The following is a 224,462-nucleotide window of genomic DNA, read 5'->3' as shown; positions in this document are numbered from 1 at the left end:
GGCCCGCCGATCAGCTCCCCACACGGCAGTGGCCGCCCGTTCGCACGGGCGGCCACTGCTGTTGTCGCTGAGTTACTTGCGCTTGCGGATCTCCTCCGCGGCCTGCGGGACGATCTTGAACAGGTCGCCCACCACACCGAAGTCTGCCAGCTCGAAGATCGGTGCCTCGCCGTCCTTGTTGACAGCGACGATGGTCTTCGAGGTCTGCATGCCGGCCCGGTGCTGGATGGCGCCGGAGATGCCGAGGGCGATGTAGAGCTGCGGGGAGACCGTCTTGCCGGTCTGGCCCACCTGGAACTGGTGCGGGTAGAAGCCGGAGTCGACGGCCGCCCGGGACGCGCCGACCGCGCCACCGAGCAGGTCGGCAAGCTCCTCGACCAGCTTGAAGTTGTCGGCGTTGCCGACGCCCCGGCCGCCGGAGACGACCACGCCAGCCTCGGTCAGCTCGGGGCGGGAGCCCTTCTGCTCGGCGACCCGCTCGACGACGGTGGCCAGCTTGTCGGTGTCGGTGACCGACACGCTGAGCTGCTCGATCGCCGGAGTGGCCGCCGCCGGGGCGGGGGTGACCGAGTTGGGCCGGACGGTGACCAGCGGCAGGCCCTTGGTGACCTTGGACTTGACGATGGTGGAGCCGGCGAAGGCGATCTGCGTCGCGGTGCCGTCGGCGTCCAGGCCGACCACGTCGGTCAGGATGCCGTTGTCGAGCTTGACGGCGAGCCGGGCGGCGATCTCCTTGCCCTCCTGGGCGGAGGCCAGCAGAACGGCGGCCGGTTGCACCCGCTTGACCAGCTCGGCCAGCACCGTCGCCTTGGGGGCCACCAGGTAGCCGTCGATCTCGTCACCCTCGGCGGCGTAGATCTTCTCCGCGCCGTACTCGCCCAGCTTGCCGCTCAGCGCCTCGGCGGCGCCGGCGCCGCCGAGCACCACGGCGCTCGGGGTGCCCAGCTCACGCGCGAGGGTGAGCATTTCCAGGGTGACCTTCTTGACGCCGAATTCCTTGGTGGCTTCGACGACGACGAGAACCTCAGACATGTCAGAACCCCCCTCTCACACGAACTTCTCGGTGGCGAGGAACTCGACCAGCTTGACGCCGCCCTCGCCCTCATCAGTGATCTTCGCGCCGCCGGAGCGCGGGGGGCGCTTGCTGTGCTCGACGACGGCACTGGTGGCGCCGTCGAAGCCCACCTCGTCGGCGGCAACCCCGAGGTCGGCCAGCGAGAGCGTCTGCACCGGCTTCTTCTTGGCGGCCATGATGCCCTTGAAGGACGGGTAGCGCGGCTCGTTGATGGTGTCCCAGACGGAGACCACGGCCGGGGTGGAGGCGGTGACCACCTCGTAGCCCTCCTCGGTCTGCCGCTCGACGGTCAGCGTCGCGCCGTCGACGGTGAGCTTGCGGGCACCGGTGAGCGCCGCGACACCCAGCCGCTCGGCGATCATGTGCGGCATGACCTGGACCCGACCGTCGGTGGACTCGGCACCGCAGATGACCAGGTCGGCGCCGAGCTGACCGAGCGCGGCGGCGAGCACCTTCGAGGTGGCGACGGCGCACGAGCCGTGCAGGGCGTCGTCCAGCACGTGCACGGCCTTGTCCGGGCCCATGGAGAGCGCCTTGCGGATCGACTCGGTCGCCCGGTCCGGACCCATGGTCAGGATGGTGACCTCGCCGCCGTGCGCCTCCTTGATCTTCAGCGCCTCCTCGATGGCGTACTCGTCCATCTCGTTGATCACGTTGTTCGCCGAACCGCGGTCGACGGTGTTGTCGTCATTGCGCAGGTTGCGGTCCGCGCCCGAATCAGGCACCTGCTTGACGAGTACGACGATGTTCATCGCGCTTCGACGACCCTCCTGTGTGGTGTTGCGATTCGCTCGCCCGGTCTGGGGCGCAGCGTCGCGCGTCGGTCGACGCCAGGTCAACCGAGGGCGGCTGTGCAGTTGCCCACGGCGCAATGTTACCTGCCAGTAGGTTGCGTCCTCGCAGCACTCAGGGTGACACAGCTCACCGACCGGCCGGCGATCAGGCTGGCTCGGTCAACGCGGCCCGGATCTGGTCGATGGCCGCCGCCTCGGTAGGCGCCACCCCGTCATGCGCCCGGGCCACCCGGTCCGCCGCGGCCAACACCAGCGCCCGGTACGCGTCCACGTCCTGCGGTGACTTGTCGCGCAGAATCCGCACCGCCCGCCCCAGCGCCGGCAGCACCACCGACTCGATCTCCAGCTGCGAGTCCCGGGGAAGTCGCGGCAACGGGCCGCTGGTCAGCGCCTCCTTGACAGTCCCACTGGCGTCGGCCAGCGCGCCGGACGCGGCGATGCTCTCCCGGATCACCCCCACGACACCGGGATCGGCGTTGGAGACCAGGAAGACGGCGCCGAAGGCACCGGTCTTGAGGGTCAGCCGCTCCTCGTCCGTCAACCGCTGCTCCATGATCACGGAGTGTAGACGTACGGGGTGGTGGTGGTGACCGGGACGAGGCCGAGCCGCTGGAGGATCGGCCGGCTGTCCTCGGAACAGTCGACCTGCATGAGCGTCCGGCCCCGCTGCTCGGCGAGCCGCGCCCGGTAGTTGACCAGCGCCCGGTAGATGCCCTTGCGCCGCCACTGCGGCAGTGTCGAGCCACCCCACAGCGTGGCGAAACCGGTGTTCGTCGGGAACCGCACCCAACCGGCGCTCACCACCGTCTCGTCCGCCTCGGCCACCACCACGGTGATCGAGTTCGGGTCGGCGTCGATCTCCTTGGCCAGCCCCCACACCAGGTGTGAGCGGTCCGCCTGCCAGACCTCCTCCTCCATGGCGGCGATCCGCTCCAGGTCCTCCCGGTCGGTCACCTCACGCAGGCGTACCCCCTCGGGAACGACCGGAAGCGCGGCGGCCAGCGGCGCGACCGGACCGACCACGACGGTCTCCCGGTCCTCCGGCACGAAGCCGGCGGCGCGCAGGCGGTCGGGCAGGTCCGCCGGTTCGTCGTGTTCGTTGAGTTTCCACTCGACCGACTGGCCGCGCTCACGGAACAGCCGCACCTGCCGGGAGATCAGCTCGTCCAACGCGTCGCCGGTCAACCCGCCCAGGTCGCGGTAGGTGAGGAAGCCACCGGCGTCGAGCCCGATGATCCGGACCAACGGCCCGTCCCGCTCCACCGTCACCCCGGCCGGAACCGGGTCGGGGATCTCCGGGCGGAGCTGGTTGTCGTAGGCGTCGCGCAGGGTCTGTACGTCGAGATCAGTCACCGACCCAGGCTAAGCCGGTTGGGAAGCGGATATTCTCCCACTGTGTGGGAGGTGATCAGGCGCTGGTTCGACCCGGCCGAGCTGGGCTCGGTCGGCGAGACGCCCGACTACCGCTTCTCACTGGCCAACGAACGGACCTTCCTCGCCTGGCTGCGCACCGGGTTGGCGCTGGTCGGTGGCGGGTTGGCCGCCGCCCAGTTCCTGCCCACCCTGCCGATGAGCCACCTGCGCGAGGTGATCGCGGTGGCGTTGCTGCTGCTCGGCGCGGCGGTCGCGATCCGCGCGGTGGACCACTGGGCGCGTACCGAACGGGCCATCCGGCTCGGTGAGGAACTGCCAGCGTCCCGGTTCCCCGCCATCCTGGCCCTCGCCGTCGGCGGCGGCGCGTTACTGCTGGTGGTCGCCGTCCTGATGCGGGCGGTCGGCGGTCGGTGAGCACCGGACGCGACCCGGGGCTGCAACCGGAGCGGACCCGGCTGGCCTGGCGGCGGACCCTGCTCACTGTGACGGTGGTGACCGCGCTCGCCGTCCGGCTGGCGTCGACCGGCGACCCGACCGGCGCGGTGCTCGCTGGCGGGACCGTGCTGGTGTGGGGCGCCCTGCTGGTGCTCTGCTGGCGCCGCGGCACCGGCACCGGTCCGGCCCGCACCGGCGGCCGGACACTTCCCCTGGTCACGGCGGGTACAGTGGTGCTCGCGTTACTGGGAGTGCTGCTGGTGCTGCGCGGACTGTGGTGACGGGATCCGGTGAGCCATGATGGGTGCATGGCCCGGCTTGGCGTACTTCTCTTCCTGGTGCAGATCGTCCTCGCGGTCTGCGCGCTGATCAGCTGTCTCTCCGCCGAGGAGGGCCAGATCCGGGCCCTGCCCCGGATCGCGTGGGTGCTGATCATCTTGTTCTTCCCGCTGGTCGGCTCGATCGCCTGGTTCATCGTCGGCCGCACGCCCAGCCCCGGTGCCCGCGCGGGCTGGCCGGGCGGCACCGGCGGCGCCCAGCGGCAGCGCCCCCGGCCGGTGGCCCCCGACGACGACCCGGAGTTTCTGCGCTCCGTCGAGGAACGCGCCCAGCAGCAGGACCAGGAGCTCTTCCGCCGCTGGGAGGAAGACCTGCGGCGGCGCGAGGACGACCTGCGCCGCCGCGACGGTGATCCGCCGCGTGAGGGTGACCGACCGGAGGTGTGAACGCGCCGCCGCCGGCGCGCGAGCGACGGCGGCGGCGGGTCCGACTCAGGCCAGGTTCGACGACCGGGGGTACGCGTCGGTCGGGTCGGTGAGCACGTTCACCAGGTACGGCACTCCGGAGTCGAACGCGCGCTGGAGCGCCGGGCCCAGGTCGGCCGCCTTGGCGACCGTCTCCCCCGCTCCGCCGAGCGCGCTGACCACCGTGTCGTAGCGCAGCTCCGGCTGGAGGTCGGCGGCCACGTCGTAGCCGTACATGGCCCGCATCGGGTGCTTCTCCAGCCCCCAGATGCCGTTGTTGCCGACGACGATCACCACCGGCAGCTTCTGGCGGACCAACGACTCGACGTCCATCAGCGAGAAGCCGGCCGCGCCGTCGCCCATCAGCACGCAGATCTGCCGGTCCGGGTGACTGACCCGGGCCCCCATCGCGTAACCCATGCCGGTGCCCAGGCAGCCGTACGGGCCCGGGTCCAGCCAGGTGCCGGGCTGGGCCGGCTCCAGGTACCGGCCCGCGTACGACACGAAGTCGCCGCCGTCGCCGATGGTGATCGCGTCCGGGGCCAGCACCCGACGCAGCTCGCCGTAGATCCGGGCGGGGCGGATCGGGTCGGTCTCGGCGGCCATCTCGGCGGCGTCGCGGGCCTTCGCCGCGTCCTCGGCGACGCGCAGGTCAGCGATCCAGTCGGTGTGGTCGGCCCGGTCGCCGCTGTGGTCGGCCAGCGCGGAGAGGATCAGGCGCAGGTCGCCGGCGGGGGCAACGGCCGGCTGCACGTGCGTCGCCCGCTGGCTGGGGGCGTCGACGATGTGCACCACCTTGGCGTCACCGAAGTCACCGAAGCTGAGCCGGAAGTCCAGTGGAGTGCCCACCACCACGACCACGTCGGCGCCGGAGAGCGCGGCCCGGCGGGCCTTGGCGAAGGCGAGCGGGTGCTCGGGCGGCAGCGAACCGCGACCCATGCCGTTGGTGAACACCGGCACCTGCAACGCCTCGGCGGCCTCGCGCAGGGCGGCGACGGCGTCCCCCGCGTACACGTCGGAGCCGGCGATGATGACCGGCCGCTGCGCCCCGGCGATGAGCAGCGCGGCGCGGCCGACCTCCTCCGGGTCCGGCGCGATCGGGTCGACGCCCGTCACGCTGGGCAGTTCGACGTCGGCGACCGAGAAGACCGTCTCCAGCGGAAAGTCGAGGAAGGCCGGGCCGCGGTGCGGGGTGAGCGCGGCGTGCAGCGCCGCGCCCACCGCGCGCGGGATGTCGTCGGTGCTGAACACCGTCTCGGCGTGCTTGGTGACCGGCGCGACCAGCGGCAGGTGGTCCATCTCCTGGAGGCTGCCGGAGCCCCAGCGGAACGCGGGTGCCCGGCCGCCGAGCACCAGCACCGGTGAGGCGTTGAAGAAGGCGCTGGTCATGCCGGAGATGCCGTTGGTGACACCGGGCCCGGCGGTGAGCACGGCGAGACCGGGGCGGCGCTGGAGCTTGGCCACCGCCTCGGCGGCGAAGACCGCTGACTGCTCGTGCCGGACGTCGTAGATCGGGAAGTCGGTCTTGTACGCGGCGTCGTAGAGCGGGAAGACGTGCCCACCGGACAGCGTGAACATCTCCCGTACGCCGTGCGCGCGTAGTGCCGCGAGCGCCAACTCGCCGCCGTGACCCTCGATCCGCTCCGTCATTCGCCGCTCCCCTTCGTCCCTGGTGACCGAGGCCCCACGCTACTGGCCGGTAGGAGCAATGTGAACCGTTCTCGGCTAATCGTCAGCGGCCGGTGAAGTCCGGCTTGCGCTTCTCGACGAAGGCCGCCATGCCCTCCCGCCGGTCGTCGGTGGCGAACAGCGCCGCGAACAGCTGACTCTCCCAGGCCAGGCCCGAGTTCAGATCCATGTCCAGGCCGCCGTCGACAGCCAGCTTCGCGGCGCGCAGCGCCTGCACCGGCCCGGTCAGGTACGGGGTGATCAACGCGACGGCCGTGTCGTACACCTCGGCGGCCGGGACGACCCGGTCGGCCAGGCCGATCCGCAGTGCCTCCTGCGCGTCCACCATCCGCCCCGACATGATCAGGTCCTTGGCGCGGGCCGGGCCGACCAGGCGGGCCAGCCGCTGGGTGCCGCCCGCCCCCGGGATGATGCCCAGCTTGATCTCCGGCTGGCCGAGCTTGGCGTCCTCGGCGACGACCCGCCAGTCACAGGCCAACGCCAGCTCACAACCGCCACCGAGGGCGTACCCGGTGATCGCGGCGACCACCGGCTTGGGGATCCGGGCGATCGCGCCGAGGGCGCTGGACAGGTTCGCGGCCCGCTCGGCCATGTCCACGTAGGACATCTCGGCCATCTGCTTGATGTCCGCGCCGGCGGCGAAGACCTTCTCCCCGCCGTACACGATGACGGCGCGGACCTCGGGGTCGGCGGTGGCGGCCGTGGCGGCGGCGCGCAACTCCTCCTGCACCTGCGTGTTGAGCGCGTTCATCGGCGGCCGCTCCAGCCGGATCGTGCCGATGCCGTCAGTGGTCTCCAGCCGAACGAACTCGCCCACGCTGCCCTCACTTCCTCGTCGAAGTCGCGTGCCAACCTTACGACCCGGGTCGTTTGGGTAAGTAGTGTGGTGTCAGCCCCGTGGGCGGGAGTTCAACGATGGTCACGTACTACGACGACAGATCGGTGCAGGTCACCTCCACCGGCGTCCGCGTCGACGGTCGCAGTTACGCGCTGGCCGACATCACCATGATCTGGCATCGCCGTGGCACCCGATCCTGGCGCGTGCTGGTGGGGCGGGGTGCCATCGGCGCCGCGCTCGCCGGCCCACTGGTCGCGGCGGTGCTCGGCATCGGCGTGGCCGTCTGGTTGCACCGCTCACCCACAGTGACGATCGCGATCGTCGGCGCGTCGGTCCTGGTCGGGTTGGCGGTGGGGCCGGTCGCCGACTTCCTCTTCGAACACCTGGACCGCTCGTACGCCCGGGGCAGCCGGCAACTGGAGATCTGGGCCCGCTGGCGAGGTCAGCCGGTGCGGCTGCTGCGCACCGGTGACGCGCTGCGCTTCGGGCAGATCTACCGGGCGGTGCAGCGCGCGGTCGAGCACAGCCAACCCGCCCGCCCCGGCATCCGCCGCTAGGAGCGCCTGATCTCCGACAGTGCCTGATCGAGCGGGGTCCGCCTTCGACCGTCAGCGGGCGCATGGTCGATCCATCCCCGACCCGTCGTCAGCGCGGGAGAGGTGCCGCTGCGGGAGCCTTTGGAGTTGATGTCGCAAACGAATCAGGCGGGGGAGGCCGCTTCGACCGGGTTTTCGAGCGGCGGGACACCGCCCTGATGTCGTAGGCGATTCAGCTCCAAAGGACGACCGCACCACCCCGCGTTCCCGGCGCGCTCAGGATGGGACAGACGAGGCGAGGGTTGCCCGTCGGTGGTTAGGCTTAGTGATGACCCTCTATTACCGGGACGACGCGGTGCAGGTGACCTCCGAGTCGATCCGGGCCGGCGGTCACGTGATCGCCCTGTCCGACGTGACGTTCGTCTGGCACGCCCGGGGGCAGAAAACCCTGGCCGTACGCGGCCGGGTGCTGGGTCGCGGTGTCCTGGTCCTGCTGCTCTCGCTGCCGCCGCTGGTCGCCGTGGTCTGCGTGCTGTCACTGGCCTGGTCGGCACAGGACCGGGGCAACTGGCAGCTCGCGCTGATCATCCTCGCCGCCTGCGCGGTGGGGGCGCTGGCGTTGCTGCCGTTCCTGGAGATCCCGTTGGGCTGGCTGGACCGCTCCTACGAGCGCGGCAGCCACGTGCACGAGCTGTGGGTGCAGCACCACGGCCGGGAGGACCTGCTGGTGCGCACCCCGGACGCGCTACGGTTCGGGCAGATCTACCGGGCCGTGCAGCGTGCCGTCGAACAGCAGGGCGACCACTGACGACCACCCGCCGCCGACCAGGCTCGTCGGGCGGTTGTGGTGCGGCCGACGCACACTTGATCCCATGGCGATTCCCCTCCCCACCCCGTCCGCCGTGGTCGGCCTGACCCGCTCCGCTCTCGACCAGGCACTCGGCTCGGCCGCCTCGTTCGCCGCCGTGCCCACCCGCGCGTTCGCGGTGCTGGACGGGGTGGAAGCTCTGCTGGCCCGGATCAACGGCGTGGTCGACCGCATCGAGACGACCCTGGACCGGACCGACCAGGTGCTCACCGACGCCGAGGCGGCGGTCCGTGAGGTGGCCGTCATCAGCGCCGCCGCGACCACCGCCATCGACACCGCCACCACCGTGGCCACCGCCGCCGCCGACGTGGTCGCCGACGCCGACCGGGTCTCCCGGACCGCCGCCACCGTGATCGCCAAGGCAGACGGGGTGGCCGGCCGGGCCGCCGTCACCGTGGGCACCGCGGCGGAGGCCGCCGCCACGGCGGCCGAGCTGATGACGGCGTACGAGCCGGCGCTGCGCCGGGCCGCACCGATGACCGAGCGCTTCGTCGAGCAGCTCAGTCACGAGGAGATCACCGCGGCGATCCACCTGATCGACGAGCTGCCCAAGCTCAAGGAGCACCTGACGGCCGACATCCTGCCGATACTGGCCACCCTGGACCGGGTCGGGCCCGACCTGCACGACCTGCTCGACGTGACCCGCGACCTGAAGCTCGCCGTCGCCGGCATCCCCGGGCTGGGCATGCTGCGCCGACGCGGCGAGAAGCTCGCCGACGAGCCCGCCGGCTGAGCCCTCGACCGCCCGCGCCGGGGGTCAGCAGTCGCAGGTGATCGTCGCGGTGGGGGCGGTCAGGTCGTCGACCGGGCGCCGGGTCAGCCCGGTCTCCGTCACCACCGGCAGCCCCTCCCGCACCCAGTACTCGAACCCGCCGAGCATCTCCTTGACCGGGTAGCCGAGCACCGCGAACTCCAGCGCCGCCCGGGTCGCCCCGTTGCAGCCCGGACCCCAGCAGTAGGTGACCACCGCCGAGCCGGGCGGGATCAGCTCCGCCGCCCGGGCCGCGATCTCGGCGGTGGGCAGGTGCACCGCGCCCGGCAGGTGCCCCTGGGTCCAGGCGGCCGCGCCCCGGGAGTCGACCACCACCAGGGCAGGCGTACCCGCCGACAGGTCGGCGTGCACGTCGCTGACGTCGGTCTCGACGCTGAGTCGGGCGCGGAAGTGGGCGGTGGCGGTGGCCGGATCGGCCGGCGCAACGGCGAAGGTGAAGGTCATGCACCGATCCTCGCCAGTACGGGTGCCCGCGACGAGTGGCGCGGACGACGTCCTGCGCTAACATCCCGCCATGCCGATCCCGGCCACCACCACCGGCTCCCGCCCACTGCCGACTCCCCGACGCCCGGCAGCCGCGCACCGGGTCGCCGTGCTCGCGTACCCGGGGATGTCGGTGTTCGAGACCGGCATCGTCACCGAGGTGTTCGGGCTGGCCCGGCCCGAGTTCGACGTCGACTGGTACGACCTGGTGCTCTGCGCCGAGCAACCGGGACCGCTGCCGGTGGTCGGCGGCGCGAGCCTGCACACGCCGTACGGCCTGGCCGAGCTGGCGGCGGCCCGGACGGTGATCGTGCCCGGCGTGGCGGACGTGACCGCCGACCCCTCCCCCGAGCTGGTGACCGCGCTGCGTCAGGCCCACCGTCGTGGCGCCCGCATCATGTCGATCTGCTCCGGCGCGTTCGCGCTGGCGGGTGCCGGGCTGCTGGACGGCCGGCGGGTCACCACCCACTGGCGGTACGCGGAGCTGCTGGCGCGGCGTTACCCACGGGTCGAGGTGGACCCGGACGTGCTCTACCTCGACGACGGCGACCTGCTCACCAGTGCCGGCAGCGCGGCCGGGCTGGACCTGTGCCTGCACGTGATCCGGGGCGACCACGGTGCGGCGATCGCCAATGCGGTCGCCCGACGGCTGGTCATCCCGCCGCACCGCGACGGTGGGCAGGCCCAGTTCGTCGAGGCTCCGGTGCCCACCGACCCGGACGACGACCGGATCGCCGGCAGCATCGACTGGGCGCTGGCCCACCTCGGCGAACCACTGACCGTGGCCCAGCTCGCCGCGCAAGCGCACATGTCGTCCCGCACCTACCTGCGGCACTTCGCCCGAGCCACCGGGACCAGCCCGATCCGCTGGCTGATCGACCAGCGGATCCGCGCCAGCCTGGCAATGCTGGAGGAGACGGACCTCGCTGTCGAGCAGGTCGCCTGGGCGGTCGGCTTCGACACCCCGGTCACCTACCGCCACCACTTCGGTCGGTCCATGCTGACCTCACCGACGGCGTACCGTCGGGCCTTCCGCACCGGCGCTGGCCAGCGGGCCTGACGCGCCGACGCGGTCAGGCCGAGGCGGCGGGGCGGGCGACGCGGTCAGACCGACGCGTACAGCTCGTCGATCTCGGCACGTTGCGGTAGCGCCACCGACGCGCCGAGCTTGCGGACGCACGCGGCACCGGCCGCCGATGCCCAGCGCACCGCGTCGACCACGTCCCGCCCCTCGCCCCAGCCGACGGCCAGCGCGGCGGTGAACGCGTCACCGGCGGCGGTGGAGTCGACCACGTCCACCGGTACCGCCGGTACGTGCACCTCGGTGCCGTCCCGGTCGACGTACCAGGCGCCCGCATCGCCGAGAGTGAGCACGGCCCGAGGGGCCAGGTCGAGCAGCGCCCCGGGCTCCTCCCGGCCACGACCGGCGAGCGCCTGCGCCTCGCCCTCGTTGACGACCAGCAGGTCCACCGCGGCGAGCAGCTCGGGCGGGAGGTCCCGTGCGGGTGCGGCGTTCAGGATGACAGTGGTGCCGGCGTCGCGGGCGGCCACCGCGGCGGCGGTCACGGTCTGCACCGGGATCTCCAGTTGGGCGACGAGGACGTCCGCCGCGCGCACCGTGGTCAGCTCCTCCTCGGTGAGACCGAGCAGGGCGTCGTTGGCGCCCGGGGTGACCACGATGGCGTTCTCCCCCTGGGCGTTGACCATCACCAGCGCCACTCCGGAGGCGCCGTAGACCACGCGCAGCTGACTGGTGTCCACGCCGGCCGCGGTGATGCGGGCCTTGAGGGTGACGCCGAAGGCGTCCGAGCCGATCGCGCCGAGGAAGGCACAGGAGGCGCCGGCCCGGACCGCGGCCACCGCCTGGTTGGCACCCTTGCCGCCGGGCACCATCACGAAGTCGGTGCCGAGCATGGTCTCGCCCGGTCGCGGCAGCGCGGGTGCCATCGCGACCAGGTCCATGTTGGCGCTGCCCACCACGGCGACCCGGGTCTGCGGCACGATCGTCTCCGCCGGTCCGGCGCTCAGGCGGCGCGGGCCGTGAAGCGGTCGCCGGACCGCTCGACCACCAGCGGCAGCCCGAAGGTCTTGGACAGGTTGTCACCGGTCAGCGTGTCGGCGAGCAGGCCCTGGGCGACCACCCCACCCTCACGCAGCAGCAGCGCGTGGGTGAACCCGGGCGGGATCTCCTCGACATGGTGGGTGACCAGCACCATCGCCGGGGCGTCCGGGTCGTACGCCAGCTCGGCCAGCCGCGCGACCAGGTCTTCCCGACCGCCCAGGTCCAGCCCGGCGGCGGGCTCGTCGAGCAGCAGCAGCTCCGGGTCGGTCATCAGGGCCCGGGCGATCTGCACCCGCTTGCGCTCACCCTCGGAGAGGGTGCCGTAGCGGCGCTCGGCGAGGCCGCCGACGCCGAGTTGACTCAGCAGTGACCGCGCCCGCGCCTCGTCGCCGCGGTCGTAGTTCTCCCGCCAGCGGCCGACCACCGACCAGGCGGCGGTCACCACCACGTCGCTGACCCGCTCGTCGGCGGGCAGTCGCTCGGCGACCGCGGCGGTGGTGAGCCCGATCCGGGTACGCAGCTCGTTGACGTCGGTGCGGCCGATCCGCTCGCCGAGCACGTGCGCGACACCTGTGGTGGGGTGCAGCCGGCCGGCGGCGAGGTTGAGCAGTGTGGTCTTGCCCGCGCCGTTGGAGCCGAGCACCACCCACCGCTCGTCCAGTTCGACACGCCAGGTCAGGTCCTGCAGGAGGGCGGTGCCAGAGCGGCGTACGCCGACGCCGTCGAGGCTGACCACCAGATCCGGGTCCACGAGAGCGGCGGCAGGCGCGGCACCGGCAGCGCCGGGGATCAGGTCACCAGTCACCACACCATCCAACCACGCAGCGCCCAGGCGCCCCCCATGGGCGGCGCCTCGGCCATAGGGTGAGGCACCGTGTCGTTGATCACCAAGTCTGAAGGACGGCCCATGCCCCGTCGACGTACGGAGCCACGCGGATGAGCGCGGTCATCGAGATCGAGGGTCTGCGCAAGACCTTCCACAGCCTGCGCAACGGCCGACGGGTGGCGGTGGACGGCTTCGACCTGCTGGTGGAGGCGGGCCAGGTGCACGGGTTCCTGGGCCCCAACGGCTCGGGCAAGACCACCACCCTGCGCGCCCTGCTCGGGCTGGTACGCGCCGACAGCGGGCGGATGACCGTGTTGGGTGAACCGTCGCCGGAGCTGCTGCCCCGGGTGGCGGGCCAGGTCGGGGCCATCGTGGAGAGCCCGCAGTTCTTCGGCAACTTCACCGGTCACCGCACCCTGCGGCTGTTGGCCCGGGCCGGCGGGGTGCCGGTCTCGCGGGTGGACCAGGTGCTGGATCTGGTGGGTCTGCACGACCGGGGCGATGATCGGGTGAAGAGCTACTCGCTGGGCATGAAGCAGCGCCTGGCGGTGGCGTCCGCGCTGTTGAAGGACCCGCGGTTGCTCATCCTGGACGAGCCGGCGAACGGGCTGGACCCGGCGGGCATCCGGGAGATGCGGGACCTGATGCGATCGCTGGCGGCCAACGGTGTGACGGTGCTGGTGTCCAGTCACATCCTGGGCGAGATCCAGCTGATCTGCGACCACGTCACGATCATTTCGCGGGGACGTCGGGTGGCGGCCGGCCGGGTGGACGAGGTGCTGGCGGGTCACGACCGGCATGAGTTCCTGGTGCGGGTGGCCGAGCCGGAGCGGGCCGTCGAGCTGCTGCACGCGGCCGGCCTGACGGCGGTCGTCGACGGCGAGGCGCTGGTGGTGAGCGGGGTGGGTGACCCGACGGTGGTCAGTCGGGCGCTCGGCGAGCAGGGGCTGTGGGTGGGCGAGCTGACGCCGCTGCGGCCGGACCTGGAGAGCGTCTTCCTGGAGCTGACGGGCGCGTACGGGCCTTCGTCGGTGCCGCGGCAGGTCGACGACTCGTCGCCGCCGCGCGACGGCGCTGTTATCGATCTCGATCGGGGAGTGGACGCGTGAACCTGGTTCGTGCCGAGTTGGAGCGGCTGTCCGCGCGCCGCTTCGTGCAGCTCATGGTCGTCCTGTTGGTCTTCGCGTTCGCCGTCACGGCGGCGACCACGCTGGCTGGCTCGCACAAGCCGACCGCCAGTGAACTGAACTCGGCGCGGCAGCAGGCCGTCGACGCGCGTCGGAGCATGGAGACCACGCACCAGGAGTGCCTGGCCCGCCTGCAGGAAAGGTCGCCGACCGACACGAGCGAGTACTTCGCCGACTGCGCGGATCTCGACCCGGTCCGGCAGGAACGGCTGCCGATCGCCGCCGACTTCCTGCCGGGGGTGTTCAGCTTCGCCGAGCAGGCCGAGTCGCTGCTCTATTTCCTGATCGCGTTCCTGGTGCTGTTCGGCTTCCTGGTCGGCGCCTCCTACATCGGCGCGGATCTGAACTCGGGCGGCGTGGTGAATCTCCTGCTCTGGCGACCGCGCCGGTTGACGGTGCTCGCGGCCAAGTTGGGCACCCTGCTGGGTTCGGTGCTGGCCCTGTCCCTGTTGGCGTCGGTGGTCTACCTCGCCACCTTCTGGGTGATCGGGCAGAGCGCCGGGCTGCCGGGCCGGTTGGACGGTGACTTCTGGGGTTCGCTCGGCGCGGTGCACGGCCGGGGCATGGTGCTGGTGTTGCTGGCCTCCGCGCTCGGCTTCGCGATCGCCACGCTGGGTCGGCACACGTCGGCGGCGCTGGGGGCGGTGGCGGCGTACGCGGTGGTGTGGGAGTTGGGCGGCCGTCTGGTGCTGCAGATCATCGACGCCCGACGGCCGGACCGACTGATGCTCTCCAGCTACATCGGGGCGTGGCTCAGCGGCGAGTCACGGTTCTTCGACCCGCAGCTCTGTGCCGCCACCGCGGGCACCGGCTACTGCTCGGGCCTCTACACCCTGACCTGGGGCCCGGCGCTGCTGGTGCTGGTCGCGTTGACCGGCGGGCTGACCGTGCTGGCGTTCGCCGTGTTCCGTCGCCGCGACCTGATCTGACGCCGCGCCGGGCCGCCCGTCCCGCGATGGGCGGCCCGGCGCACCGGGACAGCCCGGTACGCGGCAAGGGCTTGCGACTCACCGAGGCGCGGTGAAATATTCCTTCACATGACCGCCGCAGCGCGCTCAGCCGACGGTGGAGCCGAACACCTCGTCGCGCACCGCGTCCAGGGCGGTGCGCAGCGCGCCGTGCAGGATCGGCTCCTCGGTCAGCCCGGTCGGCACCACCCGCGGCTGGACCAGGGTGATCGCGGCAACCTCCTGCTGCACCCGGTCGGCGAGGGCCGCCCCACCGGCCTGGCCCACCTCGCCGGCGAGCACGACGAGCGGTGGGTCCAGCACCACGCAGGTGCTGGCCACGCCGAGCGCGAGCCGGCGGGCCAGTTCGTCGAGCATCGGGCCGCCGTCGGCGCCGGCCGCGACGGCCGCGCGGACCGCCTCGGCGGCGTCGGCGTCCGGGTAGCCGTGCTCGGCGGCCACCGCGCGCACCGAGTCCGCGCCGACCAGCTGCTGGAAGGCCGGCTTGGCGCGCCGGGAGACATCGCGCGGGATGGGTGCGCCGGGCACCGGCAGGTAGCCGATCTCGCCGGCCGCACCGCTGCTGCCGTGGTGCAACCGCCCGCCCAGCATGATCGCCAGGCCGACGCCGGCACCCACCCAGACCAGCACGAAGTCCGCCAGCCCCTGGGCCGCGCCGGACTGCGCCTCGGCCACCGCGGCCAGGTTGACGTCGTTCTCGAAGACCACCGGCGTGTGCAGGTCGTCCCGCAGCGCGGCGAGCAGGCCGCTGTGCCAGCGGGGCAGGTTGAAGGCGAAGGTGATGTCGCCGGTGCCGGGGTCGACCAGGCCCGGCGTGCCGAGCACGATGCGTCGTACGCTGCTCAGCTGCGCCTGGGCGCTGCTCGCCGCCTGCACGACGGCGTTGTGCACCACGCCCACCGGGTCGTCGGTGTCCCGGGTCGACTGTTCCACCCGGCCGATGACGGCACCGGTGATGTCGGCGCACGCGGCCACCACCCGGTCCGGCCCGACGTCCACGCCAACCACGTGCGCGCTGCCCGGGCGGACGGCGTAGAGCTGGGCGTTCGGCCCGCGCCCGCCGGCCTGCTCGCCGACCCGCGCCACGAGGCCGCGCTCCTCCAGCCGCTCGACCAGTTGCGAGGCGGTGACCTTCGACAGCCCGGTCAGCTCGCCGAGTCGAGCCCGGGTCAGCGGGCCGCGCTCAAGGAGCAGCTCCAGTGCGGCACGGTCGTTGAGCGCCCGCAACAGGCGGGGGGTGCCGGGCAGCCGGGTCGCACTCATGACACGTCCTCTAGTTTTAGTAAACTTTGCTAACTGTAAACCAACCTGCGAACGGGTAGCCGTAGCGTAACGGCCACCCGGCGGTGGGACGCTCGGCCAAGTCGGTAGGGCCAGGACCACCACCGGTACGACGTTTCGTACCCGCGGGACACCGAAGGGGGAAGATCACGTGGGGTTGGATCCAGGACTGCGCCGGCTGGCGCTGGGCACGCTCCTCGCCGCGTACCCGGGACCGGTCCCGCCGGACTGGGCGGTCGACCTGCTGGCCGACGGCCTGGCCGGGCACACCCTGTTCGGCACCAACGTGCACGACCCCGCCCAGGTGGCGGCGAGCACCGCCGCGCTGCGCGCCGGTCGGCCGGACGCGCTGATCGCCATCGACGAGGAAGGCGGCGACGTGACCCGGCTGGCGCACGCCACCGGCAGCCCGTACCCCGGCAACGCCGCCCTCGGTGCGATCGGCGACGTGGCACTCACCCGGCGGATCTACCAGGCGATCGGCGCCGAACTGGCCGCGCTCGGCATCACCGTCAACCTCGCCCCCACAGTCGACGTCAACACCGCCGACGACAACCCGGTGATCGGCACCCGGTCCTTCGGCGCGGATCCGGTGCGGGTAGCCGCCCACTCGGCCGCCGCCGTGACCGGGTTGCAGGCCGCCGGCGTGGCCGCCTGCGCCAAACACTTCCCCGGGCACGGCGCCACCGTCAAGGACTCCCACCACGAGCTGCCCACCGTGGACGCCGCGCTGAGCCTGCTCCGCCAGCGGGACCTACCGCCGTTCGCGGCCGTCGTCGCCGCCGGCGCTCGCGCCGTGATGACCGCGCACATCCGGGTGCCGGCACTCACCGGCGCCGACCCGGCCACCTTCAGCCGCGCCGTCCTGGTCGACCTGCTGCGCACCGAGTACGGCTTCACCGGCACCGTCATCACCGACGCGCTGGAGATGAAGGGGGCCGCGGTGGCCGCCGGCGGCGTCGGGCCGGCCGCGGTCCGGGCCCTGAGCGCGGGCGCCGACCTGCTCTGCATCGGCGCGCGGGTCGACGCCGAGCTGGTCGAACGGGTGGCCGCCGAGATCGTCGACGCGCTCGCCGACGGCCGGCTCGCGATGGCCCGGGTCGAGGAGGCCGCCGGTCGCGCCGCCGATCTCGCCGCCTGGACCCGGGCCGCCAGCGGGTCGCCGGGCACCGAGGACGCCGACCTGGGGTACGCGGCGGCGCGCCGGGCGATCCGGGTGGACGGCCAGCTCACCGGCCTGGACCAGGCACTGGTGGTGCAACTGCACACCGAGTCGACGATCGCCGAGGGCCGGGTGCCGTGGGGCCTCGGTCCGCACCTGGACGGGGTGCCGGAAATCCGGGTGATCGCCACCGAAACCGACCCGGCCACGCTGCGCGGGTTGGCCGGCGACCGTCCCATCGTGCTGGTCGGGCGACACCTGCACCGGCTGCCCGGCGGCCCGGAGCTGATCGCCGACCTGGCCGCGCAGCACCCGGTGACAGTGGTGGAGATGGGCTGGCCGGCGCAGTGGCGGCCAGCGGGCGTCCGCGCCTTCGTCACCACCTACGGAGCGAGCCACGCCAACGGTCGCGCTGCCGCCGAGGCGCTCGGCCTGGCCGGCTGAGCCATCCGTTCCCCGATCGGTGCTCGACCTCATTCGCACGCTCCGTCACTGACCCGCCGACCCGCTCGATCGGGCGAAGAAGCAGGTCAAGTCCACTTCTCGACACTCCGAACCGACAGCTTCAACCTTGCCCCGAGCCTTCTCGATACGTAGCGTGATCGACACGTAGCGGCTCGCCCCCGGGCGAGGCCGTTACACCCGGAACCGGGGCCTGGGGGGAGGTTGCGGACCGTGGATCCGGCCCGGGATCCACGGTCCGTGCCCAATGCCGACTCAGCCACGGACCCATCCGCGCCGATCTTGCAGTTTCGGTCGTCGAGATGCGGGCCAATGCCCGCTATGTCGCAACAGAAAACGCAAGATCGCGGGCCGCTTGGGCTGGGGGGCGCGGGTCAGCGCGGATAGACCCCGTACGCGCGCCAGCCCCGGTCCGGGAACCCGGCCGCTTCGGCGACCCGGGCCGAGGCGTGATTGTCCCGCTCGTGCAGGTAGGTGGGCACCGCACCCTCGTCGAGCACCCGCCGTGCCGCCTGGGCCACCAGTCGACGGGCGAGGCCGCGCCCCTGGGCGGCCGGCACGGTGCCAACTGCCAACTCGTGCCCGTACGCGTCGTGTCGTTTGATCCCGGCACCGGCCAGGTAGGCGCCGTCCGGGGCACGGACCACGAGCACCGGCCGATCGAAGAGCCGCAGCCAGGGCGGCAGCCCGGCAGCTGTCGGCTCGGTCCACTCCCCCACATCGGGCAGCGGCGCGGGGGCCACGCTCCACCGGAAGGGGCCGTCGTGTACGCAGAACTCGGGCCGGCCGACGGCCTCCGGCAGCGCGGCGAGCAGGCGGTTCGGCGTACGGCGGGCCAGCGCGCGGATCGCCGCCACGCGGTCCGGCGCCACGGAGAGCACGGCGCTGCGCCCGGTGTCCACGGCGAGCGCGGGGCGCAGTCGGCCGTCCCAGGCCGGTTTGGCCCGCCGCTGCGAGGCGACCACGTGCAACCCCGGCCCGGCCGGCCACTGGCCGAGCCAGCTGGCCAGGTGCAGGTGAAGTCGCCGGTCGAGCATGCGCACCTCCCCGGTCACCCGACCCGTCGTGGATCACCGTACGCCCGGACGGCGGGGCCGGGCGCAGGATACGTCAGAGCCGAGTGGGCAAGGGGTACGGGAACCAGGAGCACAAATCGACCGTCATATGTATTTCCATACCTGGACACCTTTCTTTGGGACGGTGAACGCATGCCGATTCAGCCGAACGACCAGTACGAGCAGGACCCCGAGCGACTCTGGCGGGCGGCGGAGGCCGTCGGCGGCAATCCGCCCCAGCCGCGCTACCGGAACCCCCGGACGGTCGGCAGCGGCGACCTGTCGTGGGCCGGGCTGAACAAGCTGCCCGCCGGCAGCTCCAGTCGGCACCGCCTGAACACCCACTGACGCCGGCCGTCACGGCGACCGCCGGGAAGTACGGGGGGCGACACACCGGAGGAGGTCCAGCGGCGGCTTTCGCACACCTGTCGGGTAATTTCTTGTGGTCCCTCATCCCGGCCTACGACAGGAGAAGCTCCGCGCATGGGCAAGAAGACGATCCACGTCTCCGACTTCACCGGCACGGTTCTGCAGCAGGACGACGAGGTGGTCCGCGTCGTCGTGCTGGAGCACCCGGACCTGGTCGCCGGGCCCGTGCAGTTGGACGCCACCCCGGGCGAGGTGGAGAACATCGACGACGCCGCGCTGGACGTGGCGGTGGTCGAGATCCACGACCGGCACGGTGGCGGCGAGCCTCGCCGGGTGGTGCTGACGGCCAGCGAGTTCGACGCGATGGCCACCGACGTGCCGATGGCGCAGTTGCTGAAGACGGCCGAGCGGGTCCGCCCTCCCAAGGCCCGCAAGAGCGCCGAGAAGATCGACTACGGCACGCTGGAGCACGCCGGAAAGCCGCACCGGGGTCGGGTCACCGAGGAGGAGGCGCGGCTGGTGCGCGAGCAGCTCGACGAGGTCAACAAGCGCCTCGCCGACGCGGGCGTACGCCAGATCGACCCGACCGATCCGGAGCACGCCCTGCGGTACGGCTTCCCCGACGTCTCCTGACCGACCCGCGTCAGCGGGCCTTCCCGGCCCGCTGACCGATGGCGGCGTCGGGCTATCGGGCGTCGTCACCTGGTTCGGCGTCGTTGACCGCCCTGGTGGCGTTGACCGCCGCGGCGAGGGCGGCGACCAGGTCGGTCTCGACCGCTGCCTTCTCCAGGCCGAGGTCGGTGAGCACACCAGCGCCGTCCTCCTGTTCGAGCAGGGCGAGCAGGAGGTGCTCGGTGCCGATGTAGTTGTGCCCGAGACGCAGCGCCTCCCGGAAGGTCAGCTCCAACGCCTTCTTGCCGCGTGCGTCGTACGGGATGAGGTCCGGGACCTGCTCGGACCGCGGCGGGAGGACGGCTGCGACCGCCTCGCGCACCGCCTCGGGAGTGACCCCGCGACCGGCCATCACCCTGGCGGCCAGCGCGTCCGGCTCGGCGAGCAGGCCCAGCACCAGGTGCTCGGGGCCGATCTCGACGTTGCCGCTGGCGCGGGCCTCCTCCTGGGAGGCCATCACGACGTTGCGGGCGCGCGGGGTGAACCGGCCGAAGCCGGCGTTGGGGTCGAGCGCGGCCGCGTCGGTCGCCTTCGGCACGAAGCGCTTCTGGGCGGCCTGCTTGGTGACCCCCATGCTGCGGCCGATGTCGGTCCAGGAGGCGCCCGAGCGCCGGGCCTGGTCGACGAAGTGCCCGATCAGATGGTCGGCGACCTCACCGAGGTGGTCGGCGACGAGCACCGCGTCGGTGAGCTGGTCGAGCGCGTCGGTGTGCAGCTTCTTGATCGACTGAATGAGGTCGTCGAGCTTCAGCGCGTTACTCATCTCGCTGGGTTCCGTCATGCGTCAACTATAGGTTGACGACCCCCCTTCGTCAACGCTGGGTTGACGTTTCCGTCTCCGATCACGCACCCGTCCGGGCGTACTCCGGTAGGCGTCGGGCGACGGACGCCGGGGACGGCATGGCGGCGATCTCCTCGGCGACCGCGCGGGCCGCGTCGCGCTGCCCGACGGTGCCGTGCCGGGGCAGCAGCCGGTGGACCTGCTCGGCGACCGCAGCAGCGTCCACCTCCCCGGGGAGGAGCCGAAGACCCAGCCCGGCGGCGGCGAGCACCTCCGCGTTGGCGAACTGGTCCGCGCCCTGCGGCAACAACAACTGGGGTACGCCCGCCGCGAGCGCGCCGAGGGTGGTGCCACTGCCCCCGTGATGCACCACCACGTCGACCAGCGGCAGCAGCTCCGCCTGCGACACCCACCGGTGGACGCTGACCTGGTCGGGAATCTCGCCCAGCTGTTCCACCGGCACCCGGCCGGCCGCGACCACCACCTGCGCGTCCAGCGCCGCCAGACCGGCGATGGCGGTGCGCAGCAGCTCCGGCGTGCCGAACGCGGTACCGAGGGTCAGATAGATCAACGGGCGGGGGGTCCGACGGCTCACCCGCTCGGGCAGCGGAGCCGGCGTCGAGAAGGCGACCGGTCGCAGCTCGATCCGGCGTTCGGTGGCGAGGAAGTCCCTGTCCTGCAGCGACGGCGGCCAGATGTCCAGGTGCGGTCGACCGACGACCTCGGCGTTCCTGGTGGGCAGCTCCAGACCGATGCCCTCGGGAAACATCCGGCCGAACCCGTGCCACAGACCCGGGATGCCAGCCCGGTGGGCCGCCACCGCCGCTCCCGGCAACCCCCACTCGTGCACCACCAGGTCCGGCCGCAGGCGCGCCAACTCCGGTGCGAGGTCCTCGGCGTACACCTCGTAGAAGGCGTCGCCGGGGCGGAACGGCCGCAGGCCGTGCGCGGCCAGTGGCGCGTGCACCTCCGTACCGGCGGCGAAGTGGACCTCGTGCCCGGCGTCCCGGGCGGCGATCGCCAGCGGGATCAACGGATACGTGTGACCGACTGACGCAAGACTGGCGAACAGCACGCGCATGGCGTCGGACCCTACCCGCCACACCGGGGCCCCGTCGCCGGCCCATATACCGTGGGCTCCGGTCGAACGCGGTCACCGGCGGGAAGGGCGGGTCATGCGTCTGCACGTGGGGTGCGCGATGTGGAGTCACCGGTCGTGGCCGGGCCACCGGCTGCCGCCCACGGAGCGCCTGCGGCACTACGCCAGCTGGTGCGACGCGGTGGAGGGCAACACCACGTTCTACGCGACCCCGACCCGGGACACCGTCGCCTCGTGGGCCGCCCAGACGAGCTCCTGCTTCCGCTTCGTCCTGAAGCTCCCCAAGGTCATCACACACGAACGGCGGCTCACCGACGTCGGCGAACCGCTGCGCGCCTTCCTGGACGCGATCGAACCGCTCGGCCCGCGCGCCCACGCCCTCTGGATCCAGCTACCCGGCTCGTTCGCGCCCGGCGACGTCCCGACCCTGGGCCGTTTCCTGCAGCAGCTTCCGCAGTCCCACCGGTACGCGGTGGAGGTCCGCCATCCCGCGTTCTTCACCGACGCCCACCCGGCCCGACTGCTCGGGGCGACCCTCGCCGCCGCCAACGCCGAATGGATCCCCTTCGACACCACCGCCTTCTTCGCCAGCCCACCAACCAGCGACGCGGAACGGGACGCCTGGTCCAAGAAACCGCGCGTGCCGCTGCGATCGCTCGCGCTCACCGACCGGCCGATCGTGCGCTACCTCGGTCGCGACGACCCGACGCGCACCGTCGAGGGATGGCAGCGCTGGATCGACGTGACAGTCACCTGGCTGCACGAGGGGCGCTCCCCGACGGTGTTCATCCACACCCCGGACAACTCCGACGCACCGGCGCTCGCCCGCCGGTTCCACGACGAGGTACGGGCGCGCGTACCGGGACTCGCCGCGTTGCCCGAGCCGATCCCGGTCGAGCCGCTGACCCTGTTCTGACCGGGACCGCTCAGCCCTGCTGGTCGAGCAGTTCGTCGAGGTGGGTCGCCGTGCTGATCAGCGACAGATGGCTGAACGCCTGCGGGAAGTTGCCGATCTGCTCGCCGGTCGGCGCGATCTCCTCGGAGTAGAGGCCCAGCGGGTTGCTGTAGGTGAGCATCTTCTCGAACGTCAACCGGGCGTCGTCGACTCGGCCGGCCAGCGCGAGCGCCTGCACGTACCAGAAGGTGCACATGTTGAACGTGCCCTCGGTGCCGGCGAGACCGTCCGGCGACGCGCTCGGGTCGTAGCGGTAGACCAGGCTGTCGGAGACCAGGCCGGTGTCCATGGCGCGCAGCGTCGACTCCCACATCGGATCGGTGGGCGAGATGAAGTTCAGCCCCGGCATCGCCAGCAACGAGGCGTCCAGGATGTCCGAACCGTAGTGCTGCACGAACGCGCGCCGCCCACTGTGGAAACCACGGGTCATGACCTGCTCGTAGATGGCGTCACGCTCGGCGGACCAGCGGGCGATGTCGCCGGGGCGGCCCCGGCGTCGCGCGATGCGGATGGCCCGGTCCAGCGCGACCCAGGACAACACCCGGCCGTACGTGAAGTCCTGCCGACCGGACCGGGTCTCCCAGATGCCGTCCTCGGGTTGGTTCCAGTGCTCACAGAGCCAGTCCATCAACCCGGCCGTCTTGCGCCACCCGTCGTACGGCGCGATCAGGCCGTTGCGGTCGGCCAGCTCCAACGAGACGAGCGCCTCGCCGTAGATGTCGAGTTGGAGTTGGTCCGCCGCGCCGTTGCCGATCCGCACCGGCGCCGAGCCGCGGTATCCCTCCAGGTGGCCCAGCACCTCCTCGGGGAGGTCCGGTGAGCCGTCGATGCGGTACATGATCTGCAGGGGCATGGCGCCGTCGCGTGCCTCACGGATGCGCGCATTGAGCCAGAGCAGATACTTCTGGGCCTCGTCGGTGAAGCCCAGGCGCAGCAACGCGTGCACGGAGAAGGACGCGTCCCGGATCCAGGTGTAGCGGTAGTCCCAGTTCCGCTGCCCGCCGATCTGCTCGGGAAGCCCCGCGGTGGGCGCGGCGACCAGAGCACCGGTCGGCGCGTACGTCATCAGCTTGAGGGTCATCGCCGACCGCTCGACCACCTCCCGCCAGCGGCCCTTGTAGCGGGAACCGCCCACCCACCGTCGCCAGTGGTCACGGGTCTCGGCGAGCAGGTCGCACGCCTGCTCGGTGCTGAGCGCGCGGGGCGCGCGCGGGGCGCCGACCGTCTCCAGGGCAACCCCGCCGATGTCGCCCGCGTGCAGCGTGAACCGCGCGGACACGCCGTCGGCGTCGCGGTGGAAGTCCCCCACGTGGAACGCCCGCTCCACGTCCTTGAACGCGGCGAGGGTGAAGGTCAGCGTCGGGCTCCGGAAGAGGTCACCCTCGGGGTGCACCTCCAGCTCGAACGGGTCGCGCCCGTAGTTGAACCGTGGGCGGCACTGGACGCGGAACCGCATGGTCCCCCGCACCATCCGGACCAGCCGGATCAACCGGTGCTCATCGGTGGCCTGCGCTCCCGTCACGGGCATGAAGTCCAGCAGCTCACCGACACCGTCGGCGGTGTGGAAGCGGGTGATCAGGATTGGCGTGCCGGGCAGGTAGAGCTGTTTGCTCGTGTAGTCGACACCGTCGGGCGAGAGCTGGAAGTGGCCTCCGTTGCGGCGGTCCAGCAGCGCGCCGAAGACGCTCGGCGAGTCGAAGCGGGGCGCGCAGAACCAGTCGACAGTGCCGTCCGTGCTGATCAGTGCGGCGGTCTGCAGATCACCGATCAGACCGTGGTTCTCGACTGCCGGGTAGCTCTCCACGCTGTCCCCCGCCGCTCGTACGGGCAATGGCGGGGACTACCCGTGAGCTGACGAAAGATGCCGCCCGTCGGTGTCGGTTCCGGCCCGGGACGACGCGTACCGTCGACATCACCCCGTCCCGGCACCACCGCCATCGACGAGAGGACAACCCATGAGCCTGCGCGGATTTGCCACACTCAACATCTGGGCGGACGACGTGGCAGCGGCCACACGGTGGTACGCGGATCTCCTCGGCGTCGAGGCGTACTTCATGCGCCCGGGCCCCGACGGACGCCCGGCCTACACCGAGTTCCGCATCGGGGACTACCAGGCCGAGCTGGGCATCATCGACCGCAGGTTCGGGCCGGCCGGCGCGGCGAGCGGGCCCGGCGGCGTGGTGATGCACTGGCACGTCGACGACCTCGACGCGACCGTCGAGCGGCTGTTGGCGATGGGCGCCACCGAGTACCAACCGATCACCGCGCACGGGGACGGCGGGTTCATCACCGCGTCGGTGGTCGACCCGTTCGGCAACGTGCTGGGTGTCATGCAGAACCCGCACTACCTCGACGTCCTCGCCGCATTGAAGGCGGAATGACGGTTAGTGGGCGGGATTCGGGGTGTGCGGTAGTTTGCCCAGCTGACGCCAGTTCGTCTCGGCGACGTCGACGCCGTAGTGCTTGGCCGCGGCGAGGATGTTCTGGAAGGCCAGGTCGCGGTCGGCGTCGGTGACGCCCTGCACCTGGTCGAATCGGGCGATGGCGTTGCGGACGTGACCCGCGTCGGTCATCGGCTCCTTGCGTTTCCCGGGGAACGCGAAGACGCTCTCCGGCAGCTCGCGCTTGTCCTTGTCCGACAGGGTGCCGTGCTTCTCGTGGGGCTTCCAGGTTGATGTCATCGCCCAGCATTACCCGCACGCGGCCCGGTAGCACCTCCGGAGCCGGCATTATCCGGACGATCGCCACCGACAAGATCCATACCATGCCGGCACCACCGGGTGGAGCCGAAGCCCTTCACTGGCTGTCCTTTGTGGAGTGCGAGCATTGCCGGCATGGATATTTACGAGGATTCCCGTACGGTGTCCCGCTCCGACCTGGCCGCCTGGCTGCGCCAGCTGGCGAACCAGCTGGAGTCTGACGGGCGGCTCTTCTACGGCGCGGCCGGCGCGGTGACCGTCGCGGACGCGGTGCGCTGCGAGCTGGAGATCGAACGGGAGAGCGAGACGGAGGTGTCCGTCGAGATCGAGTTCTCCTGGACCGAACCGGCGCGCGTCACGGTGGCCGACGAGCAGGAGCCCGCCAAGGACGCCGAGGCCGCCGAGCCGGCCGAGACCACGCCGGAGCCCGCCAGCTAGCGACGTCGGCGGCGCCGAGCCGGGCGCCGGACCTGTGACAACTCGGGCTGTCACGAGCAGCCGGGGGCCAGGCCCGTGTCGGCCTGGCCCCCGGGGTCTGGTCGGTCAGCTACGCAGCGTCCACTGCTGGTTCGTGCCGCCGTTGCAGGACCAGAGGATGATCTTGGTGCCGTTGGCGGTGGCAGCGCCATTGGCGTCGAGGCAGAGCCCGGACTGGGCGTTCGTGATGGTGCCGTTGGCGTTGACGTTCCACTGCTGGTTCGCACCGCCGTGGCAGTCCCAGATGATGACCGCGGTGCCGTTGGCCGTGCCGGCCCCGGAGGCGTCCAGGCACTTGTTGCCGTACACGGTCAACTGCTTGCTGGCGGTCTGGGTCCACCGCTGGTTGCTGGCGGTGGAGCAGTCCCAGAGCTGGGTCTGGGTGCCGTTGGTGGTCGAGGAGTTGGGCACCTCGACACAGCGGCCGGACTGGCCACCCACGAGCTGCCCGTTGCCCGTACCGCTGCCACCGCCCTGCTGCTGCCGGACGATCGACGTCGACTCGGCCGACCGGTTGCCCTGGGCGTCGACGACGTAGAGCCGGTACTCGCCCTGGGTGCTCGGCACGGCGATGGACGTCGCGGTGCCGGACGCCCTGGTCATCGTCGCGCCGGCGGTGAAGGTGGTGGTGCCGTACGGAGCCAGCCAGACCGACTTGGCGGCGTCGCCGGTGCTGCGAATCGGGATCGACGCGGTGGCACTGGTGACGAAGGTGCTGGCCGGCAGCACGTAGTTCGGCGCGGAAAAATTGCTCGCCGGAATGATGTCCCGGTACGCGTCCTCCAGACCGGAATTCGCGGCGATTCCGTACGCCGTGGCCGGCCAGACATAATCCGAGGAGACGATGATGTCGCCGATCGTGCTGTTCGGCAGGTTCTTGTTCGAGACCTTGTTGATCGGCCCGTAGATCTGCGTGATGCTCAGGTCGTGCTTCCGCCCGAAGTCGTCTGAGTTGATCATCCAGGTGACGTTCTTGTCGATGCTCAGGACATTGTCCCGGAAGGTGATGAACGCCGATCCCTCATCCGGGTGCAGGCCGTACTTGTGGCCGGACGGAACACCCTGGAGGTAGTTGTTGGTGATGGTCGTTCCGGGCTGACTACCGAGCGTGTAAATGGGCGCTGTGTCGCTGAGTCGCTGCACCGTGTCGATGATGTGGTTGTAGCTGATGGTGTTGTTGCGCGCCGTCGTGGTCGGTCGGTTCGGCACGATCGAGCCCGACGATCCGTCGAAGTTCCACCAGCCCCAGCCGAGCGTGATGCCGGACCACGGGGCTTTCTCGATCCGGTTGCGCTGGATGGTGAGGGTGTCGGCGAAGTACGCCGAGATCGGGCTGTGCCCGTTGAACAGCACCGCGCTGTCGTACAGGTAGTTGTTCTTGATGTCGATGTTCTTCGGCAGCCCCTCGACCGACGCGGAGTACTTCTCCCGGTTGGTCGACGTGCCGTCTCCGATGTAGACGTGCTGGGGATGGCCGACATTGATGGCCGACCCGGCGATGTCGTTGGTGGCGTTCCCGATCAACTGAGTGCCCTGCACGTCGTTGACCATGCTGATCCCGTCGGCGCCGGTGTGCTCGATCCGGTTGCGTTGCAGCAGGAGGCCGTCGGCGTTCTGGATCTGGACGATGGCGGGGGTGACATCCACGTTGCGGTAGTAGTAGACGTGGAAGTTGCCCTTCGCGTACACCTGCGCTCCGAGGTTGCCCTGCTGCGCCTGCTTGAAGGACGATCCGGCGACGTTGAACAGATTCCAGTCCGAGTGCCGCACCGTCAGCCCGGAGAACGTGATGTTGCGGGCATGGCTGGTCGTCGAGGTGCCGGCGACGCGGAGCACCGTGGTGACGTTGTTCGGCGCGTAGACCGTCGCTGTCGACATGTTCTCGGCGCTGGTCTTGTAGTAGTAGACCGTCTTGGCGCCCTTGTCGAAGTAGAACTCGCCGGGCGCGTCCAGGAACTCGTACGCGTTCATGAGCTTGTGGGTGCCGCCGACCTGGGCGTTGCCGTTGAACGCGCCCTGGGCGATGGCCGCACCTGGTTGCTGGAAGAGGGCGACCCGGTTCGCGCCGTCGGTGGTCACCTGCCGGACGCCGACGATGGCCGTGGTCCAGGTCGTGCCCGTCTCGATCTCGATGTCGTCCTGGTTGCGCGCGATGGCGGGGAAGTCGTTCTGGTTGTACCTGGCGCCGTCGCACTGCGACCCCGACTCCCAGGCCCACGCGGCCTGGCCGGCCGTGATGTTGTACGTCCCGAAGCACCCGCCCGAGCTGACCGTCTTGGTCGCCATGACCGCGCGCTTGTCGTTGACGTAGAGCGCCCGCAGCTTGTTGGCGCGGTCGAGGGGGGCCTTCCAGATGTTGCCGCTGTGCTGGGTCCACCCGGTCACCTGGACGCCACCGTCAAGGATCGGCTTCTCGTTGGAGTAGGCCCCGTAGCTGACCCGGAATCCGTTGGTGCCGGAGTCGCTCGCCCCGAATTCGATCGTGCTGCTCACCGGATAGGTGCCGCCACGGAGATAGACGTTGATGTCGCCGGTCATGTTCGCGCTTATCGGGCGGACGACGTCCCGGGCCCGTTGAATCGTCTTGAACGGGGACTGCAACGTGCCTGGGTTGGCGTCGTTGCCGTCCGGGGCCACATAGTAGGTCGCCTGGACTGCGGCCGAGGCCGGCAGTTGGTGTGCCAGCACGGCCGGCAGTGTGGCGGCGACAAGCGCCGCCACCGCCAACAATGACGTTCGCGCGGTGGATATGGCTGACTTCACGTCTGTTCCTCTCACTGGTCGTCGACGTGTGGGTGCCCAATGCGGGTATCGAGCGACGAGTACGGAACAGGGACGCCACCAAGGCCGGCGGGGACTTTCGTCGCCCCGACCGCACTCTTTGTTAACCGCCCCGAAATTCTTAGTGGGAGCGTAGGTCACACATCTGACCAATGCAACCGTCAATTGGGGGGCGTCTATGCCTAAATGCACCCGGACCGGGCAGATCGGCCAGAGTGCTCGGGCACCCCCGGGTGCGTCGTCCGACGAATCAGCGCCGACGAGCTACCCCTCGCCGAATGTCGGTGCCACCAACTACGCCGACTCGGGACGCGGCCGCACGCGCGCGGCGCGCTGACCGGCCACGACCGTTCAGAGTGGTCCAGGCCCGCCGGCCAGGTGGCGCAGGTGGCACGACGCTCCTTTGGAGCTGAATCGTTTACGACATCACCGCCGCGCGATCACCCACGACGCCACCTCCGCACGATTACCCACGACGCCGCCTCCGCACGATCACCCACGACAGCTCGACAGGCAGCCTCGCCGTCTGGGCCGAGGACTGCCTCCGCGCGATCCCCCACGACACCGCCTCCGCGCGGTCCCCTCGCGCGGGTTTGGTCGCGACACCACCCCCACGGGTTCCCTCACCTGATTCGTTTGCGGCATCAGCTCCATAGGCACTGCGGTACCGCACCCCGCCCACACCGGCGGCCACGGAAGAGAGCCAACGGCCGCCGGCTGGGCCGGGCCGGGCCGGGCGACGATCAGCCCACTCCCCGGCCCGATCAATCGAGGCGGCCAAGTCAACCGGCCCGCTCCGACCCGCTGCCGGTTCCATTCACGCCCGTTGCACCGAGCCGGGTCGCCGGCACGGCTGCCGACAGCGCCAGGTTCGGCACAGGCGACCCGGTGAGGCAATTGCCGCCCACGGGTCCACCCACGATCCCGAAAAACTCCGAAAGTTTCGGCGACCCCGGAACCCGAGACGATGCCCCCACTCTGCCCACGTCAGCCGCACTGCACCCTAGCCAGGCGACCCAGCGCCCCGGTGGCCACACGAATCACGCATTGACTTACATGGATGTTCTGCTTACAGTCACCAACGAAATACCGAAAGTTTACCGAAAAGTAACCCGGAGGTCCGGCCGCCTTCCGCAGGTCGCCACGCAGCGATGGCGGGCGTCGGTCCGTTCCTGCGGCAGATCAGGAGGAACCCCAGCGATGTCGCAGCTCGTCCTGTTCGCGATCGACATCTGCGCGGTGGCGCTGCTCGTCTTCGGGCTCTACTTCCCGCGGCACCGTCGGCGCGACCTGGTCGTCGCCTACCTGGGCGTCAACGTCGGCGTCCTCGCGGTGGCGAGCGCACTGAGCGCCAGCGACGTCGGTGCCGGGCTCGGGCTGGGGCTGGCGCTGTTCGGGGTGCTCTCCATCATTCGACTTCGTTCGACGGAACTCGACCAGCACGAGGTCGCGTACTACTTCTCCGCTCTCGCACTGGGCATTCTCGGCGCGCTCAGCACCACCTCGGTCTGGCTCAGCGGAGGTCTGATGGCCCTCATCGTCGCGGTCATGTTCGTCGGGGACCACCGGCGGCTGCTCCGGCACTACCGGCACCAGATCATGGTGCTCGACTCCGCCGTCACCGATCACGTCGCTCTCGTCGCCCAGCTGGAGCAGCTGCTCAATGCCCGGGTGCACAATGCCATCGTCCAGCGACTCGACCTGGTCAACGAGACCACAGTGGTGGACGTCCGATACTCGGTCGCCCGGCGCAGCCCGGCGGCCGGCACCAGCAAGCGGGTCCGGGTCGGAGCGCTCCAATGACCACACCACCGCTGGCGAGGTTGGCGCCGGTCACACTCGCCGAGGTGATCGACCGAGCGGCGCTGCAGTGCAGGGTGGACCGCAAGTACGTGATCACCGTGGACGAGCTGCCGCACCTGCTGGACCACCTCACCCCGTACGCCCGGGTGTTGGACATCGAGGGTGAGCGCACCTTCCGCTACGAGTCGGTGTACTTCGACACTCCCTGTCTGGCCAGCTACCACTGCGCCGCGTACCGACGGCGCAGGCGCTTCAAGGTACGGACCCGGACCTACCTCGACTCGGCTCAGTGCTGGCTGGAGGTGAAGATCAGCGGAGCGCGCGGACGGGTCACCAAGCACCGACTGCCGTATCACGCCGAGGACCGCAGCACCGTCCGGTCCGGTCGCGGGTTCGTGAACGACGTCCTCGATCAGGAGGCGATCCTGACCGACCTCGCGGCCCGTCTCTTCGATCCGGTGCTGGTCACCACCTACCGTCGCGCCACCCTGCTGCTGCCGGCCACCGCGAGCCGGGTCACCATCGACACCGGGCTCACCTGGCAGGACGGCGACCGCGCGCTCCGGCTGCCCGGCATCGCTGTGGTCGAGACCAAGACCAGCTCGGCCCCGTCGCTTGTCGACCGGGCGCTGTGGCAGCGCGGGACCAGACCGGTCCGGATCTCGAAGTACGCCACCGGTCTCGCGGCCCTCCGCCTGGACCTCCCAGACGTGCCCTGGCGACGGACGCTACGCCGCCACTTCCGCGCCGTCCCGTCCTCGGCGCTGCCCGAGTTGACCGTTCCCCACCGATCAGAACAGGAGGCATCGTGCGCATGACCACCCGCAACACCGGTCTTCCGGTGGCGGCCTTTCGGGCCGCCGGGATCGCCGCCGCCACCGTGTTCGTCGCAGGCCTCCTCGTGGTGTCGTCGCCACAGGCCGGCGCCGAATCCGTCCCCGCCGCCCAGCCCGTCTCCGAGCTCCTCGCCGGCGCCCAGACCGCCGATGCGGCGGCGGCAGACGACCTGACCGGCGACATCACCTTCTCGGTGCCCAGCGGCACCTTCCAGGGGGAGGTGGCGGTGACGCTGGGCAGCACGATCAGCGGTGCCCAGATCCGCTACACCACCAACGGTCAGCCACCCACCGCCCAGTCGGCGCTCTATTCGGGCTCGGCGCTGCGCTTCACCCGCACCACCCAACTGCGGGCACAGGCGTTCGTCGGCCAGGCGCCAACGGGTGCGCCCGGCACCGCCATGTACGCCGCGCAGAACGTCACCACCGCCCACGACCTGCCGGTGGTCCTTATCGACTCGTACGGTGCGGGCCGGCCGGACCGTGAGTACTTCGACTCCACCACCATGATCTTCGAACCGACGGGCGGCGGCACCACGTCGCTGGCTGCCGCCCCGACGCTCAGCACCAGAGCTGGCTTCCGACTGCGCGGCAACTCATCGGCGACGTTCGAGAAGACGCCGTTCCGCGTCGAGTTCTGGGACAACGAGGACGACGACGCCGACCACCCGGTGCTGGGCATGCCCGCCGACTCCGACTGGGTGTTGCGCGGCCCGTTCCCCGACAAGGCGTTGATCCGCGAGGCTCTCGTCTACGACCTCGGACGCGAGATGGGGTTGCCGGCGCCGCGCTACAGGTTCGTCGAGTTCTATCTCAACACCGACGCCGGGCCGGTGGGTGCCAGCGACTACCTGGGCGTCTACATGTTCATGGAGACGATCAAGAACTCCAAGGACCGGCTCGACCTCAAGCAGTTGGACTCCGACGACATCACCCTGCCGAAGATCCAGGGCGGGTACATCTGGAAGTTCGAGTGGATGGCCGCCGAAGAGCCGACGTTGCCGTGCACCGGGCCGGCCGCCACCTGCTGGAACTACCTCGAGGTGGCCGACCCGTCGCCGCTGCAACCGCAGCAACGGGACTGGCTGCGCGGTCACATCCAGGAGTTCCACGACGTGCTGCACTCGTCGAACTTCGCCGACCCGACCACCGGTTACCGCAGGTACATCGACGTCGACTCGTTCATCGACCTCATGATCGTCAACGAGTTGAGCCGGGAGATGGACGCGTACGTCCGCAGCTCGCACTTCTACAAGGACCGGGACAGCAAGATCTTCGCCGGGCCGCTGTGGGACTTCGACCTCAGCTTCGGCGTCGGCGGCTTCTTCGCCAACGACCAGGTGTCGGGCTGGCAGCACCAGCAGACCCGGCAGCCGTCGGCCAACGACTGGTTCGCCCAGTTGCTACGCGACCCCGCGTTCGTCAACCAGGCCCGATCGCGTTGGCAGACGCTGCGACAGGGCTTGCTCTCCGACGCCGCGCTCCAGACCCGGATAGACGCTCTCGCGGCCCCGCTGACCAACGCGGCCCAGCGCAACTTCCAACGCTGGCCCAACCTGACGTCACCGACTGTCAGCTTCTTCCGCACACCGACCTCGCCCACCTGGCAGGGGCAGGTCCAGGTCATGCGGGACTGGATGCTGCGACGGGCCGCCTGGCTGGATTCCACCGCCGGCTGGGGTGGGTCGGTCCCCACGCCGCCGCCGACCACGCCACCCCCCACCACGCCACCACCCACCACCCCACCGCCGGCGGCTGGCTGCACCGCTGCGTACGCGGTGACCAGCCAGTGGACCGGCGGCTTCCAGGGCGAGGTACGGGTCACCGCAGGCGCCTCGGCGATCAGCAACTGGACCGTGACGTGGACCTTCGCCAGCGGTCAGAGCATCACCCAGGCCTGGAACGCGACAGTCACGAGCCAGGGCTCCGCGGTCACCGCCCGCAACGTCGCCTACAACGGCGCCCTCGGCGCTGGCGCGAGCACCACCTTCGGGTTCCTCGGATCGTCCACCGGCACACCCGGCACACCGACGCTGACCTGCACGGCGAGCTGACCGACCACCCGTTCGGGGCCGGGCCGACGATCGACCCGGCCCCGAAAGCCGGTCAGCTGATGGAGAAGTCCGCCAGCCGCAGCGGGGAGTCGAACACCAGGTACACGTCGCGGGTGCCGACGGCACGGGCCAACTCGGTGCTGGTGCTGACGTACCGGTAGTCGTCGCCGGTGCTGGGCACGGTGGCCGTGCCGAGTAGCCGGCCGGTGGGCGACCCCAACCGGATCTGGATGGTGCCGGCACCCGCACCGGCCTTGGCGACCTTCGCGCTGAAGGTCTGCGCGCCGGCCCGTAACGCGGAACCGTCGAAGGAGATCCACTGACCGGCCCCGGTGGCACCGACCGCCGTACCGCTGGGTTTCGTCTCGTCGACCAGCCGGACCCCCGCGTACCGGTCGAAGTTCTCCGCCCTGGTGGGCCGGGACAGGTCCCGCGCCGGAATGGTCTCACCGCGGACCCGGACCGCGGCGCGGGCCCGGATGTCCTCGGCGGACGCTCCGACCATCAGGTCGTGCACTGACGACTCGACCACCCACCGGCTGCGGGTGACGTCCCAGTGCGCCAGGTCCGTGGCGGGCAGGCGCAGGGTCACCGTACGGGTCTGCCCGGGCGCGAGCCTCACCTGCTCGAACGCCTTGAGCTGACGGATCGGGGTGATGTCCCGCGAGGTGCGCTGGTGGGTGTAGAGCTGAACCACCTCGGTCCCGGCCCGGCTGCCGACGTTCGTCACGTCGACGCTGGCCGTGATGGTCCCGTCGGCAGCCACCGACTGGGCGCCGGCACGTAGCTGGCCGTACCGGAACCTGGTGTACGACAGCCCGTGGCCGAACGGGTAGAGCGGCTTCGCGGTGCTGTACAGGTAGGTCTGCCGGGACGAGATGATGTCGTACTCCAGCAGGTCCGGCGGCAGTTGCGAGTCCGAGCGGTACCAGGTCTGGGTGAGCCGGCCGGACGGGTTGCGGTCGCCGAACAGGACGTCGGCGACGGCGTGACCGGTCTCCGCGCCCGCGTGGGTGGTCCAGACGATGGCCGGTACGTGCTCCTGCTCCCACCGGATGGTGACCGGGTAGCTGGTCTGGAGCACCAGCACGGTCCGCGGGTTCGCCCTGACCACGGCCTTGACCAGCGCCTCCTGGCCGGCGCTCAGCGCCGTGGAGGTCCGGTCGTGCGCCTCCCGCCCGTTGATGAACGGGTTGCTGCCGACCACCAGCACAGCGGTGTCGGCCGCCTTGGCCGCCGCCACCGCCCGGTGGATCCCACTGCTGATCAGCTCGCGACTGAAGTGGGTAGCGGCGGCCGGGGTCGATGCGCCGAGCTTGAGGGCGCCGTCGTCGCCGATCGTCACGTACGTGTCGGCGCCGAACCAGCTCTCCTTGGTCTCGTAGCCGACGTAGCGCAGCACCACCGTTCCGTCTGGCTGCGGCTCCAGCTTGAACTGCTGCTGGACGTACCAACCGTTCGGCTGCTCGTCGCGGGTGACGAACGGCCCCCAGTTGTAACCGAGGTAGCGGCCGTTGGCGGCGTTGCGCAGCGTCACCACGTCCTGCCCCCAGTCGACCACGTCGAACTGGGCGACGAGCGCCGGGGTCGCGCCGGTCCCGAGAACCGGGTTGGCGTCGGTGGTGCCGGTGGCCGAGACGTACTTGCCGGTCCGCACATCCTTCAGGGCGATCCGGTCCGCGCCGTCGAGCCCGCTCACACTGGCCGAGCCGCCCAACCGTTCGCGGATGCCGTCCAGCGCCGTCACCTGGTACGGCAGGTCGCCGCCGTACCAGTCGGAGTAGAGGGTGTCGCCCAGCGGGCCGAGCACCGCCACCTTGCGGGTCCGGGCCGGGTCCAGCGGTAGTGCCTGCCGCTCGTTCTTCAGCAGCACCATCGCCTCGCCGGCGGCCTGCCGGGCCAGTCGCTGGTGGTGGGGGCTGTTGATGACATCCGCTGTGATGCCGCCGTACCGGCCGCCGCCCGGGTCGAACTCACCCAGTCGGAACCGGATGGTCAGGATGTCCCGGATCCGGGCGTCGATGTCCGCCTCGGTGAGCAGGCCGGCGGCGAGGGCCTGCTTGATCGCGGTGACTGTCGGCTGGGCGTTGGTGTCGTCGGTGATGAAGCTGCTGAGCCCGGCCTTGATGATCGCCGCGTTCGCCTCGGCCTGGGTGCTGTAGTACTTCTGCGAGTTCACCAGGTTGTTCGGCGCCCAGGCGTCCGTGACGTTCATCAGGGTCTGGTCGGTCCAGCCGCGGACCACGGTGTCCAGGTCCGGATCGACTGTCGCGGGACGTCCGTTGACCAGGTTGTAGGCGGCCATCATCCCGGTCGCCGCGTCGGCGGCGATGGCTGGTTTGAAGGCGGCGCGGTCGTACTCGTTGAGCACCCGAGGTGGCACGTTCGAGGAGGTCACGTCCCGCCGGACCTCGTTGTTGTAGGCCAGGTAGTGCTTGAGGGTCGGTGCGCTCTTCAGGTGGTTCGGGTCACCGCCGGTCATTCCCAAGCCATACGCGGTGGAGATCGCGCCGGTGAGCAGCGGGTCCTCGGAGTAGCCCTCCTCGTTGCGGCCCCAGCGGGGGTCGCGCAGCAGGTTGACCACCGGCGCCCAGAGGTTGAGCCCCCAGACCCGGGGGTTCTGCGCGTGGTAACCGCGCGCCTCGTCGCCGACGGCCGACCCGACCTGCCGGATCAGGTCGGTGTTCCAGGTGCTCGCCATGCCCACCGGTTGGGGGAAGGCGGTGCCGCGAGCCTTGACCACCGCGCCGCCATTGTCGATGTCGGTCGACCAGGCCACCCCGTGCAGCGCCTCGGTGCCGGTCTTGAACAGGCCGATGCCCAGCCGGGGAACGGCCGGCTGGTACTGGTGCAACCAGGAGATCTTCTCGTCCTGGGTGAGACGGCCGAGCAGGTCGTCGACCCGGGCGCTCACGGGCAGATCGGGATCTCGGAACGGGTAGGTGGGCTCGGCGAGCGCGGTGCCGGGAACGGCCGGTAGGGCTAGCAGGGCAAGCGCGAGCGCGGTGATTCCGCGCCGAAGGCGCCAGTTCCGCATGCGGTTCTCCTCATGTCGTACGACAGACGCCCATGCGGGCGCCGAGGCCGTGTGACCTGGCTCGACACCCGGCTGACGGGCCTGAACGACGAATCGTCGAAGCGCTTCGACGACCCGGCCGCGTCACGACGGCCATGATTGTGGTGATCCGCGCAACTATAGATGTGCGCCTATCAATGGGCAACCGTGCCCGGCACCGTAACCTCGTCGAGGTCGCCCCCAAGATCGGGTGACGATGCCATAGCGGCACAGGCGGACGGACCCACTCCTAGGAGCATCGATGAATCATGCTTCACCCCATGGGTACGAAGCTTGCGGGTGAAACAGCCAGCGCAGTGAGGCGGGCGTTCGCCACCTGGGCGATCCGGCACGCTGCAATGTGACGGCTGCCGGACGGTCCTGCGATCAGCTCGCTGGCCGCAGCGACTCGAACCGTACGCCGGTGGCCTGTTCGGACAGTTCCCACAGTCGGCGGCCGTGCTCCGGGTCGGTCACCGTGGCGGAGAGTTTCCCGGGTGCGGGGTGGCCGCGCAGCTCGGCGGGGCCGCCGGGTGCGACGAGCTGTCCCGGCTGCGCCGCGGGGTCGGTGGCGGCGAACAGCTGCGGCCAGACGCCACTGTCGACCGGCTGGGCGAGGAGCGGGTTGCCGATCCGGCCCAGCAGCAGCCGCCAGATCGGCGTGCTGCCGCCGCTCTGCAGGTTCGTCGCGGTGTAGCCGGGGTGGGCGAGGAAGCTGCGCAGTGGGCTGGCCGCGGCGCTGAGCCGCCGGTGCAGTTCGTAGCCGAAGATGGCGTTGGCCAGCTTGGACGTGTTGTAGAAGCCCATCGGGGAGTAGCCCCGCTCGCCGGTCGGGTCGGCGAACCGCACCTTCGCCTGCCGATGGTTGACCGAGGTGACGGTGACCACCCGCGGGTCCCGACCGGCCAGCAGGAGGTCGAGCAGCAGACCGGTGAGGGCGAAGTGCCCGAGGTGGTTGGTGGCGAACTGCATTTCATGCCCCTGCGGGCTGAGAGTGCGCGGCAGTGCCATCACCCCGGCGTTGTTGATCAGCACGTCCACTCGGCGATGGTCGGCGTGCATCCCGTCGGCGAACATGCGCACCGAGTCGAGGTCGGCGAGGTCGATCCGCCGGACTTCCAGGTCGACGGCGGGCTGGGCCGCGGCGATGTCGGCCGCCACCTGGTGACCCTTCGCCTGGTCGCGGACGGCCATGACGACGGCTGCGCCACGGCTGGCGAGCGCCCGGGTGGTGGCCAGGCCGAGGCCCGCCGTGGCACCGGTGACGACGAAGGTGCGACCGCTCAGGTCGGGGATCTGTTCGGTGGACCAGCCATTGACAGTCATGCGACCCACTGTGCAACCGGTGACACTGAGTGTCAAGACATACGTCTGGTGTCAACGTTGGCAGGAGGTAGCACCCTATGGCGTAGCATCGGCGAATGAGATCCCGCGCGGACAGCAGCCTGGCCGAACGCAAACGCCAGCTCGTTGCCGACGAACTGCGCGACGCCGCCCTGATGTTGCTCGCCACCAAGGGCTTCGACGTGGTGACCGTCGACGACATCGTGGCGGCGGCCGGCATGTCGAGGCGTACCTTCTTCCGCTACTTCGCGTCCAAGGAGGACGTTGTCGTCCGGTTCCTGGCCGACATGAGCGTGGACGTCATCACCGAACTCGCCGCCCGGCCACCCGCCGAAGCACCGTCGGTCGCGCTGCGCCACGCCCTCTGGGTGCCGCTGGCCGCGTGCAACGACCACCCGGAACACTCCGAGCGGGCCCGCGTCGTCGTCCGCCTCATCCTGGACACCCCGGCCCTGCACGCCCGCTGGCTGGAGAGCCAGATCCAGTGGCGTGCCGAGCTGGCCACCGAACTGGCCAGTCGGTGCGGCCTCGACCCGCACACCGACCCCTACCCACGGATGGCGGCCGGGATGGCCCTGCTGGCCCTCGACACGGTGCTCCAGCAGTGGCAGCCGGGTGACGACGAGCAGCGCCTGACCGAGCTGACCGACCGGGCGTTCGCCGTGGTGTCTCCGGCCCTCGACGCGCCGACCACGCCACCCGACGCCGGCTGAGCGGCGCCCCCGAGCGAATCAGCGCGGTTTCAGCACCCTTTCAGGCCGCTCAATACGTTCGCGGCATGACACCCAAACGTTGCCCGCGCGCCCGGCGCGGGACCGCCGTGCTGGCGATGATCGCGGTCACCGCGGCGAGCGCGCTCTTCGGCGAACCCGCGTCGGCCGATCACGTCCCCATCCCGCAGACCGCCCTCACCGATCGGGCCTTCGGCCAGGTCGCCGAGACCCACCTCCAGGGTGCCGATCGGATCACGGCGGCAGTGCTGTCGGCCGAATTCGTCCAGTGGCACCGGCTGCACCCGACCGCCACCGCCGAACAGGCACAGACCCAGCTCACCACCCGCAGGCAGCTGCTCGACGACTCGCTGACCGCGTTCGACCTGCTCCTGCCCGAGCAGGACCTGCTGCTCAAGTCCGTCGACATCCTGCTCGGTGCGCCCGGCGGCGACACCCGGACCTCACCGGAGATCACCGGCCTGATCGGGGCCGTCATCGGGAAGACGGTCGAGGCGTGGGACACCCGTGAGGAACTCGCATCCGGCGCGCTGCGGACCGCCCAGTGGCTGCGCGGCCGTGACGACGCTCTCGCCACGGTCTGGTCCGCGATCCGGCAGGCGGCGGCAGCCAGCGCACCTGTCGCCACCGCCTGGAACGCCGTCCTGGGCGAACCGTTCGGGGTCGACATCACCAGCGGATACCAGGAACTCAGCCAGGACCCCGGGCTGTCCCACGTGGACCTCGCCGCGATCCTGGCGTTGCAGGGCGATCCTGCGGCGTTCGTCGCGGCGGCCAAGCAGCAGTTGGCCGCCCTGCACGCGCAGCTGCTCGGCCTCAGCCTGGAGATCCGTCTCGAAATCGGCGAGAACAACCAGAAGTGTCCGCCCGAAGGGCCGCCCAGCGCCGCGTGCACCGCGGCGGCGAAGAAGGCTGCCGAGGACCGGGACAAGGACCGGCAGCAGACGATCTCCGACATCAAGGCCGGGGTGGGCATGGTCTCCACCCTCATCGGGTTCGCCGACCCCGACGCCGGCAAGAAGTCCAAGGTGATCGGCGAGGCGGTGCTCACCACGATCAGCGCGATCTCCAAGTACGCGGCGGCGATCACCGGCCGCGGCCTGGCGGGATCGATCTTCAGCACCGCGACGCTGGCGATGACCGGCAACATCTTCGGTGCGGTGATGTCGGTCGTCGGGCTCTTCGGCAGCAGCGCCCCGTCGCTTGACTCGCAGATCCTCGCCCAGGTCAAAGCGTTGCGCGACGAGGTGCGGGCCCTCGGCGACGAGATGCGGGCCAGCTTCGCGCGGGTCGAGGCCCAGATCAACACGGTGTACGCGAACATGATGGCCCAGTTCGACAAGCTGAACGCGGCGATCGCCGGCAACACCGCGCAGATCACCCTCGTCCAGCAGCAGGTCGCCCAGCTCGGCCTGCGCCTGGAGGACATCGCCGCCACCGTCCTGGCCGCGATCGGCGACGCCACCCTGCACGACGCCCGCGCCGACATCAACAAGTACCTCGGCTACCGGGAGAACTTCGGCCAACCCATCCCGACGTACAACGAGTTCGTCGGCCCAGAGAACGAATTCCACCTGACCGCGACGCAGCTGGCCAGCGGCGCCGCCTTCGTGGTGCCCGCCACCGACGCCGACAACCCGGCGATCGACCCGACCACCGTGCTGAACAGCTTCGGCGAGGCCCGGTCGATCAACTACCTGGCCCGGGTCGCCAGCGGGCGGGACCCGTCGATGGTCGAACCGTCCACACCGGTCGGCAACCCGACCGTGTGGAACCTCGGCGCGCAGGCGTACGCCATGTTGATGCTGCAGAACCCGACGTACGCCGCCCAGGTCAGCACCGGACGCGCGGCGCAGATCGAGGCGGAGGGCACCCGCATCGCCGACCTCGCGGCCAGCTTCGGTCGGCCGGCCAACGGCAACGCCAACAGCCTGATCACCGGGTTGGTCGACGAGTACGTCGGCGCCACCAACGAGCTGTCGACAGCGCTCGCCGCTCTCCGGACCAACGAGGTCCAGGCCCGCTACGAGCCGGACGCCAACGGCGTACAGGTGAGGACCCTCAAGAACTACGACCTGTTCTGGGACACCGACAAGCCGCTCGCCCCTGCCCCGGCCAAGGCCGACGAGGCGACGGTGCCCTCGTGTGGCGGCAGCAGGCAGATCGACCGACCCGGTAACGTCCGCTACGACCTGATGTCGAACGTGGTGCGGGCACTCCAGTACGCGTACACGCCACGCCTCGACGAGCCGCCGGCCGGGGTGCGGGAGTTGCCCGAGGTCGGCCACTGCTACACGCCGAGCTGGGTCTACACGCGGACGACGGGCTACGGCACCGGAGTGATCCGCCACTACGGCAAGCTGCGGTTGCAGATCCACAGCCGGTTCCGACTGAACTCCAACGCGGCCTGGCAGAACTCCCGGACCGCCGACTACACCTGGCCGGACGAGCAGGTCTACCAGGTCGACTGCGAGCTGTTCAACTGCGACAGCGAGACCACGCCCGACCAGGCCCTGACCCAGAAGTGGCCAACCGGCCGGTACGCCTTCGCGAGCGCCGCGACGGCCATCAACAACACGGCGCTGGACACCACGCTGACACCGACCCTGCGCGGTTTCCTCCAGGCCCGGCAGAAGCTGATGTACGACCGGGTCCGGGACCAGAGCACGCAGGTCAGCGGGTCGATCCCCACCGCCCTGAAAAAGGTGAACACCGCCGCGCGGCTGCTGCAGGCGTACACCAGGTTGGGTCTGCCCAACGCCCTCGACTCCGACGACGTGTTGTCGGCGAACCTGTTCGGGCAGTACCAGCTTCCGGTGAACATGCCGACGGACGCCAAGATCGGCAATGCCTATGCCAGGGCGAGCGGGAACTACACCCTCTGCGGGCCCACGCCGTGCCCGCTCGACCTCAGCCGTCCGCTGCGCGACCAGGTCAGCCTCAAGGTGCCCTGCGAGCCCGCTGTCGACTCGTCCAACCTGCCCGGTGACCCCCTCGGCGACTGTCTGATCACCAGCGCGCGGTCCCGCGCCAACGCGCTGATGCAGCGGTACGAGGTCTGGGCGGACCAGATGACCGCCGGGCTGCACCACGAGCGGGTGCCGTGGCTGAACGACACCCTCGTGGGCCTGCGCATCACCACGCGGCTGTCCCACGCCAGCTGACCCACCGTTGCCGGCGCCTCCGGGCGCCGGCAACGTGTCACACCACCCAAGGCGTGAACCCAGCGCCCAACCGTCTGAGCGCCCTCGAACCGGCGGCGATCGACGAAACAAGGCCTAGCGTCGTTGACATGACCACTGATCCCCAGACGTGGGTGCCCGAGTCGTGCACCTTGCCGAGCGCCCAACAGCCACTGCGGCTGGCCGAATTCGACGACCTGTTCGCCACCGCTCTGCTCCAGCAGGAACGGCTGTCCCCCACCGCACTGCGGTGGCGTCTCGACCCGGCCGCCGAGGCGACCACCCGGGACCTGACCGCCCGGGAAAGCTCCTGCTGCTCGTTCTTCTCGTTCACCATCGCCGCCGACGCCGGCGCGCTACGCCTCGACGTGCAGGTGCCGGCCGCGCACGTCGACGTCCTCGACGCGCTCGCGCTGCGCGCCGCCGCCCGGATGACGGCGTGAGCGCATCGCCCAGCAGCCAGGTCGCCACCGCAGCCGGGGAGCACCTTGGCCGATCCGCCGCGGGCGGCTCGGCGGGAGCGACTGCCGACGCCCGACCAGCCCACCGGCATGATCGTGGACCGCGCCACCTCGGTACGGTCCACCGATGACCGTCGTCCGCTCGATCCTGCTGTTCACCGTCGCCGCCCTGTTCGAGATCGGCGGGGCGTGGCTGATCTGGCAGGGCTGGCGCGAACACCGCGGCCTGTGGTGGATCGCCGCCGGGGTCATCGCCCTCGGCGCGTACGGATTCGTCGCCACCTTCCAACCCGACCCCAACTTCGGGCGCATCCTCGCCGCCTACGGCGGCGTGTTCGTCGCCGGATCCCTCGCCTGGGGCGTCATCGTCGACAGGTTCCGGCCCGACCGGTGGGACGTCATCGGCGCAGGCATCTGCCTCGTCGGCGTCGCCTTGATCATGTACGCGCCGCGTTCGGCAGGCGGCTCCTGATCGCCCAAAGGCGGGCTGATCGAGCGCAAGTTCACAGTCATGGAGAGCCGGCTCGTGCGTGCGCGGTAGAACGAGACCGCTGTCTTGCTGTGCGATCGACTCGGCACAAGCCTGCGCGACCGCGCCGCTCAGGCTGGGGATACTCCGGTCAGACAGGTAGCGGTAGATGCAGCCGAGGTTGCAGATGCGGTCGGCTGCACGACCAGGGTGTGGAAGCTGCCGACGATCGCCGGATGGCCGATGAAGTTGATGAGGGCAATGCCGTTCACGAGGAGGCCTCTTCGATGCTGACGGCCGTGGTGGTGTTGACGCGGTAGGCGTGGGTGCGGCGAGCGGGCCAGCCGAGGAACCGGTCGAAGATGTCGGCGGCGCTTCCCGTGACGCTCGGGCTGAGCCGGTGCAGGTCGTCGATCGCGTCGTGCAGGCAGCCGGCCAGGTAGAGGAACAGATTCATCGGCTCTTCCCGGTACTCCGCGAGGAGCGCGAGCTTCGCCGCACCGCAGGGCCACGGCTGCCCGCACCGGCGGCACAGCCACAGCGGGCGCATCGGCAGATGTTCCACCTCGGCTGGCGCGAGCCGGTTCGCCGCGAGACGGCGCTGCTGCCCGGTCATCGGCGACCGCCCTCGCGGGCCTGCTGCTCGAACAACCGACGCCACACGAAGGTGAGCAGCGGCGGATCAGCGGGCCACCCCCGCCCCTGTGAGGACGTCCACCTGGGCTCGGTGCGTCGGGACTGACCGGCCATCGCGTTGCGCGAGACGTACACCGTCATGCCGCCACCCCCGCCAGGAACGATGAGCGGCGGGCTCGCCGGGGGAATGGCGAGCCCGCCGCCGCATCACGGCGGCTGGGAGCAGGCCGCCGATCACCCACCCACGCAGCCCTCATGGCGGTACGCAGGCGGGGAGAACACCGAGACAGTTCGCTCCCGGACGGACCGAGCCAGCGGCCCAAGCCGTGGTGTGCTGCGCCGCCCATCGATCCCTCCATCTGCAGCTCCCTGTCAGCCATCCCGACACCGGCATCGACACACGCCGGTGATCCGAGGTGAACTGAACGTAGGGGCGGCCCGTGTGGAGGACCGGGAAAATCCGTACCGGGTCCGGCGGCCTTCAGCGGGCAGGGTGATGGTGTGCGAGGGATGACGGAAGACATGACCATCGGCCAGCGCGTCGCCTTTTACCGGCGTCGACGAGGGCTCTCCCAGGAGGTGCTGGCCGGTCTGGTCGGCAAGACCCAGGAATGGTTACGCAAGGTCGAGACGAACCGGGCAGACCTCGACCGGCTATCGGTCATACGCGCGATCGCCAAAGCCCTCGACGTGTCCCTCGGCGACCTGATCGGCGCACCGAGCCTGTTCGAGTGGTCGGACGACTCAGGACGCGAGACCATCCCGGCCTTGCGGGCCGCGCTCCACGACTATCGGCACCTCGCGCCGACGCTGGCCAGCACGGGGGACGTCGAAGCTCCCGCACTGCGCGAGATCGAGGACGACGTCGCCGAGATCTGGACCGCCTACCAGCACTCCCGGTACGGCACCCTCGCCCGCCGGCTGCCCTACCTCATCCACGACTGCCTCACCGCCACCGAGGTGTACGACGGAGACAACGGCCAGCGAGCGCACGCGATGACCGCCTACGCCCACCAGCTCGCCGCGTTGTTCCTCACCAAGCTCGGCGAAGGTGACCTCGCGTGGACCGCAGCCAGCCGAGGGCTGGCCGCCGCCAACGCCAGCCACGACCACGTCGTCATCGGCTCACTCAGCCGCTCTGCTGCGCACTCCCTGGCCTCCATCGGTGAATACGCCCAAGCCCGCCGCCTCGCCGCCACCGCAGCGCAGTTTCTGGAACCACGGCTCGCCAAGGCGACTCCGCAGTTGTTGTCGGTCTACGGCAGCCTGCATCTCGTCTGCGCGCTGGCCGCCGCTCGAGACGACGACCGAGCATCCGCCGACACCCACATCGCCGAGGCCGATGCCGCCGCACAGCGGCTCGGTGCCGATGGCAACCACGTGTGGACCGCGTTCGGGCCGACCAACGTGACGATCCACAAGACGACCGTGGCCATGGAACTCGGCGACGTGCAGCGCGCCATCGCCATCGGCGCCCCACTCGACACCAGCACCGTGCCCGTCGAGCGACAGGTTCGCCACGCCATCGAAACCGCCCGAGCCTTTGCCCGATGGAACCGCATCGACGACGCGCTCGCCGCGCTCCTGAACGCAGAGGTCATCGGTGCTGACCAGGTGCGCTACCACCAGCTCTCCCGCGACCTCGTCCGGGACATCCTCACCCGCCCTCGGCCGCCCCGACTGGCCGTCGAACTCAGCGACCGGATGGGCGTCCGGTCAGGAGAGCCGCGCTGGTAGCTGGGCTCATATCAGCCGGCTCGTGTAGCCGGCCGCCACCAGGCGTTCGAACGCCGTCCGCACCTCGTCCGGCATCTCCTGCGGGATCGCGAACCCGCGCTCGGCGTACACCTCGATCCGCTGCGTGTCGCCCACCAGCATGTCCACCACGCGCCGCGGGTCACCGATGCTGATTACATAGTCGTCCAGTTCGAGCGGGTTCGACGCGCACACCACATCAACCTCCGGCCACATCAACCTGCAGGTGGCGTAGGCCCGACGCTGCTGGTAGGGCCGCGACATGATCAGCACCGACCTCACCGGGATCCGGTGTTCGGTCAGGATCTGACGCGAGTACTCCAGGTTCTGGGCGGTGTTCGTCGCACGCGGCTCCACGAGAATCGCTTCCACGGGAACGCCCCGCTCGACGGCGTACTCGCGGTAGTGCACCGCCTCACCGCTCGGGAACCGCTCGACGGTCGTCGGAGCGTTCGCGCCGGTGAACACGATCCTGGGGAACAGCCCCTCGTGAAACAAGCGCGTCGCGATGACGGCCACACCGAGGTCATGACTGCCCAACCCGATTCCCACGTCGCACGGGCGCAACTCGTGGCGCATGTCGTGGTAGCTCCACAGCGTCTCCACGTCTGCCCGGATCGTGTCAGGGATCGCCCTGGCACGTGCCGCTGCGTGCTGGTTCATCAGTACCTACCATTCCCTCGTGTCGCCAGCGTAGGGGCAGCGGGGTAGCACGACCCCGCCGACTCCGGCACCAGGCCGCTGAACTCGTTCGGCCAGTGGCGAAACAACAACTGTCGCCGGGTCCTGGCGACAGCACGGCCGCTCCCGTTGGTGCCTCAGAGTTGGTGCAGGATCACCGGGTCCTTGATCTTTTTGTCGGCCGCCAACAGCAACGCCTTGCTGATGATTTCGCCGAGCCGGCTGTCGCCCTCGAAGGGCAGGAACATCTCCGGCTCCTTCGCCTTCGCCGAGGCAGGAACGATGCACAGGTATCTGTCGTCCGGGGCGATCAGGATGTTGCCCGAGCCGCAGTGGATGCGGTATGTGTGCAGGTCACCGCGCACTTCGAGGAACCGGTCGGTGACCGTGCACCGGTCGGCGATCGCCAGCCGGGGAATCAGCCCGGCCAGTACCTCCCGGCGGGTCTGGGCGGTCGGGGTGAGGTCGCCGAAACTGCTCTGCGACCAGTAGTCGCGGTACCGGCCCTGGGGGCCACCGTCGTACCAGTTCGGGTCGTTGCCCACGCCGGCCGCGGCCACGAACAGGTCGACGTCGCGCATCACCTCGCTCAGCACGACCGCCGGAATCTCCTCCAGCGGCACCGGCGTGCGCTCACCCCGGCCGAACCACAGCTGGTCGGTTCCCATCGTGTCGAACACCGCGTCGTCGGCACGATCCTCGATGCCCGCGATGTTCAGCTGGGCCCGCAGACCCCAGTCGGGTAGGGCCAACCAGGGCAGGTCGTAGCTGGCGCCGTCGTTGCGGTGCTGGACGTACGACCAGCCGCGCCGGGACAGCAGCGCGTTGAGACGGTGCTGGCGCACGATGTGCGCGGCGAACCGGTTGGAGTACGTGCCGGTGGCGCGCTCCGCGTCGGTGAGCAGGTACTGCTCACGGTGCGCCTGCTTGAACGGCTGGGTGATCGTGTGCCGGCCCAGGAAGTCCCGCCAAGCCTGGACCGCGGCGGGGTCGTCGACCGGGTGCCACAGCCGTACCGTGGCGTCGCTGGCGGGCTCGACAACCCTGTCGTCCACGCTCCGCAGGGCGTCGCCGCCCCAGCAGCAGGCCACGCCGTCGACGGTCCAGATGAGACGCCGGGCCAGGGTCCGGGCCAGTGGGTGGTCCAGGAAACGCTCCCGCCACTGCTCGACGGTCCACGCCCGGTCCCGCCGCAGCAGCCCCTCCAGGCGGTCGCGGGTGGCGATCAGCGTCGCCGCGACGTCCGTGACGGTCGCCTTCAGCTCCTTCAGCTCGTCGCCGTGCTCCTTACGCACCTGCACGGGTGGGGCCTTGACCACCTTGCCGTCCGCGTTGCGCCACACCAGGACGGCGTCGATGCCGCGCACCTCCAGCTCGTACGAGCAGTCACCCAGTTTGTCCGCGAGGGGAAGGCCGAAACCGGGCAGGCCCATCTCCTCGACGTCCTCGCGGCTGACGCCGAGCGCCTCTGCCTGCTGGGTCAGCCCTTTCTCCACGATGCGCAGGGTGCTCTTGTAGGTCAGCCGCGACGCGAGCCGGGCCAGTTGCGCGAGGGCGGCGGGATGATCGGAGTCGATGAGCGCCGCGACCGCGACGTTCGCCAGTTTCGGGCTGGCCGGGCCGTGGCCCGGAATCTTGCGGGCTGCGCGTTCCGCGATCTGGCCGAGGCTGCGCAGGGTCTCCTCCGACGACGGCAGCATCGTCCGCAGCCAGACCAGGCCCCACAGCAGCCCGACGTTGTAGCGGTCGATCATCCGGGGCGGGACGTCCGCGAGGTGGCCGGGACAACACTTGGTCATGCGCAGCGGCAAGGTACGCGCCTGCCCCACGAGCGGGAGCCAATCGTCGAGCCGGGCGGTGAACTCGTCGCCGCCCACCGCGTCGAGCAGCGACCGAGCCTGCTTGCGCCAGCCCGCCGACGGCTTCGCCCTGTCCGCCTCGACCGAACAGTGGGCCAGCAGCGCCTGCCACGCGGCCCGGCGGTCCTCCGGCATCGACTCGACGTCCGCGATCGCGCGGTCGGCCCACTGTTCGCCGACATTGGGGATCGGCCACACCCGGTCAGCCTCGTCGCTCATGTCGCGCAGCGAACGCTCGACCCGGGTCCGGCGCCAGGTCGCCAGGGCCGCCGGGTTCACCCGCCCGGCCGACGCCTCCGCCTGGATGGACTCCCAGGTGAACTGCTTGAGCTGCGTGCTCCAGTAACCGAAGCCCAACCATGCCTGACCGCCCAGCCGGTCGAGCCAGACGGCGCCGTCGAGCCCGCCGCCGGAGCGCACGGCACTGATCAGCGTGCCCCGCCCGTCGCTGTCCTCCCCCGGTACGGTCAAGGCGTCGAACACCGTCTGCCGGACCGGCGCCGGTTGTGCGGCCAGCAGTTGCGCCGCCCGGGCCCACACCTCGCGACGGGCGCGGTCCCACGGGGTCTCGGTCTGGTACGCCAGCATCGGCAGGGTTTCGACCACTGTCATCGCCGCGGCGCGACGGCGATCATGGTCCGCGTCGTGGCCGCCCAGGTCCGCCACCGCGGCGGCAAGCAGTTCACCCTGCCGGATTGCCTCCGGCAGCAGCTCGACCTGCGGCGCAGCGAGCTGGTAGGGCCCGTGCGGATCGGTGAGCGCGGCGAGCAGCGCGGGCAGCGTGCCGGCCGACACCCAGCCGAGCACCGTGGTCATCCGGCTGACGAAATCCCGCCGTCCATGCTCGTTGAGGGTGTTGTCGCTCCGCTCACACCATCCCCTGACGGTGTCGACAACGTCACGCAGTGCCAACTCCGCGTCGTGCGTGTCCATCAGCCACCCACCAGCGGGACGAGCTTGAGGAAGGTGATCCGCGACCCCGCGTGCAGGCGGACCTTCTCGTCCAGGGCTGTCACCTGCCGGTCGTCGACAAGCACGACGAACCCGTTGCGACGGAACGCGTCGAGTGCCACCTGCGTCCGCGCCTCCGCGTCGACGTCAGCACCGGACTCGGCGACCTCCAGGAATGTCCGCCGCCGGATCAACTCGTCGAGGCGTAGCGACTCCTCGAAGACCTCCACGCTCCACTCGGGTCCGCTCGGGGCTCCGGTCACTTCATCGGCGATCGTGATCATCGGCATGGCGGAGAAGGTAACGCAGCCGTCCGACACGGCGTCCGGCGAAGGTGGGGTGGAGCAGGGCGGGGCAGCCACGCACGGGAGGGGCCCCGCCCGGTCGACCAGGAAGTTCGGCTGATCAAGCGGGTAGGCTCGTCACCGCTGCGTGCTGCGCTGACCGCCCGGCACCCCGAACAATCTCGCTCGCGCCGCTCCAGGGGGACGTCACCACGTGAGCACCCACTCGATGTTGCTGTTCGTGCTCGCCGCCGTCGCGGTGATCGTCGCCGTGCGGTGGGTGGCGGCCCGCACCGGACTGCCGGCGGCGGCGCTGCTGCCGCTCATCGGCATCGCGTACGCGTTGCTCCCGGGCCCCAACGTCGGGCTGGATCCTGACCTCGTGCTCATGGTCGTGCTGCCGCCGCTGCTCTACAGCGCCGCACTGGACTCCTCGCTGCTGGACATCCGCCGCAACCTGCGCATCGTGGTCAGCCTGTCCGTGCTGCTGGTGCTTCTCACCGGCGTTCTCGTCGGCATCGGTTTCCATCTGTTCGTCGCCGGCGCGACACTTGCCGCCGGAATCGCGGTCGGCGCCGCCGTCGCGCCACCCGACCCGGTGGCCGCGCTCGCGGTGGGCCGCCGGGTCAACCTGCCACCGAAGATGGTCACGATCATCCAGGGTGAGGGGCTCCTGAACGACGCCACCGCCCTGACGATGCTCAGCGTCGCGGTGGCCGCCGCGGTGGGCGGCGAATTCTCGTTCCCGGCCGCCGTCGGCCAGTTCGTGCTGGCGGCGGTCGGCGGGGTGGCGGTGGGGGCGGCCATCGCCTGGCTGGTACGTCTGGCCCGACCGCTCACCACCGATCCGTTGCTGTCGAACGCCATCTCGCTCGCGACACCGTTCGTGGCCTACCTGGTGGGTGAGGAGCTGCGCGTCTCCGGTGTGCTCGCCGTGGTGATCGCCGGGCTGATCGTCGGCCACCAGACGCCCCAGCTCGGCTCCGGCGCCGCCCGGTTGCAGACGAGCGCCGTGTGGCGGCTTGTCGACTTCCTCCTTGAGGGCTTCGTCTTCCTGCTGATCGGCCAGCAGCTCCCCGAGGTCGTCAAGGGCCTGCGCCAGTACGAGACGTCCACCATCGTCATCGCCGTGGCGGTGTCGGTCGGCGTGGTGCTGCTGCTACGCCCCGCCTGGCTGGTGCTGACGCAGTCCCTCCCCCGGTCGCTGCACAGCCGGTTGGGCGGCGTATCCGAGCAGGACGACCCGGACGAGCCCGGTAGTGCCCGGCAGGTCGCCCGCGCCGACCGCAACGCGGAACGACTGTCCCTGCGCGAGGTGACGGCGCTGAGCTGGTCGGGCACCCGTGGGGTGATCAGCCTGGCCGCGATCTTCACCCTGCCGTTGACCACCAACAGCGGGGTGCCGTTCCCCGACCGGGACCTGCTCCTGTTCTGCACCTTCGTGGTCGTCCTCGTGACGCTCGTCGGGCAGGGCCTGACGTTCGCGCCGCTCGTGCGGAGGCTGGGCCTGCGCGCCAACGAGACCGACCAGGCCCGGGTACGCAACGAGGCCCGCTCGGCGGCGGTCGAGGCCGCCCTGGCCCGCCTGGACGAGGTCGCCGCCGCCGAGCCGGACAGCGCGATGGCCGTCAACACCACCCGTACCCAGTTGCTGGCCCGACTGGCGCGCTACCGCGGGCGACTTGACCTGCTCGAACAGAGCGGGTCGTCGGAGCTACCGACCTCACCGCAGTACGAGACGGCGCTCCAGGTCCGCCGGACGGCCATCGACGCCCAGCGGGAGGAACTCGTGCGCTGGCGCGACAGCGGTCGGCTGCCCGACGAGGAACTGCGCGTCCTGGAACGGGAACTCGATCACGAGGAGTTGCTGCTGCCCAGGCGGACGTCCATCTGACCGGCCGACAGTGCGATCATTCGTGCTGGCCCCGGTCTATCGCCTGCCGCACCAGTGCCGCGCCCTTCTCCGGGTCCAGGCCGCTGGCGATGAGCAGGTCATGGGCGATGGTCCGGAACTCGCCCACGGCGATCATCCCGGAGTAGCCCAGACGGTGACGGTGCAGGCGGGTGGGGTCGCGGACGGACCCGCCCTGTGCCCGTCCGATTAGTTCGACAGCCTCCAGGATCCGCTCGCGCGGCTCCCGTGGCTCCTCCCGCGCGACGATCGCCGCGCGCAGGTCCAGCGCGCCGTCGGCCAGCAGGTCGATGGCGTCCGGGACCTCCTCCGGCAGCGGCTCGTGGTCCTTGAGTGCCGTCGTGAGCTGCCTCGCCAGAGATCGGCAACTGTGCACGCTGCGTTCCAGATGTCGGATCGACTCCGCGTGGAGGGCGAACGAGTCGCGTTCATGCCAGCGCAGCGGCGCGAGTCGTACCACCTCCTGGGCGGCTTGCAGCCCGTCCCGTAACGCGATGACCTGCGGGCCGATGTTCCGCAGCTCGCGCAGGCCCTGCTCGGCCTGTCCGAGATCCCGCAGGCGCAGCGCCGCCGCCAGGTGGTGCATGGCGGCCACCGCGGGACCGACCACGGGCTCGGCCAGTCGGTGCAGTGTCCGCCGCGGATGGATGGGTACCAGCAGCAGACTGACCGCCAACCCGATCAGCCCTCCGACCGCGGCGTCCACGAACCGGGGAATGGACAGGTCACGGACCGGTGGTTCGAGGGTGGCGATGAGCACGGCCGTACCGCCGGCCTGGGTGAGCAGCGAACCACCGCCCTTGAGCAGGATGGCCACGATGATCGCCAGCAGGACCACCCCACCGGTCTGCCACGGGCCGATGCCGAAGAGCGGCATGAGCAGGTCACCCACGGCGAGCCCGAGCACCACCCCGACCAGCAGTTCGATGGTGCGCCGCAGTAGGGAGCCCATCGCGGCGGCCGTGATGCCGACCGCCGCGGTGGGCGCGAAGACCGGGGACGGATTGCCGAGGAACTGGTACACGACGAACCAGGCGAGCCCCGCCGCGATGGCGGCCTGCACGGCGAGCAGACCGTAGAGCCGGAACCGCCAGGAACGTACGCGCCACGCCTCCCGCGCCCGCTCCCGCAGGCTGCCGAACATCCGGTCGACGCGAGAACGCCCGTGTGGTGCCGAATCCAGGTCGGCGGCCGAATCCTCGCTCGCGGGCATGCGCGCCGCTTACCCACCAAATGAGGACCTATCCGCGCTGCCGACGCCCGCGCGGGCCCTGCTGACCGTTGCCCCGCCGGTGCGGGTGACATCGACCGGCGGGGCAACGATCACGGTACGCGGACTACCTCTTGGCGATCTTGATCGTCGCCGTCCGGTAGTTGTTGCGCCTGTCGTTCTTCGTCGGGTCGTAGTTCTTCTCGATGTTGCCGGCGCTGTCCACCGAGAACCAGCGGAACGTCGTCGTCTCGGTCACGTGGAACACCTGCCCCGGCTCCCGGAACTCGGTGGCCGCGTAGCGGGGCGACTGGAGCGTGGGCCGGCTGCCGTCGGTCGTGTAGTAGATGGTGGCCGGCTCGCTCGTCTCGAAGCGTACGTCCACCGGCCCGCGGTACGTCCCGGCGCCGGGAACGAGCTGCGATGTCGGGTTCTTCCTGTCCCGTCCCCAGTCCGCCGCGACCCGGAACATCTCCATGATCCCGTTGGCGTACTCCATCGTCTCGGCGTGGCCGCTGACCAGCTCGGGGTTGCCCGCCCACTCCGGCTGGAACGAACCGCCCTGCCAGTCACCGGTGGCCGGGTTGTAGACGGACCCGCCGACCTCCCAGCCGAAGGCGTAGATCCCGTAGGTGTAGTACAGGTCCTCGCGCACGTTGCCGGCGGAGGAGTAGAGGACGTCGGACGAGCCACCGACGTTCTCCGGCGTGACGACGGTCTCCCGGTGCGCCTTGACCTGCGACAGGATCCGGGCCGCCGACTGCCAGTAGAACGCCTCGTCACCCAGCGGCGGGCGCGGCGTGGTGATCCGCCCGTCAGCGATGTACGCGCCGGGCTGCCAGAACAGCTGGCCGCCGTTGGAGTGCACCGACATCATGAACTTGATGTTCTTGTACTTCTCGACGAGCCAGATGATGTTCTTCGACTCGGGCTCGGACAGCTCCTCCGGGCCCTGGTAGGTGCCGCTGACGCAGTTGGTCGACCCGCCCGCGTACCCGTCGTGACCCGACCCGACCCGGTAGTTGCGGTTCAGGTCGACGCCCCAGGAGTTCCGCTGCCCAGGATCGGCTGTCGCGTCCGGGCAGTGGTTCGTCATGTTCTTCCGCTGCGAGGCGAAGTTGTAGAAGCTGTAGTTCGCCCCGTCGGGGTTGTTGGAGAGGATGAAGAAGACGTCGGTGTTGTCGACGATCTCCTTCGTCTCCCGGTCGGACCGGTAGTTGTGCACCAGACGCTCGGCCGACTCCAGGCTGGTCGTCGCCGGCACCCACTCGCGGGCGTGGTCCTGCGCCTGGATCAGGACGCCGGGCTTCCTGCCGTCACGGTGCTTGCCGATCCGCAGGACGGGAATCGTGACCGGGCCCCGGGGCACCTCACCCTCGGGCGCGCCGACGCGCTTCTGGTCGAGGAAGTCGGTCAACGCGACCGGGCCGGCCGTCGGCGCGACGACGCCGGTGCCCGTGTTGGTGCGGTACGGGTGCGCCCGGTCGATGAGGCCCGCAGAGCGGGTCCGCAGCGCGTCCGCCACCTGGGTGGCAGTGCTCGCCGGAGCGCCGGAGGCGTCGGTGGCGAGCAGCACGCGGACCGCCGTGCCGGTGACCTCAACGGCGAGCGGCAGGTCCGCCTCCGGCCGGTCCACGAACTCGACGGTGACGTCGTTGCCGCCCTCGTGGCCCCAGGCCGCCGAGCTGACCACGACCGCTGACTGCCCCGTACCGCCGATCGTGGCCTGCGCCTTGCGCTGGTAGCCGTTGGTCTGGTTCGGAAGGTAGACGATCTCGGCGATGTCCGGGTACTGGCGGGCGATCTCCTTCGCGCGGCTGTAGAGCTGCTGCGGGTGCTTGTACCCGTCCACGAAGTCCGACTTGTAGGACGGGTCCGCCGTCAGTGGCGGCGGGGCGTCCTCCAACCAGTCGGACACCTTGCCGGTGGTGACGCCCCCGGTCGAGCTCGTGACCCGGATCTGGGTCGGCCGCGCGTCGAGCTTGAACAGGTTCCGGTGGAACATGTACTGCCCGGAGTCCACGAAGCGGCTCATCGTCCGGGCGAAGCCGAACGAGGTGCCCCGGCCCGAGTCGTTCTCCAGCTGCATCTCGACCACCGGGTCCGCCTGCTGTCCCTCGGTGGTGCGCGCCTCGACGTACAGGAAGCCCTGGCCCTTGGTGGTGAACCAGTCGGCGCGGGCGATCCGCACCGTCGCGTCGTGGCTCGCCGGCTGCGCCGTGCGGGCGGCAGCGTTGCCCTGGATGCCGCCGTCGGCCTCGTCACTCCAGACGAAGCCCGCGTCGTCGGCGAGGACCTCGACGCCCATCGTCGTCAGTTCGGTGATCTGCTCGGCGGTGACCACCGCCTCGCCCTCGATGCCGGTCGGCACCCGCTTGAGACCGTGTTCGAGGTCGAAGCCGGCGGCGACGACCTTGTCCAGCATGTCGGCGCCGGCCAGCCTGACGTGTACGCGGCGGACCTGGTCCCGGCTCTCCAGCTGGGATGGTGCGGAGCCGGCCGTGGCGGCCGACTGCGCGGGATCCGCGCCCGCCGGCCCGGTCGACACGAGGACGCCCGCCAACAGTGCGGGCAGCGCCACGAACGCGATGCGCCGTTGTCTGCGTCGCATTGTCCCCTCCTTCTCCTTGCGACAGGTGGATGATGTGCTCGCGACCATCCACAAAGGAGGGATGGTTGACGCTCGCGCACCCTGGGTCGGGGCACGGTGAGGGTTGGCGTAGCGAGGAGGTCCGGGAGGCCGTGCGCGAGTTGGCTGAGCGTATGCGGATCTTCGACGGCATCGGCTCGGATCAACGTAATTTGAGCATTACTTGAGGCACCGCACGACGCCGCAGCGCGCCCGGGGTGACGGGCTGTCGCGCGCCCTCGCCGACTCCCGTCGACCGGCCGTGGTTGATCCGGCACCGGCGGGGTAGCTGAACAGCATGCGACTTCCCACCCTGGTCAAGACCGCGGCGGCGGTCACCGTCACGGCCGCCGCCGGTACGGCGGTGAACGACACCTCCAACGGCTGGTACCGGCGGCTGCGCAAGCCGAGCTGGCAGCCACCGCCCGTGGCGTTTCCGCTGGTCTGGACGCCGCTGTACGCGCTGATCGCGGTGGCGGGCGCCCGTGCCCTGGACCGCACCAGCGGAGCCGAGCGCGCCGCGTTCACCCGCGCCTACGCTCTCAACCTGGCGCTCAACTTCGGGTGGAGCGCGTTGTTCTTCAAGGCCCGCAGGCCCACCGTCGCGCTGGCCGAGATCGCCGCGCTCAACGCCTCCAACGTCGCGCTCATCCGCCGCGCCGCGCACGCCGACGCCGCCGCGGGTGCCGCACTGGCCCCGTACGTCGCGTGGACCCTCTTCGCCACCGTGCTCAACGGCGCGATCGTCCGTCTCAACAGCGACAGGTGACAGCTCAGTTTGTGTGACCTGGGCGGGTGTCAACCCATCTCCACGGTGTACGAGAATGTCCCGTGAAGGCGAGGTTGTGAGCGTGACCTATCACGCGTACCCGAACAGGACCGACCTGTCGGCGGTAGTGGACGCGGCCCGCCGCGGCGACCACGCCGCGATGGATGAGCTGGTCTCGCACTACCTACCCCTGGTGTACAACATCGTGGGCCGGGCGATGAGCCGTTCCGCGGACGTCGACGACGTGGTCCAGAACACGATGCTGAGTGTCGTACGCGGGCTGGCGGGCGTACGCGATCCGCGGCTGTTCCGGTCCTGGCTGGTGGCCGTCACCATGAACGAGGTACGGGCGCACAAGCAGTACCGGCACACCACACCCACGGCGCCGGAGGACATCGACAACCTGGTCGTCCCGGGCTCCGACTTCGAGGACCTGACACTGACCCGGCTCCGCCTGTCCGATGAGCGCCGGGAGGTCGTGCTGGCCACACGGTGGCTGGATGACGACCACCGCCATTTGCTGTCCCTCTGGTGGCTGGTCGAGGCCGGTCACCTCTCCCGCGCCGACCTGGTCGACGCCCTGCGCCTCGACGCGCATCTCGTGACCGTCCGGGTGGGCCGGATGAAGGCGCAGCTGGACACCGCGCGGCTCGTCGTACGGGCCCTCACCGCCCGGCCCGGCTGCGCCGGCCTCATCGACACGGCCGCCGACTGGGACGGCCAGCCGGCTCCGGTGTGGCGCAAGCGGCTGGCACGGCACATCCGCGACTGCACGTACTGCCCGAACACCACCTCCGATCTGGTTCCCGCCGAGCGGCTGCTCGCCGGCCTCGCGCTCACGCCGGTCCCGGCCCGCCTCGCGTCGGACGTCTCCCACCAGGCCCAGCTCGTCGCCACCTCGCAGGGCGCCGCCTCGACAGGCGCGTACGCGAAGGCCGGACTGGTGCCCAAGGCCCGCCTCACGGCACTGTCGCTGCCCAAGACCCTGGTCGGCGCCGTCGCGGCCGTCGCCATGGTCGGAGGAGGCGGGCTCATCATCACCACCTACGCCGACCGGCCGACGAAGCAGCCGGCGAGCGTCACAGCCGCCGAACCCTCGGCGCAGGTCACCGACCCCGCCCCCGAGCCGACCGAACCCGCTGTCGAGTCGCCCTCCCCCACGGCGCCCGAACCCTCCCCGAGCGCCGCACGCCCGAGCCCCACCCCCAGCAGGTCGGCGACGCCGACGCGAACCCCGTCACCGACGCCGAACAGGCCGGCCAAGAAGTCGGCCGCCGCTCTGCCGGCCGGCGTGTCCGCCGCCGAACAACGCCTGCTGGTGCTGCTCAACGAACGACGCCGCGCGCTCGGGCTGACCGAGGTCAAGATGCGCACCAACGAGCAGAACCTCGCGGAGGACTGCGTGAAGCAGAACCTGGACGCGGGCACCTTCGAGCACTGCGGGCACGAGGTCCTGTTCGCGTCCTCGGGCAACTCCCCGCCCGAGCAGATCATCGAGGCGTGGTTCAACAGTCCCGGCCACAAGACGGCACTGACCTACGCCAGCTCCCGCTTCGCCGGCCCCGCCATCGTCTACAACGGCTCCCGCCAGATCGCCGCCATCAACATCGACTACTGAGGCTCTCCGGCCCGGCGACTGTCGTCGCCGGGCCGGCCCGCCTACGCTCCACCCCCGACAGGTGGCATCGGCCGCACGGACGCCTCGGCGGCCAGCCGCGCCGCCAACCGTTCATCGAGGTACGCGGCCACCCGCGCATCTTCGGCCGGGGCCAGCGTCGTCCGGCACAGGTACCGCGGCTGCTGGTCCGCGCAGTCCAGGCGGTACGCCTCCCGCATCCGAACGGCGTGCCTGATCGCCGTCCACGGCAACCGCAACGCCGCATGAGCGGTGTGCCACTCGATGGCGTCCGCGGTGAACACGTACCGCACCGGCGCGCTCAACTCAGCGTGACGTCGCAGGTACGCCGAGCCGTTGATCAGCCCCGCGATGCACCAGACCGCCCCGAACGGGACGCCGAACAGCCCGGCTAGGAGCCACCCGCCGTCGGCAGTGAACGTACCGAGGCTCGTGATCGACAACAGCAGACCCGAGATGACGAACAACCAGCTCATCCGCCGCAGATCCCGTCGCAGCAACCGCGTGAACCGCACGTCGGGAGTGACGAGCAGGTCGAACCCGCCCTGGAAGCCTCCCTGGTTGAGCCTCACGTCGCTCACGCTTACCCCTCACCGTCGTCGATGCCAGCCGCGAAGAACCTAGACCCTGCCGGCGCGTTGCCGCAGCTGTGGCCGGGAATGAGGGTGACAGGCCGAGCATGGCTGCGGTGAGATGGGACCGTCACCGTACGCGACGGGTCATGGCGCGATGGAGCAGCCTCGATCCGACAAGCGGCGGGGAAAGGACAGCTGTGCAACTGGTCGCGGGCGAACCGATGGAGTACCTGGGCGGTGACACGGTCGTCGAGGTGGACCACCCGGCAGTGCGGGCGTTAGCTGGTGAACTCCGCGCCGCGCACCCGGACGACGTCGACTTCACGCGGGCCGCCTTCGCATGGGTTCGTGACCGGATCCGGCACTCCGTGGACGCCCAGGATCCGCGGATCACCGTCACCGCCGGCGAGGTGCTCAGCGCCGGCGTCGGCCTCTGCTATGCCAAGTCGCACCTGCTGGTGGCCGTGGCCCGGGCCGCCGGCGTCCCGGCCGGGTTGTGCTATCAACAGCTGACCGACGGGGGAAAGCCCTTCCTGCACGGCCTCGTTGCCGTACACCTTGCGGGCCGCTGGCACCGCCAGGACCCGCGTGGCAACCGCACCGGCATCGACGCCCAGTTCCGGCTCGGGCGTGAGCAACTGGCCTACCCGATCACCGACGGCTCGACCGGCCTCGATCTTCCTGAAGTGCACGTGCGGCCCTCGCCCAATGTGATCGCAGCCCTGCGCGGTGCTCGAGACGCTCTTGAACTGTGCCGCACCGGGTTGCCCGCTACGCCCTGATCCGGGACAGCGGATGCCGGGCACCCGCCGAGCCGCCATCCGCCGCGGCCGTACACGAAAAAGGCCCTGACCCGGTGTGAACCACCAGGTCAGGGCCTATCTCGTTGGTGCGCCGCCAGGGACTCGAACCCCGAACCCGCGGATTAAGAGTCCGCTGCTCTGCCAGTTGAGCTAGCGGCGCTCGATCGGCAACGGGACGAGACGCTAGCACGCCAGGGTGCCGCTGGGAAAAACAGGGACACCCCCGCCGCGGTGTCCGCGCGGGCTACCCGGTCAGGACCGCCGGGATCGGTGGCGAGAATCCGGCGGACCATGGCATTTTCGCCTCTCGTCCCCGACTGCGAGCTTTCCTAGGCTCCCTCTCGACAGGCTTCAACTGGAACGGAAACGGGGCGGACGTGCTTCGCTATGTCATGCCGGTGGTGATCGGGCTGGTCTACGTCGGGCTCAACTCCCTCGTCCCGGAGCCGCATCGGCGACGCCTGAACGCGCTCGTCGTCACCGGCGCCGGGGCCGCCTACATCAGCGGTGGCGGATTCGGGCTGTGGGAGTTGCTCTTCTGCGCGCTGCTGCTGGTGGTGGGCTACGCCGGGCTCACCTCGTACACCTTCATCGGCGTCGGGTGGCTCCTGCACACGGTCTGGGACGTGCTGCACCATCGGCGCGGCGCGCCGATCATCCCGTCACTGCATGACTCGTCCTTCGGCTGCGCGCTCTGCGATCCGGTCATCGCGCTCTGGTGCTTCGCCGGCGGTCTGTCGGTCAGAGACCTGTACGACCGGGTCACGCGACGGGCGACCGATGCGCGGCCGTCGGTGACCGCACAGTCCTGACTGGGTGAATTCCGCTATGCACACAGTGGCCGTGCTCGCCCTCGACAGCGTCGTCCCGTTCGATCTGGCCACCCCGATGGAGGTCTTCCAGCGCACCCGCCTGCCGGACGGCCGGGCCGGCTACCGCGTCCTCGTCTGCGCCGCCACACCGACGGTCACCGCTGGGGCGTTCAGCATGGCGGTGCCGTGGGGCCTGGACGTGCTCGTCGACGCCGACACCGTCGTCGTGCCGGGTGTGTCCGACCCCGCCGCCGCGACGCCCGCCACGGTCCTCGACTCGCTGCGCGCCGCCGCCGCGAACGGTGCCCGGATCGCCTCGATCTGCGGTGGCGCGTTCACCCTCGCCGCCACCGGCCTGCTCGACGGGCAGCGCGCGACCACGCACTGGCTCGCCACCGACCGGCTCGCCGCCGAACATCCGCGGATCCAGGTCGACCCCAACGTGCTCTACGTGGACAACGGCCAGTTCCTGACCTCCGCAGGCGCCGCCGCCGGGCTCGACCTGTGCCTGCACCTGGTCCGCCGCGACCACGGCGGCGCTGTCGCGGCCGCCACGGCGAGGTTGTCCGTCATGCCGCTGGAACGCGCGGGCGGGCAGGCGCAGTTCATCACGCACGAACCGCCCGCCGCCGCCGGGGCGACACTGGAGCCGCTGCTGACCTGGATGCGCGACAACGCCCGGCGCGAGCTGACCCTCGCCGACATCGCCCGCCACGCCGGCTTGAGCACCCGGACGCTGAACCGGCACTTCCGCGACCAGACCGGCACCAGCCCGCTGCGGTGGCTGCACCGGGTCCGCGTTCACCAGGCGCAGCATCTCCTGGAAACCACCGTCCATCCCGTCGACCGGGTGGCGACGCAGGTGGGTTTCGGCTCCACCACCGCCTTCCGGGACTGCTTCAAGCGGATCACCGGCACCAGCCCGCAGGCGTATCGGCGGAGCTTCCGGTGACCGCAACGCCCGGGCACCCGATGGGCAGGGATGACGCAGCCGCTGTGCAGCAGCCGGCCCGACGCCGAGCAGCGTCGGGCCAGCGCGAGAGCCCGCGAACCGTCACCAGGGCACCACACCTGCGTCCTCGAAGAATCCGCCGGTGGGGCCTCCGTCGGGCAGTGTGGCCAGGCGGATGGCGGTCGCCGCGCCCTCCTGGGGAGTACGCACGCCACGGAAGCCGTTGAGGTCGGTGGCGACGTAGCCCGGGCAGGCGCAGTTGATGAGGATGTTCGTGTCCGCCAGTTCCCGGACGTACTGAAGGGTCACCGCGTTCAGGAACGACTTCGAGGGCGCGTAGGCGACAGCGACCGGGCCTGTGGAGGTCTCACCACCGGGACCTGACTGTCGGGCCAGAGAACCGACGCTGCTGGACATGTTCACGATGCGCGGCGAGGCCGACCGGCCGAGTAACGGCAGCATGGCGTTCGTCACCCGGATGACGCCGATGACGTTGGTCTCCACCACCGTGCGGATGACGGCCGGATCGACGCTGCTCGGCTGCTGCGGCCCGCCGCCGGTGATTCCGGCGTTGTTGACCAGGGCATCGAGGCGTCCGGCGCGTTCGGCGATCAGGTCGGCTGCGGCGGCGACACTGCGGTCGTCGGTGACATCCAACGGGACACCGAAGGCGTCGACGCCGGCGTCCCGCAGCCGCGCCACCGCCGCGTCCCGCCGGGTCTGCTCACGCGCCCCGACACCCACGCTCCAGCCCAGCGCACCGAGGCCTGCCGCGATCTCGTACCCGATGCCCTTGTTAGCCCCGGTGACCAGGGCGATCTTCTTGTCACTCATGTCTTCGACTCTGAATCGCGGCTGGCGAACCGTCCAAGACCACCTGAGTCACGGGCGATACCCTCACGGTATCGCCGCGCCTACGTACCCCCCGGCTAGGCTCTACGGGTGGAAACACGAGAGCTGCGGTACTTCGTCGCCGTGGCCGAGGAGTTGCATTTCGGCCGAGCAGCGCAACGCCTGGGCATAGCCCAGCCTCCATTGTCGCGGGCGATCAGTCAGCTCGAACGTCGTCTGGGTGCCACCTTGTTGAGGCGTGACAGCCGGTCGGTGACCCTGACCGAAGCCGGTGCGGTCCTGCTGCACGAAGGACGAGCAGCGCTGGACGCTGTGGAAGCTGCCGAACATCGCACCCGCCGCGCAGCTCTCGCCGTCACCGGTCACCCTGGCGTCGTCCTGGCGACCAAGGCTGGAGCGTCCAGTGAGTTGCTCGCGAAGCTACTGAACGCCTACGCCACCGAACCTGGATCGGTCGACGTCGACGTGATGCTGTGTGGCCCCGGCGAACAGGAACGACTGTTGCGGACCGGCCGTGCCGATGTCGCGATCCTTCACCACCCGTTCGACGACCTGAGCGGGTTCGACACCGAGGAACTGTTCACCGAGGGCCAGGTCGCCATCCTCCCGGCCGGCCACCCCCTCACCACTCGCGGGAGTTTGCAGCTGAGCGAGGTGACCAAGCTGCCCGACCTGCCTCTACCGCGCTGGCCCGGGGATGATGGCACCTATCCCGACGGCCCGGGTCCTGAGGCACGGAGCCACTCACAACTTTTGCAGCTCACCTCCCTTGGCCGGACCTTGCTGGTCGTGCCTGACTCCGCCCGATCCCAGCTGAACGACGATGTCGTCGCAGTGCCGATCGTGGACGCGCCGGACGTCACCACGGTCATCGCCTGGCCCCCGCACAGCCGTTCCCGAGCCGTCGCTGATCTTGTACGAGCCGCACTCCGCCTCTAGCGGCTGACATCGCCTCGTCGCACCGATGTACGCGAAAAGGCCCTGACCGGCAGAGATCTGCCAGGTCAGGGCCTTGCTCGTTGGTGCGCCGCCAGGGACTCGAACCCCGAACCCGCGGATTAAGAGTCCGCTGCTCTGCCAGTTGAGCTAGCGGCGCTCGATCGGCAACGGAGAGAAGATTAGCACCCGGTCGAGCCGGGCTCCAATCCGGTTACCCGGCTCCCCCCTTCGGTCGAGCTTACCGGGCATATGGCCACAAAAGCCCCCGCGCACAAAAGTCCGGGGCGTGGGTGGCGGCGCTGATACGGCACGATGTCCGCCAGGTACGCGAGAACAGAGGTGGGGATGGCACGGTTCACGCGAGCCGGGGCGGTGGTGGGCGCCCTGGCCCTGGCGGCGTCGCTGGCACTGGCCGGGTGCGGCGGCGACGAGAAGAAGCCGGAATTCGTTGGCGGGGCGTCCTCGGACGCGAGTGCCGCCCCTGGTTCAGCCGCGCCGTCGGCACCGAGCGCACCGAGCGGCCCGCCGCTCACCCTGAGCCCGGCCGACGGCACGAAGAACCGGCCGGTGAGCACGGAGATCAGCGCGAAGCTCCCGGGTGGCGGGAAGGTGTCCGCGGTGACCCTGACGGCGGACGGTGGTGGCTCGGTCGAGGGCAAGCTGCGTACCGATGGTTCGTCCTGGGTGCCGTCCGCGCCGTTGAAGTGGGGCACCCGCTACACGGCCACGGTGACGGCGAGCGCGTCGGACGGCACGAGCAGCCAGGGCACCAGCAGCTTCACCACGATGGCCAAGCCGAAGTCGACGATCGGTTCGGGCCTGTACCTCTTCGACGACAAGAGCTACGGGGTGGCCATGCCCGTGGTCACCGAGTTCCACCCGGGCATCCCGAAGAAGGACCGCGCGGCGGTGCAGAAGCGGATGTTCGTCAAGACCGACCCGCCGCAGCCGGGTGCCTGGCACTGGGTCAGCAACGGCACGCAGGCCTACTACCGGGCCCCCGAGTACTGGAAGCCCGGCACCACCATCACCGTGCGGATCGCCCTGGCCGGCATGCCGCTGAGCAACGGCCGGTACGGCGACATCGACCGCAAGGCCACCGCCAAGATCGGCCGGTCGTTCGAGATGAAGGTCGACAACGCCAACAAGAAGATGACGGTGTACGAGAACGGCGCGCCGGTGCGCACCATCCCGGTGAGCCTGGGCAAGAAGAGCACGCCGTCGTCGAGCGGCACGATGGTGGTGATGGAGAAGAAGGAAGCCACAGTCTTCGACACCCGGGACGACCCGGACCCCGCCAACCGTTACGTGACCGACATTCAGTTCGCCCAGCGGCTCACCTGGGGTGGCGAGTACATCCACGCCGCGCCCTGGTCGGAGCACGTGCAGGGGCGGCGGAACGTCTCGCACGGCTGCGTGAACGTGTCGATGGCGAACGCCCGGTGGTTGTTCGACAAGACCCGGATCGGTGATCCGATCACGATCAAGGGGACCGAGCGCAGGATCGCCGCCGGCAACGGTTGGACGGCGTGGAGCCTGAGCTGGTCGGAGTTCGTCAAGGGCAGCGCGTTGCCGGTGCCCAGTGGTGGAGCCGGTCCGGCGATCTGAGGCGTCGGCTCGTTACGCCGGCTCCGTCGTTGGCGGGGCCGGCGTACCCTTGCACTCCCGCCGCGCGAGGGCTGCACGGCGACCCCGCGATCCCCGCACGGAGACGAGCCAGGCTCACGAAACGCCGAATAGTAGCAGAATTCGGACACTATTGATGGCGTGTTTCGGTTCACCCTCGGCAACCGGGGCCGGCTCTGGCGCGTCAGTAGGAGACGATGGGGCAGCGACCACGACTGTGAGGGAAACCATGCGAGCTAGCCAGGACCAGCTGATCAGGCCCGGTGGGCGACGCCGCGTGTTCGCGGCGGGGCTTCTCGCCGTGGCGCTGGCCTTCACCTCCGCCTGCACCGACGGCGACGGCGGCAAGCCGTCCTCGTGGCACGGCGGCGGCGAGAACCCGGCACCGAAGGCCGCGGCGACGATCAGTGAGCCGGCGGCCGACGCCAAGGACGTGCCGGCGTCCACCGGCATCACCTTCACCACCAAGGACGCCGTGGAGACCGCTGTCGAGCTGAAGGACTCCGCCGGCAAGACGGTCGAGGGCAGCCTCGCCAAGGACGGTACGTCGTGGTTGCCGGCCGGCGCGCTGGCGTACGGCACGAGCTACACGGCGACAGTGACCGCCACCGGCGACGACGGGCGTCCGGCCACCGCCACCAGCACCTTCACCACCATGGCCAAGCCCGGCAACCAGGTTCGGGTGAGCAGCTTCCTCGGTGACAACCAGGTGGTCGGGGTGGGCATGCCGCTGATCGTGAAGTTCAGCCGGAACATCCCGGAGGACTACCGCGACGACGTGCAGCGCCGGATGACAGTCACCTCGACCCCGGCGCAGGAGGGGATCTGGCACTGGGTCAGCCCCACCGAGATCCGGTACCGGCCGAAGGAGTTCTGGAAGCCCAACAGCACTGTCTCCTACCGGGTGCAGGCGGGTGGCCTGCCGATGGGTGCGGGTTGGTACGGCCGCGCCGACCTCTCGGTGGACGTCAAGATCGGCGCGGCGGTGGTCATGACGGTCGACAACAAGACCAAGCGGATGACGGTGACCCGCAACGGCTCGGTGATCAAGACCATCCCGGTCAGCCTGGGCAAGAAGAGCACCCCGTCGTCCAGCGGCACCATGGTCGTGATCGAGAAGCTGCGCAAGACGGTCTTCGACACGTTCGAGGAGCTGGGCCCGGAGGACGGCTACCGCACCAAGATTGACTTCGCGCAGCGCCTCACCTGGGGCGGCGAGTTCATCCACGCGGCACCCTGGTCCGAGGGGCAGCAGGGCAGCGTGAACGTGTCACACGGCTGCGTGAACGTGTCGATGGCCAACGGCGACTGGCTCTTCAAGAACACCCAGATCGGCGACCCGATCACCGTCAAGGGCACCGAGCGCAAGCTACAGAACGGCAACGGCTGGACCGACTGGAACATGAGCTGGGACGAGTACGTCAAGGGCAGTGCCATTCCGTACGAGCCCCCGGCCGACCCGGACACCACCACCCCGAGCCCGGACGCGACGAGCACCCCGTCCGCCACGCCGACCGCCTGAGCCACCCGAGCAAAAGCCCCCTCTGCGGAGGGGGCTTTCTCGTGGCTGCCCCTGGCTGACCCCCAAAACGACTCAGGCCCCCTCCGAAGAGGGGGCCTGAGCGGTGAAAGCAGTGGGGTGACTGATGGGAATTGAACCCACGACAACCGGGACCACAACCCGGTGCTCTGCCAACTGAGCTACAGCCACCATGCCGCCGTCGCCCGGTCGATCGCTCCGGGCGGGGTGCGGACCAATAATAGCCACACCACAGCCAGGCACGTCCAGCGGGTTGCCGGTCGGCGCCGCCGGGGTCAGAGTTCGGCGGCGATGGCCTTGGCGGTCTCGACATCCGGGCCGGGCAACGGGACGAAGACGGTGCGCCGGTAGTACTCCAACTCCCGGATGCTCTCCCGGATGTCGGCCAGCGCCCGGTGCGCGAGACCCTTCTGCGGCTGGCCGAAGTACACCCGGGGGTACCAGCGACGGCAGAGTTCCTTGATCGACGACACGTCGATCATCCGGTAGTGCAGGTGCGCGTCGAGGCGGGGCATGTCCCGGGCGATGAAGCCCCGGTCGGTGGCGATCGAGTTGCCACACAGCGGGGCGGTACGCGGGTCCTTCACGAAGCCGCGGACGTACTCCAGGACCAGGTCCTCGGCTTCGGCGAGAGTGACCGCCGAGCGGCGGACCTCTTCGGTGAGGCCGGACTTGGCGTGCATCGTCTGCACGATCTCCGGCATCCCCTCCAGCGCCGCTTCGTCGGCGTGGATCACCACGTCGACACCGTCACCCAGCACGTTGAGGTCGGGATCGGTGACCAGTGCCGCAACCTCGATCAGTTTGTCCCTGCCGAGGTCCAACCCGGTCATCTCACAGTCGATCCAGACGAGGAGATCAGCCACCGGGACAGCCTACGCGCAGCCCACGCCCTGTGGCTGCGCGCTCTCGGCGGACCGGACCGCTAGGGTTTCGGGGTGCCAGCAGAACCCGTCGCACCGCCCGCCGTCACCGAAGACGATCCCGGCGGTCGTACGGTCCGTCGCCTGGTCGCCGTGGTGGCGCTCAGCGCCGTGCTGCCAGCGCTCTACCTGCCCGGCCTCGTGCACGACTTCTTCGATCTCAAGATCTACATGTCCGCGATGGACTGGTGGCGGGTCGGCCACCCGCTCTACGACTACGTGCAACCCGACCGGGTGCAGGGCGAGCTGTACTTCACCTACCCGCCCTTCAGTGCGCTGCTGCTGTGGCCGTTCGGTCTGCTGCGGCTCGGCGCGACCGTGGCGATCTTCACGGCGTTGACAGTGTTGGCAGTGGTGCTGACCACCCGGTGGCTGGTGATGCCGGTGATCGACCGACACGGCCTGCCCCGAACGTTCACAGTGGTCACCGCCGTCCTGCTGGTGCTGGCGGTGGAGGGCATCCGGGAGACGATCACCTTCGGCCAGATCAACATGTTGCTGGTCGTGTTGATCCTGGCCGATCTGCTGTTCGCGGTACCGCGGGCGCGACGCTGGGCCGGGGTGGGCGTGGGGCTGGCGACGGCGCTCAAGATCTTCCCCGGCATCTTCATCGTGTACCTGCTGGTCACCCGCCGGTGGCGGGCCGCCGCGGTGGCGAGCGCGACCGCGGCGGCGGCGACACTGCTGGCGGCGGCGATCGCCCCGCGCGACTCGTGGCGGTTCTGGACCCACGAGCTGTGGGCCACCGAGCGGGTGGGGCGCACCGACATCGTCGGCAACCAGTCGCTGTTCGGCCTGCTCAGCCGGTTCACCGCCCCGGAGAAGCCGGACCGGCTGCTCTGGCTGCTGCTGGTCGCCGTGGTCGCCGGCTACGGGCTGTGGCGGGCCGCCCGGGCGGCCCGGGCCGGTGACCCGTTGACCGGCCTGACGTTGACCGGGTTGGTCGGCTCCCTGGCGAGCCCGATCACCTGGACCCACCACATCTACTGGTTCGTGCCGGCGGTGGTGCTGCTCGCCGACGCGGCGTTGAGCGCCAACCGCCCCGACGAGGCACGCCGACGTCGGTGGCTGGCCGCCCTCGCGGTGGGCATCACCGCCCTGACCATCTACGGGGTGGTGACGTTCCAGGCCTGGGGTGTGGCGCCGGTCCGCACCCGTGACCCGTTGGACTTCCTCCTGCAGAACACGTACGTGCTGCTCAGTCTGCTGCTGCTGGTCGCGCTGCCGGTGCGGTCGAGGCTGCGTGCGGAAAATCGCACCAATTGGACAGACCTCCCGAGTAGCCATGATCGGCGCTAACCTGTCCTCATCTACCTCAAGCGTCGCTCGGGTAGCACCGATCCCCCGGTGAGAGTGGCCCTCCGCGTCGGCAGCGCGAAGGGCCACTCGCCGTTCCACCCGCCGCCAGCGGCCGGCCGCCACCAGGCACGGCAACAACCGGACCGTCAGCCGGCCGGATCGCCATCGGGCCGACCGTCAGCCGGTGGGGCCACCACCGGTCGGGCCGTGGGCTCCTCCGCGTCGGCCGGCGGCCAGGCGAGGCTCAGCGTCACCTCCGGCGGACGGGGCAGCCGTACCGGCTCGTCAAGGTCGGCGAGGGTGGCCGGGCGGGCACCGATCGCCGACCGGGACCGCTCCGCCGCCCCGGCACCGACCGGGGTGAGCTGACGTACCGCCAACGGCTCGGTCGGCTCCGGCTTCCGGGGGCCCAGGCCACTGAGCGACGTGACCCCGAGGCGGCCGGCGAGCACCGGCACCTGGTCCGGCTCGACCACGAAGATCACCTCGCGCGGGCGCAGCGGTCGCAGCAGGATCAGCACCGCGCCCACCACCAGCAGCACGCCGACCGCCAGCAGACCCCAGGCGGCCGGACCGGTCCACCCGACCTGCAACTCCGCGCGCAGGTCCAGGGCCAGGTCGGCACCGCCGTCGGGGCGCATCACCACCAGGCTCATGGGCTCGTCGGCGAGGTCGTCCGCGCTCCACTCCAGCGAGCCGATTCCCTCGCGTACCCAGAAGGGCCGACCCAGCGGCGTGACCAGGCCGTCGGCCGTCGCGGCGCCCGGCGGGTCGGCGCGCGGGGTGTCGAGGGCCGGTCCGGCCGGGTCGAGCCGGACCGGCAGCGGCCCCCGGGCCAGCGCCACCCGACGGACCGTGGCGTGCGGCACCGCCGCCAGCCAGCCACGCACCTCGGCGGTGGGCGCCAGCCCGACGAACGCCGGCCCGCCAGTGGTGCGGGCGTCCAGGTGCAGCCGGGCCTGCGCGGTACGCGCGAAGGGCGCCTCCTGTCGCAGCAGCCGGTCGAGGTCGGTGACCACCACCGCGCGACCGGGCGTGCGGACCGTTTCGAAGCGGGCGGTGAAGACCCCGCCGGGGTCGGCGTGTCGGGTCACCAGCCACAGCCCGCCACCGGCGAACAGCGCCGGAATTCCCACAACCAACAGCAGCATCCCGGCGATCGCCCGCACGAACCGCATCCGCACCGTCCCCCTCCGTAGCCAAATACCCGGCCGACCTTACCGACGCAACCCGCCTGATCAGGGGATATCCACGGCACGGCCGACTCCGACTGCGGAAAGCACGCTGGCCCGCCGGAATATCCGGCGGGCCAGCGGGTCAGACCGGGGTCAGGCCTTGGCGACCGGCTCCCGGCGGGTCCGCGTGAACGCCAGCCCACCCAGCACCAGGCCGGCGAGACCGGCGACGAGACCGGCCACACCGAGGCCGACAGCGAGCCCGTTGCCGTCGTCGTCGTCATCATCGTCGGGCGATGCGACGGCGGCGCTCGGCGAGGCCGAACCCGCCGGCGCGGCCGCGGCGGCCAGGGTGAGCACCGGCGCCGGGTGCTCCGGCTCCTCGGCACCCGCCGCCACCGGTTCGTCGATCCAACGCGAGATGTTGCCGTCCGAGTAGGTCTGCAGGGTCTTGAAGATCATCGAGTCGACCTGCGGCAGCGGCCCCAGCGAGACCGGGAACTCCTGGAACTGCCCCGGCTTCACCCCCGCGTCACCGGAAGCCGTCCAGGTGATCTTGGAGACCGCCTCGGTGAGCTGACTGCCGTGCACCTCGATCGGCGGGTCCACCTTGCGCTTCTCCGTGGTGACCGTCCAGCCGGGCACCGGCATCGTCGACACCGAACCGACCGGGGCGTTCTCCGGCAACACGACCTCCAGCTTGGTGGTCGACGCGGTGTCGCTCTCGTTCGGCACCCGGAACGCCACCCGGGCGTAGCCGCCCTGGGTCGCCTCCTTCGGGTTCACCGTGACGTGCGCGGACGCCGGCCCGGCGAAGCCGAGCACAGCGGTGGCGGCGGCGGTGAACGCCAGGGCGGCAGCGGCGGTTGCGGTGCGCCGGAATCGGGTCATGGGTTTCGCGAACCTCTCTAACGGATGGGCACGGTGGCGGTCACCGTGGCCTGGTCGATGTCGGTCGTTCGGGCGGTGATCTTCAGTTGCCACTCGCCGGAGGTCGGCAGGCTGATGTCGCCGTAGGCGTGACTGTCCGTCAACCGCAGCAACGGCACCTCGATCGGCTCGATCCCGGCCGAGGGCAGCGCGACTGTCGCCTTCCACTCCGCGACCAGCAACGGCTGGTTGTTCTTGTCGTACGCGTACAGGTGCACCGAGTTGTTGCCCCGCTGGGCCGGGCTCACCTCGACCTCCACTGCCAACAACGGGTTGTCCAGCCTGGTGCTGAAGAAGCCGGACTCGGACCCGGCCGACGGGCCGGCCACGGCGGTGCGGGCGGGCGTGGTCTGCACGAGCGTGGCGGACACCGCCAGCACCACCACGGTGACTGCCAGCTCCACCAGGACCGCTCGGCGCACCGGCGCCGGGCGTTGCGCCGCGACCCGGCTGCGCACCAGGTGCCGGGAGTACGCGGCCACGGCGATGACAATCGCGAACAGCCCGATCTTGGCGAGCAGCAGACGCCCGTACGTGGTGTCGATCAGCGCCCGCGGGGTGGCCACCTCGATCAGCGCCTGGACGGTGCCGGCGAGCAACAGCGCCGAGACGGCGAGCGCCGCCCAGCGCGACCAGATCGGCAGGATCGCGCCCAGCTCCCGTTCGTCGGCCTGGCGCAGCAGGAAGACGGCGAGCATGAGCAGACCGCCCAGCCAGACCGCCATGCTGCCCAGGTGGACCGCGTCGACCACCACCGACACCGCCGGCGCCGGGGAGGCCGCCGGATGCCCGGCCAGCGGCCAGGTCAGCAGGGCGGCACCGCCGAGCACGGCCAGGATGATCGCGTCCGCCCGACCGGCGGGCCGGGCCAGCAGCGGGCGGAGCAGGAAGATCGACGCCGCCAGCAGGCCGAGCCGGACCAGGTGGGCGGCGCCGAAGGCGCTGCCGAAGACACTGCCGAACCCCTCACCGGTGACGTCGAAGAGACCACCGCCGGCGGTGTAGGGCACCTGCAACCACAGGTCGGCGAGGGTGGCGAAGGCCACCAGACCGAGGCCGGTCCAGGCCAGCCGGGTCGGCCCCCGCCGGGAGAGCCGGCGCGGCCAGAGCGCGGCGAGCACCAACGCCGGCCCGACCAGCAGCACCAGACCCGCGTAGCCGAGGAAGCGGGCCACCTTCACCGCCGTCCCCACCACCGGGTTGGCGCGGCTGTCCGTGCCGGAGTCGACGGGCGGGGTCGAGGCGGCGCCGACCGAGTAGGTGAACGCCCCGGAGACCGGGTGACTGTCGGCGGAGATCACCCGGAAGCTGACCAGGTAGGTGCCGCGCGCGCCGCCCGGGTCCACCGGGATGGTCACCACGCCGCCGCTGAACGACGGTTCGCCCCGGTCGGCCCGGGACCCGTCCGGCGCGATGACCCGGATCTTGCCGGGCACCTTGCGGACCGACTCACTGAACGTGAGGACCACCTCGGACGGCCCGCTCGGCACGACGGATGAGGCAGCCGGACTGCTGCTCTGCAGCACCGCGTGGGCGCTGGCGGAGGTGGCTGGCGCGATCAACAAGGCGACGACGGTGACCAGGAGGCCGGCGGCGGCGGCCAGTCGGGCGGCCCAGCGGCGGGGGGCGACAGTCATGCCGGCCATGGTCGCCGATCGGTGTCCCGTTCGGCGACCCGAGGGGGGTGGCCGCGTCGGAGATCGCACGTCATGAACGGGTAGTCGGCCCGGGTCGGGGAAAAGTTCCCGACGTGGCGCAGACCATCCAAGGGCCGAACGACCCTGACGCGCCGCCGGGTGCCGCGTAACCTGGTGTGTCGTGATCCCTGTCCCGCGTGACTCCGGTGCCGCCGGTCCGGCGGAGCCGGTCGACGACGTCGCCCGGGACCCGGCAACCGGGTGGGCGTTGACCGCCCGCGACGGTGACCCCACCGCCCAGGCGGCGTTCGTCCGGCTGACCCAGGCCGACGTCTGGCGGTTCACCGCCGCCCTGGTCGACCCGGACAGCGCCGACGACCTGACCCAGGAGACCTACCTGCGGGCGTTTCGGGCGCTGCCCGCGTTCGAGGGTCGCTCCAGCGCCCGCACCTGGCTGCTCGGCATCGCCCGGCGGGCCTGCGCCGACCACCTACGCACGGTCATCCGGCGTCGGCGGCTCGACGAGCGACTGACGGCGAACGCGTACACCGACCGACCGCACCCGGACCCGGCCGGCCAGCTCGGCGCCGCCGACCTGGTCCGCCGCCTCGGCCCCGAGCGGCGCTCCGCGTTCGTGCTCACCCAACTGCTCGGCCTGTCGTACGCCGAGGCCGCCGCCGTCGAAGGGGTGCCGGTGGGCACCATCCGCTCCCGGGTCGCCCGGGCCCGCGACGACCTGGTCGAGGCGGTCGGCGACGCCCTGACCGGCTGACAGTGGAACTTCCGGCGCGGACGGGACGACAAATGAGCGTGACACCTTCCACCCGGGGCGGCCGGTGGCCAGTGGTCCGCCCCTGGCTCGGCATCGCCGCCCGACTCGGCCTCGCCGCCGTCTGGTTGGTCGCCGGCGCGTCGAAGGTCAGCGATCTCGCCGCCTCCGGACGGGCGGTCAACGCCTACCAGGTGCTGCCGTACGACGTGGCGACAGTGATCGGCGCGGCCCTGCCCTTCGTCGAGCTGGCACTGGGCGTGCTGCTGCTGCTCGGTCTGGCCACCCGGCTCGTCGCCGGGGTCTCCGCCGCACTGCTGGTGGTCTTCATCGCGGGGATCGCCTCGGCCTGGTCGCGAGGGCTGGCCATCGACTGCGGCTGCTTCGGCAGCGGCGGGCAGCTGGCGGCCGGGCAGGCACCCAGTTACCTCCCGGAGATCCTCCGGGACCTGGGATTCTTGGTTCTAGCCGGATTTCTGCTGATCTGGCCGCGTACGCCGGTATCGGTGGACGGGTGGTTGTCCGGCGAACCCGTTGTGGAGGACGAGGATGAGTAGTCGAAAGGGGCAGCGGGACGCCGCCCGGGTGGTCCGCGAGCAACTGGCCCGCGAACGGCGTCGCCGCCGCACGATCTGGGTCTCCGCCGCCGCGGTCGTCGTCCTGGTCATCGCCGGCGTCGTCGGCTGGGCCGTCTGGTCCAACCAGCGCTCCGACGACTTCACCACCCCGCCCGGCGCCAACAGCGCCGGCACGGGCATCGTCACCGGCAACGGCCCGGTCACCGTCGACGTCTACGAGGACTTTCTCTGCCCGGCCTGCAAGCAGTTCGAGCAGACCAGCGGGTCGACGCTCGAACAACTGGTGGCCGAGAACAAGGCAACTGTCGTCTACCACCCGGTCGCGTACCTCAACCGCTTCTCCACCACCGAGTACTCCACCCGCTCCTCGGCCGCCTCCGGCTGCGCCGCGGCCGGCGGCAAGTACCACGAGTACGCCAAGGCGCTCTTCGCCCAACAGCCACCCGAGGGCAGCGCCGGGCTCACCGACGACCAGCTGATCGACATCGGCACCAGCGTGGGCCTCGACCGGGGCTCCTTCGGCACCTGCGTGAAGGACCAGACGTACCGGACGTGGACCGAACACGTCACCGACGACGCCAGCCGGAACAACGTCACCGGCACGCCGACCGTCAGGGTCAACGGTCAAGCCGTCGAGAACCCCACCCCGGACGCGCTCACCGCAGCCGTGGCGGCGGCTGGCAAGTGATCCGTACCCTGCTGGGCCGCGCCGGCCTGGTCGCGGCCGCGGCCGGCCTCGCGACAGTGATCAGCGCGGCGCCCGCCGCCGCGCACGGCGCGGACGCCCCGGACGGCACCGACTACCGCACCCGGACCACCGGCGTCGCACCGGCGCGGCCAGGACTTGAGGTACGCGTCATCGAGGCGGGTGCCCGACTGGAGCTGACCAACCACACCGGCCGCACCATCGAGGTCATCGGCTACTCCGGCGAGCCGTACCTACGCGTCGGCCCGGACGGGGTCTTCGAGAACAGCCGCTCCCCCGCCACGTACCTCAACAGCACCATCACCGGGGAGACCGCGCTCCCGGCCGAGGCCGACCCGGCCGCCGCACCGGTCTGGCGGCGGATCGCCGACGGCACCACGGCACGATGGCACGACCAGCGCGCGCTGTGGCAGGAGTCCGCTCCACCTGCCGCCGTCCGCGCCGCACCGGAGCGCGAACACCGGGTCCGGAACTGGAGCATCCCGCTGCGCGACGGCACCGACCCGGTGGCGATCGGCGGCACGCTGGACTGGGTGCCGCCACCGGACGCGTACACCTGGTGGGCGGTGACCATCGTGGGGCTGCTCGCGGTGGGCGCGCTCGGCCTGCTCCCCGCCGCCGGCCCGGCCGGCGCCCGCGCGCTGTCCGCGCTGGGCGTGCTGCTGATGGTCGGCGGCGCGCTGGCCGTCGGCTACCCGGTGGGACGCGAGTTGGACGCCGGCGCCCAGGGCGTCGGTGGCGTGCTGGTCGGGCTGCTGTCCGGGCAGATCTGGTCCCTGCTCACCGGCCTCGGCGCGATAGCCGCCGGCTGGTACGCGCTACGCCGCCGCCCGGCCGCCGACTTCGTGGTCGCGCTCGCCGGGGCCTGCCTGGCGCTCTTCGCCGGAGCGGCGAACGCCGCCGTGTTCGCCCGCGCCATCGCCCCGGTGCCCTGGCCGCCGACGACCGCCCGCGTGCTGGTGGCGCTCTTCCTGATCACCGGCGCCGGCGCGACAGCCGCCGGCATCCTGCGCCTGCACGCCGCCTCCCGCAGCACTGCGGCCGCACCACGGGTCGAGCCCGCCGAGAGTGGGTCTACGGCTGCGGGGTGAACCCGTAGGGCAGTTCCAGGCGGTGCCGTGCCAGCAGGGTGGGGTCGTTGAGCAGGGTGTTGGTGGGGGCGTCGGCGACGATCCGGCCGCCGTCCAGGATCACCGAACGCTCACACAGCTCCGCCGCGTACGGCAGGTCGTGCGTGACCATCAGCAGGGTCACCGGCAGACCGCGCAGGATCTCGGCCAGCTCACGACGGGCCGCCGGGTCCAGGTTCGACGACGGCTCGTCGAGCACCAGGATCTCCGGGTGCATGGCGAGCACCGTGGCCACCGCCACCCGGCGGCGCTGCCCGAACGACAGGTGCTGCGGGGCCCGGTCCCGGTGCTCACCCATCCCCACCGCGGCGAGCGCCTCGTCCACCCGGGCGGCCAACTCGGCCCCCCGCAGACCCAGGTTCGCCGGCCCGAACGCCACGTCCTCCGCCACCGTGGGCAGGAACAACTGGTCGTCCGGGTCCTGGAAGACGATGCCCACCCGGCGACGCACCTCGGCCAGGGTGGCCCGGTCCGGTGTGACAGTCAGCCCGCCGACGCTCACGCTCCCCTCGGTCGGGCTGAGGATGCCGTTGAGGTGCAGCACCAGCGTGGTCTTGCCGGCGCCGTTGGGCCCGAGCAGCGCCACCCGGTCGCCGCGCGGCACGACCAGGTCAACCCCCTGCAGGGCGACGTGCCCGTCCGGGTACGCGTAGCGAACACCCCGAACGTCGAGCGAGACAGCGGTCTGCACGACACCGATCATGACAGGACGACGGCGGTGGCGGCGATGGAGGCCGCCACCACCGGCACGGTAGCCGCGACCAGCCACTGACCGGCGCTCGCCGCACCCTCGCCCTGCCACACGGCCGGCATCCGCCCGGTGTAACCCCGGGACAGCATCGCCAGATAGACCCGCTCGCCGCGCTCGAAGGCGCGCAGGAACAACGCCCCGATCCCGGCGGCGAAGCCACGCAACTGCCACAGGAAGCGCGGGTCGTCGCCCCGGGAGATCCGGGCCACCCGCATCCGCCGGGCCTCGCCCACCAGCACGTCCAGGTAGCGCAGCATGAACGTGGCGATCTGGGTGAGCACCTGCGGGCAGTGCAGCCGGTCCAGCCCCACGATCAGATCCCGGGTGGTGGTGGTCGCGGCGAGCAGCAGCGAGGCGAGCACCCCCAGGGTGCCCTTGGCCAGAATGTTCCACGCGCCGTGCAGCCCGTCCTCGGACAGCCGCAGACCCAGCACCTCGATCCGGTCGCCGCTGCCGAGGAACGGCAGGGCGACGGCGAACAGCACGAACGGCAGCTCGATCAACGCTCGGCTGAGCAACCACCGTGGCCCCACCCGGGCCAGCGCCGCCACCACGGCCACCAGCACCGCGTACGCGCCGAAGGCCCAGAACGCCTCGCGCGGGGTGGCCACCACGGCGATGGTGAAGACCACCATCGCCACGATCTTGACCTCGGGCGGGAGCCGGTGCACCGGCGAGTCCGACTCGCGGTACAGCACGTGCCCGTGACCGGCACCCATCCGCGTACCCCTGCTCAGCTGGCCGTGCCGGCGCGCGACGCTGTCGCATCACCGTCGGTGGGCGTGGGCACCGCCGCGTCACCGTCGGTGGGCGTGGGCGTCGGCGCGTCACCGTCGGTCGGCGGGGTGCCCCGCCGGCGGAGCAGCCAGAACCCGCCGGCGCCGATCGCGAAGGTCACCAGCACACCGAGCACCCCGGACAGGCCGGTGGAGACGAAACTGTTCTGCACACCGCGGACGGCGTAGTCGGCGAGCGGGCTGTCGGCCAACTCGTGGTCGCGGGCCTGCTGCGCCGGGCAGCTCCCGCCGACGATGTTGTCGTCGGCGTCGACGGTGCAGCCCTTGAGCAGTGACGAGTCCAACCCGTCCGGATGCGACGAGGCGTAGTTGCTGACCACACCAGCGAGCAGCAGGGCGACCAGCAGGCTGCCGGCCAGGAAGGCCCAGGAGCGGTTCTTCATCGGACACCTCCGGCGACCGGGACGACGGGGACGGCGGGCGTACGCAGGGAACGCAGCGCGTACACCAGGTCGGGGCGCACCTTCGCGACGGTGAGCACGGTGGTCGCCGTGATCAGGCCCTCGCCGATGCCGATGAGCAGGTGGACGCCGGCCATGGTGCCGGCCAGCCCGGCCAGGTTGCCGCCCAGGTCGGTGGTGCCGCCGAGCCAGTACTGCAGGACGAAGCCCTGCGAGGCGACGACCACGCTGAGCATCGCGGCGACGAACGCGGTCACGGCCAGGCCGGCCCGCGTGCGGGGCAGCACCCGCAACAGCAGCGCGATCAGCGCGTACGCAGCGGCAGTGCCGAGCAACGCCATGTTCGTGATGTTGAGGCCGAGCATCGCCACGCCGCCGTCGCCGAAGATCAGCGCCTGCACGACGAGCACCACTGCCACACAGAGCGCGCCGACCCACGGGCCGACCAGCATGGCGGCGAGCGCGCCACCGAGCAGGTGCCCGCTGACACCGGCCGTGAAGATCGGGAAGTTGAGCATCTGGACGGCGAAGATGAACGCCGCCACCAGGCCGGCCATCGGGGCCAGTCGGTCGTCCAGGTCCCGTCGGCCACGCAGAACGCAGACGGTCAGCGCGGCCAGAGCGAGCGCAGCGAAGACCGCTGCCACGGGACCGTCGATGATCCCGTTCGAGATGTGCATCGCCAGTGTCTCCACGCGACCTCCCACGCCTGAGCGGACCCGACCGGGCCGGCATGGGTCAGCCTATTTCCCAAGCCTCGTTGTTGCCAGACTCTGGCAACAAGGCATGGGCTTGATCACCTTTCCAGGTCAGGCTTTCCCGACCGCCTGCTGCTGGTCGCCGGCGCGGCACCCCCCGGCACGGCGGTAGGGTCGGGGCCATGACCGCGCCCGACCGCCTCTCCCCCGGTGACCCCGCCCCCGAGTTCACCCTCGGCACCGACACCGGCGACCAGCTCTCCCTCAGCGACCTGCGAGGCCGCAAGGTCGTCCTGTACGCCTACCCGGCCGCGATGACCCCCGGCTGCACCAAGCAGGCCTGCGACTTCCGCGACTCGCTCGCCTCGCTCCAGGCCGCCGGCTACGAGGTCATCGGCATCTCCCCAGACAAGCCGGAGAAGCTGGCGAAGTTCCGCGAGCGCGACGCGATCACCTTCCCGCTGGTGTCGGACCCGGACAAGGCAGTCCTGATCGCCTACGGCGCGTACGGCGAGAAGCAGCTGTACGGCAAGACCGTCACCGGCGTGATCCGCTCGACCTTCGTGATCGACGCCGACGGCAAGATCGAACGCGCGCTCTACAACGTCAAGGCCACCGGGCACGTCGCCAAACTCCGCCGCGACCTCGGCCTGGACTGACCTGTCGTACCGGTTCGCTACGGTCCGTCAGTGGTTCGATACAAGTACACGCCCGAAGCGCTCGCCGCCGCTGCCGCCGCCGCCCGCAACATCACCGAGGTGATGCGGCTGCTCGGCGTACGCGTCAGCGGCGGCTCGCACGCGCACATCAGCCGGCAGCTCAAGCGGTTCGGCATCGACACGTCACACTTCACCGGTCAGGCACACAATCGAGGCGTGCGGTGGCGACGGGTGTCCCCGACGGAACTGCTGGTGGTGCTGCCGCCCGACTCTCGGCGAATCCCGGGAGTCCGCCTCAAACGCGCCCTGGCAACAATCGGCCTACCCGAGACCTGCGAGGTGTGTGGCACGGGGTCAACGTGGCAAGGCGCCAAACTGACGCTGCACGTCGACCACATCAATGGCGATTTTCTCGACAACCGACCACGCAACCTCCGTCTGCTCTGCCCTAATTGCCACAGCCAGACCTCCACCTACGCAGGTCAGCGACGGCCTGCGGTCGTTGCGCCCGAGGTGGTCTACGATCCTGATGCGGTTACTCCCACCGGCTTCCCACTGGGCAGGCGACTGCCGCGCCGGATGGAGTGGCCGTGGACGCTGGTGGAGTTCAGCTTCAAGGGGCCGTAGCCCAACGGCAGGAGGCATGCGGTTTAGGTCCGCACCAGTGCGGGTTCGAATCCCGTCGGCCCCACATCGCCATTGAATGACGACGGATCCTGGCTCGGTCAGAGCCAGGACTGTTGTTGGGCGCGTCACTGTCGTGGGTCGCGGGCCTGGTCGTCGGGTCAGGATGGCGGGCGTGAGTCTGCGCTTCGTCCTCGACCCCGATCTGACCCCGCAGCTGCGAGCCGAGATCGTCGACCTCTGGGTGGACGTCAGCAACGCTGGCGGCGCCGTCGGTTTCGTGCCACCGGTCAGCACCACCGACGTGCACGTCATCGCCGAGCCGACCTTCGCGGGCATCACCGACGGGCCGGACCGGCTGCTGGTCGGCTACGCCGGTGACCGGCTGGCGGCGATGCTGATCTTCGGTGACAACCGGTTCGCGCTCAAGACGCACTGGTGTGTGGTGAAGCGGGTGATGGTCCACCCGGACACCCAGGGCGCCGGCTACGGCGCGGCGCTCATGACGGAGGCGGCCCGGTTGGGCAGGGCGTTCGGCCACGAGGCGCTGCACGTCACGGTGCGCGACGGGCTGGGGTTGGACAGGTTCTACGCCGGCCTCGGGTATCGGGAGATCGGCCGTCTGCCGGGCGCGTTGCGGGTGGCCCCCGATGACGACCGGGACGAGATCCTGATGTGGCTCGATCTGGCTGTGGCCGACTGAGTGGTCAGCCGGCGCACCGACGGGCGTTCGCCTGGGCCGAACTGGTGGTCGACGTGGCGGTGGCCGGCGCGCTCGCCTTCGCGACCTCGACCGGGCGACGGGTCGGCGTCGGCGTGGCGGCGGGTCGGTTGCTCGGCGGTCGGGTCGACGCGGCGGGACGCCGGGTGGCCGCCGCCGCGCCGCCGGGTGCGTACATCCGGACCGTGCTGTTCTGCACCTGGCCCGGGGCCATCCGGATGCCGCCGACGGTGACCCGGTTGCCGTACACGTCGCTGACCCGGAGGGTGAACGGACCCGGCCCGACGCCGGAGGCGATCAACCAGTAGTTGTAGTCCTGCCGTGCGGCCGGCTGCCAGGGGTCGCTGTCTCTCTGCCGGACCTCGACGGACCGCAGCGGGTTGCCGTGGTTGCCGACCCGGACGGCGAACCACCACTGCGACGCGCCCTCCTTGATCCGGAAGGTGAGTGGTCCGGGCAGCGGGGGGTTGACGACCGCGCGGTAGGTGACCGGAACGACGCCCTGGACCGGGTCGGCGATCCGGGCGAACGCCTCACGGGACAGGTCGAGGTGGCCGGGCTGGCACTCCGGGCACTGGTCCATGATGAGCACCCGGACGGTGCCCTTCGGGCCGATGACGTCGAGGAATCCGCCGCAGGCGGCACCGGCGGAGTATTCCGTCGGCCCGAGCGCGACGTAGAGCCGATTGGCCGGGGCGGATGGGTTCGAGCAGTTGCCGCCGGCTCCCTTGGAGTCGTAGAAGGTCGCCTTTCCGGTGTGCGTGGCGTTGCCGGTGGGCGGCGCGGCGGCGAGCGTCCGGCCGGCGGCGCAGGCCGGGGTGGATCCGGAGCGTAGGGCGAGGGTGAGCCCGAGCGTCGCCGCGAGGACGGTGACGCCGGTGGCGACCAGCCAGGGCTTCGCGCCGGACGACGGTGCCGGCCGGTCCGTTGGGGGATGGTCCAGGTCGATGGTGATGTCGACAACGCTTCCGTCCGGCACGACGGCGATGCTGCCGGATTCTGGCGGGTGCCGACAAGCGGGCTAAGCCAAAGCTAAGACAGCATCGACGGACGGTGATGAGGGGGTGCGGATTGCCGGTTGCTGGCGGGGTCAGGGCTCGACGACGATCGGGGCGCCCACGGCCAGGGGTCCACTGTCGATCGGCACCAGGTTCAGTCCGAAGAGGAGTTTCTGCTTGACGTTGCGGTGCCGCCCGAGGGTGCGCAGCGGCTCCTTCGTGCGTACCCCGGTCTCCTGATCGGTGGTGGTCACCACGCAGCGGTCGCACGGCCCGGCGGCGCGGAACAGCCGGTCGCCGATGCGCAGTGGCCGACCGACCCAGTCGTCCTCGGCCCAGGCCGGCGCGCCGCTGACCACCAGGTTGGGTCGGAACCGGGTCATCGGCACCGGTTCCTCCCCCGCCTCGGCGAGCCAGTCGTTGAGGCCGTCGAGGGAGGCGGCGTTCGCCAGCAGCACCGGGTAGGCGTCGGCGAAACTGACCTGGTCACCGGTGTCGTGTTCGCGGGACCCGGCGGCCAGGTGGCGGGTCGGCTGGGCCAGCCAGACCAACCGGACGGGTCGGCCGAGCAGGGCGGTGAGCCAGTCGTCGGCGTTCTGGCCGGCCGGCAGCGCGGGCACCGGGAAGGCGCGGCTGCGGAAGGTGCGCACCGGTACCGGTTCACCGCCTGCGGGCTCGGGCACGTCGAGGTCGGGCTGCCCGTCGGCGCGTAGCGACAGACCTCCGGGGCGCACCGAGGCGCGCAGGCCCACGAGCCGGGTGGTGTCCCGCTGGGTGACGCCGACGCCGTCGGCGTCCACGACCATCCAGCGCCGGTCGCCGGCCAGCCCCCACCGGTGCACGAACGCACCGTCGTGGTCGAGCCGGTGACAACCCTTGATCGGGTACGTGTGAATGGAGGTCAGCCGCACCCGGCTACCATGCCACGCCGATCCCGTCGCCCGGGTACCAGTGGTTGACCGGGCTCTCCCGGTACGCGAGGAACCGGCGGCCGGTGCGTTCGGCGTGCTCTGCGAGCACGTTGGTGCTGGTGACGTTGTCGGTGAGCAGGATCGCGCCGGGGGCGAGCGTGGGCTCCACGGCGTCGAACTCACGCTTCTCGTGGGCACGGCTGTGGTCGCTGTCGTGCAGGAACAGGTCCACCGGGCGGTCCAGCGCGCCGATCGAGGCGACCGAGTCGCCGATCACCAGGTCGACGACCTCGGACCAGGGCGCGACCCGGGCGAGGTAGCCGGCCTCCGGGTTGATGTCCAGGGAGGTGACCCGCCCGGGGTGCCCCTCCTGCGCGTTGCGCAACAGGGCGGACGCCAGGACGCAGGTGCCCAACCCCTTGTCGACGCCGGTCTCCACGACGTGTGCGGGGTGGGTGGCCCGGACGATCGCGTACCAGCCGACGCGTCGGGCGTAGCGGACCTTCCGGTCGGCGAGGCCACGGCGGGCTGCGGTGGCGGTGGCCTGCTCGATGTGGTGGCGCAGCGCGTCGTCGGACTCGATCTCGGCGACGTAGCCGCGGACCTGCTGCACGGGGATGTCGCAGACGACGCTGACGAACCAGGTCAGGTGGTGGCGGCTCAGCTTGGTCAGCTCGTAGGTGTAGTTGTGATGCTCACGGGAGGTGACCAGCCACCGGGCCGAGGCGCGCAGCACCTTGGCGTCGTGGCGGGCGACCCGGGCGAACCGCTTGGGGAAGGCGGCGACGGGTGCGAGCGGGGTACGGGCGATGGCTCGGCGGAGCTTCGTTGCGTCCACCGAAGGTTCATACCACTTCCCCGGGAGCGTCGGCAGAGGGAAACGGCGGATGGTGCGCCGCCCGATTTGGGACTTACGTCGCACGATGGTGTCCGGACGAGGGTACGCGCTGAGAAACCACGTTCAGTAGCATCGCGCCCATGCCACGTCGTGAACATACAGCGGAGCACTGGACGGAACCGAGTTACGGCGCCGCCGGCGGGCCTCAACCGACCGAGGACATTCCGCCGGCCGCCGCACCGCCGCGCCGCCGCCGCTGGCGCCGGATCGCCCTGTTCAGCCTGCTGATCCTGCTGGTGCTGGGGGGCAGCGGCATGGTGGCCGGCGGTCTCTACCTGCGGTCGGTCGAGTCGGGTATCGAGCGGGTCGACGCCTTCGACGGCGTGCCCGAGGAGTCGCGCCCCCAAGCGGCCGTCGACGGCGCGATGAACATCATGATTCTGGGCAGCGACTCCCGCGACCCGGAGAAGACGAGCGGCTCGCGTACCGACACGATCATCCTGGCCCACCTGCCGAAGGACCGGAAGAGCGCCCAGCTGATCTCGATTCCCCGCGACACCTGGGTTTCGGTGCCGAAGTCGGCGGACGGCAACAACGGTGGCCGGGACGCCAAGGTGAACGCCGCGTACGCCTGGGGTGGGGTGCCCCTCATGGTGCAGACGGTGGAGAAGTTCACCGGGGTCCGGGTGGACCACGTGACGCTGATCGACTTCGCTGGTTTCAAGGAGATCATCGACGCGCTGGGCGGCGTGGACATCGACTCGGAGAAGAGCTTCACCTCGATCCACGAGCCGTTCCGCACCTTCAAGAAGGGTGTGCAGCGGATGGACGGCGAGGCGGCTCTGGACTACTCCCGCCAGCGCAAGCAGTTCGCCGACGGTGACTTCGCCCGGATCCGCCACCAGCAGCAGGTGATCCGCGCCATCATCGACAAGGCCTCCTCCGGCGGCATCCTCACCAACCCCGGCAAGTTGAACAGCTTCCTCAAGGCGACTTCGAACTCCGTCTCGGTGGACAAGGAACTGTCGCTGTTCGACATGGCGACGCAGATGCGTGGCGTTCGCGGCGGGAACATGACCTTCGTGACCAGCCCCACCAAGGGCACCGGCCGGATCGGCTCGGAGAGCGTGGTGTTGGCCGACAACGCCCGAGCCAAGACGTTCTACGACGCGGTCCGCCGGGACTCGGTCGGCGAGATCGTCAGCCTCGGCAAGAAGTAACACCTGGAGCCGGCGCGGGAACCGCCGGCAGTCGAGACACCAGACGGGCGGCGGCCTCACGGCCGCCGCCCGTCGCTGTCGGTGGTTCTTCCGGGAAACCCCGGTGATCGGGGTCGGTCAGTACGCTCCGCGCCGGGCCAGCACCACGCTGGCCGTCTTCCAGAGGATGGCGAGGTCGTACACCAGCGACCAGTTGTCCACGTAGTGCAGGTCCAGTCGGACCGCGTCGTCCCAGGTGAGGTCGGAGCGGCCGGAGATCTGCCAGAGGCCGGTGATGCCGGGCCGCACCAGCAGCCGCCGGCGGACGTCACCGCGGTAGTCGTCGTCCTCGGTGGGCAGTGGACGTGGCCCGACCAGCGACATCTGCCCGCGCAGCACGTTGATCAGCTGGGGCAGTTCGTCCAGGGAGAGCGCCCGCAGGTGCCGGCCGATCGGGGTGACCCGGGGGTCGTCCTTCATCTTGAAGAGCAGGCCGTCGCTCTCGTTGCGATCCTTCAAGGTCGCCAGCCGCTGCTCGGCGTCGGTGTACATGGTCCGGAACTTCCACACCTTGAAGGCGCGTCCCTCGTGGCCGATGCGGGTCTGCCGGAACATCACCGGCCCGGGATCGTTGATCTTGATGGCCAGCGCGATGGCGAACAGCACCGGGCTCAGCAGCACCAGCCCGACCAGCGCGGTCACCCGGTCCAGCACGCTCTTGGCCAACAGCGAGAGACCGGAGATGGTCGGCTCGTCCACATTGAGCAGGGGAAGGCCCTCGATGGGCCGGACGTGGATGCGGGGACCGGTGACGTCGGTGACCTGGGGGACCACCACCAGGTTCAGGCCGGTGCCCTCCAACTGCCAGGCGAGCTTGCGAAGCTCGTACGACTCCAGGCTGGCGGGCCCGCAGACCGCGATGGTGTCCGCGCCGAGTTGTTGGACCAGCGGCACCAGGTCCCAGCCCACGTACACCGGCACCGGGGCGTTCACCCGCTCGCCCGGACGGGGATGGTGGGGCAGGTGGATGGCGATCGGGTGCAACCCGGCCCCGTAGTTGCGGGTCACCACCTCGTGCAGCGCGAGCGCGTCGACGAGGCGGCCCACCAGCAGCACCTTCTGCGACGCCCGCCCGGTACGCCGGATCCGCCGAAGCACCACCCGGGCGGCGAACCGAACGACGAGCGTGTAGAGCAGCAGGCAGACGATGATGGCAGCGACAGTGGCCCGGGACAGGTCCTTCTTGAAGCCGAGCGCCAGGAACGAGACAGCGGCGGCCATCGCGAGGCTGGCCCGGGCGACCCGCTTGAGTTCTTCGGTGCCCAGCCCGAGCGCCCGCTGGTCATACGCCCCGGACGCGACGAGCAAAATCAGCCAGCCCACCGGAACGCCGACGAAGGCCGCGAGGCTGAAGGAGCTGACGTTCCCGAGTACCCGCTGGTCCCAGAAACCGGCGTCGGCGTCGGCCAGCAGGGTGACGACCGTCCGGCTGGCGGCCAGGGCCGCGAGGACGTCGAGCAGGACCAGCCAGGCCACGTAGCGGCGACGCCAGTTGGCCCGAGGCGCGACCGGACGGGCGAACACCGACCGGGCCATGCCGTTGGACGGAGGCGTGATCACACCCAGGTCGGGGTCGAAGCTCGGTCTTTGCTGCGACGAGACAGCCGTGAGGAATTGCGTGTGTGCGGACACGACCTTCCTTTCCCATGTCGCCCCCGTCGGGAGATCGCGACGTGCACCCTATGCGTCCATGCCACGTCGTGCCTAGTGGCGGTTCGGGTCCTTCCTCAGCCGGATCAGTTCGGTGGTCGCGACTTCCGGGCACTCAACTCCTGGGCGAGCGCACCGTGCGCCGGCTTCGGCGCGAACTCCTCGTCGAAGACGCAGGCGGCGCCGTACCCGGGATAGTGCGAACCGATCCAGCTGCTGACGTCCGTGAAGCCCCACAACGTCACCGATTCGCAGGTGGCGACGGCGAGACAGGCCTTGAGCATGTGTTGGTAGAGCAGCGCCTGGTCCAGCAGTTTCTGGGTGGTGACCGGCAACGGAATCCGTACGTCCAGTTCGGTGATGGCCACCGAGACGCCCAACGCGGCGAAGCGGCGCAGGTTTCCCGTCGCGTCCTTCGGCGGCGCCCCCAACCGGATGTGGCTCTGGAAGCCGACCCCGTGCACCGGCGCGCCACCCGCGCGCAGCTCCTTGACCAGCCGCAGCAGGCCGTCGGCCTTCCGGGTGCGACCCTCGGTGCCGTAGTCGTTGATGAACAGTCGGGCGTCCGGGTCCGCCTCGTGGGCCCAGCGGAACGCGTCGGCGATGTAGCGGGGGCCCAGCTTGCGCAGCCACAACGAGTCTCGTAACGACCCGTCCTCGGCGAGCACCTCGTTGACCACGTCCCAGGCCCAGATCTTGCCCCGGTAGCGGCTGACGACTGTGGTGATGTGCTGCTTGAGCACGGCGCGCAGCTGCTCGGGCGACCAGCTCTCGGTCACCCACACCGGAGTGTTGCTGTGCCAGAGCAGGGTGTGACCGTAGACGGCCTGCCCGTTGGCCTTGGCGAAGTCGACAAACTGGTCACTGGCCGACCAGTCGTACACGCCGCGCTTCGGTTCCAGGATCGTCCACTTCATCGCGTTTTCGGACGTGACGGCGTTGAACTGACTCGACAGCGTCGCGCGGTACCGCGGGTCCGAAGCCAACATCTGCCCGCTGACGGCGGTTCCGATCCTGACGTTCGGCGGCATCAGGTCCCGCAGCGCCGGAGGACCCGGGGTTGCCGACGGCTGTGCGGTGGGGGCGGCGACCGACTCGACCGGGCCCACCCCGCGGTCCCAGCCAAAGTATGCTGCGCAGGCGACGAGGACCAGCACCACCACCGACAGCACCACCACACGAGCCCGGGGCAGCCGTGACATCGTGCGGTCGACCGATGTCGGCACCCGCGATGGCGACACCGGCCAGCCGTCGTCCGTTCGGACAACGGTGCCCGTCGCGGCACCGGCGCGGACCTCTTCGGTCATTAGCATCCCCAGACAGAAGTTGCGACGCAGCATGACGAGGCCCAACTGATGCGCCTGATCGATCCTACGACCCTCGACCATAAGGGTCCGCCCGCCTGTCGGCTGACCTCCTCGGCGCCGACGTTGCCGTGCAGGCCGACCGCAGCCAGCGTTCATCCCCGGTCGCGCCGCGACCCATAGAGACATCGGCGGTCTGACAGTGCAGCACGGTCATCCCATCAACGGCAGCGGCGCACGCCTGCGGGATCCGGGGGTCCCACCGCTCGGCGGCGCACCCGGTGACGCCGCCGCGCGCGGAGTCGCCGCGGTGCCCCCACCGAAGCCTCCGGTTCGTGGTGGTTCCACCATCGTGCGCAGCGGCGCGCTCTCGATGCTCGCCCTGGTGGCGGTGGGCGCGACCCGTCTGGTGCACGGCTCACTCACCAGTCACGCCACGGACCGCGCCACCTACGGGTTGGTCGGCATCATGCTGGCCGCGAGCATGGTGGCCAGCCTGCTGCTGCCCGGCGGCGTCTCCAGCGGCCTGTCCAAGTTCGTCGCCTTTCATCGTGGCGCCGGCGACCTGCCCGGGGCCTGGGCCGTACACCGGTTCCTCTCCCGGCTCGGCCTGACGGCCTGCCTGGTGCTCGGCGCCGCGACGGCGCTGGTGGTGCAAGGGATCTACCACCTCGGCGTGGTGGACACCCTGACGCTCGCGGTGTTGACAGCCACCTACTCGCTCTACACCGTGGACAAGGCGGCCATGTACGGCCACGGCCTCGTCCCCCAGTACGCCCGCATCGAACTGGCCACGTCCGCGCTGGCGGTGGTCACCACCGTCGTGGTGATCGCCACCGGTGAGACCGCCTACCTCCTGCCGCTCTGCCTCGGTTACGGCGTCTTCGTCGCACTGTGCCGGCACCAGCTGCGCGCGCACCGTCGGCGGGAGGGGGTGCCGGCCGGTGGCCGGTTCGATCGACGCGAGGTCGTCACGTTCGCCGTCCTGGGCAGCATCGGCACGCTGGCCAGCGCCGGTTTCCTCCAGACGACCCAGCTTCTCGGCGGTCACTTCGCGGACCCGTCCGAGGTGGCCTACCTGGTCGCGGCCGTCGCCCTGATCGCACCGCTGTGGTTCCTGCCCCGGGCGCTCGCGTTGGCGCTCTTCCCGGCCATGGCCGGGGCTCAGGGCGCCGGGGACACCACAGCGGTACGCCGACAGGTGGACGCGTCCACGCGTGCCCTGGCGGTGACGATGGCCCCGGTCTTCGTGGTGGGCCTGCTCGCCGCGCCCCTCGTGCTGGGCCTCTTCGGCGGCCAGGAGTACGCCGCCGGCGCCACCGTGCTGCGCGTCATGCTGTGCGCCGCCTTCCTCGGCATCCTTCAGGTGCCGTCGGTGAACGCGTTGGCCAGCGGCCCGCTGACCCAGGCCCGGGTGCCGGTGATCTCCGCCGTGGTGGGCTGCCTGATCGGGTTGGCCGTGGTGGTGGGCGCGGCCAGGTCGATGGGTGCCACCGGGGTCGGCATCGGCTACCTGGTGGGCACCGCCGTCACCGCGACCATTCCGGTCGTCGCGGTCTGGTGGCTGCACCGGCTCGCCTGGACGATGACCCTGGTCCGGAGCATCGCCCTGGTCGTGGTCGCCGCGCTGGTGACCCGCCTGGACGTCATGCAGACCTGGTCGTGGACCGCCGCCGGCGTGACCCTCGCCGGGTTCGTCGTGGCCGGGCTCGTGCTCAGTGGTGACATTCGCCGGCTGCTCGTCCTCGCCCGCAGCCACCGCCGCGGTTCCGCGTCCACCCCGGTCACCACTGCCGTCTGAGACCCGACAGAGCGTCTGAAGAAAGAGAACAGCGTGAACGAGACGTCCGAGCAGTTGTCCCCACCCCTCGCCCAGCAGCGCACCCTGCGGATCCTGGCGGTCACGAACCTGTGGCCGGAGCAGGGCAGTTACCGGGGCATTTTCGTGCAGCGACAGGTGTCCGCGCTGCGCGCGCTGGGCCACCACGTCGATGTCGAGGTGGTCGCCCAGTCCCGCGGCAAACTGGACTACTTCACCGCCGCCAGCCGGATCCGTCGTCGGGCCCGGTCCGGCGCTTACGACATCGTCCACGTGCACTACGGGATGACGGCACCGGCGGCGCGGCTCGCCGGTCACCCGGCCCGCGTGCTGTCGCTCTACGGCAGTGACGTCAACGCACCCCGCCAACGTTTCATGACGAAGCTGGGCTGGGGTGGCACCCGGGCCCGGATCTACGTGTCCCGCCGGCTGGCCGAGACGGCCGGTGACGCCGCCGGCCACGTGGTGGCCAACGGGGTCGATTTCCAGCTGTTCCAGCCCGGTGACCGGTTCGCCGCCCGGCAGGCACTCGGCATCGCCCCCGACGCGCGGGTGGTGCTCTTCGGCGCCGACCCCGGCCGGGCGGTGAAGGGTTACGACGTCTTTCGTGACGCGCTGGCCGAGCTGCGGCGCCAGGACCCCTCGGTGCAGGAGCTGATCCTGTCCGCGCCGGGTCAGCCCGAGGCCGACCTGGTCCGCAAGTACGACGCGGCCGACGTCATGCTGTTCACGTCACGGCCGGGCAGTGAGGGCTCCCCCACGGTGGTCAAGGAAGCCACGGCGATGGGCCTGCCGGTCGTCACCGTCGATGTCGGAGACGTCGGGGAGGTGCTGGCCGACGTACGACCGGGAGCGGTCGTGCCGTTCCCGGCCGGTCCGTTGACCGGGGCGGCCCGCGACCACCTGGTGTCGGAGCTGGCCAACCGGGTCCGCGAGGTGCTGCACCACGGCGTACGGGCAAACGGGCGCGAGCGAAGCAGCTGGCTGGACGAGCGCCTGGTGGCGCAGCGGATCGCCGAGATCTACCGGTCGGTGCTCGGGTCGTGAGCACCACGCTCGTGACCGGGTCGCACGGTTGGGTCGGCACCCACCTGCGTCGCCTGGTCGCCGCCAACGGTGAGCGGGTGGTCGGGCTGGGTCGCCGGCCCCGGCAGCCTGGTCCAGGCGAGACCTACCACCAGCTGGACCTGCACGATCCGGCGGCGGTCCGCGCCCGGCTCCAGGCGGTACGCCCCGACGTCGTCTTCCACCTGGCCGCGACCCTCCCCCAGCGGGGGGCCAGCGGGGCGGACGTGGTGGCCGATGCCGTCAACACCACCTACAACCTGTGCCAGGAGCTGCGCCGGGTCGACACCCGGTCGGGCCGGCCGGCGCGTCTCGTCCTGGCGGGATCCTCCGCCCAGTACGGCGCGGTGCCGCCGGAACTGAACCCGATCACCGAGCAGACGTTGCCCCGACCGGTGGGCGCCTACGGTCATGCCAAGGCGGCCGCGGAGTCGCTGGCCCTCGCGCTCGGCGCCGACGGGCGGATCGCGGTGGTGGCCGCCCGTCCCTTCAACCATGTCGGCCCGGGCGAGGACGGTGCCACGGTGGCCGGCTCGCTGGCCCGACGGGTGGCTGACGTGGTGGCCGGGCGCGCCGACCGGGTCCAGGTCGCCGACCTCGACGCGGTGCGCGACTTCACCGACGTCAGAGATGTCGCGCGGGCGTACGTCGAGCTGGCGGAGCTGGGCAGGGCCGGTGAAATCTACAATGTCTGCTCGGGTTCCGGGGTGACCGTCCGGCGGGTCCTGGAGATCCTGCTGGACCTGGCCGGGCTGGACTGGTCCGTCGTTGACGTGGTCGCCGGGCACAGCGACCTTCGCTGTCAGGTCGGTTCGGCGGCCAAACTCGCCGCCGAGACACCCTGGAAGGCTGAGACGCCGTTGCGGGATAGCCTACGTGGCCTGCTGACGGAGTTGGCAACGCCGGCCGGAGCCGGCCAATGAATGACAAGGAGAGGCACGGGATGACGGCGTTATCAACCGATGGGGCTTGGGCGGGGCGCCGAGTTCTGGTCACCGGTGCCGGCGGGTTCATCGGCTCCCACCTGACCGAGCGACTGGTCAGGGCCGGGGCGGAGGTACGCGCCATGGTCCGGTACACCGGTCGGTCCGACCTCGGCATGCTCGCCGACGTCGACCCGGAGGTCCGCCGGTCGGTGGAGGTGGTGCACTCCGACATCACCGATCCCTTCGCGGTCCGCCGTGCCATCGCCGATTGCGACACGGTCTTCCACCTGGCCGCGCTGATCGCGATCCCGTACAGCTACGTGGCCCCGGCGTCCTACGTGGCGACGAACGTGACCGGCACGCTGAACGTGCTGGAGGCGGCGCGTGATCTCGGGGTGCGCCGGTTGGTTCACACGTCCACGTCCGAGACGTACGGGACGGCCCGTTACACGCCGATCGACGAGGACCACCCGATTCAGCCCCAGTCGCCCTACTCGGCCTCGAAGATCGGCGCCGACGCGATGGCCGAGTCGTTCTACCGGTCGTTCGATCTGCCGGTGGCCGTGATCCGGCCGTTCAACACCTACGGTCCCCGGCAGAGCGCACGCGCGGTGATCCCCACCGTCGCCGCCCAGGTGGTGGCGGGGCGGGAGAAGATCGCCCTCGGCGACCTGCGGCCGGTGCGCGATCTGACGTACGTCACCGACACGGCGGCCGGGTTCATGGCCGTGGCGGCTGCCGACCAGTGCGTCGGGCAGGTCACCAACATCGGCAACGGCCGGGGCATCACGATCGGTGACCTCGCGCGCCTCATCGCGGAGGTGGCGGGGCGACCGGACATCGACATCGTCGAGGACAGCCAGCGGCTGCGGCCCCCGCAGAGCGAGGTGTTCGAACTGATCGCCGGCACCGAGCGGGCGCGGGAACGCTGTGGCTGGGAGCCCACGGTGTCGCTGCGTCAGGGCCTCACCGAGGTCGTCGACTACGTGCGGGCGAATCTGGGCCGGTTCGATGTGGACCGGTACGTGGTATGAGGGCGATCATTCTCGCTGGTGGGCGCGGCACCCGGCTGCGTCCCTTCACCACCAGCTTCCCGAAGCCGCTGATGCCGGTCGGTGACATCCCGATCCTGGAGATCCTGCTCCGCCAGCTCAAGGCACACGGCGTCACCGACGTGACACTGTTGACCGGTCACCTGGCGTACCTGCTGGAGGGGTACTTCGAGGATGGCCGCAAGCTGGGCCTGCACATCGACTACGTCCGCGAGGAGCAGCCCCTGGGTACGGCGGGGCCGTTGCGCCAACTGGCGGGCACCCTGGACGACGACTTCTTCGTGATGAACGGCGACCTGCTCACCGACCTGGACTTCACGGCCCTGATGGCGCATCACCGGGGCAGCGGAGCCCCGGTGACGATCAGCGTGTACACCCGGTCGGAGAAGATCGAGCTGGGCATCCTCAAGATTGACGAGTCCGGTGACGTGGTCGGCTACGACGAGAAGCCGACGCTGAACCTCGACGTCTCGATGGGCGCCTACGCCATGTCACCCAAGGCGCTCGAGAAGATTCCGGCCGGCGCGTACGACATGCCGCAACTCATCCTCGACCAGCTGAGCACCAACGGGCGGGTCTCCAGTTGGCGGCACCGCGGCTTCTGGCTGGACATTGGGCGGGTGGACGACTACAGCCTGGCCAACAAGATGTTCGCGGAGAACCCGACCGGGTTCCTGCCGCCCGACTAACGCCACCACGACGATTCGGCCCGGCCGCCCCCGAGGGGTGGCCGGGCCGAGTCGTTTGGTTCAGCGACCGAGCGCGGAAACCAACCACTTGCCGATCTCGCTGCTGGCGCGCACCGCCTTGATGACCAGCGCCAGGCCCGGCACCCGTGGGCGGGTGTACCGGCTGATCAGCTGGAACCAGACGCTGAGCCCGGCGATCCGGCGGCGGCTGATGCTGCCCTCGTGCCGGTGGAACCGGACGACCGGATGGTCGAGGTGCGCCGGGTGGACGCCGCTGGCGAGCGCCCGCAGGACCAGCTCGACGTCGACCTTGATCGGTAGTTTCTCGTCGTAGCCGCCGAGGCGGACCAGCAGCTCGCGCTCGATGGACATGCCGGAGTGCTTGAACGGCAGCCGCGGACGGGTCAGGACCGACCAGAGCATGCGGCGTGCCGTCGGGTAGGACGGGAGGCTGATCGACCGAGCGGAGTTGCCCACCAGCTCTTCGTAGTCGGTGTAGATCCAGACGGCCCCGGTCCGGGTCAGGAACTCCTGGATGCGGGCCAGCCCGTCCTCAGTGAACTCGTCGTCGGAGTCGAGGACGGTGACGTAACGGCCACGAGCGACGCGCAGGGCCGTGTTACGGGCTGCGCTGATGCCCGACGGCTTCTGACGCACGAGTCGAATGCGCTGATCGGCCAGGAGATCGGCGGCGGCCAGGCATTCCTGGGCCGGCACGGTGGAGCCGTCGTCGACCACGACGATCTCGAAGTCATCGAAGGTGCCGCTGAGCACGCTGCGGATGGACGTCACGAGCAGTTCGGGACGGTCCCGTACCGCGATGCAGACCGAGATCGCCGGAGTTACCCGGCGCACCGGCTCGGTGAGCCCGACCGTCGGCGCGTCGACGGAGGGACGGACCGGCCCGGTGAGCCCGACCGTCGGCGCGTCGACGTGACGGCCGGGGGCGCCCGGCAGTGGCTGGAGTGCGCGAGGATCCCGGTCGGTCAACTGAGCGGCGCGCACCGCGAAAGGGCCCTCGCTCACCGCGAGCGTCGACCGCCGCTCGGGGCGAGGCTCGCGTCGACCGGTGCCCGGCCAACGGACGAGCCATCGGCTCTACTTGTATCGCCCATGCCCACAACCCCCGTGATGGTCACTGCTGGTCGTCCCTTGGCGACGCTCCGGTAGGACCGTCACGCCGAAGGATGCCCGATCTGAACGCCGCGCGCGGCAGATGGATTCTAGCGACGCACTCATGATCGCACCACTACTGAATGTGGACGAGTAGTGACACAAACGCGTGTCGCGCTACCTCAGCGGAACCCCGCCGGGGGTCGCACCCGACGCGCCTGCGCCAGGATCTCGTCGGTGGCGAGGATGCGGGTGTCGTCCTCCCGGGCACCGGCGGGGCCCGTGGTATCGGCGGGCCCGCCGTCCTTCTGATCGATGGGGGCGGAGCGCCGTGCGGCCCACCAGGCCAGACCGACGACCGTCCAGAGAAGGGGCGGGAGCAGGGGATCCTCCATCGACGGCGAGAGGAAGCCAACGATGCAGGCGAATATGAGTGCGGCGATTCCCCACAGCACGTTGGGTGCCGGCCGGTGGCCCGTACGACGCAGTTGACGGGTCCGGGCCAGCAGTGGTTTGGCAATCATGAAGAGCCACACCAGGTACGCGCCGAACCCCAGAACGCCGACCTCCATGATCAGGTGCAGCCAGAAGGAGTCCACCTGAACCGCCTGGAAGCCGTAGCGGTTGAAGCCACCCGGGCCGAATTTCGGGTTCTTGTGCCAGTTCGGATTGTCCTTCTCGGCGACCACACCGCCGAACTGGCCGATACCGAAGCCGAGAAGGGGTTGACGCGGCAGGATTTTCCCTGCCTGCTGGAGGTAGAGCACCCGGATCTCGCGGACCGGCGCGGGCGAGTGGGTGGGCTGCGGCGTGGCCGCGCCCGGCGATCCGCCCGGACCGCCGGATCCGCTGGTCCCGGGCGACGTCGACGGCTTCGCCGAGGTCTTGGGGCCACCTGACGCGGTCGAGCCGCCGTCCGGCCGGGGGGTGGCCGTCGGGGAGGGCTTGGCCGTGGCCGCCGCCGGCGGAGCTGGCGGGGACGACTCGCTGCCCGCCGGGTGATTGAAGCTCGTGAACGCGTTGCCGATGCGGCGTTCCCATTCGGCCCGGTTGTCGGGCCGGGCGGCGATCTGGGCGACGGTGCAGAGGACCACCAGCAGGCAGACGGCGAGGATGCGTCGCGTGTTCGTGCGGGCCACCACCGCGATCACCACAGCGCCGATCAGGACGCCCAGCAGCGTTTCCCTGGACTGTGTCGCGGACATGGCGACGGTGGCGACGACGGCCACCGCCCACCAGCGCCGTCGGACGTCGGTGGCGGTCGCCAGCCAGGCGACGAAACCGAGCAGGGTCAGCCCCAGGACGTGGCCGAGGTGGTTCGGGTGGGACAGCAGCCCCTGCGCGCGGCTCTGCTCCGACCAGGTCAGGTCCACCCAGCCGAGTACGCGGTAGGCCGGCTCACCCACGACCATCTGGACGAGGGCGAGCAGAACGTTGACGCTCACCACCACGGCCACCACGATGAGCAGGCGACGGATCATCATCGAGTTCAGGTCGGCCGCGCGCAGCGCGTAGAAGACGATGACGCCACGGAAGTAGACGAACAGCGCCTCGCCCATCAGGGACATCGAGGAGTCGTTCACCAGACCGGCGAGCACCATCACCAGTCCCAGCACCACCAGGGCGAGGTCGGCGCCGGTAAGGAACCGGTGCCACAGCCGATCGACGGCGACCTTGACCACCGTCAGCCCGGCGAGCCCCAGGTAGAGGACGGTCTTCAGCTGCTTGGGCCACTGGGCCGAGCCGTCGAGGTTGGCGCGCGGATCCACGCTCGTCGGCCCGCTCAGCACCTGGGCCCAGGTTTCGAGCAGCACATGCACCAGCAGCGCGCCGACGACCACCACGATCGCGGTGGAGAGCAGCCCCGAGATGGGCCGGGCGGGCCGATCCGTCGGCGGGGCCATGCTCTGGATGGAACCGTTCATCACACGTCCCTACGGCGTCGGACCAGCATCACCACGAGCACGATGAGACCGACGAAGATCGCGCCGCCGGCACCGGCGAGCAACGCCATCAGCCAGACCGACTGGTCGCTCGGCTCGGACTCGTTCTGCTGCCGTTCCACGGCATTCTGCCGGTACGCCTTCGCCAGCAGGTTGCCGGGGGATGCCTGCGCGACCGCGTCGAACTGGGTGATCGCCGCCGAGTGCTGACCAGCGAAGTAGGCGTCCAGGGCCTTGCGATACAGCTTGTCGGAGTCACCGAGCTTGTTGGCGGTTCCGGCCTCGCCGATCAGCGCGTTCAGGCTCGACGACGGGACAATCACCCGATTTGCCCTGTCGGGGCGAGCCTGATCCTGGTCGATCATCCCCGCCACCCGGCCGCTCGCGTCCAGGGCGATACCGCCGTGGGACGTGGTTCCGAGATCCTGGTTGATGCGGGAGATCGACGCCGACCCCCGCCGCCCGGTGCCGGTGATACCGACGAGCTTCGACTTTGGGCCGTAGGTTGCGGTGCGGAAGTCGTCATCGGTGGTGGCGAAGCCGACAATCAGCAGGGAACTTCCGTCGGTGAGGGTCGCCGAGGGGTTGAGCTCCGCCACCGGCAGGCTCCCCCGGCCCAGCTTGATGAGCGCGATGTTGCCGGTGTCGGGAGGCAGCGCCCGGACGACCTGCGCCGGGATCGCCGGCTCCGTGGTGAGGTTGCCCTTGGCGGTGTTGAGCTGGCCGTGGATCTCGGTACCGGGCTCGGTGCCCGGATCGATGCCGGTGAACTTCGTCTTGCCCATGTTGGTCCGGATGTACTCCTGGACCTGCGCGGGGACCAGTGTCTGCTCGCGCACGAGCATCCGGGCCACCGTGTCGAGCGCGATCTGCCGGGCGGTTTCCTGGGTGGGCTTGACGCACGCGCTACTGGTGAGGGCGTGCCCGTCCGGGGTGACCACGAAGGCACTGCACCTGCGGGTGAAGGTGATGGGCGTGGCCCGTATCGGCGCGTTGGTGCTGGCGTCGCGGACGTAGCCGGTGAAGACCGTTTCGACGAAGACGAGCGCGGGCGCGGCAACCGCCAACGCGCGCTCCTCGGGGCTGTACGGGGCGGCCTGCGCCCATGGCTTCAGTGGCGGGTCGACGGCGGCGGCAGTGGGGAACGCGGTGGCGCCAACTGTCGGCGGGATGTCGGGGTCGGTCGGCTCGTCGGGGGCGAGCGCCCAGACCGCCGCACCGCTGCCCACCGCCACCGCCAGCGCGAGCGCGGCCACCTTGACCCAGAGGCCGGTGCGCCGCTTCGGTGGGGCCGACGGCTGGATCCGTCGCACCGGCGCGGCGAACGGATCGTGCGGTGGCGGGGCGTCCACCGGTCCGACGGCGGGCGGCTGCGGCTCGTCGGTGGCGGGCTGCGTGGGCGCGGGGTTGGGGTTGGGCGCCACCGGCGGGCCGGCGTGCAGCGCCCAGGGCGCCGGCGGAGGGCCCGAGGTCAGCTGCGGCACACCCGACACCTGTTGCGGGACGCCGGACACCTGCTGCGGGACGCCGGACACCTGCTGCGGGATCCCGGAAACCTGCTGCGGCACACCAGACACCTGCTGAGGGATGCCCGACACCTGCTGCGGCACGCCGGAAACCTGCTGCGGGATGCCGGAGACCGGGGCGGCGGGAACGCCCTCGGTGGGCACCGGCTGGTAGTCCTGGCCGAGCGCCCGGAACAGTCGCTCCGCGCCCGGGCCTGCCTCCGCGGGGTACGCCACCCACGGCTCGGCCGCGGAGAAGTCGGCGTAGGCGAAGGTCTGACCGCCGGGCGCCTGCGCCAACCCGTTGGCGGTGCCGACGAAGGCCTCCCGCCAGCCCGGCGCGTCCGCGACGGCCGCGTTCAGCACGGCAATCGTCACCAACCGGCCCTGCCCGTCGATGGCTGCCCATGCCTTACCGGCCGGGCAGGTGCCCAGCATGTGGGTGAACCTGTACGGACCAACCGGTTGCATGCGCACTCCTCTGCTCAACCGCCGTGCGGATACTACAGAGAGCGCGCTCGTCCGCCGCCCTGGTGGTCGTCGGCCCGACAGCCGGTTTGACGGGGCCCGCGAGGCGCACTTTCCCAGCCCGTCAAGGGGTTCCCCGGCCAGCCGGCAAGCGACGTGTGACGCCTGTTGCTTATTGAAAGTTTTCATGCATAGAGTCACCGTGTGAATGAAGGAGCTGTCGGGGCACCGGCCGAGCAGGTGCTCGACCTGCTCCAGGGGGTGCGGCTCACCCCCACCCAGCGCCGGATCGCGCACTGTCTGGTGCAGCACGCGCCCACCGTGGCCTACCTGTCCGCCGCCGAGGTGGCCGAGTTGGCCGGCGTCAGTCAGCCGTCGGTCACCCGGTTCGCCGTCGCGCTCGGCCACGACGGCTACCCGGCGCTGCGCCGCCGGCTGCGCGACCTCACCACCACCGCACCGGGCGGGTCGGCGGACGCCGGCAACGAGCTCCAGCAGGCGGTCCGCGCCGAGATGGACAACCTGGACCGACTGGCCGGTCAGCTCGCCGACCGGGACCGGATCGCCGAAACCGGGCGGTTGCTCGCCGCGAGTCGTCCGCTGCCGGTGCTCGGCCTGCGCGCCGCCGCACCGCTGGCCGCGTACTTCGCCTACTTCGCGGCCAAGGTGCACCCGGACGTGCGCGTCCTCGACGACGGGGGAAGCCTGCTCACCGACCGCCTGGAGCAGGCCGCCGAGGCCGGGGCGAGCGCCGTGCTCGCCTTCGTGCTGCCCCGCTACCCCCGGGAAACCCTGGACGCGTTGCGCGACGCCCGCGACGCCGGGTTGACAGTGGTGGCGATCACCGACTCACCGGTCAGCCCGGCCACCGAGCACGCCGACGTGGTGCTCGCCGCCGCGGTGGGCGCGCAGCTCGTCTTCGACCTGCACACCGCCCCGATGACCCTGGCCATGGTGCTGCTGCAGGCGATCTGCGATGCCGCGCCGGCCGACACCCAGCGCCGACTGGAGGCGTTCGAAGCCTCGGCGGCCCGCCGACAGTTGTTCCTCGGTTGACCGGAGGAGACCAGAGATGACCCAGCCCATTCGTGCCGCACGAGGCAGCCAGCTCACCACCCGCGGGTGGCAGCAGGAGGCCGCCCTGCGGATGTTGATGAACAACCTCGACCCCGAGGTGGCCGAGCGCCCCGACGACCTGGTGGTCTACGGCGGCACCGGCAAGGCGGCACGCGACTGGCCGTCGTACCACGCGTTGGTCCGCACCCTGACCGACCTGCGCGAGGACGAGACGATGCTGGTGCAGTCGGGCCGCCCGGTCGGGGTCATGCGCACCCACGAGTGGGCGCCCCGGGTGCTGCTGGCCAACTCGAACCTGGTCGGCGACTGGGCGACCTGGCCGGAGTTCCGCCGCCTCGAACAGCTCGGCCTGACCATGTACGGGCAGATGACTGCCGGTTCGTGGATCTACATCGGCACCCAGGGCATCCTTCAGGGCACCTACGAGACGTTCGCGGCGGTGGCCGCCAAGCGGTTCGCGGGCACTCTCGCCGGCACGCTGACGTTGACCGCCGGTTGCGGCGGAATGGGCGGCGCGCAGCCACTCGCGGTCACCATGAACGGCGGCGTCTGCCTGATCGTGGACGTGGACCGCACCCGGCTCGACCGCCGCGTGCACGACCGTTACCTGGACGAGGTGGCCGACTCGCTCGACGACGCGGTGCGGCGGGTGCTCGCCGCGAAGCGGGACCGGCGCGCGCTCTCCGTCGGTGTGGTCGGCAACGCGGCGGTGGTCTTCCCCGAACTCCTGGTGCGGGGCGTGGAGATCGACATCGTGACCGACCAGACCAGCGCGCACGACCCGCTGTCGTACCTGCCGGTGGGGGTGGAGCTGGCCGACGCCCGGGAGTACGCGGCGGCCAAGCCGGCCGAGTTCACCGAGCGGGCCCGGGCGTCGATGGCCCGGCACGTGGCGGCGATGGTCGGTTTCCTCGACGCCGGCGCCGAGGTGTTCGACTACGGCAACTCGATCCGGGGCGAGGCGCAACTCGCCGGCTATCAGCGCGCCTTCGACTTCCCGGGTTTCGTGCCCGCGTACATCCGGCCGTTGTTCTGTGAGGGTAGGGGTCCCTTCCGGTGGGCGGCGCTCTCCGGCGACCCGGCCGACATCGCGGCCACCGACCGGGCCGTCCTCGACCTGTTCCCGGAGAACGAGTCGCTGGCCCGCTGGATCAGGCTGGCCGGTGAGCGGGTCGCCTTCCAGGGCCTGCCGGCCCGGATCTGCTGGCTGGGCCAGGGCGAACGGGACCTGGCGGGCGTGCGGTTCAACGACATGGTCGCCTCCGGCGAACTCTCCGCCCCGGTGGTGATCGGCCGGGACCACCTGGACACCGGCAGCGTCGCCAGCCCCTACCGGGAGACCGAGGGGATGGCCGACGGTTCCGACGCCATCGCCGACTGGCCGCTGCTCAACGCCCTGGTCAACACGGCCAGTGGCGCGTCCTGGGTGTCCATTCACCACGGCGGTGGGGTGGGCATCGGCCGGTCCATCCACGCCGGGCAGGTGTGCGTGGCGGACGGCACCGCCCTGGCCGGTCAGAAGATCGAGCGGGTGCTCACCAACGACCCGGCGATGGGTGTCATCCGGCACGTTGACGCCGGCTACGAGAGCGCCCGCGAGGTCGCCGACCGCACCGGCGTCCGGGTGCCGATGACCGAGGGCGGACCGGCGTGAGCGACGACCTTTCGGCCCGGTTCCGGGCGCTGTGGGACGAGATCGCGCCGGTCGGGCGGGACGCCGACAGCGGCGGCTACCTGCGGTACGCGTTGACCGAGCCGGAGCGGGAGCTGCGCGCCTGGTTCCGCGCGCAGGCCGAGCGTCGTGCCATGCCGGTCAGCGAGGACGGCAACGGCAACCTCTTCGCCCACTGGGGTGACCCGGAGGCGTCGGACGCGGTGCTCACCGGCAGCCACTTCGACTCGGTGCCGCACGGCGGGGCGTACGACGGGCCGCTCGGCATCGTCAGCGCGTTCCTCGCCGTGGACGAGTTGCGCGCCGCCGGCGTCACCCCCGCCCGGCCGCTGGTGCTGGGTGCCTTTGTCGAGGAGGAGGGGGCGCGCTTCGGCGTACCGTGTCTGGGGTCGCGGCTGCTCACCGGCGCGCTGTCGGCCGAGCGCGCGGCCGGCCTGCGCGACGCGGCCGGGGTGAGCTTCGCCGAGGCGCTCGGCGACCGGCCGGCGGGCGCCCGGCCGGAGCTGCTGGGCCGGTTCGGCGCCTTCGTGGAGTTGCACGTCGAGCAGGGCCGCGCGTTGGTCGACACGGACGCGCCGGTCGCGGTGGCCAGCGCGATCTGGCCGCACGGCAGGTGGCGCTTCGACGTCGTCGGCGAGGGCAACCACGCGGGTACCACCCGGATGGCCGACCGGCGCGACCCGATGCTGACCTACGCGTTCACGGTGCTGGCCGCCAACAAGGAGGCCCGGCTGCGCGGCGCGCACGCCACGGTGGGCCGGGTCGCCGTCGAACCCAACGCCACCAACGCGATCCCGTCGAAGGTGACCGGCTGGTTGGACGCCCGGGCCGCCGACCCGCAGACGCTGACCGGGCTGATCGACGCGGTGCGCGGCAAGCTCGCCGAGCGGGCCCGCCGCGACGGTACGGAGGTGACCGTCACCGAGGAGTCGGCCACTCCACTGGTCGCCTTCGACGGTGGGCTGGCCAAGCGGCTGGCCACGCTGCTCGACGCTCCGGTGCTGCCCACCGGGGCGGGGCACGACGCCGGGGTGCTCGCCGGGCACCTGCCCACCGCGATGCTCTTCGTGCGCAACCCGACCGGGATTTCGCACTCCCCCGCCGAGGCCGCGACGGACGATGACTGTGCGGCCGGGGTACGGGCGCTGGCCCGGGTGCTGGAGGAGCTGACATGCGCGTGAACGAGCTGGCGAGTTGGTCGCCGGGGGCCTCGGATCTCCGGCGAGCGCGGGTGCGTGGTCTGCGGCGCGGCGCTGGTCGGCACCTCTTGCCGTCGTGCTTTGGAGCTGATGTCGCAAACGAATCAGCCCTCGCGCCCCACACGCTGACACCACCCGAACCGTCGACAGCGCCCCGGCCGCGGATGTCACCCGAGCCGTCGACATCATCCCGGCCGCTGATGTCGCAGACGATTCAGCTCCAAAGGGAGCGAGGAGCATGACCACCGCCCGCTGGCTCGCCCAGTACGCCTGGCTGCCCGAGCACGCCGAACCCACACCCGACGTGCTCATCGAGGTCGAAGCCGGCCGGATCGCGGCGGTGACGCCACTGACCCCCAGCAGCAGGCCACCGGCCGGGGTCGAGGTGTACCCCGACGCGGTACCGCTGCCCGGCCTGACAGTGCCCGGTCTCGCCAACGCGCACTCGCACGCCTTCCACCGGGCGCTGCGTGGGCGCACCCACGGCGGCCGGGGTGACTTCTGGACCTGGCGGGACCAGATGTACGCCATCGCGGACCGGCTGGATCCGGACACCTACCTCGCCCTGGCCCGCGCTGTCTACGCGGAGATGGCGCTCGCCGGGGTCACCTGTGTGGGCGAGTTCCACTACCTGCACCACCGGCCCGGCGGCGGCGCGTACGACGACCCGAACGAGATGGGCGCGGCGCTGGTCGAGGCCGCCGCGCACGCCGGGATCCGGCTCACCCTGCTGGACACCGCCTACCTCACCTCCACGGTGGACGGCCAGGCGCTGGCCGGGCCGCAGCGCCGCTTCGGCGACGGGGACGCGGCCCGCTGGGCACAACGGGCCGCGGCGTTCCAGCCGACCGACCCGCACGTCCGGGTCGGCGCGGCTGTGCACTCGGTGCGGGCGGTCCCGGCCGACCAGCTCCGCACTGTCGCCGAGTGGGCCGGGGAGCGGCAGGCACCGCTGCACGTGCACCTCTCCGAGCAGCCGGCCGAGAACGACGAGTGCCGGGCGGTGCACGGGCGCTCGCCGACCGCGCTGCTCGCCGAGCACGGCGTGCTCGGGCCGAACACCACAGCCGTCCACGCCACCCACCCGACCAGCGCGGACCTCGCCCTGCTCGCCGACAGCCGGACCGGCGTGTGCCTCTGCCCGACCACCGAGCGGGATCTCGCCGACGGGATCGGCCCGGCCCGGCTGATGGCCGAGGCGGGCATCCGGCTCAGCCTGGGCAGCGACAGTCACGCGGTGATCGACCTGTTCGAGGAGGCCCGGGCGGTGGAGCTGGACGAGCGGCTGCGTACCCGCCGGCGCGGCCACTTCGCACCGCTCGACCTGCTGACGGCGGCCACCGCCGCCGGGCACACCGCGCTGGGCTGGGCCGACGCCGGGAGGATCGCCGTGGGTGCCCGCGCCGACCTGGTGACGGTACGCCTGGACAGCGCCCGCACCGCCGGGGTGCCGCCGGTGGGCGTGTTCTTCGCGGCCGGTGCGGCGGACGTCGAGCAGGTCATGGTGGACGGCCGGGTGGTGGTGGCCGAGGGCCGGCACCTGAGCGTCGACGTGCCGGCCGAGCTGGCGGCGGCAATCGAGGCGGTGAACCCCACATGAGCAGCCTGCTGGTCGACAACATCGGGGAGCTGGTCACCAACGGTGCCGGCGAGGGCCCGCTCGGCATCCGCCGCGACGCCGCCGTGCTGGTCGAGGAGGGCCGGGTGGCCTGGGTCGGGCCGTCCGCGTACGCGCCGGCCGCCGACCATCACATCGACGCCGGCGGGGCCGCCGTGCTGCCCGGCTTCGTGGACAGCCACGCCCACCTGGTCTTCGCCGGGGACCGGGCCGCCGAGTTCGCCGCCCGGATGGCCGGTCAGCCCTACACCGGCGGCGGCATTCGGACCACTGTCGGCGCGACCCGGGCCGCGACCGACGAGGAACTGCGGGCCACCGTGCGCCGGCTGCGCGGGGAGGCGCTGCGCCAGGGCACCACGACCATGGAGATCAAGAGTGGGTACGGCCTGACCGTCGCCGACGAGGCCCGCTCGCTGCGGATCGCCGCCGAGACCAGCACCGAGACCACCTTCCTGGGCGCGCACGTCGTGCCCGCCGAGTACGCCGACCGCCCCGACGACTACGTCGGACTGGTCTGCGGGCCGATGCTGGCCGCCGCCGCTCCGTACGCGAAGTGGATCGACGTTTTCTGCGAGCGGGGCGCCTTCGACGTGGACCATGCCCGCGCCATCCTGGCCTGCGGTCAGGCCGCCGGGCTGGGCGTACGGCTGCACGCCAACCAGCTCGGCCCCGGCCCCGGCGTTCAGCTCGGGGTGGAGCTGGACGCGGCGAGCGTCGACCACTGCACCCACCTCAGCGACGCCGACGTGGCCGCGTTGGCCGACACCGCCCACAGCGACGGGTCGGGCACCCGCACAGTGGCGACACTGCTGCCCGGCGCGGAGTTCTCCACCCGCTCGCCGTACCCGGACGCGCGCCGGCTGCTCGACGCCGGTGTCACAGTGGCGCTGGCGACGGACTGCAACCCCGGCTCGTCGTACACCTCGTCGATGCCGTTCTGCGTGGCCCTCGCGGTCCGCGAGATGCGGATGACCCCGGCGGAGGCGGTCTGGGCCGCCACCGCCGGTGGCGCGCGGGCGCTGCGCCGCGACGACATCGGTGTCCTCACCCCCGGCGCGCGGGCCGACCTCGTCGTCCTCGACGCGCCGTCACACCTGCACCTGGCCTACCGGCCCGGTGTCCCCCTGATCCGCCAGGTAATACGCAACGGAGTTCCGCAATGACGAACGTGACCATCCAGCCCACCGGGATCACCGCCGACGACGTTCTCGCGGTGGCCCGCGGCACCGCCACGGTCGTCCTCGCCCCCGCCACCATCGAGGCGATGGCGACCAGCCGGGCCATCGTGGACGGCATCGAGTCCTCGGGTCGCCCCGTCTACGGGGTCTCGACCGGGTTCGGGGCGTTGGCCAACACCTTCATCGCCCCGGAGCGACGGGCCGAGCTGCAACACGCGCTGATCCGCTCGCACGCCGCCGGGGTGGGCGCTCCGATGCCGCGCGAGGTGGTCCGGGCCATGATGCTGCTACGGGTCCGGTCGCTCGCCCTGGGCCGCTCCGGGGTCCGGCCGCTGGTCGCCGAGGCCCTGGTCGACCTGCTCAACCACGACATCACCCCGTGGGTGCCGGAGCACGGCTCGCTGGGCGCCTCCGGCGACCTGGCGCCGCTGGCGCACTGCGCGCTGGTGCTGCTCGGCGAGGGCTGGGTCCTCAGCCCGGCCGGTGAGCGGCAGGACGCGGCCGACGCGTTGACCGCCGCCGGGCTCAAGCCGATCGAGCTGGCCGCCAAGGAGGGGCTGGCGCTGATCAACGGCACCGACGGCATGCTCGGCATGCTGTTGCTGGCCATCCACGACGCGGCGCACCTGTTCGCCATGGCCGATGTGACGGCCGCGCTGGCCATCGAGGCGATGCTCGGCTCGGAGCGACCGTTCCTGCCCGAGCTGCACGCGATCCGGCCCCACCCCGGTCAGGCGGCGTCGGCGGCGAACATCCACCGGCTGTTGCAGAACTCCCGGGTGATGGACTCACACCGCGACGACCTGGCGCACGCCGTGCAGGACGCGTACTCGATGCGGTGCGCGCCGCAGGTGGCCGGCGCGGCCCGCGACACCCTGGACTTCGTCCGCACCGTCGCCGCCCGGGAGCTGGTGTCCGTTGTGGACAACCCGGTGGTGCTGCCGGACGGCCGGGTCGAGTCGACCGGGAACTTCCACGGCGCGCCGCTCGGCTTCGCCGCGGACTTCCTCGCCATCGCCGCCGCCGAGGTGGGCGCGATCGCCGAACGGCGGGTGGACCGGCTGCTCGACGTCACCCGCTCCCGGGAGCTGCCGGCGTTCCTCTCCCCCGACGCCGGGGTCAACTCCGGGCTGATGATCGCCCAGTACACGGCGGCCGGGATCGTCGCCGAGAACCGTCGGCTCGCCGCCCCCGCCTCGGTGGACTCGCTGCCCACCAGCGGAATGCAGGAGGACCACGTCTCGATGGGCTGGGCCGCAGCCAAGAAGCTGCGTACCGTGCTGGACAACCTGACCAGCCTGCTCGCCGTGGAGCTGCTGGCCGGCGTACGCGGCCTTCAACTGCGGGCCCCGCTGCAGCCGTCACCGGCCGGTAAGGCCGCCGTGGAGGCGCTCACCGACGTGATCGGCGAGCCCGGGCCCGACGTGTTCCTCGCTCCCCTGGTGGAGACGGCCCGTGCGGTGGTGAGCGGTCCGAACCTGCGAGCCGCCATCGAATCGGAAATCGGCACGCTCAGCTGACGCGGAAAAGACGCGCCCACCGTCCGGAAGGTTGAGCCGTTCAGGTGGATTTCGCTGGTCCAGGCCCTTGCTAGGCTTCCCGCCCGGCGGGGGTATCCGGAGTCTCCCGCCCGACGGGGGCGTCCGGAACGGGTTCCGAAGGTGAGCAGGCGTGAACGACGTCACTGAAGAGTTGCATCTCGGCGATCGCTATTCCGGAATACCAGCACAGAGGTCTGCGGCGGCGGCAACACCAGCCGCTGGTGGTGATGGTGATGGCACCGCGTCGCCGGTGGCCACCGACACCGGCACCGGCATTGGCCAGCAGTGGTGGCAGCGGCCCGCGGCGGTACCGCTGGCCGCCGGCGCGCTGACCCTCGTCGTGGTGCTGATCGCCGCGGGACGCCGCCAGCTGTGGCGAGACGAGTTCGCGACACTCGACGCCGCCCGAATGGGGCTCCGAGAGCTGTATGCGTTGGTGCAGCAGAAGGATCTGGTGCTCCTTCCGTACTACCTCGGAATGCATTTCTGGGTGCGGCTCTTCGGCGACAGCGAGGTGGCGCTCCGCCTTCCCTCGATGATCGCCGTGGCGATCGCGGCCGCCCTGACGGCCCTGCAGGGCCGAATGTTGTACGGCCCACGGGTGGGTCTGCTGGCTGGCGTGCTGTTCGGGCTCCTACCGGTCGTGACCCGGTACGGGCAGGAGGCGCGGCCCTACGGTCTGGTCATCGCCGCGGTGGCGGCGGCCGGCCTGTTCGCGGTGATGGCGACGCAGCGGCACTCCCGCGTGGCCTGGATCTGTTACGCCCTCATGCTCGTCCTGGTCGGCTGGCTGCACCTGATCGCCCTGGTGGTGCTGCCCGCACATGGCCTGCTCGTCCTGCTGGAGGCCCGCCGACGGCAGAGTTGGCAGCCGGTCACCTGGTGGATGGGTGCGACAGCGGCCGCTGTCGCAGTCCTGTCACCGCTGGTGTGGCTGGCCAAGGCACAGAGCGGTCAGATCGCGTGGATCCAACCCGTTTCGGTGGGCGACCTCAGCGAGTGGATGCTGGAGTTGCCCGGCGCGATCGGGGTCGGCGGGGTGCTGTTGGGCCTCGGCATCCTCGGCTGTGTCGGCGGTGGACCCCGCGTCGGCTACCTCGCCGCCTGGGCCCTCGGTCCGTTGATTCTGCTGTGGGCGCTGACTCCCGTCATGCTGCTCTTCACCGAGCGCTACGTGCTGTTCGTGCTGCCCGCGTGGTGCCTGTTGGCGGCCGCCGGGGTGCAGGTCGCCGCCCAGCGGTTGAGTACGTTCACCGTGGCGGTCCCGGTGCTGGTGCTCCTCGTGGGTCTCAGCAGCCACGTCGCGCTCAGGGCTCCGGTCACCGAGTTCGAACCCGACCTGCGGGGCGCCGCGGCGGTGATCGACCAGCAGCGACGTACGGGTGACCTGGTGGCGTACACCGGCCCGTTCCCGTGGTGGGCGAACGCTGGCATCAAGTACTACCTGCAGGAGAAGCCGCTCCCCGAGGTGTTCCAAGCGACCGAGGGGCAGGCGACGCCGAACTACCGGGCGTGGTGCGGCGGGCCGGCCAAGTGCCTGGACACCAGGGCCCGGATCTGGCTGATCAACACGAAACCGTCCACCACCAAGCTGACCTCGTTCGCGGGGATGAATCCCGAGGTGGAGAAGGCGCTGCGGGCCCGGTTCGTGGTGACCCAGGTGGACCGCTTCACCGACGTGAGCGTCTCACTGCTCACCCCCCGGCCCAAGAAGGGGTGACTGACGGGCCGTTACGGTCGTCCGTCAGTCACCTTCGCCAGCCAGCCCACTCGGGGCTCAGCTGGAACGGGCCGGGTGTTCAGGCGGGCGGCAGCACCTTGGCGACCAGCTTGGCCAGCTCACGCAACGCCTTGCCCCGGTGGCTGATGGCGTCCTTCTCCGCCGGGGTCAGCTCGGCGTTGGTCCGGTCCTGCCCGTCGCCCAGGAAGATCGGGTCGTAGCCGAAGCCGCCGTCACCGCGCGGTGCGCGCAGCACCCGCCCAGGCTGCCGGCCGTCGACGAGGTGCTCCTTGCCGCCGGGCAGCACCAACGCCACGGTGCAGACGAACGAGGCGGCCCGCTGCTCGTCGGGCACGTCGGCGATCTGATCCAGCACCAGCTGAAGGTTGGCCCGGTCGTCGCCGTGCTTGCCGGACCAGCGGGCGCTGAACACGCCCGGCATCCCGTTGAGCGCGTCGACGGCGAGCCCGGAGTCGTCGGCGATGGTCGGCAACCCGCTCTGCCGGCACCCCTCCCGCGCCTTGATCAGCGCGTTCTCGCCGAAGGTCAGGCCGGTCTCCGGCAGTTCGGCGTACTGCTCGACGTCGTCCAGCCCGAGCAGGGCGATCCGGTGCGCGCCGAGCGCACCGTCCAGGATCCGCTGCAGCTCGACGAGCTTCTTGCGGTTACGCGTGGCGAGCAGGACCTTGTTCATGCTGAATCACCTTTGTTCGCGACTGCGGGGCTCGCAAGCTCACTCCTCGCGCTCACGGGGAGGTAAGTGCCTTTCGCTGGGCTTCGGCCAACTCGGCGCACCCGGCGACGGCCAGGTCGAGCAGGGCGTCGAGCTGGTCGCGGGCGAACACGCCCGCCTCGCCGGTGCCCTGCACCTCGACGAAGTCGCCCGCGCCGGTGCACACCACGTTCATGTCCACCTCGGCGGCGACGTCCTCCTCGTAGCAGAGGTCGAGCCGGGCCTCCCCCGCGATGATGCCCACGCTGACCGCGGCCACCGACCGGTGCATCACCTTCTCCGGCTTGCCGGCCAACGCCTTGCGGGCGGCAAGCCAGCCCACCGCGTCGTGCAACGCGACGTACGCGCCGGTGATCGCGGCGGTGCGGGTGCCACCGTCGGCCTGGAGCACGTCGCAGTCGAGCACGATCGAGTTCTCGCCGAGCGCCTTGAGGTCGATGCTGGCCCGCAGGCTACGGCCGATCAGCCGGGAGATCTCGTGGGTGCGGCCACCGACCCGGCCCTTGACGCTCTCCCGATCGGAGCGGGTGTTGGTGGCCCGGGGAAGCATCGCGTACTCGGCGGTCACCCAGCCGAGCCCGGAGCCCTTGCGCCAGCGGGGCACGCCCTCGGTGACGCTCGCCGTGCAGAGCACCCGGGTGCCACCGAACTCGACGAGCACCGAGCCCTCCGGGTGGGTGCTCCAGCCACGGGTCACTGTCACCGGTCGGAGTTGAGAGGGCCCTCGCCCGTCAGGTCGCGCCATGCCTGCACCTTATGCGGTGCGGTGATCCGCCGCGCTCGGGGTGCCCCGGCGAACGTCGGCGCCGTGCACACCGAGGAACCCGTCGACAGCGGCCGGCCAGCCGAACTCCTCGGCTCGCGCCTGGGGCGGCCCGGCACCGTGAGACGGACCTGCCGGGTCAGACGTCGTAGCTGGCGCCGGGCCGGACCACCTCGAGTGGCCCGGTGTACGCGGAGGCGGCCGACTCCAGGGTGTGCGCCTCGCTGCCCCAGGCGGGCACCAGGTGGGTCAGCAGCAGCCGGCCCACAGCGGCCTTGGTGGCCGCCTCACCGGCCTCCCGACCGGTGAGGTGCAGATCCGGTGGATTATCCATCCCGTCGAGGTAACTGGCCTCGCAGAGGAAGACGTCGGCGTTCTGCGCCAGCCGCAGCAGCGCCTCGCACGGCGCGGTGTCCGACGAGTAGCACAGCGACCGGCCGTCGTGCTCCAGCCGCACGCCGTACGTCTCGACGGGGTGGTTGACCCGGTCGACGGTGACGGCGAACGGGCCGATCGGGAAGGTGCCCGGCTGAAGCGCGTAGAACTGGTACACGTCCTCCACCGAACCGTCGTCGCCGTACGCGGCGCTGAGCCGGTCCGGGGCGCCGGCGGGCGCGTACACCGGCAGGGCCGGGTAGGGGCCGTCCGGGGCGTAGCGGCGCACCACCACGTAGAGCACGGCGTCGAACATGTGGTCGCAGTGCAGGTGGGTCAGCAGGATCGCATCCGGGGCGTGCAGCCCCGCGTACCGCTGGAGACTGGACAGCGACCCCGACCCGAAGTCGACCAGGAGCCGGAAGCCGTCAGCCTCGACCAGATAGGCCGAGCAGGGCGACTCGGGGCCAGGAAAACTGCCGGCGCTCCCCAGGACAGTCAGTCGCATCGAGTGGTCTCGCTGTCACTATCAGTAGCACCCGTGCCGGCGACAGTCCCGGGCATGATCTCTACCGACGCGTACGCCACGCTGCGCAGCCTACGCTGACACGCCCGGCAGCAAGAATCATCCAACGGAAGTTGTCACGAACGTGACACCCGCTCGCGGTACGCCGGGCAGCCAACGGGCCGTCGACGGATGTCGACGGCCCGTAGTCGGCAGACCAGATCGGTCAGGCCCAGAGCTGCCCCTCCAGGGCGTCCTCGGCATCGGCGAGCGTGCCGCCGTACGCGCCGGTGGACAGGTACTTCCACCCGCCGTCGCAGACCACGAAGGCCACATCGGCCCGCCGGCCGTCGCGAACCGCCTCGTGCGCCACCGCCAGCGCGGCGTGCAGGATGGCACCGGTGGAGAACCCGGCGAAGATGCCCTCCACCTCCACCAGCTGACGGGTGCGCAGCACCGCGTCCCGGGTGCCGACCGAGAAACGCCGGGAGAGCACCGAGGCGTCGTAGAGCTCCGGCACGTAACCCTCGTCGATGTTGCGCAGGCCGTAGACCAACTCGCCATAGCGCGGCTCGGCGGCCACCACCTGGATGCCCTCGACCTTCTCGCGCAGGTAACGCCCGGTGCCCATCAGGGTGCCGGTGGTGCCCAGCCCGGCCACGAAGTGCGTGATGCTGGGCAGGTCGTGCAGCAACTCCGGCCCGGTCGTCTCGTAGTGCGCCCGCGCGTTCGCCTCGTTGCCGTACTGGTAGAGCATCACCCAGTCCGGGTGCTCGGCGGCGATCTGCTTGGCGGTGGCGACCGCCTGGTTGGAACCGCCCGCCGCAGGCGAGAAGATGATCTCGGCCCCGTACATCCGGAGCAGTTGAACCCGCTCGGTGGAGACGTTCTCCGGCATCACGCAGACCAGCCGGTAGCCGCGCAACTTGGCCACCATCGCCAACGAGATGCCGGTGTTGCCACTCGTCGGTTCGAGGATGGTGTCACCGGCGCGGAGCCGGCCAGCCTCCTCCGCCGCCCGGACCATGAACAGCGCCGCGCGGTCCTTGATGCTGCCGGTGGGGTTGCGGTCCTCCAACTTGGCCCAGAGCCGCACCGGAGGAGCACCGTCGGGCACCGTCGGGGAGAGCCGGGGCAGGCCGACGAGCGGCGTGCCCCCGCAGGCGTCGAGCAGGCTGTCGTACCGCGCCATGGCGGCCGACCTCAGCGAGCCGCGACGGCGTCGCCGGCCACCACGGCCGCCGCGCTGTGCGAACTGATCGCCGCTGCCGCGGCGCTGTGCGAACTGATCGCCGCTGCCGCGGCGCTGTGCGAACTGATCGCCGCTGCCGCGGCGAAGCCGAACGCGCCGCCGGCCACGGCCGGCAGGATGGTGACGCTGTCGCCGTCGGAGAGCTTCGCGTCCAGCGCGCCGAGGAAACGGACGTCCTCGTCGTTGACGTAGACGTTGACGAAACGGTGCAGCGAGCCCGCGTCGGTGATCAGCCGGCCGCGCAGACCGCCGTGCCGGGAATCCAGGTCGCTGAGCAGGTCGGCGAGCGTGTCGCCGGTGCCCTCGACGACCTTGGCGCCGCCGGTGTAGCTGCGCAGGATGGTGGGGATGCGAACTTCGATAGCCATGATGTCGAACTCCTCGATCGGGTGTGCCTACGGTGACGGGACGAGACGGTTGCGGCGCTGACGGGTCAGCGGCCGGAACACTCGTAATCGACCGTCGCCGGGCTCTGCCCGAACATGTAGGACTGCACGGCGTGCGGGTCGACGCCGGCCTCCACGACACGGACCGGCTCCTCGGTGACCACACCGTCGACGATCCGGAACGACCGGATCTCCTCCGAGTCGGGCTCACGGGTCGAGACGAGCAGGTAGTGCGCCCCCGGCTCACCCGCGAAGGTGACATCCGTCCGCGACGGGTACGCCTCGGTGGCGGTGTGCGAGTGGTAGATGACGACGGGCTCCTCGTCCCGGTCGTCCATCTCCCGCCACACGCGCAGGTGCTCCATCGAGTCGAACTCGTAGAAGGTCATCGAGCGGGCGGCATTGTCCATCGGGATGTGCCGGGTCGGGGTGTCGCTGCCGACGGGACCGGCGACCACGCCGCACGCCTCGTCGGGGTGGTCCCGCCGCGCGTGGGCGACGATCGCGTCGATGATCGACCGGTCGATGCTCAGCACGTGCACCAGCCTAACGCCTGTCGAGCACAGGCCGAAGTGGTGCCGGTCACGCCTAGTCGATCAAGGCGTTGAGCAGCGACTCCTGCAGATATCCGAGATACGCGTAGACCGAAAGCTGGAACACCCTGCTGGAACCCGGGTCCTCAGCGACCGCGTCGTCCAACTCCTCGCCCAGATCCGTGCCGTCCTTGATCTCCAGGCGGACGCCCATCGCGAGCCGGGCGTCGTTCAGTGCCCGCAACCACGCCTCGGCGGCCTCGGCGTCCAGCCGCACCTCGCCACCGGCGTCGTCCGGCAACGCGGCCAGGATCGCCCCCGCCTGATCGATCTTCGCGGTCTTCAGGTCGCCCTCGGTGTAGCGGCGGAACTCGGCGGTGCCCGCAGCGTCCTGCGGGTAGACCGCCGGGAAGAGCCGACCGACGACCGGGTCGGTGTGGTCGAAGCCGTCGGTGAGCAGACCCACCACCTCGGAGGCGACCTTCCGCAGCACCCGCACCTCGTCGACGGCGAAGACGGCCACGTAGTGACCGGCCTGGCGACGGAACATGCTCATGATCTGTCCACCGTCGCCCAGAGCCCGTACGCGTGCAGCTGCGACGCGTCGTGCTCCATCCGCTCACGGGCGCCGGTGGAGACCACGGCACGCCCCTTGTGGTGCACGTCCAGCATCAGCTGTTCGGCCCTCTCCCGGCTGTAGCCGAAAAGCTTCTGGAAAACCCAGGTCACGTACGTCATCAGGTTGACCGGGTCGTCCCACACGATCGTCACCCACTGCCGGTCGGACGCCGGCACCTCGTCAGTGTCCGGCGTCTCGACCGGTACAACCTGCGGAGCCGCCATGCCCCCCATCGTGCCACCGGTTTCCCGGAACCGAGGAACCGGAACGCCGGCCCGGCGCGGATCACCCACTCCGGGCACTCCCGACCCGCTCTGGACGCCACCGAGCGCTGGGTCGGGCCCGGACCCGGGCCAACCGTCAGGCGCGCCGTCAGGCGAGCAGGATGCCGTGATCAACTGCATCGGAGAGCACCACGCCCAGCGAGAGGCGGATCACCTCGAACCGTCGGGAGATCTCCCTGGACAACCCCAACTCGACCTCGCGCACCGCCCGCTGGGACCAGACCCGCGCCGCGCTGTGGTTGTCGTTGCCGGGGGTACGCCACTGCTGCCAGCACCCGCCGGAGAGCGCCACCGCCACCGGTGGGAGCACCTCGTCACGGGACGCCACCGGATAGCTGGCGGCGGCGTCGATCGCCTCCGGGCCGGTCAACTCGGCCACCCCGGCCGTACTGGTGATCAACAGCACCTTGTCCAACTCCTGGCCGGGCCGGTGATCGGCCAGGCCGTACTGCACAGCGGCGTTGATCCGACGTCGCACGCCTTCGCTCGGCGGCGCGCCGAGCACCCGGGACGCGACGTCGGTCACGATGCCGCGCACCGCCTGATCGCACTGCGCGGTGGCCAACAGCGACAACGCCGCCATCTCCCGGTCGAGCAGATCCGGCAGGCCGGCACAGCCGACTCCGAACACGATCTCCTGAACGGCCCGCAGGTGGATGTTCGCCAACTCCAGGGCGAGGTGCTGGCGGATGCGCTGAGCACACGAGCGGGCGTGCCGGTCCAGCCGTTCGGACCAGTCACCCGGATCGGCGGCCACGGCGACGCGACCCTGCTGGCCCGGCACCACCGGTGGGTCGACGCTGGCCCGCTGCAAACCCTCACGCGACGCCCAACCCACCAGCGCCCGCCGCAGGTCGGCGGCGGAGGCGGCGTCGTCGACCGGGAACCACCGCGCGCCGGCCAACGCCGGCACCGCGGCCAGCAGCGCGGCCCGATGCGCCTCCACCGTCACCGCTACCGCGTCCACCTCGGTCTGCGCACCCCCGACCGGCGGGACGGACGCCCCCGCGCCCTCCGTAGTCGCCGTGCCGTCGGCCAACTGAGCCCAACCCGCCGCGCCGGGAGTGACCGCGAAGACGACCTCCACCGAGGTCGAGGCGACGTCGGCGAGCAGGTTCAACTCGGCGGCGGTGAAAGCCTGGTCGGCGGCGATCACGAAGAGCAGCGCCCCGGCCCGGCCCGCCGCTTCGAGCAGCACCTGGGTGCCGGCCACGCCGAGGGTGGCGGTGTCCGGAACGTCGATCAGGACGAAGTGCCGCAGCAGTGGCTCGGGCACCGTCAGCTCGACCCGCCGGGGCGGACGAGCCAACGCCGGACCGGCGGCGTCCCGGTCCGCGCCGTACGAGTGCGGCTGGCGGTAACCGGGCACGTACGCCGCCCGGGTGGGCACCTGGGCGTTGCGCACCACCAACCAGCTGCCGGCGGGCACGGTGAGCATGACCGGGTCGAGCCCGAGCAGTGTGGCGAGCACGGCACGCCGCTCGGCACCGGCCGGGCCGACGGCGACCACACCGAGCGGCTCGTCCGGGGCGGGGCCCGCCACGCCGATCCGGGTGGGGAGCGGGCCGCAGGTGGGTAGGTCGGTTGGGCCGGTCATGTCGTCCGACGAGTCGACCGAGGGGAGAGGGCCCTGCTTCATCAGGTGCCTCCCGTTGCAGGTGGTCGGAGGTCCGGTCGCGAAATTTCCGGTACGTCAACCCCGGATGTCGGAAGACTACGGGCGGGCCGACGACCGGGCGGAACACCCCGAATACTCACCGGTAATTGTGCGCTTACTCAACTTCGCACCGTGACGGTGCGGGCGCGGACGGATTCCGATCGATATGCTGCGCGGATGAGTCGATGGGAGTTCGTCGGCCGCACGGATGAGCTCAACCGCCTGCTGGAGGCGGTGACCGGTGAGGCCGGCCGAGGGCTCTTCTTCAGCGGCAGCGCTGGCATCGGCAAGAGCCGGTTGCTGCGCGAGGGCGTGGGTGCCCTGCCCACCGACCGGTTCGCGATCTGGTCCATCGCCGCGAGCGCCACCACCGCGGCGCTGCCGTTCGGCGGCCTGGTCCAGGTCCTCCCCGCCGAGCAACCCCAGGGCCTCTCGCCCGCCGGCGTCCTGCGCTGGGCCCTCAACGTGCTGCAACAGCAGGCGGCCGGCCGACGGATCGTGCTCGCCATCGACGACGCCCACCTGCTCGATCCGCCCTCGGCCGCACTGGTGCACCTGGTCGCCCGCGCCGAGAACGCCACAGTGGTCGGCACCCTGCGCGACGGCGAGCAGATCCCGCTGCCGATCCGCGCGCTCTGGACCGACGACCTGGTCGAGCACGTGGAGCTGACCCCGATGCCGCAGGCGGAGACCGCTGGCCTGCTGGCGGCGATCCTGGGCGGCCCGGTCGACCCCGGCTCCGCCGACCGGCTCGGCCGACTGTCGTCCGGCAACCCGCTGCTGCTGCGCGAGCTGGTGCACGCCGCCAACGGCAGCGCGGAGCTGAAGCAGACGTACGGGATCTGGAAGTGGACCGGGCGGTTGGAGCTGGCGCCCAACCTGACCGACCTCATCGACACCCGGGTCGGGAAGCTCACCGACGGCGTCCGCGCGGTGGTCGAGCTTGTCGCGTTCGGCGAACCACTCGGCCTGCAACTGCTCAGGCAGGCCGCCGATCAGAAGGACGTGGAGACCGCCGAGGAGCGCGGGCTGATCACCGTGGACCAGCACGACCGGCGCACCAACGTCCGGCTGGCCCACCCGCTCTACGGCGAGGTGATGCGCCGGCGCTGTCCGGTCAGCCGCACCCGCCGGCTTCAGGCGCACCTCGCCGAGCTGATCGAGCAGGTCGGCAAGCGCCGCCGCGACGACCTGCTGCGGGTGGCCGTCTGGCGACTCGACTCGGGCACCGCACAGGACCCGGCCCTGCTGCTGGAGGCCGCCGTACAGGCGTTCACCCGCTACGACGTACCGCTGGCGACCCGCCTGGCGCGGGCCGCGCTGAACGCCGACGGCGGCTCCGACGCGGCGGAGCTGCTGGCCACCATCCTGATGTTCGCCGACCGGCCCGGCGAGGCGATCGACGTCCTCGACGCGGTGCCCCCGGAGCCGGGCGACGAGCGACGACTCTGCCGCTGGCTGACAGTGCGGGGCATGGTCAGCTACTGGGGATTGAGCCAGGAGTCCACGGTGGAGGAGATCGCCGGCCGGGTCGAGCAGCTCAGCGACTCCGCCGACCGGGCCCGGGTGCACGCCTTCGAAGCGATCATGCGCCTGCACCGGCTGGACACCGCCGCCGCGGTGCGGCTCAGCCAACGTGTCCTGGACCGGCCGGCGGCCGGCGTCGCCGCCCGCGAGCTGGCCCGCTCCACGATCGCGTACGTCCAGGCCGCGCAGGGCGAGCTGACCCGCAGCGGTACGGCGATCGCCCAGGTGCACTCGGCTGCGGCCAACTGGCGCACCGACATGCCGTACCTCCAACTGGCCCTGGAGTTGGCCCGCGGCACCCGGCTCATGCTCACCGGCGACCTGGCCGGAATCGACGCGATCGTCGCCGACGAGTTCGCCGACCTCGCCGGGGAGGGTGACTTCCGCCTCGGCACCGGCTACCTGGCCATCCTGCAGGCGTACGCGTTCCGGCTGCGCGGGCAGAGCGGCGCCGCCATGCGGACCTCCCTGAGTGCCTGTGCGGTGCTGGCCACGAGTCGGGTCTACGCGGGTCTGGCCCAGGCCGAACGCGCCCAGTCGGCGGCGCTGCGCGGTGACGCCGTGCAGGCGGCCGCGGCGATGGCCGAGGCCGACCGCACCCACGCGCCGGGGATGGCGGTGCTCTACCCGTGGCTGGAGCAGGCCCGGGGCGCGTCGCTGGCCGCTGGTGGCGACCTGCCGGGCGCGGTCAAGCACCTCGGCGACCTGGTGGATCGGCTGCGCTCGGACGGCTTCGCCGGGCACGAGGTGCACGTCCTGCACGACCTGGTTCGACTGGACCAGGCGGGCATGGCGGTCGGGCCCACCTGTTCCGACGGCGGTCGGCGCACCGTCGCGCAGCGCCTCGCCGAGCTCTCCGAGCGGGTCGACGGGGTGTTGCCGCCGCTGTTGGCCCGGCACGCCCGCGCCGCGGTGACCGACTCCCCCGCTGATCTGCTGGCGGTCGCGGACGACTACGCCGCACTGGAGTTGACCGTGTACGCGGCCGAGGCCACCTCCCAGGCCGTTCAGCGGCTGCGCCAACGGCACTCGGCGGCGGCCAACGACGCCCGGGAGCGTCTCGCCGGGTTGCTCGGGCGCTGCGACGCGATCCGGACGCCGGCGCTCCAGGCCGGCGCGCCGGTGCTCACCGAGCGGGAGTGGCAGGTGGCTCGCCTCGCCGCGCACGGCGCGGCCAGCCGGGCCATCGCCGAACGGCTCTACCTGTCGGCGCGCACTGTGGAGAACCACCTCCAGCGGATCTACGCCAAGCTCGGCGTGACCAGCCGGGCCGAGCTGTGGGCGGCGTTACGTTCGATCCCGGGCCACGACGGCGGCGACGCGAGCTGAACCTTAGGCTGGGGCGGTGAGCATCCACCGCCCCGCGCTGCTGACCGACCACTACGAGCTGACGATGGTCAGCGCGGCCCTGAAGGACGGCACCGCCGACCGCCGGTGCGTCTTCGAGGTGTTCAGCCGCCGGTTGCCCAGTGGCCGCCGGTACGGCGTGGTCGCCGGGACGGCCCGACTGATCGAGCTGATCCGCGACTTCCGGTTCGATCCCAGCGAGGTGGAGTTCCTGCTGCGGACCGGGGTGGTCGACGAGATGGCGGCGGCCTGGCTCACCGACTACCGCTTCACCGGGGACGTCGACGGCTACGCCGAGGGCGAGCTGTTCTTCCCCGGCTCACCGATCCTCACCGTCTCCGGCGGTTTCGCCGAATGTGTGGTGCTGGAGACGCTGGTGCTGTCCGTGCTCAACCACGACAGCGCGGTGGCGGCTGCGGCGGCGCGGATGGTGACCGCGGCGCGCGGCCGGGCGCTCATCGAGATGGGGTCGCGGCGGGCGCACGAGGAGGCGGCGGTGGCCGCGGCGCGGGCCGCGTACCTGGCCGGTTTCCGGTTCACGTCCAACCTCGCCGCCGGTGCGCTCTACGGTATTCCGACGGCGGGCACGGCAGCGCACGCCTTCACCCTGCTGCACGACGACGAGCGGGCGGCGTTCGCCTCGCAGGTCGCCACGCTGGGCAAGGACACCACGCTGCTGGTCGACACGTACGACATCAGTCAGGGCATCCGCAACGCGATAGCGGTGGCCGGGCCGGAGCTGCGGGCGGTACGCATCGACTCCGGCGACCTCGCGGTGATCGCTCAGCAGTCCCGGGAGCTGCTCGACTCGTTGGGCGCCACCGAAACCAAGATCATCGTTTCGGGTGACCTGGACGAGTACGCGATCGCCGCGCTGGCCGCCGAGCCGGTCGACATGTACGGCGCCGGCACGGCCGTGGTCACCGGTTCCGGGGCACCGACCGCCGGGTTGGTGTACAAGCTGGTCGAGGTCGAGGGACGGCCGGTGGTGAAGCGCTCCGAGCACAAGGCGACGATCGGAGGGCGGAAGGTCGCGGTCCGCCGGCACAAGCCGACCGGCACCGCCACCGAGGAGATCATCGTCCCGCAGGGCGTTCCGGACCGGCAGCCCAACGACCGCCTGCTCCAGCAGTCGTTCGTGGTCGCCGGGGAGCCGGTGCCGCTGCCGACGCTCGACGAGTCGCGGGAGCACCTGCGGGAGTGCCTGATCTCCATCCCGTGGGAGGGGCTGAAGCTCTCGGCCGGCGACCCGGCCGTGCCGGTCACCGTCGTACCCGCTGGTTGAGCCTTCCGCCGATCCGATCTCGAAGGGGAACCCCTGATGGCCAACGCGCTGATCATCGTGGACGTGCAGAACGACTTCTGCGAGGGCGGCTCGCTGGCCGTCGCCGGTGGGGCCGGGGTGGCCGCCGGGATCTCCCGGCTCCTCGCCGCCGAGCCGGACCGGTGGACGCACGTGGTCGCCACCAAGGATTACCACGTCGACCCGGGCGCCCACTTCGGCGATCCGCCGGACTTCGTGGAGTCCTGGCCCCGGCACTGCGTGGTCGGCACCAGCGGTTCGGAGTTCCACAGCGAACTGGACACCGCCCGGATCGAGGCGATCTTCCACAAGGGCGAGCACGCGGCGGCGTACTCCGGTTTCGAGGGGCATGCCGACGACGGCGAGTGCCTGGCCGACTGGCTGCGCCGGCACGGCGTGGACCGGGTCGACCTGGTCGGCATCGCCACGGACCACTGCGTGCGGGCGACCGCGCTGGACGCCGCCCGGGAGGGTTTCGCCACCACCGTGCTGCTCGAGTTGACCGCCGCCGTCGCCCCGGCGACCACCGACGTGGCCCTGCGCGCGATGGAGGGCGCCGGGGTGATCATGCACGGGCAGCCTGTGATCAGGGCCGCATGAGCCGCTAATTCGTTGGCCAAGGGGCCGCCGCCGGTTGAGGATGTCGCCGGAGGTACGGACCCACGTGAACATGAAGCCTTACCGGCGGGCACTCGCCCTGCCCGGCCTGCGATCGCTGCTGGTGGTCGCCGTCCTCGCCCGCATCCCGCTCACCGCGACCGGGGTGACGCTGACCTTCCACGTGGTGTTCGACCTTGACCGCGGTTACGGGGCGGCCGGCCTGGTCGGCGCGGCGGTCACCGTCGGCGCGGCGATCGGCGGGCCGATTCTCGGTCGGCTGGTGGACCAGCGGGGTCTCCGCCCGGTCCTGGTGCTCACCGGCATCGCGGAGGCGATCTTCTGGTCCACCGCGCCCACACTGCCGTACCCAGTGCTCCTGCCCGCCGCGTTCGTGGCCGGCTCGCTGGCCCTGCCGATCTTCTCGGTGGTCCGTCAGTCGATCGCCGCGCTGGTCCCGGAGGACCAGCGCCGCCCGGCGTACGCGTTGGACTCGATGTCGGTGGAGCTGTCGTTCATGATCGGCCCGGCGTTGGCCGTCGCGCTGGTCACCGCGATCTCCGCGCAGACCACCATGTACCTGGTCGGCGGCGGCATCGTGGCCGCCGGCATCGCCCTGTGGCTGGTCAACCCGCCGATCCGCGAAGCCACCACCGGGGAGCCCAGCGGACCGGCCCAGCGGGTGCCTCGCCGGCAGTGGCTGACGCCACGGCTGCTCGCCGTACTGGCCCTCAGCACCGCTGCGACACTGGTGCTCGGCGGCACCGACGTGGCGGTGGTCGCGGTCCTCCGGGCCAGCGGTGAGGTCGGTTGGACTGGCGCGGTGCTGGCCATCTGGGCGGTCGCCTCGCTGGCCGGCGGGTTCGCCTACGGGGCCGTGCACCGATCGTTCTCCCCACTGGCGTTGACCGCCGCACTCGCCCTGTGCACCATCCCGGTCGGGCTGGGCGGCGCGCACTGGTGGCTGCTGTGCCTGGCGCTGATCCCGGCCGGTGCGCTCTGCGCGCCGACCATCGCGGCCAGCTCGGACGCGGTCAGCCGCCTGGTCCCGGCCCAGGTACGCGGTGAGGCGATGGGACTGCACGGCTCGGCGGTCACCGTGGGCATCGCGATCGGTGCGCCGCTCGCCGGAGCGGTGATCGACGCCAGCTCGCCGGCCTGGGGTTTCGTGGTCACCGGGGCACTCGGCGCGCTGGTCACGGTGGTGGTACTCCCGATCGAGCTGCGCCGCCGTCGCGCCGCCGCGACCACCCCACCGCCCGTCGAGGCGGACCTCACCCCCGCCGCCCGCTAACGGTCTGACCCAGGCCGGGCCGGGCCGGGCCGGGCTGGGCTGGACTGAGGCAGCTCCGCCGGCAGGCGAGCCGGAACGGGTCGGGGCAGCCGTGCGCCGACCTAATTGGGTGAGTGTGCCGCCCGGCAGTTTCCGGCCGGCGCGCTGTCTGGGGCAGCAAGATACCGGGGTGACTGCGGATCGAGGTGGCCACCGGGCCACCGGACCACCGGACCACCGGGCCACCGGACCACCGGGCCACCGGGCCACCGGGCCACCGGGCCACCGGGCCACCGGGCCACCGGGCCACCGGGCCACCGGGCCACCGGGCCACCGGGCCACCGGGCCACCGGGCCACCGGGCCACATACCTGCTGGTGAGCGTGATGTCTGTGAGTCATCACGATGACTCACAGACATCACGCTCACCAGGGACATGGCCTGCCCCGAAGCCAGGCGGCGCCGGCCAGGCCGCGCCGACGCCGGGTTAGGCCGAGCCGAGCCGAGCCGAGCCAAGCTGCGCCGACGCCGGGTCAGGCCGCGCCGACGCCGCGCCAGGCCAGGCCGGGCCGGGCCGGACTGAGCCGACACCGAGCCCAGGCCCTGCAGACGCTACGGAAGGCAGCCGCCGGTAAGCGGCGTGGAGCGGCTGGAACGAGGCGAGACGCGAGAGTGACAGCGGCTGGACATGGCGACGGGCGCCGCTCCCGGTGTCCCGGAGGCGGCGCCCGTCGTACTGCTTCGGTTGAGCGTCAGTGCCGATCGATGTCGCTGGCGGTGTCCTCGCGGTAGCTCGCGCCACCGTCGGACTCGCTGGTGAGCGGCTTGGCGCCACCCTCCGGCGGGCCGGCCACGCTCTGGCCGGCGGCCAGCTCGGGGAACTTCGCGTCGAACGCCGGCCGCTCGGAGCGGATGCGCGGCATGCGGTCGAAGTTGCGCAGCGGCGGCGGGCTGCTGGTCGCCCACTCCAGCGAGTTGCCGTGACCCCAGGGGTCGTTCACCTCGACCACCGGGCCGGTCTTGTACGACTTCCAGCAGTTGTAGATGAACGGCAGCGTGGAGATACCGGTGATGAACGCGCCGATCGTGGAGATCATGTTCAGCGTGGTGAAGCCGTCGCTGGGCAGGTAGTCGGCGTAGCGGCGGGGCATGCCCTCGTTGCCGAGCCAGTGCTGCACCAGGAACGTGGTGTGGAACCCGATCATGGTGAGCCAGAAGTGCACCTTGCCCAGGCGCTCGTCGAGCATCCGGCCGAACATCTTCGGGAACCAGAAGTAGATGCCGGCGAAGACGGCGAACACGATGGTGCCGAAGAGCACGTAGTGGAAGTGCGCCACCACGAAGTACGAGTCCGACACGTGGAAGTCGATCGGCGGGCTGGCCAGCAGCACACCGGTGAGACCACCGAAGAGGAACGTGACAAGGAAGCCGACCGCCCAGAGCATGGGCGTCTCGAAGCTGATCTGGCCCCGCCACATGGTGCCGATCCAGTTGAAGAACTTCATACCGGTCGGCACGGCGATCAGGTAGCTCAGGAAGCTGAAGAACGGCAGCAGCACCTGGCCGGTGGCGAACATGTGGTGCGCCCAGACGCTCATGGAGAGCGCGGCGATCGCGACGGTCGCGGCGACCAGACCCTTGTAGCCGAAGATCGGCTTGCGGGAGAAGACCGGGATGACCTCGCTGATGATGCCGAAGAACGGCAGCGCCACGATGTAGACCTCGGGGTGCCCGAAGAACCAGAACAGGTGCTGCCAGAGCATTGGCCCACCGGTTGCGGGGTCGTACACGTGCGCGCCGAGGATGCGGTCCGCGGCGAGCGCGAAGAGCGCGGCGGCCAGCAGCGGGAAGACCAGGATCACCAGAAGGCTGGTGACCAGGATGTTCCACGTGAAGATCGGCATCCGGAACATGGTCATGCCGGGCGCGCGCAGGGTCAGCACCGTGGTGATCATGTTCACGGCGCCGAGGATGGTGCCCAGACCGGAGATGGCCAGACCCATGATCCACATGTTGGCGCCGACGCCGGGCGAGTGCTCGACGCTGCTCAGCGGCGCGTACGCGAACCAACCGAAGTCGGCGGCGCCACCCGGGGTGATGAACCCGGCCGTCGCCATCGTCCCGCCGAACAGGTACAGCCAGTAGGCGAAGCTGTTCAGCCGGGGGAAGGAGACGTCGGGCGCGCCGATCTGGATCGGCACGATGTAGTTGGCGAAGGCGAACACGATCGGCGTCGCGAAGAACAGCAACATGATCGTGCCGTGCATGGTGAAGAGCTGGTTGTACTGCTCGGGCGACAGGAACTGCAGCCCTGGCCGGGCCAGCTCAGCCCGCATGATCAGCGCCATCAGGCCGCCGATCATGAAGAACACGAACGCGGTGACCATGTACATGATCCCGATTTGCTTCGCGTCCGTGGTTCGCAGCAGCCGCGCGATGGCCGACCCCTTGACCGGCTCCCGGACCGGCCAGGGCCGGGTCACGACCGGCTTGGGTGCGACGGTGGTCACGAGTGGCCTCCGGTTCTCGGTTGTCCCGCTCGGCACACGCTGGTTATCGGCGGGCCGTCATCCGCAAGGAGGATAGTCCCCGGCAGGTCGCAGCGCCGCGTGGGGTGGCGTGACACGATCTACAACGGGCCTACAGCGGGCCGAGCAGGAGCCGGTAGTGCTCCCCGAAGATCCGGTCGCCGCGTCCGCGCAGCAGCGGGTCGCGCAGCGCCGGCGGCACGTCCCTGGTCCGGTTGCGGTCCCGGGTCCGGTCGGCCACCCATCGGGTACGCGGGCGGCGACGGCTCTCGTACGCCACCAGCGCCGCCTCCACGCTGTTGGCGGCGCGCAGCGACTCGGCCAGCACCACGGCGTCCTCCAACGCCATGGCCGCGCCCTGCGACAGCGTCGGGGCGGTGGCGTGCGCCGCGTCGCCGACCAGCAGCACGCGCCCCCGGTGCCAACGGCCCAGCTCCACCTCGTCGGTGATCCCGACGTGCACCTCGTCGAGCGCCGCCAGCACCTCGGGCACCGGGCCGCGGTAGTCGGCGAAGAGGTCCCGCAGCCGCGCGAGGGGGTCGGCGGGTTCCTCGGTGCCGGCCTCGTCGGCGTAGAGGTGCAGTCGCCCGGCGCCGATCGGCACCATCAGGAACCCGGAGCGCTGGCCGAGCAGTGCGGTCCACTCGGTGACCGGTGGGCCGTCGCGCAGGACGGCCCGGTAGACCACCTGCCCGACCGGGCGCGGCGGCCCACCGAGGGCGGCCAGCGCGCGGACCGAGGACCGTGGCCCATCGGCGCCGATGACCAGGTCGTACTCGGTGGTGGTGCCGTCGGTGAAGGTGACGCCGACGGCACCGGGGAGCAGGTCCAGGGTGCGGACCTCGGCGCCGTGCCGGACCGCGCCGCCGGCACCGCTGAGCAGCACCCGGTGCAGGTCGGCGCGGGGTAGTGCCCGGCACTCGCCGACGCCGGCCCAGAGGGCGTCGAGGTCGACCTCGCAGAGTTGCGCGCCCGCGGCGTCGAAGAACCGCTGCCGGTGGATCACCTGCCCGACCGGCCGGACCGGGTCGTGCAGGTCGAGCCGGTGCAGTGCGCGGGCGGCGTTGCCGGGCAGGTAGAGACCGGTCTCGGTGGACTCCCCCGGTGGCAGCTTGTCGGTGACGTCGGGCCGGAAGCCCGCCAGGCGCAGCGCCCGGGCTACGGACAGGCCGGCGATGCCCGCGCCGACGACGAGGATGCGCAGGGGGGAGCCACCCATGGTGGTGTACGCCTCCGGAGGGGGAGCGGCACGCGTTGGAGGCAACACGCTACTCGGAGCGATCGGCGCACACCAGGCCCAATCGGCCCGCACCCCGCCGCTCGTCGGCGACCCGTGCCGTTTGGCCGGCCGGCCGTCGCCGGCCGTAAGGCGGGGATGGCAATCCTCACAATTTGCCAGTTCAACCCCGACGGTTGCGCGTCAGTTTCAGACATGTAAATGTGTCGTTGAGCGTGGGAGCGCTCCCGCACTGCCCCACCACATCCGGCGCCCGGCACGCGCCGAGTCAAGGAGCGTCATGAAACGTCAACTTCGGGCCCTGGCCGTCGCCGGGTTGCTGGTCGCCAGTTCCCTGGTGGCCGTGACCTTCGGCGGCACCGCCTCCGCCGACACCCTGATCTGCGAACAGTACGGCTCGACCACCATCCAGGGCCGCTACGTCGTGCAGAACAACCGCTGGGGCACCACCGCCCAGCAGTGCATCAACGTCACCAGCAGCGGCTTCGAGATCACCACCCTGAACGGCAGCAGCCCCACCAACGGCGCGCCCACCGCGTACCCCTCGGTGTTCTTCGGTTGCCACTACACCAACTGCTCCCCCGGCACGAACCTGCCGATCCAGGTGAGCCAGATCAGCAGCGCCACCAGCAGCATCTCCTACCGCTACGTCAGCGGCGCCACCTACAACGCGTCGTACGACATCTGGCTGGACCCGTCGCCCAAGCGGGACGGGGTGAACCAGATGGAGATCATGATCTGGCTCAACCGGCAGGGCCCGATCCAGCCCATCGGCTCGGTGGTCGGCACGACGAACCTGGCCGGCCGCACCTGGGAGGTCTGGCGGGGCAGCAACGGCTCCAACAACGTCATCTCGTACGTCGCGCAGTCGGCGATCTCCAGCCTGAACTTCAGCGTGCTGGACTTCATCAACGACACCCGCAACCGGGGCGCGATCACCAACTCCTGGTATCTGACCAGCATCCAGGCCGGCTTCGAGCCGTGGCAGGGCGGCGTCGGCCTGGCCGTGACGTCGTTCTCGGCCAACGTCAACGGCGGCGGCAACCCCACCAACCCGCCGCCGACCACGCCGCCGCCGGGCGGTGGCGCGAGCTGCGCGGTGAAGTACACGGCGAACTCGTGGAACAACGGCTTCACCGCCGACGTGCAGATCACCAACACCGGGTCCAGCGCGATCAACGGCTGGACGATGAACTACAACCTGCCCAGCGGGCAGACCGTCACCAACGCCTGGAACGCCACGGTGAGTCAGAGCGGGTCCGCGGTGACCGCCCGGAACGTGAGCCACAACGGGTCCATCGCACCCGGGGGCACTGCCAGCTTCGGCTACCAAGGGACGGTGAACGGGTCGTACTCGTCGCCGAGCAGCTTCTCGCTCAACGGGGCAACCTGCTCCCGCAACTGACCTGACGGCTGGGGGCGTGACCGTCCGTCGCGCCCCCACCGCAAACGGAAGCGGGCCACCGGGAGGAGTCAGGGCGTGCGCGGAGCCGCGCACGCCCTGATCCGTCCCCCCAGACGACGATTCAGAATGAACCAAAGAACCGGTCCCACCAGTCAGGTTCCCCGGAACCGTGGAAGCGCAGGTGGGCAACTCCGTCATAGCGGTTCATCAAGAGTTCTTCCGGAATCACCAGGTGTCCCGAGCCGACGAGAGCCTGCTTGACCTCTTCGAGGTCGCTGGCGTCCAGTGCGCCTTCGGCGCATGCCTCGTCGGTGCTCAGAAAGGCACCGGGGTTGTCGGCGGCGACCATGGCCAACGGCTTGAACTTGCTCACCAGGACGACGATCCGCGTTCCGCTGACCGTAGATTCCCCCGGCACTTCGATCCGCGCGTACTGTGCGGAGTCTTGAATGTCTCGCTCGATCTCGCAACTCGTCGAGAAGCGAGACCCGATATCTGCGGCGAGGATGCCGCACGAGGCCGCAAGCTCCGTTCTGCTGTAGCCAGCGGGAAACTCCAGCCATTCGGGATCATCGAGGCGACGTAACACCGCCATCAGGTTCGCATCTCGCTCCATGACTCTCCTGCTCAGCTCCCACCCTGCGGAGATCCACTCGGCTTCCGTGAAGTCGGGGCATCCTCGCACGTGGGATGCCCCGACTTCCTGAAAGGCGAGCGGATCAAGACCGGGCCGGGCCGCGTCAAGCCCGGGCGGGGCCGCGTCGGAGGTCAGACCCGGGTGAGGCGTACCGCGTCGGCGATGACCAGGCCGCTGGAGCTGCTCCACCGGCTCACACCGACCCGGTTGGCGTCGCCCGCCGGCAGGGCGAACGTGCCGAGGGCGCGCCACTGCCCGCCGGTGGCCCGTTGGTCGACCCGGACGGTCTGGTTGCCGCTGCTGGTGGCGACGATGTACGGGGCGGCGCTGTTGTAGCCCGAGTTCGCCGGCCACCAGGCCTCGACCCGGTAGTTGCCGGCGGCCGGGACGTTGAACCGGTACCAGGCGACATCGCTGGCGGCGACCGGTTCGGCGTAGCGGTAGTCGGCCCCGTAGCGCTGACTGGAGTACGACGACACGCCCCAGTTGGCGCTGGCGGTGAACCGACCGCTGGTGGTGTTGTCCACGGTTGCGGACCAGGTCGTGCCGCCGCCGGCCATCTTCGCCGCCACGTCGGCGCGCATGACGTTCAGGTCGATGAAGGACGGGTCGATCTTGCCGGTGGTGCTGGTTTCCCGGTGGCCCCGGGCGTAGCTGCTGTCCCGGCCGAGGCGGGTGAGCACGGCGGCGGTGGCGGCGACCGACGCGTTGTACTGCGCGGCCGTCATCTCCTGGTTGACGCCGTTGTAGTCGATCTCCCACCCGATCATCAGGGTGTTGCCGTCCCCGGACGGGATCGGTCCACTGCCGCCGCTGACCCCGGCGTGGTTGCAGCGGCCGGCGGAGATGACGTGGAAGACGCCGTTGTAGTCGACGAGCGCCTGGCACAGCGGCCCCGGCAGGTCGGAGCGGCCGTTGATGCAGATGCCGAGGGCCGGGTGCGGGTTGCTGGCGCTCGAGGTCGAGGCGGTGTGGTGCCAGAGCACTCCGATCGGGTCGAAGGAGCCGGGGCGCATCCGGTTGAGCCAGTCGCCCTCGACGACGACCTGGACCCCGGCGGCCCGCAGCACGTCCACCAGCCAGGGGATCGTCGCCATCAGGCGTCCGCGAGCAGGTCGGCGAGGCACTCGGCCTTCGGCGCGGCGCTGGCCGGGGCGGGTCGGGCGACGACGGTCAGCGCGGCGACCAGCAGGGCGGGGATGCCCAGCACCCCACGGCGGCGCAGACGGACGGATGGTGATCGGGTCATGGCGATCCTCCAGCGACGGCGGGCACGAACGGATCGACGAACGTGATGACGGGCACGCTATACCGTCACGTACGTCGATGTCGATACCCTTCATCAGCGGGTCACCCGCTGAAGGAATCCGCCGATCAGCCCTCGCCGAGCGCGTCGATGTCGCGCATCTCCTCCGCCGTCAGCGAGAAGTGGAAGACGTCGAAGTTGGCGGTGATCCGCTCCGGGGTCACCGACTTCGGAATCGCCACGATCTCGTGGTCGATGTGCCAGCGCAGCACCACCTGCGCGGGCGAGACGCCGTGCGCGGCGGCGATCCTGACCAGCACCGGGTCACTGAGGTCACTGGTCTTGAACGGGCTGTACCCCTCCAGCACCACACCCCGGTCCCGGTGCTCGGCGTGCCGCTGCCGGTCGTACAGCGCGGGGCTCCACTCGATCTGGTTGACCGCCGGGTTCTCCTCGGTGGACTGGATCAGCTCGTCGATCTGAGCGGTGCTGTAGTTGCTGACGCCGATGGCCCGGGTGAGATTCTCGTCCCGGGCGGCGATCAGCTCCCGCCAGAGCGGGATGCTGTCGGCCGGCGACCTCGGCGGCCAGTGGATCAGCCAGAGGTCCAGGTGGTCGACGCCGAGCGCCTCCAGGCTGGCCTCCAGCGTCTGCCGCTCCCGGCCCACCTGGTTGGGCGGCAGCTTGGTGGTGATGAAGACGTCCTCCCGGCGCAGCCCGCTCTCGCGCACCGCACGGCCGACCTCCCGCTCGTTGCCGTACACGGTGGCGGTGTCGAGGTGCCGGTAGCCGGTGTCGAGCGCCGCCAGCACGGCGTCGTACCCGGCCTGGCCGGTGGCCTGCCAGGTGCCGAAGCCGAGCAGGGGCATCCGCACGTCACCGGGGAGCAGGGCGGTGGGCTGGTCGGTGAGGTCCATGAGGTCCGTTCTACCCCGCCGCGCCCCCGACCGCCGAGTGAACCGGACACTGGGGCGTCCAGCGCACCGGTCGGTTTTGCCGGAGAATGCGGGTGTGACCGACCGGCTGCGGGAGTACCGGCGACGGCGGGACGCGGCCCGCACACCCGAGCCGGTGCCGCAGGGCCCGCCGTCGGCCGGCCCCGACGCCGCCCGCTTCGTCATCCAGCAGCACCACGCCCGCAGCCTGCACTGGGACCTGCGCCTGGAGCACGACGGGGTGCTCGCGTCCTGGGCGGTGCCACGCGGGCTGCCACGCGATCCGGGTCGCAACCACCTCGCCGTGCACACCGAGGATCACCCGATGGAGTACCTCGACTTCGCCGGCGAGATCCCCGCCGGTGAGTACGGCGGGGGCCGGATGCTGATCCACGACCGGGGCACCTACCACTGCGAGAAGTGGCGCGACGACGAGGTGATCGTGACCCTCGCCGGTGACCGGACCGCCGGGCGCTACGTGCTGTTCGCCACCGGCGGGCGGGACTGGATGGTCCGCCGCACCGACCCCGCGCCACCCGGCTGGACAACGATGCCGGATCTGGTCCGGCCGATGCACGCCACGCCCGCCGCCGGGCTCCCCCGCGACAGCGCCGCCTGGGGGTACGAGCTGCGCTGGGACGGCGTCCGGGCGATGGCGTACGTCTCCGGCGGCCGGCTGCGGCTGCTCTCCGAGACCGACGAGGACATCACCGGCGGATATCAGTGGCTGCGCGCGATGGCCGAGGCGCTCGCCCCCACCGAGGCGGTGCTCGACGGTGTGCTGGTGCGCATCGACGGTGCCGGCCGGGTGCGTCCGGTGCGTCCGAGCACCGGCAGCCGGGTCCCCGCCGACGCCCAGTACCTGATCGTCGACCTGCTCTGGCTGGAGGGCGTGAGCAGCGTCGACGTGCCGTACGCGCAACGCCGGGAGCTGCTCGATGGGCTGGCCTTGGCCGGTGCGCACTGGCAGACTCCGCCGTGGTTCCCGGGCGCGGGCGACGAGGCCCTGCGTGCCGGGCAGGAACAGGGCCTGCCGGGCGTGGTCGCCAAACGGCTGGACTCGGTCTACGAGCCGGGGCGGCGCAGCCGACGCTGGCTGGGCATCGACGCGGTCTGACGCGAGGAGCGACGTGTACCTGACCCACCTGGACTGCCCGCGGTGCGGCAAGGAGCACGCCGCCGACCGGTTACAGAACCTCTGCGACTGCGGGTCGCCGCTGCTCGCCCGCTACGACCTGCCAGCCGTGGCGAAGGCGGTCACCCCGGAACGCTTTCCGCTGCGCCCGGCCGATCTGTGGCGCTACCGGGAGCTGCTGCCGGTAGCCGATCCCCGGCACGTCACCACGCTGGGCGAGGGTTGGACGCCACTGCTGCGCACTCCGGCGTACGGCACCGAGATCGGCATCGCGGACCTGATGGTCAAGGACGAGGGGCTGATCCCGACCGGCTCGTTCAAGGCCCGGGGTGCCGCGGTCGGCGTGAGCCGGGCCCGTGAGCTGGGCGTCGAGCGGGTCGCGATGCCCACCAACGGCAACGCCGGGTCGGCCTGGGCCACCTACGCCGCGCGGGCCGGGATGGGCGCGACGATCGTCATGCCGTTGAGCGCGCCGAGTATCTGCCGGCGCGAGTGCGTCGCCGCCGGGGCCGACCTGCGCCTGATCGACGGGCTGATCGGCGACGCCGGCCGGCGGGTGGCCGAGCTGATCGCGGAGTCGAACGGGGCGATCTTCGACGCCGGCACGCTGCGCGAGCCCTACCGGCTGGAGGGCAAGAAGACGATGGGGTACGAGATCGTCGAGCAGCTCGGCTGGCAGGTGCCGGACGTGATCATCTACCCGACGGGCGGCGGTGTCGGCCTGATCGGCATCCACAAGGCGCTGCACGAGCTGCGCGAGCTGGGCTGGGTCGGTGACAAGCTGCCCCGGCTGGTGGCCGTGCAGTCCACCGGCTGCGCGCCGATCGTGCGGGCGTTCGCCGCCGGCGAGAATCGGGCGCAGCCGTGGGCGGACGCGCACACCGTGGCGTTCGGCATCACGGTGCCGGCCCCGCTGGGCGACGAGCTGATCCTGGCGGCGCTGCGGGAGTCGTCCGGCACGGCCGTCGCCGTCGACGACGCGGACATCCTGGCCGACCTGCGGGAGTTCGCCGGTCGGGAGGGGCTGCTGCTCTGCCCCGAGGGTGCGGCCTGCCTGACGGCGGCGCGGCAGCTGCGCGCCGGCGGGTGGATCCGGGCCGGCGAACGGGTGGTGGTGCTCAACACCGGCGCCGGGCTGAAGTATCCGGACACTGTCGACGTGTCCGGCGTACCCGTGCTGGCGTGAGAGCCGGCACCCCGCGGACCGCGGGGTGCCGACGCACGGTGCCTACTGGTAGGTGATGTCCGATGGTGAGTAGAGGCAGTTGACGCCGTCGGCGCCCTCGCCGATCTCGGTCGGCTCGCTGCCCTTCGGCACGCCCTTGTACTTCACGCAGATCGAGGTCTCCCGGTCCGGGTCGCCGACGATGGTGATCCGGGTGAACCGGGCGGTGTCGCCCCAGTTGGTGTTGATGCCGGCGATCGCGTCGGTGTTCCGGACGATCACGTTGTCGATCACCACGTGCCGCTGGTACGACGTGGAGCAGTTGCCGCAGGCCCGGTAGAGCTTCCCGGCGTTCTCCACCCGGAAGTTCTTGATGTAGACGGTGCCCGACCCGTTGTGTTGGAAGACCTTGTCGCTGGCGGAGCGGGCGCCACCGCCGTCGACGGTGTACGTGGTGCCGCCGCGGAAGGTCGCCGCGTCCTCGCCGACGTCCTCCCACCAGACGTTGATCAGGGTGCAGTTGCCCTCGCAGTGCACACCGTCACCGGCCGGCGCGCCGATGATCACGTTGCGCAGGGTGGCCCCGGCGGCCAACTCGAACATCGGGTCCTGGCTCTCGCTCTGCCCGCCGTCACCGATGCCGTAGTAACGCTTGAGCCCGCCGTCGAAGGTGCCGGACACCGGGATGGTCGCGTCCACCTTCTGGCTGGCGGTGGGCGTCGGCCAGCCGGCCGGCGGCGGGGTGGTGGTGGGTGGCGGAGTGGTCGGCGGCGGGGTGGTGGTCGGCGGTGGCGTGGTCGGGGTGCCGCCGCCGGACGAGTCGACCAGCACGTCGTCGAAGCCACCGCTGGCGTACGCGGTGACCAGGCCGATCCGGCCCGCGCCGACCAGGCTGTTGCTGCCGGAGGCGATCTGGGTGCCGTTGACGAACCCGCGGATGGTGCTGCCGCTGGTCTCGATGCGCAGGGTGTACCAGGTGCCGGTGCCGACGCCGAGCGAGGCGGAGCCGATCGCCGTGACGGAGCTGCCGTTGACCGCCTGGAGTTCGGCGCGGCCGGAGCCGAGCAGGGCCAGCCGGTACATCTTGGTGCTGCTGGAGGAGCGGGCGGCGAGCCCGACCAGGGCGCTGGACGAGCCGAAGCTCGCCGGCCTGACCCGGGCCTGCACGGAGTAGTTGGTCCAGCTGGTCTGGCCGGCGAACTGGCGCGCCAGCTCACTGCCGGCGTTGGACTGGTTGAGCACCCCCGAGCCGTCCACCGCCCAGGTGCCACCGGACTTGGACCAGCCGGAGGTGTCGCCGTCGGTGAAGTCGTCGCTGAGGATGGTGGCCGCGAAGGCCGAGGTCATGCCGGCGGCGAGGGCCGCCACGGTCACCCCGGCACCCACCGCCAGCAGTAGTGGTCGGCGGCCGGAGAGTCGTCTTTGCTGCACAGGTGTCCTCCTTGACGCATGTGGTGGTGATCCCTGTGCCCGTCGGGCCTGAGACGCGTCGGCGCGGCGTGCGGCACTGAACGGGATCGGTGTGGCCCCGTCGGACGCCCGGATCCGAAGCGGGGTGAAGCGGGATCAAAGCCGTGGGAAAGGGCTTTCCCGCATCTTCGAGGCTAGGACTGTCCAACCATCAGCGTCAATGCCTGGCGCTTGCAGGTCTGTTGCAGGATTCGACGGATCAGTAGCTCTCCGGCTCGGTGATCCGCCAGGCCGCGTTGATCAGCCCGATGTGCGAGAGCGCCTGCGGCATGTTGCCCAGCTGCATCCCGGTGGCCAGGTCGATCTGCTCGCTGAACAGCCCCACGTCGTTGGCGTACCCGACGACCCGCTCGAAGAGCGCCTCGGCCCGCTGCTGCTCGCCCGTCATCACCAGGCACTCCACCAGCCAGAACGAACACAGCAGGAAGCCGGCCGGGTCGGCCGTCCAGCGTCGCAGCAGACCGGCCTCGGTGCCCAGCTCGCGCTCGACCATCGCGATCGTCGAGCGCATCCGTGGGTCGGTGGCCGGCAGGAAGTGCGTGACCGGCAGGGCGAGCACCGAGGCGTCCAACTCCGCCGACCCGAACGCGCCGGTGAACGCCCCGATCCGTTCGTTCCACCCCTCGCGCAGCACGGTCTCGCGGATCTCGTCACGCACGTTGGCCCAGCGACGGGGGTCGGCCTGATCACCGAGCCGGTCGGCGAGCCCCACCGCCCGGTCCATGGTCAGCCAGCAGGACACCTTGGACGAGAGGTAGTGGCGCTCGTCGTCGCGGGTCTCCCAGATGCCCCGGTCCGGCAGGTGCCACGTCGCTGCCACCTGCTCGGTCAACCCGAGCACCATCTCCCGCAACTCGACCTCGAAGTTCGCACCGAGGTAGTCGCGCAGCCGCCACACCGCCGATATCACCTCGCCCGGCACGTCGAGCTGACGCTGCCGCCAGGCGTCGTTGCCGATCCGCACCGGCCGGCTGTCCCGGTAGCCGCGCAGGTGGTCGCAGTGGTGCTCGGAAAGGTCGCGCTCGCCCTCCAGCCCGAAGAGCACCGGCACGGGTTCGTCGCCGAACCGGCCGATCGAGCGGGTCGCCCAGGCGAACAGCCGGGACGTCTCCTCGGGGCAGGCCGCCACCCAGAGCGCCCGCATCGTCAACGAGAAGTCCCGCAGCCACGAGTAGCGGTAGTCGTAGTTCCGGTCGCCACCGATCTGCTCCGGCAGCGAGGAGGTCAGCGCGGCGGCGACCGCGCCGCTGCGGGCGTACGTGAGGCCGGTCAGCACCGTCGCGCTGTGTTTGACGAGTTCGGGGTAGCGGCCGGAGTACCCGTGCGTCTCCCGGAACGCCTGCCACGCCTGCGTCGTCTCCGCGAGGGCGGCCAGCGGGTCCAGTCGGGCCGGCGGATCGCCGTACGCCTCACCGAACGCGAGGTCCATCCCGATCACCTGACCGGCGGAGACCTCGAACTCGTGGGTCACCCGGTCGGTGCCCGCCCGCAGGTGCAGACCCCCGGCGCGCAACACCAGCACCACCGGGCCGGCCCCGGCCAGCACCCCGCCGTCCGGCTGGTCGTGCAGGTATGGCGTGAGCAGGCCGTACTCCGGGCGGGGTGCGAAGTCGAGCCCCATCCGCACCCGCCCGGACAGCCCCTTGACGACCCGGATCAGCACGGCCGGGGAGTTCTTGCCCAACTCGTGGGCGCGGGCGCCCACCTCGGCGGCGAGGGCGTCGACGACCGCCACGCTGCCGTGCGGCGTGTGATGCACAGTCCGCAGCACCAGCGAGTCCGGCAGGTACGCGCGCTCCACCCGGTGGCCCGGACCGCCGACGCCTACCGGCGCCAGCCGGAAATGGCCGGCACCCGGGTCGAGCAGCCGCGCGAACACGGCCGACCCGTCGAACCGGTGCGGGCACCACCAGTCGATCGAGCCGTCCTTGCCGACCAGGGCACCCGAACGGGAGTCCGAGAGGAACCCGTAGTCGGAGATCGCCGGCTGCTGCTCCACCCGCCGGGGGTACCCGCATCAGGCCGGATCAGACCGGGCGCCTCACTCGGTGGGCGGCTCGTCCTCCCCCGCCGCCTCGGCCGCGTCGGCCTCCTCCTTGGTCTTGTGCACCGCCTGGTCGGCGTGCTCCGGCGGCCCGTAGACCGTGTACAGCACCAGCGGGTTGGGGCCGGTGTTGACGAAGTTGTGCTTGGTGCCCGCCGGAACCACGACCAGGTCGCCCGCGGCGACCTTCCGCTTCGCGCCGGCGACCCGGGCCTCGCCGACGCCGCTGACGAAGGTCAGGATCTGGTCGATGCCCTCGTGCACCTCCTCGCCGATCTCCCCATCCGGCGGAATGGTCATGATGACCAGCTGGGTGTGCTCACCGGTCCACAGCACCCGCCGGAAATCCGGGCTCTTCTCGGCGACAGTCGCGATAGTGAAATGCTCCATGCCCACGCTCATACCCCGTCCGGCGGCGCGCCACGCCGGGAGTCGCAGATGGTGGAATTCCCCACGGTCAGAGGGTTTGGATGCGCGCGGACCGGGGATCGACAGCGCGGACCGGCACGAAGCGCCGGTCGAGCCAGGTCCCCGCCGGCGTACCGCCGAACGGCTGCGGTGGTGGGAGACGGCCAGAGCGCGGCGACGTTCCGACCACGGTCGAGCGGCGCCGTGCGCTCTTTCGAGCCACCGTGCGCTCAACCGACTCAGCGATGGAGCCAGGTGAGCAGCTGGGGCGGGGCCAGCGCGGCGACCCGTTGCTGATAGCGGGATCGCGCGGGCTCGTCCAGCAGGTCGCGTCCCTGACCGGAGCCTCCTCGGCGAAAGAACGCCAGGCGGTCGCGCAGCACGCCGAGGGTGTCCGGTGCCAGCTGGTCGGCGCGCTCGCGCATGCGGCCGAAGGTGGCCGCCTCGATGAGCGCGGGCCAGCGCGCGTCGGGGACCGTGATGCCCCACCGGTCAGCGAGCCGGCGCATCTCACCGCCCAGATCGGCCAGCAGGTCGTCGTAGTGCACCAATTCGATGTTCGGCTCGTGCCGGCGGGCCCACGCGTCAGTCAGGTGCATCAGCACCCCGGGGAGCGAATCCAGCTCGGAGTGGGGGTCCACCTCCCGGTCGACCCAGCTCGTCAACCACTCCCGCACCGGGGGCCGCTCACCCGGCGGCCCGGCCGGCGCGGGTCGGCCGGTCAGCTCGGCCAGCCGCGCCCGGTCCAGGTTGGCGGCCTGGTGATAGAGGGAGACCGCCATGTCCAGTGGGTGTCGGGCCACCACCACGTAGTGCACCCGCGGGTCGAGCGGCACCCCGTCCAGCGGGGTGTGCGTCTTGATGAACCGCCGGTGCTGCTGGGCGGCCAGCCGGTCGTACACCGTGGCTCGCGGCTCGCCCAACCAGTCCAGCCACGGCGACAACTCGGGCAGCGGCGCCGGCAGGTCCGGGGTGCCCAGCACCAGGAGCGCACAGATCATCTGCATCCAGGTGGTGCCGCTCTTGGACCGGGTGCTGATCACGATGTCGCCGTCGCGGAACGGGAAACCGGTCCACCGCGCGCTGTCCTCGTCGTCGGATCGGTACCGGTGAATTGGCGTGAGCACCGGTGGATGGTAGTCGTCGAACCGACAGTCGAGCAGCCGAATTCCGACTTACACCCCTGTGAGACATGCGCATGCCTGGCTAGATTGAAGTATGGTGCCCGCCCACGGGGGCCGGGCGGCGGCAACGCTCTACCGCCCCATCCTCGCCAACCGACGAGGCGAGCTTGAGGCCCTGAGCCACCTCGATCCCGCGTACGCCGAGCTGGTCGCCCCGGTCCTGGAGATCGGCACGATCGACAGGTCCACCATGGACACCGTTCGCCGGCTGCCGTCCGGGCTGCTGCCCGCCGTCGACGTCAGCGCGCTGCCCGACATCCCCGAGGCGGAGCTGACCCGCTGGGGCGTACCGATGGTGCCGGTCATCGGGCTCTCCGAGAGCGACCACCGGCTGGTCGCGCACGGCGCGGCGGCACGGGCGTACGGCCGCCGGGCGCTCATCCGGCTGCGGGCCGGCCAGGACCGGGCCGGGCCGGACGCGAGCACCACCGCTGTGGAACGGATCTGGCGGTTCACCGACCTCGCCCCGGAGGAGTGCGACCTGCTGGTGGACGCGGGGGACGTGTGCTGCCCGGCGGACGTGCGGGCCGCCGAGCCCCGGATACGCCGCCTGCTGGACTGGGCGCGCCGACACGCCTGGCGGTCGGTGACGGTGGCGGCGGGCGGCATGCCGCCGACGCTGTCCGGCCTGCCCACCGACGAACCGGTCCAGTTGGACCGTTGGGACTGGCAGCTGTGGCGACGGCTGGCCGACGCCGGGGTCGACTACGGCGACTACGGCGTCCACCCGGCGGTGCCGGGCACCGGTGATCCCGGCGACCGGTTGCCGACGGTGCGGTACACCGACGACGGCAGTTGGTGGATCTACCGCTGGGCGCGACGCGGCGGCCGGGGCGACGACCGGTTCGCCGACCTGTGTCGCACGCTGGTGTCGGCGCCACACTGGCCGACCACCGGGGCGGCCTTCTCGTGGGGTGACCATGAGCTGTTGCGCCGGGCCCGCAGGGGTGCCGGCGCCGGCTCGACCGCCAACTGGGCGGCGTGGAGCACCTCGCACCACCTGGCCCACGTGCTGAACACGCTGTTGCACCCGGCCGGCGACGGTGCGCCGAGGTGGCACCCCGGGCAGGGTCCACCGCAGCGGGGGCGCCCGTTGCGGTGAGCTTCTGGTGCTACTGCTTCTCGGTGAAGCCGAACTGGATGACGCCCTCGTCGTCGACGGTCGCGTCCACCGACGCGTCACCGAGCAGCTCGGCGGCGTCCTCGTCCAGGAAGATCCGGGCGCCCTGGTTGTCGACCACCCGATCGCCCTGCACCGGCTCGGGCACCAGCTCGACGGTGAGCGAGCCGGCCTCGGTGTCGGCGGCGATTCGCACCCCACCGTCCTGGGCGACGTCCTGCTGATTGGCGAGGTCACGAATGACGAGCACGGCGTTATCGGTCATGGTGAGCATGAGTGGAACTCCTCGTGGATTCTCGGCTCGCTGTCGAATACGGCACGGACCGGACAGTCGGGCCCGCCTACGAGCACGCGTGGGAGGCGACAGAGGGGCGAACGGTCATCGCCGTCGCATCGGATCGGGGCAGCTGACGGCCCCGTCACTTCCACCGTGCCCGCTGGCGGACCATCCGTCAAATAGAGCCGGATCAGTGGAGAGCGGCGGCCGGGGCCAGCCAGGCGCGAATCTCGTTGACCGCCGCGCGGCCGGCCCGGTTGGCCCCGATCGTGCTGGCCGAGGGGCCGTACCCGACCAGGTGAACCCGCGGGTCGGCGACCACCCGGGTGCCGTCCATCGTGATACCGCCGCCCGGCGCGCGCAGGCCCAGCGGGGCGAGATGGTCGATGGCCGCCCGGAAGCCGGTGCACCAGAGGATGACGTCCGCCGACACGTTCCGCCCATCCGCCCAGGCCACCCCGTCGGGTGTGATCCGGTCGAACACGGGTAGCCGGTCGAGGACGCCGCGCTCGCGCAGCCGGCGCACCTCGGGGGTGACCGGCAGCCCGGTCACGCCCACCACGCTTCCCGGTGGTCGGCCGGCCCGGACCGCCTCGTCCACCCGGGCCACCGCGGCACGACCCAGTTCCGGGCCGAACTCCTCGTCGTTGAACGACGGCGGCCGGCGGGTCACCCAGGTGGTGGCCGCCGCGACGGTGGAGACCTCACCGAGCAGTTGCACGGCCGAGGTGCCGCCGCCGACGACCACCACGCGAAGGCCGGTGAACTCGGCCGGCCCCCGATAGTCGGCGGTGTGCAGCTGCCGTCCCCGAAACGTCGACCGGCCCGGGTAGTGCGGCCAGAACGGCCGCGTCCAGGTGCCGGTGGCGTTGATCAGGGCTCGGGCGGTCCAGGTGCCCCGGTCGGTGTGCACGTCCAGTCGTCCGTCGGGGCGGGAGCGCACCGCCCGGACCCGTACCGGCCGCCGCACCGGCAGGTCGAAGGTCCTCTCGTACGCGGCGAAGTAGGCGCTGACCTGCTCGGCGGCCGGGCGGTGCGGATCGGCGGGTGGGAGCGGCAGGCCGGGCAGGTCGTGGAAGCCGTGCACCCTGTCGAAGACCAGCGTCGGCCAGCGGTGCTGCCACGCGCCGCCGGGCCCGTTGTCGGCGTCGAGGATGACGAAGCCACTGCCGGGGGCGAAACCGGTGCGGTGCAGGTGGTAGCCGGCGCTCAGACCGGCCTGGCCGGCGCCGATCACCACGACGTCCGCGGAGAGGGTGTCCACACGGGGTACAACAGCCCGGTTGTCGGGACTGTGCCCGCCGTCGGTCGTCGCGCCGGTCACAGCCGGCCATTCCGGCGTCGACCACCCGACCGGCACTTACGCTGAGCGAATGAGCGACTTCCGTCGGTACGCGGCCGAACTCCTCGGCACCCTGCTGCTGGTGTTCTTCGGCGTGGGCAGCGCGGTCGCCGCCCGGGTCCAGGGCGGCGTGGTGGTGGTGGCGCTGGCCTTCGGGTTCGTGATGGTGGCCCTGGTCTACACGATCGGCCCACTCTCCGGCAGCCACGTCAACCCGGCGGTGACGCTCGGTGTGCTGCTCTCCGGAAAGATCTCGGTGCTCGGGGCGGTGGCGTACTGGATCGCGCAGTTCGTCGGCGCGACCATCGCGGCCTTCGTGTTGTGGGCGCTCACCCGATGGGGTGACGTCGCGGACCAGACCGGGGCCCTGGGCGCGAACGGCTACGGCGCGCACATCAACCGGGGCGGCGCTGCCGTGCTGGAGGTCGTACTGACCTTCCTCTTCGTGCTGGTGGTGCTGGTGGTGACGAGTCGGAGCGAGAATCCGGGCACCGCCGGACTGGCCATCGGGCTGGCGCTGGCCGCCACCCAACTGGTGGGCGTGACGCTCACCGGTGCGGCCGTCAACCCGGCCCGCGCGTTCGGCCCGGCGGTCTTCGAGGGCGGCGTGGCGCTGCGGCAGCTCTGGGTGTTCATCGTCTTCCCGCTGCTCGGCGGGGCGCTCGCGGCGCTGGTCGCACCACTGCTGATGGGGGCGCAGCGGCACTACTGGGGTGGTCACGAGAAATCGGTCGGCGAGCCGAAATAGGCAGTAACGGCAATATCTTTCGCCCGGGGACCTTTTCCGGCGAATATCTCCGTGGCAGCATCAGCACATGTATCGTCGTCACTTTCCCCGGGCCCTCGCGCTGCTGGCGCTGGTCGCCACCGCGGCCACCGCCGCCGCGCCCGGCGCCACAGCCGAGTCGCCCACCCCCGCGACGACCCAGCTGCGCGCCACCATCGACACGATCCTCGCCGACAGCCGGCTGAGCGGCGCGCAGGCCTCGGTGGTCGTGGTCGACACCAGCACGGGGCAGACGCTCTACGACCGCAACGGCGACCGCCGGCTGATTCCGGCGTCCAACACCAAGCTGCTGACCTCGACCGCGGCCCTTGAGCTGCTCGGCCCCGGCCACCGCTTCACCACCGACGTCCGCGCCAGCGGCAAGCGTCGCGCGGGCCTGCTCTCCGGCAACCTCTACCTGCACGGCGGAGGCGACCCGACAATGCTCGCCGCCGACTACGACGCGCTCGCCGCGCAGGTCGCCGCCGACGGCGTACGGGTGGTCACCGGCAACCTGGTCGCCGACGACACCCGCTACGACAGCACCCGGCTCGGCCCCGACTGGACCTGGGACGACGAGCCCTACTACTACGCCGCCCCGGTCTCCGCGCTGACCGTCGCCCCGGACACCGACTACGACGCGGGCACGGTGATCGTGCACGCCGCGCCGGCCGACCGGGCCGGCGCCCCGCCGGTGGTGACCACCACCCCCGCCACCGGTTACGTCCGGGTCGACAACCGCGCCGAGACGGTCAGCAGCGGCGAGACCTCCATCTCGATCGAGCGCGAACACGGTGGCAACACCGTCGTGGTGACCGGTCAGATCGCCCTCGGCGACGAGCCGGCCAGCGACTGGGTCACCGTCTGGGAACCCACCGGCTACGCGGCCGACGTGTTTCGGACGGCGCTGCACCGACACGGCGTCCGGGTGCTCGGCCGGACCGTGCTCGGCCAGCCCACCCCGGAGACGGCCGACCCGGTGGCGCGACACGACTCGATGAGCCTGGGCGAGCTGATGACACCGTTCCTCAAGCTCTCCAACAACGGGCACGCCGAGGTGTTGACCAAGGAGATCGGTCGGGTGCTCTCCGGCTCGGGAACGTGGACGGCCGGCCTCACCGCGATCAGCGAGTACGTCGCCGACACCGGGATGGACACCGGGAAGCTGCGCCAGCGGGACGGCTCGGGGTTGTCCCGGCGCAACCTCGTCCCGGCGACGGAGTTCGTCGACCTGCTCAGCGCCGTCCGCGCCGAACCGTGGTTCGCCACCTGGTACGCGGCGCTGCCGATCGCCGGCCAGCCCGAGCGGTTCGTCGGCGGCACCCTGCGCAGCCGGATGGCCGGCACCCCGGCCGCGGGCAACGTGCACGCCAAGACCGGCAGCCTGACCGGTGTCTCCGGTCTCTCCGGGTACGTCACCAGCGCCGACGGTCGGCTGCTGGCGTTCTCCATCCTGCTGAACAACTACCTGACGGCGTCGGTGAAGTCGCTGGAGGACCAGATCGCCGTAACGCTGGCCGGCTTCCGCGAGGGACAGACGTCGACGGCCCGGGTGGCAGCGCCGGCGGTGCCGGAGACGCCGCGCACCCCGGAGGGCGTCGAGTGCGCCTGGGTGAAACCGATCACCTGCTGAGCGACGGCCGGGAGGCGCGTCCGCGCCTCCCGGCCCGGCGAGCGCTCAGGCCGGACGGTCCGGTGGGGGGACCACCGCCGTCGGGTCGCCCCGCTCGATGAGCGCGGCGATCTCAGCGGCCCGCAGCCCGCGCAGTGCCAGCACCCGGGTGCCCCAGCGGTGCAGGCGGCACGGGTGTGGGCTGGCATCGTTGCGGCAGACCACACCCCCGGACCACCGCCGGGGGGCGTGCACCACCACCGCCCGCACGGCGAACTGGGTGTCCTCGCCCGTCACGTACGGCGGCAGGGGAATGTCGCGAAGAACCTCCCCGGACGCTTCACCGGTGCCGGACGAAGCGGCACGACGGACGCGGTGGGCGGTGCTGCTGCTCATTTCCGCTGCCTCCACACTGGATGGTCGGATGGGGACAGCAGAAAGTTACGTCGCATTCGACGCTCCGCGACGGACAAACTGTCCCGCCGCCGCCCGCGCGGCGATGGATCGGTCAGTCAGCGCACCGCCACGGCCTGGAGGCCGACGTTTCCGCAGTGCTGCGTGAAGACCTTCTCGACGGTCCACTTCAGCAACAGTCGAGCACCCTTCGGCAGGGTGAAGCGGATGGTGAACTGGGCGCTCTGACTGGTGTAGGGATCTTCCAGCCGCGCAGTGCTGGCGGGCCCGCCGGTGGACAGCCGCGCTTCCAGCCGCCCGCGTGCCATCCAGATGCCGCCGTACAGCTGGACCGTGCGCGGCCCGCCGCTGCCCGCGACGGCGAGACTGAAGCCGTTGCCGGCACCGCAGGTGTAGACACCGTTGGAGGTGCCGTTCGTCGAGCGGTTCGGTGTGCCGTCGGACCAGCGCACGTACTCCTGGTTGCCGTCCCAGCCGACCCGCCTGCCGGCGCCTCCCCCGTCGATGATCTCGCCGGAGCCGGAGCGCTTGCGGATCGTCGACCTGCCGCCGTCCTCCCCCCAGTGCACCCAGTCCCGGGTGCCCACGGCGGTGAGGTCGACGGCGGCGGGCATCTCCTCCCGGCTCACCGACAGCGCCGGCGCACCGGGCTTGGCCGGTGGTGGCGGCGGGGCGGGCGGGCTGGTCGACGGTGTCGGGTCCGGCGAGGGCGGGCGCTGGCGCGGGCGCAGACCGGGGGTGGCCGGCCCCGCCTCACCGGTGCGCCCGTCGGCGGCCGGGAGAACTGGGGAACGGCCGGTCCCGGCGGACCCGCCGCCCAGACCCACCTGGTCGTCCGGCTCGGGCCCGGACCAGAAGCTGAGGTACGAGATCAACAGCACCAGGCCGACGAGTACGGCGGCTCCCTGAACCACAAAGCGCCGCCGCTGCCGGGCGCGGCGCAGCACGCTGCGGGTGAATCCGGCGGTCGTGGCACGCGGACGGTGCCTCGGCGGCGCGTCGCCAGCCCTCGAACCAGCCCGCGTGCGGTCTTCGTCCGCCACCGACCCCTCCAACTCCACCGCCCGGCCGTCCTGGACCGCAGCGGACCACACCGTCCACTGTGGGCCGATTCACGTTTACACGGGCGTGGACGACACGCTAGATCCGGACTGCCGGACGTGTCCAGCCCACAACGGGACGCTGTCGGACAACCTGGCCCGCCCGGACTGGCACTTCGGCAGCCCACGACCGCCTTACGCGTCAGCCGATCCGGAAACCGAGCAGCTGCGCGATGGTCACGGCCTGCTCGACGTCGATGATGGCACCGGCCCGTTCGACGACCGTCGGGTCGAGCGCGGTGAGATCGCTGCCCCGCAGGTCGGCGCCGCCGAGCCGGACATTGGTCAGCTGGGCGCCGGAAAGATCGACGCCAGTGACGGAGGCACCGGTCAGATTGGCCCTGGTGAGGTCCACCTCGCGCATGCGCACCCCGGTCAGCCGAACGCCGCGCAGGTCGGCGCCCGGCAGCGCGGCGAAGGACCAGTCACCGCCGTCCACCGTCAACGGACGCAGATCACATTCGCTGAAGGTGCTGCCGACCAGCTTGCAGCCGGTGAACTCGGCCTCGAAGAAGTTGCACCGCCGAAAGACGCACCGGGTGAACGCGGAGTCGACATGCCGGGAGGAGTTGAACGCCACGTTGCCGAACGTGCACCCGGTGAAGACGGCGCCTCTGCTCACCGCCTCGGTCAGGTCCACCCCGAAGAACTCGCAACCCACGAAGTGCCGGTCGGTCAGCTCCTCGCCGTACCAGTCGTCGTTGCGGAAGGTCACGTCCTCGGTCAACTCCGGCATCCGGCCAGGCTAGTGGGCACCGCCGACGGCCGACGGACGGCGGGCCGGTGCCGGCCCCCTTCCGACGCCGGTGTACCGGCGAGTAGGTTCGGCGGCGTGAGTGTGGCTCGGAGCATGGACCCGGATCAGATCGGTTTCGACAGGGCGCGGCTGGCGCGGATCGACGAGCACTTCGGCAGGTACGTCGACGACGGCCGGCTGTCCGGCTGGCAGGTGGTGGTCACCCGCCGCGGCGAGGTGGCGCACTCCTCGACGTACGGGCTGCGCGACCGGGAGTCGGGCGCGCCGGTCGAGGCCGACACCCTGTGGCGGATCTACTCGATGACCAAGCCGGTCACCTCGGTCGCGGCGATGATGCTGTGGGAGGAGGGCCGGTTCGAGCTGACCGACGAGATCAGCCGCTGGCTGCCCGAGTTCGCCGACCTGCGCGTCTACTCCAAGGGGTCGACGCTCAAGCCGTACACCGTGCCGGCGGTCGAGCCGATCCGGGTCTGGCACCTGCTCACCCACACGGCCGGCCTGACGTACGGCTTCCTGCAGACCTCGGTGGTCGACGGGCTCTACCGGGCCGCCGGCTACGACCTGTACCCGCCGGCGGACGTGGACCTGGCCACCGCCAGCGCGACCTTCGGCGAGCTGCCGCTGCTGTTCCAGCCCGGCACGGCGTGGGGCTACTCCGTCGCCACCGACGTGCTCGGCCGACTCGTCGAGGTGATCTCCGGGCAGAGCCTCGACGCGTTCTTCGCGGACCGGATCTTCAACCCGCTGGGCATGACCGACACCCGCTGGTGGGTGGAAGGCGACGAGGCCGAGCGGCTGGCCGCGCTCTACGTACCGGATCCGCGCAGCGGCCGGGCCGTCCGCTACGACAGCCTCGGGTCGCTGGCGTTCCGCAAGCCGGCGTTGCTCTCCGGCGGCGGTGGTCTGATCTCCAGCGCGGCCGACTACCACCGCTTCACCTCGCTGCTGCTGCGCGGCGGGGAGCTGGACGGCGTCCGGCTGCTCGGACCGCGCACGGTGCGGCTCATGACCCGCAACCACCTGCCCGGCGGTCAGGACCTGGGCATCCTGTCCACCGGCGGCTTCGCCGAGACCACCCTGGACGGGATCGGGTTCGGCCTCGGCTTCGCGGTGGTCGACGACCCGATCCCCAGCCGGTTGCCGAGCAGCGTCGGCGAGTACTACTGGGGCGGAGTGGCCAGCACCGCGTTCTGGGTCGACCCGGCGGAGGAGATCACTGCCCTGCTGTTCACCCAGCTGATGCCGTCGAGCACCTACCCGTTGCGCTCCCAGCTGCGCCAGCTCGTCTACGCCGCCCTGGTCGACTGACGGTTCGCCGTTCCACCGACGCCGAGTCGGCCCACTGCCTAACCTGAGCCGGTGAGCACCATCGTCGTGTTTGGCGCGGGCGGCACCGCCGGTTCGCGGGTCGTCGCCGAGGCGGCCGACCGGGGGCATCGGGTGATCGCCGCCGTCCGCCGCCCGGAGGCCACCTCGTACCTGCCGGCCGGGGTGCGGACGGTCACCGGCGACGCGACCAGCCAGCGGAGTGTGCGGGAGCTGGCCCCGGACGCCGACGCGCTGGTCGTGGCGATCGGCGGCGGCGAACGCGAGCTGTGGCGCGACGCGGCGGAGAACCTGGTGACCGCACTGCGCGGGATGGCGGCCGCACCGCGGATCATCCACTTGGGCGGCGGGTCCACCCTGCTCACCCCGGGCGGCACCCGCATCCTCGACGAGCCGGACTTCCCGGCCGAGTACCGGGACGCGGCGCTGGGCCAGGCGGAGGCGCTGGACTACTACCGCACCGCCGCCGACGGGGTGACCTGGACGTACGTCTCGCCGCCCCCGCTGGAGTTCCACCCCGGCGCCCGCACCGGGCACTACCGCACCGGCACCGACCAGCCGGTCACCGACAGGCAGGGCCGTTCGGTGCTCACCTACGAGGACCTGGCGGTGGCGATCGTCGACGAGATCGAACAGCCACGACACCGGAACGCCCGCTTCACCGTCGCGTACTGACCGGGGTGCCGTCCGGCGGTGCTCAGTCGGCGAGGCGGGCCGGGAAGCCACCGGTGGCGATCGGACCCCAGGCGTCGATGGTGACCCGGATCAGCGACTTGCCCTGGCGCACCATCGCCGCCCGGTAGTCGTCCCAGTCCGGGTGCTCGCCGGAGATGCTGCGGAAGTACTCGACCAGCGGCTCCAGCGCCTCGGGCAGGTCCAGCACCTCGGCGGTGCCGTCGATCTGCACCCACGGGCCGTTCCAGTCGTCGCTGAGCACGCAGGCCGAGACCCGGGGGTCGCGGCGGATGTTGGTCACCTTGGCCCGCTCGGGGTAGGTGGACACGACCAGCCGCCCCTGCCCGTCGACCCCGGCGGAGACCGGGGAGGACTGCGGGCGCCCGTCGGCCCGGGTGGTCATCAGCAGGACGTGGTGCCGCGGCCGGAGGAAGTCGAGCAGGCCGTCCCGGTCGACCCGGGTGTTCGTTGCGATGCTGCGTGCCATTACCCGTTCCTACCAGGGGGCGGGCGCGGCGACGGCGGCGGGTCAGCGGGGTCGGGCCGGGGAGCGGTGGACCGCCTGGGTGGGCACCCGGGGACGACCGGACGGACGCCAGGCCCGACCGTTGGCGTAGATCACCCGGAAACCGAGGTACGACGCGAGCGGCGCCCAGTGGGCGGAGCCCATCCGCAGCTCGGCGGCATTGTGGCGCTGGCCGTTGGCGAGCACGTCGAGCAGAACCGTTTCGAAGGCCGCCGATTCGACCCAGTCGACTTCCCGGGTGAAACCGCAGATCAGAGCGGCTCCGGTGACCTCCAGGAACTCGCGCAGGACCGCGTCCGAGGCGCGCAGCACCGAGCAGCTGCCGAAATAGAGTCGCCGGCCCTCGGCGCGGCCGGCCATCAGCTCGGCCACCTCGTTCAACTCGACCGACTGCCAGTCGGTGAGGCAGAGCCGGCTCGGCTCGCCGTGCATGGCGAAGAAGCCGACCCGGTGGTCGGCGTACTGCTTGAGCAGCCAGCGGTCCAGGAAGTAGAACAGCTCGTCGCGGGTGGCCGCGTCCTTGTGGATGAAGCGGATCTTGCCCAGCCGCTCCAGCAGCTCCAGCGTGGGCAGCACCGAGCCCCGCTCGTTGAGGTCCCGGTGCCACTGGCCCTCGACACAGAAGACGCCACCGCGTGCCACGCGCACCTCCGCCAGTCCGCCGCCCGGGCTGACGTTACCGGCCGCCGCCACCCTGGGAACATCACCCTCGGTGTGGCGGAACGCGACGTTCGGTGTGCTTGGCCACTGAAATGCCGATCGGCAGGAAATGGCTGTTTCGCAAATCAGCCGAATTCCCAGGCAATACCCAGGGACAGCGGATTGTGAGCACGATTCTCGTTAATCGCCGCCAACGGCACGGATCAGTGCCAGGGTGGAAATCACGGGACTTCTCGGTCGATGTCCTGGAGCCACCCCATTCGCTCTCCTATCGGGAGGACTTCTGTGCGCGTAAACACCTTGAAGCGTGCCGCCGTCGCATTCGCCCTGGCACTGCCCGGGGCCGCAATCGCCACGGTGGTCGCCGCACCGGCGGCGCACGCGGACGGCTGTTACACCTGGAACCGCACCCTGACCCAGGGTCGTTCCGGCGACGACGTCCGGCAGTTGCAGATCCGGGTCGCCGGGTGGGCCGGCTACCGGGACATCGTGGAGAACGACGGCCGCTACGGGCCCAAGACCGCCGCCGCGGTCAAGCGGTTCCAGCAGGCGTACGGGCTGCGCGCCGACGGCATCGCCGGCCCGCAGACCTTCGCCAAGCTCTACCAACTCCAGGACAACGACTGCACGCCCGCGCACTTCAGCTACAGCGAGCTGGACAACGGGTGCGGCGGGAGCGGGTGGAGTGGCGGCCCACTGTCGGCGAGCCAGACCAAGCAGAACGCGCTGCGCACCATGTGGAAGCTGGAGGCGCTGCGCAAGGGCCTCGGTGACAAGCCGCTCTACGTGTCCAGCGGCTTCCGCAGTCGCGCCTGCAACAACCAGGTCGGTGGCGCGTCCGACAGTCAACACCTGTACGGCAACGCGGCCGACGTGACCTCGCGGACGTCCTCGCTGTGCCAGATCGCCCGCAACGCCCGCAACAACGGCTTCAGTGGGATCTACGGACCGGGCTACCCCGACCACGACGACCACGTGCACGTCGACTCGCGTCGGGAGAACAACAGCGACCGCAGCTCGAACACCACGAGCTGGTCCGCCCCGGACTGCGGGGTCGGTAACTGAGTCACCTCACCAGAGCGGCGTCGGCCCGACGCGGAGGGGGAATCTCCGCGTCGGCCCGACGTCGTGTCGCCCCGGGTCGGGGTGGGCGGAGGGGGTAGCGCGCTCAGCTCGCCCGGGGCCAGCGCGGCGCGGTGACGGGGGGAGTCACCGGCCGGCCAGCAGCGGTGGGCCGTACGCCCTGGGGGACGACCCGCGCGGCCTGCTGCCGCGAGGGCCCGGTCGCCGTGAACGGGAAGGGTACGTGCACAAACGGATTGCCGTGCCGGATCAACGCCTCGATCTGCCGCTCGTTGAGCCCGTGTGCCTCCAACACCCGCCGCCCCCAGCGATGCAGGCGGCACGGATAGGAGGCACCGTCGTTGCGGCACAGCGGCCCGGTCGGCCATTCCTCGGCGGTGTGCACGACCACCGCCCGGACCGCGAGCCGGACATCCTCGGGGGTCAACGGTGTCGGCATCGGCACCTCACCCAGCACCTGATCGATGGGATCCGTCGACTGCTCACCAACTCGCACGGCAGGCCTCCCGCAGTTCGGCAGCGGTACGGCGGACCCACCGCACCGACATCCTCGGTCAGGAGTACGGCGGGCACTGGCCGAAAGTTCAATTCCGGTACCCGGTAAGCAGATTCGCCCGAGGAACGGGCCGTCAGACCAGGCCGGCGTCGTGCACGAGCAGCGCCACCTGGACCCGGTTGTTCAGCTCCAGGCGGGTCAGCAGCCGGGAGACGTACGCCTTCACCGTCGCCACGCTCATGAACAACTCCCCCGCGATCTCCGCGTTGGTGTGACCCCGCCCCAGCGCTACCGCCACCTGCCGCTCCCGCTCGCTGAGCGCGTTGAGCAGCCGCAGCGCCCGTTCCCGGCGCGGGTCCGGGCCGACCGGGCCGGGAGCGGTGGCGGTCACGTGGGCGATCAACGTGCGGGTCACCGTCGGGGACAGGGTCGCCTCGCCCGCCGCGACCCGGCGTACGGCGTGCACGATCTCCGCCGGTGGGGTGTCCTTCAGCAGGAAACCGGCAGCCCCGGCGCGGAGCGCCCGCAGCACCTGCTCGTCGGCGTCGAAGGTGGTCAGCACCAGCACCTCCGGCGGGTGCGGCTGGGCACGCAGCGCCTCGGTGGCGGTCAGCCCGTCGACCCGGGGCATCCGGATGTCCATCAGCACCACGTCCGGGGTGTACGCGGCGACGGCCGCCGGGACCTCGCCACCGTCGGTCGCCTCGCCGACCACTGTCAGGTCCGGCAGGCCGCCGAGGATCATCGAGAGCCCGGCGCGGACCAGCGCGTCGTCGTCCACGATCAACACGCGCACCGGCGGCGCGGCCGCGCCGGCCGGCCCGCTCGCGTCCGGCGGTCCGGCTGCGCCGGCAGGGCTGGTCACGCCGACCACGGCAGCCAGGCGGCCAGCCGGAAGTCGCCGCTGTCGTCCCGCCCGTAGGCGAGCCTGCCACCGGCGAGGGTGACTCGTTCGCTGACGCCGACCAGGCCGGTGCCCGCGCCCGGCAGGGTGCCGCCCTCCGGTGTGCCGACCGGCCACCTGTTGCTGATCGCCACGCTCAGCCCGGTGCCCGGCCCGCCGGACACGTCCACGGTCACCACCGCTCCGGCCGCGTGCTTGCGAGCGTTGGTCAGCCCCTCCTGCACGATCCGGTACGCGGCCCGGCCCAGCGCCGCCGGCACCTCCCCCGGGCTTGCCACGCTGTCACTGACGTTGACCCGCACCCCGGCCGAGCGCGACTCGGCGATCAGCGCCGGCAGGTCGGCGAGGGTCGGCTGCGGCGGCTCCGGGGCGTCGCCGGCCCCGTCGTCCTCGGCGCGGAGCACCCCGATCACCTCCCGCAGGTCCTGCAGGGCGGCGTGCGCGCTGCCCCGGATCACCCCGGCGGCCCGGGCCACCTCGTCGGCCGGCGCGTCCGGGCGAAACTCCAGCGCGCCCGCGTGCAGGCTGAGCAGCGAGATCCGGTGCGCCAGCACGTCGTGCATCTCCCGGGCGATCCGGGTGCGTTCGAGGTGGCGGGCCTGGGTGACCCGCAGCTGCTGCTCGGCTTCGGCCCGTTCGGCCCGCTCCCGCAGCGACACGATCAACTGCCGTCGGGCCCGGACGAACATCCCCCAGGCGAGCACCGCAAAAGTGATCACCACACCCCACGACACGGTGGCCCAGTACGGCATGACCGGATCCGGCCGCGTCCAGCTGAAGACGAGGTTGGTGACGAGGCCGGCACCGGTGACCGCCACCGCGACGGCGGTCCGTCGGTGCACCACAACGGTGAAGTAGATGATCAGCAGCGGGATGGCGGCGGCCATCGAGAACAGGTTCAGCGGCAGTGTGGCAACCGCCAACCCGAGCGGCCACCGCCGCCGCACCCAGAGCAGCCCGCAGCAGACCAGCCCGATCAGCGCGTCCGCGCCGACCATCCAGTCGTACGGCAACGGAACCGCCGACTCCGGGCTGGGCGACAGCCCGTCCACCGTGGCGAACAGCACCCAGAGCAGGCCGAGCAGGAAGGCGAGGCTGTCCACGACCCAGTCGCGGGTGGTGCGGCGCGGACGCCGCCGCCCGCGCTCAGCCGGCACCACCAGCTCCCCCGGCAGCAGCCAGGGGTGCTCCGGGACGGCGAGGCTGGTCACGCACCCATGCTAGGGAGCCGTCGGGGGCACGACCAGCTACCAAAGTCGAGACCCACCGGTCGACCAAGGTCGACGCGGCACCGACCGGTGGCCGCAGCGGATGGCCGGGCGGCACGGGCACGCTCGACGACATGATCACCGTGGAGAACCTCACCAAGCGATACGGGCCACACCCGGCCGTTGACGACGTGTCGTTCCAGTGCGAGCCGGGCACCGTCACCGGCTTCCTCGGCCCCAACGGCGCCGGCAAGTCGACCACCATGCGCATGATCTGCGGGCTCACCACGCCGACCGCCGGCCGCGCCACCGTCGCCGGGCACCCGTACCAGGACCTGCCCAACCCGGGGCGGGAGGTGGGAGTGCTGCTGGACGCCTCCGCCCAGCACGCCGGACGCACCGGCCGCGAGGCGTTGACGCTGTCCGCGTACACCATGGGTCTGGACCGGCGCGAGGTCGCCGCGAAGCTCGACCTGGTCGGGTTGAACGCGGTGGCCGCGAAGCGTCGGGTCCGGGCGTACTCGTTGGGGATGCGCCAACGGCTCGGGCTGGCGCACGCGCTGCTCGGCGACCCCCGGGTGCTGATCCTCGACGAGCCGGCCAACGGGCTGGACCCGGAGGGGATCTTCTGGATGCGCGGCCTGCTGCGCGACTTCGCCGACCGGGGCGGCACGGTGCTGCTCTCCTCCCACCTGCTGCGGGAGGTGGAGGCGGTCGCGGACCGGCTGGTGGTGATCGGGGGTGGCCGGATCGTGGCCCAGGGCGACAAGAACGAGCTGCTGGCCGGCGGCGGCACGGTGGTCCGGGCCCGCGACGACGCGGCGCTGCGCCGGGCGCTGGAAACGGCGGGTCTGACCGCCGCCGACAGCACCGACGGACTGCTGGTGCAGGCCGACGCCGAGGCGGTCGGCCAGGCGGCGGCCGATGCCGGCGTCGCGCTCGCCGAGCTGCGCCCCGCCAGCGACGGCGGCCTCGAACAACTCTTCCTCACCCTGACCGCCGGCGAATCCACCAAGGAGGCCGTCCGATGACCACCACCACCGCGCCCGCCAGCGGCCTCGTCGCGCCCCGGCACCACACTCCGGTACGCCGGCCGTCACTGCTCCGCCTCACCGGTGTGGAACTGCGCAAGCTCGCCGACACCCGGGCCGGACGCTGGCTGCTGATCACCATCGGCCTCGTCGTCGTCGCGATCGTCACCCTCCTGCTGATCTACGCCGAGGACTCCGAGCAGACCTTCTTCACCTTCTTCGTCACGTCGCTGTTGCCGGTCAACGTGCTCCTGCCGGTGCTGGGCATCCTGTCGATCACCAGCGAGTGGTCCCAGCGCACCGCCCTCACCACGTACGCGCTGGTGCCCCGGCGGGAGCGGGTGGTGGCCGCGAAGCTGATCGCGGTGGTGCTGGCCGCGCTCGCCTCCGTGCTGGTCACCCTGGCAATCGCAAGCGTCGGGACGCTCGTGGCGTCCGCCACGGGCGGCGCGGGCACCTGGCGCGTCGACGCGGCGCTGATCGTGAACGCGGCGATCGTCCAGGTCGCCGGCGTGCTGATGGGTGCCGCCTTCGGCCTGCTGCTGCTCAACCCGCCGTTGGCCATCGTCGGTTACCTGCTGCTACCAACCCTCTGGTCGGTGCTGGGCGAACTGGTCCGACCGCTGCGCGGCGCTGCCGGTTGGCTGGACACCAGCCGGACCATGGAGCCGTTGTTCACCAGCCACGTCACCGGCGAGCAGTGGGGACGACTGGTGGTGTCCCTGCTGGTCTGGATGGTGCTGCCGCTGGCCGCCGGCCTGTTCCGGACGCTGCGCCGCGAGGTGTCCTGACCATGGACGCGGCCGACTACCGTCCGCGCACCGTGGTCAGCGGCGGCCCGTTGGAGCTGGCCGTCCTGTGGGGTGGCTTCCCGCTGCTCGGCGCGGGCGCCGGCTGGCTCCTGGCGGCGACGACGGGCTGGCTCGCCCGACTGCCGTGGGTGCCGTTCGGCGACCTGGTCCGGTGGCTGGACCGGTTGCCCGAGCCGCAGGCCACCGCCGGCGCCATCGCGGTGGGCGTGCTGGCCGGTCTGGTCATCGCCGGAATCGGCACCGCCGAACGGCTGATCGTCACCGTCGACGCGGCGCAGGTCCGGCTGCGCCGCTCCGCCGAGAACCGGACCGTCGCGCGGGTCGACGCCCGGGTGGCCTTCCTCGCCCACAAGCACCTGGTGCTGCTCGACGCCGACGGCGCGGAACTGGTTCGGGAGCCGACGGACCTGTCCGCCGCCGCACTCGCGGCGGCGTTCCGCGAGCACGGTTGGGGTTGGGCGGACGACGACCCGCACCGGTCGGCGTACCGGCTGTGGGTGCCCGACCTGCCCGGGTTGCCGACCGGTGCGGACGCGCTGCTACGGGCCCGGGAACGGGCGATCCAGCGGGACCGCCGCGACGACGCCCGGGAGTTGCGCCGCGAACTGGGTCTGATCGGGGTGGTGCTGCGCGACGACGACAAGCGCCAGTACTGGCGGTTGACCAACCGGGCCGTCGCCCCCGGGTCGGAGCAGCCGACTTCGGCCGAGCGGGACGCGGACGGGCGGTAGCGTCTGTCCCAGCAGACCCTGGGAGCCGCGCGATGACCGAACAGCAGCCGTACCGGGTGGTGTCCCGACACCCCGGGTTCGAGCTGCGTCGGTACCCGGCCCACCTGGTGGCCGAGATGCAGATCCAGGCGTCGTTCACCCGGGCGCCGATCGAGGCGTTCCGGCCGCTGGCCGCGTACATCGGCGGTGCCAATCGGGCCCGGGGTCCGCTCGGCACGGAGGCGGCCGGCGGCTCGGAGAAGATCGCCATGACCGTGCCGGTGATCCAGATCGAGGGCGAGTCGCCGGGGGCGTACCTGATCCAGTTCATCATGCCGGCCACCTTCACCACCGCCACCCTGCCCGAGCCGGTGGACGCCCGGGTGCGGATCCACCCGGTGGCGGCGCGGCTGGCGGCGGCGATGCGGTTCTCCGGGCGGTGGACGGAGCAGGCGTTCAGTCAGCGGGCGACAATGCTCGGCCGGTCGGTGACCGCGGCCGGGCTGCAACCCACCGGTGCCATCCGGTACGCGCGTTTCGACAGGCCGTGGAAGCCGTGGTTCCTGCGCCGCAACGAGGTCGTGCTGCCGGTCGTGGAGTGAGCTATCGGAGCTGCCGGCGGTCGTCGATGCTCGGTCGGGCCAGCAGCACCGCCATTCCCAGCCCGGCGAGCAGCCCGGCCAGTGAGACCAGCAGATCGGAGTCGGCGGCGTTGATCGGGCTGTTGCCGGCCAACGAGGTGAACGCCGCGCCGATCGGCAGCGCGATCATCATGGGGACGGCAGTGGCCACCAGAAACACGACCGGGCCCACCAACGCGAGGAGAGCCGCCACCCCGTGGTGCCACCAGACCGGCCGGCCGCCCGGCCAGTCCCAGGCCAGCAGGGTGACCCCGGTGAGCAGCACCGCACCGAGCGCGGCCTCCGGCAGCAGGCGGGTGCCGGGCGGGACGGCACGAACCAGCCCGGCCCCGAGCAGGGCGGCCACCGTGACGCCGGCCGCCAACGCGACGCGGGCCCGGGTCCGGGCCGGAGCCGCCGCCAGCCCGGCGCCGACCGCCACGGCCACCAGCAGCGCCGCCGTGGCCAGCGCGCCCTGGTTCAGCTCCGGCTCCCGGTCGGTCGGTGACTCCATCGCGGCGGCCACCAGCGTCAGCACCCCGGCCACGCAGGCCGCGCCGGTCAGCACCCGCCGGTCGGTGGCCGCAGGCGCGCCGCGCTCCCGCTGTGGCCGGCCAGGCTCGCGCGCCGACGACGTGCGGCGCTCCCACCACAGCGGAATGGCCGCGACCACGCCGAGCACGGTGCAACCGCCGACGGCGAGCAGCACCGTCGCGTCGACGCCGATCGGGTCGGCCCGGTCGATCGCCACGTCGGCGGCGACCCAGCAGCCACCCAGCAGCACCGCCGGGCCGCCCCACCGCAGCTGACCGCGCCCGGCCAGCACCAACCCGAGCGACACCGCCATGATCGCCATGAACCGCAGGTCGCGCGCCCAGTAGGCGTTGTTGCCCGGCAGGCGCTCCGACCACGGGCCGAGCGGCTCGGTCAGCGGTTGCCACCTGGTCATGCCGTACGCCCAGAGCAGCACGGCGACGGCGGAGAGGAACAGCCCGACCGGGCGCGCGGATCGCATCCATGGACGGTAACGGCCGGCTGGGCCCCGCGGGGGGCGCGGTCATCCGCCGACCGGTGACCGGGCGGGACGGTGACGCAGCAACCGCCACGTCGGCAGCACACTCGACAGCACCGCGAGCAGCAGACACAACCCCACCACCCCGGCGACCACCGGCCACGGCACCATCAGGTCGACAGGGGCACCGACCTGCTCGGCGAGGCCGGCACGGACGCTGAGCAGGCCGACGAACGCGACAGCCCCACCCAGCAGGGCGCCGATCAGCACCACCAGTGCGGACTCGGCGGTGACCAGCCAGATGACCTGCCGTCGGGTCGCCCCGGCCATCCGGATCAGCCGCAGGTCGGGGGCGCGGCCGGCGGCGGCCAGCAACAGCGTGTTGGCCACCGCGATGGCACCGTAACCGGCCGACACCCCGATCAGCAGCAGTGTGAACAGCCAGACGAGGCGGTCCTCGGCGGCGTCCGCCTCGGCCGCCCAAGCCGGGACGTCGAGGATCCGCGCGCCGACGGGCGGATCGATCCGGTCCCGGAGGTACACGGTGGAGGTCAGCGCCGACGGGTCGTGCGCCCGCACCACGGCCCGGGGTACGAGCAGGTCGCCGGGGATCGAGGTGTCGGTGACCACGGCGACGACGCGCAACGACACCGACGTCCCGTCGGCGAAGACCACCGGGTACGGCTCGGACGGCAGCAGGTTCGCCGACGCGGTGACCACCACGGCGTCGTCGCCCGTCAGGTCGTCCAGCGAGCCGGCGACGACGGTGAGTACCCGGTTCGCGGCGGCGAAGCCCTCCGGCTCCACGCCCAGCGCCGTCAGCGGCCGGTCCTTCGGCGGCGTCGCGGGGTCGGTGCGGTAGACGGTGGTGGGCAGGAGCGCGGTGCCGCCGGTCGCGGCGACGGCCCGGTCGGACAGGCCGGGCGCACGGTCCGGCACGACGATCCAGCCGGCGTTCACGTTGTCCGCCCGACCGGCCGCGTACGCGGCGCTGGTGGTGCGCACCATCCCGGAGACCAGCACCGCGAACGCGACGGTGAGCAGCACCGGAGCGGCGATGGCGGCGGTCCGCCGGGTCGCTGTCAACGCCCCGCCCCGGACCAGCATCCCGATCGCACCACCGGGGCGACGCACCGGGGAACGCAGCAGCCGCACCAGCGGCCCGACCACCACCGGGGCGAGCACTGTGGCACCGGCCACCAGGGCCATCACCGCGTAGAGCGCGTACTGCGCCGCCACCCGAGCCTCGTCGGCGGTTGCCGTGCCGACACTGAGCGCCACCCCCGTCGCGAGGAGCAACGTCCCCGTGGCGGCGCGCAGCCGGCCGATCGGCCGCTGTTCCACAGCGGCCTCGCGGAGCGCCTCCAACGGGCGTACCCGGGCCGCTCGGCGGGACGCCGACCAGACCGCCAGCACCGCGATCACCGGCCCGGCGGCGAGCGACACCGCCACCGGCCAGAGTTCGTAGCGGACCCGGAAGGTCGACGGTTCGTAGCCGACGTCGACGAGCAGCCGTCCCAGCACCGGCGCGAGCGCCGCGCCCAGCAGCAGGCCGACCAGCCCGGCCGAGGCACCGACGGCGAGCGCCTCCGCGCCCACCATGCGGCGGACCTGGCGGCCGGTGGCGCCGACCGCGCGCAGCAGACCCAATTCCCGGCGGCGCTGTGCGAGGGTGAACGCGAAGGTCGAGGAGACCACGAACACCGTGACGAAGCCGGCGAGAGCCGCCGTGGCGGTGAGCACCTGCATGCCGATCCACCGGGTACGGGCGTCGCCGGGCGGCTCCAGCACCCCCCGCGCGGCACCGGTCAGCACCCGCCCGTCGCCGCCGACGACCCCGCGCGCCGCCATGGCGACCCGCTCGGGGTCGGCCCCCGGGGCGAGCACCAGCCCGATGGCCCGGACGCCGGGTGCGAGGGCGGCGGCGACCTCGTCGGCGACATGCACGCCGGGCCCGTCGACCAGACCGGTCACGGTGTACGGCTCGGGGCCGACGGCGGTCAGCACTGTGACCGGCGCGCCGACGCGCAGCCCGAGCGCGCGGTCGACGACCACCTCGCCGGCCCGGCGGGGTGACTCGCCCACCGTGAGGCGCAGCCCACCCAGTTGGGCGCTGGACCAGCCGTGCCCCTGGTGGGCGTCCTCCCGCCCGCTGTCGGCAGCCGAGGGTCGGCCGTCCACGAGCGGCTGCGCGTAGAAGGTGCGGTCCGGCACCGCCGCCACGACGTCCGGCAGACCGGACAGCCGGCCGACGAGCCCGGCCGCGGCGGTGGCGGACCAGGGCCGGGTCGGCACGAACTGGTCGGCCGACGCTCCCGCTTCGGGGCTCTGCACCACGACCGCCGCCCGTGCCAGCCGGTCCGGCACCTGCGGGCGGCCGGAGGCGAGCAGCAGGGTGGCCGCCGCGACCAGCGTGACCCCGATGGCGACGGCCACGAACGCGCTGGCCGATCGGCGGACGCTCAGCACGACGACTCCGCGACGATCTCCCGCTCGGCGATCCGGGCCGCGACGGCGGCGGCGGTGATCCCGCCGGTCAGCTCGTCGACGACCCGGCCGTCGGCGAGCAGGAGCACCCGGTCGGCGTACGCGGCGGCGGCCGGATCGTGGGTCACCATCACCACTGTCTGCCCGTGGTCGTCAACGAGCGCGCGCAGCAGCCGCAGCACCTGCCGCGAGGACGCGCTGTCCAGCGCCCCGGTCGGTTCGTCGGCGAAGACCACCGCCGGACGGGTGATCAACGCTCGGGCCACCGCGACACGTTGCTGTTCGCCGCCGGACAGCTCACTCGGCCGGTGCCCGGCCCGGTCGGCGAGTCCGACGGCTTCGAGGGCGGCGGTGACGTCCCCGGCCGGCGGGCGGCGACGGGCCAGGCGCGACGGCAACTCGACGTTCTGCGCGGCGGTCAGTGTGGACACGAGGTTGAACGCCTGGAACACGAAGCCGATCCGGTCGCGCCGCAGCCGGGTCAGCTCGTCTTCGCCGAGGTCGTCGAGGCGGGTGCCGTCGATCGTGACACTCCCCTCGGTCGGGCGGTCCAGCCCCGCCGCGCAGTGCAGCAGGGTGGACTTCCCCGAGCCGGAGGGGCCCATCACCGCCGTGAACGTGCCGCTCGCGAAGCTGGTGGTCACGCCGTCGAGCGCTGTCACCCGCCGGGTGCCGGTGCCGTACACCGCGCGCAACCCCGTCACTGTCACCGTGTCTGTGGTCATGACCGTTTACGGTGCCGAATGCCGGGGGTGCGGCGCGTCGTGCCAGGGCTGGCACTTGCCAACCCTCCCAGGGGTGGAGCCGGCGGCCCGGCAGCGCCGGCACGTCGTCCCCGGGGATGACCACCCGCGGGTGGACGCGGCCGGCCGAGCCGGCCGTTACCGTTCGACGGGTGACCGCTCTCCTGTTGACCCGACGGATGCGGCCGGTAGACCTGTACACGGTGGACGTGTTGCTGGCGCTGGCCGTGGGCGGGGCGCTCTGCCCGTACGCGGCGCTGGAGTCGCCGCTGCACGGTGGCGTACACGAGCCGCTCTGGGTGTCAGTGCTGGTCGGGATGGCCCTGGGGCTGCCGTTGGCGGTCCGCCGACGCTGGCCGGTGACGGTGGCCGCGACGATCAGCTCCGTGGCCACCGTCGCCCTGATCACCGGGGTGATACCCAACTTCGCGGCCGCCGCGCCGGCGTTCGCCATCGGCCTGGCCTTCTACACGGTGGCCGTGTCGACGCCCACCCGCCGGTCGATGCTGTGCGCCGCCGGTTGTCTCGCACTGGTGAGCGTCGCCCTGGTGCTGACCGCTGGCGACCTCTGGTCGCGTACCGGCGCTGTCGTCTACGCCACCGTCATGATCGCGCCGGCCTGGGTGATCGGCTGGCTGATCCGGGAGCGACGCGCCCTCGCCGCCCGGCAGAGCGACCAGTTGGTCCGTCAGGCAGCCACCGAGGAGCGGTTGCGGGTGGCGCGCGAGCTGCACGACGTGGTCGCGCACACGCTGAGCCTCATCGTGGTGAAGGCGGCCGTCGCCAACCACGTCGCCGAGGCCGACCCCCGGGAGGCGGGCGCCGCGCTGCGGGTCATCGAGGAGACCGGCCGCACCGCCCTGACCGATGTGCGTCGCGTGCTCGGCGTCCTGCGTGCGGACAGCCCGTACGCCCCGACGCCCGGGCTGGACGAGTTGCCCGTCCTCGCCCGGCAGGCGGCGATCGGCGGGGTCGACGTGCAGCTCGACGTACGACGGGAGGAGCCGGCCGGCGCGGTGCCGGAGTCGGTGGGCCTCGCGGTGTACCGGATCGTGCAGGAGGCGGTGACGAACGTGGTGAAGCACGCTGCGCCGGCCGAGTGCCGGGCCACGGTGACCGTCCGGCCCGACGAGGTGCGGGTGGAGGTGACCGACGACGGGCGGCGGCCGGTCCTGCTCGGCGGGGAGGGGCACGGGTTGATCGGCATGCGGGAACGGGTGGCGTTGCACGGCGGGGAGTTCCGCGCCGGCCCACGCGCCGACGGCGGCTTCGCGGTGACGGCCAGCCTGCCCTACCGGGTGGCCGCGTGATCCGGGTGCTGATCGCCGACGACCAGGCGTTGCTGCGCGGCAGTTTCCGGCTGCTGGTCGATCTCAGCCCGGACTGCACCACAGTCGGCGAGGCGGGCACCGGCGCGCAGGCCGTCGCGTTGACCGGGCAGCACCACCCGGATGTGGTGCTGATGGACGTCCGGATGCCGGAGATGGACGGCATCGAGGCGACCCGACGGATCTGCGCCGACCCGGCGACGGCCGACACCCGGGTCATCATCCTGACCACGTTCGACCTCGACGAGTACGTCTACGGGGCGCTGCGCGCCGGGGCCAGCGGGTTCCTGCTCAAGGACACCCCACCGGCGGACCTGCTGACCGGGATCCGGGTGGTCGCCGCCGGGGAGGGGTTGCTCGCGCCGACGGTGACCCGCCGGCTGATCGACGAGTTCGCCCGGCGGCCGGAGCCGACCAGGCCGTTGCCCCGGCGGCTCGACGGGGTGACCGACCGGGAACGGGAGGTGCTGGCGCTGATCGCCCGCGGCCTGTCCAACGCGGAGCTGGCCGCGCACCTGAACCTCAGCCAGGCCACCGTGAAGACGCACGTCGGGCGGCTGCTGACCAAGCTGGCGGTACGCGACCGGGCGCAACTGGTCATCGTCGCGTACGAGACGGGACTGGTCGGGCCCGGCGGCCTACGCTGAGCCGATCGGCGCGCATCCGAGGAGGAACCATGACCCGTTACGTCGCCCTGCTGCGTGGGGTCAACGTCGGCGCCAACACCCGGCTGGCGATGGCCGACCTGCGCCGGATCGTCACCGACCTCGGTCACGAGGACGTCAGGACGTACCTGCAGAGCGGCAACGTGACCTTCGGCAGCACGGTGCGCGACGCGGAGAAACTGGCGGCCGGCATTGAGCGGGCGCTCACCGACGAGCTGGCGTTGTCAGTGCCGGTGCTGGTGCGCAGCGGCCGGGAGCTGGCGGCGATCGCCGGCGGCAACCCGTACGCCGACCGGGACGACGACCCGACCCGACTGCTGGTGGCCTTCCTCGCCACCGCGCCGGAGAGGTCCGCTGTGGACGCGCTCGCCGTGCCCGGTGGCGAGAACGTGTCGTTCACGGTGACCGGCCGGGAGGTGTTCCTGCACTACGTCGACGGCGGTTACGGCCGGTCGAAGTTCACCAACGCGTACCTGGAGAAGAAGCTCGGCGTGGTGGCCACCACCCGCAACTGGAAGTCGGTGCGGGCCCTGGCGGAGATGACCGCCGGCTGAGCACGGTGGGGGTCGCGGCCCCCGCGACCCCCATCCGCGCTGCTCAGAAGTGGTACGCGGTCTCGTACTCGGGCACCAGGACCCGGCTGCGCGGCGAGATCCGGCGGATCGCCGCGATCATCTCGTTCAGCCGGGTGCGGTCGGTCGGTGCGACGGTCGGCGGGTTCTGCAACGCCGTCTCGAAGTTGTCGTAGTGCACCGGCACCACGACCTTCGGGTAGTCGAGGCCGGCCAGCAGCCGGGGCAGGTAGTCGCCGGTGGTGGTGGCGTTCTGCATGGCCACCATCGCCACGTCGGGCGCGAGGCCGGTCAGATTCCGCTCGGCGACGTCGCTGGCCCCGGTGAAGTAGACCGACGGGCCGCCGTCGACCCGCAGCAGGTAGCCCAGCGTGTCGCCCTCCGGCAGGTCAGCGATGGTGGCCGGCTGCGGCGGTGGGGTCACCAGCACCCCGGGAAAGGCCACCGAGTACGACGGGTTGCGGCTGTGCAGTGAGCCGACCACCTCGACGGTGTGGTCCCCGAAGTCCAGCACCTCGCCACCCTTGACGGCGCTGAGCTGCGTCGACGGCAACCCGTAGGCCAACCCCAGGTGGTACGCGGTCAGCGTGCCGAACACCCGCGCGCCGGTGCGCTCGGCGATGTACGGCACGTCCATGAAGTGGTCCCAGTGGGTGTGCGTGACGAGCACCGTCAGGGCCTTGTCGACGCGCGGGTCGATCACGTCGGTGCGCACCGTCAACCGGGTCTGCGTGTTGAACGGGCCGGTGAACAGCCCGGTGTCGATGCGGCTGAGGAACGGGTCGACGAGGACGGTGCGGTCGCCGATGTCGACGCGCCAGCCGGCCGTACCCCACCAGCGGAAGCTGACCGCGCCCTTGCGGCGCGCGGTCGGCGCGGGAGCGGCGGTCGGGGGCGCGGCCTGGGCCGGGGTGGCGACGCCGGCGGCGAGGCCACCGGCGGAGACCAGGGCGGTGGTGGCGGCGGCGTCGCGCAGGAAGCGGCGACGGTCGAGGTTGGGCATACGGATCTGCTCCCCGTGCTCGGGTGATCGGTCGACACGAGCCAACCAGCGCCACCCGGCCCCGGTCCAAGATCAAACGCCGTCGGCTCCGATACGACGCCGCATATCGAACCTGCTCAGCGGCGGTGCGCAGACGCTCCGACGGGCGACAAATCAGTTACCGCGCAGCGCCTCGACGGCCGTCCGGGCGGCCTCCCCCATCGCCAGGTCCACGTCGATGCGGCGCGGGGCCAACTGTTCGGCACGGGCGAAGACGGCGATCGCGTACCGGCCGCCGTCGGGGTACTCGGCGACGCCGGCCTCCAGGTGCAACCCGGGCAGGGTGCCGGTCTTTCCGGACACCCGGACGCCGGGCGGGAAACCGGCGGCCAGCCGGGTCCAGAAGAGCTGCCGGGCCATCCAGGTGCGAACCATCGCGCACGCTGCGGGCGGCCCGGCCTCGTCCCGCCAGATCAGCGTGAGCAGCCGGGTGATCTCCCGGGCCGTGCTGGACGTGGTGCGCGCGGGGTCGAAGACCCGCATGGCCCGGACCCGCTCCGCCGGCAGGGTGGGAAAGATCCTGGCGAACTCCGCCTCGGTGCGCGCGCCCACGTCGGCGAGCATCACCTCGACCAGGTCCCGGGGGCCGCCGAGGACGCGGGTACGGGTCAGCCCCAGCTCGACGGCGAGGATCGGCAGCAGGTCCGGGCCGACCCGGCGCAGCAGCAGGTCGGCGGCGGTGTTGTCGCTGACCGACATGGCGAAGTAGGCGAGGTCGCGCAGCGACACCTCGGCGTCGTCGACGCAGCCCGCCAGACCCCACCCGCCGAGCCGGTCGGCGGCGGTGACCAGTACCCGCTCGGTCGGGTCCAGCTGACCGGCCTCGACCTGCCGGGCGAACTCCAGCACCAGCAGGATCTTGAAGATCGAGGCGATCACCACCTGCTCGTCGGCCCGCACCCCGACCTCCCGGCCACTGCCGGTCGGGCCGTCGACGGCCAGGTCCACAGCGTCCAGGTCGACGGCGTGCATGCTGGCCGTCACCCCGGCGGCGGCGAAGATGGCCTCGATCCGTTCCTGCACGTCCACGCCAGCACGGTATCCAGCGGCACCGTGGCGGCGCTGGCGTAGGGTCCCGGCCGTGGACCTGCTCCGGCACCTGCGGCACTTCGTGGTGGTCGCACACGAACTGCACTTCGGGCGGGCCGCGGAGCTGCTCGGAATGGCCCAGCCGCCGCTGAGCCAGTCGATCCAGCGGCTGGAACGGGAGCTGACGGTCGAGCTGTTCGACCGCTCCCGCCGCCAGGTACGCCTGACCACCGCCGGTGAGCTGCTGCTCGGCGAGGCGGAGGAACTGCTCGCCGGCGAGGGGCGGCTGCGCAGCCTGATGGCCCAGATCCGCGCCGGTGAGCTGGGCGTACTGCGGGCCGGGGTGCCACCGGAGACGCCCGCTGTGACGCTGCGCTCGCTGTTGGACGGGCTCACCGCCCGGGCACCCGGGCTGGACGTGGAGCTGCACGAGCTGACCACCGCCGAGCAGGTACGGATGCTCGCCGAGCGGACCCTGGACGTGGGGCTCGTGCATCACCCGGTGGCGGCGGACGGGTTACGGTTCGGCGCCCCGGTCGACGTACCCCTGGGGGTGTTGCTGCCGCGCACCTCGCCGCTGGCCCGCGACCGTGCGGTGACGCTGGCGTCGCTCGCCGGTCTGGATCTGGTGGCCGCGCCCCGCGCCACCGCCCCCGGCTGGCACGATCACCTGCTGGCGGTGTGCCGGCAGCACGGTTGGCGCCCGACCCGGGTGCGCCCGGCCCGCAACCCGGAGTTCCTCTTCGGGCTGGTGCTGGCCGGCGGCGCGGTGGCGGTGGAACCGGCGGCGGTGGCCCGCCGGGAACCCCGGATGGCCTGGCGGCCGATCGTCGACGCGCCGCTGGCGAAACGCACCTCGGCGGCCTGGCCAGAACGGTCCGCGCACCCGGCGGCGGCGATGTTCGGCCAACTCGCCGCGGACGTGCTGGCCGAGCCCACCGCGCCCGAGCCGCCGTCGGCGTCGACACCGGCGGCACGGCCGTGGCCGGTGCTGTTCGACACGACCGGGTGAACCGATCCGCCGTTGCGTTCGTCACGCCGGCTTGAGCGGTGATTCGTCCACCTGCCCGGGTATGGATGACAGGTAAACGAAGACGCGAAGGAGCCGCAGTGGCAATCACGATTCCCGACATCAGCCTGAACGACGGCACCACCATTCCTCAGCTCGGCTTCGGGGTGTTCCAGATCGAGCCGAAGGACACCGTCGCGGCGGTGAGCACCGCGTTGGAGATCGGCTACCGCCACATCGACACCGCCGAGATGTACGGCAACGAGGCCGAGGTCGGCGAGGCGGTACGGATGTCCGGCCTGGACCGGGGCGCGGTCTACGTGACCAGCAAGCTGAACAACGGCTTCCACCGCCCCGACGACGCCCGCAGGGCGTTCGACTCGACGCTGGCGGCGCTGAAGATGGACTACATCGACCTGTTCCTGATCCACTGGCCGCTGCCGACGCTGTACGACGGCGACTACGTGTCGACCTGGAAGGTGTTGGAGGAGGTCCAGCGCGACGGTCGGGCCCGCTCGATCGGCGTGTCGAACTTCCAGGTGCCGCACCTGCAGCGACTGGCCGACGAGGCGAGCGTCGTGCCGGCGGTCAACCAGATCGAGGCGCACCCGTACTTCACCAACGACGAGGTCCGCGCCTACGGCCGGGAGCACAACATTCTCACCGAGGCGTGGTCGCCCATCGCGCAGGGCAAGGTGCTCGGCGACCCGACGGTTGTCGACATCGCCGAGCAGCTCGGCCGGACCCCGGCGCAGGTGGTGCTCCGCTGGCATGTGCAGCGCGGCGACATCATCTTCCCGAAGTCGACCACCCCGAAGCGGATCGAGGAGAACACCCGGATCTTCGACTTCGAGCTGGACGACGTGGCGATGGAGCGGATCACCGAGCTGAACAAGGGCGAGGCCGGTCGGCAGGGCCCGAACCCGGACACCTTCGCCTACCTGCCCAACTGACCTGAGCCGCCGGCCACCGGCGGATGATGTCCCGGTGAGCGCTATACCTCAGAGGCATAACTATGACTCTGAGGTATAGCGCTTTCGACGTCAGGAGCCGACGCGCTCGGCGAGCCGGCGGAACACCGCCTCAGTGGGCGAGCCTGGCTCGGGGACGTAGACGATCATCCGCTGCTCGGTCTCCGGAACGTGCAGCACCCGGCACTCGAACTCCAACGATCCCAGCTCGGGGTGCGGCACCCGCTTGACGATGGGGCGGCGCTCCTCGACATCGTGCTCCGCCCAGAGCCGCGCGAACCGGGGCGAGGTACCGAGCAGCTCGGTGACCAGCTCGCGGATCGCCGGGTCGGCCGGGTAACGGCCGTAGGCGGCCCGCAGGTCCGCCACCGTGCTGCGGACGAAGCAGATGGTCTCGGCGTCGGTCCAGTGGCTGTCGGTCGCCGGACGCCGGAAGGTCCAGCGGATCATGTTGCGGTCCGCGTCCGGCACGGCCGAGAGGTCGCCCATGAAGGACGTGGCAAGCCGGTTCCAGGCCAGCACGTGGTACGCGGCGTCGACGAGGTACGCCGGGGTCTCGGTCATGGCGTCGAGCAGGTGCCGCAGTCCGGGCGTCACCTCCCGGCTCGGGCCGACGGTACGCGGCGGGTTCTCCCCGGCGATCCGGAACAGGTACTCGCGCTCGTCCCGACTCAACATCAGCGCCCGGGCCATCGACGCGAGCACCTGCCGGGACGGGTGCGGTCCGCGGCCCTGCTCCAGCCGGATGTAGTAGTCGATCGACATCCCGGCGAGCTGGGCGACCTCCTGCCGGCGCAGCCCGGGGGTCCGTCGGCGTTCACCCTCCGGAAGCCCGACCTCGGTGGGCCGCAACCGGGCGCGGCGGGTACGCAGGAACGCCGCCAGTTCGTCACGCCGCAGGCCGCTGCTCGTCATGCCCCCAGCATGCCCCGGGCCGGGCCGGCCAGGGTGGTACCACCGGTCCCAGCCTCGGCCCGTCTCTCCCCGGGCGCGGCCAGCCCGGCGAGGCTCGACGGCATGACGAACATGATCGCCCTGATCACCGGGGCCAACAAGGGAATCGGCTTCGCCACCGCCCGGCAGCTCGGTGCCCTCGGGATGACAGTGCTGGTGGGGGCACGGGACGCCAAGCGGGGTCGGGCCGCGGAGCGGGAGCTGCGCGACGGCGGCGCGGACGCGGTGTTCGTGCCACTCGACGTCACCGACGCCGAGTCGGTGACGGCCGCCGCGAAGCGGGTGGAGGCGGAGTACGGCCGGCTGGACGTGCTGGTCAACAACGCCGGCATCATCCTCGCCGACGGCGCACGGGGGCTGCCCAGCGAGACGACAGTGGCGACGCTGCGCCGGCTGTACGAGACGAACGTCTTCGGGGTGGTGGCGGTGACCAACGCGCTGCTGCCGCTGCTGCGCCGGGCACCGGCCGCCCGGATCGTCAACGTGTCGAGCGAGATCGGCTCGATCGCGGTGATGACCGACCCGAACGGCGCGCTGTTCGAGCTGACCTCCGTGCCGTACCCGTCGTCGAAGGCGGCGCTGAACATGCTCACCGCGATGTACGCCAAGGAGTTGCGGGACACCCCGATCACTGTGAACGCGGCGAACCCGGGCTACTGCGCCACCGACCTGAACGGCAACAGCGGCTTCCGCACAGCAGAACAGGGCGCCGAGGTGAGCGTGCACCTGGCGACCCTGCCAGCCGACGGGCCGAGCGGGCTGCTGTGGGGCTTCCAGATGGACGCCGGCGGTGGGTACGGCGTGCTGCCCTGGTGACCTGTCACCGGCCGCCCCGCCGACCTCAGCTCACTGTCGGTGGGGCGGTCAGGTCGAGTTGCCAGTCGTTGGCCCGCATCATCCGCCCCGGCGGATATTCGAAACCGGTCTCGCCGAGCAGCGTGAAACCCGCCTTGCGGCACACCGCGTTCGACGCGGGATTGTCCACCGAGGGGTAGGCGTGCGCGTAGCGCCGGTCCTGTCGGGCGCGGACCACGTCCACGACCGCACGCACCGCCGTCGTGGCCAGCCCCTTCCCCCGGTACGCGGGCAGCACCGCCCAACCCAGCTCGTACACCGGGTGGTCGCGCCACTCCCGACCCCAGTAGCCGACGCTGCCCGCCCGTGCCCCGTCCGGCAGCACCAGCGTGAACATGCAGCCCTGCCCGGTGTCGGCGAAGTGCACGTACCGGTCGTGGCGGGCGAGCACCTGCTCGTCGGTCTCCGGGCCGCCGGTGTGCTTGCGGGTGTCCGGTGAGTTGAGCTGCCGCAGCAGGTCGAGGTCGTCCTCGTGCCACGGTTCGATGCGTACCTGGGCCATCCTGTTCCCCCGTTCGTCGACCCCAGTCAAGCCGATCCCACCGACACTCCGCCCCGAAACCGCGCCCGCTAGATCAGATCTAGCGGGCGCCCGCTGTCACCTCGCGCCTTCAGAATGGAAGGGGGTGGCCATGACGCCGCTACGGATCGCCGTGATCGTCGGCAGCACGCGGGAGGGGCGGGTCGGCGACCGGCTCGCCACCTGGTTCGTCGAACAGGCCGGGCGGCACGACGACCTGGCGGTGACGGTCGTTGACCTGACCGGGTACGACTTCCCGGCCACCTACCCCGCCGAGCCGACCGCGCCGATCCGGGCGTTCGTTCGCGAGGTGGGCCGGGCGGACGCGTTCGTCGTGGTCACCCCCGAGTACAACCACAGCTTCCCGGCACCCTTGAAACAAGCCATCGACTACGCGTACGACGAGTGGCAGGCCAAACCTGTCGGCTTCGTGTCGTACGGCTGTCGGTCCACCGGCGGGCACGCCGTCGACCAGCTCCGCACCGTCTTCACCGCACTGCACGCGATGACGGTGCGCGACGTCGTCGGGATCGACCTGCTCGCCGGCGAGCCAACCGCCCGGTGCACCGACGAACTGCGCCGCGACGTCGACGCCCTGCTCGACCAGCTGCGCTGGTGGGGCCTGGCGCTGCGCGACGGCCGGGCGGCTCGACCCTACGTCTCCTGAACACGTCCGCCACGAAAGGTAGAAATCATGAGTAGACGCACCACCGGCCTGGCCATCGAGGCCGAAGGGCTCACCCGCTCGTTCGGGGACACCCGGGCGCTGGCCGGCATCGACCTGCAGGTGCCCGCCGGCACCGTCTACGGCCTGCTCGGCCCGAACGGCGCGGGCAAGACCACAGCCGTCCGGGTGCTCGCCACGTTGCTGCGACCCGACGGCGGTTCGGCCCGGGTCTTCGGGCACGACGTGGTAACCGAGGCCGACAAGGTCCGTTCCCGGGTCAGCCTCACCGGCCAGTACGCCTCCGTCGACGAGGACCTCACCGGTACGGAGAACCTGGTGCTCCTGGCCCGCCTGCTCGGCCTGCGCAAGCCGGCCGCTCGGGACCGCGCGGCAGCGCTGCTCGCCGCGTTCGGGCTGACCGAGGCGAGCGACCGTCAGGTGAAGAAGTACTCGGGTGGGATGCGGCGACGCATCGACATCGCCGCGAGCATCCTGAACACCCCGGATCTGCTCTTCCTCGACGAACCGACCACCGGCCTCGACCCGCGAAGCCGCAACCAGGTGTGGGAGATCGTCCGAGCGGTGGTGTCGCACGGGACGACCGTGCTGCTGACCACCCAGTACCTCGACGAGGCCGACCAGCTCGCCGGCCGGATCGCGGTGGTCGACCACGGCCGGGTGATCGCGGAGGGCACCCCGGGTGAGTTGAAGTCGTCGATCGGCTCGGGCACCGTCCACCTGCGACTGCGCGACCCGGGGCAGCGCCCCGACGCGGAGCGGGTGCTCCGCGAGGCACTCGGTGTGCCGGTGCAGCTCGCCGCCGATCCGGTGGCGTTGACCGCCCGCGTCGGTGAGGCCGGCACCGACCTCGACGCCAGCGCCCAGGCCGCCCGCGTGCTCAGCGACCTGGCCCGCGCCGGCATCGTGGTCGACAACTTCTCCCTCGGCCAGCCGAGCCTGGACGAGGTCTTCCTGGCCCTGACCGACCACCCCGCCGTGCCGACCGACGAGCGCAACGACGAGCTGGAGGCAGCCCGATGAGCGATACCACCACCACCACCACCGAACGGGCGCCGGCCGTCTACGTTCCGTCCGCCGAGGCGCTGGCGACAGTCCTCGCGCCCGGTGCCCGACCTCCCCGGCCGAGCGCGCTGGGCGCGTCGATCACCTTCGGCTGGCGGGCCATGCTGAAGATCAAGCACGTGCCGGAGCAGCTCTTCGACGTGACCGCGTTCCCGATCATCATGGTGCTGATGTTCACGTACCTGTTCGGTGGCGCCCTGGCCGGCAGCCCGCGTGACTACCTGCAGTTCTTCCTGCCCGGCATCATGGTGACCAGCGTCGTCATGATCACCATGTACACCGGTGTCGGCCTCAACACCGACATCGAGAAGGGCATCTTCGACAGGTTCCGGACGCTGCCCGTCTGGCGCCCGGCCGCCCTGGTCGGCATGATCTTCGGCGACGTGCTGCGCTACATCCTCGCCGCACTGGTGATCCTGGGCCTCGGGCTGGTGCTCGGCTTCCGGCCCGAGGGCGGGGCGCTCGGTGTCGCCGCCGGCATCGGACTGCTGGTGATCTTCTCGTTCGCGTTCTCCTGGGTGTGGACGTTCTTCGGGCTGATCCTGCGCAGCGAGAAGTCGGTGATGGGGGTCAGCATGATGGTGCTGTTCCCGCTGACGTTCCTGAGCAACGTCTTCGTCGAGCCGAGCACCATGCCCGGCTGGCTCCAGGCGTTCGTGAAGGTCAACCCGGTGACGCAGCTGGTGGCCGCGATCCGGGGCGCGATGAGCGGCGAGTCGGACCCGTCGGCAACGATGTGGCTGCTGCTGTGGAGCGCCGGCTTCGTCCTCGTCTTCGGCACCCTGACCATGTACAAGTACAACCGCCGCTGACAGTGCGACGGACGCCGCCACAGCCGTGGCGGCGTCCGTCCGTCGTTGGCGCGTCGGTCTGCGGTCAGACGACCGCTGGCACCTCGGTTCGGCTGGTGCCGCGCAGGCGGGTGGCGTCCTGGCTGGGCGGCGCGCCGAACTGGCGACGGTATTCGCGGCTGAACTGCGACGGGCTCTCGTAGCCGACCCGGATGCCGACCCCGGTGATGTCGTTGGGGTGGGTGGCGAGCAGGAGCCGGGCCTCCTGCAACCGGATCTGCTTCTGGAACTGGATCGGGCTCATCGCGGTCACCGCCTGGAAGTTGCGATAGAACGCGGACACGCTCATCCCGGACAGCCTGGCCAGCTCCTCCACCCGGAACGCCTGCGCGTAGTGGTCGCGGATCCACCGCACCGCCCGGGCGATGTGACTGAGGCTGCTGTCGGCCAGGCCCAGCTGCCGCACTGCGGCACCCTGCTCCCCGCTGAGCAACAACCAGAGAATCTCCCGTTTGATCAGGGGTGCGAGCACCGTGACGTCCCGGGGCCGGTCCAGCAGTCGAAGCAGTCGGACCACCGCGTCGCCGAGCTCGTCGGGAGCGTCGCTGACCACCATCCCGGAGGGCGTTCCGCCGGACAGAGGTGGGAGGTCGCCCGGTGCCGCCTGCAGCAGCAACTCGGCGACCGTGGCCGGATGCAGCACCAGCCCGAACCCCAGCGCTGGCGAGTCGGCGCTGGCCTGGGTGAACCGGCCGGTGACCGGCAGATCCACCGACGCGACAAGGTACTGGCCGGCCCGGTACTCGTACACGCGGTCACCCAGCGCCATGTGTTTGGCGCCTTGAGCGATGAGCGCCAGCACGGTGCCCGACATCGACGTGGTTGGCCCGGTCTGCTGGTCGACCTTCGAGATCAGCACCCCGTCGATGGGGGTGCGCATGTCCGGGTGGGCGTGGCGGGCCAGCAACGTCCGCAGCTCGTCGAGGTACACGGCCCGATTGAAGCACATGACCGATGCTCGTCACAACGAGAGAATCAGGCAAGAACCCAAGAGCATCTTTCTAACGTTTCCGCTGGTGGCGATGGTCTTATTGAAGTGTCAGTTTTCCGAGATCGCAGCAAGAGCTAGACGATTAGGAGTCACTTCGATGACTGTCCACCACGGGTTCCAGGCCACCATGACCGCTCAGCCGGGAAAGGCGGACGAGCTGATCGAACTGTTGCTCGACGCGCCGTCCCTGCCCCACCCCGACTGCGTCGTCTTCCTCGTGGCCCGCTCGGCCACCGACCGTGACGTCGTCCACGTGATCGAGGGCTGGACCAGCGCCGAGGCGCACAGCGCGTTCTTCGCCGGGGAGCAGGCGCAGGCCCTGGTCGCGAAGCTTCAGCCGCTGCTGGCCGGCGACTCGACGTACACCGACGCCGTGCCGGTCGGCGGCAAGGCGACCTTCTGAGCCGGCGACAGCACCCCCCTCACCCGACCCGCACCAGCGAAAGGATCCACGATGAACCTCCCCCGCCCGGGCATCGACCCCGAGTTGCTCGTACCCCTGACTGAGCTGCCGCCCATGCCGCCCCTCGGCCCCGAGGTGATCGAACAGCTTCGCCACTTCCCCCAACCGTCGATCGATATCCACCTGGAAGGCCGCGCGGTCTCCCGGCGCGAGGTCACAGTTTCCGCCGGCGACGGAACGCCGATCCCGCTGTCCATCCTCAGCCCCACCGATCGTGCCGCCGGCGCGCCCTGCGTCTACTGGATCCACGGCGGCGGGATGATGTGGGGCGACCGCTTCTCGAACATCGACATTCCGCTGGAATGGCTCGACCGGTTCGGTGCCGTCGTGGTCTCGGTGGATTACCGGCTGGCCCCGGAAGCAACCGGCACGACCCTGGTCGACGACTGCTACCGCGGTCTGCTCTGGGTGGCCGAGAACGCCGCGGATCTCGGCATCGACCCGGCCCGCATCGTCGTGGCCGGCGCCAGCGCCGGAGGTGGCCTTGCCGCAGGGGTCACACTGATGGCTCGCGACCGCAACACCCCGACCATCGCCGCCCAACTGCTGTCGTGCCCCATGCTCGACCACCGCAACGACACCACCTCCAGTCACCAGTACAGCGGGCTGGACGGCGTGTGGACCCGGGAGATGAACGAGTTCGGGTGGCGCAGCGTCCTCGGCGAGCACCCCGACCAGAACGTCTCCGCGTACGTCTCACCCGCACTGGCGGACGACCTGTCCGGTCTGCCGACCACGTACATCGACGCCGGGACCGCCGAGGTGTTCCGCGACGAGGACGTCGCCTACGCCACCCGGATCTGGGCCGCCGGCGGCCAGGCCGAACTGCACCTGTGGGCTGGCGGCTTCCACGGATTTTCGGCGCTGTTCCCGCATGTTCGCGTCTCCGACGCGGCACGGCGCACCCAGGCCGACTGGCTCGCCCGGGTCCTGGAACCCGGCCCCGATCTCAAGGACTGAGCTGAGCCAACGGCCCGCCCCGGCCGTGGGTTCAGAGCCGCCAGGGCAGCGGCTCGGCGGGCCGGTAGCGGCAGGTGGTGCCAGTGGAGACGGAGTCGCGCAGGTGGCTTGCCAGTGCCGGGTGCCGGTCGTCGAGCTTGCGTAGCGTGTCGCGGATCCGCGCGGTCACCGTCTTGCGGGCCCGTTCGGCCTCGTCGCCCAGGCGGCGGCTCCGGCCGGCGAGGCCCGCCGCGGCACGCAGCTCGTCGAGCAGCGCACCCCGCTCGGCGTCCAGTTTGGACACCTTGAGGTCGTCATCGCGGGCGGCGGCCCGGTCGATCTCCTCGTCGAGGCGGGCCAGGTGCCGCCGGTAGCGGGCCTTCCCCTCGTCGTCGAGGACCGGGTCGGCTCCCATCCGGCGGGCGGCCACCAGTTCCGGCCCGGCCGCCGGGTCGAGCAGCTCGACCGCCGGCACGTCACTGCCCGGGTGGCTCAGCAGCAGGTGCAGGTCGTGCAACCCCTTGGCATCGGGCAGGTGCACGACCACACCGGCGTACGCGAGTTGCCAGACCGGCCCGTCGCGCCGAAACTCGTACCCCGCGATGGCCGACGCGACCGGCACGGCCTGGCCGGGCGCGGCGGTGTGGTCCGGGCGGTCGGTGTCGGGGGTCGTCGGGGCGGCGAGCCGGTGCAGCACCTGCGTCATGCCGAGAGCGGTCGCCTCCTGGATGGTGGCGGCCCGCAGCAGGGTCACCGTCGCGGTGTCGTCCGGGCGGCCTCGGCTGGCGAGGGCACGCACGAGGCCGGTGCGGGCGAGCAGCGACCAGGGCCGGGAGCCCAACCGGTCGGCGGAGTGGTGGGCGGCGGTGAAGCCGGCGACGGCGTCGTCCCAGCGGCCCTGGGCGGCGTCGATCAGCGCCAGCCAGTAGTCGACCGGGCCGCTGATGTCGCAGCCGAACAGCCCCACCATCCACTCTCCACGATGCGGGGCGAGCGCGGCCCGTGCGACGTCGCAGCGCTGCGGGTCGGCGGACGCGGCAGCGGCCTGCGCGCGTAGCCGGAGCCAGAGCGGTGACACCGGGCGCGGGTACCGGACGGCGGCGGCCTCGATGCCGGCGGTCAGCCGCACCGCCGTCTCGTCGTCGCCCCGCTCCGCCGCGGTGATCGCTTGCAGCAACTCCCGGTAGGGGTAGTCGGTCGGGGCCAGCCCGTCCAGCAGGGTGTCGGCCTCGGCGAACCGACCCTCAAGCAGCAGCCGGGACCAGCGCAGGTGATGGCCCATGAACCCGAACTCGGCATGGCTCGGGTCAGCGATGTCGGTGATGTCGGCGAACCGCTCGTCGGCCTCGGCGAAGTCACCCCGGAAGGCCGCGATGATGGCGCTGTCGACGGAGGCCGCTATCCGGTACCGGGTGGGGTCGCCGTGCCGGTCCGCGTTGACGAAGGTGGTGAACTCCCCGATGAAGCCGGGATCGCCCAGCTCCAGCAGCGCCACCCAGCGCAGCGCGGTGGCCCACAGCTCGGTCTCCCGGTCTGGTGTCCGGCGGGCCACGTCCCGGATCTCGGCGGTGAGCGCGGCGCGGGCCGCCGCGGTGCCCAAACCCCAGGTGGTGTCGTGGCGGGCCCAGAGGCTGAAGGTGAGCGCCTCGTCGTCCTGCCCTCGACGGGCGATCGTCTCGGTCGCGGTGATCAGGTCGGCGACCAGCGTGCCGACCGACGCGTCGGCGTCCGGTTCGCCGATCAGCCGCCGGTACGCCTCGCGTACCAGCTCCGCCGCCTCGACGGAGAAGGCGACCTCGACCTGGCGGGCGCGGTTCACGATGAGGGCGACGCGGGCCAGCAGCACCGGGTCGTCGAGGGTACGAGCCAGCACCCCGGCCTCGGTGAGCAGCGCGATGGCCTCTTCCCGACCGGCGTGGTGGTACTGCGTCTCACCGAACTCGACCAGGATGCGCACTCGTTGTTCCCGGTCGTCGACGACCTCCAGCGCTCGACGGAAGTGCACGGCCGCCTCGTCGCCGGCCAGCCGGACGAACGCGTCCCGCCCGGCGGCGACCAGCAGGGTGGCCACCCGGGCCGGGTCGAGCGCGGGGCCGGCGAGGTAGGCGTGGCGGGCGAGGTCGGCGGGGATCAGCCGTTCGGTGAGCTCCGGCAGGTCGTCGACCGCGCGGACGAGCGCGGCGTGTCGGGCCTGCCGGTCGTCGTCGGTCAGCCCGTCGTAGAGGGTTTCGCGGACCAGGTCGTGGGCGAACGCGAAGCGGCCACCGCCCCGGGAGACCACCAGCCGGGCGGTCACCGCCCGGTCGAGTAGCCGGTCGACCTGCGCGGCCGGGGCGGCGACGCAGGCCGCGAGGACCTGGCGGTGGAACTCACGACCCAGCACAGCGGCGACGGTCAGCGCTTCGACCACGGCGGCGGGCAGCTGGGCCAGGCGGCGGCGCACCGCCTCCCGTACGCCTGGCGCGATCGCGCCGACCGCGTCGTCGGCGTGCCACAGCCGCGCGGTCTGCTCGACGAAGAACGGGTTGCCGCCGGTACGCCGGTGCACCTCGTCGACCAGGCCGGCCTCGGGCTCGCGTCCGGCGGTCCGGGTCATCAGCGCGGCCACCTCGTCGCGGGTGAAACCGGTGAGGGTGATCGTGGTGGCCTTCGCGACGAGCGGCATCAGCAGCGGGCGCAGCGGATGCTCACCCGACTCGACCTCGGCGTCACGGTAGGTGCCGATCAGCAGGAGCCGCTCGAACCAGGTGTGCTGGGCGGCGAAGCTCAGCAACCGCAGTGAGGCCGGGTCGGCCCAGTGCAGGTCGTCGAGGACGACGACCACCGGCCGGTGCTGGGAGACGGCGACCAGTGCGGCGGTCACCGCGTCGTACAGCGCGAACGCCTCCTGGTCGACGCTGTCGGTGTCGACGCCGGCCCAGCTGGCGAGCCGCTCGGCCTGCTGCTTGCTGGCGTCGGTCTCACCGAGAAGTGCCGCGAGGGCCGGCTCGGCGTCCGGTCGCGCCACCGCCCAGTCGTCGGCGGATCGACGCAGGCCGCGCAGCACCTGCACCCACGGCCAGTAGCCGGGGGCGCTGTCGGAATCCCAGCACGCGGCGCCGAGCACCAGCGCGCCACGGTGCCGGGCCTCCCGGGCTGCCGACGTGACGAGGGTCGTCTTGCCGATGCCCGGCTCGCCGGTCACCAGGACGAGGCCGCCGTGACTGGTGGTGGCGCGGTCCAACTCGGCGCGCAACAGGCCCGCAGGATGATCCCGTCCGATGATGGCGTCGCCGCGCCGCGCGTCCATGGTTTCCAGACGGTACGGCAACCGTCCGACAGCGCGAGCGAGTTAGCCGGCCGATCCCCTCTCCTGATCCCAGGGGAGCGCACGTGTCGATAGGGCGCTGTCGAGCTGATGTCGCCAATGAATCGACCCTACCTGTCACTAAACTTCCCTATCGGCATAGGATAGGGAACGATGACGGAAGACATGTACTCAGTTGAGCAGGTGGCCGACCGGCTGGGGCTGCACGTGCGGACGGTGCGCAGCTACATCCGCTCGGGCCGGCTGCGCGCGGTGCGGATCGGCAAGCAGTACCGGATCGCCGCCGGTGATCTCGACACGCTCACCGGTCGGGCCCCGACCGCGCCCAGCCTCGCCAGGCAGGCGGAGGTGTCGAGCATCGTCCAGATCGACGGTGTCGACAGAGCCGCCGCCGACCGGCTCGGCACGCTCGTGCTCACCAGCGCCAACACCGCCCACGACCAGGCCAATCCGCTGCGGGTGCAGACCGTCTACGACGCGCAACGCCACCGCATGAAGATCATCATCCTGGGTGACCCGGCCGCCACCGCCGAGTTGCTGCACCTGCTCGACGCTGTACTCAACGCCGACAACGGCCTGCTCGACCGGGAGGTCCACGATGCCTGACGAGATCCAGGAACGCGCCGGAGTGCCGGTGCTGGTCTGCGACCCCGACGGCCCGCCACTGGCCACCGAGCAGGATGCGCTGGACCTGATCGGGGCGGCGTTCCTCGGCGCCCAGGTGGTCGCCGTGCCGGCCAACCGACTCGACGAACGGTTCTTCTCGCTGGGCACCCGCTTCGCCGGCGACGTGATGCAGAAGTTCGTCAACTACCGGCTGCGACTGGCAGTCGTCGGCGACATCTCGGCGCAGCTCGCGGAGAGTTCTGCGTTGCGCGCGCTGGTGCACGAGTCGAACCGGGGTGGGCACATCTGGTTCCTCCCCGACCTCGACGCGTTGGACACCCGCCTACGCGCCGGCAGATAGCCACCTCACTGGTCAGGCACGACCCGCCATCTCCACCGTGTCCGGCTCCACTCCCCCGACCCGAGCCTGCTCGGCCGCCCAGCGGAGATAGGCCAGCCACTCCTCCGACGACCACCCGTTGCGGCGACCGACGCCCGCCTCGGCCGGGAGCTGGCTGGCCACGACACGGTCGAGGATCAGGGGCTGCACCCCGCCCACCCCGCGGCGGTAGCCGACGAAGTAGAGGACCTTCGTGAACAGGCCCGGCCCCAACCAGGGCAGACGAGCGTGGTCGGGGTCACTGAAGCGGCGGTACGCCGTACACAACGCCTCCTGGTCGGGCGCTGGTGTGGAAACCTCCTCCAGCGCGTACGCCAGGCGTTTGCCGCCCGGATCGGCGTCGAGCGACCTGGCGGCGCGCCACGGGCCGTACCCGAGGGGTCCGTAAGCCCAGGCCAGCACGGCGGTCAGTAGTTGCCGTGGGCTCGCGGACCCCGCCCGGTACGTGTCGGCCACTACGAAGACGTCGCGCCGCCAGAGCTCCCCGCCAGCTGGCAGGGTGTCGGGCCACGCCTCCGGGGGCAGCCCCGCCCGCCATCTGTCCATGTTGACCCGGACCGGAGCCCGCTCCCCCGGTAACACCACACCCCCGGTCGCCTGCATGGTCGCCTCCCCCAGATCGCGCTCGCAGAACTCCGTGGTTCGGACACTATGGTCGGCCGCTTCCACCCGTTGCCTGCCGACAGCAAATCGCGGTATCACGCCTGTCTTTGGGCAGCCAGCATCTGACGGGATCGAGAACGTCGCATGGTTGACCTACGGTGCTCCCGTGCTTCCCCGAAACGTGAAGATCCTCGATCAGGTCCGCGCCGAGGCGCTGCGCCGCGGCATAGCCGCTGGCGACGTGGAGCGCTGGCTGGGGCTTGCCCGCCCGTCTGCCTTTCTGACACAGGGGGGTGACGGGCCGGTTGTGGGTGCCATCCGTGGGCCCGTGATGCTTCCGGCTGACGCCGAGGACCCCGAGTTCCCCCTGATCGCCACCATCGACTGCGCTGCCCTTCCGGCAGACGTGACCGACCTTCCACTACCGTCCGACGGCCAACTGTTGTTGTTCGGCTGGCCCGAGGAAAGCGGCTGGGGCGAGGTCATGTACGTGCCGGCAGGCGTGGCGGTCGAGGAGCGAGAGCAGTACCCGCCTGACTTTCCGCCGGACGACGAAGAGTTCGCCGAGGTCTACGCCGAGATCCCACCGGGCGATCTGCACCTCACCGTCGACATCTCGCTGCCCTACGTCAAGACGATCCCGGGGCCCCCGTGGTCTCCGCCGCTGCCGGGAGACCCCCCGTTCGAAGAGATGACCGAGTTGTGGAAGGACGTCCTGGGCAAGGTGCCGGACGGCCCGTTCTCTGGAGGCTGGACGCCGCTGCTGTTGGGCGGCTACGGCACTGAATGCAACGGCTTCAACCCCGCCTGGTTGGGCGCCAACCCCTCGGGCCGGTCCGGCCACGACGGAGGGGTACGCGGTGGCGGGCCACCCGACCATGGTGACTGGGTGGTGCTGGCCGAATTCCACGGAGGCAGACAGGGCGGCGCGAGCATCCACTGGGTGATCCAGCGTGCCGACCTGAAGGAGCGACGCTTCGACCAGGCGAGAGTCCTCGTCTACTGGAACCCGTGAGGCCGCTGGAGCTGACGGGGGCTCAGGACTAGCCGCACAGGGACCGGGTACGCGCGATCCATGGGTAGCCACAAGCAGAACAAACACGACAGCGGCGGCGAGTCGGCACGAGGCCGGCGGCATTCGGGCAGCGGCGCTCCGGGCCGCCAGGGCTCGCCCGTGGAGCACTCGCCCGACCAACGGCACCGCCGTACCGCGACCGGCCCGGCCGGCACCGAACGCGACCTGGGCCGGGCCAAGGTCTCGGGCGACGGGCGGATCCAGCGCCAGGGCGGCTCCTGAGCCGACCACCCAGCCGGTGCAGCCGCTCGCGTGTTCGCAGGGCGCCTGCATCGGCTGGTCGGTCTCTACGGCGTGGCGCGGGCATCATCTTCGAGCCGACCCGTCGCGTAATGGACTGGGCCCGTCGTCGGCGCGCACTGAACTGACGGACGATGGATGGCCATCGATGCGCATGCATACCATTCGGCTATGCCTGCTCGCCGCGTCACCGCCACCATCGCCCTAGCCACGCTGGCGAGCCTGCTCGCCGTCAACGCCGCCCGGGCCGACGGCCCGGCGATCAGCACCCCCGGCGCACCCACGGTGGTGGCCAACGAACCGCATCAGCTCACGCTCAGCTGGACGCCCTCCGCCTGGGTCGAGCCTGGCAACGAGCAGCCGATCAACTACGAGGTGCAGGTGCCGCTCGGGCCGAACACGTACCGCTTCCTCGGCTCCACCACCGACACCACGATCACGCTGACCGACCTCGCGCCCGGCACGACGTACCGGATCGGGATTGCCGCCCGCGCACTCGGCGGCTACTCCGACACCTCGCCCACCACCACAGTGCGCACCGCGGCGGGCCGCGCGACGGTCAGCTACTTCAACCTGGACTGGTCCCCGACGAACAACCAGATCCAGCACCTGCTGAAGGTGACCAACACCGGCACCGGGCCACTCGACCTGAGCACCGTGCAGGTGCGCTACCACCTGCGCTTCGAGGGCGCCAACACCTCGCTGGTGCCGAACTGCGACTGGGCCGCACTGGGCTGTGACCGGATCCGGCAGACCGTGCAGTTCTTCATCCCGCCAGGCGGGCCGCCCAGCGGGATGACGACCCCGGCGCCGCCGAGTTACCCGGTCCCCGGAACGCCAGTCCCCGGCTGGGTGGAGCTGACCTTCACCGAGGGCACGCTCGCGCCCGGCCAGTCGACCGGGCCGATCCAGCTACGGCACCACCGGCACAGCTGGAGCACCATCGACGAACGCGACGACCCGAGCTGGCTCGCCGCCACCGGCCAGTGGACCTCGAACGACCGGATCACGCTGGACGTCGACGGGGTACGCGAGTTCGGCGACACCTACTCCTGACCGCGCGCCTGGTGGTCGCGGCGCGAACGGGCGTCCGGCCCGACTTGTCCTGACGAGTGTGATGCCTGTGAGTCATATTGATGCCTCACAGGCATCACGCTCTACCGCGAACTACCCCCGACCATCCCGAACCCTGGCTCTGGCTTCTGGCGTTCTACGACGTCAAGGCATGCATGCCACGTCGCGTCGGTGCCGAAGCAGCGCTTCCGGGTCTGGCAGGTCTTCGATCCTCCTCGGTAGGCGGATCCGCTGGCCGTGGTAGCCGGAGTAGTGCTCGGTGCCTCCCACGACGTGCAAGACGTACGACTCGTCAATCCAGATCAACCCTCGGTCCAGCAGGTCGTCAACGTTCAACACCTGCGCGGAGACCTCTGGCAACCTCGCTTCCTTCGGCACATGCCTGTTGAATCGAGGCCCAAGGGTCGCGACCAGCGCCTCCTTCACGCCCCGCGCATCGTCGGTCCGCGGCCAGCGGAGGTCGCAGTGAGCCAACCAATTGGCGATGTCAGCAGCCGCAGCCGGAGCACCGTGCTGGTCGAGCAGCCGGCCGACCTGGTCGTGCAGGACCGATGAGCCCCGATTGCCGGTCAGGTGCTGGCGGAGGCGTCGACGTAGATCCCCGGTCGAACCGACGTAAACGACCTCGCCGTTCTCGACAACCACGTGCACACCGGGCGTTTGGGGAGCGTCACCGGCGGTGTCCCGTGTGTAGGGCCGCGCGGGGCTGAAGCCGGACAGCGGATCGTCGGAGGAAGTGTCGGACACGCCCAGACGCTACTGACCTGAAACATTTTTCGCGGTCCCGCGAAGCCGTCACCGTGCTCGTGCGACTGGCAGGTCCTCGACGTGGCCCCATTTGAGTTCGGTGCCACCGAGCAGAGCCGCCTCGCCCCACGAGACCCGGAGCAAACCTTCGTCGGAGTTGCAGGCGAACCCGACGAGCAGCACCCTCGGCTCGTCGGTCATCTGCTCCACGGCCTCCCGAAGAGCCGAGCGGTCGCGGGCCTCCTCCGGCGTGAGCGGCATCAGCGGCAGAGTGACCTCCTCATGGCTCGGCTCAGGCCCAAAGAGGATCAACAGGTCTCGGATCAGCCGGTTGAGGTCACGCCCCGGGCGGGCGTCGCGCATGTCCAGGTCGCTCCGCGTCGTGTACCGCCAGGGCAGCAGAAGGTGGCCCCGACAGATGGTGACTCTCACCTGGGCACCCGGTGGGTGCACGCCCACCACATCGGGGAGGTCGTGCAGATATTCGTGCAACACCTCGTACTGCTGCTTCCACCGAACCGGGCCGAACGCATGATCGGTGTCCAACTCCGAGGCATCGCGGGCATCCTGCGCGAGTTCGACCGCGCGGCGCAGGGCGGCCGGGATCGCAGTGCGCAGAGTGCTTGCCAGAGGTAGCCCAAACTTCTCGATCGACCACCGGGACGGACCGTCAGCATCCTCCACGCTGCTTACCCCCCGCACTGAGGCGAACACGCTCAGGCGTTCAAGCCTCTCATGGCGATCGATCAATGAGAAGGCGAAGCCATCAGTTGGGGGAACCCCTTGGGCAGGTGGATGCGGGAGGCAGGGACGCCGAGGGCCAGCAGCCGTGGCGGCGCACTGGCCACCATCGCGGGTGGGCCGCAGAGGTAGATGTCGTGGCCGGGCTGGTGGTGTTCGAGGGCGATGGTCAAGGCGTCGCCCCGCTCGGCCGGCTCCGCGCAGGGGTCCTCGGAGAGGGCCGGCACAATGGTCAACCAGTCGTGGGCGCATTGCAGCTTGTCGAGGGCGATCGAGTCGTACAGGTCGGTGAACGTGCGCGCGCCGACGACAAGCGTCACCCGCCGGCCGTCCGGTGCGGCGGCGACCTGCTCGACCAGGGAGCGCAGCGGCGCCAGGCCGGTGCCACCGGCGACGAGCAGCAGATCGTTCGTGCTCGCCGGGTCGAGGCTCAGCCCGGTCTCGACGGGCGGACCGAGCCAGAGCAGCTCGCCGGGGCGTACCTCATGGACCAGGCGGTGGCAGACGGTGCCGGCGGGTACGGCGCGGACGTGCAGCTCGACGGTGCCGTCCGCGCGTGGGGCGTTGGCCGGGGAGAGCCAGCGCCAGTGACCGGGTAGGCGCGGGGTGCAGACCGGCACCGCCTGACCTGGCTGGAAGGGCAGCCGCCGCCAGGGACGTACCGTCAGGATGGCGATGTCGGGAGACGGCCGGTCGTGGTCGATCACCTGGACGTGCCACCAGGCCGGGCCGTCGCCGGCACGCGCGGCGGCGCGGCGGATGGCGCGCGTGGCGCTGCTCAGGGCGCGCTCGGCGGTGACGGCGAGCTGCGGCGTCCACAGTGGGCGCGCGTGGCGGGCGACGGTGGCGAGCAACGCGTCGCCGATGGTGGTGGCGTGTGGGAGCAGGTCGAAATGACGGTACGCACGGCCGAGCACCAGGAGCAGCGCCGCCCGGTTCGCCGGGTCGTCGCCGCCGACCAGGAGACGACCCAACGCGGTGAAGAACAGCGGCGCGTCGCGGTGCGGGAGCAGCCCGGGGCGCCGGTCTTCGAGGGCGCACCAGAAGTCGGCGGCGGCCCGCACGTCGACCGACTCCCAGGCGGCGACCAGACTCGGGCGGTCGGGGTCGTCGTCGATCACGGTGGGCATGCCGGCTCCAAAACGTTGCTTCGTGGCATGGCACCGGGGCGGGCGGGAGAAGCTGCGCCGTTGAGGGCCAGCGCAGCTCCGGGACAAGGCACCCGCCCCGGGCCATACGACGACTGTCCCGGCTGACCAGGTACGACGGCATGTCACAGTGATCATCGACGGCATGCGCGATCCGTATGCGGTCGACGTCGCGACGATCGAATCGGGCAGACTGCGGGCATGACGGAACGCCCGGTGCTGTATCTGGTCGTCTGCGCCGCAGGTCCGGCCGAGCACATCGACGAGCTGGTCGACCTTCTGATCGTCGACGAGTGGCAGGTCTGCATGATCGTCAGCCCGACCGCCGCGCCATGGCTCGACCGTCAGGCGCTGCAAGACAAGACCGGCTATCTGGTACGCGTGGAGTGGCGGATGCCCGGCGACCCGGAGCCGCACCCACCGGCCGATGTGGTGCTGGCCGCGCCCGTCACGTTCAACACGGTGACGAAATGGGCGCTGGGCATCAACGACACGCTGGCGCTCGGCGTCCTCAACGAATCGCTGGGCGCGGGGTTGCCGATCATCGCGTTTCCGCACACCAAGGCGGAGTTGGCGGCGCATCCGGCCTATTCCGGTCACCTGGAGGTTCTGCGTGCTGCCGGCGTGGTCGTGGCCGACGGCAAGCCGCTGGACTCGATGAACGGGCCGGGGCGTTGGGGCGTGGTCATCGACGCGCTGCGGACGGCACGCACGTCCTGAACGGTTGCCGCCTATTGGCGGTCCTTTGACGATATGCGTCGTGCGTATACCAGCTCACTACGCAGCGTGTTCAATGGATAGGCTCGGATGAGGCGAGACGGACGGAGCCGCCGGTGACCCACGCGAACTGCCCTCGGTGCGGCGGACGGCTGGCCCGGGACAACGACAGCGGACGGTGTACGCCGTGCCAGGCCGCCGAGCGGGACCGGTTGAGCACGCCACCGGTGGTGCCGGCGAGCTTCTGGGAACACGAGCCGGTGCGGCGGGCCCTCGCGGAGCGGCATCTGGGGCGGGTGGTCCGCGCCTACCGATGCCATCCGTACCACGGTCGGGTCGCGTTGCCGCAGACCGTGGTGGCCGGGTGGTTGGGGATCACGCAGGCACAGTTGAGCCGGGTGGAGAACGGACCACCGCTCGTGCACCTGGACCGATTGGCGCACTGGGCGCGGCTTCTCGGGATACCCGCTCCCTGCCTCTGGTTCGCACTTCCGGGACAGTCACAGCGATCGGTCGAGGAAGCCGAGATTGCCCGCGCCGTAACCGATCCACACGGCGCTGGACCCGACGAGGGTCGACGCGCCCTGCTAGCCGGAATCGCCGCTGTCGCTGCGGGCGCGGGCCTCCTGGGCGGCAGCGAACGGGTCCAGCCTCGGCGAATCGGCACGGCGGATATCGCTCGACTGAACGCCGTCTTGGAGCTGTACCGGTCAGTGGACCGGGAATCCGGTGGTGGTCTGCTGTATCGGGAGGTAGCCCGGTTCGCGGAATCGGTATACCGGATGCTGGATTGGTCGCACCCCGCCGGGCTCACACCGCCCCTCATCACGGCGGTGGCGACAGCTCGACAGCTGGCCGGCTGGACTGCGCTCGACGCGGGAAGGCACGACGACGCGCAACGACACTTCGTCGCCGGGGAGCGTGCCGCGTTGACTGCCGACAACGGACCGCTCGTCGCGATGATCCGGTACGCGCAGGTCAAGCAGCTTCAACACCTTCGGCACAACCGGGATGCCCTCGCGACGTTACAACTCACGCATGCGCAGCTCGGGTCGCAGGCAACGCCAGCGGCAAGAGCCCTGCTCTGGGGCGCCGAGGCGGCCTCGATCGCGGCACTCGGTGACCACGAGACTGCCGTGAGAACCCTCGGAAAGGCGAGCGACCAGTTCGAGCGCATCAACAAGGAGCGTGAGCCGGCCTGGATGGGCTTCTATGACCGCGGCGAGTTGTTCGCCCAGTATGGGCGCGTGTACCGGGACATGGCACGGCGAGACCGCAGGCACGCGTCCGAAGCGGTGCGCTGGGGCAGGGATTCCATCGCTGCTTTTGGTGCGGGGAACGTTCGCAGCACTGTGCTCAACGAGGCCGGGCTGTGCAGCGCGCTGTTCTTGGCCGATGAGCCCGAGCAGGCGCTTGCGGTCGGCGCGCGGGTGCTGAAGCAGGAACGGGCGATGAGATCCAGGCGGGTACTCGATCGGATTGTCAATCTGCGGCGTGATCTCGCACGGCATCGAGAGCTTTCCGAAGTAGCCGAATTCGAACGGGTCATCGCCGCTCGGGCTGCGGCCGCCGCGTGAGCGGGCGGTTCTCCGAGGAGACGATGACGGCGGCCATGCGGGACATCGCCGCCACCCTGAACGTCTCGTTCCACGATGCCCGGTTGCTGCGGTTGACCAACAACGCCGTCTTCGCCCTGCCCGACGCCGGCCTCGTCATCCGAATCGCGCGAACCCACCAGCTGCGGGACAGGGTGACGAAGGTGGTGCAGCTCGCGCGCTGGTTCGCTGAGCTCGACGCGCCGACGATTCGCCTGGCGCGCGATGTCGAGCAGCCGATCGAACGCGCGGGCCTAGTCGCCTCGGTGTGGCAATTCGTCCCACCGCATCCACATCCTCCAACCGTGGAAGACCTCGGCGCGGCGTTGCGGACATTTCATGCTCTCGGTGTGCCCGCCTTTCCGCTGCCACTTTGGGATCCCATCGGCGACGCACGGCGGCGGCTGGCCGACGCGGACCAACTCAGCAAGCCCGACCGGGACTTCCTGGCCGACTGGTGTGACCGACTTGAACCAGAAGTCGCGAACCTCGTTGGTAGCGGAACGCGGACCCTGGTCCACGGAGATGCCCACGCCGGCAACCTCCTCCGGGAGCCGTCGGGCCGCACGGTCCTATGCGACTTCGACGCCACCTGCGTCGGCCCGTGGCAGGTCGACCTAGCAGCGGTCGCGGTCGGCGAGGCGAGGTTCGGAGGAACAGGGAGGCACGGTTCCTTGGCCACCGCTTATGGCTTCGACGTCACCGCCGACCCGTCCTGGCCATTACTGCGAGATGCGCGGGAGTTGAAGATGATCGCAGCTGCCGTACCGCTTCTCACTACCGGGCCGAGCGTCGCAGGCGAGTTCGCAAACCGGCTCCGTTCGGTACGACTGAGCGATCCGACAGCCCGCTGGACGCCCTTCGCCGATCTTGCTCTGCCAACCAGCCGCTGTTGACCCAATCGACCACGTCCTTATGGGATGACGGCTGGCGTGGGGTCCGAGGCCTTTGGACTTCTGTCGATGACCCGACACGGGGATCTCGACGCGCAGTCAGGGCAGCGTCGCAGCGCGCCTGCCGGCTACCTTGCCTGGATGACGGATCTTGAGCGGGGTGTGTACGAGCACCTCATCACCCGCGAGCTGGCCAACCAACTCCAGCACGTCGATCCCGCCCTGATCCAGCACCACAAACTCGACCCCGCCGACGCGCACCACACCCTCGCCCGGCACATCGCCACCCTGGCCGCCCGCGCCCTCCAATCCCTCCCCAACGGCGACGACAAGCTCCACCACCAGGTCGAGATGGCGAACCAGATCGCCGACGCCATCGCCGCCCTGAGCCCGAAGGCAGCGACGGAGCAGGACCAGGTCACCGACGCCAAGCACCTGCTCCACGCCATCGCCGCCCCACCAACCTCACCCGCGGAACCCACCTTCCCGCAGCGCCCGACCACTCCCCTCTCCACCGGCGCGCTGCTGGTCAACGGCCGTCACCAGCCCCGCATCGGCCACGAGGTCAACCACGAGATGGCCTCCGCCGAGCAGGTGGATCTGCTCTGCGCGTTCATCAAGTGGTACGGCCTCCGCGTCGTCGAGCACGCCATCCGCGACCTGATCGCCCGGGGCGGCAAGGTTCGCGTCATCACCACCACCTACCTCGGCGCAACCGATCAGCGAGCACTGGACCGACTCAAAGAGCTCGGCGCTGAGGTCAAGGTGTCCTACGAGACGAGGACTACCCGGCTGCACGCCAAGGCGTGGCTGTTCCGCCGCAGCAACGGCACCACCACCGCGTACGTCGGCTCGTCGAACCTGTCGAAGACCGCGCTGGTGGACGGCGTGGAGTGGAACGTCCGCATCTCGAACATCGAGCAGCCACACGTCATCGACACGTTCACGGCGACGTTCGAGGACTACTGGAACGATCCGGCGTTCGAGGCGTACGACGCGGACAGGGACGCCGAACGCCTGCGGCAGGCACTCACCGGAGAACGCCGCGACGAAGCACCAACCGAGATCTCGAACCTGGACGTGCGCCCGTACCCGTACCAGGCGGAAATCCTTGCCGACCTGGACGCGGAGCGGTTGGTGCATGGACGGTGGCGCAACTTGGTGGTGATGGCGACCGGCACGGGCAAGACAGTGGTCGCTGCCCTCGACTACCGCCGGCTACATAAGGCGGGCCGCGCAGACTCGCTGCTCTTCGTCGCTCACCAGGAACAGATCCTGCGGCAGAGCCTGTCCACGTTCCGGCAGGTCATGGGGGACGGCAGCTTCGGCGAAACTTTGGTCGCGGGCGAGAAGCCGAACGGCTGGAAGCACGTCTTCGCCTCCATTCAGTCGCTGCACCGCCGGGAGGTCGACCCCGAGGCGTACGACATGGTGATCGTCGACGAGTTCCACCACGCCGAGGCACCGACGTACACGCGGCTGTTGGAGCGGTTGCGCCCCCGCGTACTCCTGGGCCTGACCGCGACCCCCGACCGGACCGATGGCGGCGACGTGCGCCGGTGGTTCGACGGCCGCGCGGCTGTTGAGCTGCATCTGTGGGACGCGTTGGAGAGGCAGTTGTTGGCGCCGTTCCAGTATTTCGGGCTGCACGACGACGTGGACCTGTCGCAGGTCACCTGGAAACGTGGCCAGGGCTACGACCTGGCAGAACTCAACGGCCTCTACACCGGCAACCACGCGCGGGCGCGGTCGGTGCTGCGCGCGGTCAGCGACAAGGTGGACGTCGGTCGGATGCGGGCGCTCGGGTTCTGCGTCAGCATCGGGCACGCGGAGTTCATGGCCGACTGGTTCAGGCAGCACGGCGTCGCGGCGGCGGCGGTGACCTCGGGAGTCGACCGCTCGACGCAAAAGGGAATGCTGCGGGACTTCAAGGCCGGCAAGTTGCGGGTGCTCTTCACTGTGGACCTGTTCAACGAGGGCGTCGACCTGCCGATGGTCGACACGATCCTGATGCTGCGGCCCACCGAGAGCGCCACGATCTTCCTGCAACAGCTCGGTCGTGGCCTGCGCCTCGACGACGACAAGCCCTGCCTCACGGTGCTCGACTTCATCGGCGGGCAGCACGCCAACTTCCGCTTCGACCTACGGTGGCGTGCCCTGACCGGGGTGAGTCGACGAGCGATCACCGAGGCGGTCCGCGACGACTTCCCGAGCCTGCCCAGCGGCTGCCACGTCGAACTGGACCGGGTGGCCAAGGAAGTCGTGCTGGCCAACCTGAAGAGCGCGCTGCCCACCTCGAAGACCGGCCTGGTGACCGAGCTGCGACAGCTCGGCGACGTCAGCCTGGCGACGTTCCTGCGCGAGACCGGCCTGGAGGTCGAGGACGTGTACCGGTCGGCCAGCATCGGCGGCTGGACCGGGCTGCGGCGGCTCGCCGGCATCGAGACGTCCGCCGCCGGCCCCGATGACCGGGACCTGGGCCGGGCCATCGGGCGGATGCTGCACACCGACGACATCGACCGGCTGGAGCTGCTGACCCGAGTCGCGGCCGGACCGCCCGCGCCAGGTCAGCAGGTGTACGCGGGCAACAGTCGACTGTTGGACATGCTGCACTTCAGCCTCTGGGGGCCGAACGCCCCGCTGTCGACGCGCGATGAGCGGCTGGCACGGCTGTGGAAGGAAACGGCCCGCTGCACGGAGTTGCGGCAGCTCGCCGAGGTGCTGCGGGACCGCATCCACCGGGTGATGCCGACCGTCGCTTCGGGCGCGGTGCCGTTGCGGGTGCACGCCCGGTACAGCCGCAACGAGGCTTGTGCCGCCTTCGGGATGACCAACCCGGGGTCACTGCGTGAGGGGGTGAAGTGGCTGCCCGACGCCCAGGCCGACCTGTTCTTCGTCACCCTGGTCAAGTCGGAGGCGCACTACTCCCCCACCACCATGTACGCCGACCGGGCCATCACCGACACGTTGTTCCAGTGGGAGTCGCAGAGCACCACGTCGGCGGCGTCGGCGACCGGGCAGCGCTACACGTCGGGCGGCTCGACAGTGCACCTCTTCGTACGGGAAACCCGCATCGCCGACCGTGACCTGGGCGCACCGCCGTACCTCTACGCCGGCACCATGACCTACGACTCGCATACCGGCGACCGACCTATGCGCGTCCTGTGGCACCTTGACCACGCCCTACCCGCCGACGTCTACGCCACCGCCCGGACGATCGCCGCCTAGCCCTGCATAGTCAGGCAGCGTCTGCGTTCGAAGCGAACCTGACGTCCAGCCTTCGGTCCAGGGCGCGAGCTAGCCGCTCCAGGACCGGCAGGGTCGGCACCGTCCCGCCTGCTTCGAAGCGGGCCACCGCGGACTGAGTCATGCCGGCGGCGCGGGCCAACTGGCTCTGACTCCAGCCATGCCCTTCGCGCAGATGGCGTACCTCCTGCCCAAGCTCGAAGGCGATCCGGGTGGCCTCGTAGGTCTCGGCCGCGCCCGGCTCCGCCATCCGGCGCTCACGCAGGTCGTTCCAGTCCAGGCGATCACTCATCGCTCCACCTCATAGCATCAATGCTATGGGATGATAGGTGCGAGCGGACTCGTGGCACTAAGTTGAAGACCATGGAGCAGCGGATCAGCCTGATCACCCTGGGCGTCGCGGACGTGGCCCGCGCGAAGGCGTTCTACGAGCAGCTCGGCTGGCGGGGCCAGGAGGTCGAGGAGACCGTCTTCTTCCAGGCCGGCGGCTTGGCCGTCGTCCTCTGGGGCCGCGACAAGCTGGCCGAGGACGCGGGCATCGAAGGGCCGGGCACCGGCGCGATGACCCTGGCCCAGAACGTCCGTTCCCGGGCCGAGGTCGACGAGGTGATCACCACCGCGACCAGGGCCGGCGCAACGGTGACCAAGCCAGCCCGGGAGACGTTCTACGGCGGCTACGCCGGCTATTTCGCCGACCTGGACGGCCACCTGTGGGAGATCGCCTGGAACCCAGGCTTCACCCTCGCGGAGGACGGCACCCTGACCGTTCCCGACTTCAGCGCCATGGGCTGAAGCGGCCGTGAGTTGAGCAGCCGCGCCGGCACGGACGCTGATCAGGGTGCCGGAGACGGGCACAGCAGCGGGTCCAGCAACGGCAGTTGAAGTGGGTCCAGACAGATCGCCAGCAGACCCGGATCCGGTGAGGGCGTCGCCGTAACAGTCGCGGTCGGCGTCGGCGTGAGCGACGCGACGGGCGGTGTCGGCGGGGCTGACGCGGGTGGGTCGGTGGTGGGGGCCGGGTCAGGTGTGGGCACCGGACTGGCCGGCGGGGCCGGGGCGACGGTCGGCGCAGCGGCCGACGGCACGGCCACCGCCACGACAGGGGACACCACTGTAGAGGCGGCCGGCGGAGTCGACCGTCGGACAGCCGGGCTCCATACGGCGCTCTCGGCCGAGCCGATCCGCGACCGGGGTACCACCGGCGCGGCGGGGCCGATCGGAACGAGGAGCGCCCCGGCCCTGGGAACTTCCATGGTCACGATGTCCGCCGAGGCCACCGGCCCGTGTGAACCCCACGCGCCAGGTCCCAGAGCACCGGGGCCCAGCGCACCCGGGCCGAGGGTCACGAACACCACTGCCGCGACGGCGGCAGCGCCGAGCGCCCGGCGGTCGGGGCGTACCGCGGTCAGGGGTGCGTCCTCCGGTTCCGCCAGGACAACGGGCGCGGGGCGGGCGGCCCGATGCGCGGCCAGCAGCGCGTCGACCTGCGCGATGACGGCGACGCGATCGTCGGCGGCGGCGAGGGTGAGGTAGAAGCGGAAGTTCACCACGGCACCAGCCGGGACCCGGAGGCCGGACAGTCGACCGCGATCAGGCAGCAGGGTGACCGGGACGTCCGGGTGGTGGGCGGGGCCGATCAGATCGGCGTACCGCCACTCGCGCCGGTGTTCAGCGCCGCCGAAGGCCACCCGTCGGCTGGTCACCACGGCCATGCCCCTGTCGACGGTCCGCAGCCCCGCCGGCAGTGCGTCAGAAGACGGCTCAGCGAAGGAACACAAGCCCGGGGTGGGCAGGCCGGGGACGTGCCGCCCCTCGGCCTCGACGAGCGTGGCGACGGGGAGGACGCGGAAGACGAGTTCGTCGTCGTCGAGGTCCACCGGCAGGCCGGTGCGCGGCTGCGTACACCCGAGGAAGCTGGCGGCTTCGATGCGGAGCCGACCCAGGTGGTCGTCGCGGCGCCGCCAGGCGTCGGTGGCGTCGCGGTACGCGCGCTGCCGGCGCTCGTTCTCGCGCTCGGCCCAGGCGATCCGCCAGGGAGCACAGGCCACAGAGGTCACGGTCACACGCGGTACAACCGCTCACGTACGTGACAGGCAACGCGAGCCGCATCGATGCATCCCGTTGCGTCCGAAAGGAGAGAATTTCCGGCAGCGGCGGAGCCGGCCACGCTGGGCTCGGCTCCGCCGCCGCGAATCACCCCTACAGCGAGGTGAAGAACTTCCTCATCTCGCCAGCGAGCAGGTCCGGCTCCTCCAGCGGCATGAAGTGCCCGCCCCGACCCGGCTCACTCCAGTGCCGGATATCGATACAGGCCCGCTCCGCGATCGAGCGAGGAAAGTTGGCCAGCGCAGGTTCGGTGCTCACCGTGAGCGCGGCCGGCACCGTGATGTCGGGTCGTGGCGTGTTGTGGCCGAAGTCCGCGTACTGCCGGAACGACGAACCGATCGTGCCGGTCACCCAGTAGAGCGTGATGATGGTGAGCAGGGTGTCCCGGTCGATGCTGTTCGCCAGGTCCCCGTGGTTGTCGCTCCAGTCGCGGTACTTGTCGACGATCCAGGCGGCCAGCCCAGCGGGTGAGTCGGCGAGCGCCGCCGCGAGAGTGTCCGGGCGGGTGCCCATGATGGCGCTGTAGCCGCCGTCGGTCTCGTCGTACGCGGCTTCGGCGTCCAGGTACGCCTGCTCGGCCGCCGACAGTGGGCGGGCGTCGAAGCTGGCCGGGAACGGTGGATGGATCATGTGGATACCGGCCACCTGCTCCGGATAGAGGGCACCGAGCCAGCCCGTGACCACTCCCCCGACGTCGCCGCCGAAGGCACCGTACCGCTCGTAGCCGAGCACATCGGTCATCAGTTCGTGCAGCGTCCGAGCCAGCAACGCCCGGGTGACCGGCTCGTCTGGGACCTCCGAGAAGCCGAAGCCGGGCAGTGACGGCACCACCACGTCGAAGCCGCCGCCGGCAGGGCTGGTCAGCCGGTCGACCAGGGGCAGCATCTCGATGAAGCTGCTGGGCCAGCCGTGGCTGAGGATCAAAGGCAACGGCGCGGGCGTACCCGCCGGGCGCGCGGCCCGGACGTGCAGGAAGTGCAGCTTCCGGCCGCCGACGACGGCCAGGTGCTGGGGGTACGCGTTGAGCTCGGCTTCGCGAGCGCGCCAGTCGTACCCGTCGTGCCAGTAGGACACCAGGTCCCGCAGGTAGTCGGGGTCGACGCCGCCCTGCCACGGCTGGTTGCCGCTGCGGTCGGTGAATCGGGTACGGGCCAGTCGGGCCCGTAGGTCGTTGAGGACCGCATCGGGCACGTCGATGCGGAAGGAAGAGAAAGACATTGGTCCTCCGACAAGGAGGGCGCTCCCCGACGCGGAAGGTCAGCTGAGGGGGACGGCGGAGAGGAGCGCCCAGGAATGACGATGGGTGGTCACCGGGCTCACCTCCTCTCGTGGCTGACGAAGATCACTCTAGCCGAGGGGGTCGGGGAGTCGGCCCCGGGTCGGAAACCTCGACCGGGTACGCGGCGGGTACGCCTCGCAGTGCTCGGCCCAGTGCTGGGCGGCGGTGGCCAGGGCGTCCGCGGAGACGGTGAGGATCAGCGGGTAGATCGCGCTGGACGGGCGGCGCATCCACGGTGGCAACGACTCGGCGGAGAACTCCACGATCAACTCCAGCCGGCGGCGGCGCAGCACCCGGCTGCGCAGGGCCAGGTTGGGTTCGGTGAACCGGACCATCGCCGGTGGCGCGCTCAACGCGAGGGCGGCGGTGGCCTGCCCGTGCAGCCAACCGCCGAGCGCGCGGGCCTCCTCGACCATCAGGCTGGGGTAGTGGTGTGACCACGTCTGACCGTCGGCGGTGCGGGCGTCCACCTCGATGAGCAGCCAGTCGTGCCAGCCGGGCGTGGCCCCGTCGGGGTCGTCGGGCGGGTCGATGCCCGGCTGGTAGCCGACGGGGCGTATCCGCACCCGGGCGCCATCGTCGGACCGGATCTCCACTCGATCATTCTGGCCGAGCGAAGCGGACTTCAGGCCCCGAATCGGTCACTTCGTGATGATCCGCCGCACGCCCCGGTGCTCGGCACAGGCGTGGGACCGACCCCCGGCCAGGCTGACCGAGCCGTCGCGGCACTGCACCAGGTAGCCGCGACCCGCCCAGAACTGCGGTACGCAGTCGAACCAGTCGCACACCTCGGCGGCCGGTTTGCGGATCCGCGTGCCGCCGCAGAAGCCGTACCCCAGGGGGTTTTCCGGTGCCCCGCAGCGCGGGTCGGTGGTCGCGCTGGGCGAGGGGCGCGGTGACTTCTTCTGCTTCGGTGGCGGGGTCTTCAGCGCGAGCGCCGGGTCGACCGGGTGGATCAGCGCCGGTGCCCCGCTGTGGGTGGGCGCCGGGGTGGCGGCGGCGGCGACCTCCGCGCCGCCGGTCGGGTCGGACGGGTCCGACTCGATCAGCGCCGCCGGCACCAGCAGCGCGATGGCCGCCGCCACCGCGATGCTCCTGCGACCACCGGGTACGAACGACGACAGTCGGGCCTGCCCGGGGGTGGCCACCGCCGGCCGGAACGGCTTGAGCTGGGCGTGCTCGGCGATCAGTTCGTCGAGCTGGGCGAGCACCGCGGAGCGCTGTTCGATCGCGTCGGCGAAGGCCAGGGTGAGCTTGAACCGGAAATCCGGCGCGGCGTCGGTGGGCAGCAGCAACCCGGAGGTACGCCGCCGGTCCAGCACCTGGATCAGGGTGACCGGTGCGGTCGGGTCGTGGGCCAGGCCGGTCATCCGGCCGTACGCCCAGTCGCGTCGGCCGCGTCCGCCGAGCAGCACGAGCCGACGACTGGTGATCACGGCCATGCCGGCGTCGGTGACGCGGACGCCGTCGGGGCGGCGTGGACGCAGCGGCCCGGTTCGCGGGTCGACATGCAGGTCCGGCGCGGGCAGCACTGCGGTGTGTCGCACCTCGACCAGTTGCGCTGCGGGCAGTGCCCAGAGCACCACCTCGTCGCCGGCCAACTCCAACGGCAGGCCAGCGCCGGCAGCCGCCGAACCCTGGAAGTCGGCGGCCAGGGCGCGCAGCCGCCGTAACTCGTCGTCGCGTCGCCGCCACGCCGTCTCAGCGCCACGGAACGTGCTGACCCGCCGCACGTTCTGCCGGTGCGCCCACCGGTACCGCCATGTGGAACCCGTCGAATCAGTCTTTGCCACGCCGACTCCTTCGCCGCGCAGGCCACCAATCTGGGTGTCGTCGGGTTCAACAGGTGCGGCACGGCACCCGGACACGTCGAAACGGGCGAAGTATCCGATCGGCGGAGCAATCAGCACGATAGGGGGATACTGGTGCCGACGTTCATGTTCTCCGAGGGGGTGACGGTCGTGCCGGCAGTCACGCTGCCCGGGGTCGTGATCGGGGTCGACATCGGCACCACCAGCACCAAGGCCGTCGCGTACGACACCGACGGGCGGCAGCTCGGCAGCCACCTGGCCGGCTACCCGATGAACAACCCGCAACCGGGCTACGCCGAGCAGGACCCGCAACTGATCCTCGATGCGGTGCTCAGGTCGATCAGCATCGTCGTGGCCGAGCTGGTGCAGCCGGTGGTCGGGTTGTCGTTCAGCTCCGCGATGCACAGCCTGATCGGGTTGGACCCTGACGGCAACCCCCTCACCACGTCGCTGACCTGGGCCGACTCGCGCTCCACCCGGCAGGCCGAGCGGCTGCGGGCGGCACCGTCGGGGCTGGCCCTGCACCGGCGTACCGGCACGCCGATGCATCCGATGTCGCCGTTGCCCAAGCTGCTCTGGTTCGCCGAGCAGGAGCCGAAAATCTTCCAGCGGGTGGCGCACTGGGTGGGCATCAAGGACTGGGTGTTGCTGCGGCTCTGCGGCACGCTGGTCACCGACCACTCGATCGCCTCGGCCACCGGCCTGCTCGACATCCACACACTGGAGTGGGACGACGAGGCGCTACGCATCGCCGGCATCACCGCGGAACAGCTTCCGCAGCTCGTCGCCACCACCGCCGTGCTGCCCAACCTCACCCCGCAGAGCGCGGCCCAGACCGGCCTGCCGGAGCGCACCCCGGTGGTGGTCGGCGCGGGCGACGGGCCGCTGGCGAACCTGGGCCTGGGCGCTGTGCACCCCGGCATGGTGGCCTGCTCGATCGGCACCAGCGGCGCGATGCGGGTGATGGTCGAGCGGCCCGGCGTGGACCCGCTCGGCGGGGTGTTCTGCTACGCGCTGACCGAGCAGCGTTGGGCGGTCGGCGGCGCGATCAACAACGGCGGCATCGTGCTCAAGTGGGCCGGCGCGGCGCTCGCCCCGGACCTGGGCGAGCACGCCGAGGAGGAGCTGGTCGCGCTGGCGGCCCGCGCGCCGGTCGGCTCGGGCGGGCTCATCATGCTGCCGTACCTGCACAGCGAACGGGCACCACACTGGAGCGCCCTGCCGCGTGGCGCGTACGTGGGGTTGACCCACGCACACCGCCGTGAGCATCTGGTGCGGGCCGCGCTGGAGGGTGTTTGTCAGCAACTCGCGCTGGTGCTCAGCTCGGTGCGCGCGGCCGGTAACGAGGTTCGCGAGGTCCGGGCCGGTGGCGGCTTCGCCCGCAGCGGCCTGTGGCGGCAGATGCTCGCCGACGTGCTCGGCCTGCCGGTGAGCTTTCCGGCCGCGCACGAGGGGTCGAGCTTCGGCGCGGCGCTGCTCGGCATGGAGGCGCTCGGGCTGATCCCCAGCATCGACGTCGCCGCCGACCTGGTGCAGATCGAGGAGACGATCCGCCCCGACCCGGCCGCCGCCGCCACCTACGCGGCGCTGCTGCCGCTCTTCGCCGAGCTGTACGACGCCCTCACGCCCACCTTCGCGTCGATCCGTCGGATGGCACCCGGCCTGCCCACCGGCCCTGAACCACCGACGTGATCGCGGCGCCGAGTCAGTGACCGCTGCCGGCTCGCCAGTCAGGGCGCCTCGACGCCGGCGATCAGGTAGCGCCGCACGTCGGCGTCGAGGATTGCCGCTTCCTGCGCGTCCTCCGGCCCGGAGCCACGGAACGCGGCCAACTGCTCTGCGGACTCCCACCGTTCGTAGACGTGGATCCGGCCGGGCTCCAACGGGTCGGCCGCCAGCAGGAAGTCGAGGCAGCCGGCGGTGGCACGGGCCTGCGCGATGACCTGCGCGCAGCCGGACAGGTAGGCCTCGCGTGCGGCCGGTTCGACCCGCAGACTGCCAGCGATGATCAACAAGGTGGGCCTCCAGGGATCGGGATTGCTGATGAGCATGATGCCTGTGAGTCATTGTGATGTCTCTGTGTCATCACGCTCGTCAGGACATCGCCGCCCAGACGGGTGACGCCGGTCCCGCCGGCCTCACCAGCCTCCGGCGCTTCATATCGTGCAAACGTGAAAAAAAGCGACAAGAGGTGCTCATCTTCCCTGCTGGGGAACTCTGCCCGCGTACCAGTGAAGGTGCTGTCGGCGGCGATCGCGCTCGCGGTCCTCGCGACGACCGGGCCGGCCACCGCGGACGGCCCGGGCCGCGGGCCCGCCGCGGAGAGCCACGAACCGGGACTGGACCCGACACCGGAGCGCCCGCCGACCAGCGAGGTGTCCTGGCTGTCCTTTCCCGGCGGGGTGTTCGCCGTGGACTCGCTCGGGCACACGGTGCGCTACCGCGCCTGCGACGGGGACACCGGCCGGGTCGCCGACCCGACCATGCGGGTCGCCGCCGGGATGGCCAGCGGCGCTCTCGTCGTCGGCGGCACTGCCTACCGCTACCGGGTGCCGCTGATCGGGCGCAGCGAGGGCACGCTGGAGGTGATCCCACAGCACCGCCCACCGACGACGCTGACCGGCGCGGTGGTCACCAGCCCGCAGCCGCCCACCGACCCGGTCGCTGGGGCCCGACTGTTCCCGCTCAGTGGGCAGCTCGCCCGGGTGGTCGCCGACGCGAGCCTCAACCCGGCCGGGGCCACCGTCCGTGACCTGTCCGGCCGCTACGGCGACCAGCAGATCGCCGTCAACGGGTCGCTGCGCCCCAAGGCGGCCAGCGTGATCAAACTCTGGATCCTGGTCGAGCTGCTGCGCCGAGTGGACTGTGGACAGATCTTCCTCGACGACGGGGTGCTGGTCACCCCCGAGGATGTGGTCGGCGGCACCGGTCAACTCCAGTTCGAGACGTTCCCGCAGGTGGTGACGGTGCACCGGCTCGCCCAGTACCTGATCAAGTACAGCGACAACGTGGCCGCGAACGTGCTGATCACCTACCTGGGTGGGTTCGCCCCGGTCAACGCGCTGATCGACTCGATGAACCAGCGGTCCACCATCCTGGCCCGCCGGATGCTCGACAGCGCCGCCGCACAACGCGGCGAGGAGAACTACACCAGCCCGGACGACGTGGTGTCGCTGCTCGGCGCGGTCTGGGACGGCGAGATCCTCACCCCCGCCTCCCGTGACCTGATGATCGGGTTCATGCGGGAACAGACCCTGAACACGAAGATCCCGGCGGCGTTGCCGCCCGGCGTGCCGGTGGCGCACAAGACCGGTGACCTGCCGGACGCCTCACACGACGTCGGCTACTACCTGATCCCCGGCACCGAGACCGCCGTCGCCTTCCTCACCGCCGGGCCGATGGCCACCGGCGACGAGACGGTCCGACGGATGGCCCGCACCGTCTACGACTTCCTGGTCGACCCGGCCGACGGGGCGGTCGAGGAGTGAGCTGGCGTCAGGCGCCGGGGATGTTCGCCGGCGGGTCCTCGCCGACCAGGTCGGCCGCCGGCGGGTCGGCCGACACCGACAGCCCGAAATCCGAGTACGTCAGGTCGAGCTGGGCGACCTCCGACTGCTCGCTCGCCAGCTCGATGCGGTAACGGACCAGTCGCCCCTGCTCGTCGACAGCAGCGGTGAACGGGACCGCCCCGGCCCGGTCACCGAGCACGCCTCCGACCCCCTCGCCCAGCACCGCGCTGCTCTGGCGCAGGTCCAGCGTGCCCGCGTACTCCCGGGTGGCGGTCTGCCGGACGGCGGTCGCCGTGCCGAGCGTGTCGGCCAGCCGGGTGTTGTCCAGGCCCTGCTTGGCGGGGGGTGAACCCGGAGCGCCGACATGCCACCAGGTCTTGCCGTCCCAGACCGGAACGCGCCGGTCCGGGGCGCTGACCCGCACGTAGACGTCCGGCCCGGTGGTGAGCCGTTCGATCTTCACCTCACCGGTGGGCACCTTCAGCGAGGTGGTCTCCAGCCCTCGCTTCGCCTTCGGGTCCCAGAGCACGACGGTGCCGTCCCCGCCCGTCGTCCCGCCGCTGCTCAACGTCAGCTTGTAGGTCTGCTGGTCGACGTTCCCGGCGGCGGCCCTGAGCACACCGACCCCGTCGGTCGGGTCCGCCGACGCCGCCGGACGACCCGCGTCGGGCTCATCCCCGGTGGCCACCAGTGCCCACACCCCCGCGGCGACCGCCACGACCAGGATGACACCAGCGGCGATCAGCTTCGGTTTCTGCACTGTCATCTCCCCCGGGGTGGTGCGGTCCGGCCAGAGTAGCCGGACCGCACCTGCTGTTGGTCCCGGTCGGCCCGCCGGCCCGCTGTTGGTCCCGGTCGGCCTGCCGGCCGATCAAGCCCGGCTGATCGCGTTCGCGTGGATCGCCTCGTGCAGATACGCCGCCAGCCCCTCGGCGATGTTCTCGTAGTGCGCGGTGAACCGCTCGTCGGCCAGGTACATGTCGGCCAGCCCGGTCTGCATCTCGTACGAGCACTCGTAGAACCAACGGCTGATGAGCTGCCGGTGCTCCTCGGCCAACTCCATCGCCTCCGCGCTGTCCGCGGGTGCGCCAGCGGCCATCAACGCGACGATCCGCCGACCCCAGTCCTCGTTCTCCGCCCTGATCCGCAGCCAGTCTTCCTTGCCATAGCGAGAGGCCCGGCGGTTCGACTCCCGGTACGCGTCGGTGTCACCCCACCGCTGCTCCGCCTCGGCCTCGTGCTCCTCCGGGCTGAAGTCACCGAAGACCTCGAACCGCTCCTCCGGCGTGAGTTGGATGTTCATCTTGGTCGCCTCCATCGCGAACTCGATCGCCGTGACCATCTCCTGCAACCGTTTGAGCCGTACCGTCAGCAGCTCGTGCTGTCGGCGCAGGTGCGCGGCCGGATCGGCCGCCGGGTCGTCGATGATCGCGGTGATCTCCTCAAGCGGGAAACCCAGCTCCCGGTAGTACAGGACGAGTTGCAGCCGTTGCAGGTCCGCGTCGTCGTAGCGGCGGTAACCGGCCGAGGTCCGCCCGCTGGGCGAGAGCAACCCGATCTCGTCGTAGTGGTGCAGCGTCCGCACCGTCACGCCGGCGACCTTCGCCACCTGACCCACCGTGTACGCCATGGTCCCCCTCCCTTCCGGGAACCAGGCTCCTGCCTGCCGTTACGTGAGAGTCAACTCCGATTCTGGCCCACCATGGCGGGGCCGTCCGGCCGCCCGTACAGATAGCCCTGACCGCGCGGACAGCCGATCGCGGTGACCGCCTCATGCTGACGTTCGGTCTCCACCCCCTCGGCGACCACCGCCAGGTCGAACGCGCCGGCCAGCCGGGTGACCATCTCCACCGTGGCGTACGCCCGGTCGTCGGTGCCCAGCCGCGCCACGAACGACCTGTCGATCTTCAACTCGGTGGCCGGGATGCGGTGCAGGTAGCTCAGCGACGAGTAGCCGGTGCCGAAGTCGTCGATGGCGATCCTGATGCCCAGCTCCCGCAGCTGGTGCAGCCGCTCCAGCACCGCATCGGTGCCCTCGATCAGCGCCGACTCGGTCAGCTCCAGGGTCAACGCCCGGGGCGCCAGTCCGGCGGCGCTGGTGGCCGCGGTGACAGTGGCGATCAGGTCCGGCCGACGCAGGTGCGCGGCGGCGATGTTCACCGCGACGGTCGCGTCCGGCACCCGCCCCCGCCAGGTGGCGGCGGCCCGGCACGCCTCGTGGATCACCCAGCGGTCGATCGGCAGGATCAGCCCGGTCTCCTCGGCCAGCGGCAGGAACTTCGCCGGCGCCAACATCCCCAGCCGGGGGTGCCGCCAGCGCACCAGCGCCTCGGCGCTGCGTACCGCACCGGTGCTCAGGTCGACGATGGGTTGGAACTCCAGGCGCAGTTGATCCTCGTCGACAGCGCGGCGCAGGTCGGCGATCAGCTCGGCGCGGGAGACGGCCGACTCGCGCAGCGCCGGTGTGCACGTCCGGTACGCGGACTTCCCGGCCGCCTTGGCCGCGTACATGGCGATGTCGGCGTCGCGCAGCAGGTCGGTGTGGGAGGCGTGCTGCGGGCCGAACTCGGCGATACCGATGCTCGCCGACGGGTGCACCCCGACGTCCTCCTCGTCGTCGGACGGCCGCAGGGCGTCGAGCAGCCGCTCGGCGAGCCGTTCGGGTGACACCGGCCGGTCGCCGTCGACAAGCACGGCGAACTCGTCACCGCCGAGCCGGGCGATGGTGCCGTCGCCGTTGACGGCAGTGCGCATCCGGGCCGCGAGCCCGGTCAGCAGGGTGTCACCGGTGGCATGCCCGAACCGGTCGTTGACCTGCTTGAACCCGTCCAGGTCGAGCAGCAGCACGGCCACCGGCCGCCCGTCGCGCAGGGCCAGCCGCAGTCGCCGGTTGAACAACAGCCGGTTGGGCAGCCCGGTGAGCTGGTCGCCGTACGCGAGCCGACGCAACCGGACCACCAGCCGGAGGTTCTCGTTGGCGGCCAACCCCTGCCGGACGGCGAGAGTCGCCAGCAACACCATCATGGTCACGAACACCAGCTGCGGGGTCTGCCCGGTGGGCCGACGGGCCAGCACCACCGCGACGATCGCCCCACCCACCGGCAGGTACGGCAGCGCCACCCGCCACCAGGGCGGCAGTGGCGACTCGGCGGTGTCGTCGGTGCCGTCGCAGTCCGGTGGTGGCGGGTTCCGGGTGGCCAGGCCGATCAGCAGGTAACTCAACGGCCAGCACAGGTCGATCGGGTGACCGGCGGCGTAGTCGGCGCGGGCGACCAGCGACACGTAGACGACGTCGGCGACGACCCGCAGGGTGAGGCTCGCCGCGAGGATGCTCATCGGCCGCCACATCGGCCGGGCCGGCCCGGAGGCCGCGACCAGGATGGTGAGCTGCATCAGGTCGAACATCGGGAAGAGCAGCCCGAGCGTGCGCGCCGGGTCGGCCAGCTCGGCCGCGGCGACCCCGCGGAAGACCAGCACCCAACCGATCGGCACCAGGGCCAGGGCGACGATCACCCCGTCCAGCAGCGTACGGGCCCGACCGACCGCGGTCCGTGGTGCGGACGGCGAGCTGAGCAGCGCGGCCGTGCCGGTGAGGATGCCGGCGGTGAAGACCACCCCGACCACCGGCGTGTGCGGCAGGTCGCCGCCGACGAGCCGCTGCACCGTCCAGATCGCCCGGCCGATCGCGGCGAGCGCCATGGTGACGGCGAGCAGGGTCCAGAAGCGACGCAGCGGCGTCGGATGCCGACGGGCCACCCCGACGCACGCGAGTGTCGCCCAGCCGGCGACCAGCATCGCGCCGACATCACTGACCAGTGCGGCGCCGGGCATCGCGGCGACCAGCCAGCCCGCCTCCAGCAGGATGACCGCAGCCGCGACGAACGCACCGGCGGGGTTGAGCGCCCCCGCAGCCTGCGTTGCGTCCTGTCGGGACACGGTCGCTCCGGCCCTTTCGTCGTGCGTGCACCCTCGGCAGGACCGGTCCACGGCAAACCCCGAAAGCCTAACCAGCGCTCAGAAACCCCGCCAGAGCCGAACGTGCACGCCGTCGCGGACGCCCGGACCTGCGGTCAGCGGCCGCCGGAGCGGTTCCAGGGTGAGCGGGGCAGCGTCGTGCCGGCCGACGGACGGCGTGCGCGGCGGCGTCTGCGCCGACCGGGAGTGCAGGGCGGGCGGGCAACGGTGTGCACCGCCACGTCGACCGGGGGCGTTGGTCGGCCGATCAGCCAGCAGAGGAAGCGTTCCATCGTCGGGTCAGCCGACCGGGAGGCGTTCGGCGTCGGACCTGGAAATCTCGTACTCCGCCCCGCAGAACGTGCACTGCTGCGCGTACCGGGTACGGATCGGAATGAGGGGGATGAAGAAGAGGGTGAATTTCGTCGAGCGGCGGGTGATCACCTGTGCGGCCTGGTTGCCGCAGTGGCGGCAGACCTGCTGCACGACACCGGACCGGTCGACCTTGGTACGCAGACCAAAGATGAAGAACATCGCCCGCCAGTACCCACTCGACAGCGAAAAGTCACCACATCCCGCCACCTGATCAGAACAACCACCGCCCCGGTACGCACAAGATCGTGCTCGATCCAGGATGTGGGGGCCTCCGGGGGGGTGAACGAGGCCACTACATCCCTGATCGAGCACGATCAAGGCGAGACGATCACACGTCAGCTGGTCGGGGCGGGCTCCAGGCCGGGGATCTCCTCGGAGATCCAGATCGGCTGCCAGTTCGGCACCTCGTGGAAGCGGCGCAGCTCGTACAGCCCGGCAACCGACCCGCTCCACGCCCCGTACGGCGGGTTGGCCTCGTCGAAGCCGCTCTGCACGAAGGTCAGCGTGGTCTTGCCACCGGATTCGGCCAGCTCCCAGTTCGTCACGCCGGTCGGTCCCCAGTCCACGGACATCCGCCGGCCGGGCTCCAGGTCGACGACCTTGGCCGCGTAGCCGGTCTCGAAGCCGCCCATGGCGTACCGGCCGCCGACCCAGGGCTCGATGCCGATCGGGTAGCCGAACCAGGCACTGGCCTGCTCGGAGTCGGTCAGCGACTCCCACACCTTGTCGGCGGGGGCGGCGATGACCAGTTCACCCCGCAGGTCGGCGGAGGTGAAGTCGGTGCGGGGCAGCAGTGGCTTGCCCTCCACGTGGGCGGCCAGGTTGGCGATGGCAAGCGCCCAGAACGTCTGGAGCACGCCCCGGATGCTGGAGCCGCTCATCGCCTCGGCGAAGTCGAAGTGGCTCTGGGTCAGCGTCAGCACGGTGCTGTCGGCGCCCTCGGCGGCCAGCTGGAACTCGGTGGTGGTCTCCACCCCGTCGAGCAGCCAACTGAAGCGCAGCGTGTCGTCGTCCACGTGCAGCAACCGCTGGTGCGGGGCGTCGCCCTCGGGCGTGAAGCGGCCCCAGAACTCGTACCGCCGGGGCAGCTCGACCTCGGCGTGCTCGGCCAGCCAGAGACGCAGCTCGGCCGGGTCGGTGAGGGCCTTGCGGACCCGGCCGACGGGCGCGGAGAGGCGAGCCTGAACCTTCATCGGTTCACTCATTGTCGTTTCCTTTCGGGTAGCAGGCGACGGCCAGCTTGAAGGCGTCGCCTTCGCTGCCGCCGTAGCGGGTGAACAGGTCCTGAAGTGCGGTTTGCAGGTCGTGCAGGAACTGCTGGCGCTGCTCGGGGGGCACCCGGATCTCGCCGGAGACCCCGATCGAGGGCAGCTCGGGCGCCGCCCGGTCCAGGCCGGCGATGTCGGCCTGGACCTCCTCCATCAGGTCGAGCAGGTAGCCGAGGCTCAGCTCGTCGCGGGCCCGGCGCAGGCCGATCCGGCCGACGAGCCGTGGGGAGAGCCAGTAGGACCGGGCGGCGGCCTGGTAGATGCCTTCGGTGATGCCACGGACCTTGCGTTCGTTGACCAGCTCGACGAGGCCGGCCGCGACGAGCTGCTTGACGTGGTAGTAGACGCGCTGTGGCGTCTGGTCGAGTCGGGCCGCGACCTCCGTGCAGGTGCGCGGCTCGGCCAGTTGCCGCAGCACCTCGACGCGATGCGGCTTGAGCAGGACTTCGGCCTGCTCGATCTGCTCCAGGTACAGGACGTCTCTCATGGCAAAATCAGTTTGTACGTACAAAACTTCTTTGTCAATCGCTTCGCGAGAAGCCGCGCCGACTTTTTCCGGCGCGGCTTCAGGCGACGCTCAGCAGATGGTCAGGGCAACCAGTCCGGTCGCAACGGATAGCCACTCACGCCGTTCGGGCCGTTGTGGGTGGCCAGCACCTGGTGCAGCTGGATGCCGTTGCGCTCGAACGCCATCCGCGACCCGGCCATGTACAACCCCCACACCCGGGCGGTGCCCGCGCCCACCTCCGAGACGCAGAAGTCCCAGTGCTCGACCAGGTTGCGGCACCAGGCAGCCAGCGTCAGCGCGTAGTGCTGGCGCAGGTTCTCCTCGTGGTGCACCTCGAACCCGGCGTCGTGCACCTCGCTGATCAACCGACCCGGACCGGCCAGCTCACCGTCCGGGAAGACGTACCGGTCGATGAACGCGCCCGACCGGTGCGGAGCCCGGTTGTCCGCGCGGGTGATGCAGTGGTTGAGCAGCCGCCCGCCCTGCCGCAGCCGGCTGCGCAGCGCCCCGAAGTAGGCCGGATAGTTGCGCACCCCGATGTGCTCGGTCAGCCCGATCGAGGAGATGGCGTCGAACTGCTCGGCCGGTGCGTCCCGGTAGTCCAGGTGCCGCACCTCCGCCAACTCGGTCAACCCCTCCCGCTCGATCGCCGCCTGCGCCCACTGCGCCTGCGCCTTCGACAGGGTCACCCCGAGGGCCTTGACGCCGTACTCACGCGCGGCGTGGCGCACCATGCCACCCCAGCCGCACCCGACATCCAGCAGCCGCATCCCCTTCTTCAGCGCCAGCTTGCCGGCGACCAGGTCGTACTTCGCCGCCTGGGCCTGCTCCAACGTGTCGTCCGGAGACCGGAAAACCGCGCAGGTGTACGTCATCGACGGGCCGAGCACCTTCTCGTAGAAGGCGTTGGAGACGTCGTAGTGGTGCGAGATGGCGGTGCTGTCCCGCACCCGCGAGTGCCGCAGCCCGTTCACCACCCGCTTCCAGCGGGGCTGCGCCTCCTGCGGCGGCGCCGGCGGCGGCATCAGCCGCTCCCAGCCCAGCCCACGGACCAACGCCAGCCCCTCGGCCAGCGCCGGTGGGCGCAACCGCAGCTCGTCCTTGAGCACCCGCAACGCCTCGTACGGGTCACCCGGGTGCACCCCCTGCAACGCCAGGTCACCACTGACGTACGCCCGGGCCATGCCCAGGTCGCCGGGTGCGGTGAGCAGGTACGACAGCCCACGCTCGGAACGGATCGCCAGGGTGATGCCGGCGTCGGACGGGCCGACGGCGCTGCCGTCGTACCCGGTGATCCGCACCGGAAGCGGCCCGGCGGTGACCGCGCGGACGACGTCAGCGACGGTCGGACCCGTGCGCCGGCCCCCCGCCGGCGGGGTGGCGGGGACGCTCGCCGCCCCCTGATCTCGGTCGGTCAGGCTCATGCTCGTGCTACCGCCTTTTCGTACAGTCCCGTCAGCCGGTGGTCCGGGTCGTAGCGGTCTTTCACCGCCCGCCACGTGTCGCCGCCGTACAGGCGATCGAAGGCGTCCCGGTCGTAGTACGCGTCGGAGTAGAGCGACTTGTGCCCGCCCGACTCCGACACCCTGCGTTCGATCGTGCGGTTGACGTCGCCGTCGGCGGCGCCCGGCGCGATCGGCACGCTCCCCCAGAACCCAATGTTGACGTAGTCCTGGCCCGGCTGGAGTGGATACAGCGGCCAGGACCGCGCCGAACCGGGACCCGCCGGCTCCCGCAGCCGCAACGGGCACAGCCACACCGGGTTCATCCCCACCGCGCCGGCGAACCAGCGCAGGAAGTCAGCAGTACGGTCCAGCGGGATCTCCACGTCCTGCACGACCCGCTCCCGGGCCGGTTGCCCGCGCAGCCGGTCGATCCGGGCCGCCACCTGGTGACGGTGCTCCAACCGGACCAGTCGGTGGTAGAAGTCGCTGCGCCGGTAACGCGCCGGCCAGAGCCTGCGCACGACCGGGTGCTGCGCGCCGAACGCCGCGGAACACCAGAACCAGTCGGTGTCCCAGCGCCACAGATAGTCGTACGCGGTGAGCACGTCGCGGGTGCGCTGGCGCAGCGACCGGTAGTAGATCGCCTGACCGGTGTAGTCGCTGGGCGGGTCGGCCGCGTCGGTGAAGGTGCCCAGGATCAGGTACGCCTCACCGGGGCTGAACATCACGCCGTCCATCACGTCGACCGGCTCGCCGGCCCAGGAGCGGGTGGCGGTCACCTCGGCGATCGCGTCGGTGAGCGCCTCCAGCTGGGTGAACCGGATGTTGCGCAACGCCACGTACCGGCCGACCGGTTGCAGCTCGATGCGCAGCCGGGTGGCGTACCCGAGGCTGCCCAGCGAGTTGGGGAACGCGGTGAACAGGTCGGCGTGCTCCCCGTCCGGCCGGGCGGTGACGATCTCGCCGGAGCCGGTGAGGATGTCCATCTCGCGTACCGACTCGTGCGGCAGGCCGTTGCGGAACGAGGTCGACTCGATCCCGAGGCCGGTCACCGCGCCGCCCAGCGTGATGGTGCGCAACTGTGGCACCACCAACGGCATCAGCCCGTGCGGGAGGGTCGCGTCGACCAGGTCCTCGTAGGTGCACATGCCCTGCACATCGGCGGTGCGGGCGGCCCTGTCGACCGACAGCACACCGTTCAGGCCACTCACGTCGAGCCCCGGAGTCCGGGGAGCGGACCGGGGGCGGAACAGGTTGGAGGTGCGTTTGGCCAGCCGGACAGGCTCGCCCGTGGGCACCGCGGCGTACGACCGCCGCAGCGTGTCCACCGCTTGATCATGGTCAATCGGATGATCCACACGCTCAGCGCGCATGTGATCACCTTACGCTCGCCGTTCGGAAACCGTGGGATGTCGGCAGGGGCAGTTTCCCGTCCGGTAGCAGGCGCGACGGCTACCGTGGCGGGCATGCCATCGCCAGCGATCACCGCCCTGGACGCCGCCCAACTGCCGTATCGGCTGGTCAGGCATGGTGCGGTCGGCAGTCTCGCGGAGGCCGCCGCCGTCCGGGGCGTGGCCGTCCCGGACGTGGTCAAAACGATCGTGGTGCGTCGTGGTGAAGCTGATCACCTGTTCGTGCTCACCCCCGGCGACCGGGTCATCTCCTGGCCCAAGCTGCGCGCCCTGCTCGGGGTGCACCGGCTCTCCATGCCGGACGCGGCCGGCGCCCTCGCCGCCACCGGCTACGAACGCGGCACCATCACCCCGTTCGGCGCGAGCACGGCCTGGCCGGTGGTCGCCGACGAGCGACTGCGCGGCCGGGAGATCACCCTGGGCGCCGGCGAGCGTGGCCTGGCCGTCGCGATCGCCGCCGACGTCGCGATCGCCGCCCTCGACGCCACAGTGGCCGACGTCACCGACCCCCAGCCCACCCGCTGAGCACAGCCCCGGTGGGCGGCGCGGAATAGTGTTGGGGCATGCCAAAAGCCATGTGGAAAGACCTGGTCGTCGCCGAGAGCGACGACACCGTGCTGGTGGAGGGCAACCACTACTTCCCTCGCTCCGCCCTGCGTGACGACCTGATCCGCGAGTCCACGACGCACACCGTCTGCCCCTGGAAGGGCACCGCCTCCTACTACTCCCTTGAGCACGAGGGCAGCACCAGCAAGGACGCGGTCTGGTATTACCCGGAGCCCAAACCGGACGCCGAGATGGTGCGTGACCGGGTGGCGTTCTGGAAGGACGTCCGGGTCGTCGACTGACGGCACCGACTGGCCGTGGCCGACGGCGGTGGGTGAGGATGGCCCGTATGCCCGCGCCCGAGGAACGCCCCGACCCCGCCGGCACCGTCTACGGCGGCCGCCGACGGGCCGCGCGTTCCGGCCCGCTCACGGACCCGCTGCTGCGCGTGGCGCTCGGCGTCGGCCTGGTGGGCGTACTCCTCGGGGTGGTCTTCGCGACCGGGCTTCTCGGCGGCGACGACGAACCGGCGGTGCCGGCCCCGGTGGGTGCGACGTCCAGCGCGGCGGAGGCCACCACCGGGGCGGCCGGGCCGAGCCCGACCCCGTCGGTCGAGCCGTCGCCGACGCCCTCGACGGCACCGACCACCGGCCCCCGGGTGCTGCGGGTCGCGTCCGGGCTCTGCCTGGGGCTCGACGGCGACGACAAGGAAGCGGGGGCCGAGCTGGCCGTCTGCACCGGCGGTCCGGAACAGAAGTGGGTCGTCAACCCGGCCGGCGCGGGCGTGGTGACGCTGACCAACGCCGCCCACGGGCAGTGCCTGGACGTCGAGGGCGGCAGTACCGACGACGGCGCGCGGTTGCTCCAGTTCCCCTGCCACGGTGGGGCCAACCAGCAGTGGCGGCTGTCCGCCACCGGAACCGGCCCGGTGCTGCTGGTGGCCGCGCACAGCGGCAGGTGCGCGCAGGCCGACGACGACGGCGACGAGCCCGACGACGAGATCCGCCAGCGCGCCTGCGACGGCCGACCCGCCCAGCAGTGGACGATCGGCTGACCAGCCAACCCGCTCAGCCCCGGTAGCTCCAGGCCCGGGGCGCGGTCGCGGCGAGCAGCACGGCCTCCGGCACCGCTCGGCCCGGTCGTCGACGCAGCAGCAACGACAGCCCGGCGGCGCCGATCGACAAAGCGCCCGCCACGTACCAGGCCATCGCGTAGTCGCCCAGCCGGTCCCGGACCAGCCCCGCGCCGGTGGCGGCGACCGCCGCGCCGAGTTGGTGCGCGGCGAACACCCAGCCGAACACCACCGCCCCGGCCCCGCCGAAGTACTCCCGGCACAGCGCCACGGTCGGCGGCACGGTGGCCACCCAGTCCAGGCCGTAGAAGACGATGAACACCAGCATGCTCGGCTCAGCGCTGCCGGAGAACAGGCTCGGCAGCACCAGCAGGGACAACCCCCGCAGCGCGTAGTACATGCCGAGCAGCAGCCGGCTGTCCACCCGGTCGGTGAGCCAGCCGGAGGCGACAGTGCCGACGATGTCGAAGAGCCCCACCAGGGCGAGCAACCCGGCCGCTGTGGTCTGGGCCATGCCGTGGTCGTGCGCGGCCGGCACGAAGTGCGTACCGACCAGGCCGTTGGTGGTCGCGCCGCAGATCGCGAACCCTCCGGCCAGCAGCCAGAACGGTCGGGTCCGGGCCGCCGTCGCCAGCGCGCCGAGCGCCCGGGTCGCGGCGCCACCGGTCGCCGGTGGTGCCGCGACGACCTCGGTCGCCCCGTAGGCGGGCAGGCCGAGATCCGCCGGGTGCTCGCGCAGAAGCCACACCACCAGGGGTACGACCGCCAGCGCCGCTGCGGCGACGACGAGCGCCGCCGTCCGCCAGCCGTGGTCGCGTACCAGGATGGCGATCAGTGGCAGGAACACCAGTTGCCCGGCCGCCCCGCCGGCGGTCAGCACTCCGGTCACCAGACCCCGTCTGCGGACGAACCAGCGGCCGGTGACGGTGGCCACGAACGCCAACGCCATCGAGCCGGTGCCCAGCCCGACCAGCACACCCCAGCAGAGCAGGAGCTGCCAGCTGGCGGTCATGAAGACCGTCAATCCGCTGCCCGCGGCGACCAGCAGCAGCGCCACCGAGACCACCCGGCGGATGCCGAACCGGTCCATCAGGGCTGCCGCGAACGGCGCGGTGAGCCCGTAGAGCAACAGGTTGACGGAGACGGCCGCGGAGATGGTGGCCAGCGGCCAGCCGAACTCCTCGTGCAGCGGGTGCAGCAGCACCGACGGGGTGGCGCGGAAGCCCGCCGCGCCGACCAGCGCCACGAAGGCGACGGCGGCGACCAGCCAGGCGGGATGCAGACGACGGTTCTTGGTCACGGAGCAAGTCTGGGCCGGGCCGGGCACCGCGACGAGTGGCCGGAAAGCCATCATGCGCAATAATCGGGCCATGACCGCTGGCCCGCATCGAATCGCCGTCCTCGCTCTGCACCAGGTGGTTGGCCTGGACCTCGGCACCCCGTCCCAGGTGTTCAGCACCGCCCGGGCCGCCGACGGGACACCCTTCTACGACGTGCGGGTGTGCACCCCGGGCGGGCAGCCGGTGCGCAGCACCGCCGGCTTCCAGGTGGTCCCCGACCACGGCCTGGAACTGCTCGAGACCGCCGACACGGTGATCGTCCCCGGCATCCACGACGGCACCGTGCTGACGTCGGGCACCACCGCGCCGGAGGTGACCGGGGCGCTGCGCGCGGCGTACGAGCGGGGCGCACGGATCATGTCGATCTGCACCGGGGCGTTCGTGCTCGCCGCCGCCGGGCTCCTCGACGGGCGGCGGGCGACCACCCACTGGGCGTACGCCGAGCGCTTCCGCCACCTGCACGGCCGGGTGGACCTCGACCCGGGCGTGCTCTTCATCGCCGACGACCGGGTGCTCACCTCGGCCGGGGTCGCCGCCGGCATCGACCTCTGCCTGCACGTCATCCGCCTCGACCACGGCAGCGAGGTGGCCAACCGGGCGGCCCGCCGCTGCGTGATGCCACCGTGGCGCGACGGCGGCCAGGCGCAGTACATCGAACAGCCGGTGCCGAAGGCGACCGACTCCAGCACGGCGGGCGCCCGGGAGTGGGCGCGGCAGCGGCTGCACGAGCCGATCGCGCTGCGCGACCTGGCCGAGCAGGCCCGGATGAGCGTGCGCACCTTCACCCGGCGCTTCCGGTCGGAGACCGGTCTGAGCCCGGCCCAGTGGCTGCTGCAACAGCGCACCGACCACGCGCGGCTGCTGCTGGAGACAACCGACCTCACCGTCGACCAGATCGCCCACCGCTCGGGTTTCGGCACCACCGCCGCCCTACGCCAGCAACTGCACCAGCGCATCGGGGTGGCCCCCTCCACCTACCGCCGCACCTTCCACCCCCGCCCCGAGTTGGTCGACACCTGAGTTGGTCGACACCTGAGTCGGTCGGCAGCACCTCCCGGCCCAGCGCGGAACCGATCGTCGCGCTGCCCCAACGCCAGCAGGCACCTTCAGCCGGCCACGCCGCCCGGCGCCGGCACGAGCGCCGGTGAAACGCGCCCGCCCGGGCCGGTAACTCGGGAGAGCGTGATGTCTGTGAGACATCACGATGTCTCACAGACATCACGCTAAGCAGAACGGCCTGCCCCTGCCCGCGCCACACCCGGACGCTGCCGCCCCTGCCCACGCCTCGCCCGGGTACCCGGCGCCCCGGCGCCGGTGACGCGTCTCAGGCGCGGAGGAGTCGGAGTTGGGCCTGGTGTTTGGGGAGGTGGACCCGGGTGTGCAGGTCCAGGGTCCGGGACCAGGGCAGCGGCTCGTCGACGATGAGGTCGAAGCCCTCGCGAAGGTGCGTCTCGACCGGAGTCTCCGCAGCCAGCCCGAGCTGGTCGACCAGCCCGCACAGCCGATCACTGGTGCCGTGCAGCAGCGCCGTCAGTCCACGCAGACCACCCTGCTCGGCGGCGAGCGCGTCGAGCTGCGGACGGTGCATGTCCTCTTCCAACTCGTAGTACGCGAACGGCGACCCGGCCAGCAGCGCCTCGGTGGCCTGGATCATCAGCTCGTCGTTGGCGACCAGATGCGCGACGATCTGCTCGGCGCTGAGCTGTCCCTGCGGAGCCGGACCGAACCCGCCGGCGTCGACCTCCGCGAACACCGCACCGTAGGCCTGTCGCAACCCCCCGCTCTCCATCCCCCCAGTCAACCCGCCCCGGCGGGACTTAGCGGCGGGATTGGCGGGAGCGAAGGTAGTCGCTGACCACGTACTCGCCCAGGTCGTCGGTGTCCGGGGTGAACATGCGTCCCCGGCTACGGCGGGCCACCGCGTCGACGAAACGCCGCAGACCCGGGTCGTCGCCGAGCATGAACAGGTTGAGCGTGGCGCCGTAGCGGCTCAGCCGGTCCACCTCACGGACCGTCGCCTCGATCGTCTCCGGCAGCGGCGGCCAGTGGAACAGCGCCTCCCCGTCGTCCGGGTCCAGGTGGGCGGTCGGCTCGCCGTCGGTGACCACCAGCACGACCGGCTCGGCGTCCGGGTGCCGGCGCAGGTGCCGGCCCGCCAACCGCAGCGCGTGCTGCAGGTTGGTGCCCTGCTCCATGCCCGGCTCCACGGCCGCCAACTCATGCTGGGTGAGCGTCATCGCCTCCCGCCCGAAGCCGACGATCTGCAGGGCGTCCTGCGGAAAGCGCGTCTCCATCAGGTGAGCCAGCGCCAGCGCCGTCTGCTTCATCGGCCCCCAACGACCCTGCGAGATCATCGAGTACGACAGGTCGACGCAGAGCACCACAGCGGCCGAGGCCCGCTTCTCGGTCTCCACCACCTCGAAGTCGTCCACCGCGAGCTGCACCGGGACCGTCGGCCCGGCCCGGCTGACCGCCCGGGTCAACGTCCGGACTACGTCCAACGGCTGCTCATCGCCGTACTCCCAAGGCCTGGACGCGCCGCTGACCTCGCCCGCCGCACCGGCCGAGCGCAGGTCGTGCTGGCCGCGCGGCCCGGCGGTCAGGTCGGCGAAGACCCGCCGCAGCGCGGTTCCGCCCAGCCGGCGCAGCGCCTTCGGGCTCAGCGTGAGCCCTTCCGCGTCCCGGCTCACCCACCCCTGGCGGCGCAGCTCCCGCTCCAGATCGCGCAGCCGCCGAACGTCGTCGGCCGCGTCCCGGCCCAGCGTGCGGGCCACCGCGTCGACGTCCACGTCATCGAGCGTCGCCCCCGGGTGTTCCTGGTCGAGCTGGTCCAGCAGGTCGTCCAGCTCGCCGATCTCACCCAGCGCGCCGGCCGCGTCGGCGTAGTCCAACGGCTGGTCGCCGCGGACCCGCTCGCCCCGCCCCCAGCGCAGATCGGGTCGCAGCGCCCGGAGGTTCGCGTCGAGAGCTGACATCTCCCCCGCGAGGCGATCGCCGAGCGACTGCTGCATCAGCCCGGACAGCTCGGCGCGCTGCCGCTCCGACAGCGAGTTCATCAGCCGCTCACCCGCCGCCGCCCGGCGGGCCAGCACGTCGATCAACTCGTCGACGGTCTCCGGCTGCTCCGGGAAGAAGTCGCCGTGCCGGCGCATGAACTCGGCGAACGCGTCGGTGGTGTCCTCCGCGCGACCGTGCCGGGCGAGCAGGTCGTTCAGGTCGCCCATCATCTCGGCGAGCCGCTGCTGGGCGGCCGGGTCGGCGGAGGCGCGCACCGCCTCGCGCAGCCCGGCGAAGCGCTGGCCGAGCACGTCATCGCGAAGCTGGTCGAGGATCTGCTGGTACGAACGGCGGGCGTCGTCGCTGGCCCACTGGTAGCCGGACAGTTCCTGCACCGCCCGCGCGGTCGAGCGGGGAAGATTGTCCAGCACCGCCTCGGCGAACCGCGCGGCGTCGTCGTCACGACCTCGCAGCTCGTCCCGTTCGGCGGCGAGGGCCTGGTCGAGCAGGGCCTGCGCCCTGGTCACCGCGCCGTCCAGGTCACCCCGGCGCATCGCCTCGCGGCGCAGTCGTCGCGCCCGGGCGGCCAGGTCGTCCAGGCCACCCCGCCCCTGCGGGCCACGGCGCAGCAGGTCGCGCAGCGCCTCCCGCAGGCTGCCACCGGCCAGCACCTCCGCACCGACCGCGTCCACCGCCTCGCGCACGTCGTACGGGGGTGCGAGCGGGTCGGGCCCGCCGTTCCACTGCCCGTAACGGAACCGGTTACCGGCCACCGTCAGCCCCGACCGCCGTAGACGGTGCGCCCCGAGTCGGTGACGTCCTTGCCGAGCCGGCGGGTCAGGTGCAGCCCTTCCAGTACGAACTCGACGGCGGCGGCAGCCTCCTCCGAGGTGGGCGCGTCACCCAGGCCGAGCCGGTCCAGGACCTTCGCCAAACCGGGCACGGTGCCGACCTGGCGCAACAGCTCAGCGGCGCTGACCAACTCGCCGGTCTCGATCTCGGCGCCGTCCTCGACCAGGGCGGTGAACCCGGACAGGTCCAACCCGGCGAGGTGGGCCCGGAACGTGTCGGCGGTCGCGGTACGCAGCAGGTGCGCGAGGACCTCGATCTCCCGGCCCTCCTCACCGCTCTCGAACTCGACCTTGCCGCGCAGCGTGCTGGTCACCGACACCGCGTCACCGACGCGGGCAACGGCGGCCTCGGGACGCCCGTCCGGGGTGCCGGAGGCGGCGAGCAGACCGGCGCGCCGCAGCGCGGCACCGGCGACCGTCTCGGCGGCGGCGATGGCGAACCGGGCGGAGACACCGGAGCGCGGGTCCACCGACGGCGACTCGCGCACGGCGCGGGCGAAGCGGGCCAGCACCTCCAGCACGTGCTCCGGCACCTCGGCGACCAGGTCCGCCTCCTGACGGATCAGCGCCAGCTCCAACTCCAGGTCGACCGGGTAGTGGGTGCGGATCTCCGCGCCGAACCGGTCCTTGAGGGGGGTGATGATCCGGCCCCGGTTGGTGTAGTCCTCCGGGTTGGCGCTGGCCACCAGGAGCAGGTCCAGTGGCAGCCGCAGCTGGTAGCCGCGAACCTGGATGTCCCGCTCCTCCAGCACGTTGAGCAGCGCCACCTGGATGCGCTCGGCCAGGTCGGGCAGCTCGTTGACGGCGAAGATGCCCCGGTTGGTGCGCGGCACCAACCCGAAGTGGATGGTTTCCGGGTCGCCGAGGGTACGACCCTGGGCGATGCGGATCGGGTCGACGTCACCGATCAGGTCGCCGACGCTGGTGTCCGGGGTGGCCAGCTTCTCGCCGTACCGCATCGAACGGTGCAGCCAGCCGATCGGCAGCTCGTCGCCGGCCTCGGCGACCTGGGCGCGGGACGCCGGGGTGAGCGGGTGCATCGGGTGCTCGTTGAGCACCGAGCCGGGCAGCACCGGGGTCCACTCGTCGAGCAAAGCGCCCAGCGAGCGGATCAGCCGGGTCTTGCCCTGGCCGCGCTCGCCGAGCAGCACCATGTCGTGCCCGGCGAGCAACGCCCGCTCGACCTCGGGCAGCACTGTGTCGTCATAGCCGACGATGCCGGGGAAACGGGTCTCGCCGGAGCGCATCCGGGCGAGGAGGTTGTCACGGAGTTCCTGCTTGACGGTGCGGTAGTGGTGACCGGCCGCCCGCAGCGCGCCGAGCGTGCCGGGCAGGTCGGCCGGTGGAACCGGGATTACCGGGGTAGGCGCAGTCACCCGACCCACGCTAGCTCACATTTTCCGCGGCAACGCTCGGCTAGGCAGGGCCGGACGGGGTGACGAAGCCGGACTCGTAGGCGGCGATGACCGCCTGCGTGCGGTCGCGGACGCCCAGCTTGGCCAGCACGTTGCCGACGTGCGTCTTGATCGTCTCCACCCCGACCACCAGGTGCGCGGCGATCTCCGGGTTGGACCGGCCGGTGGTCATCAACCGCAGCACCTCGGCCTCCCGGTCGGTGAGCCGGGCCCCGCGCAACCGGTCGCCGCCGGCCGGCCCGTACGCCCCGACCAGCTGGCGGATCGCGGCCGGGAAGAGCAGCGACTCACCGGCGGCGACCACCCGGACCGCCTCCACCACCTCGGCGGGCCGGGCCCGTTTGAGCAGGAACCCCGAGGCCCCGGCGCGCAGCGCCTCGTAGACGTACTCGTCGTTGGCGAACGTGGTGACCACCAGCACCCGTGGCGGGTCGGCGGAGGTGGCCAGCAGGTGCCGGGTGGCCTGGATGCCGTCGATGCCGGGCATCCGCACGTCCATCAGCACCACGTCGGGCCGGTGCCGGGCGACCAGCGGCGGCACCTCGGCCCCGTCGGCGGCTTCGGCGACCACCCGCAGGTCGGGTTGGGCGTCGATGATGGCCCGCAGCCCGATCCGGATCAGCTCGTCGTCGTCGACGACGAGGACGCCAGTGCTCATCGCGTCTCCTCGTAGGGCAGGCGGGCCCGGATCAGCCACCGGTCGCCGTCCGGGCCCACGGTGAGCCGGCCGCCGAGCAGCAGCACCCGCTCCCGCATGCCGTCCAGACCTCGACCGCCCCGCCCCAGCTGCGCCCGGACGGTGTGGCGCAGCGCGTTGACCAGCTCCAGCTCCAGCGCGTCCGAGTGCAGGTCCAGGCGGACAGTCACCGGCCCGTGGCCGTGCCGCGCGGCGTTCGTCAGTCCCTCCTGGACGATCCGGTAGCCCTCCCGGGAGACCACCGCGGGCACCCGGGTCGGGTCGCCGGCGCGATGCGCGTGCACGGCCAGGCCGGCTGCGCGGGCGTCGGTGACCAACCGGTCCAGGTCGGCGAGGGTACGCTGCGGCGCCACCACGGGCCGGTCGCGTCCGCCCTCCCGGAGCAGGCCGAGCACGTGGTCGAGGTCGTCCATCGCGTTGCGCCCGACGTCCTCGATGGCGGTGAGCGCCCGCCGGACGAACTCCGGGTCGGTGTCGAGGACCTCGCGGGCGGCCCCGGCCTGGAGGGTGGCCACCGTCAGCGCGTGACCGACCGAGTCGTGCAGCTCCCGGGCCAGCCGGTTGCGTTCGGCGAGCCGGCTGGCCTGCGCTTCGAGGGCGGCGATCCGCTCGGCCTGGGCCGGGCCGAGCAGCACCGGCGCCATGGATCCGGCGAGCGCGCCGAGCCCGGCGACGGCGTAGCCGAGGCCGACCAGCAGCAGCACCCCGGTCACTGTCAGCCAGCCGCTGTCCTGCCCGTCCAGCGGCCCGAACCGTTCCCGGCTGGTCAACTCTTCGCCGATGCCGAACTGCTGGGCGATGAACGCCAGCGCCATCGGCAGGGCGCTGAACAGCGCGATCCCCACCAGCGCGCCGACGATGAGGTGGGTGGCGATCCAGAGTGCGCTCCGCAGCCGGGTCTCCCGGTCACCGTGGTGCCCGGGCGCGGGTTCGGGCAGGTCGACGCCGAGCAGCGCCCGGACGGCGGCGATCTCCAACGCCCGGCTGCCGTCCAGCAACAACGGCACCACGGCGATCAACACCGCGATGACCAGCAGGACGTACGCCAGCGGGCGCGGGATCGTCGTATCGGCGAGCAGTTGGGCGAAGGTCACCGCGAGCAGCCCGTACGGCAGTGCCAGCACCCCGCCGAGCAGCAGGAACACGCCGCGTCGCCAGGTGGTGCCGGCGACCAGCGGGGCCAGCGCGGCTCGGATCGTCACCTCGCCATTCTGCGGCCGGGGCCGGTCCCGGCGACTCCCCCGCGTCGGGGAGATGTCAGCGGTGGTCGGCGACGTACTGCTGCGGGTCCTTGTCGCGGAACGGGAGGTTGCGACCGTTCTTGTGCTCGCCGTAGAAGGTCAGCCAGCGTTGGCCCAGCTCGGCGCGGAGTTCGGTGCTGGCGTGCCGGCGGAAGTCGGGCAGCGCCTCGTCCTCCTCCTCGGCCAGGTGCTCGCTGTTCTCCCGGCGGGCCGTGCCGACCGCCTCCCACCACTGATCCGAGCCGACCGGGTGCAGCTTCGCCTCGGCGATGGCGTCGCGGATCTTGTTGTGGTCGCCGATCGCGTCGGCCGTCTCGTCCTCGCCGTCGTCGCCGTGCTTGACCAGGTGCGGGTAGAGGATCGCCTCCTCCGCTTCGGCGTGGATGTCCAGGTGCAGGGCGAGGGCGTCCCAGATGGCGAGCATCTCCTGCTCGTCGCGGGCGTCGTCGAGGCGGGCGAAGCCGCGCCGGAACGCGGCGTGGTCGTCCAGGATCAGTGCGGTGATGTCGTCCACTGTGCTCACTTCTCGGTTGGTTTGGCGAACCGGGCGCGCAGCATCGCCGGCATCGCGGCGAGGCCGGTGATCGGCCGGAAGCGTTTTGCCGCCTCGGCCAGCGCCGTGTACTCGTCGTCGGCAAGGTCGATGTCGGCCGCGGCGGCGTTGCGTTCCATCTGCTCGACGCCGGACGCGCCGGGGATGGCGAGCACGTTCGGGTGGCGCAGCAGGTAGGCCAGCGCGATCTGGCTGGGAGTGGCGTCATGGGCGTCGGCGACCTGACGCACCGTGTCGATCAGCGCCGCGCCGCGTTCCAGGTTTTCCGGGAGGAAGTACGGGTTCGCCCGCCGGACCGCCCCGGTCGGTGGGTTCTTCGCGTCGTACCGGCCGGAGAGGAAGCCCTGTGCCAGCGGGCTGTACGCGATGACCACCCGGCCGGCCTGCCGCGCGTACGGCAGCAGGTCCTGTTCGGGCGCGCGGTCCAGCATGCTGTAGCGGACCTGGTTGGTGAGCACCCGACGGCCGAGCGCCGCCTCGGCGACCTGCCAGCGGCGCAGCCCGTAGTTGCTGACGCCGACCTCGCCGACCAGCCCGACGTCCTGCAGGACGCGCATGCCACGCATGGTGGTGTGGTCGCCGACGACCGGGTTGGGCTGGTGCACCTGGTAGAGGTCGATGCTGGTGACGCCGAGCCGGGCCGCCGAGGCGACCGCCCGCTGCTGCACCACCGCGGCCACCGGCAGCACGGGCAGGATCTTGCTGGCCACCACCACCCTCGGCCGGTCGTCGCCGAGGGCCGCGCCGAGGATGCGTTCGCTGCGCCCGAAGCCGTAGATCTCGGCGCTGTCGAAGACCGTCACGCCCAGCTCGACGGCCCGCCGGACGATCTGCGCCGCCTGCCGCTCGAAGTCCGGGCCGTATCCCCATTCCCGGGAGCCGAACTGCCAGGTGCCCAACCCGATCTTGGACAACGGTTTGGGGGTGTCGAGCGCAATGAAACGCATGGCGTCGAAACTACCCCGATGTCCCGGTTCACACGCCCGATCCCCGGCACCGTGCTCCGGAGTTAGGCTCATGATCGTGACCTATCTCGCCGCGGAAGACCGCTACGACACCATGACCTACCGACGCAGCGGACGCAGTGGGCTGCGGCTGCCCGCCGTCTCGCTCGGCCTGTGGCACAACTTCGGCCCGGACCGCCCGTTCGAACGGCAGCGCGACATCGTTCGCCGCGCCTTCGACCTCGGCGTCACCCACTTCGACCTGGCCAACAACTACGGCCCGCCGCCCGGCTCGGCGGAGGAGAACTTCGGCCGGATGCTCGCCACGGACCTGAAGTCGTACCGGGACGAGCTGGTCATCTCCAGCAAGGCCGGGTACCTGATGTGGCCCGGCCCGTACGGCGAGTGGGGCTCGCGCAAGAACCTCATCTCATCGCTGGACCAGTCGCTGGGCCGGATGGGGCTGGACTACGTCGACATCTTCTACTCGCACCGGTTCGACCCGGACACTCCGCTCGAGGAGACGATGGGGGCGCTCGACGCGATCGTCCGCTCCGGCAAGGCGCTCTACGTCGGCATCTCGAACTACAACTCGGAGCAGACCGCGCGGGCCGCCGCGATCCTGGGCGAACTGGGTACGCCGCTGCTGATCAACCAGCCGTCGTACTCGATGCTCAACCGCTGGACCGAGTCCGACGGCCTGCTCGACACGCTGGAGCGGGTCGGCGCTGGCTGCATCGCGTACAGCCCGTTGGCGCAGGGCCTGCTGACCGACCGTTACCTGGGTGGCATCCCGGCCGACTCGCGGGTGCGCACCAGCGTCTTCCTCAACGAGAGCGACCTCAGCGAGGAGAAGATGGCCACCATCCGTGCCCTCGGCGCGATCGCCGAGCGGCGCGGCCAGTCCCTCGCGCAGCTCGCGTTGGCCTGGGCGCTGCGTGACCCGCGGATGACCAGCCTGATCATCGGGGCGAGCAGCGTCGAGCAGTTGGAGACGAACATCGCCGCGCTGGACAACCTCGACTTCACCGCCGACGAGTTGGCCGAGATCGAACAGCACCTGGGCTGAGCACCGCCGAGCTTCGGGCGGGTCGGGTCACCAGATCCGACGCCGCCCGGCCCGGTGGTTGCGTACCTCGCACTGGCGTCCCACCGGTGCGGGGGCACCGCGACGCCGCCGGCTCGCGCCGATCAGCAGCAGCAGAACCACCACGACGGCGGCACCGGCCAGCACTGGCCACCGGCCGCCGAGGTCGGTCACCGCCGCCACCGGCACGCCCGGGTCGGCCGCCGCCGCCACCGCCGACCCGGTGGCGGCTGGCGCACTCGCAGCGGTACGCGGCGCGCTCTTCGGTGCGGCGGCCTTCGGCGGCGAGCCGGTGGCCTTGGCACCCCGGAACACCACGTCCGAGCAGGAGTAGTAGGTGTCCGGGGTGTTGGAGTTCTGCCAGATCGTGTAGATCAGGTGTCGGCCGCTGCGACCCGCCGGCAGCCGACCCGCCAACTGGTACGCCCCGGCGCGCACCGGCGGGTCGGTCCGGGTCAGAAACGGGCGCGACTCCAGGTCCGCCCAGGTCAGCTTCTTGCGGGGGTCGTAGTCGGGCTTGGTGACGTAGAGCCGGAAGGTGCCCCGGTGCTCGATGGTGGTCCGGTACCGGAAGGTGAACGTGGCACCGGTGGTCAGTTCGGTGCTCGGCCAGTCGGTGCGGGGCAGGTCCAGTCCCCGGTACGCGGACAGCCCACCACTGCACAGCTCACCGTCCGGGATCCGTTCCCGGTCTCGCCCGTTGATAGCGGCAACGCGTACGTTGTCCCACTCACGCACGGCCGCGCCGGCTTCGATCGCCGCCCGGCAGGCGCTGGTGGCCGCGTACCGGCCCTCGGGGCCGCAGGCCGCCGCGCGACTGACCGGGTCGGTCGGCGCACCGTGGGCGGCGGCGGGCGTGGCAGCCAGCGGCACTGTCGCGGCAGCGACCAGCACAGTGGCGAGGAGCCGGCGTACGGGCATGAGGACGACCTCCACCCACTGGTACGGCCGGTGGCCGGCAAAGGTTCGACGCTGACCGGTCGGGAATCCCGCAGGCGGGTGTGGCGTTTCGATACTCGGAACCGCTTGCACCGAGGAGGCAGAGATGAAGGTACGTAGCTCGTTGCGTGCGCTCAAGCAGAAGCCGGGTTCGGTTGTGGTCCGCCGCCGTGGCCGCACGGTCGTGGTGAACCGCGCCAACCCGCAGTGGAAGAGCCGCCAGGGCTGACAGCGCCCCAGCCGGACATACAGTCGACAACCGCCCCTGACCGGATCATCCGGTCAGGGGCGGTCTGCGTGTCCGCACAGATGGCCGGGGCGACCTCCACCGCCCTCGTTACGGGCGGCGATGGCACAGCACGTCGACTAGGGTCCTCCGGGAGGCCGCCCCCCAGGAGGAGGAACCCGTGTTCATCTTGGAGCTGTCCTTCGGCGAAGAACCCAACCGGCTCGCCGCCCGGCCGGCACACCGGGAGCGTCTCCAGGCCCTGCACCGTGACGGCAAAGTGGTGCTGGCCGGGCCGTTCCCCGACGACTCCGGAGCACTGCTGATCTTCGACGTCCCGGACGCCGCGGCGCTCGCCGCGATCGTCGCCGAGGACCCCTATTACCGCACTCCCGGCGTGACGATCACCAGCCAGCGGGAGTGGTCACCGATCATCCGCTAGGCGTACGAGAGAGCAGACCGCAGAAAAAGATCAGCGGCCTAGCGGATGATCTCCGACTAAGCCGCTGACCTGCGGTCCAACAAGGTGGAGCCGAGGGGACTCGAACCCCTGACCCCCACACTGCCAGTGTGGTGCGCTACCAGCTGCGCCACGGCCCCTTGCTGTTGTCCCGGTCGCCCGGGCACTGGGAAACTATACACAGACCCGCTCGCATGGTCATCTCGCGGGGTCCCCCGCCACAGCCGGGTCAGTTGAGCGCCACGTCCGGCGGGAAGTGCGCGACGGCGGCCATCATCCCGCCCTGCCGGCGCAGCACCATCGGCCACAGGTCGTCGGGCCGGTCGACGAAGGCGTCCCCGGGCAGCCCGTCCAGCACGAACCAGGACCCGTCGGCGATCTCCTGCTCCAACTGGCCGCTGCCCCAGCCGGAGTAGCCGGCGAAGACCCGGATGCCACCGATGCTCTCCCGCAACCGCTCCGGGTCGACCGAGAGGTCGATCGTGCCGACCGCCCCGGACACCTGGTGGAAGCCCTTCAGCCGACGCATCGGGTGGCGCATCCGGGCGAGGCAGATCGCCGAGTCGGGCTGCACCGGGCCACCCTCGAAGAGCACCGCCGGGTGGCGGGCCAGGTCACTCCAGTCACCGAGCACGTCGGCTACCGGCACCTCGGTGGCCCGGTTCAGCACCACGCCGAGCGCGCCGCCCGGCTCGTGGGCGACGAGCAGCACCACCGTACGGTCGAAGTTGGGGTCCTTGAGCGCCGGAGTCGCGACCAGCAGCCGCCCGGTCATCGACTCCATCGCTCGTCCGCCGATCGCCTGGCCCTCTCCCTGCATGCCACACACCCGTCAACCGTGAGCCCGGCCCGGGGGCCGGTCCTCGACCGGATCCGCCCGGCGCATCGGGTTCCGCCGCGCTGTCAACGCCATGCCTGGCACCATAGCTTGCGTGCTGGGTGCTGGCTAAGGTCTGACCGGCGGGTGATCAGACAGTTGAGACGAAGGGCCGATGCACCGGTTGGCAGACCTCCCGGCGATCGACCGTTCCGGAGCACCGACCGCTGAGAAAAGCCCGAAAGGTCCGTCACATCCCGATAGATTCGGCTGATCGGGAGGGCGATCACGGTTGTCCCTGCCCGCGACACGGAGGCGGGTGGCGATGGCAACTGTCCGGGACGCGACGTACGACGTGCTCCGCACCCTCGGCCTGACCACCGTCTTCGGCAACCCCGGCTCCACCGAGGAGCCGTTCCTCCAGGACTTCCCGGCCGACTTCCACTACGTCCACGCGCTGCACGAGGCGACGGCCGTGGCGATGGCCGACGGCTACGCCCAGGCCGCCGGAGTGCCCGCCCACGTCAACCTGCACACCGCCCCCGGCACCGGCAACGGCATGGGCAACCTGGTCACCGCCTGGCACAACAAGACCCCGCTGATCGTCACCGCCGGCCAACAGACCCGGGAGATGCTGCTCCTCGAACCCCGGCTGGCCAACCGCCGGCCCACCGAACTCCCGCAGCCGTACGTGAAGTGGGCCTACGAGCCGGCGCGGGCGCAGGACATCCCGGCGGCCATGCTGCGGGCGTACGCGACCGCGGTGCAGCCACCGGCCGGGCCGGTCTTCCTCTCCCTACCGATGGACGACTGGGCCCAGCCAGCCGACCCGCCGCCCGCGCCGCGAACGGTGGCCACCCGGTTCGCACCAGACCCGCAGCGGTTGGCGGAGTTCGTCACGGTGCTGGCCGGCAGCCGCAACCCGGCGCTCGTGTACGGGCCGGGGGTGGACCGCTCGGCGAGTTGGTCGGCCGCGGTGGCGCTGGCGGAACGGCTCGCCGCGCCGGTCTGGTCGGCCCCCGCCACCGAGCGGGCCGTCTTCCCCGAGGACCACCCGCACTTCCGTGGCGTGCTGCCGTACGCGATCGGTCCGCTCGCCGAGGCGCTGCGCGGACACGACACGGTGCTGGTCGTCGGCGCCCCGGTCTTCCGCTACTACCCGTACGTGCCGGGCGGGCACCTGCCCGACGGCGCCCGCCTGCTGCACGTCACTGACGACCCGGACGAGGCCGCCCGAGCCCCGGTCGGTGACAGTCTGCTCAGTGACCCGGGGCTGGCCCTGGACGCGCTGGTCGAACGGGTGCCGCCGAGTGACCGGCCGGCGCCCGCACGACGGGACACACCACCACCGCCCGAGGTCGGCACCCCACTGAGCGCCGATGCCCTGTTCGCCGCGCTGGCCGCGCACTGGCCGACCGACGCCGTGCTGGTGCAGGAGTCACCGTCCAACCTGTCCGCACTGCGCCGTCAGCTGCGGATCACCCGCCCGGCGTCGTACTTCACCATGGCCAGCGGCGGCCTCGGCTACGGGCTGCCGGCGGCAATCGGCGTCGCCCTGGCCGAGCGGGACACCGGGCGCGGTCGCCCGGTGGTGGCGGTGGTCGGCGACGGCTCGTTCCACTACTCGGTGCAGGCGCTGTGGACGGCCGCGCGCCTGGCACTGCCCGTGGTGGTCGTCGTCCCGGTCAACCAGCAGTACGCCATCCTCAAGGCGTTCGCCGAGCTGAAGCACACTCCCGGGGTGCCCGGCCTGGACCTGCCGGGTCTGGACATCGTCGCGATCGCGGCCGGCTACGGCTGCGCCACGGAGGTGGTGGAGACCCCCGATCAGCTCGGCGCGGCGCTCACCGCCGGGCTGGGCGCCGACCGTCCCACGGTTGTGCCGGTGCCGATCAGCACGGACGTGCCCAGCATCCTCTGAACCGGGTCGTTCAGCGCGATGCGATCGACAGTGGGGCGCCGGTGTGGACATCCAGCACCGGCCGGGCACCCAGCGGCGTCGCGAGGGTGACGGTGACCGGCTCCAGTTTCAGCAGTGCGATGCATTCGCCGGTGGCCCGGGTGACGCGACCACCGACCACCACGACGTCCGGCCGTTCCCACACCAACGGGGTGATCCCGGTGTCGCACGCGCCGACGCCGAGCCGCACTGTCAGCCGGGTGTCGTCGACGGCCGCCAGGTCCTGGGCCGCCACCAACCCGTCCGGCAGGGGGCGGGCCGGCGCGGTGGGCTCGGGAACCCTGGTGACCGCGGTGGGCGCGACGGCGAGCCGGGCCACCCGGGCGGTCAGCTCCTCGATGGTGAACAGCCAGGCCGGGACCTGCGCCACACCGCGGCTCGTGCGGACCGGCACGGTGTCGAACGTGACAGCGGTGACGGTGAGCGGGAGACAGGCGGTCTGCGTGCTGCTCGTCACCCACCCGTCCGGCCCTGGTTCGACGGTGGGGCCGCCGGGGGTGGGCAGACCTGGCTGCTTCGGCCGTCCCGGGCAGGGCAGCGGGTCACCCGTGTCGAGCTGCCGGTACGCCTCGGCGGCGCTGATCAACGGCAGCGTCAGCCGTCCGTCCGGGAACCGGATCTCGCCACCGACCCGGGTGGGCGGTATCGCCACCTGCGCGCGGTACCACCCGGCCCGGAAGGCCGCCTCGGTGTCGGGGGTGAAGCCCGGGTCGCCGGTGAGCAGTGTCGGCCCCTCCAACGGCACGTAGGCGGTGCGCCAGTCGGGGCCTGGCCGCCACGCCTCGGCGACCTGAGCGGCCCGCTGGTCGAACGCCTCGGCGTCGCGCGCCGGGCTGGGTGGGGCGTCGGCCGGACCGGTGTCGGTCGCGGCGCAGCCCGCCGTGAGCAGCAATGGGAGTACGAGCAGCACTGCGAGTCGACGCATGTGCGGTTCGACGCGCCCGCCGACCGGCCGGTTCCCTCAGGTCTCGCCGCCCAGGTCCGTCTGGTACGCCTCCCAGAGCAGGTCGGCGCCGCGCCGCCGATGCCGGGCCAATTTCCGCAGCAGGTGCCCGACCCGGTGCCGCAGCTCGTCGGGGTGCGCCTCGGGCCGCTCGGCGATCTGCTGCGCCGCCAGGATCGCGGCGACGATCGCCGCGTGCTCCCGGGTCAGCAGCCGCACGCCGTGGTCCAGTCGCGGCGACTGGGTGAGCAACTCCCGGTAGAGGCCGCTGGGGCCCTCGGTGGCTCGGACGTGCTCGGCGAAACCCTGGCGCACCGGACGCAGTCGAAGAAGAACAGCTTCGCGCCAGCGCGGCGCGGTGCTGGCGACCGCGACGGCCCGGCCGAGGGCGTGCACGTCACCGGCGAGGCCGGCGGGGCGCGGCTCGCCGGGTAGACCGAGGGGAGGTGGATCGGCGGGACGCCCCACCTGATGCGCGACGCGCGGTCGGGCGACGAGTGACGGCTGCTGGATCGGACCGGTGACCATGGCACCTCCCGCGCGGCGCTGCTACCCCATACCGCGATGGTGAGCCTGCCCGACCCGCCCTGTCCAGGGCCCCGGATCGCCTCATCTGCCGCGTTAAACCCACTGACCCCACCAGCCGCAGCAGTACCGCTTCCGCAGCCCTCACGACCCGTCTGGACGAACCCGCCTCAGTCGGTCCAGCGGCGCTCTGCCAGGCGGCGCAGGTGGTCGGCCACCGCACGGGTGTCGTCGTCCCGCCCGTCGCCCCCTCGGCCCGCCGTCATCGCCTCGGCCAGCGCCCGCAGCTCTGTCGGCGGCAGGCTGGGCAGCCCCATGCCGCGCAGTGGGATGGTGACCCCTCGCGTACCGGCCGGGTCGGTGGCGAGAATCGCCCGCATCTGCGGCCCGCCGGCCGGGTCGACGTCGCCCGCGTCGCGGTACGACGTCCCGCCCGCCTCGATCCGGGCGGTGGCGAGGTCGACGGTGCGGGTGCGCAGCGCCCCGCGTACCCGCGCGCGGCTGCCGTCCAGCCAGGCGGCCGTACGGAGCACCCGTAACACGAGGTAGAGGCCGAGCAGCACGAAGGGCAGACCACACAGGCCGATGAGCGGGCTGGGACCGGACTGGTTCGGGTCAGCGGAGTCCCGGAGCCCCGGTGGCAGCAGCCCCGGCGGCAGGTCGCGAGCCTCCTCATAGGAGGCGAACGCGTCACCCGGTCCGGTCAGCCGGCGCAGCAGCCCGTCGGCGACGAGGGGCAGCACCACGAACGCCGCGCCGATGGCGGCGACGAGGACGCCGGCGACCACCGCCACGACCCGCTGGCCGGGTGACGCGCCGACCGACAGGCGCAGCTCTCGGTTGGTCACAGGGGGCAGCGTAAGACCCCGTCGACACAACGAAGCGCCCCGGCCGGTGGCCGGGGCGCTTCGTTCGAGGTGGTGGAGGTGCCGGGAATCGAACCCGGGTCCTTCGCCGGTTTGTCAGGGCTTCTCCGAGCGCAGCTCGCTGTGCCTCTACTCGGCCCCACCGCTCACGCGAGCAAGTTGGTGTGACGGGCCCAGTCGCTGATTAATCTCGCCGCACGGACCCCGCGACCGGGTCCGATTGGCCAGCCTCCTAGCTGATGCCGGCTACTGGGACGAAGGCGTTCCCAGGCCGACAGACTTAGCTACTCGCCTCAGGCGGCGAGAGCGAAGTCAGCGCGATTTTGCTTGGCGCTTATAAGTTTCCGACGACCGATTCTCGAGACGACGTCGGCTTCCTCGGCTCGCTTCCCCTGTCGCTGCGTACGAAGTCGAAACCAGTCACCCCCTCGACAGGCCGCCGATGTGGCGGCACTGACAAGACTAACGCCTGGCGCAACAGCTTTCATCCCGAGCCCCGGGCCGACGCAGCGACCCGGACAAACAGGATGAACTAGTCGTCCATTCCCTTGCCTCGTCGACCCGACACCCGGGCGATCTCCCGGTCCGCGTCGCGCTTGGCGAGGTCCTGACGCT

At 71.3% G+C, this 224,462-nt stretch carries 214 protein-coding genes, 5 tRNA genes, 1 other RNA gene and 1 pseudogene (1 of these 221 cut by a window edge); 102 read left to right on the top strand and 119 right to left on the bottom strand.

Annotated features, from left to right (window positions below):
* Positions 1-72: 72 nt before the first annotated feature.
* The 4 genes from ACX27O_RS07175 to ACX27O_RS07160 form a co-directional block, all read right to left on the bottom strand.
* On the bottom strand, positions 73-1,032 hold the full coding sequence (locus ACX27O_RS07175) for an electron transfer flavoprotein subunit alpha/FixB family protein (protein WP_030331091.1): 960 nt from the start codon (positions 1,030-1,032) through the stop codon (positions 73-75).
* A gap of 15 nt (positions 1,033-1,047) precedes the next feature.
* Positions 1,048-1,827, bottom strand: a complete 780-nt coding sequence (locus tag ACX27O_RS07170) for an electron transfer flavoprotein subunit beta/FixA family protein (RefSeq protein WP_030331093.1) — start codon at positions 1,825-1,827, stop codon at positions 1,048-1,050.
* Positions 1,828-2,014: 187 nt separating this feature from the next.
* Positions 2,015-2,428: a hypothetical protein gene (locus ACX27O_RS07165; protein ID WP_210857851.1), complete on the bottom strand. Its 414-nt coding sequence runs from the start codon at positions 2,426-2,428 to the stop codon at positions 2,015-2,017.
* Positions 2,425-3,222 (bottom strand): GNAT family N-acetyltransferase, encoded by a 798-nt coding sequence (locus ACX27O_RS07160; protein ID WP_030331097.1) that lies wholly within the window; start codon positions 3,220-3,222, stop codon positions 2,425-2,427. The genes ACX27O_RS07165 and ACX27O_RS07160 overlap by 4 nt, the downstream gene beginning before the upstream one ends.
* A 42-nt stretch (positions 3,223-3,264) precedes the next feature.
* On the opposite strand from ACX27O_RS07160, the gene ACX27O_RS07155 reads away from it, so the two are divergent.
* Genes ACX27O_RS07155 through ACX27O_RS07145 form a run of 3 tightly spaced genes read left to right on the top strand, consistent with a single transcriptional unit; the run spans position 3,265 to position 4,403 of the window.
* Positions 3,265-3,657, top strand: coding sequence for a YidH family protein (locus tag ACX27O_RS07155; protein WP_030331099.1), 393 nt, complete (start codon positions 3,265-3,267; stop codon positions 3,655-3,657).
* Positions 3,654-3,959, top strand: a complete 306-nt coding sequence (locus ACX27O_RS07150; RefSeq protein ID WP_210857850.1) for a DUF202 domain-containing protein — start codon at positions 3,654-3,656, stop codon at positions 3,957-3,959. The genes ACX27O_RS07155 and ACX27O_RS07150 overlap by 4 nt, the downstream gene beginning before the upstream one ends.
* A 27-nt stretch (positions 3,960-3,986) precedes the next feature.
* Positions 3,987-4,403 (top strand): PLD nuclease N-terminal domain-containing protein, encoded by a 417-nt coding sequence (locus ACX27O_RS07145; RefSeq protein WP_210857849.1) that lies wholly within the window; start codon positions 3,987-3,989, stop codon positions 4,401-4,403.
* A gap of 45 nt (positions 4,404-4,448) precedes the next feature.
* Here ACX27O_RS07145 and ACX27O_RS07140 read toward each other — a convergent pair whose 3' ends face one another.
* Positions 4,449-6,071: an acetolactate synthase gene (locus tag ACX27O_RS07140; RefSeq protein WP_030331103.1), complete on the bottom strand. Its 1,623-nt coding sequence runs from the start codon at positions 6,069-6,071 to the stop codon at positions 4,449-4,451.
* Positions 6,072-6,153: 82 nt separating this feature from the next.
* Positions 6,154-6,927 carry an enoyl-CoA hydratase/isomerase family protein gene (locus ACX27O_RS07135; protein ID WP_210857847.1) on the bottom strand — a complete coding sequence of 258 codons (774 nt, stop codon included), beginning with the start codon at positions 6,925-6,927 and terminating at the stop codon, positions 6,154-6,156.
* A 98-nt stretch (positions 6,928-7,025) separates the two neighbouring features.
* On the opposite strand from ACX27O_RS07135, the gene ACX27O_RS07130 reads away from it, so the two are divergent.
* The 3 genes from ACX27O_RS07130 (at position 7,026) to ACX27O_RS07120 (ending at position 9,085) form a co-directional block, all read left to right on the top strand.
* Positions 7,026-7,505: a DUF6232 family protein gene (locus tag ACX27O_RS07130; RefSeq protein WP_210857846.1), complete on the top strand. Its 480-nt coding sequence runs from the start codon at positions 7,026-7,028 to the stop codon at positions 7,503-7,505.
* A gap of 307 nt (positions 7,506-7,812) precedes the next feature.
* Positions 7,813-8,292: a DUF6232 family protein gene (locus tag ACX27O_RS07125; protein ID WP_030331106.1), complete on the top strand. Its 480-nt coding sequence runs from the start codon at positions 7,813-7,815 to the stop codon at positions 8,290-8,292.
* A gap of 64 nt (positions 8,293-8,356) precedes the next feature.
* On the top strand, positions 8,357-9,085 hold the full coding sequence (locus tag ACX27O_RS07120; protein ID WP_030331108.1) for a hypothetical protein: 729 nt from the start codon (positions 8,357-8,359) through the stop codon (positions 9,083-9,085).
* A gap of 24 nt (positions 9,086-9,109) precedes the next feature.
* Here ACX27O_RS07120 and ACX27O_RS07115 read toward each other — a convergent pair whose 3' ends face one another.
* Positions 9,110-9,568, bottom strand: coding sequence for a rhodanese-like domain-containing protein (locus tag ACX27O_RS07115; RefSeq protein WP_358125788.1), 459 nt, complete (start codon positions 9,566-9,568; stop codon positions 9,110-9,112).
* Between the two features lie 70 nt (positions 9,569-9,638).
* Here ACX27O_RS07115 and ftrA point away from each other — a divergent pair, with 70 nt between their 5' ends.
* Complete coding sequence (ftrA, locus tag ACX27O_RS07110) at positions 9,639-10,667, top strand: transcriptional regulator FtrA (protein WP_458939089.1); 1,029 nt, start codon at positions 9,639-9,641, stop codon at positions 10,665-10,667.
* 44 nt (positions 10,668-10,711) lie between these two features.
* Here ftrA and ACX27O_RS07105 read toward each other — a convergent pair whose 3' ends face one another.
* Both ACX27O_RS07105 and ACX27O_RS07100 read right to left on the bottom strand, forming a co-directional pair.
* Entirely contained in the window at positions 10,712-11,608 is an 897-nt protein-coding gene (locus ACX27O_RS07105) for a ribokinase (RefSeq protein WP_030331114.1), read from the bottom strand.
* A 23-nt stretch (positions 11,609-11,631) separates the two neighbouring features.
* On the bottom strand, positions 11,632-12,474 hold the full coding sequence (locus ACX27O_RS07100; RefSeq protein ID WP_030331116.1) for an ABC transporter ATP-binding protein: 843 nt from the start codon (positions 12,472-12,474) through the stop codon (positions 11,632-11,634).
* A gap of 131 nt (positions 12,475-12,605) precedes the next feature.
* Here ACX27O_RS07100 and ACX27O_RS07095 point away from each other — a divergent pair, with 131 nt between their 5' ends.
* Entirely contained in the window at positions 12,606-13,604 is a 999-nt protein-coding gene (locus tag ACX27O_RS07095) for an ABC transporter ATP-binding protein (protein WP_030331119.1), read from the top strand.
* Entirely contained in the window at positions 13,601-14,611 is a 1,011-nt protein-coding gene (locus ACX27O_RS07090; RefSeq protein ID WP_030331121.1) for an ABC transporter permease subunit, read from the top strand. Before ACX27O_RS07095 ends, ACX27O_RS07090 begins: the two co-directional genes overlap by 4 nt.
* Before the next feature lie 126 nt (positions 14,612-14,737).
* Here ACX27O_RS07090 and ACX27O_RS07085 read toward each other — a convergent pair whose 3' ends face one another.
* The gene (locus ACX27O_RS07085) at positions 14,738-15,913 is read right to left on the bottom strand and encodes an ROK family transcriptional regulator (protein ID WP_030331123.1); all 1,176 of its coding nucleotides are present in this window, start codon (positions 15,911-15,913) and stop codon (positions 14,738-14,740) included.
* Between the two features lie 169 nt (positions 15,914-16,082).
* Between ACX27O_RS07085 and ACX27O_RS07080 the strand changes: the two genes are divergently transcribed.
* A complete protein-coding gene (locus tag ACX27O_RS07080; protein WP_458939088.1) occupies positions 16,083-17,537 on the top strand; it encodes a glycoside hydrolase family 3 protein in 1,455 nt (484 codons plus the stop codon).
* 392 nt (positions 17,538-17,929) lie between these two features.
* Here the strand turns inward: ACX27O_RS07080 and ACX27O_RS07075 are convergent, their stop codons facing one another.
* On the bottom strand, positions 17,930-18,592 hold the full coding sequence (locus ACX27O_RS07075; protein ID WP_210865181.1) for a GNAT family N-acetyltransferase: 663 nt from the start codon (positions 18,590-18,592) through the stop codon (positions 17,930-17,932).
* 171 nt (positions 18,593-18,763) lie between these two features.
* On the opposite strand from ACX27O_RS07075, the gene ACX27O_RS07070 reads away from it, so the two are divergent.
* Entirely contained in the window at positions 18,764-18,958 is a 195-nt protein-coding gene (locus tag ACX27O_RS07070) for a DNA repair protein (protein ID WP_210865180.1), read from the top strand.
* Between the two features lie 135 nt (positions 18,959-19,093).
* Positions 19,094-19,612, top strand: coding sequence for a hypothetical protein (locus ACX27O_RS07065; RefSeq protein WP_030331132.1), 519 nt, complete (start codon positions 19,094-19,096; stop codon positions 19,610-19,612).
* A 52-nt stretch (positions 19,613-19,664) separates the two neighbouring features.
* Here the strand turns inward: ACX27O_RS07065 and ACX27O_RS07060 are convergent, their stop codons facing one another.
* Together ACX27O_RS07060 and ACX27O_RS07055 are read right to left on the bottom strand one after the other, a co-directional pair.
* Complete coding sequence (locus ACX27O_RS07060) at positions 19,665-20,432, bottom strand: Clp protease N-terminal domain-containing protein (protein WP_030331134.1); 768 nt, start codon at positions 20,430-20,432, stop codon at positions 19,665-19,667.
* Positions 20,433-20,493: 61 nt separating this feature from the next.
* Positions 20,494-21,513 carry a glycosyltransferase gene (locus tag ACX27O_RS07055; protein ID WP_210865179.1) on the bottom strand — a complete coding sequence of 340 codons (1,020 nt, stop codon included), beginning with the start codon at positions 21,511-21,513 and terminating at the stop codon, positions 20,494-20,496.
* Between the two features lie 118 nt (positions 21,514-21,631).
* On the opposite strand from ACX27O_RS07055, the gene ACX27O_RS07050 reads away from it, so the two are divergent.
* Positions 21,632-22,447 (top strand): DUF72 domain-containing protein, encoded by an 816-nt coding sequence (locus tag ACX27O_RS07050; protein ID WP_458939112.1) that lies wholly within the window; start codon positions 21,632-21,634, stop codon positions 22,445-22,447.
* Positions 22,448-22,457: 10 nt separating this feature from the next.
* On the opposite strand, the gene ACX27O_RS07045 is transcribed toward ACX27O_RS07050, so the two are convergent.
* Complete coding sequence (locus tag ACX27O_RS07045; protein WP_030331140.1) at positions 22,458-24,290, bottom strand: glycoside hydrolase family 15 protein; 1,833 nt, start codon at positions 24,288-24,290, stop codon at positions 22,458-22,460.
* A gap of 151 nt (positions 24,291-24,441) precedes the next feature.
* On the opposite strand from ACX27O_RS07045, the gene ACX27O_RS07040 reads away from it, so the two are divergent.
* A complete protein-coding gene (locus tag ACX27O_RS07040; protein ID WP_210865178.1) occupies positions 24,442-24,867 on the top strand; it encodes a VOC family protein in 426 nt (141 codons plus the stop codon).
* Between the two features lie 3 nt (positions 24,868-24,870).
* On the opposite strand, the gene ACX27O_RS07035 is transcribed toward ACX27O_RS07040, so the two are convergent.
* Positions 24,871-25,167, bottom strand: coding sequence for a DUF6582 domain-containing protein (locus ACX27O_RS07035; protein WP_210857980.1), 297 nt, complete (start codon positions 25,165-25,167; stop codon positions 24,871-24,873).
* A gap of 153 nt (positions 25,168-25,320) precedes the next feature.
* Between ACX27O_RS07035 and ACX27O_RS07030 the strand changes: the two genes are divergently transcribed.
* Positions 25,321-25,623, top strand: coding sequence for an amphi-Trp domain-containing protein (locus ACX27O_RS07030; protein WP_458939087.1), 303 nt, complete (start codon positions 25,321-25,323; stop codon positions 25,621-25,623).
* A 105-nt stretch (positions 25,624-25,728) separates the two neighbouring features.
* Here the strand turns inward: ACX27O_RS07030 and ACX27O_RS07025 are convergent, their stop codons facing one another.
* Entirely contained in the window at positions 25,729-28,425 is a 2,697-nt protein-coding gene (locus ACX27O_RS07025; protein ID WP_358125782.1) for an RICIN domain-containing protein, read from the bottom strand.
* 1,218 nt (positions 28,426-29,643) lie between these two features.
* Here ACX27O_RS07025 and ACX27O_RS07020 point away from each other — a divergent pair.
* The 3 genes from ACX27O_RS07020 to ACX27O_RS07010 are packed head-to-tail and all read left to right on the top strand — an operon-like array spanning position 29,644 to position 33,136.
* Positions 29,644-30,246, top strand: a complete 603-nt coding sequence (locus ACX27O_RS07020) for a DUF4956 domain-containing protein (protein ID WP_030331150.1) — start codon at positions 29,644-29,646, stop codon at positions 30,244-30,246.
* A complete protein-coding gene (locus tag ACX27O_RS07015; RefSeq protein ID WP_210857977.1) occupies positions 30,243-31,064 on the top strand; it encodes a polyphosphate polymerase domain-containing protein in 822 nt (273 codons plus the stop codon). Before ACX27O_RS07020 ends, ACX27O_RS07015 begins: the two co-directional genes overlap by 4 nt.
* A complete protein-coding gene (locus tag ACX27O_RS07010; protein ID WP_458939111.1) occupies positions 31,061-33,136 on the top strand; it encodes a CotH kinase family protein in 2,076 nt (691 codons plus the stop codon). Before ACX27O_RS07015 ends, ACX27O_RS07010 begins: the two co-directional genes overlap by 4 nt.
* A 52-nt stretch (positions 33,137-33,188) precedes the next feature.
* Here ACX27O_RS07010 and ACX27O_RS07005 read toward each other — a convergent pair whose 3' ends face one another.
* Together ACX27O_RS07005 and ACX27O_RS07000 are read right to left on the bottom strand one after the other, a co-directional pair.
* Entirely contained in the window at positions 33,189-36,173 is a 2,985-nt protein-coding gene (locus tag ACX27O_RS07005) for a glycoside hydrolase family 3 protein (protein ID WP_458939086.1), read from the bottom strand.
* 405 nt (positions 36,174-36,578) lie between these two features.
* The gene (locus ACX27O_RS07000) at positions 36,579-37,517 is read right to left on the bottom strand and encodes an oxidoreductase (RefSeq protein WP_458939085.1); all 939 of its coding nucleotides are present in this window, start codon (positions 37,515-37,517) and stop codon (positions 36,579-36,581) included.
* 95 nt (positions 37,518-37,612) lie between these two features.
* Between ACX27O_RS07000 and ACX27O_RS06995 the strand changes: the two genes are divergently transcribed.
* The 4 genes from ACX27O_RS06995 (at position 37,613) to ACX27O_RS06980 (ending at position 42,381) form a co-directional block, all read left to right on the top strand.
* Entirely contained in the window at positions 37,613-38,248 is a 636-nt protein-coding gene (locus ACX27O_RS06995) for an acyl-CoA-like ligand-binding transcription factor (protein ID WP_358137966.1), read from the top strand.
* 65 nt (positions 38,249-38,313) lie between these two features.
* Complete coding sequence (locus ACX27O_RS06990; protein WP_458939084.1) at positions 38,314-41,430, top strand: hypothetical protein; 3,117 nt, start codon at positions 38,314-38,316, stop codon at positions 41,428-41,430.
* A 128-nt stretch (positions 41,431-41,558) separates the two neighbouring features.
* A complete protein-coding gene (locus ACX27O_RS06985) occupies positions 41,559-41,891 on the top strand; it encodes a hypothetical protein (RefSeq protein WP_030331163.1) in 333 nt (110 codons plus the stop codon).
* 145 nt (positions 41,892-42,036) lie between these two features.
* Complete coding sequence (locus ACX27O_RS06980) at positions 42,037-42,381, top strand: YnfA family protein (RefSeq protein WP_030331165.1); 345 nt, start codon at positions 42,037-42,039, stop codon at positions 42,379-42,381.
* A 75-nt stretch (positions 42,382-42,456) separates the two neighbouring features.
* On the opposite strand, the pseudogene ACX27O_RS06975 reads toward ACX27O_RS06980, so the two are convergent.
* The 3 genes and pseudogenes from ACX27O_RS06975 to amcA all read right to left on the bottom strand — a co-directional run.
* A pseudogene (locus ACX27O_RS06975) lies at positions 42,457-42,650 on the bottom strand (cyclophane-forming radical SAM peptide maturase AmcB); the annotation flags it as partial.
* Positions 42,647-42,994, bottom strand: coding sequence for a hypothetical protein (locus tag ACX27O_RS06970; protein WP_030331167.1), 348 nt, complete (start codon positions 42,992-42,994; stop codon positions 42,647-42,649). The gene ACX27O_RS06970 and the pseudogene ACX27O_RS06975, both read right to left, overlap by 4 nt.
* On the bottom strand, positions 42,991-43,155 hold the full coding sequence (gene amcA, locus ACX27O_RS06965) for a multiple cyclophane-containing RiPP AmcA (protein ID WP_167337295.1): 165 nt from the start codon (positions 43,153-43,155) through the stop codon (positions 42,991-42,993). The genes ACX27O_RS06970 and amcA overlap by 4 nt, the downstream gene beginning before the upstream one ends.
* Before the next feature lie 369 nt (positions 43,156-43,524).
* Between amcA and ACX27O_RS06960 the strand changes: the two genes are divergently transcribed.
* Positions 43,525-44,751, top strand: a complete 1,227-nt coding sequence (locus ACX27O_RS06960; protein ID WP_030331169.1) for a helix-turn-helix domain-containing protein — start codon at positions 43,525-43,527, stop codon at positions 44,749-44,751.
* 6 nt (positions 44,752-44,757) lie between these two features.
* Here ACX27O_RS06960 and ACX27O_RS06955 read toward each other — a convergent pair whose 3' ends face one another.
* From ACX27O_RS06955 to ACX27O_RS06945, 3 genes are all read right to left on the bottom strand, one after another.
* Positions 44,758-45,432 carry a YdcF family protein gene (locus ACX27O_RS06955; RefSeq protein ID WP_030331171.1) on the bottom strand — a complete coding sequence of 225 codons (675 nt, stop codon included), beginning with the start codon at positions 45,430-45,432 and terminating at the stop codon, positions 44,758-44,760.
* Between the two features lie 155 nt (positions 45,433-45,587).
* Entirely contained in the window at positions 45,588-48,242 is a 2,655-nt protein-coding gene (locus ACX27O_RS06950) for a DUF4132 domain-containing protein (protein ID WP_458939083.1), read from the bottom strand.
* Positions 48,242-48,550 carry a hypothetical protein gene (locus tag ACX27O_RS06945; RefSeq protein ID WP_210860056.1) on the bottom strand — a complete coding sequence of 103 codons (309 nt, stop codon included), beginning with the start codon at positions 48,548-48,550 and terminating at the stop codon, positions 48,242-48,244. The genes ACX27O_RS06950 and ACX27O_RS06945 overlap by 1 nt, the downstream gene beginning before the upstream one ends.
* Positions 48,551-48,758: 208 nt before the next feature.
* Here ACX27O_RS06945 and ACX27O_RS06940 point away from each other — a divergent pair, with 208 nt between their 5' ends.
* Complete coding sequence (locus tag ACX27O_RS06940; RefSeq protein WP_374224240.1) at positions 48,759-50,438, top strand: Na+/H+ antiporter; 1,680 nt, start codon at positions 48,759-48,761, stop codon at positions 50,436-50,438.
* Between the two features lie 16 nt (positions 50,439-50,454).
* Here ACX27O_RS06940 and ACX27O_RS06935 read toward each other — a convergent pair whose 3' ends face one another.
* Both ACX27O_RS06935 and ACX27O_RS06930 read right to left on the bottom strand, forming a co-directional pair.
* Positions 50,455-51,669 carry an FUSC family protein gene (locus ACX27O_RS06935; RefSeq protein ID WP_210865165.1) on the bottom strand — a complete coding sequence of 405 codons (1,215 nt, stop codon included), beginning with the start codon at positions 51,667-51,669 and terminating at the stop codon, positions 50,455-50,457.
* A gap of 124 nt (positions 51,670-51,793) precedes the next feature.
* Positions 51,794-54,277, bottom strand: a complete 2,484-nt coding sequence (locus tag ACX27O_RS06930; RefSeq protein ID WP_458939082.1) for a M14 family metallopeptidase — start codon at positions 54,275-54,277, stop codon at positions 51,794-51,796.
* Positions 54,278-54,593: 316 nt separating this feature from the next.
* On the opposite strand from ACX27O_RS06930, the gene ACX27O_RS06925 reads away from it, so the two are divergent.
* Positions 54,594-55,064 carry a TspO/MBR family protein gene (locus ACX27O_RS06925; protein ID WP_210865163.1) on the top strand — a complete coding sequence of 157 codons (471 nt, stop codon included), beginning with the start codon at positions 54,594-54,596 and terminating at the stop codon, positions 55,062-55,064.
* An 82-nt stretch (positions 55,065-55,146) separates the two neighbouring features.
* Entirely contained in the window at positions 55,147-56,682 is a 1,536-nt protein-coding gene (locus tag ACX27O_RS06920) for a sigma-70 family RNA polymerase sigma factor (protein ID WP_458939081.1), read from the top strand.
* Positions 56,683-56,723: 41 nt separating this feature from the next.
* On the opposite strand, the gene ACX27O_RS06915 is transcribed toward ACX27O_RS06920, so the two are convergent.
* Positions 56,724-57,281, bottom strand: coding sequence for a hypothetical protein (locus ACX27O_RS06915; RefSeq protein WP_458939080.1), 558 nt, complete (start codon positions 57,279-57,281; stop codon positions 56,724-56,726).
* Positions 57,282-57,421: 140 nt separating this feature from the next.
* Here ACX27O_RS06915 and ACX27O_RS06910 point away from each other — a divergent pair, with 140 nt between their 5' ends.
* A complete protein-coding gene (locus ACX27O_RS06910; protein WP_458939079.1) occupies positions 57,422-58,057 on the top strand; it encodes a transglutaminase-like domain-containing protein in 636 nt (211 codons plus the stop codon).
* 105 nt (positions 58,058-58,162) lie between these two features.
* Here ACX27O_RS06910 and ACX27O_RS06905 read toward each other — a convergent pair.
* Positions 58,163-58,238: transfer RNA gene (locus ACX27O_RS06905), tRNA-Lys, on the bottom strand.
* Between the two features lie 217 nt (positions 58,239-58,455).
* Between ACX27O_RS06905 and ACX27O_RS06900 the strand changes: the two genes are divergently transcribed.
* The gene (locus ACX27O_RS06900) at positions 58,456-58,890 is read left to right on the top strand and encodes a DUF6010 family protein (protein WP_458939078.1); all 435 of its coding nucleotides are present in this window, start codon (positions 58,456-58,458) and stop codon (positions 58,888-58,890) included.
* A gap of 16 nt (positions 58,891-58,906) precedes the next feature.
* Positions 58,907-59,842: a GlxA family transcriptional regulator gene (locus ACX27O_RS06895; RefSeq protein ID WP_458939077.1), complete on the top strand. Its 936-nt coding sequence runs from the start codon at positions 58,907-58,909 to the stop codon at positions 59,840-59,842.
* A 102-nt stretch (positions 59,843-59,944) separates the two neighbouring features.
* Here ACX27O_RS06895 and ACX27O_RS06890 read toward each other — a convergent pair whose 3' ends face one another.
* Entirely contained in the window at positions 59,945-60,676 is a 732-nt protein-coding gene (locus tag ACX27O_RS06890) for an SDR family oxidoreductase (RefSeq protein ID WP_458939076.1), read from the bottom strand.
* Between the two features lie 108 nt (positions 60,677-60,784).
* Here ACX27O_RS06890 and ACX27O_RS06885 point away from each other — a divergent pair, with 108 nt between their 5' ends.
* Positions 60,785-61,633 carry a LysR family transcriptional regulator gene (locus ACX27O_RS06885; RefSeq protein WP_458939075.1) on the top strand — a complete coding sequence of 283 codons (849 nt, stop codon included), beginning with the start codon at positions 60,785-60,787 and terminating at the stop codon, positions 61,631-61,633.
* A gap of 81 nt (positions 61,634-61,714) precedes the next feature.
* On the opposite strand, the gene ACX27O_RS06880 is transcribed toward ACX27O_RS06885, so the two are convergent.
* Positions 61,715-61,790 (bottom strand) — tRNA-Lys (locus tag ACX27O_RS06880).
* 188 nt (positions 61,791-61,978) lie between these two features.
* On the opposite strand from ACX27O_RS06880, the gene ACX27O_RS06875 reads away from it, so the two are divergent.
* Complete coding sequence (locus ACX27O_RS06875; RefSeq protein ID WP_030331198.1) at positions 61,979-63,241, top strand: L,D-transpeptidase; 1,263 nt, start codon at positions 61,979-61,981, stop codon at positions 63,239-63,241.
* Positions 63,242-63,488: 247 nt separating this feature from the next.
* On the top strand, positions 63,489-64,781 hold the full coding sequence (locus tag ACX27O_RS06870) for a L,D-transpeptidase (protein ID WP_358125730.1): 1,293 nt from the start codon (positions 63,489-63,491) through the stop codon (positions 64,779-64,781).
* A 113-nt stretch (positions 64,782-64,894) separates the two neighbouring features.
* Here the strand turns inward: ACX27O_RS06870 and ACX27O_RS06865 are convergent.
* Together ACX27O_RS06865 and orn are read right to left on the bottom strand one after the other, a co-directional pair.
* A tRNA-His gene (locus ACX27O_RS06865) sits at positions 64,895-64,970 on the bottom strand.
* Positions 64,971-65,074: 104 nt separating this feature from the next.
* Complete coding sequence (orn, locus tag ACX27O_RS06860) at positions 65,075-65,665, bottom strand: oligoribonuclease (RefSeq protein WP_036411320.1); 591 nt, start codon at positions 65,663-65,665, stop codon at positions 65,075-65,077.
* 72 nt (positions 65,666-65,737) lie between these two features.
* Here orn and ACX27O_RS06855 point away from each other — a divergent pair, with 72 nt between their 5' ends.
* Positions 65,738-67,021 carry a glycosyltransferase 87 family protein gene (locus ACX27O_RS06855; RefSeq protein WP_358137511.1) on the top strand — a complete coding sequence of 428 codons (1,284 nt, stop codon included), beginning with the start codon at positions 65,738-65,740 and terminating at the stop codon, positions 67,019-67,021.
* 146 nt (positions 67,022-67,167) lie between these two features.
* On the opposite strand, the gene ACX27O_RS06850 is transcribed toward ACX27O_RS06855, so the two are convergent.
* The 3 genes from ACX27O_RS06850 to ACX27O_RS06840 form a co-directional block, all read right to left on the bottom strand.
* Positions 67,168-68,199: a hypothetical protein gene (locus tag ACX27O_RS06850; protein WP_458939110.1), complete on the bottom strand. Its 1,032-nt coding sequence runs from the start codon at positions 68,197-68,199 to the stop codon at positions 67,168-67,170.
* A 150-nt stretch (positions 68,200-68,349) separates the two neighbouring features.
* Entirely contained in the window at positions 68,350-69,087 is a 738-nt protein-coding gene (locus ACX27O_RS06845) for a YcnI family copper-binding membrane protein (RefSeq protein ID WP_030331207.1), read from the bottom strand.
* A 17-nt stretch (positions 69,088-69,104) separates the two neighbouring features.
* Positions 69,105-70,772 carry a copper resistance CopC/CopD family protein gene (locus tag ACX27O_RS06840; protein WP_400447147.1) on the bottom strand — a complete coding sequence of 556 codons (1,668 nt, stop codon included), beginning with the start codon at positions 70,770-70,772 and terminating at the stop codon, positions 69,105-69,107.
* Between the two features lie 172 nt (positions 70,773-70,944).
* On the opposite strand from ACX27O_RS06840, the gene ACX27O_RS06835 reads away from it, so the two are divergent.
* From ACX27O_RS06835 to ACX27O_RS06820, 4 genes are read left to right on the top strand one after another with little or no spacing between them, the layout of a single operon-like run.
* Positions 70,945-71,535 (top strand): sigma-70 family RNA polymerase sigma factor, encoded by a 591-nt coding sequence (locus ACX27O_RS06835; protein ID WP_210865153.1) that lies wholly within the window; start codon positions 70,945-70,947, stop codon positions 71,533-71,535.
* Between the two features lie 32 nt (positions 71,536-71,567).
* Positions 71,568-72,089 (top strand): MauE/DoxX family redox-associated membrane protein, encoded by a 522-nt coding sequence (locus tag ACX27O_RS06830; protein WP_030331212.1) that lies wholly within the window; start codon positions 71,568-71,570, stop codon positions 72,087-72,089.
* Complete coding sequence (locus ACX27O_RS06825; RefSeq protein WP_030331213.1) at positions 72,082-72,798, top strand: DsbA family protein; 717 nt, start codon at positions 72,082-72,084, stop codon at positions 72,796-72,798. The genes ACX27O_RS06830 and ACX27O_RS06825 overlap by 8 nt, the downstream gene beginning before the upstream one ends.
* Positions 72,795-73,907 carry a hypothetical protein gene (locus ACX27O_RS06820; RefSeq protein WP_210865150.1) on the top strand — a complete coding sequence of 371 codons (1,113 nt, stop codon included), beginning with the start codon at positions 72,795-72,797 and terminating at the stop codon, positions 73,905-73,907. The genes ACX27O_RS06825 and ACX27O_RS06820 overlap by 4 nt, the downstream gene beginning before the upstream one ends.
* Here ACX27O_RS06820 and ACX27O_RS06815 read toward each other — a convergent pair.
* Genes ACX27O_RS06815 through ACX27O_RS06800 form a run of 4 tightly spaced genes read right to left on the bottom strand, consistent with a single transcriptional unit; the run spans position 73,891 to position 76,590 of the window.
* Positions 73,891-74,649 carry an energy-coupling factor ABC transporter ATP-binding protein gene (locus ACX27O_RS06815; RefSeq protein WP_030331215.1) on the bottom strand — a complete coding sequence of 253 codons (759 nt, stop codon included), beginning with the start codon at positions 74,647-74,649 and terminating at the stop codon, positions 73,891-73,893. The two genes, ACX27O_RS06820 and ACX27O_RS06815, sit on opposite strands and share 17 nt — an antisense overlap.
* Entirely contained in the window at positions 74,646-75,416 is a 771-nt protein-coding gene (gene cbiQ, locus ACX27O_RS06810; RefSeq protein ID WP_030331216.1) for a cobalt ECF transporter T component CbiQ, read from the bottom strand. The genes ACX27O_RS06815 and cbiQ overlap by 4 nt, the downstream gene beginning before the upstream one ends.
* Before the next feature lie 14 nt (positions 75,417-75,430).
* Entirely contained in the window at positions 75,431-75,877 is a 447-nt protein-coding gene (locus ACX27O_RS06805) for a PDGLE domain-containing protein (RefSeq protein WP_458939074.1), read from the bottom strand.
* Positions 75,874-76,590, bottom strand: a complete 717-nt coding sequence (locus ACX27O_RS06800; protein ID WP_210859347.1) for an energy-coupling factor ABC transporter permease — start codon at positions 76,588-76,590, stop codon at positions 75,874-75,876. Before ACX27O_RS06800 ends, ACX27O_RS06805 begins: the two co-directional genes overlap by 4 nt.
* 185 nt (positions 76,591-76,775) lie before the next feature.
* Between ACX27O_RS06800 and bcp the strand changes: the two genes are divergently transcribed.
* From bcp to ACX27O_RS06780, 4 genes are all read left to right on the top strand, one after another.
* A complete protein-coding gene (bcp, locus tag ACX27O_RS06795) occupies positions 76,776-77,252 on the top strand; it encodes a thioredoxin-dependent thiol peroxidase (protein ID WP_210859345.1) in 477 nt (158 codons plus the stop codon).
* A 30-nt stretch (positions 77,253-77,282) separates the two neighbouring features.
* Positions 77,283-77,879, top strand: coding sequence for an HNH endonuclease signature motif containing protein (locus ACX27O_RS06790; RefSeq protein ID WP_209444544.1), 597 nt, complete (start codon positions 77,283-77,285; stop codon positions 77,877-77,879).
* A tRNA-Leu gene (locus ACX27O_RS06785) sits at positions 77,870-77,943 on the top strand. The genes ACX27O_RS06790 and ACX27O_RS06785 overlap by 10 nt, the downstream gene beginning before the upstream one ends.
* Positions 77,944-78,051: 108 nt before the next feature.
* On the top strand, positions 78,052-78,579 hold the full coding sequence (locus ACX27O_RS06780; RefSeq protein ID WP_400447138.1) for a GNAT family N-acetyltransferase: 528 nt from the start codon (positions 78,052-78,054) through the stop codon (positions 78,577-78,579).
* Positions 78,580-78,583: 4 nt separating this feature from the next.
* Here the strand turns inward: ACX27O_RS06780 and ACX27O_RS06775 are convergent, their stop codons facing one another.
* From ACX27O_RS06775 to ACX27O_RS06765, 3 genes are all read right to left on the bottom strand, one after another.
* A complete protein-coding gene (locus tag ACX27O_RS06775) occupies positions 78,584-79,576 on the bottom strand; it encodes an expansin EXLX1 family cellulose-binding protein (protein ID WP_458939073.1) in 993 nt (330 codons plus the stop codon).
* 111 nt (positions 79,577-79,687) lie between these two features.
* The gene (locus ACX27O_RS06770; protein ID WP_458939072.1) at positions 79,688-80,506 is read right to left on the bottom strand and encodes an MOSC domain-containing protein; all 819 of its coding nucleotides are present in this window, start codon (positions 80,504-80,506) and stop codon (positions 79,688-79,690) included.
* A 4-nt stretch (positions 80,507-80,510) separates the two neighbouring features.
* Positions 80,511-81,344, bottom strand: coding sequence for a class I SAM-dependent methyltransferase (locus tag ACX27O_RS06765; protein ID WP_458939071.1), 834 nt, complete (start codon positions 81,342-81,344; stop codon positions 80,511-80,513).
* A 140-nt stretch (positions 81,345-81,484) separates the two neighbouring features.
* Between ACX27O_RS06765 and ACX27O_RS06760 the strand changes: the two genes are divergently transcribed.
* Positions 81,485-82,564, top strand: a complete 1,080-nt coding sequence (locus ACX27O_RS06760; protein ID WP_081883806.1) for an LCP family protein — start codon at positions 81,485-81,487, stop codon at positions 82,562-82,564.
* 117 nt (positions 82,565-82,681) lie between these two features.
* Here ACX27O_RS06760 and ACX27O_RS06755 read toward each other — a convergent pair whose 3' ends face one another.
* Positions 82,682-84,139 (bottom strand): sugar transferase, encoded by a 1,458-nt coding sequence (locus tag ACX27O_RS06755; protein WP_051708389.1) that lies wholly within the window; start codon positions 84,137-84,139, stop codon positions 82,682-82,684.
* A gap of 200 nt (positions 84,140-84,339) precedes the next feature.
* Positions 84,340-85,560 carry an endo-1,4-beta-xylanase gene (locus ACX27O_RS06750; RefSeq protein WP_245233612.1) on the bottom strand — a complete coding sequence of 407 codons (1,221 nt, stop codon included), beginning with the start codon at positions 85,558-85,560 and terminating at the stop codon, positions 84,340-84,342.
* A gap of 199 nt (positions 85,561-85,759) precedes the next feature.
* Here ACX27O_RS06750 and ACX27O_RS06745 point away from each other — a divergent pair, with 199 nt between their 5' ends.
* From ACX27O_RS06745 to ACX27O_RS06725, 5 genes are read left to right on the top strand one after another with little or no spacing between them, the layout of a single operon-like run.
* Entirely contained in the window at positions 85,760-87,358 is a 1,599-nt protein-coding gene (locus tag ACX27O_RS06745) for a lipopolysaccharide biosynthesis protein (protein ID WP_357638364.1), read from the top strand.
* Between the two features lie 33 nt (positions 87,359-87,391).
* The gene (locus ACX27O_RS06740) at positions 87,392-88,423 is read left to right on the top strand and encodes a glycosyltransferase (protein ID WP_030331241.1); all 1,032 of its coding nucleotides are present in this window, start codon (positions 87,392-87,394) and stop codon (positions 88,421-88,423) included.
* Complete coding sequence (locus ACX27O_RS06735) at positions 88,420-89,364, top strand: NAD-dependent epimerase/dehydratase family protein (RefSeq protein WP_210865144.1); 945 nt, start codon at positions 88,420-88,422, stop codon at positions 89,362-89,364. The genes ACX27O_RS06740 and ACX27O_RS06735 overlap by 4 nt, the downstream gene beginning before the upstream one ends.
* The gene (locus tag ACX27O_RS06730) at positions 89,361-90,401 is read left to right on the top strand and encodes a GDP-mannose 4,6-dehydratase (protein WP_387222138.1); all 1,041 of its coding nucleotides are present in this window, start codon (positions 89,361-89,363) and stop codon (positions 90,399-90,401) included. The genes ACX27O_RS06735 and ACX27O_RS06730 overlap by 4 nt, the downstream gene beginning before the upstream one ends.
* Complete coding sequence (locus ACX27O_RS06725) at positions 90,398-91,108, top strand: nucleotidyltransferase family protein (protein WP_030331248.1); 711 nt, start codon at positions 90,398-90,400, stop codon at positions 91,106-91,108. Before ACX27O_RS06730 ends, ACX27O_RS06725 begins: the two co-directional genes overlap by 4 nt.
* Before the next feature lie 60 nt (positions 91,109-91,168).
* Here the strand turns inward: ACX27O_RS06725 and ACX27O_RS06720 are convergent, their stop codons facing one another.
* The 3 genes from ACX27O_RS06720 to ACX27O_RS06710 all read right to left on the bottom strand — a co-directional run bounded on the left by ACX27O_RS06720 (position 91,169) and on the right by ACX27O_RS06710 (position 96,140).
* A complete protein-coding gene (locus tag ACX27O_RS06720) occupies positions 91,169-92,134 on the bottom strand; it encodes a glycosyltransferase family 2 protein (RefSeq protein WP_081883808.1) in 966 nt (321 codons plus the stop codon).
* A 269-nt stretch (positions 92,135-92,403) separates the two neighbouring features.
* On the bottom strand, positions 92,404-94,146 hold the full coding sequence (locus ACX27O_RS06715; RefSeq protein WP_210865142.1) for an O-antigen ligase family protein: 1,743 nt from the start codon (positions 94,144-94,146) through the stop codon (positions 92,404-92,406).
* A complete protein-coding gene (locus ACX27O_RS06710) occupies positions 94,146-96,140 on the bottom strand; it encodes a trypsin-like peptidase domain-containing protein (protein WP_400447128.1) in 1,995 nt (664 codons plus the stop codon). The genes ACX27O_RS06715 and ACX27O_RS06710 overlap by 1 nt, the downstream gene beginning before the upstream one ends.
* Before the next feature lie 201 nt (positions 96,141-96,341).
* Here ACX27O_RS06710 and ACX27O_RS06705 point away from each other — a divergent pair, with 201 nt between their 5' ends.
* The 7 genes from ACX27O_RS06705 (at position 96,342) to ACX27O_RS06675 (ending at position 106,142) form a co-directional block, all read left to right on the top strand.
* Positions 96,342-97,193 (top strand): MurR/RpiR family transcriptional regulator, encoded by an 852-nt coding sequence (locus ACX27O_RS06705; RefSeq protein WP_030331255.1) that lies wholly within the window; start codon positions 96,342-96,344, stop codon positions 97,191-97,193.
* Between the two features lie 16 nt (positions 97,194-97,209).
* Positions 97,210-98,868, top strand: coding sequence for a urocanate hydratase (hutU, locus tag ACX27O_RS06700; RefSeq protein ID WP_030331256.1), 1,659 nt, complete (start codon positions 97,210-97,212; stop codon positions 98,866-98,868).
* A complete protein-coding gene (locus ACX27O_RS06695; protein ID WP_210865140.1) occupies positions 98,865-100,067 on the top strand; it encodes an allantoate amidohydrolase in 1,203 nt (400 codons plus the stop codon). Before hutU ends, ACX27O_RS06695 begins: the two co-directional genes overlap by 4 nt.
* A gap of 256 nt (positions 100,068-100,323) precedes the next feature.
* On the top strand, positions 100,324-101,685 hold the full coding sequence (locus ACX27O_RS06690; protein ID WP_210865139.1) for a formimidoylglutamate deiminase: 1,362 nt from the start codon (positions 100,324-100,326) through the stop codon (positions 101,683-101,685).
* On the top strand, positions 101,682-102,866 hold the full coding sequence (gene hutI, locus ACX27O_RS06685; RefSeq protein ID WP_458939070.1) for an imidazolonepropionase: 1,185 nt from the start codon (positions 101,682-101,684) through the stop codon (positions 102,864-102,866). Before ACX27O_RS06690 ends, hutI begins: the two co-directional genes overlap by 4 nt.
* Positions 102,863-104,401 (top strand): histidine ammonia-lyase, encoded by a 1,539-nt coding sequence (gene hutH / locus ACX27O_RS06680; RefSeq protein ID WP_030331260.1) that lies wholly within the window; start codon positions 102,863-102,865, stop codon positions 104,399-104,401. The genes hutI and hutH overlap by 4 nt, the downstream gene beginning before the upstream one ends.
* Before the next feature lie 271 nt (positions 104,402-104,672).
* A complete protein-coding gene (locus ACX27O_RS06675) occupies positions 104,673-106,142 on the top strand; it encodes a glycosyltransferase family 39 protein (RefSeq protein WP_458939069.1) in 1,470 nt (489 codons plus the stop codon).
* 79 nt (positions 106,143-106,221) lie between these two features.
* Here ACX27O_RS06675 and rdgB read toward each other — a convergent pair whose 3' ends face one another.
* The 9 genes from rdgB to ACX27O_RS06630 all read right to left on the bottom strand — a co-directional run bounded on the left by rdgB (position 106,222) and on the right by ACX27O_RS06630 (position 113,231).
* Positions 106,222-106,836 carry an RdgB/HAM1 family non-canonical purine NTP pyrophosphatase gene (gene rdgB / locus ACX27O_RS06670; protein ID WP_030331263.1) on the bottom strand — a complete coding sequence of 205 codons (615 nt, stop codon included), beginning with the start codon at positions 106,834-106,836 and terminating at the stop codon, positions 106,222-106,224.
* A 52-nt stretch (positions 106,837-106,888) separates the two neighbouring features.
* The gene (rph, locus tag ACX27O_RS06665) at positions 106,889-107,620 is read right to left on the bottom strand and encodes a ribonuclease PH (protein ID WP_030331265.1); all 732 of its coding nucleotides are present in this window, start codon (positions 107,618-107,620) and stop codon (positions 106,889-106,891) included.
* Between the two features lie 157 nt (positions 107,621-107,777).
* The gene (locus ACX27O_RS06660) at positions 107,778-108,521 is read right to left on the bottom strand and encodes an MBL fold metallo-hydrolase (RefSeq protein WP_030331266.1); all 744 of its coding nucleotides are present in this window, start codon (positions 108,519-108,521) and stop codon (positions 107,778-107,780) included.
* Positions 108,522-108,744: 223 nt separating this feature from the next.
* Positions 108,745-109,710: a PLP-dependent cysteine synthase family protein gene (locus ACX27O_RS06655; protein ID WP_279517161.1), complete on the bottom strand. Its 966-nt coding sequence runs from the start codon at positions 109,708-109,710 to the stop codon at positions 108,745-108,747.
* A gap of 11 nt (positions 109,711-109,721) precedes the next feature.
* On the bottom strand, positions 109,722-110,138 hold the full coding sequence (locus ACX27O_RS06650; protein ID WP_458939068.1) for a MoaD family protein: 417 nt from the start codon (positions 110,136-110,138) through the stop codon (positions 109,722-109,724).
* A gap of 65 nt (positions 110,139-110,203) precedes the next feature.
* Complete coding sequence (locus tag ACX27O_RS06645) at positions 110,204-110,692, bottom strand: M67 family metallopeptidase (protein WP_458939067.1); 489 nt, start codon at positions 110,690-110,692, stop codon at positions 110,204-110,206.
* 52 nt (positions 110,693-110,744) lie between these two features.
* The gene (locus ACX27O_RS06640) at positions 110,745-111,245 is read right to left on the bottom strand and encodes a DUF2017 domain-containing protein (RefSeq protein ID WP_285793337.1); all 501 of its coding nucleotides are present in this window, start codon (positions 111,243-111,245) and stop codon (positions 110,745-110,747) included.
* Positions 111,242-111,532, bottom strand: coding sequence for an ATP-dependent Clp protease adapter ClpS (gene clpS, locus ACX27O_RS06635; protein WP_030331276.1), 291 nt, complete (start codon positions 111,530-111,532; stop codon positions 111,242-111,244). The genes ACX27O_RS06640 and clpS overlap by 4 nt, the downstream gene beginning before the upstream one ends.
* A gap of 148 nt (positions 111,533-111,680) precedes the next feature.
* Positions 111,681-113,231, bottom strand: coding sequence for a P-loop NTPase family protein (locus ACX27O_RS06630; protein ID WP_458939066.1), 1,551 nt, complete (start codon positions 113,229-113,231; stop codon positions 111,681-111,683).
* Between the two features lie 195 nt (positions 113,232-113,426).
* Here ACX27O_RS06630 and ACX27O_RS06625 point away from each other — a divergent pair, with 195 nt between their 5' ends.
* From ACX27O_RS06625 to ACX27O_RS06610, 4 genes are read left to right on the top strand one after another with little or no spacing between them, the layout of a single operon-like run.
* Positions 113,427-116,105 (top strand): LuxR C-terminal-related transcriptional regulator, encoded by a 2,679-nt coding sequence (locus tag ACX27O_RS06625; RefSeq protein ID WP_458939065.1) that lies wholly within the window; start codon positions 113,427-113,429, stop codon positions 116,103-116,105.
* Positions 116,106-116,121: 16 nt separating this feature from the next.
* On the top strand, positions 116,122-117,408 hold the full coding sequence (locus ACX27O_RS06620) for a nicotinate phosphoribosyltransferase (RefSeq protein WP_458939064.1): 1,287 nt from the start codon (positions 116,122-116,124) through the stop codon (positions 117,406-117,408).
* Between the two features lie 36 nt (positions 117,409-117,444).
* Positions 117,445-118,026, top strand: a complete 582-nt coding sequence (locus ACX27O_RS06615; protein ID WP_210858734.1) for an isochorismatase family protein — start codon at positions 117,445-117,447, stop codon at positions 118,024-118,026.
* Positions 118,027-118,066: 40 nt separating this feature from the next.
* Entirely contained in the window at positions 118,067-119,317 is a 1,251-nt protein-coding gene (locus tag ACX27O_RS06610; protein WP_358137541.1) for an MFS transporter, read from the top strand.
* 730 nt (positions 119,318-120,047) lie between these two features.
* Here the strand turns inward: ACX27O_RS06610 and ctaD are convergent.
* Both ctaD and ACX27O_RS06600 read right to left on the bottom strand, forming a co-directional pair.
* The gene (gene ctaD, locus ACX27O_RS06605; protein WP_030331286.1) at positions 120,048-121,805 is read right to left on the bottom strand and encodes an aa3-type cytochrome oxidase subunit I; all 1,758 of its coding nucleotides are present in this window, start codon (positions 121,803-121,805) and stop codon (positions 120,048-120,050) included.
* A 130-nt stretch (positions 121,806-121,935) separates the two neighbouring features.
* A complete protein-coding gene (locus tag ACX27O_RS06600) occupies positions 121,936-123,042 on the bottom strand; it encodes an FAD-dependent monooxygenase (protein WP_357638336.1) in 1,107 nt (368 codons plus the stop codon).
* Positions 123,043-123,340: 298 nt separating this feature from the next.
* Between ACX27O_RS06600 and ACX27O_RS06595 the strand changes: the two genes are divergently transcribed.
* On the top strand, positions 123,341-124,465 hold the full coding sequence (locus ACX27O_RS06595; protein WP_030331290.1) for a GH12 family glycosyl hydrolase domain-containing protein: 1,125 nt from the start codon (positions 123,341-123,343) through the stop codon (positions 124,463-124,465).
* Positions 124,466-124,586: 121 nt separating this feature from the next.
* On the opposite strand, the gene ACX27O_RS06590 is transcribed toward ACX27O_RS06595, so the two are convergent.
* From ACX27O_RS06590 to ACX27O_RS06575, 4 genes are all read right to left on the bottom strand, one after another.
* A complete protein-coding gene (locus tag ACX27O_RS06590; RefSeq protein WP_458939063.1) occupies positions 124,587-125,081 on the bottom strand; it encodes a hypothetical protein in 495 nt (164 codons plus the stop codon).
* Positions 125,082-125,233: 152 nt separating this feature from the next.
* On the bottom strand, positions 125,234-126,199 hold the full coding sequence (locus ACX27O_RS06585) for a golvesin C-terminal-like domain-containing protein (RefSeq protein ID WP_030331295.1): 966 nt from the start codon (positions 126,197-126,199) through the stop codon (positions 125,234-125,236).
* Positions 126,199-126,351 carry a hypothetical protein gene (locus ACX27O_RS06580; protein WP_167337296.1) on the bottom strand — a complete coding sequence of 51 codons (153 nt, stop codon included), beginning with the start codon at positions 126,349-126,351 and terminating at the stop codon, positions 126,199-126,201. Before ACX27O_RS06580 ends, ACX27O_RS06585 begins: the two co-directional genes overlap by 1 nt.
* Before the next feature lie 125 nt (positions 126,352-126,476).
* Entirely contained in the window at positions 126,477-127,265 is a 789-nt protein-coding gene (locus tag ACX27O_RS06575) for an aldo/keto reductase (protein ID WP_030331297.1), read from the bottom strand.
* 94 nt (positions 127,266-127,359) lie between these two features.
* Here ACX27O_RS06575 and ACX27O_RS06570 point away from each other — a divergent pair, with 94 nt between their 5' ends.
* Together ACX27O_RS06570 and ACX27O_RS06565 are read left to right on the top strand one after the other, a co-directional pair.
* On the top strand, positions 127,360-128,400 hold the full coding sequence (locus ACX27O_RS06570; RefSeq protein ID WP_357638332.1) for a DNA polymerase ligase N-terminal domain-containing protein: 1,041 nt from the start codon (positions 127,360-127,362) through the stop codon (positions 128,398-128,400).
* A gap of 13 nt (positions 128,401-128,413) precedes the next feature.
* Positions 128,414-129,604 (top strand): threonine synthase, encoded by a 1,191-nt coding sequence (locus ACX27O_RS06565; protein WP_210858670.1) that lies wholly within the window; start codon positions 128,414-128,416, stop codon positions 129,602-129,604.
* Positions 129,605-129,646: 42 nt separating this feature from the next.
* Here the strand turns inward: ACX27O_RS06565 and ACX27O_RS06560 are convergent, their stop codons facing one another.
* The 4 genes from ACX27O_RS06560 to ACX27O_RS06545 form a co-directional block, all read right to left on the bottom strand.
* A complete protein-coding gene (locus ACX27O_RS06560; protein ID WP_210858673.1) occupies positions 129,647-131,014 on the bottom strand; it encodes a pectate lyase in 1,368 nt (455 codons plus the stop codon).
* Between the two features lie 238 nt (positions 131,015-131,252).
* Positions 131,253-133,052 (bottom strand): glycoside hydrolase family 15 protein, encoded by a 1,800-nt coding sequence (locus ACX27O_RS06555; RefSeq protein WP_030331304.1) that lies wholly within the window; start codon positions 133,050-133,052, stop codon positions 131,253-131,255.
* Between the two features lie 42 nt (positions 133,053-133,094).
* A complete protein-coding gene (locus tag ACX27O_RS06550) occupies positions 133,095-133,487 on the bottom strand; it encodes a cupin domain-containing protein (protein ID WP_036411381.1) in 393 nt (130 codons plus the stop codon).
* A 257-nt stretch (positions 133,488-133,744) separates the two neighbouring features.
* A complete protein-coding gene (locus tag ACX27O_RS06545) occupies positions 133,745-134,632 on the bottom strand; it encodes a sulfotransferase domain-containing protein (protein WP_358125466.1) in 888 nt (295 codons plus the stop codon).
* A 91-nt stretch (positions 134,633-134,723) separates the two neighbouring features.
* Between ACX27O_RS06545 and ACX27O_RS06540 the strand changes: the two genes are divergently transcribed.
* Entirely contained in the window at positions 134,724-135,791 is a 1,068-nt protein-coding gene (locus ACX27O_RS06540; protein ID WP_210865125.1) for a beta family protein, read from the top strand.
* Positions 135,792-135,801: 10 nt separating this feature from the next.
* Here the strand turns inward: ACX27O_RS06540 and ACX27O_RS06535 are convergent, their stop codons facing one another.
* Entirely contained in the window at positions 135,802-136,083 is a 282-nt protein-coding gene (locus ACX27O_RS06535; protein WP_030331312.1) for an adhesin, read from the bottom strand.
* 193 nt (positions 136,084-136,276) lie between these two features.
* A complete protein-coding gene (locus tag ACX27O_RS06530) occupies positions 136,277-137,350 on the bottom strand; it encodes an NAD(P)-binding domain-containing protein (RefSeq protein ID WP_030331314.1) in 1,074 nt (357 codons plus the stop codon).
* Positions 137,351-137,459: 109 nt separating this feature from the next.
* On the opposite strand from ACX27O_RS06530, the gene ACX27O_RS06525 reads away from it, so the two are divergent.
* Together ACX27O_RS06525 and dacB are read left to right on the top strand one after the other, a co-directional pair.
* Positions 137,460-138,176, top strand: a complete 717-nt coding sequence (locus ACX27O_RS06525) for an MIP/aquaporin family protein (RefSeq protein ID WP_030331316.1) — start codon at positions 137,460-137,462, stop codon at positions 138,174-138,176.
* Positions 138,177-138,243: 67 nt separating this feature from the next.
* A complete protein-coding gene (dacB, locus tag ACX27O_RS06520; RefSeq protein WP_458939062.1) occupies positions 138,244-139,827 on the top strand; it encodes a D-alanyl-D-alanine carboxypeptidase/D-alanyl-D-alanine endopeptidase in 1,584 nt (527 codons plus the stop codon).
* A 45-nt stretch (positions 139,828-139,872) separates the two neighbouring features.
* On the opposite strand, the gene ACX27O_RS06515 is transcribed toward dacB, so the two are convergent.
* The 3 genes from ACX27O_RS06515 to ACX27O_RS06505 form a co-directional block, all read right to left on the bottom strand.
* Positions 139,873-140,202 carry a hypothetical protein gene (locus ACX27O_RS06515; RefSeq protein WP_030331319.1) on the bottom strand — a complete coding sequence of 110 codons (330 nt, stop codon included), beginning with the start codon at positions 140,200-140,202 and terminating at the stop codon, positions 139,873-139,875.
* A gap of 116 nt (positions 140,203-140,318) precedes the next feature.
* Positions 140,319-141,263, bottom strand: a complete 945-nt coding sequence (locus tag ACX27O_RS06510; RefSeq protein WP_030331321.1) for a hypothetical protein — start codon at positions 141,261-141,263, stop codon at positions 140,319-140,321.
* 199 nt (positions 141,264-141,462) lie between these two features.
* A complete protein-coding gene (locus ACX27O_RS06505) occupies positions 141,463-142,056 on the bottom strand; it encodes a pentapeptide repeat-containing protein (RefSeq protein ID WP_030331323.1) in 594 nt (197 codons plus the stop codon).
* 96 nt (positions 142,057-142,152) lie between these two features.
* On the opposite strand from ACX27O_RS06505, the gene ACX27O_RS06500 reads away from it, so the two are divergent.
* Complete coding sequence (locus tag ACX27O_RS06500) at positions 142,153-143,385, top strand: serine hydrolase domain-containing protein (protein ID WP_210862875.1); 1,233 nt, start codon at positions 142,153-142,155, stop codon at positions 143,383-143,385.
* Between the two features lie 51 nt (positions 143,386-143,436).
* The gene (locus ACX27O_RS06495) at positions 143,437-144,078 is read left to right on the top strand and encodes an NAD(P)-dependent oxidoreductase (RefSeq protein ID WP_030331327.1); all 642 of its coding nucleotides are present in this window, start codon (positions 143,437-143,439) and stop codon (positions 144,076-144,078) included.
* 22 nt (positions 144,079-144,100) lie between these two features.
* Here the strand turns inward: ACX27O_RS06495 and ACX27O_RS06490 are convergent, their stop codons facing one another.
* Both ACX27O_RS06490 and ACX27O_RS06485 read right to left on the bottom strand, forming a co-directional pair.
* Complete coding sequence (locus tag ACX27O_RS06490) at positions 144,101-144,565, bottom strand: PPOX class F420-dependent oxidoreductase (RefSeq protein WP_357690483.1); 465 nt, start codon at positions 144,563-144,565, stop codon at positions 144,101-144,103.
* 42 nt (positions 144,566-144,607) lie between these two features.
* Complete coding sequence (locus ACX27O_RS06485; protein ID WP_030331331.1) at positions 144,608-145,246, bottom strand: DUF6642 family protein; 639 nt, start codon at positions 145,244-145,246, stop codon at positions 144,608-144,610.
* Positions 145,247-145,549: 303 nt separating this feature from the next.
* Here ACX27O_RS06485 and ACX27O_RS06480 point away from each other — a divergent pair, with 303 nt between their 5' ends.
* Positions 145,550-146,329, top strand: a complete 780-nt coding sequence (locus ACX27O_RS06480) for a D-Ala-D-Ala carboxypeptidase family metallohydrolase (protein WP_285793310.1) — start codon at positions 145,550-145,552, stop codon at positions 146,327-146,329.
* 103 nt (positions 146,330-146,432) lie between these two features.
* Here ACX27O_RS06480 and ACX27O_RS06475 read toward each other — a convergent pair whose 3' ends face one another.
* The 3 genes from ACX27O_RS06475 to ACX27O_RS06465 all read right to left on the bottom strand — a co-directional run bounded on the left by ACX27O_RS06475 (position 146,433) and on the right by ACX27O_RS06465 (position 148,958).
* Positions 146,433-146,843, bottom strand: a complete 411-nt coding sequence (locus ACX27O_RS06475) for a hypothetical protein (protein WP_030331335.1) — start codon at positions 146,841-146,843, stop codon at positions 146,433-146,435.
* 133 nt (positions 146,844-146,976) lie between these two features.
* Positions 146,977-147,726: a response regulator transcription factor gene (locus tag ACX27O_RS06470; protein ID WP_030331337.1), complete on the bottom strand. Its 750-nt coding sequence runs from the start codon at positions 147,724-147,726 to the stop codon at positions 146,977-146,979.
* The gene (locus ACX27O_RS06465) at positions 147,705-148,958 is read right to left on the bottom strand and encodes a sensor histidine kinase (protein ID WP_210861786.1); all 1,254 of its coding nucleotides are present in this window, start codon (positions 148,956-148,958) and stop codon (positions 147,705-147,707) included. Before ACX27O_RS06465 ends, ACX27O_RS06470 begins: the two co-directional genes overlap by 22 nt.
* Positions 148,959-149,089: 131 nt before the next feature.
* Between ACX27O_RS06465 and ACX27O_RS06460 the strand changes: the two genes are divergently transcribed.
* The 4 genes from ACX27O_RS06460 to ACX27O_RS06445 are packed head-to-tail and all read left to right on the top strand — an operon-like array spanning position 149,090 to position 152,110.
* Positions 149,090-149,986: an ABC transporter ATP-binding protein gene (locus ACX27O_RS06460; protein WP_458939061.1), complete on the top strand. Its 897-nt coding sequence runs from the start codon at positions 149,090-149,092 to the stop codon at positions 149,984-149,986.
* Positions 149,983-150,777: an ABC transporter permease gene (locus ACX27O_RS06455; protein ID WP_030331343.1), complete on the top strand. Its 795-nt coding sequence runs from the start codon at positions 149,983-149,985 to the stop codon at positions 150,775-150,777. The genes ACX27O_RS06460 and ACX27O_RS06455 overlap by 4 nt, the downstream gene beginning before the upstream one ends.
* 2 nt (positions 150,778-150,779) lie before the next feature.
* Positions 150,780-151,529 (top strand): YqeB family protein, encoded by a 750-nt coding sequence (locus tag ACX27O_RS06450; RefSeq protein ID WP_458939060.1) that lies wholly within the window; start codon positions 150,780-150,782, stop codon positions 151,527-151,529.
* Between the two features lie 32 nt (positions 151,530-151,561).
* Positions 151,562-152,110: an SOUL family heme-binding protein gene (locus ACX27O_RS06445; protein WP_030331347.1), complete on the top strand. Its 549-nt coding sequence runs from the start codon at positions 151,562-151,564 to the stop codon at positions 152,108-152,110.
* 1 nt (position 152,111) lies between these two features.
* Here ACX27O_RS06445 and ACX27O_RS06440 read toward each other — a convergent pair whose 3' ends face one another.
* The 3 genes from ACX27O_RS06440 to ACX27O_RS06430 are packed head-to-tail and all read right to left on the bottom strand — an operon-like array spanning position 152,112 to position 156,352.
* On the bottom strand, positions 152,112-153,143 hold the full coding sequence (locus ACX27O_RS06440; RefSeq protein WP_458939059.1) for a hypothetical protein: 1,032 nt from the start codon (positions 153,141-153,143) through the stop codon (positions 152,112-152,114).
* 42 nt (positions 153,144-153,185) lie between these two features.
* Entirely contained in the window at positions 153,186-155,609 is a 2,424-nt protein-coding gene (locus ACX27O_RS06435) for an ABC transporter permease (protein ID WP_458939058.1), read from the bottom strand.
* Positions 155,603-156,352 (bottom strand): ABC transporter ATP-binding protein, encoded by a 750-nt coding sequence (locus tag ACX27O_RS06430; RefSeq protein WP_458939057.1) that lies wholly within the window; start codon positions 156,350-156,352, stop codon positions 155,603-155,605. The genes ACX27O_RS06435 and ACX27O_RS06430 overlap by 7 nt, the downstream gene beginning before the upstream one ends.
* Before the next feature lie 170 nt (positions 156,353-156,522).
* On the opposite strand from ACX27O_RS06430, the gene ACX27O_RS06425 reads away from it, so the two are divergent.
* The 3 genes from ACX27O_RS06425 to ACX27O_RS06415 are packed head-to-tail and all read left to right on the top strand — an operon-like array spanning position 156,523 to position 158,917.
* Positions 156,523-157,680, top strand: coding sequence for a sensor histidine kinase (locus tag ACX27O_RS06425; RefSeq protein ID WP_307857773.1), 1,158 nt, complete (start codon positions 156,523-156,525; stop codon positions 157,678-157,680).
* Positions 157,677-158,345 (top strand): response regulator, encoded by a 669-nt coding sequence (locus ACX27O_RS06420; protein ID WP_030331357.1) that lies wholly within the window; start codon positions 157,677-157,679, stop codon positions 158,343-158,345. The genes ACX27O_RS06425 and ACX27O_RS06420 overlap by 4 nt, the downstream gene beginning before the upstream one ends.
* Positions 158,346-158,374: 29 nt before the next feature.
* Positions 158,375-158,917, top strand: a complete 543-nt coding sequence (locus ACX27O_RS06415; RefSeq protein WP_458939056.1) for a DUF1697 domain-containing protein — start codon at positions 158,375-158,377, stop codon at positions 158,915-158,917.
* A 43-nt stretch (positions 158,918-158,960) separates the two neighbouring features.
* Here the strand turns inward: ACX27O_RS06415 and ACX27O_RS06410 are convergent, their stop codons facing one another.
* A complete protein-coding gene (locus ACX27O_RS06410) occupies positions 158,961-159,938 on the bottom strand; it encodes an MBL fold metallo-hydrolase (protein ID WP_030331361.1) in 978 nt (325 codons plus the stop codon).
* Between the two features lie 153 nt (positions 159,939-160,091).
* Entirely contained in the window at positions 160,092-161,006 is a 915-nt protein-coding gene (locus ACX27O_RS06405; RefSeq protein WP_358125437.1) for a serine hydrolase, read from the bottom strand.
* A 52-nt stretch (positions 161,007-161,058) separates the two neighbouring features.
* On the opposite strand from ACX27O_RS06405, the gene ACX27O_RS06400 reads away from it, so the two are divergent.
* A complete protein-coding gene (locus tag ACX27O_RS06400; protein WP_357638311.1) occupies positions 161,059-162,018 on the top strand; it encodes a LysR family transcriptional regulator in 960 nt (319 codons plus the stop codon).
* 98 nt (positions 162,019-162,116) lie between these two features.
* Positions 162,117-162,968, top strand: a complete 852-nt coding sequence (locus tag ACX27O_RS06395; protein WP_279517113.1) for an aldo/keto reductase — start codon at positions 162,117-162,119, stop codon at positions 162,966-162,968.
* Between the two features lie 90 nt (positions 162,969-163,058).
* On the opposite strand, the gene ACX27O_RS06390 is transcribed toward ACX27O_RS06395, so the two are convergent.
* Positions 163,059-163,901: a helix-turn-helix transcriptional regulator gene (locus ACX27O_RS06390; RefSeq protein WP_210861390.1), complete on the bottom strand. Its 843-nt coding sequence runs from the start codon at positions 163,899-163,901 to the stop codon at positions 163,059-163,061.
* Positions 163,902-164,003: 102 nt separating this feature from the next.
* Here ACX27O_RS06390 and ACX27O_RS06385 point away from each other — a divergent pair, with 102 nt between their 5' ends.
* Positions 164,004-164,756: an SDR family oxidoreductase gene (locus ACX27O_RS06385; protein ID WP_458939055.1), complete on the top strand. Its 753-nt coding sequence runs from the start codon at positions 164,004-164,006 to the stop codon at positions 164,754-164,756.
* Between the two features lie 25 nt (positions 164,757-164,781).
* On the opposite strand, the gene ACX27O_RS06380 is transcribed toward ACX27O_RS06385, so the two are convergent.
* A complete protein-coding gene (locus tag ACX27O_RS06380) occupies positions 164,782-165,297 on the bottom strand; it encodes a GNAT family N-acetyltransferase (RefSeq protein WP_458939054.1) in 516 nt (171 codons plus the stop codon).
* Positions 165,298-165,427: 130 nt separating this feature from the next.
* Between ACX27O_RS06380 and ACX27O_RS06375 the strand changes: the two genes are divergently transcribed.
* From ACX27O_RS06375 to ACX27O_RS06365, 3 genes are read left to right on the top strand one after another with little or no spacing between them, the layout of a single operon-like run.
* On the top strand, positions 165,428-165,982 hold the full coding sequence (locus ACX27O_RS06375; RefSeq protein WP_030331374.1) for an NADPH-dependent FMN reductase: 555 nt from the start codon (positions 165,428-165,430) through the stop codon (positions 165,980-165,982).
* Between the two features lie 27 nt (positions 165,983-166,009).
* Positions 166,010-167,023 (top strand): ATP-binding cassette domain-containing protein, encoded by a 1,014-nt coding sequence (locus ACX27O_RS06370; RefSeq protein WP_458939053.1) that lies wholly within the window; start codon positions 166,010-166,012, stop codon positions 167,021-167,023.
* Positions 167,020-167,877: an ABC transporter permease gene (locus tag ACX27O_RS06365; protein WP_458939052.1), complete on the top strand. Its 858-nt coding sequence runs from the start codon at positions 167,020-167,022 to the stop codon at positions 167,875-167,877. Before ACX27O_RS06370 ends, ACX27O_RS06365 begins: the two co-directional genes overlap by 4 nt.
* Positions 167,878-167,941: 64 nt before the next feature.
* Here ACX27O_RS06365 and ACX27O_RS06360 read toward each other — a convergent pair whose 3' ends face one another.
* A complete protein-coding gene (locus ACX27O_RS06360) occupies positions 167,942-168,847 on the bottom strand; it encodes an AraC family transcriptional regulator (protein WP_458939051.1) in 906 nt (301 codons plus the stop codon).
* A 157-nt stretch (positions 168,848-169,004) separates the two neighbouring features.
* On the opposite strand from ACX27O_RS06360, the gene ACX27O_RS06355 reads away from it, so the two are divergent.
* Entirely contained in the window at positions 169,005-169,310 is a 306-nt protein-coding gene (locus tag ACX27O_RS06355; protein ID WP_210862083.1) for a putative quinol monooxygenase, read from the top strand.
* 51 nt (positions 169,311-169,361) lie between these two features.
* Positions 169,362-170,330 (top strand): alpha/beta hydrolase, encoded by a 969-nt coding sequence (locus tag ACX27O_RS06350; RefSeq protein WP_210865112.1) that lies wholly within the window; start codon positions 169,362-169,364, stop codon positions 170,328-170,330.
* A gap of 31 nt (positions 170,331-170,361) precedes the next feature.
* Here the strand turns inward: ACX27O_RS06350 and ACX27O_RS06345 are convergent, their stop codons facing one another.
* The gene (locus ACX27O_RS06345; RefSeq protein ID WP_458939050.1) at positions 170,362-173,598 is read right to left on the bottom strand and encodes an ATP-binding protein; all 3,237 of its coding nucleotides are present in this window, start codon (positions 173,596-173,598) and stop codon (positions 170,362-170,364) included.
* A gap of 171 nt (positions 173,599-173,769) precedes the next feature.
* Here ACX27O_RS06345 and ACX27O_RS06340 point away from each other — a divergent pair, with 171 nt between their 5' ends.
* Both ACX27O_RS06340 and ACX27O_RS06335 read left to right on the top strand, forming a co-directional pair.
* Positions 173,770-174,222, top strand: a complete 453-nt coding sequence (locus ACX27O_RS06340) for a helix-turn-helix domain-containing protein (protein ID WP_458939049.1) — start codon at positions 173,770-173,772, stop codon at positions 174,220-174,222.
* Positions 174,215-174,583 carry a DUF4180 domain-containing protein gene (locus ACX27O_RS06335; protein WP_030331392.1) on the top strand — a complete coding sequence of 123 codons (369 nt, stop codon included), beginning with the start codon at positions 174,215-174,217 and terminating at the stop codon, positions 174,581-174,583. Before ACX27O_RS06340 ends, ACX27O_RS06335 begins: the two co-directional genes overlap by 8 nt.
* 12 nt (positions 174,584-174,595) lie before the next feature.
* Here ACX27O_RS06335 and ACX27O_RS06330 read toward each other — a convergent pair whose 3' ends face one another.
* A complete protein-coding gene (locus ACX27O_RS06330; RefSeq protein WP_030331394.1) occupies positions 174,596-175,225 on the bottom strand; it encodes an 8-oxoguanine DNA glycosylase OGG fold protein in 630 nt (209 codons plus the stop codon).
* A 181-nt stretch (positions 175,226-175,406) separates the two neighbouring features.
* On the opposite strand from ACX27O_RS06330, the gene ACX27O_RS06325 reads away from it, so the two are divergent.
* From ACX27O_RS06325 to ACX27O_RS06315, 3 genes are all read left to right on the top strand, one after another.
* Entirely contained in the window at positions 175,407-176,240 is an 834-nt protein-coding gene (locus ACX27O_RS06325; protein WP_210858533.1) for a YwqG family protein, read from the top strand.
* A gap of 60 nt (positions 176,241-176,300) precedes the next feature.
* Positions 176,301-176,522 carry a hypothetical protein gene (locus tag ACX27O_RS06320; protein WP_030331398.1) on the top strand — a complete coding sequence of 74 codons (222 nt, stop codon included), beginning with the start codon at positions 176,301-176,303 and terminating at the stop codon, positions 176,520-176,522.
* A 189-nt stretch (positions 176,523-176,711) separates the two neighbouring features.
* The gene (locus ACX27O_RS06315; protein WP_458939048.1) at positions 176,712-177,596 is read left to right on the top strand and encodes a fibronectin type III domain-containing protein; all 885 of its coding nucleotides are present in this window, start codon (positions 176,712-176,714) and stop codon (positions 177,594-177,596) included.
* Between the two features lie 162 nt (positions 177,597-177,758).
* Here ACX27O_RS06315 and ACX27O_RS06310 read toward each other — a convergent pair whose 3' ends face one another.
* From ACX27O_RS06310 to ACX27O_RS06300, 3 genes are all read right to left on the bottom strand, one after another.
* On the bottom strand, positions 177,759-178,361 hold the full coding sequence (locus tag ACX27O_RS06310; RefSeq protein WP_167337297.1) for a GIY-YIG nuclease family protein: 603 nt from the start codon (positions 178,359-178,361) through the stop codon (positions 177,759-177,761).
* A gap of 48 nt (positions 178,362-178,409) precedes the next feature.
* A complete protein-coding gene (locus tag ACX27O_RS06305) occupies positions 178,410-179,045 on the bottom strand; it encodes a hypothetical protein (RefSeq protein ID WP_458939047.1) in 636 nt (211 codons plus the stop codon).
* Between the two features lie 62 nt (positions 179,046-179,107).
* Positions 179,108-180,232, bottom strand: a complete 1,125-nt coding sequence (locus ACX27O_RS06300) for an FAD-binding oxidoreductase (protein WP_458939046.1) — start codon at positions 180,230-180,232, stop codon at positions 179,108-179,110.
* Positions 180,233-180,451: 219 nt separating this feature from the next.
* Between ACX27O_RS06300 and ACX27O_RS06295 the strand changes: the two genes are divergently transcribed.
* The 4 genes from ACX27O_RS06295 (at position 180,452) to ACX27O_RS06280 (ending at position 186,683) form a co-directional block, all read left to right on the top strand.
* Complete coding sequence (locus tag ACX27O_RS06295) at positions 180,452-180,970, top strand: flavoprotein (RefSeq protein ID WP_458939045.1); 519 nt, start codon at positions 180,452-180,454, stop codon at positions 180,968-180,970.
* A 209-nt stretch (positions 180,971-181,179) separates the two neighbouring features.
* Positions 181,180-182,544, top strand: coding sequence for an XRE family transcriptional regulator (locus ACX27O_RS06290; RefSeq protein ID WP_357638282.1), 1,365 nt, complete (start codon positions 181,180-181,182; stop codon positions 182,542-182,544).
* A gap of 23 nt (positions 182,545-182,567) precedes the next feature.
* The gene (locus tag ACX27O_RS06285; protein WP_357638280.1) at positions 182,568-183,458 is read left to right on the top strand and encodes an aminoglycoside phosphotransferase family protein; all 891 of its coding nucleotides are present in this window, start codon (positions 182,568-182,570) and stop codon (positions 183,456-183,458) included.
* A gap of 138 nt (positions 183,459-183,596) precedes the next feature.
* Complete coding sequence (locus tag ACX27O_RS06280) at positions 183,597-186,683, top strand: DUF3427 domain-containing protein (RefSeq protein ID WP_458939044.1); 3,087 nt, start codon at positions 183,597-183,599, stop codon at positions 186,681-186,683.
* A gap of 10 nt (positions 186,684-186,693) precedes the next feature.
* Here the strand turns inward: ACX27O_RS06280 and ACX27O_RS06275 are convergent, their stop codons facing one another.
* A complete protein-coding gene (locus tag ACX27O_RS06275) occupies positions 186,694-186,993 on the bottom strand; it encodes a helix-turn-helix domain-containing protein (RefSeq protein ID WP_112582320.1) in 300 nt (99 codons plus the stop codon).
* A 71-nt stretch (positions 186,994-187,064) separates the two neighbouring features.
* Here ACX27O_RS06275 and ACX27O_RS06270 point away from each other — a divergent pair, with 71 nt between their 5' ends.
* The gene (locus ACX27O_RS06270; RefSeq protein ID WP_458939043.1) at positions 187,065-187,493 is read left to right on the top strand and encodes a VOC family protein; all 429 of its coding nucleotides are present in this window, start codon (positions 187,065-187,067) and stop codon (positions 187,491-187,493) included.
* Between the two features lie 41 nt (positions 187,494-187,534).
* Here the strand turns inward: ACX27O_RS06270 and ACX27O_RS06265 are convergent, their stop codons facing one another.
* From ACX27O_RS06265 to ACX27O_RS06250, 4 genes are all read right to left on the bottom strand, one after another.
* Positions 187,535-188,749, bottom strand: coding sequence for a hypothetical protein (locus ACX27O_RS06265; RefSeq protein ID WP_458939042.1), 1,215 nt, complete (start codon positions 188,747-188,749; stop codon positions 187,535-187,537).
* Between the two features lie 151 nt (positions 188,750-188,900).
* The gene (locus ACX27O_RS06260; RefSeq protein ID WP_458939041.1) at positions 188,901-190,025 is read right to left on the bottom strand and encodes an epoxide hydrolase family protein; all 1,125 of its coding nucleotides are present in this window, start codon (positions 190,023-190,025) and stop codon (positions 188,901-188,903) included.
* Positions 190,026-190,154: 129 nt separating this feature from the next.
* The gene (locus ACX27O_RS06255; RefSeq protein ID WP_030331425.1) at positions 190,155-190,682 is read right to left on the bottom strand and encodes a WapI family immunity protein; all 528 of its coding nucleotides are present in this window, start codon (positions 190,680-190,682) and stop codon (positions 190,155-190,157) included.
* A 45-nt stretch (positions 190,683-190,727) separates the two neighbouring features.
* Positions 190,728-191,879, bottom strand: coding sequence for a hypothetical protein (locus ACX27O_RS06250; protein ID WP_458939040.1), 1,152 nt, complete (start codon positions 191,877-191,879; stop codon positions 190,728-190,730).
* Positions 191,880-192,011: 132 nt separating this feature from the next.
* On the opposite strand from ACX27O_RS06250, the gene ACX27O_RS06245 reads away from it, so the two are divergent.
* The gene (locus tag ACX27O_RS06245) at positions 192,012-193,589 is read left to right on the top strand and encodes a gluconokinase (RefSeq protein WP_458939039.1); all 1,578 of its coding nucleotides are present in this window, start codon (positions 192,012-192,014) and stop codon (positions 193,587-193,589) included.
* A 38-nt stretch (positions 193,590-193,627) separates the two neighbouring features.
* Here ACX27O_RS06245 and ACX27O_RS06240 read toward each other — a convergent pair whose 3' ends face one another.
* The gene (locus ACX27O_RS06240) at positions 193,628-193,948 is read right to left on the bottom strand and encodes a putative quinol monooxygenase (protein ID WP_358125382.1); all 321 of its coding nucleotides are present in this window, start codon (positions 193,946-193,948) and stop codon (positions 193,628-193,630) included.
* A 180-nt stretch (positions 193,949-194,128) separates the two neighbouring features.
* Between ACX27O_RS06240 and ACX27O_RS06235 the strand changes: the two genes are divergently transcribed.
* On the top strand, positions 194,129-195,385 hold the full coding sequence (locus tag ACX27O_RS06235) for a serine hydrolase (RefSeq protein WP_358125379.1): 1,257 nt from the start codon (positions 194,129-194,131) through the stop codon (positions 195,383-195,385).
* Positions 195,386-195,392: 7 nt separating this feature from the next.
* On the opposite strand, the gene ACX27O_RS06230 is transcribed toward ACX27O_RS06235, so the two are convergent.
* The 8 genes from ACX27O_RS06230 to ACX27O_RS06195 all read right to left on the bottom strand — a co-directional run bounded on the left by ACX27O_RS06230 (position 195,393) and on the right by ACX27O_RS06195 (position 204,329).
* Positions 195,393-196,172 carry a hypothetical protein gene (locus ACX27O_RS06230; protein ID WP_458939038.1) on the bottom strand — a complete coding sequence of 260 codons (780 nt, stop codon included), beginning with the start codon at positions 196,170-196,172 and terminating at the stop codon, positions 195,393-195,395.
* 105 nt (positions 196,173-196,277) lie between these two features.
* Entirely contained in the window at positions 196,278-197,036 is a 759-nt protein-coding gene (locus ACX27O_RS06225) for a MerR family transcriptional regulator (RefSeq protein ID WP_358125376.1), read from the bottom strand.
* Positions 197,037-197,086: 50 nt separating this feature from the next.
* Positions 197,087-199,342 (bottom strand): putative bifunctional diguanylate cyclase/phosphodiesterase, encoded by a 2,256-nt coding sequence (locus tag ACX27O_RS06220; RefSeq protein ID WP_458939037.1) that lies wholly within the window; start codon positions 199,340-199,342, stop codon positions 197,087-197,089.
* A gap of 318 nt (positions 199,343-199,660) precedes the next feature.
* Positions 199,661-199,894, bottom strand: coding sequence for a zinc-ribbon domain-containing protein (locus tag ACX27O_RS06215; protein ID WP_030331435.1), 234 nt, complete (start codon positions 199,892-199,894; stop codon positions 199,661-199,663).
* A gap of 176 nt (positions 199,895-200,070) precedes the next feature.
* Positions 200,071-200,940 (bottom strand): SRPBCC family protein, encoded by an 870-nt coding sequence (locus ACX27O_RS06210; protein ID WP_210865095.1) that lies wholly within the window; start codon positions 200,938-200,940, stop codon positions 200,071-200,073.
* On the bottom strand, positions 200,933-201,490 hold the full coding sequence (locus tag ACX27O_RS06205) for an ArsR/SmtB family transcription factor (protein WP_030331438.1): 558 nt from the start codon (positions 201,488-201,490) through the stop codon (positions 200,933-200,935). The genes ACX27O_RS06210 and ACX27O_RS06205 overlap by 8 nt, the downstream gene beginning before the upstream one ends.
* Before the next feature lie 101 nt (positions 201,491-201,591).
* Positions 201,592-202,935, bottom strand: coding sequence for a class I SAM-dependent methyltransferase (locus tag ACX27O_RS06200; protein ID WP_030331439.1), 1,344 nt, complete (start codon positions 202,933-202,935; stop codon positions 201,592-201,594).
* Positions 202,932-204,329: an FAD-binding oxidoreductase gene (locus ACX27O_RS06195; RefSeq protein WP_210865094.1), complete on the bottom strand. Its 1,398-nt coding sequence runs from the start codon at positions 204,327-204,329 to the stop codon at positions 202,932-202,934. Before ACX27O_RS06195 ends, ACX27O_RS06200 begins: the two co-directional genes overlap by 4 nt.
* A gap of 93 nt (positions 204,330-204,422) precedes the next feature.
* Between ACX27O_RS06195 and ACX27O_RS06190 the strand changes: the two genes are divergently transcribed.
* The 3 genes from ACX27O_RS06190 to ACX27O_RS06180 are packed head-to-tail and all read left to right on the top strand — an operon-like array spanning position 204,423 to position 205,968.
* Complete coding sequence (locus tag ACX27O_RS06190; protein WP_210857713.1) at positions 204,423-204,893, top strand: aminoacyl-tRNA deacylase; 471 nt, start codon at positions 204,423-204,425, stop codon at positions 204,891-204,893.
* 38 nt (positions 204,894-204,931) lie between these two features.
* The gene (locus ACX27O_RS06185) at positions 204,932-205,216 is read left to right on the top strand and encodes a DUF427 domain-containing protein (protein ID WP_030331445.1); all 285 of its coding nucleotides are present in this window, start codon (positions 204,932-204,934) and stop codon (positions 205,214-205,216) included.
* 47 nt (positions 205,217-205,263) lie between these two features.
* A complete protein-coding gene (locus ACX27O_RS06180; RefSeq protein WP_210857712.1) occupies positions 205,264-205,968 on the top strand; it encodes an RICIN domain-containing protein in 705 nt (234 codons plus the stop codon).
* A gap of 13 nt (positions 205,969-205,981) precedes the next feature.
* On the opposite strand, the gene ACX27O_RS06175 is transcribed toward ACX27O_RS06180, so the two are convergent.
* Complete coding sequence (locus ACX27O_RS06175) at positions 205,982-207,337, bottom strand: MFS transporter (RefSeq protein WP_247680385.1); 1,356 nt, start codon at positions 207,335-207,337, stop codon at positions 205,982-205,984.
* 1 nt (position 207,338) lies between these two features.
* Here ACX27O_RS06175 and ACX27O_RS06170 point away from each other — a divergent pair, with 1 nt between their 5' ends.
* On the top strand, positions 207,339-208,346 hold the full coding sequence (locus ACX27O_RS06170; RefSeq protein WP_210865092.1) for a GlxA family transcriptional regulator: 1,008 nt from the start codon (positions 207,339-207,341) through the stop codon (positions 208,344-208,346).
* Positions 208,347-208,650: 304 nt separating this feature from the next.
* Here the strand turns inward: ACX27O_RS06170 and ACX27O_RS06165 are convergent, their stop codons facing one another.
* Genes ACX27O_RS06165 through ACX27O_RS06135 form a run of 7 tightly spaced genes read right to left on the bottom strand, consistent with a single transcriptional unit; the run spans position 208,651 to position 216,027 of the window.
* Complete coding sequence (locus ACX27O_RS06165; RefSeq protein ID WP_030331453.1) at positions 208,651-209,115, bottom strand: hypothetical protein; 465 nt, start codon at positions 209,113-209,115, stop codon at positions 208,651-208,653.
* Positions 209,116-209,143: 28 nt separating this feature from the next.
* Positions 209,144-211,096 (bottom strand): vWA domain-containing protein, encoded by a 1,953-nt coding sequence (locus ACX27O_RS06160; RefSeq protein WP_458939036.1) that lies wholly within the window; start codon positions 211,094-211,096, stop codon positions 209,144-209,146.
* A 2-nt stretch (positions 211,097-211,098) separates the two neighbouring features.
* The gene (locus ACX27O_RS06155) at positions 211,099-212,559 is read right to left on the bottom strand and encodes a sigma 54-interacting transcriptional regulator (RefSeq protein WP_210865091.1); all 1,461 of its coding nucleotides are present in this window, start codon (positions 212,557-212,559) and stop codon (positions 211,099-211,101) included.
* A 31-nt stretch (positions 212,560-212,590) separates the two neighbouring features.
* Positions 212,591-213,247 (bottom strand): response regulator transcription factor, encoded by a 657-nt coding sequence (locus ACX27O_RS06150; protein ID WP_210865090.1) that lies wholly within the window; start codon positions 213,245-213,247, stop codon positions 212,591-212,593.
* The gene (locus ACX27O_RS06145; protein ID WP_400447074.1) at positions 213,244-214,488 is read right to left on the bottom strand and encodes a sensor histidine kinase; all 1,245 of its coding nucleotides are present in this window, start codon (positions 214,486-214,488) and stop codon (positions 213,244-213,246) included. Before ACX27O_RS06145 ends, ACX27O_RS06150 begins: the two co-directional genes overlap by 4 nt.
* A 55-nt stretch (positions 214,489-214,543) precedes the next feature.
* Positions 214,544-215,050, bottom strand: a complete 507-nt coding sequence (locus ACX27O_RS06140) for a hemerythrin domain-containing protein (RefSeq protein WP_112582361.1) — start codon at positions 215,048-215,050, stop codon at positions 214,544-214,546.
* Complete coding sequence (locus ACX27O_RS06135; protein ID WP_210865088.1) at positions 215,047-216,027, bottom strand: aldo/keto reductase; 981 nt, start codon at positions 216,025-216,027, stop codon at positions 215,047-215,049. The genes ACX27O_RS06140 and ACX27O_RS06135 overlap by 4 nt, the downstream gene beginning before the upstream one ends.
* Before the next feature lie 70 nt (positions 216,028-216,097).
* Between ACX27O_RS06135 and mgrA the strand changes: the two genes are divergently transcribed.
* On the top strand, positions 216,098-217,093 hold the full coding sequence (gene mgrA / locus ACX27O_RS06130) for an L-glyceraldehyde 3-phosphate reductase (protein ID WP_357638245.1): 996 nt from the start codon (positions 216,098-216,100) through the stop codon (positions 217,091-217,093).
* Between the two features lie 27 nt (positions 217,094-217,120).
* On the opposite strand, the gene ACX27O_RS06125 is transcribed toward mgrA, so the two are convergent.
* A complete protein-coding gene (locus ACX27O_RS06125) occupies positions 217,121-218,032 on the bottom strand; it encodes a lytic polysaccharide monooxygenase auxiliary activity family 9 protein (RefSeq protein WP_210865087.1) in 912 nt (303 codons plus the stop codon).
* A 124-nt stretch (positions 218,033-218,156) separates the two neighbouring features.
* Between ACX27O_RS06125 and ACX27O_RS06120 the strand changes: the two genes are divergently transcribed.
* Both ACX27O_RS06120 and ACX27O_RS06115 read left to right on the top strand, forming a co-directional pair.
* The gene (locus tag ACX27O_RS06120; RefSeq protein WP_030331473.1) at positions 218,157-218,279 is read left to right on the top strand and encodes a 50S ribosomal protein L36; all 123 of its coding nucleotides are present in this window, start codon (positions 218,157-218,159) and stop codon (positions 218,277-218,279) included.
* Between the two features lie 178 nt (positions 218,280-218,457).
* Complete coding sequence (locus ACX27O_RS06115; protein WP_458939035.1) at positions 218,458-218,718, top strand: YciI family protein; 261 nt, start codon at positions 218,458-218,460, stop codon at positions 218,716-218,718.
* 85 nt (positions 218,719-218,803) lie between these two features.
* Here ACX27O_RS06115 and ACX27O_RS06110 read toward each other — a convergent pair.
* Positions 218,804-218,876 (bottom strand) — tRNA-Ala (locus ACX27O_RS06110).
* Positions 218,877-218,965: 89 nt separating this feature from the next.
* Positions 218,966-219,556 (bottom strand): YqgE/AlgH family protein, encoded by a 591-nt coding sequence (locus tag ACX27O_RS06105; RefSeq protein WP_030331478.1) that lies wholly within the window; start codon positions 219,554-219,556, stop codon positions 218,966-218,968.
* A gap of 322 nt (positions 219,557-219,878) precedes the next feature.
* Here ACX27O_RS06105 and mdlC point away from each other — a divergent pair, with 322 nt between their 5' ends.
* Complete coding sequence (gene mdlC / locus ACX27O_RS06100; protein ID WP_030331480.1) at positions 219,879-221,474, top strand: benzoylformate decarboxylase; 1,596 nt, start codon at positions 219,879-219,881, stop codon at positions 221,472-221,474.
* Positions 221,475-221,484: 10 nt separating this feature from the next.
* Here mdlC and ACX27O_RS06095 read toward each other — a convergent pair whose 3' ends face one another.
* The 5 genes from ACX27O_RS06095 to smpB form a co-directional block, all read right to left on the bottom strand.
* Positions 221,485-222,438 (bottom strand): hypothetical protein, encoded by a 954-nt coding sequence (locus ACX27O_RS06095; protein WP_458939034.1) that lies wholly within the window; start codon positions 222,436-222,438, stop codon positions 221,485-221,487.
* 36 nt (positions 222,439-222,474) lie between these two features.
* A complete protein-coding gene (locus ACX27O_RS06090; RefSeq protein WP_081883810.1) occupies positions 222,475-222,984 on the bottom strand; it encodes a hypothetical protein in 510 nt (169 codons plus the stop codon).
* 167 nt (positions 222,985-223,151) lie between these two features.
* The gene (locus tag ACX27O_RS06085; RefSeq protein ID WP_458939033.1) at positions 223,152-223,829 is read right to left on the bottom strand and encodes a hypothetical protein; all 678 of its coding nucleotides are present in this window, start codon (positions 223,827-223,829) and stop codon (positions 223,152-223,154) included.
* A 70-nt stretch (positions 223,830-223,899) separates the two neighbouring features.
* Positions 223,900-224,275: a transfer-messenger RNA gene (gene ssrA, locus ACX27O_RS06080) on the bottom strand.
* Between the two features lie 104 nt (positions 224,276-224,379).
* Positions 224,380-224,462, bottom strand: partial view of an SsrA-binding protein SmpB gene (gene smpB, locus ACX27O_RS06075; RefSeq protein ID WP_030331487.1) — the end only. Its footprint extends 397 nt past the window's final position; 83 of the gene's 480 nt are visible here — the last part of the coding sequence; the start codon falls outside the window, past its right edge; the stop codon is at positions 224,380-224,382.

This window comes from Micromonospora sp. SD19, from assembly GCF_054462275.1.
Note: the sequence above shows the minus strand (reverse complement) of the source record. Positions and strands in the feature narration are given on the sequence as shown.

What these genes read in the sequence shown, in the direction of transcription:
- ACX27O_RS07175 (WP_030331091.1), bottom strand. Translation starts at nt 1,032, where the DNA reads ATGTCTGAGGTTCTCGTCGTCGTCGAAGCCACCAAGGAATTCGGCGTC.
- ACX27O_RS07170 (WP_030331093.1), bottom strand. Translation starts at nt 1,827, where the DNA reads ATGAACATCGTCGTACTCGTCAAGCAGGTGCCTGATTCGGGCGCGGAC.
- ACX27O_RS07145 (WP_210857849.1), top strand. Translation starts at nt 3,987, where the DNA reads ATGGCCCGGCTTGGCGTACTTCTCTTCCTGGTGCAGATCGTCCTCGCG.
- ACX27O_RS07140 (WP_030331103.1), bottom strand. Translation starts at nt 6,071, where the DNA reads ATGACGGAGCGGATCGAGGGTCACGGCGGCGAGTTGGCGCTCGCGGCA.
- ACX27O_RS07130 (WP_210857846.1), top strand. Translation starts at nt 7,026, where the DNA reads ATGGTCACGTACTACGACGACAGATCGGTGCAGGTCACCTCCACCGGC.
- ACX27O_RS07125 (WP_030331106.1), top strand. Translation starts at nt 7,813, where the DNA reads ATGACCCTCTATTACCGGGACGACGCGGTGCAGGTGACCTCCGAGTCG.
- ACX27O_RS07120 (WP_030331108.1), top strand. Translation starts at nt 8,357, where the DNA reads ATGGCGATTCCCCTCCCCACCCCGTCCGCCGTGGTCGGCCTGACCCGC.
- ACX27O_RS07115 (WP_358125788.1), bottom strand. Translation starts at nt 9,568, where the DNA reads ATGACCTTCACCTTCGCCGTTGCGCCGGCCGATCCGGCCACCGCCACC.
- ftrA (WP_458939089.1), top strand. Translation starts at nt 9,639, where the DNA reads ATGCCGATCCCGGCCACCACCACCGGCTCCCGCCCACTGCCGACTCCC.
- ACX27O_RS07095 (WP_030331119.1), top strand. Translation starts at nt 12,606, where the DNA reads ATGAGCGCGGTCATCGAGATCGAGGGTCTGCGCAAGACCTTCCACAGC.
- ACX27O_RS07085 (WP_030331123.1), bottom strand. Translation starts at nt 15,913, where the DNA reads ATGAGTGCGACCCGGCTGCCCGGCACCCCCCGCCTGTTGCGGGCGCTC.
- ACX27O_RS07075 (WP_210865181.1), bottom strand. Translation starts at nt 18,592, where the DNA reads ATGCTCGACCGGCGACTTCACCTGCACCTGGCCAGCTGGCTCGGCCAG.
- ACX27O_RS07070 (WP_210865180.1), top strand. Translation starts at nt 18,764, where the DNA reads ATGCCGATTCAGCCGAACGACCAGTACGAGCAGGACCCCGAGCGACTC.
- ACX27O_RS07065 (WP_030331132.1), top strand. Translation starts at nt 19,094, where the DNA reads ATGGGCAAGAAGACGATCCACGTCTCCGACTTCACCGGCACGGTTCTG.
- ACX27O_RS07060 (WP_030331134.1), bottom strand. Translation starts at nt 20,432, where the DNA reads ATGACGGAACCCAGCGAGATGAGTAACGCGCTGAAGCTCGACGACCTC.
- ACX27O_RS07055 (WP_210865179.1), bottom strand. Translation starts at nt 21,513, where the DNA reads ATGCGCGTGCTGTTCGCCAGTCTTGCGTCAGTCGGTCACACGTATCCG.
- ACX27O_RS07050 (WP_458939112.1), top strand. Translation starts at nt 21,632, where the DNA reads ATGTGGAGTCACCGGTCGTGGCCGGGCCACCGGCTGCCGCCCACGGAG.
- ACX27O_RS07040 (WP_210865178.1), top strand. Translation starts at nt 24,442, where the DNA reads ATGAGCCTGCGCGGATTTGCCACACTCAACATCTGGGCGGACGACGTG.
- ACX27O_RS07035 (WP_210857980.1), bottom strand. Translation starts at nt 25,167, where the DNA reads ATGACATCAACCTGGAAGCCCCACGAGAAGCACGGCACCCTGTCGGAC.
- ACX27O_RS07030 (WP_458939087.1), top strand. Translation starts at nt 25,321, where the DNA reads ATGGATATTTACGAGGATTCCCGTACGGTGTCCCGCTCCGACCTGGCC.
- ACX27O_RS07020 (WP_030331150.1), top strand. Translation starts at nt 29,644, where the DNA reads ATGTCGCAGCTCGTCCTGTTCGCGATCGACATCTGCGCGGTGGCGCTG.
- ACX27O_RS07015 (WP_210857977.1), top strand. Translation starts at nt 30,243, where the DNA reads ATGACCACACCACCGCTGGCGAGGTTGGCGCCGGTCACACTCGCCGAG.
- ACX27O_RS07010 (WP_458939111.1), top strand. Translation starts at nt 31,061, where the DNA reads ATGACCACCCGCAACACCGGTCTTCCGGTGGCGGCCTTTCGGGCCGCC.
- ACX27O_RS07005 (WP_458939086.1), bottom strand. Translation starts at nt 36,173, where the DNA reads ATGCGGAACTGGCGCCTTCGGCGCGGAATCACCGCGCTCGCGCTTGCC.
- ACX27O_RS07000 (WP_458939085.1), bottom strand. Translation starts at nt 37,517, where the DNA reads ATGACTGTCAATGGCTGGTCCACCGAACAGATCCCCGACCTGAGCGGT.
- ACX27O_RS06995 (WP_358137966.1), top strand. Translation starts at nt 37,613, where the DNA reads ATGAGATCCCGCGCGGACAGCAGCCTGGCCGAACGCAAACGCCAGCTC.
- ACX27O_RS06990 (WP_458939084.1), top strand. Translation starts at nt 38,314, where the DNA reads ATGACACCCAAACGTTGCCCGCGCGCCCGGCGCGGGACCGCCGTGCTG.
- ACX27O_RS06985 (WP_030331163.1), top strand. Translation starts at nt 41,559, where the DNA reads ATGACCACTGATCCCCAGACGTGGGTGCCCGAGTCGTGCACCTTGCCG.
- ACX27O_RS06980 (WP_030331165.1), top strand. Translation starts at nt 42,037, where the DNA reads ATGACCGTCGTCCGCTCGATCCTGCTGTTCACCGTCGCCGCCCTGTTC.
- ACX27O_RS06970 (WP_030331167.1), bottom strand. Translation starts at nt 42,994, where the DNA reads ATGACCGGGCAGCAGCGCCGTCTCGCGGCGAACCGGCTCGCGCCAGCC.
- amcA (WP_167337295.1), bottom strand. Translation starts at nt 43,155, where the DNA reads ATGACGGTGTACGTCTCGCGCAACGCGATGGCCGGTCAGTCCCGACGC.
- ACX27O_RS06960 (WP_030331169.1), top strand. Translation starts at nt 43,525, where the DNA reads ATGACGGAAGACATGACCATCGGCCAGCGCGTCGCCTTTTACCGGCGT.
- ACX27O_RS06955 (WP_030331171.1), bottom strand. Translation starts at nt 45,432, where the DNA reads ATGAACCAGCACGCAGCGGCACGTGCCAGGGCGATCCCTGACACGATC.
- ACX27O_RS06950 (WP_458939083.1), bottom strand. Translation starts at nt 48,242, where the DNA reads ATGGACACGCACGACGCGGAGTTGGCACTGCGTGACGTTGTCGACACC.
- ACX27O_RS06945 (WP_210860056.1), bottom strand. Translation starts at nt 48,550, where the DNA reads ATGCCGATGATCACGATCGCCGATGAAGTGACCGGAGCCCCGAGCGGA.
- ACX27O_RS06935 (WP_210865165.1), bottom strand. Translation starts at nt 51,669, where the DNA reads ATGCCCGCGAGCGAGGATTCGGCCGCCGACCTGGATTCGGCACCACAC.
- ACX27O_RS06930 (WP_458939082.1), bottom strand. Translation starts at nt 54,277, where the DNA reads ATGCGACGCAGACAACGGCGCATCGCGTTCGTGGCGCTGCCCGCACTG.
- ACX27O_RS06925 (WP_210865163.1), top strand. Translation starts at nt 54,594, where the DNA reads ATGCGACTTCCCACCCTGGTCAAGACCGCGGCGGCGGTCACCGTCACG.
- ACX27O_RS06910 (WP_458939079.1), top strand. Translation starts at nt 57,422, where the DNA reads ATGGCGCGATGGAGCAGCCTCGATCCGACAAGCGGCGGGGAAAGGACA.
- ACX27O_RS06895 (WP_458939077.1), top strand. Translation starts at nt 58,907, where the DNA reads ATGCACACAGTGGCCGTGCTCGCCCTCGACAGCGTCGTCCCGTTCGAT.
- ACX27O_RS06890 (WP_458939076.1), bottom strand. Translation starts at nt 60,676, where the DNA reads ATGAGTGACAAGAAGATCGCCCTGGTCACCGGGGCTAACAAGGGCATC.
- ACX27O_RS06875 (WP_030331198.1), top strand. Translation starts at nt 61,979, where the DNA reads ATGGCACGGTTCACGCGAGCCGGGGCGGTGGTGGGCGCCCTGGCCCTG.
- ACX27O_RS06870 (WP_358125730.1), top strand. Translation starts at nt 63,489, where the DNA reads ATGCGAGCTAGCCAGGACCAGCTGATCAGGCCCGGTGGGCGACGCCGC.
- ACX27O_RS06850 (WP_458939110.1), bottom strand. Translation starts at nt 68,199, where the DNA reads ATGCGGTTCGTGCGGGCGATCGCCGGGATGCTGCTGTTGGTTGTGGGA.
- ACX27O_RS06845 (WP_030331207.1), bottom strand. Translation starts at nt 69,087, where the DNA reads ATGACCCGATTCCGGCGCACCGCAACCGCCGCTGCCGCCCTGGCGTTC.
- ACX27O_RS06840 (WP_400447147.1), bottom strand. Translation starts at nt 70,772, where the DNA reads ATGGCCGGCATGACTGTCGCCCCCCGCCGCTGGGCCGCCCGACTGGCC.
- ACX27O_RS06830 (WP_030331212.1), top strand. Translation starts at nt 71,568, where the DNA reads ATGAGCGTGACACCTTCCACCCGGGGCGGCCGGTGGCCAGTGGTCCGC.
- ACX27O_RS06825 (WP_030331213.1), top strand. Translation starts at nt 72,082, where the DNA reads ATGAGTAGTCGAAAGGGGCAGCGGGACGCCGCCCGGGTGGTCCGCGAG.
- ACX27O_RS06815 (WP_030331215.1), bottom strand. Translation starts at nt 74,649, where the DNA reads ATGATCGGTGTCGTGCAGACCGCTGTCTCGCTCGACGTTCGGGGTGTT.
- cbiQ (WP_030331216.1), bottom strand. Translation starts at nt 75,416, where the DNA reads ATGGGTGCCGGTCACGGGCACGTGCTGTACCGCGAGTCGGACTCGCCG.
- ACX27O_RS06805 (WP_458939074.1), bottom strand. Translation starts at nt 75,877, where the DNA reads ATGAAGAACCGCTCCTGGGCCTTCCTGGCCGGCAGCCTGCTGGTCGCC.
- bcp (WP_210859345.1), top strand. Translation starts at nt 76,776, where the DNA reads ATGACCGCGCCCGACCGCCTCTCCCCCGGTGACCCCGCCCCCGAGTTC.
- ACX27O_RS06760 (WP_081883806.1), top strand. Translation starts at nt 81,485, where the DNA reads ATGCCACGTCGTGAACATACAGCGGAGCACTGGACGGAACCGAGTTAC.
- ACX27O_RS06755 (WP_051708389.1), bottom strand. Translation starts at nt 84,139, where the DNA reads ATGGCCCGGTCGGTGTTCGCCCGTCCGGTCGCGCCTCGGGCCAACTGG.
- ACX27O_RS06750 (WP_245233612.1), bottom strand. Translation starts at nt 85,560, where the DNA reads ATGACCGAAGAGGTCCGCGCCGGTGCCGCGACGGGCACCGTTGTCCGA.
- ACX27O_RS06730 (WP_387222138.1), top strand. Translation starts at nt 89,361, where the DNA reads ATGAATGACAAGGAGAGGCACGGGATGACGGCGTTATCAACCGATGGG.
- ACX27O_RS06725 (WP_030331248.1), top strand. Translation starts at nt 90,398, where the DNA reads ATGAGGGCGATCATTCTCGCTGGTGGGCGCGGCACCCGGCTGCGTCCC.
- ACX27O_RS06715 (WP_210865142.1), bottom strand. Translation starts at nt 94,146, where the DNA reads ATGAACGGTTCCATCCAGAGCATGGCCCCGCCGACGGATCGGCCCGCC.
- ACX27O_RS06710 (WP_400447128.1), bottom strand. Translation starts at nt 96,140, where the DNA reads ATGCAACCGGTTGGTCCGTACAGGTTCACCCACATGCTGGGCACCTGC.
- hutU (WP_030331256.1), top strand. Translation starts at nt 97,210, where the DNA reads ATGACCCAGCCCATTCGTGCCGCACGAGGCAGCCAGCTCACCACCCGC.
- ACX27O_RS06690 (WP_210865139.1), top strand. Translation starts at nt 100,324, where the DNA reads ATGACCACCGCCCGCTGGCTCGCCCAGTACGCCTGGCTGCCCGAGCAC.
- hutI (WP_458939070.1), top strand. Translation starts at nt 101,682, where the DNA reads ATGAGCAGCCTGCTGGTCGACAACATCGGGGAGCTGGTCACCAACGGT.
- hutH (WP_030331260.1), top strand. Translation starts at nt 102,863, where the DNA reads ATGACGAACGTGACCATCCAGCCCACCGGGATCACCGCCGACGACGTT.
- rdgB (WP_030331263.1), bottom strand. Translation starts at nt 106,836, where the DNA reads ATGAACAAGGTCCTGCTCGCCACGCGTAACCGCAAGAAGCTCGTCGAG.
- rph (WP_030331265.1), bottom strand. Translation starts at nt 107,620, where the DNA reads ATGGCGCGACCTGACGGGCGAGGGCCCTCTCAACTCCGACCGGTGACA.
- ACX27O_RS06660 (WP_030331266.1), bottom strand. Translation starts at nt 108,521, where the DNA reads ATGCGACTGACTGTCCTGGGGAGCGCCGGCAGTTTTCCTGGCCCCGAG.
- ACX27O_RS06655 (WP_279517161.1), bottom strand. Translation starts at nt 109,710, where the DNA reads ATGGCGCGGTACGACAGCCTGCTCGACGCCTGCGGGGGCACGCCGCTC.
- ACX27O_RS06650 (WP_458939068.1), bottom strand. Translation starts at nt 110,138, where the DNA reads ATGGCTATCGAAGTTCGCATCCCCACCATCCTGCGCAGCTACACCGGC.
- ACX27O_RS06640 (WP_285793337.1), bottom strand. Translation starts at nt 111,245, where the DNA reads ATGAGCATGTTCCGTCGCCAGGCCGGTCACTACGTGGCCGTCTTCGCC.
- clpS (WP_030331276.1), bottom strand. Translation starts at nt 111,532, where the DNA reads ATGGCGGCTCCGCAGGTTGTACCGGTCGAGACGCCGGACACTGACGAG.
- ACX27O_RS06630 (WP_458939066.1), bottom strand. Translation starts at nt 113,231, where the DNA reads ATGAAGCAGGGCCCTCTCCCCTCGGTCGACTCGTCGGACGACATGACC.
- ACX27O_RS06625 (WP_458939065.1), top strand. Translation starts at nt 113,427, where the DNA reads ATGAGTCGATGGGAGTTCGTCGGCCGCACGGATGAGCTCAACCGCCTG.
- ACX27O_RS06615 (WP_210858734.1), top strand. Translation starts at nt 117,445, where the DNA reads ATGGCCAACGCGCTGATCATCGTGGACGTGCAGAACGACTTCTGCGAG.
- ACX27O_RS06610 (WP_358137541.1), top strand. Translation starts at nt 118,067, where the DNA reads ATGTCGCCGGAGGTACGGACCCACGTGAACATGAAGCCTTACCGGCGG.
- ACX27O_RS06600 (WP_357638336.1), bottom strand. Translation starts at nt 123,042, where the DNA reads ATGGGTGGCTCCCCCCTGCGCATCCTCGTCGTCGGCGCGGGCATCGCC.
- ACX27O_RS06595 (WP_030331290.1), top strand. Translation starts at nt 123,341, where the DNA reads ATGAAACGTCAACTTCGGGCCCTGGCCGTCGCCGGGTTGCTGGTCGCC.
- ACX27O_RS06590 (WP_458939063.1), bottom strand. Translation starts at nt 125,081, where the DNA reads ATGGAGCGAGATGCGAACCTGATGGCGGTGTTACGTCGCCTCGATGAT.
- ACX27O_RS06585 (WP_030331295.1), bottom strand. Translation starts at nt 126,199, where the DNA reads ATGGCGACGATCCCCTGGCTGGTGGACGTGCTGCGGGCCGCCGGGGTC.
- ACX27O_RS06580 (WP_167337296.1), bottom strand. Translation starts at nt 126,351, where the DNA reads ATGACCCGATCACCATCCGTCCGTCTGCGCCGCCGTGGGGTGCTGGGC.
- ACX27O_RS06575 (WP_030331297.1), bottom strand. Translation starts at nt 127,265, where the DNA reads ATGGACCTCACCGACCAGCCCACCGCCCTGCTCCCCGGTGACGTGCGG.
- ACX27O_RS06550 (WP_036411381.1), bottom strand. Translation starts at nt 133,487, where the DNA reads ATGGAGCATTTCACTATCGCGACTGTCGCCGAGAAGAGCCCGGATTTC.
- ACX27O_RS06540 (WP_210865125.1), top strand. Translation starts at nt 134,724, where the DNA reads ATGGTGCCCGCCCACGGGGGCCGGGCGGCGGCAACGCTCTACCGCCCC.
- ACX27O_RS06535 (WP_030331312.1), bottom strand. Translation starts at nt 136,083, where the DNA reads ATGCTCACCATGACCGATAACGCCGTGCTCGTCATTCGTGACCTCGCC.
- ACX27O_RS06525 (WP_030331316.1), top strand. Translation starts at nt 137,460, where the DNA reads ATGAGCGACTTCCGTCGGTACGCGGCCGAACTCCTCGGCACCCTGCTG.
- dacB (WP_458939062.1), top strand. Translation starts at nt 138,244, where the DNA reads ATGTATCGTCGTCACTTTCCCCGGGCCCTCGCGCTGCTGGCGCTGGTC.
- ACX27O_RS06515 (WP_030331319.1), bottom strand. Translation starts at nt 140,202, where the DNA reads ATGAGCAGCAGCACCGCCCACCGCGTCCGTCGTGCCGCTTCGTCCGGC.
- ACX27O_RS06505 (WP_030331323.1), bottom strand. Translation starts at nt 142,056, where the DNA reads ATGCCGGAGTTGACCGAGGACGTGACCTTCCGCAACGACGACTGGTAC.
- ACX27O_RS06490 (WP_357690483.1), bottom strand. Translation starts at nt 144,565, where the DNA reads ATGGCACGCAGCATCGCAACGAACACCCGGGTCGACCGGGACGGCCTG.
- ACX27O_RS06460 (WP_458939061.1), top strand. Translation starts at nt 149,090, where the DNA reads ATGATCACCGTGGAGAACCTCACCAAGCGATACGGGCCACACCCGGCC.
- ACX27O_RS06455 (WP_030331343.1), top strand. Translation starts at nt 149,983, where the DNA reads ATGACCACCACCACCGCGCCCGCCAGCGGCCTCGTCGCGCCCCGGCAC.
- ACX27O_RS06450 (WP_458939060.1), top strand. Translation starts at nt 150,780, where the DNA reads ATGGACGCGGCCGACTACCGTCCGCGCACCGTGGTCAGCGGCGGCCCG.
- ACX27O_RS06445 (WP_030331347.1), top strand. Translation starts at nt 151,562, where the DNA reads ATGACCGAACAGCAGCCGTACCGGGTGGTGTCCCGACACCCCGGGTTC.
- ACX27O_RS06440 (WP_458939059.1), bottom strand. Translation starts at nt 153,143, where the DNA reads ATGCGATCCGCGCGCCCGGTCGGGCTGTTCCTCTCCGCCGTCGCCGTG.
- ACX27O_RS06430 (WP_458939057.1), bottom strand. Translation starts at nt 156,352, where the DNA reads ATGACCACAGACACGGTGACAGTGACGGGGTTGCGCGCGGTGTACGGC.
- ACX27O_RS06415 (WP_458939056.1), top strand. Translation starts at nt 158,375, where the DNA reads ATGACCCGTTACGTCGCCCTGCTGCGTGGGGTCAACGTCGGCGCCAAC.
- ACX27O_RS06410 (WP_030331361.1), bottom strand. Translation starts at nt 159,938, where the DNA reads ATGCCCAACCTCGACCGTCGCCGCTTCCTGCGCGACGCCGCCGCCACC.
- ACX27O_RS06390 (WP_210861390.1), bottom strand. Translation starts at nt 163,901, where the DNA reads ATGACGAGCAGCGGCCTGCGGCGTGACGAACTGGCGGCGTTCCTGCGT.
- ACX27O_RS06385 (WP_458939055.1), top strand. Translation starts at nt 164,004, where the DNA reads ATGACGAACATGATCGCCCTGATCACCGGGGCCAACAAGGGAATCGGC.
- ACX27O_RS06380 (WP_458939054.1), bottom strand. Translation starts at nt 165,297, where the DNA reads ATGGCCCAGGTACGCATCGAACCGTGGCACGAGGACGACCTCGACCTG.
- ACX27O_RS06375 (WP_030331374.1), top strand. Translation starts at nt 165,428, where the DNA reads ATGACGCCGCTACGGATCGCCGTGATCGTCGGCAGCACGCGGGAGGGG.
- ACX27O_RS06370 (WP_458939053.1), top strand. Translation starts at nt 166,010, where the DNA reads ATGAGTAGACGCACCACCGGCCTGGCCATCGAGGCCGAAGGGCTCACC.
- ACX27O_RS06365 (WP_458939052.1), top strand. Translation starts at nt 167,020, where the DNA reads ATGAGCGATACCACCACCACCACCACCGAACGGGCGCCGGCCGTCTAC.
- ACX27O_RS06355 (WP_210862083.1), top strand. Translation starts at nt 169,005, where the DNA reads ATGACTGTCCACCACGGGTTCCAGGCCACCATGACCGCTCAGCCGGGA.
- ACX27O_RS06350 (WP_210865112.1), top strand. Translation starts at nt 169,362, where the DNA reads ATGAACCTCCCCCGCCCGGGCATCGACCCCGAGTTGCTCGTACCCCTG.
- ACX27O_RS06345 (WP_458939050.1), bottom strand. Translation starts at nt 173,598, where the DNA reads ATGGACGCGCGGCGCGGCGACGCCATCATCGGACGGGATCATCCTGCG.
- ACX27O_RS06340 (WP_458939049.1), top strand. Translation starts at nt 173,770, where the DNA reads ATGACGGAAGACATGTACTCAGTTGAGCAGGTGGCCGACCGGCTGGGG.
- ACX27O_RS06335 (WP_030331392.1), top strand. Translation starts at nt 174,215, where the DNA reads ATGCCTGACGAGATCCAGGAACGCGCCGGAGTGCCGGTGCTGGTCTGC.
- ACX27O_RS06330 (WP_030331394.1), bottom strand. Translation starts at nt 175,225, where the DNA reads ATGCAGGCGACCGGGGGTGTGGTGTTACCGGGGGAGCGGGCTCCGGTC.
- ACX27O_RS06320 (WP_030331398.1), top strand. Translation starts at nt 176,301, where the DNA reads ATGGGTAGCCACAAGCAGAACAAACACGACAGCGGCGGCGAGTCGGCA.
- ACX27O_RS06315 (WP_458939048.1), top strand. Translation starts at nt 176,712, where the DNA reads ATGCCTGCTCGCCGCGTCACCGCCACCATCGCCCTAGCCACGCTGGCG.
- ACX27O_RS06300 (WP_458939046.1), bottom strand. Translation starts at nt 180,232, where the DNA reads ATGCCCACCGTGATCGACGACGACCCCGACCGCCCGAGTCTGGTCGCC.
- ACX27O_RS06295 (WP_458939045.1), top strand. Translation starts at nt 180,452, where the DNA reads ATGACGGAACGCCCGGTGCTGTATCTGGTCGTCTGCGCCGCAGGTCCG.
- ACX27O_RS06285 (WP_357638280.1), top strand. Translation starts at nt 182,568, where the DNA reads ATGACGGCGGCCATGCGGGACATCGCCGCCACCCTGAACGTCTCGTTC.
- ACX27O_RS06280 (WP_458939044.1), top strand. Translation starts at nt 183,597, where the DNA reads ATGACGGATCTTGAGCGGGGTGTGTACGAGCACCTCATCACCCGCGAG.
- ACX27O_RS06275 (WP_112582320.1), bottom strand. Translation starts at nt 186,993, where the DNA reads ATGAGTGATCGCCTGGACTGGAACGACCTGCGTGAGCGCCGGATGGCG.
- ACX27O_RS06270 (WP_458939043.1), top strand. Translation starts at nt 187,065, where the DNA reads ATGGAGCAGCGGATCAGCCTGATCACCCTGGGCGTCGCGGACGTGGCC.
- ACX27O_RS06260 (WP_458939041.1), bottom strand. Translation starts at nt 190,025, where the DNA reads ATGTCTTTCTCTTCCTTCCGCATCGACGTGCCCGATGCGGTCCTCAAC.
- ACX27O_RS06240 (WP_358125382.1), bottom strand. Translation starts at nt 193,948, where the DNA reads ATGCTCATCAGCAATCCCGATCCCTGGAGGCCCACCTTGTTGATCATC.
- ACX27O_RS06230 (WP_458939038.1), bottom strand. Translation starts at nt 196,172, where the DNA reads ATGACAGTGCAGAAACCGAAGCTGATCGCCGCTGGTGTCATCCTGGTC.
- ACX27O_RS06225 (WP_358125376.1), bottom strand. Translation starts at nt 197,036, where the DNA reads ATGGCGTACACGGTGGGTCAGGTGGCGAAGGTCGCCGGCGTGACGGTG.
- ACX27O_RS06215 (WP_030331435.1), bottom strand. Translation starts at nt 199,894, where the DNA reads ATGTTCTTCATCTTTGGTCTGCGTACCAAGGTCGACCGGTCCGGTGTC.
- ACX27O_RS06210 (WP_210865095.1), bottom strand. Translation starts at nt 200,940, where the DNA reads ATGAGTGAACCGATGAAGGTTCAGGCTCGCCTCTCCGCGCCCGTCGGC.
- ACX27O_RS06205 (WP_030331438.1), bottom strand. Translation starts at nt 201,490, where the DNA reads ATGAGAGACGTCCTGTACCTGGAGCAGATCGAGCAGGCCGAAGTCCTG.
- ACX27O_RS06200 (WP_030331439.1), bottom strand. Translation starts at nt 202,935, where the DNA reads ATGAGCCTGACCGACCGAGATCAGGGGGCGGCGAGCGTCCCCGCCACC.
- ACX27O_RS06195 (WP_210865094.1), bottom strand. Translation starts at nt 204,329, where the DNA reads ATGCGCGCTGAGCGTGTGGATCATCCGATTGACCATGATCAAGCGGTG.
- ACX27O_RS06190 (WP_210857713.1), top strand. Translation starts at nt 204,423, where the DNA reads ATGCCATCGCCAGCGATCACCGCCCTGGACGCCGCCCAACTGCCGTAT.
- ACX27O_RS06185 (WP_030331445.1), top strand. Translation starts at nt 204,932, where the DNA reads ATGCCAAAAGCCATGTGGAAAGACCTGGTCGTCGCCGAGAGCGACGAC.
- ACX27O_RS06180 (WP_210857712.1), top strand. Translation starts at nt 205,264, where the DNA reads ATGCCCGCGCCCGAGGAACGCCCCGACCCCGCCGGCACCGTCTACGGC.
- ACX27O_RS06175 (WP_247680385.1), bottom strand. Translation starts at nt 207,337, where the DNA reads ATGGCTTTCCGGCCACTCGTCGCGGTGCCCGGCCCGGCCCAGACTTGC.
- ACX27O_RS06170 (WP_210865092.1), top strand. Translation starts at nt 207,339, where the DNA reads ATGCGCAATAATCGGGCCATGACCGCTGGCCCGCATCGAATCGCCGTC.
- ACX27O_RS06165 (WP_030331453.1), bottom strand. Translation starts at nt 209,115, where the DNA reads ATGGAGAGCGGGGGGTTGCGACAGGCCTACGGTGCGGTGTTCGCGGAG.
- ACX27O_RS06150 (WP_210865090.1), bottom strand. Translation starts at nt 213,247, where the DNA reads ATGAGCACTGGCGTCCTCGTCGTCGACGACGACGAGCTGATCCGGATC.
- ACX27O_RS06135 (WP_210865088.1), bottom strand. Translation starts at nt 216,027, where the DNA reads ATGCGTTTCATTGCGCTCGACACCCCCAAACCGTTGTCCAAGATCGGG.
- mgrA (WP_357638245.1), top strand. Translation starts at nt 216,098, where the DNA reads ATGATCGTGACCTATCTCGCCGCGGAAGACCGCTACGACACCATGACC.
- ACX27O_RS06125 (WP_210865087.1), bottom strand. Translation starts at nt 218,032, where the DNA reads ATGCCCGTACGCCGGCTCCTCGCCACTGTGCTGGTCGCTGCCGCGACA.
- ACX27O_RS06120 (WP_030331473.1), top strand. Translation starts at nt 218,157, where the DNA reads ATGAAGGTACGTAGCTCGTTGCGTGCGCTCAAGCAGAAGCCGGGTTCG.
- ACX27O_RS06105 (WP_030331478.1), bottom strand. Translation starts at nt 219,556, where the DNA reads ATGCAGGGAGAGGGCCAGGCGATCGGCGGACGAGCGATGGAGTCGATG.
- mdlC (WP_030331480.1), top strand. Translation starts at nt 219,879, where the DNA reads ATGGCAACTGTCCGGGACGCGACGTACGACGTGCTCCGCACCCTCGGC.
- ACX27O_RS06095 (WP_458939034.1), bottom strand. Translation starts at nt 222,438, where the DNA reads ATGCGTCGACTCGCAGTGCTGCTCGTACTCCCATTGCTGCTCACGGCG.
- ACX27O_RS06090 (WP_081883810.1), bottom strand. Translation starts at nt 222,984, where the DNA reads ATGGTCACCGGTCCGATCCAGCAGCCGTCACTCGTCGCCCGACCGCGC.